170 protein-coding genes and 6 pseudogenes are annotated in these 203,069 nt (G+C 71.5%); 98 read left to right on the top strand and 78 right to left on the bottom strand.

Annotated features, from left to right (window positions below):
• Positions 1–62: 62 nt before the first annotated feature.
• Positions 63–863 (bottom strand): ALF repeat-containing protein, encoded by an 801-nt coding sequence (locus tag ACFWXC_RS19870; protein WP_384480363.1) that lies wholly within the window; start codon positions 861–863, stop codon positions 63–65.
• Positions 864–1,428: 565 nt separating this feature from the next.
• Positions 1,429–1,893, bottom strand: a pseudogene (locus ACFWXC_RS19865) (SDR family oxidoreductase); the annotation flags it as partial.
• A 209-nt stretch (positions 1,894–2,102) separates the two neighbouring features.
• Here ACFWXC_RS19865 and ACFWXC_RS19860 point away from each other — a divergent pair.
• Both ACFWXC_RS19860 and ACFWXC_RS19855 read left to right on the top strand, forming a co-directional pair.
• The gene (locus ACFWXC_RS19860) at positions 2,103–2,312 is read left to right on the top strand and encodes a hypothetical protein (RefSeq protein WP_384480361.1); all 210 of its coding nucleotides are present in this window, start codon (positions 2,103–2,105) and stop codon (positions 2,310–2,312) included.
• 63 nt (positions 2,313–2,375) lie between these two features.
• Positions 2,376–3,035, top strand: coding sequence for an MSMEG_1061 family FMN-dependent PPOX-type flavoprotein (locus ACFWXC_RS19855; protein ID WP_384480359.1), 660 nt, complete (start codon positions 2,376–2,378; stop codon positions 3,033–3,035).
• 572 nt (positions 3,036–3,607) lie between these two features.
• Here ACFWXC_RS19855 and ACFWXC_RS19850 read toward each other — a convergent pair.
• Positions 3,608–3,976 (bottom strand): VOC family protein, encoded by a 369-nt coding sequence (locus ACFWXC_RS19850; protein WP_384480358.1) that lies wholly within the window; start codon positions 3,974–3,976, stop codon positions 3,608–3,610.
• A gap of 69 nt (positions 3,977–4,045) precedes the next feature.
• On the opposite strand from ACFWXC_RS19850, the gene ACFWXC_RS19845 reads away from it, so the two are divergent.
• Positions 4,046–4,498, top strand: a complete 453-nt coding sequence (locus ACFWXC_RS19845; protein WP_384480356.1) for a MarR family winged helix-turn-helix transcriptional regulator — start codon at positions 4,046–4,048, stop codon at positions 4,496–4,498.
• A gap of 233 nt (positions 4,499–4,731) precedes the next feature.
• Entirely contained in the window at positions 4,732–5,550 is an 819-nt protein-coding gene (locus tag ACFWXC_RS19840) for a barstar family protein (protein WP_384480354.1), read from the top strand.
• A 35-nt stretch (positions 5,551–5,585) separates the two neighbouring features.
• Here ACFWXC_RS19840 and ACFWXC_RS19835 read toward each other — a convergent pair whose 3' ends face one another.
• Positions 5,586–5,780 (bottom strand): recombinase, encoded by a 195-nt coding sequence (locus ACFWXC_RS19835; protein WP_384480352.1) that lies wholly within the window; start codon positions 5,778–5,780, stop codon positions 5,586–5,588.
• A 195-nt stretch (positions 5,781–5,975) separates the two neighbouring features.
• Here ACFWXC_RS19835 and ACFWXC_RS19830 point away from each other — a divergent pair, with 195 nt between their 5' ends.
• A complete protein-coding gene (locus ACFWXC_RS19830) occupies positions 5,976–6,872 on the top strand; it encodes an aminoglycoside phosphotransferase family protein (protein WP_384480350.1) in 897 nt (298 codons plus the stop codon).
• 238 nt (positions 6,873–7,110) lie between these two features.
• Here ACFWXC_RS19830 and ACFWXC_RS19825 read toward each other — a convergent pair whose 3' ends face one another.
• On the bottom strand, positions 7,111–7,857 hold the full coding sequence (locus ACFWXC_RS19825; RefSeq protein WP_384480349.1) for a phosphotransferase family protein: 747 nt from the start codon (positions 7,855–7,857) through the stop codon (positions 7,111–7,113).
• 134 nt (positions 7,858–7,991) lie between these two features.
• On the opposite strand from ACFWXC_RS19825, the pseudogene ACFWXC_RS19820 reads away from it, so the two are divergent.
• Positions 7,992–8,684, top strand: a pseudogene (locus ACFWXC_RS19820) (transposase).
• Between the two features lie 283 nt (positions 8,685–8,967).
• Here the strand turns inward: ACFWXC_RS19820 and ACFWXC_RS19815 are convergent.
• From ACFWXC_RS19815 to ACFWXC_RS19805, 3 genes are all read right to left on the bottom strand, one after another.
• Entirely contained in the window at positions 8,968–9,612 is a 645-nt protein-coding gene (locus ACFWXC_RS19815; protein WP_384480347.1) for a hypothetical protein, read from the bottom strand.
• Between the two features lie 172 nt (positions 9,613–9,784).
• A complete protein-coding gene (locus tag ACFWXC_RS19810; RefSeq protein ID WP_384480345.1) occupies positions 9,785–10,408 on the bottom strand; it encodes an NADPH-dependent F420 reductase in 624 nt (207 codons plus the stop codon).
• Between the two features lie 319 nt (positions 10,409–10,727).
• Complete coding sequence (locus ACFWXC_RS19805) at positions 10,728–11,462, bottom strand: SDR family NAD(P)-dependent oxidoreductase (protein WP_384480344.1); 735 nt, start codon at positions 11,460–11,462, stop codon at positions 10,728–10,730.
• A 105-nt stretch (positions 11,463–11,567) separates the two neighbouring features.
• On the opposite strand from ACFWXC_RS19805, the gene ACFWXC_RS19800 reads away from it, so the two are divergent.
• A complete protein-coding gene (locus ACFWXC_RS19800) occupies positions 11,568–12,200 on the top strand; it encodes a TetR/AcrR family transcriptional regulator (protein WP_384480342.1) in 633 nt (210 codons plus the stop codon).
• 648 nt (positions 12,201–12,848) lie between these two features.
• Here the strand turns inward: ACFWXC_RS19800 and ACFWXC_RS19795 are convergent.
• Both ACFWXC_RS19795 and ACFWXC_RS19790 read right to left on the bottom strand, forming a co-directional pair.
• A pseudogene (locus ACFWXC_RS19795) lies at positions 12,849–13,370 on the bottom strand (transposase); the annotation flags it as partial.
• Between the two features lie 42 nt (positions 13,371–13,412).
• Entirely contained in the window at positions 13,413–14,399 is a 987-nt protein-coding gene (locus ACFWXC_RS19790; protein WP_384480377.1) for an oxidoreductase, read from the bottom strand.
• A gap of 188 nt (positions 14,400–14,587) precedes the next feature.
• Between ACFWXC_RS19790 and ACFWXC_RS19785 the strand changes: the two genes are divergently transcribed.
• Together ACFWXC_RS19785 and ACFWXC_RS19780 are read left to right on the top strand one after the other, a co-directional pair.
• Positions 14,588–14,824: a hypothetical protein gene (locus tag ACFWXC_RS19785; RefSeq protein WP_384480340.1), complete on the top strand. Its 237-nt coding sequence runs from the start codon at positions 14,588–14,590 to the stop codon at positions 14,822–14,824.
• A gap of 78 nt (positions 14,825–14,902) precedes the next feature.
• On the top strand, positions 14,903–15,274 hold the full coding sequence (locus ACFWXC_RS19780; RefSeq protein WP_384480338.1) for a VOC family protein: 372 nt from the start codon (positions 14,903–14,905) through the stop codon (positions 15,272–15,274).
• Positions 15,275–15,319: 45 nt separating this feature from the next.
• Here the strand turns inward: ACFWXC_RS19780 and ACFWXC_RS19775 are convergent, their stop codons facing one another.
• Entirely contained in the window at positions 15,320–15,727 is a 408-nt protein-coding gene (locus ACFWXC_RS19775; protein WP_384480336.1) for a LuxR C-terminal-related transcriptional regulator, read from the bottom strand.
• A 15-nt stretch (positions 15,728–15,742) separates the two neighbouring features.
• On the opposite strand from ACFWXC_RS19775, the gene ACFWXC_RS19770 reads away from it, so the two are divergent.
• The gene (locus tag ACFWXC_RS19770) at positions 15,743–15,994 is read left to right on the top strand and encodes a hypothetical protein (protein ID WP_384480334.1); all 252 of its coding nucleotides are present in this window, start codon (positions 15,743–15,745) and stop codon (positions 15,992–15,994) included.
• On the opposite strand, the gene ACFWXC_RS19765 is transcribed toward ACFWXC_RS19770, so the two are convergent.
• On the bottom strand, positions 15,939–16,859 hold the full coding sequence (locus ACFWXC_RS19765; protein WP_384480332.1) for a phosphotransferase family protein: 921 nt from the start codon (positions 16,857–16,859) through the stop codon (positions 15,939–15,941). The genes ACFWXC_RS19770 and ACFWXC_RS19765 overlap by 56 nt on opposite strands.
• Positions 16,860–17,181: 322 nt before the next feature.
• Between ACFWXC_RS19765 and ACFWXC_RS19760 the strand changes: the two genes are divergently transcribed.
• The 7 genes and pseudogenes from ACFWXC_RS19760 (at position 17,182) to ACFWXC_RS19730 (ending at position 22,512) form a co-directional block, all read left to right on the top strand.
• The gene (locus ACFWXC_RS19760) at positions 17,182–18,015 is read left to right on the top strand and encodes a hypothetical protein (RefSeq protein ID WP_384480331.1); all 834 of its coding nucleotides are present in this window, start codon (positions 17,182–17,184) and stop codon (positions 18,013–18,015) included.
• Between the two features lie 168 nt (positions 18,016–18,183).
• Entirely contained in the window at positions 18,184–18,828 is a 645-nt protein-coding gene (locus ACFWXC_RS19755) for a hypothetical protein (RefSeq protein WP_384480328.1), read from the top strand.
• Between the two features lie 239 nt (positions 18,829–19,067).
• The gene (locus tag ACFWXC_RS19750) at positions 19,068–19,718 is read left to right on the top strand and encodes a CatB-related O-acetyltransferase (RefSeq protein ID WP_384480327.1); all 651 of its coding nucleotides are present in this window, start codon (positions 19,068–19,070) and stop codon (positions 19,716–19,718) included.
• 361 nt (positions 19,719–20,079) lie between these two features.
• Complete coding sequence (locus ACFWXC_RS19745; RefSeq protein WP_384480325.1) at positions 20,080–20,496, top strand: VOC family protein; 417 nt, start codon at positions 20,080–20,082, stop codon at positions 20,494–20,496.
• A 64-nt stretch (positions 20,497–20,560) separates the two neighbouring features.
• A pseudogene (locus ACFWXC_RS19740) lies at positions 20,561–20,746 on the top strand (IS5/IS1182 family transposase); the annotation flags it as partial.
• Between the two features lie 162 nt (positions 20,747–20,908).
• A complete protein-coding gene (locus ACFWXC_RS19735) occupies positions 20,909–21,658 on the top strand; it encodes an SDR family NAD(P)-dependent oxidoreductase (protein ID WP_384480375.1) in 750 nt (249 codons plus the stop codon).
• Between the two features lie 218 nt (positions 21,659–21,876).
• Positions 21,877–22,512 carry a TetR/AcrR family transcriptional regulator gene (locus tag ACFWXC_RS19730; RefSeq protein WP_384480323.1) on the top strand — a complete coding sequence of 212 codons (636 nt, stop codon included), beginning with the start codon at positions 21,877–21,879 and terminating at the stop codon, positions 22,510–22,512.
• Positions 22,513–22,527: 15 nt separating this feature from the next.
• Here ACFWXC_RS19730 and ACFWXC_RS19725 read toward each other — a convergent pair whose 3' ends face one another.
• From ACFWXC_RS19725 to ACFWXC_RS19705, 5 genes and pseudogenes are all read right to left on the bottom strand, one after another.
• Positions 22,528–23,538, bottom strand: a complete 1,011-nt coding sequence (locus tag ACFWXC_RS19725; RefSeq protein WP_384480321.1) for a zinc-binding dehydrogenase — start codon at positions 23,536–23,538, stop codon at positions 22,528–22,530.
• Positions 23,539–23,596: 58 nt separating this feature from the next.
• Positions 23,597–24,232, bottom strand: a pseudogene (locus tag ACFWXC_RS19720) (NADPH-dependent F420 reductase); the annotation flags it as partial.
• Positions 24,233–24,255: 23 nt separating this feature from the next.
• On the bottom strand, positions 24,256–25,230 hold the full coding sequence (locus ACFWXC_RS19715; RefSeq protein WP_384480319.1) for a zinc-dependent alcohol dehydrogenase family protein: 975 nt from the start codon (positions 25,228–25,230) through the stop codon (positions 24,256–24,258).
• A 665-nt stretch (positions 25,231–25,895) separates the two neighbouring features.
• Positions 25,896–26,837: an alpha/beta fold hydrolase gene (locus ACFWXC_RS19710; RefSeq protein WP_384480317.1), complete on the bottom strand. Its 942-nt coding sequence runs from the start codon at positions 26,835–26,837 to the stop codon at positions 25,896–25,898.
• A 50-nt stretch (positions 26,838–26,887) separates the two neighbouring features.
• Positions 26,888–27,397 (bottom strand): nuclear transport factor 2 family protein, encoded by a 510-nt coding sequence (locus ACFWXC_RS19705; RefSeq protein ID WP_384480315.1) that lies wholly within the window; start codon positions 27,395–27,397, stop codon positions 26,888–26,890.
• Positions 27,398–27,553: 156 nt separating this feature from the next.
• Here ACFWXC_RS19705 and ACFWXC_RS19700 point away from each other — a divergent pair, with 156 nt between their 5' ends.
• Positions 27,554–28,033, top strand: coding sequence for a MarR family winged helix-turn-helix transcriptional regulator (locus ACFWXC_RS19700; RefSeq protein WP_384480313.1), 480 nt, complete (start codon positions 27,554–27,556; stop codon positions 28,031–28,033).
• A gap of 349 nt (positions 28,034–28,382) precedes the next feature.
• On the opposite strand, the gene ACFWXC_RS19695 is transcribed toward ACFWXC_RS19700, so the two are convergent.
• On the bottom strand, positions 28,383–28,733 hold the full coding sequence (locus tag ACFWXC_RS19695) for a nuclear transport factor 2 family protein (RefSeq protein ID WP_384480311.1): 351 nt from the start codon (positions 28,731–28,733) through the stop codon (positions 28,383–28,385).
• Positions 28,734–29,431: 698 nt separating this feature from the next.
• Entirely contained in the window at positions 29,432–30,208 is a 777-nt protein-coding gene (locus ACFWXC_RS19690) for an SDR family NAD(P)-dependent oxidoreductase (protein WP_384480309.1), read from the bottom strand.
• Between the two features lie 670 nt (positions 30,209–30,878).
• Here ACFWXC_RS19690 and ACFWXC_RS19685 point away from each other — a divergent pair.
• Complete coding sequence (locus ACFWXC_RS19685) at positions 30,879–34,085, top strand: TIM-barrel domain-containing protein (RefSeq protein ID WP_384480373.1); 3,207 nt, start codon at positions 30,879–30,881, stop codon at positions 34,083–34,085.
• A gap of 75 nt (positions 34,086–34,160) precedes the next feature.
• On the opposite strand, the pseudogene ACFWXC_RS19680 reads toward ACFWXC_RS19685, so the two are convergent.
• Positions 34,161–34,567, bottom strand: a pseudogene (locus ACFWXC_RS19680) (transposase); the annotation flags it as partial.
• Positions 34,512–35,096 (bottom strand): hypothetical protein, encoded by a 585-nt coding sequence (locus ACFWXC_RS19675; protein WP_384480307.1) that lies wholly within the window; start codon positions 35,094–35,096, stop codon positions 34,512–34,514. The pseudogene ACFWXC_RS19680 and the gene ACFWXC_RS19675, both read right to left, overlap by 56 nt.
• A 507-nt stretch (positions 35,097–35,603) precedes the next feature.
• Here ACFWXC_RS19675 and ACFWXC_RS19670 point away from each other — a divergent pair.
• The 5 genes from ACFWXC_RS19670 to ACFWXC_RS19650 all read left to right on the top strand — a co-directional run bounded on the left by ACFWXC_RS19670 (position 35,604) and on the right by ACFWXC_RS19650 (position 52,279).
• Positions 35,604–36,809 carry a glycosyltransferase gene (locus ACFWXC_RS19670; RefSeq protein WP_384480305.1) on the top strand — a complete coding sequence of 402 codons (1,206 nt, stop codon included), beginning with the start codon at positions 35,604–35,606 and terminating at the stop codon, positions 36,807–36,809.
• Positions 36,810–36,953: 144 nt separating this feature from the next.
• Positions 36,954–37,316: a signal peptidase I gene (locus ACFWXC_RS19665; protein WP_384480303.1), complete on the top strand. Its 363-nt coding sequence runs from the start codon at positions 36,954–36,956 to the stop codon at positions 37,314–37,316.
• Between the two features lie 727 nt (positions 37,317–38,043).
• Positions 38,044–41,976, top strand: a complete 3,933-nt coding sequence (locus ACFWXC_RS19660; RefSeq protein ID WP_384480301.1) for an amino acid adenylation domain-containing protein — start codon at positions 38,044–38,046, stop codon at positions 41,974–41,976.
• Positions 41,976–51,368, top strand: a complete 9,393-nt coding sequence (locus ACFWXC_RS19655) for an amino acid adenylation domain-containing protein (protein ID WP_384480371.1) — start codon at positions 41,976–41,978, stop codon at positions 51,366–51,368. Before ACFWXC_RS19660 ends, ACFWXC_RS19655 begins: the two co-directional genes overlap by 1 nt.
• Positions 51,369–51,406: 38 nt before the next feature.
• Positions 51,407–52,279: a TauD/TfdA dioxygenase family protein gene (locus ACFWXC_RS19650; RefSeq protein WP_384480299.1), complete on the top strand. Its 873-nt coding sequence runs from the start codon at positions 51,407–51,409 to the stop codon at positions 52,277–52,279.
• An 89-nt stretch (positions 52,280–52,368) separates the two neighbouring features.
• Here the strand turns inward: ACFWXC_RS19650 and ACFWXC_RS19645 are convergent, their stop codons facing one another.
• The 7 genes from ACFWXC_RS19645 to ACFWXC_RS19615 all read right to left on the bottom strand — a co-directional run bounded on the left by ACFWXC_RS19645 (position 52,369) and on the right by ACFWXC_RS19615 (position 62,044).
• The gene (locus ACFWXC_RS19645) at positions 52,369–53,172 is read right to left on the bottom strand and encodes an N-acyl homoserine lactonase family protein (protein WP_384480297.1); all 804 of its coding nucleotides are present in this window, start codon (positions 53,170–53,172) and stop codon (positions 52,369–52,371) included.
• A gap of 24 nt (positions 53,173–53,196) precedes the next feature.
• On the bottom strand, positions 53,197–54,171 hold the full coding sequence (locus ACFWXC_RS19640; protein ID WP_384480295.1) for a PDR/VanB family oxidoreductase: 975 nt from the start codon (positions 54,169–54,171) through the stop codon (positions 53,197–53,199).
• On the bottom strand, positions 54,161–55,603 hold the full coding sequence (locus ACFWXC_RS19635) for a glutamine synthetase family protein (RefSeq protein ID WP_384480293.1): 1,443 nt from the start codon (positions 55,601–55,603) through the stop codon (positions 54,161–54,163). The genes ACFWXC_RS19640 and ACFWXC_RS19635 overlap by 11 nt, the downstream gene beginning before the upstream one ends.
• A 5-nt stretch (positions 55,604–55,608) precedes the next feature.
• Entirely contained in the window at positions 55,609–56,961 is a 1,353-nt protein-coding gene (locus ACFWXC_RS19630; RefSeq protein WP_384480291.1) for a Rieske 2Fe-2S domain-containing protein, read from the bottom strand.
• An 852-nt stretch (positions 56,962–57,813) separates the two neighbouring features.
• Complete coding sequence (locus ACFWXC_RS19625; RefSeq protein ID WP_384480289.1) at positions 57,814–59,772, bottom strand: primary-amine oxidase; 1,959 nt, start codon at positions 59,770–59,772, stop codon at positions 57,814–57,816.
• Positions 59,769–61,394 carry a gamma-glutamyltransferase gene (locus tag ACFWXC_RS19620; protein ID WP_384480287.1) on the bottom strand — a complete coding sequence of 542 codons (1,626 nt, stop codon included), beginning with the start codon at positions 61,392–61,394 and terminating at the stop codon, positions 59,769–59,771. Before ACFWXC_RS19620 ends, ACFWXC_RS19625 begins: the two co-directional genes overlap by 4 nt.
• A complete protein-coding gene (locus tag ACFWXC_RS19615; RefSeq protein ID WP_384480285.1) occupies positions 61,391–62,044 on the bottom strand; it encodes a cyclase family protein in 654 nt (217 codons plus the stop codon). Before ACFWXC_RS19615 ends, ACFWXC_RS19620 begins: the two co-directional genes overlap by 4 nt.
• Before the next feature lie 134 nt (positions 62,045–62,178).
• On the opposite strand from ACFWXC_RS19615, the gene ACFWXC_RS19610 reads away from it, so the two are divergent.
• Positions 62,179–62,874, top strand: coding sequence for a GntR family transcriptional regulator (locus ACFWXC_RS19610; RefSeq protein ID WP_384480283.1), 696 nt, complete (start codon positions 62,179–62,181; stop codon positions 62,872–62,874).
• Between the two features lie 53 nt (positions 62,875–62,927).
• On the opposite strand, the gene solA is transcribed toward ACFWXC_RS19610, so the two are convergent.
• The 12 genes from solA to ACFWXC_RS19550 form a co-directional block, all read right to left on the bottom strand.
• Entirely contained in the window at positions 62,928–65,372 is a 2,445-nt protein-coding gene (solA, locus tag ACFWXC_RS19605; protein WP_384480281.1) for an N-methyl-L-tryptophan oxidase, read from the bottom strand.
• On the bottom strand, positions 65,369–66,826 hold the full coding sequence (locus ACFWXC_RS19600) for an aldehyde dehydrogenase family protein (RefSeq protein WP_384480279.1): 1,458 nt from the start codon (positions 66,824–66,826) through the stop codon (positions 65,369–65,371). Before ACFWXC_RS19600 ends, solA begins: the two co-directional genes overlap by 4 nt.
• A gap of 54 nt (positions 66,827–66,880) precedes the next feature.
• Positions 66,881–67,771, bottom strand: a complete 891-nt coding sequence (locus ACFWXC_RS19595; RefSeq protein ID WP_384480278.1) for a creatininase family protein — start codon at positions 67,769–67,771, stop codon at positions 66,881–66,883.
• A gap of 65 nt (positions 67,772–67,836) precedes the next feature.
• A complete protein-coding gene (locus ACFWXC_RS19590) occupies positions 67,837–68,286 on the bottom strand; it encodes a cytidine deaminase (RefSeq protein ID WP_384480276.1) in 450 nt (149 codons plus the stop codon).
• Positions 68,283–69,047: an amidohydrolase family protein gene (locus ACFWXC_RS19585; RefSeq protein ID WP_384480274.1), complete on the bottom strand. Its 765-nt coding sequence runs from the start codon at positions 69,045–69,047 to the stop codon at positions 68,283–68,285. Before ACFWXC_RS19585 ends, ACFWXC_RS19590 begins: the two co-directional genes overlap by 4 nt.
• Entirely contained in the window at positions 69,044–70,030 is a 987-nt protein-coding gene (locus tag ACFWXC_RS19580; protein WP_384480272.1) for an ABC transporter ATP-binding protein, read from the bottom strand. Before ACFWXC_RS19580 ends, ACFWXC_RS19585 begins: the two co-directional genes overlap by 4 nt.
• Complete coding sequence (locus ACFWXC_RS19575) at positions 70,027–71,160, bottom strand: ABC transporter ATP-binding protein (protein ID WP_384480270.1); 1,134 nt, start codon at positions 71,158–71,160, stop codon at positions 70,027–70,029. The genes ACFWXC_RS19580 and ACFWXC_RS19575 overlap by 4 nt, the downstream gene beginning before the upstream one ends.
• Positions 71,157–71,846 (bottom strand): alpha/beta hydrolase, encoded by a 690-nt coding sequence (locus ACFWXC_RS19570; RefSeq protein ID WP_384480268.1) that lies wholly within the window; start codon positions 71,844–71,846, stop codon positions 71,157–71,159. Before ACFWXC_RS19570 ends, ACFWXC_RS19575 begins: the two co-directional genes overlap by 4 nt.
• 5 nt (positions 71,847–71,851) lie before the next feature.
• The gene (locus ACFWXC_RS19565) at positions 71,852–72,928 is read right to left on the bottom strand and encodes an ABC transporter permease (RefSeq protein ID WP_384480266.1); all 1,077 of its coding nucleotides are present in this window, start codon (positions 72,926–72,928) and stop codon (positions 71,852–71,854) included.
• Positions 72,925–73,866 (bottom strand): ABC transporter permease, encoded by a 942-nt coding sequence (locus ACFWXC_RS19560; protein ID WP_384480264.1) that lies wholly within the window; start codon positions 73,864–73,866, stop codon positions 72,925–72,927. The genes ACFWXC_RS19565 and ACFWXC_RS19560 overlap by 4 nt, the downstream gene beginning before the upstream one ends.
• The gene (locus ACFWXC_RS19555) at positions 73,859–75,541 is read right to left on the bottom strand and encodes an ABC transporter substrate-binding protein (protein WP_384480262.1); all 1,683 of its coding nucleotides are present in this window, start codon (positions 75,539–75,541) and stop codon (positions 73,859–73,861) included. Before ACFWXC_RS19555 ends, ACFWXC_RS19560 begins: the two co-directional genes overlap by 8 nt.
• 273 nt (positions 75,542–75,814) lie before the next feature.
• Entirely contained in the window at positions 75,815–76,564 is a 750-nt protein-coding gene (locus ACFWXC_RS19550) for a TetR/AcrR family transcriptional regulator (RefSeq protein ID WP_384480260.1), read from the bottom strand.
• A 104-nt stretch (positions 76,565–76,668) separates the two neighbouring features.
• Between ACFWXC_RS19550 and ACFWXC_RS19545 the strand changes: the two genes are divergently transcribed.
• From ACFWXC_RS19545 to ACFWXC_RS19535, 3 genes are all read left to right on the top strand, one after another.
• Positions 76,669–77,568 (top strand): NmrA/HSCARG family protein, encoded by a 900-nt coding sequence (locus tag ACFWXC_RS19545; RefSeq protein ID WP_384480258.1) that lies wholly within the window; start codon positions 76,669–76,671, stop codon positions 77,566–77,568.
• Positions 77,569–77,761: 193 nt separating this feature from the next.
• Complete coding sequence (locus ACFWXC_RS19540) at positions 77,762–78,610, top strand: hypothetical protein (RefSeq protein ID WP_384480256.1); 849 nt, start codon at positions 77,762–77,764, stop codon at positions 78,608–78,610.
• A 141-nt stretch (positions 78,611–78,751) separates the two neighbouring features.
• Positions 78,752–79,624 carry a hypothetical protein gene (locus tag ACFWXC_RS19535; RefSeq protein WP_384480255.1) on the top strand — a complete coding sequence of 291 codons (873 nt, stop codon included), beginning with the start codon at positions 78,752–78,754 and terminating at the stop codon, positions 79,622–79,624.
• Positions 79,625–79,675: 51 nt separating this feature from the next.
• On the opposite strand, the gene ACFWXC_RS19530 is transcribed toward ACFWXC_RS19535, so the two are convergent.
• The 3 genes from ACFWXC_RS19530 to ACFWXC_RS19520 all read right to left on the bottom strand — a co-directional run bounded on the left by ACFWXC_RS19530 (position 79,676) and on the right by ACFWXC_RS19520 (position 82,662).
• Positions 79,676–81,052: a sensor histidine kinase gene (locus ACFWXC_RS19530; RefSeq protein WP_384480253.1), complete on the bottom strand. Its 1,377-nt coding sequence runs from the start codon at positions 81,050–81,052 to the stop codon at positions 79,676–79,678.
• Entirely contained in the window at positions 81,049–81,711 is a 663-nt protein-coding gene (locus ACFWXC_RS19525) for a response regulator transcription factor (RefSeq protein ID WP_384480251.1), read from the bottom strand. Before ACFWXC_RS19525 ends, ACFWXC_RS19530 begins: the two co-directional genes overlap by 4 nt.
• Before the next feature lie 282 nt (positions 81,712–81,993).
• Complete coding sequence (locus ACFWXC_RS19520; RefSeq protein WP_384480249.1) at positions 81,994–82,662, bottom strand: DedA family protein; 669 nt, start codon at positions 82,660–82,662, stop codon at positions 81,994–81,996.
• 321 nt (positions 82,663–82,983) lie between these two features.
• Here ACFWXC_RS19520 and ACFWXC_RS19515 point away from each other — a divergent pair, with 321 nt between their 5' ends.
• The 6 genes from ACFWXC_RS19515 (at position 82,984) to ACFWXC_RS19490 (ending at position 88,145) form a co-directional block, all read left to right on the top strand.
• On the top strand, positions 82,984–83,775 hold the full coding sequence (locus ACFWXC_RS19515) for a hypothetical protein (RefSeq protein WP_384480247.1): 792 nt from the start codon (positions 82,984–82,986) through the stop codon (positions 83,773–83,775).
• 105 nt (positions 83,776–83,880) lie between these two features.
• Positions 83,881–84,309 (top strand): BlaI/MecI/CopY family transcriptional regulator, encoded by a 429-nt coding sequence (locus tag ACFWXC_RS19510; protein ID WP_384480245.1) that lies wholly within the window; start codon positions 83,881–83,883, stop codon positions 84,307–84,309.
• A 4-nt stretch (positions 84,310–84,313) separates the two neighbouring features.
• Positions 84,314–85,327 (top strand): M56 family metallopeptidase, encoded by a 1,014-nt coding sequence (locus ACFWXC_RS19505; protein ID WP_384480243.1) that lies wholly within the window; start codon positions 84,314–84,316, stop codon positions 85,325–85,327.
• Between the two features lie 172 nt (positions 85,328–85,499).
• On the top strand, positions 85,500–85,655 hold the full coding sequence (locus ACFWXC_RS19500; RefSeq protein ID WP_384480242.1) for a hypothetical protein: 156 nt from the start codon (positions 85,500–85,502) through the stop codon (positions 85,653–85,655).
• Positions 85,656–86,052: 397 nt separating this feature from the next.
• Entirely contained in the window at positions 86,053–87,390 is a 1,338-nt protein-coding gene (locus tag ACFWXC_RS19495; RefSeq protein ID WP_384480240.1) for a glycosyltransferase, read from the top strand.
• Positions 87,387–88,145: a polysaccharide deacetylase family protein gene (locus tag ACFWXC_RS19490; RefSeq protein ID WP_384480238.1), complete on the top strand. Its 759-nt coding sequence runs from the start codon at positions 87,387–87,389 to the stop codon at positions 88,143–88,145. Before ACFWXC_RS19495 ends, ACFWXC_RS19490 begins: the two co-directional genes overlap by 4 nt.
• Before the next feature lie 142 nt (positions 88,146–88,287).
• Here the strand turns inward: ACFWXC_RS19490 and dhaK are convergent, their stop codons facing one another.
• The 8 genes from dhaK to ACFWXC_RS19450 all read right to left on the bottom strand — a co-directional run bounded on the left by dhaK (position 88,288) and on the right by ACFWXC_RS19450 (position 95,518).
• Positions 88,288–89,283, bottom strand: a complete 996-nt coding sequence (dhaK, locus tag ACFWXC_RS19485) for a dihydroxyacetone kinase subunit DhaK (protein WP_384480237.1) — start codon at positions 89,281–89,283, stop codon at positions 88,288–88,290.
• Positions 89,284–89,314: 31 nt separating this feature from the next.
• The gene (dhaL, locus tag ACFWXC_RS19480) at positions 89,315–89,995 is read right to left on the bottom strand and encodes a dihydroxyacetone kinase subunit DhaL (protein WP_384480235.1); all 681 of its coding nucleotides are present in this window, start codon (positions 89,993–89,995) and stop codon (positions 89,315–89,317) included.
• 22 nt (positions 89,996–90,017) lie between these two features.
• The gene (locus ACFWXC_RS19475; protein ID WP_384480233.1) at positions 90,018–90,839 is read right to left on the bottom strand and encodes an HAD-IA family hydrolase; all 822 of its coding nucleotides are present in this window, start codon (positions 90,837–90,839) and stop codon (positions 90,018–90,020) included.
• A gap of 2 nt (positions 90,840–90,841) precedes the next feature.
• Complete coding sequence (locus ACFWXC_RS19470) at positions 90,842–91,702, bottom strand: ketose-bisphosphate aldolase (protein ID WP_384480232.1); 861 nt, start codon at positions 91,700–91,702, stop codon at positions 90,842–90,844.
• A gap of 213 nt (positions 91,703–91,915) precedes the next feature.
• Positions 91,916–92,902, bottom strand: coding sequence for an NAD(P)H-dependent flavin oxidoreductase (locus tag ACFWXC_RS19465; RefSeq protein WP_384480230.1), 987 nt, complete (start codon positions 92,900–92,902; stop codon positions 91,916–91,918).
• Between the two features lie 9 nt (positions 92,903–92,911).
• Positions 92,912–94,198, bottom strand: a complete 1,287-nt coding sequence (locus ACFWXC_RS19460; protein ID WP_384480228.1) for an acyltransferase family protein — start codon at positions 94,196–94,198, stop codon at positions 92,912–92,914.
• 105 nt (positions 94,199–94,303) lie between these two features.
• On the bottom strand, positions 94,304–94,861 hold the full coding sequence (locus tag ACFWXC_RS19455; protein ID WP_384480226.1) for a hypothetical protein: 558 nt from the start codon (positions 94,859–94,861) through the stop codon (positions 94,304–94,306).
• A gap of 150 nt (positions 94,862–95,011) precedes the next feature.
• Positions 95,012–95,518, bottom strand: coding sequence for a MarR family winged helix-turn-helix transcriptional regulator (locus tag ACFWXC_RS19450; protein WP_384480224.1), 507 nt, complete (start codon positions 95,516–95,518; stop codon positions 95,012–95,014).
• Between the two features lie 232 nt (positions 95,519–95,750).
• Here ACFWXC_RS19450 and ACFWXC_RS19445 point away from each other — a divergent pair, with 232 nt between their 5' ends.
• Complete coding sequence (locus ACFWXC_RS19445) at positions 95,751–97,169, top strand: lamin tail domain-containing protein (protein WP_384480222.1); 1,419 nt, start codon at positions 95,751–95,753, stop codon at positions 97,167–97,169.
• Positions 97,170–97,339: 170 nt separating this feature from the next.
• Positions 97,340–98,425 carry a hypothetical protein gene (locus ACFWXC_RS19440; protein WP_384480220.1) on the top strand — a complete coding sequence of 362 codons (1,086 nt, stop codon included), beginning with the start codon at positions 97,340–97,342 and terminating at the stop codon, positions 98,423–98,425.
• 30 nt (positions 98,426–98,455) lie between these two features.
• Here the strand turns inward: ACFWXC_RS19440 and ACFWXC_RS19435 are convergent, their stop codons facing one another.
• Positions 98,456–99,118, bottom strand: coding sequence for a TetR/AcrR family transcriptional regulator (locus ACFWXC_RS19435; protein WP_384480218.1), 663 nt, complete (start codon positions 99,116–99,118; stop codon positions 98,456–98,458).
• Positions 99,119–99,227: 109 nt separating this feature from the next.
• On the opposite strand from ACFWXC_RS19435, the gene ACFWXC_RS19430 reads away from it, so the two are divergent.
• From ACFWXC_RS19430 to ACFWXC_RS19415, 4 genes are all read left to right on the top strand, one after another.
• The gene (locus tag ACFWXC_RS19430; protein WP_384480216.1) at positions 99,228–99,977 is read left to right on the top strand and encodes an SDR family NAD(P)-dependent oxidoreductase; all 750 of its coding nucleotides are present in this window, start codon (positions 99,228–99,230) and stop codon (positions 99,975–99,977) included.
• A 32-nt stretch (positions 99,978–100,009) separates the two neighbouring features.
• Positions 100,010–100,735, top strand: coding sequence for an FMN-dependent NADH-azoreductase (locus ACFWXC_RS19425; protein ID WP_384480215.1), 726 nt, complete (start codon positions 100,010–100,012; stop codon positions 100,733–100,735).
• Positions 100,732–101,397: a DsbA family oxidoreductase gene (locus ACFWXC_RS19420; RefSeq protein WP_384480213.1), complete on the top strand. Its 666-nt coding sequence runs from the start codon at positions 100,732–100,734 to the stop codon at positions 101,395–101,397. The genes ACFWXC_RS19425 and ACFWXC_RS19420 overlap by 4 nt, the downstream gene beginning before the upstream one ends.
• A 91-nt stretch (positions 101,398–101,488) precedes the next feature.
• On the top strand, positions 101,489–102,514 hold the full coding sequence (locus tag ACFWXC_RS19415) for an alcohol dehydrogenase (RefSeq protein WP_384480211.1): 1,026 nt from the start codon (positions 101,489–101,491) through the stop codon (positions 102,512–102,514).
• A 9-nt stretch (positions 102,515–102,523) separates the two neighbouring features.
• Here ACFWXC_RS19415 and ACFWXC_RS19410 read toward each other — a convergent pair whose 3' ends face one another.
• A complete protein-coding gene (locus ACFWXC_RS19410; RefSeq protein ID WP_384480209.1) occupies positions 102,524–104,227 on the bottom strand; it encodes a SpoIIE family protein phosphatase in 1,704 nt (567 codons plus the stop codon).
• Between the two features lie 303 nt (positions 104,228–104,530).
• On the opposite strand from ACFWXC_RS19410, the gene ACFWXC_RS19405 reads away from it, so the two are divergent.
• Entirely contained in the window at positions 104,531–108,538 is a 4,008-nt protein-coding gene (locus tag ACFWXC_RS19405) for a molybdopterin-dependent oxidoreductase (RefSeq protein WP_384480369.1), read from the top strand.
• On the opposite strand, the gene ACFWXC_RS19400 is transcribed toward ACFWXC_RS19405, so the two are convergent.
• Positions 108,532–109,542 carry a helix-turn-helix domain-containing protein gene (locus tag ACFWXC_RS19400; RefSeq protein ID WP_384480208.1) on the bottom strand — a complete coding sequence of 337 codons (1,011 nt, stop codon included), beginning with the start codon at positions 109,540–109,542 and terminating at the stop codon, positions 108,532–108,534. The two genes, ACFWXC_RS19405 and ACFWXC_RS19400, sit on opposite strands and share 7 nt — an antisense overlap.
• Positions 109,543–109,727: 185 nt before the next feature.
• Between ACFWXC_RS19400 and ACFWXC_RS19395 the strand changes: the two genes are divergently transcribed.
• From ACFWXC_RS19395 to ACFWXC_RS19380, 4 genes are all read left to right on the top strand, one after another.
• Positions 109,728–111,782 carry a molybdopterin cofactor-binding domain-containing protein gene (locus ACFWXC_RS19395; protein WP_384480367.1) on the top strand — a complete coding sequence of 685 codons (2,055 nt, stop codon included), beginning with the start codon at positions 109,728–109,730 and terminating at the stop codon, positions 111,780–111,782.
• Positions 111,783–111,813: 31 nt separating this feature from the next.
• Entirely contained in the window at positions 111,814–112,272 is a 459-nt protein-coding gene (locus ACFWXC_RS19390; RefSeq protein ID WP_384480206.1) for a (2Fe-2S)-binding protein, read from the top strand.
• A 185-nt stretch (positions 112,273–112,457) separates the two neighbouring features.
• Positions 112,458–114,392, top strand: a complete 1,935-nt coding sequence (locus ACFWXC_RS19385) for a right-handed parallel beta-helix repeat-containing protein (RefSeq protein ID WP_384480204.1) — start codon at positions 112,458–112,460, stop codon at positions 114,390–114,392.
• Positions 114,393–114,516: 124 nt separating this feature from the next.
• On the top strand, positions 114,517–116,559 hold the full coding sequence (locus ACFWXC_RS19380; protein ID WP_384480202.1) for a TerD family protein: 2,043 nt from the start codon (positions 114,517–114,519) through the stop codon (positions 116,557–116,559).
• Positions 116,560–116,566: 7 nt separating this feature from the next.
• On the opposite strand, the gene ACFWXC_RS19375 is transcribed toward ACFWXC_RS19380, so the two are convergent.
• Positions 116,567–117,541, bottom strand: a complete 975-nt coding sequence (locus ACFWXC_RS19375) for an alpha/beta hydrolase (RefSeq protein WP_384480200.1) — start codon at positions 117,539–117,541, stop codon at positions 116,567–116,569.
• 378 nt (positions 117,542–117,919) lie between these two features.
• Here ACFWXC_RS19375 and ACFWXC_RS19370 point away from each other — a divergent pair, with 378 nt between their 5' ends.
• A complete protein-coding gene (locus ACFWXC_RS19370; RefSeq protein ID WP_384480198.1) occupies positions 117,920–118,801 on the top strand; it encodes an LLM class F420-dependent oxidoreductase in 882 nt (293 codons plus the stop codon).
• Positions 118,802–118,869: 68 nt separating this feature from the next.
• Here the strand turns inward: ACFWXC_RS19370 and ACFWXC_RS19365 are convergent, their stop codons facing one another.
• A complete protein-coding gene (locus ACFWXC_RS19365; protein ID WP_384480196.1) occupies positions 118,870–119,427 on the bottom strand; it encodes an NAD(P)H-dependent oxidoreductase in 558 nt (185 codons plus the stop codon).
• A gap of 102 nt (positions 119,428–119,529) precedes the next feature.
• Here ACFWXC_RS19365 and ACFWXC_RS19360 point away from each other — a divergent pair, with 102 nt between their 5' ends.
• Positions 119,530–120,210: a TetR/AcrR family transcriptional regulator gene (locus tag ACFWXC_RS19360; RefSeq protein WP_384480194.1), complete on the top strand. Its 681-nt coding sequence runs from the start codon at positions 119,530–119,532 to the stop codon at positions 120,208–120,210.
• On the opposite strand, the gene ACFWXC_RS19355 is transcribed toward ACFWXC_RS19360, so the two are convergent.
• Both ACFWXC_RS19355 and ACFWXC_RS19350 read right to left on the bottom strand, forming a co-directional pair.
• Entirely contained in the window at positions 120,185–121,351 is a 1,167-nt protein-coding gene (locus ACFWXC_RS19355; protein WP_384480192.1) for an FAD-dependent oxidoreductase, read from the bottom strand. The genes ACFWXC_RS19360 and ACFWXC_RS19355 overlap by 26 nt on opposite strands.
• 44 nt (positions 121,352–121,395) lie before the next feature.
• On the bottom strand, positions 121,396–122,058 hold the full coding sequence (locus tag ACFWXC_RS19350; protein WP_384480190.1) for a TetR/AcrR family transcriptional regulator: 663 nt from the start codon (positions 122,056–122,058) through the stop codon (positions 121,396–121,398).
• A 200-nt stretch (positions 122,059–122,258) separates the two neighbouring features.
• Here ACFWXC_RS19350 and ACFWXC_RS19345 point away from each other — a divergent pair, with 200 nt between their 5' ends.
• The 3 genes from ACFWXC_RS19345 to ACFWXC_RS19335 all read left to right on the top strand — a co-directional run bounded on the left by ACFWXC_RS19345 (position 122,259) and on the right by ACFWXC_RS19335 (position 126,036).
• A complete protein-coding gene (locus ACFWXC_RS19345; RefSeq protein ID WP_384480188.1) occupies positions 122,259–123,305 on the top strand; it encodes a LacI family DNA-binding transcriptional regulator in 1,047 nt (348 codons plus the stop codon).
• Between the two features lie 121 nt (positions 123,306–123,426).
• Positions 123,427–124,863: an aldehyde dehydrogenase family protein gene (locus tag ACFWXC_RS19340; RefSeq protein WP_384480186.1), complete on the top strand. Its 1,437-nt coding sequence runs from the start codon at positions 123,427–123,429 to the stop codon at positions 124,861–124,863.
• A gap of 234 nt (positions 124,864–125,097) precedes the next feature.
• Positions 125,098–126,036: an aldo/keto reductase gene (locus ACFWXC_RS19335; RefSeq protein WP_384480184.1), complete on the top strand. Its 939-nt coding sequence runs from the start codon at positions 125,098–125,100 to the stop codon at positions 126,034–126,036.
• 81 nt (positions 126,037–126,117) lie between these two features.
• Here the strand turns inward: ACFWXC_RS19335 and trxA are convergent, their stop codons facing one another.
• Complete coding sequence (trxA, locus tag ACFWXC_RS19330) at positions 126,118–126,498, bottom strand: thioredoxin (RefSeq protein ID WP_384480182.1); 381 nt, start codon at positions 126,496–126,498, stop codon at positions 126,118–126,120.
• A gap of 134 nt (positions 126,499–126,632) precedes the next feature.
• On the opposite strand from trxA, the gene ACFWXC_RS19325 reads away from it, so the two are divergent.
• On the top strand, positions 126,633–128,060 hold the full coding sequence (locus ACFWXC_RS19325; RefSeq protein WP_384480180.1) for a dihydrolipoyl dehydrogenase family protein: 1,428 nt from the start codon (positions 126,633–126,635) through the stop codon (positions 128,058–128,060).
• A 117-nt stretch (positions 128,061–128,177) separates the two neighbouring features.
• Here the strand turns inward: ACFWXC_RS19325 and ACFWXC_RS19320 are convergent, their stop codons facing one another.
• Positions 128,178–128,822: a peptide deformylase gene (locus ACFWXC_RS19320; protein ID WP_384480178.1), complete on the bottom strand. Its 645-nt coding sequence runs from the start codon at positions 128,820–128,822 to the stop codon at positions 128,178–128,180.
• A 123-nt stretch (positions 128,823–128,945) separates the two neighbouring features.
• On the opposite strand from ACFWXC_RS19320, the gene ACFWXC_RS19315 reads away from it, so the two are divergent.
• From ACFWXC_RS19315 to ACFWXC_RS19305, 3 genes are read left to right on the top strand one after another with little or no spacing between them, the layout of a single operon-like run.
• Entirely contained in the window at positions 128,946–130,394 is a 1,449-nt protein-coding gene (locus ACFWXC_RS19315) for a PepSY-associated TM helix domain-containing protein (protein ID WP_384480176.1), read from the top strand.
• Positions 130,395–130,453: 59 nt separating this feature from the next.
• A complete protein-coding gene (locus tag ACFWXC_RS19310; protein ID WP_384480174.1) occupies positions 130,454–130,870 on the top strand; it encodes a BlaI/MecI/CopY family transcriptional regulator in 417 nt (138 codons plus the stop codon).
• 6 nt (positions 130,871–130,876) lie between these two features.
• The gene (locus ACFWXC_RS19305) at positions 130,877–131,797 is read left to right on the top strand and encodes a M56 family metallopeptidase (protein ID WP_384480172.1); all 921 of its coding nucleotides are present in this window, start codon (positions 130,877–130,879) and stop codon (positions 131,795–131,797) included.
• 45 nt (positions 131,798–131,842) lie between these two features.
• On the opposite strand, the gene ACFWXC_RS19300 is transcribed toward ACFWXC_RS19305, so the two are convergent.
• Entirely contained in the window at positions 131,843–132,190 is a 348-nt protein-coding gene (locus ACFWXC_RS19300) for a tetratricopeptide repeat protein (RefSeq protein ID WP_384480170.1), read from the bottom strand.
• A 213-nt stretch (positions 132,191–132,403) separates the two neighbouring features.
• On the opposite strand from ACFWXC_RS19300, the gene ACFWXC_RS19295 reads away from it, so the two are divergent.
• Positions 132,404–133,252, top strand: a complete 849-nt coding sequence (locus ACFWXC_RS19295; protein WP_384480168.1) for a chitosanase — start codon at positions 132,404–132,406, stop codon at positions 133,250–133,252.
• Positions 133,253–133,320: 68 nt separating this feature from the next.
• Here ACFWXC_RS19295 and ACFWXC_RS19290 read toward each other — a convergent pair whose 3' ends face one another.
• The 3 genes from ACFWXC_RS19290 to ACFWXC_RS19280 are packed head-to-tail and all read right to left on the bottom strand — an operon-like array spanning position 133,321 to position 135,301.
• On the bottom strand, positions 133,321–134,127 hold the full coding sequence (locus ACFWXC_RS19290; RefSeq protein ID WP_384480166.1) for an SAM-dependent methyltransferase: 807 nt from the start codon (positions 134,125–134,127) through the stop codon (positions 133,321–133,323).
• 41 nt (positions 134,128–134,168) lie between these two features.
• Positions 134,169–134,429: a DUF397 domain-containing protein gene (locus ACFWXC_RS19285; protein WP_351704161.1), complete on the bottom strand. Its 261-nt coding sequence runs from the start codon at positions 134,427–134,429 to the stop codon at positions 134,169–134,171.
• Entirely contained in the window at positions 134,426–135,301 is an 876-nt protein-coding gene (locus tag ACFWXC_RS19280; protein WP_351704158.1) for a helix-turn-helix transcriptional regulator, read from the bottom strand. The genes ACFWXC_RS19285 and ACFWXC_RS19280 overlap by 4 nt, the downstream gene beginning before the upstream one ends.
• Positions 135,302–135,533: 232 nt before the next feature.
• Here ACFWXC_RS19280 and ACFWXC_RS19275 point away from each other — a divergent pair, with 232 nt between their 5' ends.
• Positions 135,534–135,974 (top strand): ATP-binding protein, encoded by a 441-nt coding sequence (locus tag ACFWXC_RS19275; protein ID WP_384480164.1) that lies wholly within the window; start codon positions 135,534–135,536, stop codon positions 135,972–135,974.
• A 210-nt stretch (positions 135,975–136,184) separates the two neighbouring features.
• Here ACFWXC_RS19275 and ACFWXC_RS19270 read toward each other — a convergent pair whose 3' ends face one another.
• Together ACFWXC_RS19270 and ACFWXC_RS19265 are read right to left on the bottom strand one after the other, a co-directional pair.
• A complete protein-coding gene (locus tag ACFWXC_RS19270) occupies positions 136,185–137,174 on the bottom strand; it encodes a LacI family DNA-binding transcriptional regulator (protein ID WP_384480162.1) in 990 nt (329 codons plus the stop codon).
• Positions 137,175–137,368: 194 nt separating this feature from the next.
• Positions 137,369–138,184 (bottom strand): sugar phosphate isomerase/epimerase family protein, encoded by an 816-nt coding sequence (locus tag ACFWXC_RS19265; protein WP_384480160.1) that lies wholly within the window; start codon positions 138,182–138,184, stop codon positions 137,369–137,371.
• A 303-nt stretch (positions 138,185–138,487) separates the two neighbouring features.
• On the opposite strand from ACFWXC_RS19265, the gene ACFWXC_RS19260 reads away from it, so the two are divergent.
• From ACFWXC_RS19260 to ACFWXC_RS19220, 9 genes are all read left to right on the top strand, one after another.
• On the top strand, positions 138,488–139,951 hold the full coding sequence (locus ACFWXC_RS19260) for an ABC transporter substrate-binding protein (RefSeq protein ID WP_384480158.1): 1,464 nt from the start codon (positions 138,488–138,490) through the stop codon (positions 139,949–139,951).
• 50 nt (positions 139,952–140,001) lie between these two features.
• Positions 140,002–141,021, top strand: coding sequence for a carbohydrate ABC transporter permease (locus ACFWXC_RS19255; protein ID WP_384480156.1), 1,020 nt, complete (start codon positions 140,002–140,004; stop codon positions 141,019–141,021).
• On the top strand, positions 141,021–141,896 hold the full coding sequence (locus tag ACFWXC_RS19250) for a carbohydrate ABC transporter permease (protein WP_384480154.1): 876 nt from the start codon (positions 141,021–141,023) through the stop codon (positions 141,894–141,896). Before ACFWXC_RS19255 ends, ACFWXC_RS19250 begins: the two co-directional genes overlap by 1 nt.
• A 5-nt stretch (positions 141,897–141,901) precedes the next feature.
• The gene (locus ACFWXC_RS19245; protein ID WP_384480152.1) at positions 141,902–143,122 is read left to right on the top strand and encodes a hypothetical protein; all 1,221 of its coding nucleotides are present in this window, start codon (positions 141,902–141,904) and stop codon (positions 143,120–143,122) included.
• Positions 143,119–144,117 carry a hydroxyacid dehydrogenase gene (locus ACFWXC_RS19240; protein ID WP_384480150.1) on the top strand — a complete coding sequence of 333 codons (999 nt, stop codon included), beginning with the start codon at positions 143,119–143,121 and terminating at the stop codon, positions 144,115–144,117. Before ACFWXC_RS19245 ends, ACFWXC_RS19240 begins: the two co-directional genes overlap by 4 nt.
• On the top strand, positions 144,114–145,091 hold the full coding sequence (locus ACFWXC_RS19235; RefSeq protein WP_384480148.1) for a D-2-hydroxyacid dehydrogenase: 978 nt from the start codon (positions 144,114–144,116) through the stop codon (positions 145,089–145,091). Before ACFWXC_RS19240 ends, ACFWXC_RS19235 begins: the two co-directional genes overlap by 4 nt.
• Positions 145,092–145,117: 26 nt before the next feature.
• Positions 145,118–146,251 carry a mandelate racemase/muconate lactonizing enzyme family protein gene (locus ACFWXC_RS19230; protein WP_384480146.1) on the top strand — a complete coding sequence of 378 codons (1,134 nt, stop codon included), beginning with the start codon at positions 145,118–145,120 and terminating at the stop codon, positions 146,249–146,251.
• A 74-nt stretch (positions 146,252–146,325) separates the two neighbouring features.
• Positions 146,326–147,126 carry a polysaccharide lyase family 7 protein gene (locus ACFWXC_RS19225; protein WP_384480145.1) on the top strand — a complete coding sequence of 267 codons (801 nt, stop codon included), beginning with the start codon at positions 146,326–146,328 and terminating at the stop codon, positions 147,124–147,126.
• 222 nt (positions 147,127–147,348) lie between these two features.
• Positions 147,349–147,927, top strand: a complete 579-nt coding sequence (locus tag ACFWXC_RS19220; RefSeq protein ID WP_384480143.1) for a DUF3455 domain-containing protein — start codon at positions 147,349–147,351, stop codon at positions 147,925–147,927.
• A gap of 124 nt (positions 147,928–148,051) precedes the next feature.
• On the opposite strand, the gene ACFWXC_RS19215 is transcribed toward ACFWXC_RS19220, so the two are convergent.
• From ACFWXC_RS19215 to ACFWXC_RS19175, 9 genes are all read right to left on the bottom strand, one after another.
• Entirely contained in the window at positions 148,052–148,999 is a 948-nt protein-coding gene (locus tag ACFWXC_RS19215) for an endo alpha-1,4 polygalactosaminidase (RefSeq protein ID WP_384480141.1), read from the bottom strand.
• A complete protein-coding gene (locus ACFWXC_RS19210) occupies positions 148,996–149,658 on the bottom strand; it encodes a spherulation-specific family 4 protein (RefSeq protein ID WP_384480139.1) in 663 nt (220 codons plus the stop codon). The genes ACFWXC_RS19215 and ACFWXC_RS19210 overlap by 4 nt, the downstream gene beginning before the upstream one ends.
• Positions 149,655–150,548, bottom strand: coding sequence for an NAD-dependent epimerase/dehydratase family protein (locus ACFWXC_RS19205; protein WP_384480138.1), 894 nt, complete (start codon positions 150,546–150,548; stop codon positions 149,655–149,657). Before ACFWXC_RS19205 ends, ACFWXC_RS19210 begins: the two co-directional genes overlap by 4 nt.
• Before the next feature lie 7 nt (positions 150,549–150,555).
• A complete protein-coding gene (locus ACFWXC_RS19200) occupies positions 150,556–151,269 on the bottom strand; it encodes an NDP-sugar synthase (protein ID WP_384480136.1) in 714 nt (237 codons plus the stop codon).
• Between the two features lie 43 nt (positions 151,270–151,312).
• On the bottom strand, positions 151,313–152,314 hold the full coding sequence (locus tag ACFWXC_RS19195) for a GDP-mannose 4,6-dehydratase (RefSeq protein WP_384480134.1): 1,002 nt from the start codon (positions 152,312–152,314) through the stop codon (positions 151,313–151,315).
• 50 nt (positions 152,315–152,364) lie between these two features.
• Positions 152,365–153,783 carry a hypothetical protein gene (locus tag ACFWXC_RS19190; protein WP_384480133.1) on the bottom strand — a complete coding sequence of 473 codons (1,419 nt, stop codon included), beginning with the start codon at positions 153,781–153,783 and terminating at the stop codon, positions 152,365–152,367.
• Entirely contained in the window at positions 153,780–155,297 is a 1,518-nt protein-coding gene (gene pelF, locus ACFWXC_RS19185) for a GT4 family glycosyltransferase PelF (RefSeq protein WP_384480131.1), read from the bottom strand. The genes ACFWXC_RS19190 and pelF overlap by 4 nt, the downstream gene beginning before the upstream one ends.
• 113 nt (positions 155,298–155,410) lie before the next feature.
• Positions 155,411–157,543 (bottom strand): hypothetical protein, encoded by a 2,133-nt coding sequence (locus ACFWXC_RS19180; protein WP_384480129.1) that lies wholly within the window; start codon positions 157,541–157,543, stop codon positions 155,411–155,413.
• Between the two features lie 318 nt (positions 157,544–157,861).
• A complete protein-coding gene (locus ACFWXC_RS19175; RefSeq protein WP_384480127.1) occupies positions 157,862–158,389 on the bottom strand; it encodes a hypothetical protein in 528 nt (175 codons plus the stop codon).
• 508 nt (positions 158,390–158,897) lie between these two features.
• On the opposite strand from ACFWXC_RS19175, the gene ACFWXC_RS19170 reads away from it, so the two are divergent.
• From ACFWXC_RS19170 to sbnA, 6 genes are all read left to right on the top strand, one after another.
• Positions 158,898–159,059 carry a hypothetical protein gene (locus ACFWXC_RS19170; protein WP_382532001.1) on the top strand — a complete coding sequence of 54 codons (162 nt, stop codon included), beginning with the start codon at positions 158,898–158,900 and terminating at the stop codon, positions 159,057–159,059.
• 410 nt (positions 159,060–159,469) lie between these two features.
• Positions 159,470–162,052, top strand: a complete 2,583-nt coding sequence (locus tag ACFWXC_RS19165) for a Pls/PosA family non-ribosomal peptide synthetase (RefSeq protein WP_384480125.1) — start codon at positions 159,470–159,472, stop codon at positions 162,050–162,052.
• 13 nt (positions 162,053–162,065) lie between these two features.
• On the top strand, positions 162,066–165,317 hold the full coding sequence (locus ACFWXC_RS19160; protein WP_384480123.1) for an amino acid adenylation domain-containing protein: 3,252 nt from the start codon (positions 162,066–162,068) through the stop codon (positions 165,315–165,317).
• Positions 165,318–165,358: 41 nt separating this feature from the next.
• On the top strand, positions 165,359–166,363 hold the full coding sequence (locus tag ACFWXC_RS19155) for a TauD/TfdA family dioxygenase (protein ID WP_384480121.1): 1,005 nt from the start codon (positions 165,359–165,361) through the stop codon (positions 166,361–166,363).
• Positions 166,360–167,430 (top strand): 2,3-diaminopropionate biosynthesis protein SbnB, encoded by a 1,071-nt coding sequence (sbnB, locus tag ACFWXC_RS19150; protein ID WP_384480119.1) that lies wholly within the window; start codon positions 166,360–166,362, stop codon positions 167,428–167,430. Before ACFWXC_RS19155 ends, sbnB begins: the two co-directional genes overlap by 4 nt.
• A gap of 36 nt (positions 167,431–167,466) precedes the next feature.
• Positions 167,467–168,537, top strand: a complete 1,071-nt coding sequence (sbnA, locus tag ACFWXC_RS19145; RefSeq protein WP_384480117.1) for a 2,3-diaminopropionate biosynthesis protein SbnA — start codon at positions 167,467–167,469, stop codon at positions 168,535–168,537.
• Between the two features lie 174 nt (positions 168,538–168,711).
• Here sbnA and ACFWXC_RS19140 read toward each other — a convergent pair whose 3' ends face one another.
• Positions 168,712–169,623, bottom strand: coding sequence for an alpha/beta fold hydrolase (locus ACFWXC_RS19140; protein ID WP_384480115.1), 912 nt, complete (start codon positions 169,621–169,623; stop codon positions 168,712–168,714).
• Between the two features lie 110 nt (positions 169,624–169,733).
• Here ACFWXC_RS19140 and ACFWXC_RS19135 point away from each other — a divergent pair, with 110 nt between their 5' ends.
• From ACFWXC_RS19135 to ACFWXC_RS19125, 3 genes are all read left to right on the top strand, one after another.
• A complete protein-coding gene (locus tag ACFWXC_RS19135) occupies positions 169,734–170,351 on the top strand; it encodes a TetR/AcrR family transcriptional regulator (protein WP_384480113.1) in 618 nt (205 codons plus the stop codon).
• 62 nt (positions 170,352–170,413) lie between these two features.
• Positions 170,414–170,836, top strand: coding sequence for a hypothetical protein (locus ACFWXC_RS19130; protein WP_384480111.1), 423 nt, complete (start codon positions 170,414–170,416; stop codon positions 170,834–170,836).
• Between the two features lie 257 nt (positions 170,837–171,093).
• A complete protein-coding gene (locus tag ACFWXC_RS19125; protein WP_384480109.1) occupies positions 171,094–171,474 on the top strand; it encodes a VOC family protein in 381 nt (126 codons plus the stop codon).
• Between the two features lie 82 nt (positions 171,475–171,556).
• Here ACFWXC_RS19125 and ACFWXC_RS19120 read toward each other — a convergent pair whose 3' ends face one another.
• The gene (locus tag ACFWXC_RS19120; protein ID WP_384480107.1) at positions 171,557–172,297 is read right to left on the bottom strand and encodes a VOC family protein; all 741 of its coding nucleotides are present in this window, start codon (positions 172,295–172,297) and stop codon (positions 171,557–171,559) included.
• Between the two features lie 268 nt (positions 172,298–172,565).
• Positions 172,566–173,198: a TetR/AcrR family transcriptional regulator gene (locus tag ACFWXC_RS19115; RefSeq protein WP_384480105.1), complete on the bottom strand. Its 633-nt coding sequence runs from the start codon at positions 173,196–173,198 to the stop codon at positions 172,566–172,568.
• 113 nt (positions 173,199–173,311) lie between these two features.
• Between ACFWXC_RS19115 and ACFWXC_RS19110 the strand changes: the two genes are divergently transcribed.
• The 24 genes from ACFWXC_RS19110 (at position 173,312) to ACFWXC_RS18995 (ending at position 202,952) form a co-directional block, all read left to right on the top strand.
• On the top strand, positions 173,312–174,226 hold the full coding sequence (locus ACFWXC_RS19110; protein WP_384480103.1) for an NmrA family NAD(P)-binding protein: 915 nt from the start codon (positions 173,312–173,314) through the stop codon (positions 174,224–174,226).
• A 117-nt stretch (positions 174,227–174,343) separates the two neighbouring features.
• Complete coding sequence (locus ACFWXC_RS19105; protein WP_384480101.1) at positions 174,344–175,126, top strand: SDR family NAD(P)-dependent oxidoreductase; 783 nt, start codon at positions 174,344–174,346, stop codon at positions 175,124–175,126.
• Between the two features lie 207 nt (positions 175,127–175,333).
• Positions 175,334–176,944 carry a succinic semialdehyde dehydrogenase gene (locus tag ACFWXC_RS19100; RefSeq protein ID WP_384480100.1) on the top strand — a complete coding sequence of 537 codons (1,611 nt, stop codon included), beginning with the start codon at positions 175,334–175,336 and terminating at the stop codon, positions 176,942–176,944.
• A 123-nt stretch (positions 176,945–177,067) separates the two neighbouring features.
• Entirely contained in the window at positions 177,068–177,460 is a 393-nt protein-coding gene (locus ACFWXC_RS19095) for a hypothetical protein (protein ID WP_384480098.1), read from the top strand.
• A 467-nt stretch (positions 177,461–177,927) separates the two neighbouring features.
• Positions 177,928–179,769 carry a DUF4157 domain-containing protein gene (locus tag ACFWXC_RS19090; RefSeq protein WP_384480365.1) on the top strand — a complete coding sequence of 614 codons (1,842 nt, stop codon included), beginning with the start codon at positions 177,928–177,930 and terminating at the stop codon, positions 179,767–179,769.
• Between the two features lie 124 nt (positions 179,770–179,893).
• Complete coding sequence (locus ACFWXC_RS19085; protein WP_384480096.1) at positions 179,894–180,469, top strand: DUF4255 domain-containing protein; 576 nt, start codon at positions 179,894–179,896, stop codon at positions 180,467–180,469.
• The gene (locus ACFWXC_RS19080) at positions 180,469–181,299 is read left to right on the top strand and encodes a hypothetical protein (protein WP_384480094.1); all 831 of its coding nucleotides are present in this window, start codon (positions 180,469–180,471) and stop codon (positions 181,297–181,299) included. The genes ACFWXC_RS19085 and ACFWXC_RS19080 overlap by 1 nt, the downstream gene beginning before the upstream one ends.
• 85 nt (positions 181,300–181,384) lie before the next feature.
• On the top strand, positions 181,385–183,274 hold the full coding sequence (locus tag ACFWXC_RS19075) for a phage tail sheath family protein (RefSeq protein ID WP_384480092.1): 1,890 nt from the start codon (positions 181,385–181,387) through the stop codon (positions 183,272–183,274).
• Between the two features lie 49 nt (positions 183,275–183,323).
• Positions 183,324–183,779, top strand: coding sequence for a phage tail protein (locus ACFWXC_RS19070; protein ID WP_351742814.1), 456 nt, complete (start codon positions 183,324–183,326; stop codon positions 183,777–183,779).
• Between the two features lie 5 nt (positions 183,780–183,784).
• On the top strand, positions 183,785–185,893 hold the full coding sequence (locus ACFWXC_RS19065; RefSeq protein ID WP_384480090.1) for a hypothetical protein: 2,109 nt from the start codon (positions 183,785–183,787) through the stop codon (positions 185,891–185,893).
• Positions 185,894–185,895: 2 nt separating this feature from the next.
• Positions 185,896–186,429, top strand: a complete 534-nt coding sequence (locus ACFWXC_RS19060; protein WP_384480088.1) for a phage tail protein — start codon at positions 185,896–185,898, stop codon at positions 186,427–186,429.
• On the top strand, positions 186,429–187,139 hold the full coding sequence (locus tag ACFWXC_RS19055; protein ID WP_384480086.1) for a LysM peptidoglycan-binding domain-containing protein: 711 nt from the start codon (positions 186,429–186,431) through the stop codon (positions 187,137–187,139). The genes ACFWXC_RS19060 and ACFWXC_RS19055 overlap by 1 nt, the downstream gene beginning before the upstream one ends.
• Before the next feature lie 21 nt (positions 187,140–187,160).
• Positions 187,161–187,337 carry a hypothetical protein gene (locus tag ACFWXC_RS19050; protein WP_384480084.1) on the top strand — a complete coding sequence of 59 codons (177 nt, stop codon included), beginning with the start codon at positions 187,161–187,163 and terminating at the stop codon, positions 187,335–187,337.
• 3 nt (positions 187,338–187,340) lie between these two features.
• Complete coding sequence (locus ACFWXC_RS19045; RefSeq protein WP_384480083.1) at positions 187,341–188,423, top strand: phage late control D family protein; 1,083 nt, start codon at positions 187,341–187,343, stop codon at positions 188,421–188,423.
• Positions 188,420–189,085, top strand: coding sequence for a phage baseplate assembly protein V (locus ACFWXC_RS19040; protein WP_384480081.1), 666 nt, complete (start codon positions 188,420–188,422; stop codon positions 189,083–189,085). The genes ACFWXC_RS19045 and ACFWXC_RS19040 overlap by 4 nt, the downstream gene beginning before the upstream one ends.
• On the top strand, positions 189,082–189,789 hold the full coding sequence (locus tag ACFWXC_RS19035) for a hypothetical protein (RefSeq protein ID WP_384480079.1): 708 nt from the start codon (positions 189,082–189,084) through the stop codon (positions 189,787–189,789). Before ACFWXC_RS19040 ends, ACFWXC_RS19035 begins: the two co-directional genes overlap by 4 nt.
• Complete coding sequence (locus ACFWXC_RS19030; protein WP_384480077.1) at positions 189,786–190,193, top strand: GPW/gp25 family protein; 408 nt, start codon at positions 189,786–189,788, stop codon at positions 190,191–190,193. Before ACFWXC_RS19035 ends, ACFWXC_RS19030 begins: the two co-directional genes overlap by 4 nt.
• Positions 190,190–192,643: a putative baseplate assembly protein gene (locus ACFWXC_RS19025; RefSeq protein WP_384480075.1), complete on the top strand. Its 2,454-nt coding sequence runs from the start codon at positions 190,190–190,192 to the stop codon at positions 192,641–192,643. The genes ACFWXC_RS19030 and ACFWXC_RS19025 overlap by 4 nt, the downstream gene beginning before the upstream one ends.
• Before the next feature lie 47 nt (positions 192,644–192,690).
• On the top strand, positions 192,691–195,141 hold the full coding sequence (locus ACFWXC_RS19020) for a phage tail protein (RefSeq protein ID WP_384480073.1): 2,451 nt from the start codon (positions 192,691–192,693) through the stop codon (positions 195,139–195,141).
• Positions 195,142–195,181: 40 nt separating this feature from the next.
• Positions 195,182–197,167, top strand: coding sequence for a hypothetical protein (locus ACFWXC_RS19015; protein ID WP_384480071.1), 1,986 nt, complete (start codon positions 195,182–195,184; stop codon positions 197,165–197,167).
• Positions 197,164–198,483, top strand: coding sequence for a hypothetical protein (locus tag ACFWXC_RS19010; protein ID WP_384480069.1), 1,320 nt, complete (start codon positions 197,164–197,166; stop codon positions 198,481–198,483). Before ACFWXC_RS19015 ends, ACFWXC_RS19010 begins: the two co-directional genes overlap by 4 nt.
• A complete protein-coding gene (locus ACFWXC_RS19005) occupies positions 198,480–200,300 on the top strand; it encodes a hypothetical protein (protein ID WP_384480067.1) in 1,821 nt (606 codons plus the stop codon). Before ACFWXC_RS19010 ends, ACFWXC_RS19005 begins: the two co-directional genes overlap by 4 nt.
• 1 nt (position 200,301) lies before the next feature.
• Positions 200,302–202,245, top strand: a complete 1,944-nt coding sequence (locus ACFWXC_RS19000) for an ATP-binding protein (RefSeq protein WP_384480065.1) — start codon at positions 200,302–200,304, stop codon at positions 202,243–202,245.
• Positions 202,242–202,952: a glycosyltransferase family 2 protein gene (locus tag ACFWXC_RS18995; protein ID WP_384480063.1), complete on the top strand. Its 711-nt coding sequence runs from the start codon at positions 202,242–202,244 to the stop codon at positions 202,950–202,952. Before ACFWXC_RS19000 ends, ACFWXC_RS18995 begins: the two co-directional genes overlap by 4 nt.
• The last annotated feature ends 117 nt before the right edge of the window (positions 202,953–203,069 follow it).

Below are 203,069 nucleotides of genomic sequence, written 5' to 3'. Positions count from 1 at the left end.
CCTGTGGCCGGGCCGGGTGCGGCCCGGCCACAGGTTGGCCGGTTGGGTTTCCGTGGCTGTGCTCAGCCTTCGACCTCGTACTGGCCGACCGTCCGGAAGTATCGGAGGGCTTCTGGGCTGCCGTCGTCGAGGACCGCCTGGATCGCGTCGTACATGGCGTCGCTGATGTTCGGGTCCGTGAGCATATGGACGATGTACACGGAGTCGTCCTCGGCCTGTGCGAGCCGGTATCCGGTCCACCGGAAGTAGCTCAGTGCTTCGGCAGTACCGGCATCGAGGGCGGCGTTGGCCTCCTTGATCACCCTCTTGTCACCGTTCTGCGTGGCCACGAAGAGGATGTGGGCCACGGCCACGGAGTCGTCCTCGACCTGGGCCTGTGCGTACCCCGTCTCCAGGAAGGCGCGCAGCGCTTCCGGGGTGTTGGCGTCGAGGGCGGCGTTGGCCGCCTTGATCACCCGCTTGTCACCGTTCTGGGTGGCCACGGCGAGGACATGGGCGACCGCGACGGAGTCGTCCTCGGCCTGGGCGAGGCGGCATCCCGTCTCCAGGAAGGCACGCATGTCGTCCGCCGTACCGCTCAGCGCCTCGTTGGCCTCGCGCAGAACGCCCGTCCCGGCGTTGTCGTCCGTGAGGATGTCCTGGATCGCGACCCTGACTTGGTCGTCCGTCAGCTCGTCGACGGGGGTCCCGGTGTCGGACGAGACGTCCGGGCAAGCCGTGGCAGGCGTGGGTGTGACGGGCGTGGTGGACGCGACGGGCGTGGCCGACGTGGACGCGTCGGCGGCGAAGGCCGGTGCGGTGAAGAGGAGGGCGGGCGTCAGAACGGTCGCGGCGACCAGCATCGCGGCGCGGGTCGGTCTCATGGATGTACCTCCGTACTCGGTGTGTCGTTCGGTATGAAGCATCCACATGCCAGGTACATAGATCAACACCGTTTGCGGCAGCGGCGCCATCGAACCGATCCCCAACTGCCCAGGTGTGGTGATGAGTTCGGACTTTGCCGACACTAGCGTCCGCTGCCCGCCCCGAACCCTCGGTCGGGTTTCGCGAGCATGGGAACCAGGGCCGGCGTGGTGACCGCGGACAGCCGGGCCCCGCTGTCGGTGACCTCCAAGACGCCAAAGGCCAGGACTACAGGCGACATGGCACTGCGAACCGTAGAGATCGACTGGCCGCCCAGAAACCACCGGAAGGCGGGTGAGCGGAGCGGCTGCCCGGGCACGGGGTCAGTACGAGATACCGGTAGTGCGTCCCTATCGGACGGTTCTCCGATGGCTGGACCAAGTGTTCGATCGGCCCCTTGTCGGGGGGACGGCCTGATGTAGCTCAGGACAGGTCCCGGGCAGCGGCGGTCCGATCAACCGACCTCGAGACAGAGGCGCCGTTACCGCCATCCGCTGGACCAGTGTCAGATTCCCGATCCAGGCGTCAGTCTCGCGCCCGAAAACGGGCCGCCAAGAACTGCTCGAACGTCACCTTGCCCACGGCCCGCTTCGGCGTCAGATGCCCGCCCGCCCGGAGTCTGCGATAGGTCTTGCCGGCCAGGCGCACGTTCAGCAGGGCACGGCGCCGGCCGCTCGCACGCAGATAGGCCCGGGCCAGCTCCGGAACCGTACGAACCTGAGGGCCGCCCATGTCCGGCGCTCGCCCCGCGGGCGCCCCGGTTGCGAGTTCGGCCAGCCGGGCAGCGACCTCAGCCGCGTCGATCGGCTGGTCGGCGACTCCCGCCGGGAGCAGCATGACCGGCAGCTTGGCCGAGCCTTGCAGGAGTTGCAGTACCAGGTCGTGGAATTGCGTCGTACGCAGCACGGTCCAGCCGAGCTCCGACTGCTCGATCAGCCTCTCGACGGCGAGCTTGGTTCGGTAGTAGCCGAGCGGCACCCGGTGTCCTCCGCCTCCTCGGCGGAACCGAGCAGCCGGTAGGCGAGGCTGAACATACGAGGGCGATGGGAGGTGAACTCCTCGGCAGTCCCTGGTACTGGCGTCACACGCCTACCCTGCCAGAGACGCGAAACCCTCCGGCATGTGGCCGGGACACCGGCGCGTGTACGGCACCAGGCGGGCGTCTGACTCCGGGCCTCATCATGATCAGGCCCAGGAACATGCCCTGGAAAGCTGTCGTCAAAGTGGGGGAGCTCCGCCAGCGGGACGCCACGGAGCCGGTCCAGCTGCGCATCGACGTCGACCACCTCGTACGCGCCGTCAACCAGCTGATCGTGGAGAACCGGCAACTGCGTGGTGCGCTGTCCCAACCCGGAGCCGGCGCCATCGGGGCATTGCCGCCCCGACCTCACCCCGACCGGATCCCGTGATCGACTTCGCGGGCCCGCTGGATCTTTCGAAGGCCGAAGATGCGGCCGATTAGGGTCGAGGGTATGACGACGCCCCTTGCTGACAGTGCCTTCGATTCGCTTCGCCTCGACGCCGTGCCCGACCAGGAGACGCTGCGCCGGGTCTACGAACGCCCAGGCGACGCGGCCGTGCGCAAGCAGATGACCGAACTCACCGAGCAGACCCGGCGGTTGATCGGACTCTCATCACTGGTCCTGGTCGCCAGCGCGGACGCCGAGGGCAACTGTGACGTCTCCCCGCGCGGCGGACCCGCCGGGTTCGTCGCCGTCCTGGACGCCCGGACGGTGGCGATACCGGACGCGACCGGCAACAAGCGTCTGGACACCCTGCAGAACGTCATCGCCACCGGACGGGCCGGGCTGCTGTTCGTCATCCCGGGGCGTACCACGACGCTCAGGGTGAACGGCCGGGCCTGCGTCTCCACTCGCTCGGAGTTGCTGTCGCAGCTGACCGCCGTGGGCAAGCCGCCGGCCAGTGCGTTGGTGGTGGGGATCGAGGAGGTCTACCCGCACTGCCCCAAGTCGCTGCTGCGCAGCGGTGCCTGGAAGCCGGAGCAGTGGCTGCCGACGGACGCCCAGCCGACCTCGGCCGAGGTGACGCTGGCCCAGTTGCGGATGCCGGATCTGACGATCGCCGACATCGAGCAGGCGGAGGCGGACTCGCTGAAGTACCGGTACGAGTAAGCTCGTCTGTTAACCCCAATGCCGTTGACTCAGCTCTTGGGTCCGGGTGCTTCGGCTGGGATGACCTGCAGTGATTCGATCGGGCGTCGACGCGGCTGGGGTGGCCGCGGCCGGTCGGATCCGTCCGCCCTGTGGATCACCAAGACCCTCTACACTCCCATCGACGTCGTCCGCGCCGTCGTCCGCGCCGCCCACACCATCACGCTCCGCCGCGCCCACCCCACGCCGGTCCGATGCACCGTCCAACAGGGATGGAGCGGCCCCCGAACGTGCCATCGCAGCAGCCCGCGCACGCCCCAACGACAGCGGCCTGCTCGGCGACCTCATGAACGCCGGCGACGGTACCGGCGCCCGTAGTGACGACGAACTGCACTACCAGGTCGTCACGTTCTTCATCACCGGCACAACACCGCGTGGTCGGGACGCAGTTGTTGGCCGGCCGCTTCCAAACCGAGGCCGTCCAGCCGGCAGAACGTCGTCAGGTCGGCAGGGCGGAAGGTGGCGTCACGCGCGAGCCCGGGGCGCAACCGCGGTCTTCGGGGATCGGTGATCGTCCGGTGGCGTCTGGCCGGTCAGGTGCGGTCGTGGAGCGTGACCTGGTAGCCGTCGGGGTCGGCGAAGGTGAAGGTCCGGCCGAAGGGGCCGTCGATCGGTGCGGAGACGATGGTGTGACCGTCGGCGACGAGAGCATCGTGAATGGCCTGGACGTCGGTGGCGTGGAGCCAGATGGCGGCACCGATGCCGGGCTGGGCGACGGATGCGAGATCGGTGCCGGGAACGATGTCGCGGAGTGCGAACGCGATCGGCTTCGTCTCGAAGACGACGGCGTGCGGAGGTCCGGCCTGCGAGCGGACGAGGCCGAGGTACTGCTCGTAGAACGCCTGCGAAGCGTCGAGGTCGCGCGCTTGGAGCGAGATGAAGTCGGGGCCGGTGGCGGGCATGATGATGCTCCTCTTTTCGTGTTTTCGTGTCAGCTTTCTGACACAGGAAATCTATGTCAGAATGCTGACATGAATCAAGACGGTGTCGACCTGGAGACGTCACTGGGCTACCTGCTGAAAGAGGCGTCGAGCGTCCTCCGCGCGGCCATGGAGGAGGTGCTGCGGCCGCTCGGGATGAGCGTGACGCACTACTCCTGCCTTGAGCTGCTGGCCCAACGACCGGGCTTGTCGAACTCCGAGCTCGCGCGGGGCGCGTTCGTGACACGGCAGACGATGAACGTGCTGCTCCAGGCACTGGAACGAGACGGCTACGTGACCAGGCCTGCGGAGGCACCCGTCGGGAAGGTTCTTCCCACGCGGCTCACGCCCCGCGGCCGACAGAGCCTGGAGAAGGCGACCGTAGCGGTCCGGTCCGTCGAGGTCAGAATGCTGGCAGGCATGACCGAGACCGAGCGGTCAGGCGCGTTCCGGATCCTGCAGAGCATGATCCACTCCCTGCGCGACGGCAAGGACGGCGCATAGCTCGTTCCCCGGCGCACGTCTCGTCGCGCCCGGACAGGAGTGCGGCCGAGCGTGAAAATTCGTGCGGCGACCTCGAAAACCGACAGACCCCGACTACACCCTCTTCTGCTTCTGCGATGAGCCGTCAACGGGCCTCCGAGATGGGTGGGAGGGGGTCAGTGGTGGCGGCTGCGCCGGCGACCGCCCGGCAAGTCACGGGGCGTCGGTAGGATCAGCGCTCTCATGGGGGTGCGATGCGGACATCAGGGCGGGGCGGCGAGGAGCAGAAGTACGCGCTGACCTCGGACGAGGACGACAGCGACTTCTGGGGCTTTGCTCACGAGGCCGAGGGGTTGTTCACGCCGCTGCCCGACGAAGAGGGTGCACGCCGAGTGCGCCTCGCGGGCTGTCTCCCGCAGGGTGGCCTACTGAAGCGCGTTGGCCATGTCGGCAGCCTTTGTGCCGTGGCAGGGAATGCCTGGTTCGACCTCCTCGACGGGGACGGTGCCACCATAGGGTCCTACTTCGTCAACGACGTCACCGTCGTCGATGCCAATCCCTCCACCTGCGGGGCCGGCCTCGTCGACCTCACGATGACGCTGTGGTGCGAGAACGCCCTGGCAGGAGCGGAACGAGTGTGGGACCTGGTCCGCACGGGTCACCTGAATCGCACCGGCATGTGGCACGACCTCGCGCCCGAGGACAGACATGCGTGGCTGTCGGTGGCGCTGTGGTCCCGGGAGTACCAGCGCCAGGGAAGGCCCGACGCTCCCGCAGGCCAGTTGTTCACCTTGGACGGCCGGCACGTCGTTGACAGGGACAGCTTCTACTGCGCGATCGGGGAAGCCGTCAACGGGCCCGGCGGGTACTTCGGCTGGAACCTTGACGCTCTGGACGACTGCCTGAGAGGCGGCTGGGGCGCCACCAATCCGTTCACCTTGCACTGGGATTCCTCGGCCGAGGCCAGGACACGGTTGGTGGAGCGCGTGCCCACCGACGATGGCGACGTTTCGCTGTTCGACCTGCTCCTGGAAATCTTCAAGGAACGGGGCGCAAGCGTCATCCTTCGGTGATACTTGGTCGCCTTGAGGCATCGGCGTGGGAAAGGTCATTTCGACTCCTGCGGACGGCGGCGTGCGGGGATGCCGAGCGCGACCGGTGGTCGCTGGGCTCGGCGCTGGGTCTCGTTGCGCTTGGCGCGGAGGAAGGTGAGGGTGAGGTCGATGCCGTCGATCTCGCCGATCCAGCCCTCGCGCTCGGCCTCGGCGATGCGGGCGACGAGGTTGTCGCGGATCTCCTCCAACCGGCCGCGCTGGGCCGGGTCCGGCCGGAGGAGCGAGCAACGAACGCAGGCTTCTCCGAACTTTGGGACCGTTCCGTCCCCAAGCCTCTGATCTGCAGGTCTCTGAAGCCGAATTGGCGACGCCAGAGGCATCACAGCGAGATGTTCCGGAGAGCGAGAGCCGCTCCACGTGCCGCCTCGGTACTGTGACTTCGCATGACCGACACCGAGATCGAGATCACCGCAGACCTGGTCCGCGACCTGCTGCAGGAGCAACATCCAGACCTTGCAGGGCTGGCCATCCGCGAGGTGGTGGGCGGCTGGGGCAACCAAATGTGGCGCCTCGGGGACGAGTTGGCCGTGCGCATGCAGCGCATGGACCCCACCCCGGAGCCGCAGCTCAATGAGCGGCGGTGGCTACCCGTGCTGGCCCCGCGCCTGCCGCTCCCGGTGCCGACCCCGGTACGGTTCGGCGAACCGTCCGAGCGCTTTCCCAAGCACTGGACCGTGATGACGTGGGTTCCCGGCGAGCCGCTGGACCACGGCTCGATCAGCCGCGGCGACCACGCGGCCGACACGCTGGCGGGGTTCCTCCGGGCGCTCCATGTGGAGGCGCCCGCCGAGGCGCCGATCGCTGCGGACCGCGGAGCCCATCCCCGGAACTGCACGGAAGGCTTCGAGAACCTCTTCCAGGCCGTTGCCCCCGACGACATCGCTGTCGACGTCCGGGCCGTCTGGGACGACGCCGTTGCGGCCCCCGAGTGGGAGGGCCCGCCGGTGTGGGTGCACGGCGACCTCCACCCCGCGAACGTCGTCGTCTCGGACGGAACGCTCTCGGGCATCGTCGACTTCGGTGACATTTTCGCCGGCGATCCGGCGTGGGACCTCGCCGCCGCATGGGTACTGCTGCCCGCGGGCACGGCCTCACGGTTCTTCGACAGGTACGCGCATGCAGACGAGGCGGCGATCCGGCGCGCCCGCGGGCTGGCCGCTACGAAGAGCCTCTTCCTGATGCTCATGGGGCAGAACGGAGATCGGGGTCTTCCCGGCGGCAAGCCGAACTGGGGACCTGCAGGCCGGGCGGCACTTGATCGTGTTCTGAAGGGCGTTTGATACACGCTTCTTTGAACTTGCCGGTTGCGTGGTGATCGAGTCAGGAAAGTACTCACTCGCGGTTGAGTTCTGGGTAGGCCTGAAAGCCGAAGAAGCGCAGGCCGTCATTCAATGGTCCAGACTTGATCTCCTGCAGGGTCCAGGGATGGCCGGAATAGTCGTCGGTCGCCACGCCCCCGTGCTCAAGCAACAGCTCGACCCGTTAGAACGCCTACGTAGCAGTCGGGCCCGCGCAGCCTCACATCCGGGATCTCAGCACGTCGACCTCACAGCCCGGCGCGAACGGGTCGAAGCCGTGCTCGACCAGCCAGCGAACCCCCAGCAGGCTTCGCAACGACCACCACGCGCGGATCACGTCGAGGTCGACGTCGGTGCCATAGCCGGCGACGACATCGCCGAGGTGCTCCTCGTGTCCGAGCGTCACGGTGGCGAGGTCGAACAGGGCATCACCCCGGCCCGCCTCGGACCAGTCGATGATGCCGGTGACCTCGTCGCCGTCGACAAAGACGTGCTCGATCTGCAGGTCGCCGTGCGTGAACACCGGAGTCCACGGCCGGAGCGCGGCCTCGGCGACCTGGCGGTTCCGGGTGACCAGGTCGGCGGGCAGGACGCCGTTCGTCACGAGCAACTCGCACTCGCCGTCAAGTTCCGCCACCAACTCGTCGGGACCCTGGCGGCGCCGGCCGGCCCAGGGCGGCAGTGGCGCGTCGTGCAGCTTCCGGATGGCGGCGCCCGCCGCGGCCCACGCCGCCGGCGACCCGGTCGACGGCCCGCCGAGACGGCCGAGCACCGTCCCCGGGAGTGCGGCGATCGCGAGCACGGGCGGCTTGCGCCACAGGACCTCCGGGGTCGGGACCGGCGCGAGGGACATCGCCTCGACCTCGACGTCGATGCGCGCCTGATCGGCGTCGACCTTCAGGAACACGTCGCCGACGCGCAGGGTTGCGCGCTCGGAATGGGCGACGACGACTTTGACCTCATCCATGGGCGACCAGTATCCCGGGGATGATCGCCGACGTCGCCGGGTTTATCGCGTGCGATTACGCGGCTGACCGCGTCCCGCCACCCGGGCGGCCTCGTGCACGACACCGACCTCCGACCAGGTCAAGCCCACCACTTTTGTCAGGAATCCTAAGCGACGTATTGGATGGGCAGTGGTCGTTGATCGAGCCGATGATCACGGCGTGGAAGGACCGGCACCGATCGGTCAGCGGCCACCAGGGCGCCTATGCGATGCGGGAGATCGTGAACGCGATCCTCTACCAGGGCCGGACCGACTGCCAGTGGGCCTACCTTCCCAACGACTGCCGCCGAAGAGCGCGACGTACTACTGCTTCGCCGCATGGCGGGACGACGGGACCGACCAGGTCATCCATCCACGCGGCTGCCGGGGTCACCGCCTCCACGGCCGGCCGGGACCCGGCGAAACGGGTGCCGGTCCGCAAGCGCGGCCTGGCCGTGGACGTACTGGGCCTGGTCATCGCCGTCACCGTCCTCTCCGCGAACACCCACGACAACGCCGTCGGCATCGACCTGCTCGACCAGGTCGCCACCCATGGCACCCCCTGGGCATCGACGTCGAGACCGTCCAACGCAACCCGCAGAAGGCGGGGTTCGTCCCGCAGCCGAAGCGGTGGAGGATCGAGCAGAGCTACGGGATTCTGGTACTGCACCGGCGCCTGGTCCGCGACTACGAACACCGCCCGGCCTCCTCCGGCTTCCGCGTCCACTGGGCGAAGACCGGTCATGGCCCGCCGGCTCACCTGCGCGAACACTCCCACCTGGCGCGACCCGAAGCCGGTGCCCCCGTGAACGTCCAGCCCATACTCGACGCACTCCAAGTCCAAGAGGGGGCCTGGAATCCTCACCGTCTTCAACGAGGCCACCGGTCCCCTCCGCGCCCGTGACGTCTGCGAAGCCCTCCACCACGAACTCCTGCCGAAGAACATCGAAGGCACCCGCGCCAAGCTGAAACGCCTCGTCAAGCTCCATGTCCTCGCCGGGAGCTTCACCAGGAAGCAGTAGGCGACCAGCAACCCTGCCGACGCAGCCTCACCTCGATGTGACGAGCCGCTTCAGCTCGAGGATTCGTCGGCTACGCGGTCTCCAGGACCACAGCGGGAAGCGCGGCCTCCAGGACTTGCCTGCGTGGCAGGGAAAGGCCGAAGTATCGTTCGATGATCTCCAGTGCGGTGCGGTGCACTTCGCGGCGAGGCACGTTGGCGTCTGGCAGGCCGGCAGCGGCCAGCATCTCCTCGACGCGTCCCGCCACCTCACGGTCACCGTTCACGCCGTCGTATCCCCATGAACGGTCCAGGTGGAGATTGAAGGCACACATGAGACGATCATCATGGAGATAGGAGAACTGAGGCGGTACCGGCTTGCCGTTCTCCTCTTCGAATTCCAGCTGGAAGACGTGTGCACCACCCCGAGAAACAGGTGGCTGTGAGCCGAACTCCGCCTGCCAGCCACCGTACTTGACCACGAAGACCCATTCGCCGATCTCTCCATAACGCAGACCTATCGTGGGGTAGGGGGCCCAGAGGCCGTCTTCCACGACATCGATCAGGTCCTTGCTGGTGAGGTGGGCCAGACTACGCGCCGTGCGCGTCGGCCCGAACACTGTCGCGGTGAGCCGAGACACCAGCTCTTCGGCGTCCAACCCCCGAGCGAGCACCACGCTGTAGCCACCGAAGGCGATCGACTGGGGAGCGGCAAGCCATGCGATTCCGTCGGTCATAGTGATCATCGTGACGCACCTTTGCCGGGCGTGTCACGAGGTCCCACAGCCACCCTGCTCCGGTCAAGCCATTGCCCCGACGCGCTCAATCGCCAACTGAGGTACGTCGCCATATCGGCGACGTCGCCGAAGCAGCTCCGAGCTTCATCGCGAGTATCTCCTCCGGTGCAGCTCAGGCGGGAAGTTCCGTGACGCCGAGGGCGAAGTCCCAGCCCCCCACCCCGTGGCGGGCGAGGCCCATCGTGAGCACACCCGCTCCTTCCAGCCAGTGCGCCATTTCCAGGCCACCGGCGTCCATCGGGCGCATCCCGAGGCTCTTGATGAACGCCTCCACGCCCGCCTTGGCCTGCGCGTCGTCGCCGGCGATGAAGACGTCGGGCCGGCCGTTCTCCAGGACATGACGGAAGACGGTGTTGAATCCCTTCACCACGCTGGCACCGGCCGGGGCCACCTTGGCGACTTCCTGCGCGATCGAGGTGACCTCGCGGTGGGCCAGACCGTCGACCGTGGAATTGAAGGGGTTGCTGATGTCGACGATGACCTTGCCCGCGAGGGCGTCCCCGTAGTGCGCGACGGTCGGAACGACACCGTCGAACAACAGGGCCACGATGACGATGTCCCCGGCCGGGACGGCGCCCCACTCTCCCGTCGTGGCGCCGCCGCCGAGAGCCTTGGCCAGGTCAGCGGACTTGGCGTGATCGCGGCCCATGACCTCGACGGTGTTGCCGCCCGCTACCGCCAGCGCGCCGATGGTACGGGCCATGTTCCCCGTGCCGATGATGCTGATGCTGCTCATGAGGTGTGCTCTCTTCCTCGTTCTCGAACTTCCGCTTTGTTTCATTTGTGCCGAGTAACCCAACTGGGTGAGCCGCAGAGCTCGGTGCCGGCTGATATACCGCTATTCCGCCGGTAGGTCGGGATGTGTGAACCTGCCCCTCGATGACCTGTTCCAAGGAGGTCAAGGAGGTCACAGACGTGGGGCGAGGCCATCCATGATCGTTACTCCCCGTTCGTGCGCAGTTCCCGGGGCTGCATGCCGAGGACATGCGCAAGGTGCCCCTGCATCTCGACGGCGGACGGCAGCGGGCGCCACCGTGGTCACCTGGTGTGTCCGTTCAGATCACCGTGGTGCCGCCGTCGGTGGTCAGTTCCAGCCCGTTCACATAGCTTGAGTCGTCCGAGGCGAGGAACAGCGCGACCGTCGCGATCTCCTCGGGGCGGCCCATCGTGCCCCGCGGGATCAGGGACTCGAACTGCCGCTTCGTCTCCTCGTCGAACAACTCCTCCTGCTTGGCCGTGGCGACCTGGCCGGGGGTCAGCACGTTCACCCGGATCCGCCTGTCCCTCAGCTCGTTCAGCCACACACGGGCCCAGGCCTGCTGTACGGCCTTGCTCCCCGCATACACACTCCACCCGGGGAAGCCCCTGAGTGAAGCGTTCGAGCCGGTCATGAAGATCGAGCCGCCGTCGTTGAGCAGCGGCAGCGCCTTCTGCACCGTGAACAGCGTGCCGCGCGCGTTCAGCGAGAACGCGCGATGGAACTGCTCCTCGGTGATCTCGCCGAGCTTGCCCTGCTCACCCATACCGGCACTCGCCCACAGCACGTCGATCGAGCCCTTGTCCCGCCGGACCGTCTCGTACAAACGGTCCAGGTCGTCCAGGTCGGCCGCATCACCCTGCACGGCGGTCACGTTCCGGCCGATCACCTTGACGGCGTCATCCAGCGCCTCCTGCCGCCGGCCCGTGATGAAGACATGAGCCCCTTCCTCGGCGAACAGCTTCGCGCCGGCCAGCGCCATGCCGGTCGACCCGCCCGTGATCACCGCAACCTTGCCATCGAGCTTTCCCACGATCACTCCTTTGTAAACCGAGCTGTGTACTTAACGTAGGCGACGACCAAGCGGGAACGCAAGCTATGTACACCGAGCGGTACCGCGCTGGGCTACGATGGAGTCATGACGAAGCTGGAGAAGGGCCCCCAGGGCCGGCGCCGCGGCAGGGGTGCACGCGAGCGCATCCTCAGCGCATCGCAGCAACTGTTCCGCGCTCAGGGCATCAACCGCACCGGCATGGACCAACTCTGCGCAGTGGCCCAGGTCTCGAAGCGCACGGCCTACCAGCACTTCACCAGCAAGGACGACCTGGTCGCCGAATACCTGCGCCGATTCGATCCCGACATCATGGCCGGAGTGTTCGACCGCACCGACCTCACGCCCCGCGAACGACTCCTCGCCGCCTTCGAGGTCCCCACATCCGGCACAGAGGAGCTCACTCCCCTGTGCCCCTACATCGCGGCGACCGTCGAAATCCACGACCCCGAACACCCCGCGTCCCAGTACGCACGCGACTACAAGCTCGCCATCGCCGCGCGGCTCGCCGAAACGGCCCGCGAAGCCGGCGCCACCAACCCCGAACAGCTCGGCGAACAACTGGCGCTGCTCCTCGATGGCGCCTCGGCCCGCACCCGAGTCCTCAACGCCGAATCCTTCCCCGCCGCCGCCGCCATCGCCGCCGTCCTCATCGACAACGCCCTCCCCGCGACAGACCGGGACCGGGGAAGCGAAAAGGGTGCGGTTCGTTCCGAGTGAAGCTGGGGTTGTGCAGCACATGGCGTTGCGAGCTGTAGGGTGCTGATCTTTCGCAACGACAAGGGGTTTGGGACGAAGGGGCTGATGCCGGGTGTGGCCGGTTGTCGACGAGGCCGACCGTGCGCGGTGGGACTACACGCCGTTCGTGAGCGTGGGACCGCTGCGTTTCGATATGAGCCACGAGCAGGCGGCCGTGGCTATGGAAGCCCAGGGGTTCATCTGCACTGTGCTCCAGAGCGAGACGAGGCACGGCGCCCTGACGCGGCGGGCCGACTTCCGAGCGGCGGCAGCACCGGGATGGTCGACCGCTGTCACGGTGTACTACCGGGTCCCTGACCTCCTGACGTGCGTGGCCGTCGACGCCTTGTGCGGTCCGCAGGTCCGACTGGACAGCCTCGGGTTGGTCGGACAGGTGCCGTCCGAGCTCACCGAGCAGGTTTTCGACTATGTGACCGAGCGTGGCATGAGCCCCACGCTGTCCGTCGAGGGCGACGCGGCATCAGACGAACTCGGCTTCATGCTGCGCGCGCAGCGGGCGGGCGACGTCCTCCTGTCCCGCGCGTTCTTCGCGAAGTTCGAGGGCTGGGCGCACGTGGAGCGTGACGCCGCGCCGGATGGACTCGGCAGTGATCAGGTCGAGCTGGTGGCGGGCACCGTCGACCAGGAAGGCTTCGTGGAGGTCGGCTCTTCGTTCCCGCCGGTCACGGACACGGCCAGCGGGGTTCCACGGCTGTCGACGATCAGGTGGGGTTCGGAGCCGGGGCGGGAGCGGTCGACCGCCGAAGGCCCGACGTGATCCCCCCTTGAGGACTCTGACATGGGAGCCGTCGATCGCACAGTCGTCCATCTCGAGCAGGGCGGTCTTGCGCAGTTCGGCAAGGAGCTCCGCGTGTAGCCGGGGCCGGACACCGGCTTCGGTCCAGTCCCGTAGACGGCGCCAGGCGGTCACGTCCGAGCAGCCCACCACACCAGCAGGGACGTCCCGCCAGGACACCCTTTGCGCAGCACGTAGACAATGCCCGCCAGCGCGACACGATCTCGCACCCAAAGTCGGCCTGGGCGCCGGTGCCTTCGCTTGGGCTGCGGCGGCGGCAGCGGGGCCATGTGCTCCCACAGGTCATCAGGGACAAGAGCATCGGACACCGCGCAGACCCTGCCAACGAGGATCACCGACTGCCCGCCGACACACCGATCTCATTCTGAAACGATCAGCTATCCGAAGGACGCCAAGAGTTCACGCTCTCTGTCCGGGGCGAGTCCCGCGCGGCGTGGCCGATGCAGTCCCTGCTCGCGTTCCCAGCGCAGTGTGTCGGCAAGGAGGTCGATGCGGGAGCGGTGGCGCAGGCCCGCGGTAGTGGCGGCAGATCCGTCGCGCGCTGCCCAGCCCTCCCATCCTGGTTCGACCACCCACATGGGCAGTGAGTCGGCGCCCATGTACTGGGCCACTCCGTGCTCGAGGAGCTGCTGGGACGCCACCGTGATGACTGCTCCGGTGTGTCCGCCGACGCTGCGGGACAGCTCGATCCACTCGGCGAAGGGCATGACCGGGCCAACCGCGTTGTATGTGCCCGTGGTTCGGTGTTCCGCAGTGTCGAGGAGCCAGGACGCCAGGTTGCGCACGTCGATGGTCTGCGTCGGGGCCTTCGGGATGTCGGGGACGAGCAGCGGCGCCTCGGGGGCACGGGCGGCACGGGCGACCCAATAGCCGGAGCGGTCGCTGTGGTCGCCGGGCCCGCCGATGAGTCCGGCGCGCGCGATCAGGAGGCGGTCGGCCAGGACCGTCTGGGTGAGGGTTTCGCAGGCGGACTTGGCCTCGCCGTACCGGTCATGGTCGACCTCTTCATCGTCCGTGGCGGGCAGCAGGGCGGCGGACTCGCCCGCGCCGGGCTCGCCGTGGGAGGCGTATGCGCTGACCGAGGAGACGTAGATCCAGTGACGTGCCCGCGAGCCCAGGGCCGCAACTGCGTTCCGTACGAAGCCGGGTTGCCAGGACACCTCAAGCACAGCGTCCCATTCCCGGCTGGGCAGGGACGCGTACGCGGCGGGGTCGTGCCGATCCGCGGCTACCAGGCGCGCGCCTTCCGCCACGGGCCCGCTGTCGCCACGAGCCAGGCACGTCACGTGGTGGCCGCGGTCGAGGGCCTGCCGGGACACTTCACGCCCCAGCCAAGCCGTACCGCCGAGAACCAGGATCTCCATGCGCTCCATGGCGGAACTCAATCAGCGCGGCCCGATCACGCCAAGAGGCTTCTGCTGTGGGCAGAGCCCGCATCTGCCCATACGTTTTCCAGCGCATCGCCAACGGCTGCGCCCCCGCTGCCCGGCGCACGATTCGTCAGCGTGAACCGTGATCTCCGCCTACGCCTCTGGCAGGGGACGGAGGCACCGTGATCGCAACTCCGCACGACCACTCGATCAAGTGCGTGGCAGCCTCCGCCTACGGGACCCTGGTGGCCACGGGCTCCTACGCGGGAATGGTCGCCGTGTACAGCACCGACTCGGGCGAGTGGACGTACGTGGACAAGCCCACCACCGCCGGTAGCTCGTCCATGCGCTACGACGCCCATACCGGGCGCTTTCCGGCGTCCTCCTACGATGGTTCCGTCTACGCCGTACCGGTGTAGCTCCCACCGCACGTTCGAAGAGCGGCCCGGGCAGTTCCTTCCGGACGGGCGGGTCGCATGGGAAGGAAGACGTACTCCGTGCCGGCATCGCTTCGGATTGAGTTGTTTGTCGACGACCTCGACCGCTTCGCGGACTTCTACTGCCGTGTGCTGGGCTTCACCGTCACCGACGACCGCCGAAGCACCGACTGGCCTTACGTGGCTGTGACCAGGGACGGGGTCCGTATCGGCGCGGTACGACCGTGGAAGGCCGTCGACCGGGACGCCCGCACGGTGCCCACCGGGGTCGAGATCGTGCTGGAGGTCGACGATGTCCTTGCTGACCACGCCCGGGTGTTGGAAGCGGGCTGGCCCGTCACCGACGCACTCCGGCAACAGCCCTGGGGGCTCACAGATTTCCGCGTCCATGACCCGGACGGGTACTTCCTTCGCGTCACGAGCCGGAGTTGACGGCCGGCGGTCCGGCCTCCGGCTCCAGAGGGCCGGACCGTCACGTCAGGCGGATGCGGCTGCCGACGGCCGGACCAGACCGTTGGCGAGCTCCCTCCCGGCCAGCAGATACCCCATCTCAGTGCGGTTCTTGGCACCGAGATCCGACTTGAGACTGGCCACATGTTCCGCCGTGCTCCGCATCGACAGCCCGAGCCGCTTGGCTATCTGCTTGTCCGGGTGACCACTGACCAGCATTCTGATGAGCGCCTTCCGTAACGGAAGGCCCACGTCACCGACGGGCCGGGCGGCACGGATCGACAGCATCCGCGGGTTCGACTGAGACCTCATCGAATGGGAATGGATCAAACTGCGCTTCGACCCGCGCTGCGTGATGACCATGCCCTTGCCCCGGCGCGCACAGATGGGACCGAACCCCAGGCTCATCGAAGACGCATCATGCGCCAAGCTCATGGCGCCAGGCTGACCTTGAACGCCGAGGACCTCAAGCCCTACGGTTCCGGCCGGGCCCGCGAAGCCGGCTGGAAGGCCACCTACTACCCCGTCGAGATGGTCCGCGCGATGGTCGGCGTCTGGCTGTTCGGCGGCTGCCGCGTCGACGAGATCCGTCGCCTCGAACTGGATTGCGTCACCTGGGACCAAGGCACCGACGACGCGGCGGGCTTCACAGTGCGGCGAGGGCCTGATCGGCGCGGTCAAGTGCAGCCTCGACGTCGGTAGCCGACAGGTTACCGATCATCCAGGGAAGGTACTGGACCGGGATCTGCAGGGCGGCCCACCGGTAGCCGAGTTCGGCCGAATCGGCGTCCAGGGAGCTCCCGGTGACCACTTCCCAGGTCTGACGGTAAACGGCGAACCCGTCGGAGTCGAGGGACACCAGGTTGGCCAGGTCAAGCATGGCCGGGCCGACCCGGCAGCTACCCCAGTCGATCAGCCAGGCGTGTTGGCCGTCGATGAGCACGTTGCCGGGGTGGACGTCACCATGCAGCAACGTGGGAGTCAGCCGAGGGAGAGTGCGCCCCACGGCCGGATGATCGGCAACATGGTTGATCAGCACGCCGGCCCGCGTGATGGTGCTCGCGGGATGCCTGCCGCGATGGCGGTCAATCTGCGGCAGGACCCAGTCGTGGCACAACTGCTGCCACCACTGGGAATCCACGCGGGGCATGCCGGCCGGCACGTTCGTCGCACCGTGGAAGTGGGCATGCAAGCGTGCCAGCGAATCGAAGAGGTTGGCGGGCACCGGGGCGTCCCGGTCTGGCAGGGGCGAGCCCTGCAGGAAGGGGCTGATGAGCCATGTCCCCTCCGCGCTCTCGCCCCAGGCGATCAACTCCGGAACGGCGGTTGCGGCGGGCCGGATCGCCTGCACCGCTTCCAGCCCGCCCGCCTCATGCGGGTAGGCGCGCTTGCGCACCACCTGGACCTCCTGGATGCGCTCTCCGCCGGCCAGGTGCAGCGTGATCCGCTCCACCAGGCCGGACACCGCGCCGCCGGGCATGGGATCCATGGTGCAGCGCTCAAGACGCGCTCCTGTCGTCTCGGACACCCACGCCAGCAGGGCGGGCGGCAGAGCGAGGCCGGTCACGGTACGCGCCCCGCTTCGCGCGGCGCTCGATGCCTACCAAGCACCATCGGAGTATCGCGGACTGCCGGACGCGTCAGCATCTGCTTTTCTTCCTGCCCCCGCAAGACCCGGATTCGTGGACCTGCTGAACCGTGGCTCGGGCGGAGTGGGAGTCCCGCGAAGGAGTGGGGAGTTTCCCCCGGGATCGCGGTACGTCGGTCTGGAGAGCTGCTCGGTAGGTGTCGCCTCATCGAGCTTTCTGTCACTTGAAGACCTGGCGTGCGTGGATGAGTGCTGGGGGCCACGTCCGACCGCTGCACGCGGCCCGCTAGCATCCCTTCGCATGACGAGGCGGGGGTGGCGACTGGGTGCCGTGGCGGTGCTGGCGGCGGTCTGTGTCTCCGGTCCCGGGGGCCCGGAGGTCATCCGTGCGGTGTCGGACCTCGGCCCGCTACCGGCCGACCGCTACGACTACACGTCGCAGGACTACCAGCGATCGCAGCGGGCATCGGCGTTGCTGGTCCGGCAGTGCATGGCGGAGCGCGGCCACCGGGACTTCCCGCTCGACCCGCGCTATCCCAGCGACCCCATCGTCGCCACCGCGGTCAGCACCGACTACGGCGTCCTGGATCTCGCCACCGCCCGCCGCTGGGGTTACGGCTGGGATCCGGCCAAGTCCCTGGCCTTCCGGCCGAAGGGCCGCCGGATGACCAACGCCGAGTACGCGGACTTCGCCGCCTGCAACGCCGAGGCGAGCCGGCGGCTGCTGCGCGGCATCGACGTCAAGCGGGACTGGCTCTACGCAATTACACGGGCGGTCGAGGTCGACAAGGCGGTCAAGCGCGACCCGCGCCTCCGCGCGGCTTGGGACGTGTGGTCCCGCTGTGTGGCAGCACAAGGATTCAAGCGCTATTCCGACCCCGTCGCGGCGTACACGGACACCGCCTGGCAACGGGGCAGTGACGGCAACACCCGGCATACGCAGCGGGAGCGGGCCACCGCCGTCGCGGACGTGACCTGCAAGCGCCGCCACCATACGGCCGAGCTCTGGCACGCTGCACGGGCGGAGCAGCAGGCCGTGGACATCACACGGCACCGCGACCGCTACGCCGCCGGGCTGCGGGCCCTGCGGACCTACCGGGCCAGCATCGCCTCGGTGCTGCAGAAGCTCGGCTAGGGGGCACCGACGTATCACTGCGAGTCCTGCGAGAGCTTGTCCTGTCTCACTGAAGTCTGGTCACGTGTCCTCAAGGTTTGAGCGAGTACGCCCACCCACATGAGTATGCGTACTCACGTGCACGGGGAGGCTTGACCGGAGACTGTGCGCATGAGACGAATATCTGCTTTGACCAGCATGTTCGCCCGCTCTGCGCGCCGCCCGCGGCTCACCCTCGTGATAACAGCACTTGCTGCGCTGACACTTGGCGCGTGCGGCACCGAGAGGACGAACGCCGGCGGAGAGCAGACCAAGCCCGCAGAGGCCGTCGGAAGCCGGCCCGACGCGGCCTTCACAGCGATGCTGGACAAGATCGCGCAGTCGTGTCCCCCGAGCGCCCCGCCAGAGGCGCTGCCGAGCGGTCCGCCAGAGGCGCTGCCGACCGGTCCGGCGCAAACACTGTCCGATGGGGTGGAGACACCGCCGAGCGACGCGATCGAGCCCGTCGCCCCCACGGCGGGTCCGGAAGTGGAGTTGAACGCTCGCGACTGGTGCGCGGGCAACCTTCATGAGGTGCGCATCACCCAGGCGGTCTGGGGGCTGGAGGAACCCACCCCCACCAAGGTCAGGGCGATCCTGAACGACCTCGGCTATGTCGACGAGCGCATCCACGACCTCAAGCAGTCCGGTGCGACCACGCGGTTCTTCCTTGACCTGCGTGACAAGGGTGGACGGCTGTGCTTGGAGGGCTCGGCAGCCGGCGAGAAGACCGTGGTCGACAAGTGTGTAGCCCCCGCGACCGGCCCCTTCACGGCTGGAGAGCGGAAGCAGTGACCACCAGCTCGGTGTTGTCGGCGTACGTTGCCGCGGCCCTGAACCGCGTACTCAACCTTCAGCGAGACAGAATGCAATCCGTCAGGCTCCGCTGAGATCGAAAGATCGAGGTCAACCGGCAGCACACTGCGAGAAGCACTCTCGACCTGGTTCGGACACCCGCCTGCGGGCGAGGTAGTAGACCAGCGACCGGCCACCGGCCACACACTGACGACCCGCGATCGATGAGGAATCTCCCCGTGCCTGTGCCTGCCGACCCGACCGTCCTCCACCCGATGCCCGAACAGCCGCGGGTGGTGCTGCTCAAACCCCTGGTGAAGTCCCCGCTGATCGAGGTCGGCGCGTACTCCTACTACGACGACCCGGACGATGCGACCGCCTTCGAGACACGCAACGTGCTCTACCACTACGGACCCGAGAAGCTGGTCATCGGCAAGTTCTGCGCGCTCGGCACGGGCGTGCGGTTCCTCATGAACGGCGCCAACCACCGTATGGACGGCCCCTCGACCTTCCCCTTTCCCACCATGGGCGGTTCCTGGTCGGAGCACTTCGACCTGCTCACCGACCTCCCCAACCGCGGGGACACCGTCGTCGGCAACGACGTCTGGTTCGGCCACGGCGCGACGGTCATGCCCGGCGTACGGATCGGGCACGGCGCGATCATCGCCGCCGGCGCCGTGGTCACCGGCGACGTTCCCGACTACGCGATCGTCGGCGGCAACCCCGCCCGCATCATCCGATCCCGCTACAACGACGAGGACATCTCCCGGCTTCTGGCGTTGGCGTGGTGGGACTGGCCCGTCGAGCACATCACCGAACACGTACGGACGATCATGTCCGGCAGCGTCGACGAACTGCAGAACGCGGCACCCACGCTCCCGCACGGGTGATCCATCGCGTGCCCCCAGAGTTCCCCTCGCGGAAGGGCCACCAGCATGCCTGCTGCAACCGACCACACGCCGTTCGCCCTGATGAGCCGGCGCATCCTACGGTTCCTGGTCGAACGCTGCGGCTTCACCGTCCTGGCCTTCGAGTACGGCTGCAGCGAAGGCTTCCTCCTCGGCGCCTGGGCCCAGGGCAGGGAGCGGATGACGACCTTTCTGCCCGCCTCGCAGCAGCGATCCCCGTTGGACTCGGGGACCCACTGCGTTTCATACGCCGGCACAACCGCACTGCCACACCACCGGTCCTCGACGCGTTCGCCGGCATCATCAGCACTCCTGCCTTCACCGTCACCGACCTGGAGGAGTCATGACCAGTAGGTTCACCGAATTGGTTGTCGACTGCCATGATCCGGAGCTGCTCGCGGCCTTCTGGTGCGAGGTCCTGGACTTCAAGGTGATCGACCGGAGCGCGGGCAAGGTCGAGATCGGTTCCTGGGAGCCGACCGTCGAGGAGGTCCGGGCCGGCCAGATGCCGCCCACTCTGGTGTTCATCCGGGTGCCCGAGGGCAAGTCTGTGAAGAACCGGCTCCACCTCGACGTGAGTCCGATCGACGCCAGTACGGACGACGAGGTGGCCAGGCTGCTCGGCCTCGGCGCCGCCAAGGTGGAAGCGGGCCAGGACCCCGCCCGGAGTTGGGTGGTCATGGCCGACCCTGAGGGCAACGAGTTCGATGTCCTGCGCACCCTGGCACCGTCCAGCTACCTGATCGGTCCGACGGACTAGACGTCATTTCAGTTGGCGTGATCTTGCGGCAGCCCGGGGTGATGACCGTGCGCTTGTCGAACGGTTGGCGCCGGAAGGTCTGTGGGAGTTGTTCCAGCGGGTGGCTTCGCCGGCTCCGGAACGCCCGCAGGGCGGAGGACATCGTCGGCGAGGGGACCGCGAGGTGCCGGCCGCGATCACCTTCGTGGCCACCTCGGGTTGCACCTGGATGAACCAGGTTCCCGGGGCCCTCCGGTTGCAGCGCTCCACTCAGGGTTCTTTACTGATAGGTACAAATCTGTCTAAACCGTGCGGTCCGTGAGGTAGGACGCCTGAGGTCTCCGCCGTCCGTGAGGGTGTAGTTGCCGCGTGCCGGCGCGTTGGGCCTTCAGCCGGTCTCTGGGCGAGTTGCCGCAAGGGAGATGTGGACATCATGGGACAGCTTGATGGCAAGATCAGCCTGGTGACTGGCGGCTCGACCGGGATCGGTCTGGCCATAGCCCGTCGGTTCGTCGCCGAGGGCGCCACCGTGTACCTCACAGGCCGGCGCAAAACCGAACTCGATGCGGCTGTGGAAACCCTCGGGGGACGGACCATCGGCATACAGAGTGATGTTTCGGATCTCGACGCCCTGGATCACCTGTTCGCGACGATCCAGGGCGGCAGCGGACGCCTGGATGTCGTTGTCGCCAACGCCGGTGGCGGCGAGCTGGCGCGGCTGGGGGAGATCACCGAGGAGCAGTACCGCTCGACCTTCGACATCAACGTCAAGGGGACGATCTTCACAGTCCAGAAGGCACTCCCGTTGCTGCCGGACGGGGCCTCGGTCATCGTGCTCTCGTCCACCAACGCGTCGATGGGCGTCCAGGCCATGACGGTCTACAGTGCCACCAAGGCGGCCATCCGCAACCTGGCCCGCACCTGGGCCGCCGAACTCGCGGGGCGCGGCATCCGGGTCAACGCCCTCAGCCCGGGACCGATAGAGACCCCGGGCATCCGCAGTCTGGGCAGCCCGGCAAAGGGCGAACAGCAACTGGCGGACCGTCTCGCGGACGAGATTCCCCTCGGCAGGATAGGACGCCCCGACGAAGTCGCCGCCACGGCCGTCTTTCTCGCGTCTGACCAGAGCTCCTTCACCACGGGAGCCGAACTCTTCGTCGACGGCGGTCTTGTCCAGGTCTGAATACGGTCGCCGTATGTCGGCGTAGCCGCGCAGAGGGACGGGAAGTCGGCTTGGCCCGCCGGCCGGCGGAGGTTTTTCAATGGGGTTTTCTATGGCGACCGCGGGGCGGGCAGCACGAGTGCGGCCGTTCGGGAGAGCCCGCGTCGAAGGCGGCGAAACAGGCCCGTACTGTCCTGTCTTCGTCCCGCAATGCCCCGTACGCGGCGTACAGTTTTCTCATGTCCCGGCCTCGGCAGTTTGACGACGAGGAGGTTGTTCGGGCTGCTCGCGACCAGTTCTGGTCCCACGGTTACGACCGAACCTCCATCGACGATCTGAGCGCCGTCACGGGCTTGGGGCGCGGAAGCCTGTACGGGGCCTTCGGAGACAAACACGCCCTGTTCCTGCAGGCTCTGGACAGCTACAACAGTGACGCGATCGGAGCCTGGCGTTCGGCTCTGCGCGGTCCGGGACCGGCCCTCCCGCAGCTGGAACGCCTCGTACGCGACGTCTCCGAAGCGATCAGCAGGGACGTGGAGCGGCGCGGCTGCATGATGGCCAGGAGCGCCACGGAACTCGCCGCGGTCGACAAGACCGTCGCCGAGCGGACTGCTGCCACCGTCCGCGGAATGCACAGCGAGCTGTCGGACTGCCTTGCCCGGGCCCAGGAGGAGGGCTCGCTGGATGCCGGTGCGGACACGGACGGGCTCGCAAGCCTGCTCCTCGCTGTGCTGCGGGGACTGGAGGCCCTGGGCAGGGCGGGAGCCGCGGCGGAGGTTGTCATCGGGGCTGCCGAGCAGGCCTTGGCCCTTCTTCCCCGCGTGTCCACGAACGAGCCGGCGCCGGATCGGCTGAAGGGCCGCTCAGCGCCGTGACCCGTTCCGGGTCCATCAATACCAGGGGCGGATGAGGACGGTGCCGACCTTGCCGGGCCGTTGCGCGTGTTCCACGGCCTGAGCCAGGTCACCGAGACCATAGGTGGCGGCTACGTCGAACTGGTCCTTGGCCGCTGTCGCGATCATCTTCGCGGCGGCGACATCGGATACCTGCCTGTCGAGCGGGGTGTCCGACATCCAGTAGCCGATGCTCCTGCCGCGCAGCGTCAGCGACTTGTGCAGCAGAGTCGACGCGGGCAGCGAGATCGGTTCTGCGGCCATCTGCCCGTAGCAGACGAGTGTTCCGCCCGGCGTCAGCAGGTCCACAAGGCTCTCGGCGAGTTTCCCGCCGATCGGATCGAGCGCCACGCTCAGCGGGCGGTCGCCGACCGCGCCGCGGACGTCATCGGCCCACCCTGCATGCTCCGTCGCCACCACCGGCACGTCCGGAAAGCGACGCCGCAGTTCCGCGGCACCGCGTTCGCTGCGGACGACGTTGACGAGCGAGATGTCGTGGGCCAGGCTCACGGCCGTCAGCAGCCGGCCGACCGACGAGCCTGCGGCGGTCTGCAGCAGCACCCCGTCGTACCCGATGGACGCGTGCGCCTCGGCCTCGCGGCGCAGCATGACGGCGGTGATCGGGTTCACCAGCATCTGCGCGGCGACCTCGTCCGGCACCCCTGCCGGTACGGCGACCACCGCCCGGGCGGCCGCCATGATCCACTGGGACCAGGCGCCCGGGTGCGGGAAGACCGTCACTCGCGCGCCGGGTTCGACCCCCGGTGCCACCGGGGTACCCGGGCCGATGGCCTCCACCACGCCGGTGGCCTCGACACCGGCCGGGACCGGTTGTCCGCTGTCTCCTGGATACGCCTCGACGGCCTGGAGATCACCAGGGTGCACCGGGAACGCGGTGGCACGGACGAGTACTTGACCGGTCTGCGGTGCTCCCGGCTCCGGCTCCTCGATGACGGTCAGGACGTCGACGGGCGACCCGCCGCGGGTGTAGACGACACGACGGCTCATGACGCTCCTCCTGTGTGTGCTCCGCGTGCGTGCCCGGGGGTGAGCCAGGTCTGGTTCGTCAGCCGGCATCCTGAAGGAGGAAGTGCCGTGCGCTGAGAGGGCCGTCGAGTTGCATCAGCCGCCCGCCCTCCCGCAGACCTCCAAGGTCCAGGCCCGCGAACCCGAACTGATCCAGCAAAGCAGCCACGGTCGCCTTCGCGGCGGCGTCGTCGCCCGCGTAGAAGACCACCTGACGGCCATCCTCGTGCTGGGGGTCCGCGGCGATGAAAGCGGCGAACAGGCTGTTGAACGCCTTCACGATCCGCGCGCCGGGCAGGCGCTCGGCGACCCACTCGCTGCCCGTGAGGTCACCGACGTCGTACCGGCCCCTCCAGGGGTTGGCCGCCGCGAACTGGTTCGTCGTGTCGACGACCGTCTTCCCGGACCAGTCGGTGAGGCTGGTCAGGTCCGGCACCGCGGAGAACGGCACCGCGAGGAAGACGAGGTCCGGCTGCGCCGCCTCCTCGGCCGTCACCGCGTGGGCCTTCGGCCCCAACTGCTCCACGACTGCCTTGAGTGTCTCCGGGCCCCGGCTGTTGCCGACGAGTACCTCATGTCCGTGACGGACGGCCTTGTCGGCGACGGCCCGGCCGATCTCTCCCGCGCCGAGAATGCCGATAGTGCTCTGTGCGGCCATGCTGCCCATCCTTGATCGTGTGTCGGCGGTCGTGCCGGCGCCTACGTGCGATGCGGGTTGAAGTCCAGGAGGACCTTGCCCTGCTCCCGGAAATACGCGAGCGCCTCGGGAAAATCCGCTGCCTGGTAGACGGGCGCGGAGGGCAGGACGAGTCGTTCCTCGGCGACCAGCCGCGCGGACTCCGCGTTCAGAGCCGGAAGCCGGGGAAGAAACTCGTCCTGGTACATCCAGAATTCCGTCGTGGTGATGTTCTTCGTCCTCAGCACGTCAGGATCGGGCGTGAACGGCCGGCCGCTCAGATACCCGTAGATCGCCAGCAGGGCGCCGTCGGTCAGTACGTCCAGCAACAGTGCAGTCGCCGTACCGCTGACACCGTCAAGGCCGAGCAGCACCGGATCGGAGCCGATGGCTTCCCGCACGCGCGCGCCGGCGTCCGCCGAGTCGACGACCACGATGTCGGCGCCGAGATCACGGAGTTCGCTCACGAGTTCCGTGCGGCGCACGACGTTGATCGTGCGCAGCCCTCGTTCCTTGGCGAACACGATGACAGACCGGCCCACCCCGCTGTTGGCCGCGTTCTGCACCACCCAGGAACCGGCCGGCAGGTCACGCAGGCCGACCAGGAGCCCCGCGCTGACGGGATTGATGGTGAGCATCGCTGCCTGTTCAAGACTGATGGACTTGTCCACGACGGTCAGGTCTGCTGCCTCGGCCACCACCCGCTCGGACCAGGAAAAGACGCCGAAGGGAAGCAGGACCCTCTCGCCGGGACTGACCTCCGTGACGCCGGGCCCTACGGACACGACCGTCCCGACTCCCTCGTTTCCGATAGCCGTGGGCAGCTCAGGGCGTACGGGGTAGATGCCTTGCGCCAGGAGAAGGTCGTGGTGGTCGAGCGGGGCGTACTCGACCTGGACCAGCGCCTGTCCGGCGGTGGGAGCCGGGGGCTCGGGCACGTCCACGACCTTCAGGCTCTTCTCCGGCTCCCCGAACTGGGTGAGGTGGATGGCGAGCATGGGACACGACTCCTTGCTTCGTCGCTTCCTCGAAAGGCGAGACATCGCTTCGGATGCCGACGGCCCGGGCTCCGAGGGTTTCCACGACGGAATCCGGCTCGGTTCTGCTCCGGCCCGTGAGGTGCACGGTGGAGCCCCCGGCGACGAACCGACGGGCTACGGCCGGACCGATCCCGGTCGAGCAGCCACCGAACTGACCTTGCCGTCAAGCTGTCCCAGGACGTCCACTTCTTCCACGACGTGGCTCACCCGGAGACCTGCAGAGAGCACAGCACGCCGACACGTGGCAACCCATGCCCGTCCACCTTGTGACGCCGCACGGTTCATCGAGATTTGTACCTACTAGTAAAGAACCCGAACCGGGGCACTGCAACCGGAGGCACTGCAACCGGAGAGGCACTCGCCCTGCCCGGTCTCGCAGCTGTCTGAACAGAGCGTGGCCCTGTACTCCTTCTGCCGCATCACCGCCCCGCCGATTGACGAAGCTACGACTGATCGGCCGCCCCCGCTGCTCCCCGCGTTGTCGCTCCGCTCACCCCGATCGGCGTCGGTGTCCCTTGTCGCGCAGGCCGCCCGATGTGAGCGGCGGGAGGCGGGAAGGGTGCCGGCGTGGGTCCTGGTGCGTGTTGTGGATCCGTCGGGTGCCGTGGAGGTGCGGTTGGTGCTCAGGCCGCTGGGGTGGCGAAGAAGGCGGTGAGCCTGTGCGCGGTCCAGGCGGGGTTGTCGGCGGCGTAGGCGTGGCCGCTGTCGGGGACGAGGTCGGCGCGGACGTCGTCGGCGACCTGGCGGACGCCTTCGAGGAGCGGTGTTTGGGGCAGGCCCAGGGCGGCGTTGAGGACGAGGACGGGCATGGGCAGTCTGGTGGTGGTGGCCGCGCGGATGGCTCGGCCGTCCTCCAGCAGGGTGGCGTAGTGCTGGAATCCGCCGCGCATGCCGCCGGGGGCGGTGTAGTGCCGGAGGAACTCGGCGCGGTCGACGTCGGTGAGGCCCCCGGCGGGGGAGCCCATGGCCCAGGCGGGGGTGAGGTACGCGGCTTCCTTGCCGGCGGTGAGCAGTTCGGCGATGTCGAGTTGCATGTGGAAGCCGAAATGCCAGTAGCCGCCGGTGGCCGGGTTCATGAGTTCTTCGAGTCCGAAGCCTGGCAGTACCGACTCGGAGAGGACGAGTCGGCGGACCTCGCGGGGGTGGGCGGTGGCATAGGCGTGAGCGACCATGGCGCCGATGTCCATGCCGACCAGGTTGATGCCGGTGGGGCCGGTGTCGTTGCGGCCGGTGCCTGCCGGGTCGAGCGTTCTCACGAGCTGGTGGAGATCCTCGGCGACGTCGTTCTTGGCGTAGCCGCTGTCGGGCTTGCCGGAATCGCCGGTGCCGCGCAGGTCGGGAGCGACGACGGTGAAACCGGCTGTGGCGAGGAGCGGCATCAGACGGCGCCACACCGCCCAGGTGTACGGCCAGCCGTGCAGGAGAACGACCGGTGGTCCCTCGCCGCCGACCACGTAGTGCAGGCGTGTGCCGTTCACGTCGGCGTACCGGTGGAAGAAACCGTCCATGCCCGATGCCGGGCCTTCGGCGCGCGGAGCGACGACCGGGGAACCGTGCGCTGTCATCTGTCTGTCCTTCTGTCCTTGGCGAAGAGGGCGGCTTCTTCCACCGACGGTCAGGCCGCGCTCGTGTCGGCCGCCGCGTAGCGGGCGGCTGCCTCGGTGGGGGCGTTCAGGTTGCCTTCGGACCAGCCGATGCCCTGGACGAGGCGCTCGATGCGCCAGCCCTGTGCGGTGCGGCGCATGTGGTTCGTGTAGGTGCCGCGCATGAGGAAGAAGTCCCCGCCTTCGGCCCCCTCCAGGTAGTGCTGGGCGTACATGTACGAGTGGCAGACGGCGCGGTCGGGGTCGTTCTCGTCGAACTCGATGACGTGGTTCGGGCTCAGGTGCTGACGGGCCGTGAATCCGGAGAGGCCGCCGCGGGCGAAGTGGACGAAGTCGTCGCGGGCGAAGTCGTTCGCCGGCATGCCCGCGGCGGAGAAGTCGATGTGCACCGGGTCGGTGAAGCAGGTGGCGTACAGGTCCCAGTCCGCGCGGTCGATCGCGACGGCGTAGCGGATGACGGTGTCACTGATCGCGGTGCGGTCTTCGAGCCGGCGGATACGGGATTCGAGGTCGGAAGTCATGGCCGTTCCTTGCGTGAGGGTGCGCCTGGTGGACGCCTTGCGCGGCCAAACATACGACCTGGGATCATCCGAAGCAAGACGATCCGAAACAAGAAGATCCTGTTCTGGATCATATTATGGTGGATGGACGACCCAGGGATCTCAGGATGGTGACGCGTGGCCCCCACCGATCGGCGGACAGTGCCGGATGAGGCGTGTGCGCTCACCGATGACCCTTCGACCGCGGATCTCACCTGGCTGACGCACCGGGCGGCAGCCGCGCTCGGTGACGTCTTCGACGCGGTGTGCCGGGAGGCGGGCCTCGCGGACATGCGGGACTGGCTGGTCCTCGCACTGGTGGGCGAGGCGGGCCAGCGCACTCAGTCGGAGATCGGCGCCCAGCTCGGCATCGACAAGACGACGCTGGTCTCCCTGCTGGACCGACTGGAGCGGGAGGGACTGATCGTCCGCACCTTCTCCGCACGTGATCGCCGGGTCCGCATCCCGGAGGCGACCGCCGCCGGGCTCACCCTGCACGACAAGGTGGCCGCGGCGCGCGATGAGGCGATCCAGCAGCGGCTGGCAGCCATCCCGGATGCCCAGCAGGCGCTCCTGAGGTCGATGCTGTGGAGCATCGCCATGGGCCCACATCAGTAGGGTGTTCTCGGCAACGTGACGGTTGCAGACGGCACCGGGACCGGCCGAGCAGGCCGAACACGTGCTGTTTGGGGAACAACCTGCCGGACCCGCTGGGGGAGACGGGCAGGAGCCCGCCGCCCGACACGGCGTGAACGATGCGGTCTGAACCGCGGCCCCAAGAGCGCTTACCGACGAGGTTGGCGAGAACGCGGCTTCGCACGTCGGCCGGCATCTGGGCGGGCGCCGGTCGGCCGACGCGGACGTTCCGTGGCAGCGGCACCGCCCATTGCCATGGGCTCCATCCCTCCATCTCGCCCTGACCTGCCCGGCGTCCGGCCTGAACGGTGCCCTGGGAGACTCCGATGTCCTACTCGACGGGATCCAGGTAGAAGTTCGCCTGCGCGGCCCGGTCACCCTCGACGCGCACGATGACCACACCCCGCAGCAGCTGGGGTGTGCCCTCGACCGTGGTACCGGTCATCTCCCACTCGCTCCAGATGACATCGCCGTCCCGGACGGACCGCAGTACGCGCGCTTCGATGTCCGGCACGCGGGTGAAGAGGCCGGCCCAGTTCTCACGTACTACGTCCTGTCCCACGAAACTGCGCGCCGGGTGGGTCGGCATGTCGCAGCGGTAGTCCTCCGTGAAGCAGGAGACGAGCGCTTCGAGATCGTGCGTGGAGATCGCCTTCTGCAGGTCGCCGAGGAACGCAGACACGCAACTTCCTTTCGTTCGGGCAGGTTTGGCAGGGGGAGTCCCGTGTGGCAAAGGGCAGATCGCCAGTCCACTTACCCTGACAGTGGCGTTATAGCGACCGCAACTGCACACGGCGTCGAGGATCTGGCCGGGCGAGGGCTGACGCTTCCGGTCCGCCAGGCGCGAGAGCGTCGGGACTCCCGTTCAGAGTCGCCACCTGGCGCAGCGTCAGTCCGGTGGGTCGGCGCGCGCGAAGGTGTCGCAAGAGCTTGAGGCGGTCTCGTCCTCGTCCCACCACGACATCGCCGCCTTCACCGCCCCCGACGTCTGGCGGCCGAACAGACCCTGTCCGCGGGGCCGCAGGGTGGGTTCGGTACATCGACATCCTCAACTCGCTTGCTGGTCAAGGCCGTTGCGGGCACGCCGCTTCCGTCGGTTTCCCGACCTCCGGGTCGAGGCCTGAGCCGTCGGAAGAAGGTTTCCTCGGCAGCGAACTTTTCCGCGTCGGGACGCACCGTGGGGCGGGCGAGCTCCGGATCCCACGGCAGTCAGTCGCGGCCGGCGACGGCCGGGTCTCGCGCCGCCCGTCACTCGGGAGGTGAGCCCATGACCGCTGATCGTCAGGGACTCGGCCGGACGCACAGGTCACGAAGGTGATTATCAGCAGGTCCATGGACCAGCACCCCCGACTGCGGCGATCCGCCTCGCATGTCACCGAGTCATGCGATGTGCGGGTTGCCGTTCGATGCGCCGAGTCCGCCGTCGACGCGGATATGGGCCCCGTTCACGTAACTCGCCGCCGGACTCGCCAGGAACGTGATGACGGAAGCCGCCTCGGCAGGCTCGCCGAAGCGCTGCATGGGGACACGGTTGAGCGCGGCGGCGACGATCGCGTCGTTCTGCAGGAATCCCGCGGTCATGTCACTGGAGATCATGCTGGGGTGGACGGCGTTGACCCGGACGCCTTCCGCGCCGTGGTCGAGCGCCATCGCGTTGGTCAGGTTGGTCACCGCGCCCTTGGCGGCGTCGTAGGCGGCCAGGCCCCAGTCACCGCCGAGCCCGGATGCCGAACCGACATTGACGATGCTGCCGCCCACGGCACGCAGGTGCGGAAGTGCGGCCCTGGAGGCGAAGAAGACTCCGTCGACATCGGTGGACATGACGCGTCGCCAGCCCGTCGCGTCGATGTCGGACACGGTGCCCAACGGCTCGCAGGTCGCGGCATTGTTGACCAGAGTGTCCAACCGGCCGTGGTCCTGGGCCACGGCGTCCACCAGCCCGGTGATCTCCTCCTCGTCCGAGACGTCACCGACCCGGGCGATCAGCGTCGATCCCGTTGGCGCGTCGGCCATCACCTTGTCCAGCTTTGCCTGCGTCCGACCGATGATGACCACCGTGGCGCCCTCGGCGGCGAAGCGGTGAGCGGTGGCCGCGCCGATGCCCGATCCGCCGCCGGTGACGATGACGACCTTGCCCGTGAACGTGTCCTCAGCCATAGAGAATCTCCAACTCCTCATGTATTACCTGGTGGTGTCGCCCGCGCGACTTCACGCGCGGACAGTGCGCGCGCTCCGCCCGGTCCTGCCGAGAACCGCCCCTGCGCACTGCACGCGCCTGGCGCAAGCGGTATGACGCCCCTCGTGCCGACAGCCGAGCGGCCGGAATACGGTTGGCTCACGAGGCTCTCCTCCTGTGCGTCTGCTGGTGTATCTGCCGTGCGGGAGCGGGCGGTTGGCCCTGTCTCGAACCCTAGGAAGATCGGCCCGGCACAGGCTTGAACCAGGGCGCCAGGCGGACAGAACATCGGCGCCAGACAGCGCGGGGCTACGAAGGCGGACGGCCTCTGCGCTTCGAGACGGTGCCGGACACGACGGCGAAGGTCCTCGTCCTGACTGAACCGCACAGAGCGCACCCGTCTGCCGGACGTGCACCGGGCGAGGGGGCCCCTCCAAGAAGAGCCGACGGGCATCGGCGGCGGGGCTTGACAACGATGTCGGACGGCGGCACATTCCCCAGGCGCGAACAGGGACCGGCACACCTTCACCACGGGCCCCACCGGCCCGCTTCAGGACGGAGCTGCCCATGAGAAGAAGACCAGCGTTACGCGCGACGCGCTTCCTGCGAAGACATGTCACGGTCGTCGCCCTCGCCAGCAGTCTGGCGGCCATGATCGTGACCGGTGCCGGAGAGGCGTCGGCGGACGTGCCGAAGGGCCACCGTATTGCGTCGGTGACGTCCGGCAACGCCCGTTTCCAGGTCCTGTCCCCGACCCTGATCCGTACGGAGTACGCGCAGGACGGGAAGTTCACCGACAGCGCGACGTTCAACGCGGTCGGCCGCACCGCGTTCGCGCCGACCTCCTACACCTCCAGTACGTCCGACGGCTGGCTGACCATCAGCACGAGCGCGCTCACCCTTCGATATCAGGAGGGTTCCGGGCCCTTCGACGCCCAGAACCTCTCCGTGCGGCTGTCGGCCGGCGGGTCACCGGTCAGTGCCACGCCGTGGCATCGGCTCACGTGTGCCTTGGGCGCCCTGTGCGAGGCCGAGCAGCTGTCCCACGGCGGGGTCGGTGTCGCCTCGGACCACACCGGTTACACCGGCTCCGGATTCCTGGCCGGCTTCGAGGGGACGGGCAACTCCCTGTCGGCCGACGTCGACGTCGCCACGTCGGGGACCTACCGGTTCGACACCCGCTACGCCAACTCCCTCGGCGGCGACGGCCAGAACACGACGCGCACCCTCACGTTGTCGGTGGACGGCGGAGCGAACCGGTCGGTGAGCCTGCCCGCCACCGCGAACTGGGACACCTGGGGCCTGGCGAGCAGCGCGGTGCAACTCGGCGCCGGCCACCACACCATCACCCTGGCGAGGACCGCCGTGGACTCCGGGGACGTCAACATCGACAGCGTTGCCCTGGTGAACCAGGGCGGCGGTTTTCCGCCGACGTCCACCACCGCGATCACGTCCTGCGGGTTCGGCGTGAACTGCGAGGCCGAGGCCGACCGCATCTCGGGCTCGGCGACCACGGCCACCGACCACGCCGGCTACTCCGGCAGTGGCTTCGTCGGGGAACTGAACCAAGGGGCAGGCATGTCGGCCCACGTGGTCGGCGTACCGGCGGACGGCACCTACGCGTTGCAGGTGCGCTACGCCAACGCCACCGGCGGTGACGGCCTCTACCGGACTCGTACGGCGACGGTGTCCGCCGGGGGCACCACGCAGACCCTGTCGCTGCCCGTCACCGGCGACTGGGACACCTGGAAGACCGCCTCGGTCCCCGTCACCCTCAAGGCCGGGGCCGACGACATCTCCGTCGGCTGCCCGGACACCGCGAGCTGCCACGTCAACCTGGACACGGTCTCCGTCACCGCGGCGAACTCACCGCCCCCGCAACCGCACCTGGCGCTCGGCGGCTACCGCCGCAGCCTCGACGGAGTCAACGGCGACAACGGCACCCCGGCCACCACGCCCGGCCTGCTGTACAAGGACGGCTGGTACCTGCTCGACGACACGACCTCGGCCCTCTACGACACCGGTACCCACCAGGTCACCCAACGCCCTTCCCACGGCGGCGCGCCGTACCAGGACGGCTACGTCTTCGGCTACGGCCACGACTACAAGCGGGCCCTCACCGACCTGGCCACTCTCACCGGTCCGCCCCAACTGCTTCCCCAATGGGCCTACGGCGTCTGGTACTCGGAGTACATCGACCGCACCGCCGCCGACTACGAGAACACGATCCTGCCCGCCTTCCGCGCCGAGGGCGTGCCCCTGGACGTCCTGGTGACCGACACGGACTTCAAGTCGCCCAACACCTGGAGCGGTTGGGAGATCGACACGTCCAAGTTCCCCGATCCGAAGGGGTTCTTCGACTGGGCCGCCGCCCAGGGTCTGCACAACACCCTCAACACCCATCCGAGCATCCTCAGCGGCGACCCGCAGTTCGCCCGGGCCCAGGCCACCGCCAAGGGCAAGCTGCACAAGGGCGGTTGCGCTCCCGCCGCGAGCAGCGGCCCGGGGGACTGCTACACCTTCGACTGGGGCGACCCCGACCAGCTCAAGGCGTACATGGACCTGCATCAGACCATGGACCAGCAGGGCAACGACTTCTGGTGGCCGGACTGGTGCTGCGACAACTCCCAGTCCTCGCTGCCCGGCGTCACTCCCGACGCGTGGATCAACCAGCAGTACGCCACCGACGCCGACAAGACCGTCGGCCGCGGATTCGTCGTCTCCCGCGCCTACGGCTCCCTCCAGGCGGGCGGTTACAGCGGCCAGCAGGGGCTGCCCACCGGGCCGTGGGCCGACAAGCGCACCACCGTCCACTTCACCGGCGACACCTCCTCCACCTGGGGCACCCTGAAGGCGGAGGTCGGCTACACGCCGGGCGAAGCGGCCGCCACCGGCCTGTCGGCGATCAGCCACGACATCGGCGGCCACAACGACACCACGAACCTGACCGGTTCAGAGACCTACACCGCCGACGGCACGACCCACACCACGCACAGACTCCCCGACGACATGTACGCGCGCTGGGTCCAGCTCGGCACCTTCCAGCCCATCGACCGGCTGCACAGCAACCACAGCGACCGGCTGCCCTGGCAGTACGGCACCGCGGCCCGCGCCTCCGCGGACAAGTTCCTCAACCTGCGCGAGAACCTGGTGCCCTACACCTACTCACTCGCACGGCAGGCCAATACCACCGGCGTCCCCGTCACCCGCCCGATGTACCTCGAATACCCCGACGAGCCGCAGGCGTACGCCACTTCGGGCAGCGAGTACTTCTACGGCCCCGACATGCTCGTCGCCCCCGTCACGACGCCCGGTGCCACGGCGACGACCTCGGTGTGGTTCCCGCCCGGCAGCCAGTGGACCGACTACTTCACCGGGCAGACCTACGCCGGCGGCACCACCCAGAACATCGCCACCGGCCTCGACAGCATGCCGGTGTTCGTCAGAGCCGGCGCAGTCGTCCCGACCCGCACGAACAACGTCACCGGCAACGACAAGGCCCCGCTGACCAAGGTCACGCTCACCGTCGCCGCGGGCGCCTCCGGCTCCTACTCCCTCTACGAGGACGACGGAACCGGCACGGGCCCCGGCCACAGCGCCATCACGAAGATCCGGTACCGGGAGAACAACGCCCGGCGCACGCTGACGATCGCCCCCGCGACCGGGACCTTCCACGGCCAGGTCAGAAACCGGCAGTGGACCGTCTCCCTCCTCGGCGTCACCGCCCCGACCACCGTCCGAGTGCAAGGAGCCCGACTCTCCCCCCACGCCTACCACTTCGACAGCACGACCCGCACCCTGACCGTCACACTGCCGCCGCGGAGCCCGCACGCGCCGGTCACCGTGACGTGCGGTTGATCATCACCCGACCGGTGCCCACCCGACCGGTGCCCACCTGTACGCCGCCCACCCCAGGGCGGCGTACGGCTGCGCGGGTCCGTGGCGAGAGCGGATCGGGGGTATGCCCTGGGCCAGGGGCGATCCGTTCTTGCCGCGGTCGGTCGGGTTCGGTCCCCTCGATCTCCCTCATTGAGGGCGCGGATGCTGACCGAGCCGATCGCGCACCGCAACCGGCTCGGCTCGCCGCAGGCGTCCGGTTCGTCCAGGACCAGGCGGTGCAGCTTGGCCCGCACCCGGACTTGCGACCACTTGGTGAATCGGCGGCAGGTGGTCACACCGGACGGCCCGAAACCGGGCGGCAGTTGAATCCACATGCCGTCCGATGTGGCTACGAGCACGATCGCGGCCAGGATCTCGCGGTCGCCGTGGCGACACCGGCCGCCGTCAGCCCGAGGGGGTGTTGTAGTTGACGATTCCGTCCACCATGACGGCGACCGCACCGGCCAGAGGGCTGGCCGTCCCCTTCGCCACGACGTCGGGCAGTCGGTGCGCCGCGCCCTCGCTGACTGCCACCATGCCCCAGAACGCGTTGAAGCCCGAAGGGTCCGTCGGCTTGTCGGCAGCCGCCCCCACGGTCAGGACGCCGCCCGCCTCGGCCACCTCCAGCGCGCCCATCTGCCGCAGCGTGTCGGGATCCCGCTCTTCGGTGGCCACCACGCTCCAACCCGTCCCCTCTGTGTGCCGCAATGCGGCAAGGAGCTTGCCGGCCGTGTCCGAGCCCGTAACAACGATGTCAGGAAGGACAAGGGCCACCGGCCCGTGCGTCATCGGCAGGGCGGACCGGATCGCTCCGTCGAGGCCTGCTCCGAACGACTCGTCCTGTAAGACGAAGACCATGTGAAAGGTCTCGGCGTAGCGCGCGAGATAGCTCACCGTGTCCAGCTTGTGCGTCCCGAACACGACGACCAGACGCACGTTGAGTCCGCTTTTGGCCAGTTCGACAACGGATTCCAGACTGCGGTCCAGCACGGTGACCCCAGGAGCCAGACAGTGCAGTTCCTTCGGGTAGGACGCCCCGAAACGTGTTCCGAATCCAGCGCAGGGCAAGATGACCGAAACATCAGGGACGGGCACGGACGAACTATGCATCGAGTAGCTCTCCGGTGGTGTGGACGATCCGGGACCTTGCGCATCTCTCCGGGCCCGGGCAACCCGAAGCGGGCCGACGCCGCACCGTCCGCCCCCGAGGCACGCTGGCGCTCACGGTAGTCACTGAGGACGGCCCCTATGCGAGAAACGCGGCGTTGATCGACCAGACCGTCCGCGACGTGACCCGACGGACCCTCGCCGCTGCCCTCAGAGACATAAATGCGCGCCTGAATGGACCAGTTGACCCACCGCCGTGTTCAGCACCACGCGACCTACACTGCTCCCGCATACCCGTGACGACCGACGTGCCGCGTTAATGGGCAGCGCTCGAAGCCTGGGCGGAAACGGGCTGAAACGCATGGAAGGCACGACGAAGGAGGATGCGGAATGCGGGTGCTGTTGTCCACATACGGGACGCGTGGCGATGTCGAACCGCTGGTGGCACTCGCGGTGCGGTTGCGGGCGCTCGGCGTGGGGGTGCGGATGTGCGCGCCGCCGGACGAGGAGTTCGCCGAGCGGCTTGCGGGTATCGGGGTGCAACTGGTGCCGGTCGGGCCACCGGTGCGGGAGTTGATGCGCGGGACGACACTGCCGTCGGCGGCGGATCTGTCCCGGTACCGGACGGAGATGGTCGGGGCACAGTTCGACGCGTTCCCCGCGGCGGTCGACGGATGTGACGCGCTGGTGGCGGCCGGCCTGGCGCAGGTTGCCGCGCGGTCTGTGGCCGAGGCCGCGGGCATCCGCTACGTGTACGCAAGCTATGCGGCGGTCCACCTGCCGTCGCCGCACCACGCGCCACCACCACGGCCGGGCTGGCCGGAGCCGGAGGAGAACGACAACCGGACCCTGTGGGCGCTGGACGCCCACAACGTGAACGCGCAGTTCAGCGAGGCGCTCAACGGCCACCGGGCGGCGATCGGTCTGCCACCGGTGGACAACGTCCGCGACCACGTCCTCACCGACCGGCCGTGGCTGGCGGCGGACCCGGTCCTTGGGCCGTGGCGGGAGACTCCGGGCCTCGACGTCGTACAGACAGGTGCATGGAACCTGGCGGACGAACGCCCGCTGCCGGCCGACTTGGTGACGTTCCTCGACGCGGGCGCGCCGCCGGTCTACGTGGGCTTCGGCAGCATGCGCCCGTCGCCGGACATCGGCCGCATGGCCGTCGAGGCGATCCGCGCACAGGGGCACCGCGTGCTGGTGTCCCGTGGCTGGGCGGACCTGGATCTGGCCGACGAGCGGGACGACTGCTTCGCCGTCGGCGAGGCCAACCACCAGCGTCTGTTCGGCAGGGTGGCCGCCGTGGTGCACCACGGCGGCGCGGGAACGACGTTGACGGCCGCACGGGCGGGCACGCCACAGGTGGTGATACCTCTCCAGCTGTCGGACAACCCGTACTGGGCCGGCCGGGTGGCGGACCTGGACATCGGTGCGGCACTCGACGGTCCGCCTCCGACCGTCGAATCCCTGGGCGTCGCGTTCAAGACGGCCCTGTCACCCGAGACCCGGGCGCGGGCACAGGCACTGGGAGGCCGGATCCGTACCGACGGGGCGGAGGTGGCCGCGAGCCTGCTGGTCGAAGCGCTCCGGTAAGCGAGGCCGCCTCGGCGGGAAGAAGCCTCGGTCGGGGCGAGGTGAATCCGGCCGGGGCTTCGGCATGAGCATGGACATCGCCCTGTTCAGAAGTGCTGATCGCGCTGCGACCGGCGCAGTGGCCGACTGCTAGCGTTCGGGCGCATGGAAGACGGCGTGTACGTGGGCAATGCGGGCAAGGACGCGACGGTGGACCGGGGATGGCTGCTCGGGCACTTCAAGGAGCCCGGCGATCCTCGCCACAGCGACGCCGTCGAGGTCAAGTGGGGTGTCCACCCACGTGGTGAGCAACGAGTTCAGTGGGTGAAGGGCGAGCTGCGGACGGCTCTCCTGGTTCTCGTCTCGGGCCGCTTCCGAGTGGAGTTCCCCGGTCGTAGCGTGCTGCTGGAGGAACAAGGCGACTACGTCGTCTGGGGCCAGGGAGTGGATCACTCCTGGACCGCCGAGGACGACTCCGTGGTGCTGACCCTGCGATGGCCTTCCGTGTCCGGATACGCCGCACCATAGAGGTCTGCAGAGCCTCACGTCCGTCAGACGGACAGCGAAAAGCCGCACTCCTGCACAAACGTTTGCGAAACCGAGGGCTGACGCCTGTTCGGGCGCTGAGTATACCCAAATTTTTTGTCAATAGCGCATTGCGGTCGGGCTGTTTTCGGGCAGGCCTTTAATGTCGTCCACCGACCGGTCAGGATGTCCTGTCACCGAAAGAGTGTGGCGTGGGTCACTGTTGACCACCTAATCGGTAACCATTTAATATCGGCGGAAATGAGCCACCGCAGGGGTGGCCGGAAAACGGACACTTCCTCAACCACTCCTCCGTATGCATCTGACGCAATTTCATGGAGTTCTGGCAAAGGAAAGGCGACACTCAGGAGATTGCGCGAAGCGCCGCTGAACCCGTGAGGATATCGGTCCGAGGCCCGGTGTGGCCCGCCGTGCTGTTCGTGCATCGGCTCCGCAAGAGAATTGACCACGCCGGATCGCGGATCGCCCTGTTGCGGTCCCATCGAAGGGCCTCTAGTGGGCACATTGCCCTCGAAGTGCGCATTCCAGACGTCGGGCTGAACCGCTCGAAATTGGCCATGCCGGGCATACTCGCACGCGATGTGCGTGAACCATTGATCCTTCGGGAACGCGGGATCCGATTTCCGCCGCGTTCTCTTCTCGTGAAGGGTAATCCGTGTCTTCCCCACGAATCACCATCACCCATCACTCGGACAAGGAAACCTCTCCCGTGCCCCTGTCGCTGGCGCAGGAGCGGCTGTGGGTCATGGCGCGCATGGACGGAGACGCCAGCGCCGCCTACAACGAGCCGATGCCCTTCGACATCCGGGGGCCGCTGGACCGGGACCTGCTCATCCGGACGCTGCACCTGCTCGCGGCCCGGCACGAGGCCCTGCGCACCCGACTGGTGCCCTCCGGCGGGTCGGCACTCCAGGTCGTCGATCCGCCGGAGACCGGTTTTCCGGTGACCTTCGAGGACCTCACGGGACTGCCCGACGCGGCCGAGCGGTTCGCACGGACCCGGCAGGAGGTGGAAGGCACCCCGTTCCGCCTGGGCGCGGAGCCCATGGTGCGCGGCTGCCTGGTGGCGCTCGAACCCGACCACCACGTACTGCTTCTGACGGCCCATCACATCATCTTCGACGGCTGGTCCCGCTCCCTGCTGCTGCGCGAACTGGGTCTGGTGTACGCCGCGCTCCAGCAGGGGCAGGACGCGTCGCTGCCGGAACTGACGTGGCAGTACAGCGACTACACCCGCTGGCAGTGGGACTGGATGTCGGGGGAGGAGCCTGCCGCGCACGCCGACTACTGGACCGCCGCGCTGGCCGACGCCCCGGCCGTGCTCTCCGTGCCCACCGACCGGCCTCGCCCGCCCGAGCAGGCCTTCCATGGCGACCGGTCGCCCGTCACCGTGGACGAGGACCTGACGCAGGCCCTGCGCGACCTCGCCGCAGACAACGATGTCTCCCTGTACGCGACCGTTCTGACCGGCTGGTCGGTGCTGCTGTCCCTGCTCTCCGGGCAGGACGACATCGTGGTCGGCGCCCCTACGTCGAACCGCCGTCGCGGGGACGTCGAGGGCCTGATCGGCTTCTTCGTCAACACCCTCGCCCTGCGCGCGGACCTCTCCGGCTCGCCCAGCGTCAGCGACGTCATGAAGCGGGTGAACCAGCGGATCCGCGACGCCCTCACCCACGTGGACCTGCCCTTCGAGCGGGTCGTGGAAGTGGTCAACCCGCCGCGGAGCCCTGCCTACACGGCACTGTTCCAGACCATGTTCGCCTGGGTCCCCTCCATGCGTAAGGAGCTCGAACTCCCGCACCTGAAGGTCGAGTTACGACAGGACGCCGCCCACGTCCCCGCGAAGTTCGACCTGGTCCTGGCCCTGGCCGACGAGGGCCGGCACCTCACCGGGGAGATCGACTACGCGGCGGCGCTCTTCGACCGGGCGACCGTCGAACGGTACATACGTCAGTTCCTCCGCGTGCTGCGCCTGATGACCGAACGGCCTCAGGCCGAGATCGCCGACCTGACGTTGCTGGACGAGGACGAACAGCGCGAACTCCTCGCCTCCTTCAGCGCCGGGCCCGCCGCGGCCGTACCGACACCGGGCCTGCTGGAGCGGTTCGCGGCGCAGGTGCGCGAACGGCCGCGGCAGCCCGCCGTGGTGGCCGATGACGCGGAACTGGACTACGCCACGCTGGACCGCCGGGCCAACCGGCTCGCCGACGCGCTGATCGCCCGCGGTGCCGGGCCCGACCGTGTGGTGGGCCTGCACGCCGGACGCACGGCCGAACTCGTCGTCGGTGTGCTCGGCATCCTCAAGGCCGGGGCCGCCTACCTGCCCCTCGACCCCGGACAGCCCTCGGAACGGCTCACCGCCATGGTGAGCGACGCCGCACCGGTACTCGTGCTGACCGACCAGGCGGACACCGCGGGCGACGACCGGCGGCTGTGGGAGAACCTGGCGAAGGTCGAGGCCGAGGGAACGCACGACGAAACACCGGGCATCGACGCGGACCCCACCCGGCTCGCCTACGTCATCTACACCTCGGGATCGACCGGCCGCCCCAAGGGAGTGGCGGTGACGCACGCCAGCGTCGTCAATCTCTTCGACCACTGGCGTGAACTCATGGGAGACGCCCCCGGCGAGGCGTCATCGGCCTGGTCGAGCATCGGCTTCGACGCGTCGGTCCACGAACTCCTCATGCCGTTGACCACCGGGGCGGTGCTCCACATGGTCCCCGACGGACTTCGGGGCGACCCGGGAGCGCTGCTGGGCTGGCTGCGCGAACGCAAGGTCACCCAGGCGTTCCTGCCGCCGTCCTACGTCCTGTGGATCGACGAGGATCCGGCCACCCGCCTGGCCGGGCTGAGCCTGCGTCAGCTCCTCACCGGAGTGGAGTCCCTGCCCGAGAGCGCCCTGCACCGCATGCGCGAGCTGCTGCCAGGCCTGCGCATCTGCTTCGGCTACGGCCCGACCGAGGCGACGCTCTACGCCACCGCCTACACCGACCCCCAGCCGTACGAGCGGTCGTGCCCCATCGGGCGCCCGCTGCGCGGCACACGCCTGTACCTGCTCGACGACCGCATGCGCCCGGTACCGGTGGGCGTTCCCGGTGAGGTCTACCTCGGCGGAGCGAGCCTGGCCCGCGGATATCTGAACCGGTCCGACCTCACCGACGAGCGTTTCCTGCCCGACCCGTTCCTGCCCGGCGAACGCGTCTACCGCACCGGCGACCTGGCGCGCTGGCTGCCGGACGGCAACGCCGAGTACGTCGGCCGCCAGGACGACCAGCTCAAGCTGCGCGGCTTCCGCATCGAACCCGGCGAGGTCGAGGCAGCGCTGCTGGCGGTACCCGGCGTGCGGGAGGCCGTGGTGCTGGCCGACCGCGACACACCGGGCGGCCCCCACCTGGTCGCCGGCGTGGGATGTGACGCCGAAGCCACGCGGACGGCGTACGAGTGGCGCGCGGCTCTCAGCGACCGCCTGCCGGACTACATGATCCCCGTCGTGGTGGCCGAGTTCCCGCGGCTGCCGTTGAACCGCAGCGGCAAGGTGGACCGGACGGCAGTGCTGCGCGCCGTGGCGGGAGCCCGCTCGGAGCGGGTCAACACGGCCGCGCCCCGCGACCACGTCGAGATGGCGCTGTACCGGATCTGGCGGCAGGTGCTGCTGCACCCGGACATCGGAATCGGCGACAACTTCTTCGAGCTCGGCGGCACGTCGATCTCGGCGATCAAGATGGCGTCCGCCGTCCAGGAGCAACTCGGCGTGACGCTGCCGGTCCGGGACGTCCTGCTGCACCCCACCATCGAGGCGCTCGCCGAGCGGGTGCGCGGCAACGGCGCCGAGGCTTCGCCGTCCGCCGGGCCCAGCAGCCTGGTGGAGTTCCGCGCCGGCAGCGGCGGACAGCGCGTGGTGTGCGTGCACCCCGCCGGTGGCACCGCGTTCTGCTATCTGCCGCTGTCCACGGAACTGCCCGACGACGTCGGCGTGGTGGGACTTCAGGCGCCCGGCATCAACCCCGGCGAGGCCACCCTGCCCGGTGTCGAGGCGATGGCCCAGGAGTACCTGCGGCTCGTCGGTCCCCGCCCGGACGAGGCACTGGTGCTGTGCGGGCTCTCCTACGGCGGCCTGATCGCGTACGAGATGGGCCGCCGCCTGGTGGCGGCCGGACACGAGCGGGTGAGCGTGGTCCTGCTGGACACCCATGGCGCGGAGGACGCGGGGCAGCGTGCCGCGATCGCGCCGGTCGGGATGGAGGAGTTCCGGGAGAAGCTGGTGCGCTTCAACGGCATGTACCCGGGCATCGACGACGACCAGGTGGCCCGGTACCTGACCGTCTACAACCACCACCGCGAGACGGCGCGCGACTACGCCGTACCCGAATCGCCCGCCCGTGTCGTGCTGATGCAGGCGACGGCCGTGGAGGACGAGGACGGCGAGAACGCGGCCGCCCGCCTGCGCGCGTTCTGGCGGCGCCGCGTCAGCGGTCCCTTCGTGGTCGAACCGGTGGCCTGCGGTCACTGGGACATGTTGGAGAGCGACGAACTGCCACGCGTCGCCGCCGTCCTCGCCGCCGAACTGGGCCGGCCTGCAACCGCCCCGGGTGGCACCGGGACGGAGCGCACGACACTTTCCGGCACGTCGGAGGCATGATGAAACCGCGCGTCGAACCTTCCCCCACCGACATGGCCGAGGACCTGAGCGATCCGGTCGGGCTCGCCCTCGCGATACACCGCCAGGCCCTGCGCTCCCCACAGGCTGACGCGGTCGCCGACGGCGACGTACGGCTCGACTACGCGACGCTGAACGCCGCGGCCGCCGCCGTGGCCCAGGCCCTGGGCCACCAGGGCGTGACCGCCGGGCAGGCCGTGGCAGTGGCGCTGCCGCGCTCATGGCGGCTGGTCTGCGTCATGCTGGGCATTCTGCGGCTGGGCGCCCAAGTGGTGCCGCTGGACACCCAGAGCCCCGCCGAACGCCGCCTCTTCATCCTGCGGGATTCCGCAGCGGCCGCCCTGGTGTACGCCGCCCCCGGGAGCGCCACCGAGCTACCGCACGGCATCAAGGCGATAGCCGTGGACACTCTGCTGCCCGAACTCCCGTCCGCCGCGCCCGCCGTGCAGGCGCCGGCCGCCGCCGGCGAGGTGTCCTTCCTCTTCTACACGTCCGGAACAACAGGCCGGCCCAAGGGCGTCGAGGTCCGCGACGCCGGAGTCGTGCGGCTCGCACGACCCGGCTACATCCGTGTCGAGCCCGGCCTGCGCTATGCCTGCATGGCGAATCCGGCGTTCGACGCGCTGAACTTCGAGGTCTGGGCACCCCTGCTGACCGGTGGTTGCTGCGTGGTCCTGCGCGACGGGGACGTGCAGAGCCCCGAGCGGCTCGCCGCGGCACTGCGGCGCGAGCGCGTGGACACCGTCTTCATCACCACCGCGCTGTTCAACGCGACGGTCACGGCCGTACCGGACTGCTTCGCCGCGGCCGGCGAGGTGCTCGTGGGCGGTGAGCAGCTCAACCCCCGGGTGATGCGCCGCTGGTACCGGGACAACGCCGACAGCGGCACCCGGCTGTTCAACATCTACGGGCCGACGGAGTCCAGCACCTTCGCCCTGTGCCATCCGGTCCCGCGGGACTTCGACGGTGACGTGGTGCCGATCGGCCGGCCCCTGCCGGGGACCGGTGCCGTCCTGGTCGTGCCGGGCCAGGAGAGGGTCGCCGCGCCCGGTGAGGTCGCCGAACTCCTGCTGAACGGCGCCGGACTCGCGGCCGGGTACCGCAACCTCCCCGAGGAGACCGAGCGGCGCTTCGTGCGGCTCGCCTGGTTCGACGGCGGCAAGGAGCGGTACTACCGCACCGGTGACCTCGTACGGGCCGACGACGAGGACCGGGTGGAGTACGTCGGACGAACCGACCGCCAGGTCAAGGTCCGTGGCTTCCGGATCGAGCCCGGCGAGGTGGAACGGCACGTTCTCGCCCACCCGGCGGTCCGGCGGGCCCACGTGTGCACACGCCGCGCCGGCGAGGAGGGGCCGAACGAACTGCTGGCGTTCGTCGTCCTGCAACAGGAGCTGTCCTACGAGGAGTTCGACAGTCACCTCGCGGCTCACCTGCCCGCCTACATGCGTCCGCACCAGATCCATCTCGTGGCGGAGCTGCCGCTCAACGCCAACGGCAAGGTCGACCAGGCCGCGCTGTTGGGACAGGCCGACCGGCCCTGGCGGCCGACCCCCTCCGACGCACCCGCCCCGACTCAGACGGAGCGCGAGGTCATCGAGCTGGCCGAGGAGATCCTGGGCACCACCGGCCTCGGGCTCGGTGACCGGTGGATCGCCGCCGGCGGCGACTCGTTGAAGGCCCTGCGGTTCTGCTTCGCCGTCCGGCAGCGGTGGGGCCGCGACCTGACACAGGCGGCCGTCCTCCACGGCGACCTGGCCGCAATCGCCCAGGCCGTCACCACGGTCGGCCCCGGCGGGGAAAGCGCCTGTCCGGCACCGGTCGTCGCCGGTGCCCGATCGGCGCCCGCCACGAGCGAGCAGCAGCGGCTGTGGCTCCTGCAGCGCCGGGCGCCGGGCTCCCGGGCGTACTCCGTCAACCAGGCCTTCCGTGTCGACGGGCCCGTCGACACCGCTGTCCTCCAGCGGGCGCTGCGGACCCTGGTGGCACGCCATGCGGCACTGCGGACAGGCTTCGTCCTCGGGCAGCAGGGACTCCGGCAGACAGTCGGTGAACCGTACGATCCCTGGCACGAGCCGGGCAGAGAGCAGGCATGGGACGAGGAAGAAGCGCAACGTTTCGCCGGCGCCTTCTTCGCCGAGCCCTTCGACCTCGCCGTCCCCCGGATGCTCCGGGCCTGCTGGCTGCCCCGTGCCGGCGGCGGCACGCTTCTGCTGCACCTGCACCACATCGCCGTCGACGGCTGGTCGCTGAGCATCCTCCTGCGGGACCTGTCCGCCGACTACGCCGAGACCATCGAGGCCAGAGCCGAGGCCGAGGCCAATGTCGAAGCCAATGCCAATGCCAATGCCGAAGCCGACGCCGAAACCGGCCGGAACACGGCCCCGGCTCCGAACCCACTGGACTTCGCCGCCTGGCAGACCGGCTGGTTCGCGAGTGCGGCCTACCGGGCACAGCGCGACGAACTCCTGGCGTATTACGAGGGCTTGGAGGAGCCCCAGGAACCACTGCCCGCCCAGGACGCGGATCCGGCACCGCGGGCGCGACTGCTGCACACCTCGCTCGACGTGGTACGCCGGGCCCAGGTGGACCAGCTCTGCGCCGAGTTCGGACTGACCCGCTTCCAGGTGCTGCTGTGCGTGTTCTCCTGGAGCCTGTACGGCGTGACCGGCCTGGTCCGCCCGCGCATCGCCGCCCCGGTCGCCAACCGCCCGGTACGCGAGTTCGAGAACAGCGTGGGCATGATGGCGAACACCGTGCTGCTGCCCGTGGCCGTGGTGCTCGGTGAGGACCTGCGCTCGCACCTCGCCCGCGCGAGGACCAGCACCGGGCAGGTGCTGCGACGCCAGGACGTGGCGCTCACGGACGTCCTGACCGGCTGGGCGGCCGTCGGCGACGACACCCCGTTCGATCTCCTGTTCGTCCTGGAGAACACCGACTTCGGGGCGCTGCGGCTGCCCGGCTGCGTCCAGCGCCCCCTGTGGTGGGCCGCGCCGGAGGCCAAGTGCCCGATGACGGTCTCCGTGGTCGAGCATCCCGACGGACTCGACCTGCTGTGGGAGTACGCCGAGGACCGGTTCACCGGCGAGGCCGTCGAGGCGATGGCCGAGCTGTTCCGGCGGGGCGTGGACGCGCTCGCGGCCGGTGGCCGCTCCACCACGCGGGAGCTGGTCGCGCCCTACCGCAAGTCCCTTCCGCAGCACGGGCGCGGACCCGCCCCGGAACCGGGCTTCACCACGATCGCCGAGGGCTTCGCACGGCAGGTCGCCCGCACCCCGGACGCCCCGGCCGTGATCACGGCCGACGGGAGCACCCTGAGCTACGCGGCGCTCGACGCCCGAGCCGCGAGCCTCGCCGCGGAACTGGCCGACCGCTACCCGATCCCGGCCGACGGCAGCCCCTGCCGGGCGGCCCTGTACCTGAGCCCGTCCGCCGAGCACGTGGTGGCCCTGCTGGCACTGGCGCTGCTGAACGTCACCGCCGTCCCCCTCGACCCCTCCTACCCGGTCGAAGTCCTGCGCCGCGTCCTGGAGCGGGTCGACCCGCTGTGCGTCCTGGTCACGCCCGACGGCACGGCGGCGCTGGAGACGCTGCTCCCGGACGGCGTGGTGTCCCACCTCGTCGCCCTGGCGGACCCGGCGCCGCGGGAAGGTGACGGCGCGGGCGCGCCGTACGACGGCCGCACGCACGACGGCGCCCGGCCGCTGTACACCCTGTTCACCTCCGGATCCACCGGCGTCCCCAAGGGCGTCCAGATCTACGACCGCACGCTGTGCGACCTGATCCGGTGGCAGTCCGGTCCCGGCGGCCTGACCGCCCCGGCGGCCACCCAGCAGTTCTCGATGCTGGCCTTCGACGTCTCCTTCCAGGAGATCTTCGGGACGCTGTGCACCGGCGGCAGCCTGCAACTCGTACGTCCCGAGTGGCGCCAGGACGTCCCCGCGCTGCTGGAGCGCCTGGAGTCCGCGGGCACCGAGCGGATCTTCATGCCCTACGTGGCCCTGCAACTGCTCGCCGAGTACGCGGTCCGGCTGGGCCGGTTCCCCTCCCGGCTGCGCGAGGTGGTCACCGCGGGCGAGCAGTTGGTGTGCACCGACACCATCCGCCGCTGGTTCGCCGGACTGCCCGGCGCCCGCCTGTTCAACCACTACGGGCCGACCGAGACACACGTGGTCAGCGCCCTGTGCCTGGAGGGCGACCCGGGTCAGTGGCCCGAGCGGCCCGCCATCGGACGCCCGGTGGCCGGCGCCGACCTGCGCGTGGTGGACGCTCAGGGCGATCCGGTTCCGGCCGGGTGTACCGGCGAGCTGCTGATCGGCGGCACCATGGCCACTCGCTGCTACCTCGACGAACCCGCTCTCGACGACGCCCGCTTCGTCGAGGTGCCCGGTGCGGGCCTGTTCTACCGCAGTGGCGACCGGGCGTGGTTCGACAGCGAGGGCCTGCTGCACTACGCGGGCCGCGACGACCAGCAGATCAAGGTGAGCGGGCACCGGCTGGAACTCGGCTCCGTCGAAGCGGCCCTGCTGCGCCATCCGGCGGTGGTCAACGCCGTGGTCGCGCGGGACGGCGACCGGCTGACGGCCTGTCTGGAGGTCCGTGGCGAGTCCCCGTCCGCCGACGACCTGAGCGCGCATCTGTCCGCGTCGCTGCCCTCCTACGTCCGTGTGGACCGCTTCCGGAGACTGCGGACGCTGCCGCGCACCCCGAGCGGCAAGCTGGACCGGCAGGCGGTGCTCCGGGCACCGGGCGAGGAGATACGCCGTTCGGTCCGCGCCCGCACCGGGCTGTCGGCCGAGGAGGAGCGGCTCACCGCGGCCTTCGAGGAGGTCACCGGGGCGACGATCGAACCGGACCAGACCTTCTTCGCGGCGGGTGCCTCCAGCCTCACCCTCATGCGCTTCCATCTGCACTGCACCACGGAACTCGGTTTACGCTTCGGCGTCGCGGACCTGTTCGAGCACGTCACGGTCCGCTCCCTGGCCCGCCACCTCGCCGCCGACCACCTCCCCGGCCCCCGGACACCTGCCGCGCCGGCCGGGAAAGACGGTGGGGCCCCGGAGCCCGGCGAACCGATCGCGGTCGTCGGCATGGCGGTGCGGGTGCCCGGCGCCCCGGACCTGGCGGCCTTCTGGGACCTGGTGGTCTCCGGCGGCACCGGTATCCGCCGTATCGACGCCCCGGAGGGTGTCATCGGCGCGCACAGCACGCTCGACGGGATGTTCGACTTCGATCCGGGCCACTTCGGCATCAGCCCCCAAGAAGCACGCCTGATGGACCCCCAGCAGCGTCATCTGCTGATGGCCTGTGTGCAGGCGCTGGCACACGCCGGAGTCGCGGACACGTCGGCCGTGCGAGTGGGCCTGGTGGCCGGTGCGGGGGAGAACACCTACTTCCAGTCCCTGTTGCGCGAGGCGGACCCCGGCCGGCTGCCCGACGGCTTCGAGCTCGCCCTGCACCACGAGAAGGACTTCCTGGCCACCAAGGTGGCCTACCACCTCGGGCTGACCGGTCCCGCCTTCAGCGCGCAGACGGCGTGCTCCAGTTCCCTGGTCGCCGTGCACCTCGCGGCCGGCCTGCTCCGGCAGGGCGAGGCGGAGGTGATGCTCGCCGGGGGAGTGCTCGTCGACCCCGGGCTGACCGGCGGCTACCGCTACCGCCCGCAGCACATCTTCTCCGCGGACGGCGACTGCCGCCCCTTCAGCGACGACGCGACCGGGACGGTCGGCGCCAGCGGCGTCGGCGTCGTGGTCCTCAAACCGCTGCGGCAGGCACGGCGCGACGGCGACACCGTCTACGCACTCGTCACCGGCTCCGCGATCAACAACGACGGCGCGGCGAAGATGAGTTACACCGCGCCGTCCCTGGCCGGGCAGCGCGAGGTGATCCGGACCGCGCTGGCCCGCGCCGGACGCACGGGTGCCGACGTCGGCTACGTGGAGGCGCACGGAACCGGTACCCGGCTGGGCGACCCGATCGAAGTGGCCGCGCTCCGCCAGGCGTTCGACGTGAGCGAGTCCGGCCGCTGCGCGCTCGGCTCCGTGAAGAGCCAGCTCGGTCACATGGGCGCGGCCGCCGGTGTGGTGGGTCTCGTGCGCGCGGTCCTCGCCGTGCACCACGGGAGCGTCCCGCCCCACATCAACTTCCGCGCCTTCAACCCGGAGATCGGCCCCGACCCCACCCCCTTCCACGTTCCGGCCCGGGCCACGCCGTGGCCCGGGGGACGCGAACGGGTGGCCGCGGTGAGCAGCTTCGGGATCGGCGGCACCAACGCCCACGTCATCGTGGAACAGGACACCGGGACCGGGACCGCCGCGACCGGCGTCGTACCCAAGTGCCTGGTGCTCTCCGCCTCCAGCGCGGACGCGCTCGCCGCCGACGCCGCCCGGATCGCCGACTACCTCCGACTGCGGCCCGAGCTCTACGACTCCGTGCTGCGCCATCTGCAGAGCGGACGTGCGGCCCGGCGCCTGCGGATCGCGGCACCCGTCGCGGACGCCGCCGCCGCCGAGCACTGGCTGCGTGCGGTGGCCGCGGGAGAGGTCCCGCACGGTACCGCGGACCCGGACGCCGCGCCGGTCTCCGCCGTCGGCCGTACGGCCCACGACCTCGCAGAGGACTGGACCGCCGGAAGACCCGTCGACTGGCGGCAGGGCCCCGCCCCGGTGCCCTGGGACTTCCCGCCCCCGAACTTCGCGCTCGCGGAGTACGACTTCGACCGCACGCTCAAGGCCCCGGCCGCGCAACCCCGGCGGCTGCCCCAGGCCGACTGGCTGCACCAGCCGCACTGGGTCCGGCTGCGCCGCGCCGCCGTCGCGGGCACCGCCGCACCGGCCGGCCGCGCGTCCGTCGTGGTCGTCGTCGCCTCCGAGAACACGCCGAAGGCAGCGTTCGCGCCGTTCGAGGCCGTGGCGTCACGCGTGGTACGGGTGCACCCGGCCGGCGCCTTCGTCCGCAGGGGACCCGACGTCTTCGACGCCGACCCGGCCGACCCGGCGTCCCTGCGCCTGCTGTTCGACGCGCTGTCCGGGGCCGGTCCCGACGACGCCCTGGCCGACGCGGAGTGGGTACACGCGTTGCCCTTGGACGTGACGGGGCCGGTCGGCCCCGGCTCGCTGGAACACGCCCGCCACGCCTGCCTGGACACCACGGCGGCCCTGGCCCGGGCACTGTCCGGGCGGACCGGCTCACCGCGCGTGTGGTGGCTGTCATACGGCGCGCGGCCCGTGGCCGGGACGGTGGACAGGCCCGAACTGGCGCTCCTCGCCGGGCCGGTCGAGGTCGCTCCCCAGGAGGCCGCCCTGGACGGCCACTGGCTGGACCTCCCCGACGGCGACCTCACCCGCTGGGCCGGACACGTGGCCTCGGTCGTCGCCGGAGCACGCCGGGCCGGGCCTCCCGGCGGCCCGGCGCTGCCCCGGCAGCTCGCGCTGCGGCAGGGCTACTGGTGGCGACCGGGCACCACGCCCGTGCCGGCGCCGTCCGGCACGGAGCCCCTCGTACCGTCCGGCGCGCAGTCCCTCGTACCGGCCGGTGCGGACACGGTCCACCTGGTACTGGGCGGCACGGGCGGCATAGGCAGCGCCATCGCAGCCTGGCTGCTGGAGCACACCGGCGGCCGGGTCCTGCTGCTGTCGAGGAATCCGCGGCTGCCCGCGGAACTGACCCGCTGGGCCGACCGCGTCGGCCTCGTTCCCGCGGATCTGGCGGCGATGTCCGTCGCCGAAGTGGCGGCGGCCGTCGCGGAACACACAGCGCGGCTGGACGGCGTGATCCACGCGGCCGGCCTGGGATTCGGGGGGCTGCTCGTCCGACGCGACGCCACGGCGATGCGCGACGCCGCCGCGGCCCGGGAGCGGGGCGCACTCGTCGTGGAGCACCTCATCGAGACCTTCCGTCCGGAGATCGCGGTCTACTGCTCCTCGATGTCCGCCCTGCTCGGCGGCGTCGGCCAGAGCGACTACGCGGCCGGCGCGAGCCTCCTCGACGGCTTCGCCCACCACCGCGCCCACGAGGCGGAGACGACCGTCCGGATCGGCATCGACTGGGACATCTGGAGCGAGACCGGAATGGCGACCCGGGTCCTGGACACGGACAGCCGCCATCAGGCACACCTGGCGGTCGGTCTGACCGTCGAGGAAGGCAAGGCGGTCTTCGCCCGAGCTCTGACCCTGCAGCTGCCGCAGCTTCTCGTCTCCACCACCGACATCGATGTCTCCCGCGCGTTCTACGCCCCCTCCGCCGGCGACCCGGCGGAACCGCCCACCCCGCGGTCGAGGCCGGCGCACCGCACGGACGGCGAGGCGGGTGCCCCGGAACCGGACGGTGCCGGGGAACGGGCGGGCGCCATGACCCGTGTGATCCAGGACCTGCTGGGCGTGGACGAACTGGACCCGGACGACTCCCTGTACGACCTCGGCGCCGACTCGCTGACCCTGATCAGCGTGATCGCCACCATCGAGGAGGACTACGGGGTCGAGTTCGACCTGGCCTCCTTCAGCCACCGGGTCAGTCTCACCGAGATCCTCAAACACGTCGAGGCGGCCCTCACCTCCGCCGAGCCCACCGCCGGCGTGGCCAGGAACATCGCCGCCGGGGTCGTCCTCGACATCTGGCAGGAGGGAACCGGCTCGGCCGTCCTGTGCCTGGTGCACCCCGTGGGCGGAGACATCCAGGCCTACCGGTCCCTGGTGGCGGCGCTCGGGCCGGCACCGACCGTGTGCCTCATCGCCGATCCGGCACTCCGCGACGCCACGACGCCCGCGTGGTCACTGGCCGAACGCGCCCGGCATTACGACACACAACTTCGTGACCGCTTCGGCGGCTCCAAGCACCGGCTCCACCTGGCCGGGTGGTCCTACGGCGCCCGGGTGGCCATGGAGATGGCCGGCCTGGCGGAGTCGGCCGGGCGGCCGTTGGAGGCGCTCTACCTGCTGGACCCGCCGCTGCCGCAGGCGGACGCGCTGGTCGCCGCCTACGACGAGAGCCATCTCGAGAAGGTGTTCGCCGCCGAACTCGGCACCGGAGTCTCGTCGATGTCGGCGGAACACGCGCAGGCATACGCGGAGAGGCTGGCCCGCTGCTGCCGGGCGAACCTGCGCAGCCTGGGCGAGCACCGGGTGCGGCCGCTCGCCTTCGTCCCCACGTTCCTGTGGCTGGCCGGACAGCCCACGGCGGGTATGCCCGCACCCGGCGACCCGCAGGAGACGGACCGGCAGTGGAGTGCCTGTCTGCCCCCCTCCGCCGTACGGCGGTTCCTGCCCACCGACCACTACGGCATCGTCGCGGCACCTCATGTGCACACGGTGGCCGAGACCATCAAGGCGACGCTGGCGGACCCGGCGGCCGGTGCCCGCACGGAGCGCGCCCAGTGAACCGAGGCCTGTCACCCCACCCCCCTCTGGAGGACGTCATGGAGTCGTACGAACGCGAAGCACTGGAAGCGGTGACCACGCGTCCCCCGCACCCCCACCGCACGCTCACGGTCGAACGGATCACCCCCGTTCTGGGCGCGGAGGTCTCGGGCGTCGACCTGTCGAAGGAGCTCCCGGCGGAGCAACTGGACGAGATACGCGCCGCGTTCCGCGATCACCACGTCCTCGTCTTCCGCGACCAGACGATCACCGCCGAGGACCACAAGCGTTTCGCCGCCGCCTTCGGTGAGCTGCGTCCCGTCAACCCGCCGCCGCCCGAGGGCGATCCCTGCATCCTGGAGATCCGCACGACGTCGGCCGCGGCGGACGTGGCGGGCAACGGCTGGCACGCCGACGGCACCGCCGACGCCGAACCGTCGCTGGGGTCGATGCTCTACATCACCGAGATCCCCGAGCCGGGCTGCGGCGGCGACACCCTCTTCGCCAACATGCACCTCGCCTACGACATGCTCTCGCCGGCCATGCGCGCCCTGCTGGACCCGCTCACCGCCATACACGACGGCGCCCAGGCCCTGGCCGGTTACACCCCGCCCGCGGACTACGTCATCCCCAAGAGCGAGCACCCGCTCGTCGCCCGGCACCCCGAGACCGACCGCAAGCTGCTCTACGTCAACAGGGCCTACACCAGCCGGATCCCGCAGCTCTCCGCCCAGGAGAGCCGGGCCCTGCTCGACATGCTCTTCGACATGATCGCCTGCAGGCCGGTCCTGCACTGCCGCGTCCGCTGGACCCCGGGCACCCTCGTCTTCTGGGACAACCGGTGCGTTCAGCACCACGCGACGTACGACTACTACCCCTACGCCCGCTACGGCCAGCGCGTCGCCATCGACGGCGGCCCCGTCAAGGGCTGACGGGGCGACCGCAGGCGGCGTCGGGCCGGGCCCGCACCCCGGCGGAGGACCAGAGGCGCCTGGTCCTCCGCATCGAACGGTTCTGCCGGTCAGACCTGGCGGCCCGTCAGCCGCCGGATCAGCTCGGGCCAGACGACCGGATCGTGGCCCGGGACCAGCTCGTAGCCCCGGTCCGCCGCGAGTCGTTTGAGGTGCCGGATCGGCTCCAGGGTCGCCTCCGGGGGTACGCCGATCGACGTCCCGGCGGGGCGCTCCTCGTCGATGTTCTCGGTCAGGTCGGCCGCGTCGCAGGTGAACACATAGCCGCCGCCCTCGGCCAGGTCGACCACGAAGCTCTGGTGGCCCGGGGTGTGCCCGGCGGTCAGGACGGCCGTGACGCCCGGCGCGATCTCCCGGTCGCCCTCCGCGAGCCGCCAGTCGATGCGGGGGTCGTCGAAGTCCACCCGGAAGATCGTCTCGCGCTCCACCTCGGGCCGTCCCGACAGCCCGAACTCCAGCTCGGCGCGCTGGATGTGCACGGGCACCCGGCCCGCGAAGTGTTTCAGCCCGCCGGCGTGGTCGGCATGCAGATGGCTGACGGCGACGGCCGTGATCTCCTCCAGCGCCACTCCGACGGCGGCCAGCGCGGCCGGCAGGGGCTCGCCGGGGCCGGGGAGTTCCGGCTGGTAGGAGGGGGAGGGGTAGTACCGTCGGCGCAGCGCGGGGTCGCGCAGCAGGGCCGTGTTGAAGCCGGTGTCCAGCAGCAGCCATCCCTCCTCGGTCTCCAGCAGCACCCCCGGCACGGGCTCCCGTACCCGTTCCCCGTACGGCGCGCCGTGCACCGACACCGATCGGGGCAGGTCCTCCCAGCCGAGGAGGAGGGGCAGGACGCGCCGTACGCCGTGTCGGGTCATGGTGCTCCGTCCGTTGTCGGGGGTTCAGAGGTCCAGTTCGAGGACTGTCGAGGCGGCGCGGCTGACGCAGATCATCATCGTCGTGGCGGCCGCCCGCTCCCCGGGCCCGATCACCGAGTCACGGTGGTCCGGGGTGCCGGCCAGGACGGGCGTCTCGCAGCTGCCGCAGTAGCCCTCCTCGCAGGAGTAGGGCACGTCCGGCACCCGGTCCCGTACGACCTCCAGCACCGACCGGTCCGCCGGCACCGCCAGCCGCAGCCCCGACCGGCGCAGCACGACCTCGAACCGGCCCCGCGCCGTGCCGTCCTCCTGCGCTTCGACGGCCGGGCCGAACCGCTCGATGTGCAGCGGACGCGGCGGTACGGCGGTGCGGCACAGCTCGGACACCGCGTCCAGCATCGCCGCGGGACCGCACGCGTACACGGCGTGGCCGGGCGGGGCGGCGGCGAGCTCCGCGGCGAGGTCGGGCAGGCCCGCCTCGTCCTGGGGGACCAGCCGGACCCGGTCGCCGCCGAGCGCGGTCAGTTCCTCGGCGTAGACGAGGCGGGAGCGGTCCCGGGCGCCCAGGACGAGACGCCACGGCAGACCGGCGACGGCCAGCGCCCGGGCCATGGACAGCAGCGGGGTGACGCCGATGCCGCCGGCCAGCAGCAGGTACCCGGCGGCGGGGAGCAGCGGGAACCGGTTGACCGGCCCGTCCACCGTCAGCTCCCGTCCCACGAGCGCCGTTTCGTGGAGCTCCTGGGAACCGCCCCGGCTGTCCGGCGCGCGCTGCACGGCTACCGTCCAGGCGGCGCGCTCCCGTGGGTCCCCGCACAGCGAGTAGGCGCGGCGCAGACCGGACGGCAGGGTCAGTTCCACATGGGCGCCGGGCTCCCACGGGGGCAGCGGCCGGCCGTCCCGCCGGGCCAGCCGCAGCTCGACGACCTCCTCGGCGATCCAGCGGGCCTGGCGGACCAGAAGGCGCGCGGAGGCCGGCGCGGGCAGGTCAGAAGACACGGAAGTACTCCCGTTGTTCCCAGTCGGTGACCTCCTGGTCGAAGCGGGCGATCTCGGCTCGCTTGACGCTCGTGTAGTAGGCCACGAAGTCCTTGCCCAGCCGGTCGGTCAGCTCCCGGTCGGTCTCCAGCGCGTCGAGCGCCTCGCCGAGGGAGCGCGGCAGCGGCTCCGCCCGGGTCGCGTACGGCTCGTCGGCGGCCGGACCCGGGTTCAGGTCGCGCGCCACTCCGTCCAGACCGGCCGCGAGCTGGGAGGCGAGGTAGAGGTAGGGGTTGGCGGCCGGTTCGCCGATGCGGTTCTCCAGCCGGGTGGACGACGGGTCGTCGCCGAGGACCCGGACCATCGCGCCCCGGTTGTCCCGCCCCCACACCGCACGGTCGGGCGCCAGCGACAAGGACCGGAACCGCTTGAACCCGTTGAGGGTGGGCGTCGACAGCGCGCTGGTGGCCCGGGCATGGCGCAGCAGGCCGCCCAGGAAGGCCGTGCCGTACGGCGACAGCCCCGGCCCGCTGCCGCTGCTGCCACCGGCACCGGGTTCCGGGGCGAAGACGCCCGCGTCGCCGCGCACCATGCTCTGGTGCAGATGCCAGCCGCTGGAGAACACCCCGGGCAGATGGGGCCGGCACATGAAGGTCGCGTGATGGCCGTGCCGGGCGGCGACCTGTTTGACGGCGCTGCGCAGCAGCACCATCGCGTCCGCCGTGCCCAGTCCGTCGGCGGGCCGCAGGGTCAGTTCGACCTGGCTCGGCCCGAACTCGACCTCCAGGGTGCGCAGTGGCAGTCCCAGCTCCTCCAGCGTGCCGCGCAACACGTCGAGCATCGGGTCGAGTTCGTCGTAGCGCAGCTCGCTCAGGTACTGGTAGCCGTGGTTGAGCATGCCCACCTCGGGAGCCGCGCCCGGCTGGCCCAGGTCGGCCGCGCCCAGCCTAGGGTCGTCCAGCCGGAACAGGTGGAACTCCACCTCCAGGCCCGTGCGGTAGGTGAGTCCGTCCGCCTGCTCCAGCACCGAGCGCAGCAGTCCGCGGGTGCACAGCGGGACCGGGGCGCCGGAGGTGAACCGCAGGTCGCACAGCAGCCAGCCGCTGCCCGGCGACCACGGCAGCATCCGGAAGGTGAGCGGGTCGGGCACCATCACCATGTCGGCCGCGCCGCGCAGTTCGGGCAGCCCGAGCGGGGTCTCCCGGGTGAACAGCGGGAACACGGTGCGGCCCGAGGTGTCCTTGGCCAGCAGGGACGAGGCGATGCCGGTGCCCTCGCGCAGGACGGCGGGCACCTCGGAGGCGGTGACGGTCTTGCCGCGCAGCAGCCCGTGCTGGTCGGCGAAGACCAGCCGCACCACCTTCAGCCCGCCGCCCTCGGCGCGGGCGCGGATCTCGTCGGCGGCGGCCGACTGCTCGGCCGTCCACCCCGCGTGACGTTCGACGAAGTCCACCGCGGTCAGCCGTCCGTTCCGGCCGCTTGCGCCCAGCCGCTGTCGGCCCGCTGCTTCGCGGTCACGGCGGCCCAGTGCTCGGCCCAGCCCTCGGTGGGCCCGATGCCGTCGAGGGTGACCGGACCGCGCAGTTCGGCCGCGCGCTCCGCGGGCAGCACCAGCGGCGGGTCCTCGCCGCGCTCGACGGCGGATATCGCCTCGCCCAGCATCCGCCGGTACATCACGATCGCCTTGTCGGAGCGGCCCAGGTGCTCGCGGGTGCGGTCCTGGACCGCACCCTGGCCCTCCACCGCCCACTGGTCGTGCACGTTGATGTCGGTGCCGAGCCCGGTGTACGTCGTGGTCTGCTGCTCGACGGGGTCGTAGCCGTAGCCGTTGGAACGGCCGAAGCGCGGGCGGTAGTCGGGCAGGGTGACCGCGTCGACCCGCTGCCGGCGCATCTCCGCCCGGTCGACCGGGCCGCCGACGCTGGTGAACTGGGCGTACCAGTAACAGGAGGTGTCGTCGATCGGCACATGCCACTGGGTGATCGCGGTCTCCGCGTCCAGCGGGATGTGGAAGCCGTGCGGGAAGACCTGGTGGGTGACCCGGACATGGGTGCGGCTGCCGTCCATCGGACGGCCCTCGGTGTCGGTGCCGTCGAGGGTGCGCAGCGCCGTGATCCGGATGCCGTAGGGGGTGCGGACGGCGTCGATGTCGGGACGGCCGTACTCCCGCAGGATCTTCGTCAGCGGCAGGTCGGTGCCCTGGGAGGCGGCCCGGAACTGCCTGCCGTAGCTTTCCGAGGGGTCCTCGTCCTGGAAGAAGCGGTGCAGGTACGAGGCGTGCGCGGGGTCGATGCCGACCTCCAGGGCCTGGAGCCAGTTGCACTCCAGCAGGCCCTTCCAGGCGAACGTGTGCCCGGCGGGGGCCTCGAAGCAGTCCAGCGCGGGCAGTTCGGGCGGCTCGCCGGGGCCGAGGTAGCCCCAGATCACGCCGTTGATCTCGCGCACCGGGTAGCTGCCCAGCCGGACCCGGGCGGCGAGGCCGCCGCCGGCCGGTTCGGCCGGGGTGTCCAGACAGGCGCCGTCCCGGGCGAAGAGCCAGCCGTGGAAGCAGCAGCGCAGCCCGCCGTCCTCCAGCCGGCCCAGCGCCAGATCGGCCCCCCGGTGCGGACAGCCCCGGTCGACCAGACCGAGTTCACCGTCCCCGTCCCGGAACAGGACGAGGTCCTGCCCCAGCACTTTCGGGGCCACCAGGGGCCGTACGCCGTCGAGTTCCTCGCTCAGGGCGACGGGCTGCCAGTAGCGGCGCATCCAGGTCCCGGCGGGCGTACCCGGGCCGGTCCTGGTGAGCCGTACGTTCTCTTCCTCGCGCATCTGACGCCTTTCTGTCCCGGTCACGGAGACCGTAGCGATGGAAGGATCCATAGCGCCAATAATTGGATCCAATATTTACGCGGGCGTAACAGCCTTTCCGGCGGCCTGCGTTGAGCACGCCCACCGCCATGGCGGCGTCGGTGGCCGCCATCACCAGGCCCGCAGCGCCCCGACCGGTGGCCGCCATCACCGCGGCCAGCGGCAGGACGGCCAGGTGCGCGGCGAGGAACGGGCCGCGCGGCACCACCGGGTGACGGCAGAGCAGCACGCCCGCCGTCACCCAGCAGAACGACCGGGCGAGCTCGACCCCCGGCCCGTCGAGCCCGTGCAGGGGCGGCAGATGCCAGGCGTACGCCGACACCGTCCAGACCAGCGCCCCCAGCCGGGCCCCGCCGTGCTCCCGCGAGGACGGCGGTCCGGTCGCACCGACGGCGTACGCCAGCAGCGCCGGCCCCAGTACCGCCAGCGACTCGAAGCGGACCATCGCCCACACATGCACGTCCACCCCACCCGGCGCCCGCACCAGCAGCAACGGAACGGCGAGCACGGCCGCGGCCGCGGCGGCGGTGAGGACACACCGGCCGGTCAGCCGCCGCGCCCCGGGCATCAGGACGACCCGGAGCGCGGGCCAGGCCAACGCCAGGGTGACCGCGAGAACCGCACCCAGCAGGCTGACGGCCACTGTCGGGTCCGCCGGGCCGTACTCCGTGCCCACCGCCGCCATGTGTCCCGCATGGCCGCCGCCTCCCGAGGCGGCACCGCCGGTGAGCACGGCACCACCTGTCACGACCAGGATCGCGAGCGGGGCCAGCGACCGGCGTAGCGAGGCCGTGGGCGGGCCGTCGGCGGTGGTCATCCGGAACAGCAGTGTCCGCCGTCCGCGGCCGCCGCGGTGGCCGGCGGGTGGCAGGAGACCGGTGCCGGGACGTCGAGCGCGGGGTTGCGGTCGAAGAAGCCGTCCGGTTCCAGGCGCAGCCGCGCACGGGCCACCGGCATCACCGGCCACTCCTCGGGACGCGGGAAGTGGTGCGAGCCGACCGTCGCCCATAGCACCAGATCCGTGCCGTCCAGCGAACGGTCCTCCTCCTGCCAGCGGTGCACCCCGTCGGCGCCGGGCTCGGCCTGGTTGGGGTACTCACCGGCCACGAACCGCCGCGCCGGGTCGTACTCCGTCGCCCACAGCTGCTTCGCCACGAACGGCGCCCGCCGCGCGCACACGCTGTCCGGACGCACCGGCAGCACCGCAGTGTTCTCCACGTGCACCCGGTACGCGGTCGGCTCCCCCATCCGGTTGCGCGCCTCGGTGCTCTCCACCCGCCAGTGCAGGGCTCGGGAGGCGTCCGTGGACCGCCCGCCCTCGGACTCGCTGAGGACCGGGCGCAGGACCGTCCGCGCCGCGTTCCCGTACGGGTCGAGCGCCGGGTCGCTCTCGTGCTCGGCGGTCACCTCGACCAGGCGGTTGGCCGTGCCGTCCACCGCCATGTCCAGTCGTACGGCGAAGAAGTGCTGGTGGTTGGTGACCGCCACGTTCGGTGCGACCCGCCGGGCGTACGGCGTCTCCTCGTCCTCCGTGACACCGGTCGCGGACAGGATGCCGGTCATCTTGATCTCCAGCATGACCGAGCCGTCCTGGTACAGGGACCAGTAGAAGCCGTAGTCGTAGTTGGCGACCGTGGCGAACGCCGAGATGATCAGGCGGCGGGAGCGGCGCACCTCCGTGCGGCCGGTGCGTCCGTCGTGGTGCTTCCAGAGGATCCCGTCGTCCTCCTCGTGCATGCAGACCGCGTTGGGGATGACCCGGGGCACGCCGTCGCCGCCGAGGACCGCGGCGTCGAAGTAGTGGATGACACCGAGGCAGTCGCAGCCCAGGGCCAGGGAGTTGGTGAGCGGCCCGGCGCCGTACTCGCCCCAGTCGAAGAAGTTCTTGCGGTACTGGGTGGAGGCGGTGTCGAAGTACGGCACGTACATCTCGTTGACCGAGGCCCGGCGGATCACCTGGCGCGGCCCCCTGCCGCCCGCGTCGAAGCTCAGGTCGTGCAGCACCAGGCCCTCGCGGTGGCTGAAGCCGACCCGCACCGACCAGCCCTGCCAGTCCACCCGCTGCCCGGCCACGGTGAAGCTCGGCCCCTCGGGCTGGACCACCTCCAGCGGCTTCAGACCAGCCCGCTCGGGCACGGTCCCGGCGGCGAACACCCCGGACTCCTCCGACAGCGGCACCACCCCGTGATCCTCGATGTACAGCACCTCCATCGACTCCATGTCGATGATCGGCACCACACCCTGCACGGGCCGCGCATAGCCGTTGTCGTCCTCCGACTCGCGGTGCCACACACTGCCCCACGTCAGTCTGCGGCCCGGGTACTCGGGCGGCTCGAAGCCGCCGATCGACTCCGGGTCGACCATCACCAACGACACGTCGTGGATGCCGCGCAGGGCGAGCGCCTCCCGGAACCGCGGGTCCGCCCGGCACGCGGCGGCGGCCTGCCGGGCCTCCTCCGACGAACAGCCGGGGCTGCGCACGTCCAGCTCGCGCCAGGCCATGGACCGCGGCTCCTCGCCGAGTTCCAGGTCGATCTCGTAGCCGAGGCGCGCCGAGGGGCAGATCACCACCGCGCGGGCCCGCCGGGCGTCGCCGGGCCGGGCGGTGCGCGCGTGGTGCTCGTCCAGGGCCACGCCCCAGAACCGGGCGTCCTCGGTGACCCGGGCGTCGTCCTTCAGCACCTTGACGGCGACGGCCAGTTCGGCGGCGGTCAGGGGATCCAGCGGGTGGGGTGCGGCGGCGGACGCGGGGCGGGGCGCGAGGGTGCTCATGCGGGGGTTCCTTCCGGGGTGGTGCGGGTGGTGCGAGTGGTGCCGGGGGCGTCGGTCTCCGGCTGGACCGTGCCGCCGTCGGCTCGGGGGTCGGAGGCGGCGTCCAGGCGGCCGTCACGGGTGAGCCGGGCCACCTGGACGTGGCCGGCCAGATCGCTCGGACCCGGTGCGGTGACCACGGGAAGTCCCGGTGACACGGCGGGCGTTGCCGCCGGAACCGAGCCGGGCTCGGCGAGCAGGGTCTGCTCCTCGAAGCCGATGTCCCGGGCGCCGATCACCCAGCGCGGTGCCGCCAGTACGGCCGTCGGGTCGGCGTCCGGGTCCGCCAGCCCGGGCAGGGTCTGGGCGAGGATCTGCGGCTGGGCCCGGCCGCCCTGGCAGCCGGCCGCCAGCAGCAGCGCGGGGGAGCGGCCGATCACCGGACACAGCGTGTGCGGCGGGCGCGCGCCCGGGCGCAGCAGGCCGGGATGTCCGGGGATCAGACTGAACGCCGACCCCCGGTTGTGCAGCACGATCCCGGTGCCCGGGTCGCAGAGTCCGGAGCCGAAGGTCTGGTAGACGCTCTGGATGAGCGAGACCGCGAGTCCGGAGGAGTCCACGGCCGTCACCGCGACCGTGTCGCCGGACGGCCGGAACGGCGGCCGGGGCGGGAGCGCGCCGGCCAGCGGCGCCGGGTCGAGCAGCCCGTCGAGGTCGAGCCGCTGCCCGCGCGGATCGCCGAGCAGCCGGTCCCGGGCGGCCGAGGCATCCTGGCAGCGGGAGGCCAGCAACCGGGTGCGCTCCGCCGCGGAGCGGCCCGGGGCACCGGCCGCCGCGGACAGCAGGGCGGGGAGCACGGCGCCCTGACTGGGCGGCGGCGCGGCCCACCAGCGGACGCCTGCCGGCTCGGCGTCCAGGGCCTCGGGGGCGTCCACCGGCTCGACGCTCACCGGCTCCGCGAACTCCGGCCGGTGCGCCGCCAGGTCGGCCGCGGTGAGCGGGCTGCCGAGGTCACGCAGTCCGGCGGCGAGAGTCTCGGCGACGGCGCCCCGGTAGAACGACCAGGGGTCGTCGGCGAGTTCGTCGAGCACCGTCGCCAACCGGGGCTGGGGCAGTGGGTCGCCCTCCGTCACCGGCTGTCCGTCCGGGCCGGTCAGCAGCGCCGACAGACCCGGATCGGCCTTGATCCGCGCTTCGTTGTCCCGTACCGCGCGTGCCAGCCCGGCCGAGACCGTCGCCCCCGCCCGGGCCAGAGCGGCGGCGTCCCGCAGCGAGGCGGCGAGCGCGCCCGGTGTGCCGTAGGCCTCGGCGAGCGCCGCCCAGCCCGCCACCGCACCCGGCACGGTGACGGTCCCCGGACCCTGGGCCGGCATCCGGGAGTCCGTCGCGCGCAGCGCCTCGACGTCGGTGCCCGCCGCGGCCGCCCCGACGGACAGCAGCGCGCGCACGGTGCCGTCCGGCGCGTGGACCAGGGCGATCAGGTCACCGCCGAGGGAGCACTGGTGCGGGTAGACGACGGTCAGCGCGGACGCGGCGGCCAGCGCCGCGTCCACGGCGTTGCCGCCGCGCCCGGCCGCCCGCCGGGCCGCGGCGAGCGCCGCGGGGTGCGGGGCGGCCAGGGCCAGCGCACCGGCCGGGGTCACGCGGCGTCCTGGGGCAGCAGCAGGGTGCGTGAGGGGGCCGCCTCGGCGCCCTGGAGGGGCAGGGGCAGCGACAGCATGTCGTAGACCCCGGCGGGTGCGTGCAGCAGGTCGACGACTTCCAGGATCAACACGTCCGCACCGCACAGCAGTTGGTGCGTCTCCCAGTGCGTGGTGTAGGCGACCGCCTCGATGCTGAGGTAGTCGATGCCCGCCGTGCGCACCCCCGCCTCGATCAGCCGCTCGGCGCCGTCCGGGGCCAGGCCGACCCACTCCCGGGCCTTCCACGGGCTGCGCAGCACCCCCGCCGAGTTGCTGGTGCGCAGCAGCACCCGTTCCTCGGTGCCGAGCCCTGCCGCGTCGAGGTCGGCGGCGGTGATCTGCTCCTTGACGTGGGTGAGGTCCAGTACCCGGGCCGTCCCGTTGAGGGCCGACAGGTCCAGCCGGTCCACGGTCCTGCCGCCGTCGATGAAATGGGCCGGGGCGTCGATGTGCGTGCCGGTGTGGGCGCCGATGCGCCAGCGGCTGACGTTGGACGGATCGCCCGCCGTCCGCGACTCGACGACCTCCATCTCGGGCCGCCGGCCCCAGTGCAGCATGCCGGGGTGGATCGGCACGGAGACGTCGATGGCCTTGGTCACATCGAGGTGCATGACACACTCCTATTGGATGCGGATAGTCTGTAAATGGATCCAATGTCGATGAACAGTGGATGGCGGTGGCGTGGCAGACTGCTCCACCACCGCGCGGTCCCCGTCAGCCCCCGAGAAGGGTGAGACCCACTCCGATGACGCCCCAGACCGACGAAGGCGCCCTCGTCGACGACATCGCTTCCCGTATCCGCGCGCGGATCATGGACGGGGAGCTCCCGATCGGGAAACCGCTGCGCCAGGCGGCGCTGGCGGCCGAGTTCGGGGTCAGCCGCACCCCGGTGCGCGAGGCGCTGCGCCAGCTGCAGAACGGCGGGCTGATCGAGATGCAGCCGCACCGCGGCGCGGTGGTGCGGGTGCCGGCGCCGTGGGAGGTGCGGCAGGCTTACGAGGTGCGCGCGGAGCTGGAGGCCCTGGCCGCCCGGCGCGCGGCCGCCAGGATCACCGACAGCCAGCTCGCCGAGCTGCGCCGCCACAACGACGTGCTGCGCGCGGCGGCGGGTGCCGGCGCATCCGCCACGGGCACCCCGGACACCACCCAGGCCAACGACTGCTTCCACACCGTGGTCTGCCAGGCGGCGGACAACCCCTGGCTGAGCCGGATGATCGACCGGATCAACGAGAGCTTCCCGCGCAACGTGTCTTCGCTCGCCCTGACCGGTGACGAACGCCACCGACAGCTGAACATCCGTCAACACGACGCGGTCGTGGCCGCGTTGACCGCCCGGGACGAGGACCGGGCGCAGGAGGCCATGCGCGAGCACGTCATCAGCGCCGGCGAACACCTGACCGCCTGGTACGAGCGACGCTCCCAGACCGTGTTCCACGGCTGACCCGCCGACGGCCGCCCCGGCCGGCCCGTCCCCGGCCGTCCCGGTGACCGCCGTCACCGGGCACCGCCGGGAACCAGCCGCGCGGGGGAGAGGAAGTCCAGGTCCGGGCGCGGGAGTTCGCACACCAGGTCGGCCAGGGCCGCCCCGATCGCCGGACCGAACTTGAAGCCGTGTCCCGAACAGGCCGAGGCCAGCAGCGCCTGCGGCACCCCGGGCACCTCGCCGACCAGGAACCGCCGGTCCGGCGTCATCGTGTACAGACACGTCAGGCTCTCCGTGACCGGGCCCGCACCGGGCAGCACCCGCTGCACCGCCCTTGTCAGCAGGGCGAGTTCGGCATCGGTCGCGGCGGGTCCGTCCGCCTCCGGATCCCACGCGGGGCCCGAGTCGAGACCGGCCTTGAGCCCCCGGCCGTCGGCGGCCGGAAAGCCGTAGAGCAGCCCTTCCGGGAGATCGACCGAGAAGCTGCCCAGCCCGCCGGGCCCGAGCGGCCCCGCCGGATCCGCGGCGAAGTACGCGTTCACGATCCGGGTGACCGTCAGGTGCGGGGTGAGCGACGGCACCAGGTCCGGCATCCACGGCCCGGCGCACAGCACCAGCCGGCGGGCGCGCACCTCCCCGTCCGCCGTCCGGACGACGACCCCGTCGCCGTCCGGACGCCAGCCCGTGACCCGTGTGCGGTCGGCGACGGTGGCTCCGGCCCGTTCCGCGAGAGCGAGTTGGGCGCGCAGGGTCGCGCGGGCGTCGATGATCCCGGCGGCCGGGTCGTGCACCGCGGTGAACCCCTCGGGCAGCCGCAGCCCCGGGAAGATCCGGGCCGCCTTCTCGCGGTCCACCGTACGGCAGCCCGGACCGCGCAGCGGATCGGGCCGCTCCCCGGGCGCCGCATAGAGCCCGCCGGTGACCTCCACCAGCCGGGTCCCCGCGGCCTCTTCCAGCTCGGCCCAGGCGCGGTAGGCGGTGTCGACCAGACCGTCCCAGTCGGGGTGCGGATAGGCCCGGCGGATCATCCGGGTGGCGCCGTGCGAGGAGCCGCGGTCGTGCCCCGCCGTGAACCGCTCGATCCCGAGCACGTCCAGCCCCCGCTCGGCGAGCTGCCGCAGCGCCGCGCCGCCGTGCACGCCGAGCCCTACGACCACGGCGTCCCGGCGGGCGTTCGCGGACGTCCGGGCGGGCCGGGTGCGCGGGAGGTGTGCCGGAGGCCGGGAGGCGGACGCCGTGGCCGCCTCGGCACCAGGGCCCGCAGCCTGCGCCCCACGGTCTGTTCCGTGTCCGTGCGCGTCCGCCGCGATCTCCGCGACCGCCTCCACCAGGGCGTCCAGGTCGCCGTCGTCGGTGTACACGTGCACCGACGCCCGCACCACCTTGGCCAGTCCGCGCGGCTCCAGGTCCCAGCGGCCGTGGTCGGCCGGCACGGCGATCAGGTACACCCGCCGCAGCGCCAGGCGCCGCTGGACCTCGCTCGCGTCGAGCCCCTCCACCACGAAGGTGACGATCGCCCCGCCCGCCGCCGGCGGGTCGGTGAGCCGTACGCCGGGGACCGCGCCGAGCCGCTCGCGCAGCCGCGCGGCGAGGGCGGACAGCCGGCCGAAGACGGTCGCGGGGCCGAGCGCGTGCAGGTCGGCCAGGGCCGAGCCCAGACCGAGCCGCAGTGCGTGGGCGGCCTCCCACAGTTCGAACCGCCGTGCGTCGGGGGCCAGTTCCCAGCTGCGCTCGGCCGTCCAGCGGGCCCCGCGCACATCCGGTGCCTGCGGGGCGAGCCGTTCGAGGAGCGGTCGGCGCACGGCCAGCAGGCCCGTGCCGCGCGGACCGCGCAGGAACTTGCGGCCGGTGCCGATCAGCAGATCGCAGCCGAGGGCGGGCATGTCGACGGGCAGCTGGCCCAGCGACTGGGTGGCGTCGAGCAGGAAGGGCACGCCGTGCGCGGCGGTCAGCGCGCCGATGCCGGCGGCCGGTTCGACCAGCCCCGACGAGGTCGGCACGTGCGCCGCGGTCACCAGCGCGGCGGGACCGGTGCGCAGCGTCCGCTCCAGAGCCTCCAGATCGGTCGCGCCGTCGGGTCCGTTGGGCAGCACCTCCACCCGTACGCCCGTGTCGCGCTCGGCGGCCAGCAGGTGCAGCGCGCTGCTCACATAGCTGGAGCGGGCGGCGAGCACCCGGTCCCCGGGGCGCAGCCGGAGCGCCGACACGATGCGCTGCCAGCCGGCGGTGGCACTCTCGACCAGGGCGATCTCGTCCGCCTCGACACCGAGCAGGCCGGCGGTACGGGTGTAGACGGCCGCCAGGTCGTCGGCGGCGAGCTTGGCCGCCTCGTAGCCGCCGTGCAGACTCTCGGCGCGCAGCTGGGCGATGACCGCCTCGACCGTGTCCGAGGCGAGGAGCGCGGCACCGGCCGCGTTGAAGTGGTGACCGGTCGCGCAGCCCGGGGTGCGGGCCCGCTCGGCGGCCAGGTCGAAACCGGCGGGGGCCGGCGGCACCGCCGTCACGGGGGCGCTCACAGCGCCATCGTGATGCTCTTGGGCTCGGTGAACCCGTCGACCGCCGCGTCGCCGAGATCCCTGCCCAGACCGGACTGCTTGCTGCCGCCGAACGCCACGGCGGGGTCGAACTCGTTGTAGGTGTTCACCCACACGGTGCCCGCCTGGAGCGCCGCCGCGGCGCGGTGCGCGCGGCCGAGGTCGGTGGTCCACACGCCCGCCGCGAGCCCGTACTCGCTGTCGTTGGCGAGGGCGATCGCCTCCTCCTCGGTGTCGAACGGCAGTACCGCGGCGACCGGTCCGAAGATCTCCTCCCGGGCGATCCGCATGTCCGGCGTGACGTCGGTGAACACCGTGGGCCGCACGAACCAGCCGGGTCCCGGCAGGGGTTCGCCGCCCGTGGCCGCCTTGGCACCCTCGGCGCGTCCCAGGTCCAGGTAGCCCGTGACCCGGTCGAACTGCTCCTGGGAGACGAGCGGTCCGATGTTGATCCCGCCCGCGAGGCCGGGGCCGATCCGCAGCGCCTCGACGGCCGGCAGCATCCGGTCCAGGAACTCCTTGAAAACCGTGCGCTGCACGAGCAGTCGGCTGCCCGCCGTGCACATCTGTCCGGAGTGCCCGAACACGGCCCGTACGGCGGCCGGTACGGCGGCGTCCAGGTCGGCGTCGGCGAAGACCATGTTGGCGGACTTGCCGCCCAGTTCGAGCGTGAGCCGCTTCACGGACGGCGCCGCCGCGGCCATGATCAGCCGCCCGACGTCGGTGGACCCGGTGAACGACACCTTGGCCACATCAGGATGCGCGACCAGCTCCGCCCCAGTGCGTCCGTCGCCCGTCACCACGTTGACGACGCCCTCCGGCACACCGGCCTCAAGACACAGCGCGGCCAGCCGCAACGCGGTCAGCGGGGTCTGCTCGGCGGGCTTGACGACCACCGTGCAGCCGGCCGCCAGGGCCGGCGCGAGCTTCCAGGCGGCGATCATGAAGGGGAAGTTCCAGGGGAGTACGGCGGCCACCACGCCCACCGGCTCCCGCACGCTGTACACATGCCGGCCGGGCCCGGCGGGATGCACCGTGCCGGTCAGCCGGGCCGGGGTGCCGGCGAAGTGCCGGATCGCCTGGAGGCCCAGCTCCACGTCACCGCGGGCCCGCTCGATCGCCTTGCCGTTGTCCAGGGTGTCCAGGACCGCCAGCGCCTCGGCGTCCCGCTCCACCAGGTCCGCGAGCCGCAGCAGGACGTCCCGCCGGTCCCGGGGCGGCAGCGCGCGCCAGCGGCCGTCGCGGTGCGCGGCCGACGCGGCGGCCACCGCCGCGGCCACGTCCGTGGCGTCCGCCTGGGCGATCGTGGTCAGCGGCTCGCGGGTGGCCGGGTCGAGGACCGGGATGCGCCGGGCCGAGGCGCCCGTGGTCCAGGCGCCGCCGATGAGCATGGGCTCGCACTCGGGCAGCCTGGGCAGGGTGATGCTGGGGTCCAAGGGGGTTCTCCTTGTCGTTCGTGGAACGGCGGCGCGGGTCTCGGGCCGGGTGGCTCAGGCCGGGTGGCTGAGGCCGGACGGCTGAGGCCGGACGGCTGGGGCGGGATCGCCGGGCCGGTGTGCCGCGCTGGGCCAGGGCTCGTGCACGGCCGCCGAGACCGCGCGGGCGGTGGTGAGCACACAGCGGTCGAACTCCGTCCGCCCGTGGGCCGCGTTCGCCTCGGTGACGTCCCTGCCCCACACACCGGTCTCGCTGACCTGGTCCATGCGGTAGTCCCAGAAGGAGTCGACGTCGACGTGCGAGGTGGCCCGTTCCATCCGCACCAGCTCGGGCGCCAGGTGCAGCATCACCGAGGTCTCGAAGTAGTTGGCGTGCATCAGCGCCCGCCCGTAGGTGACATGGCCGTCGACCTCGGGCCCCGGGTACATCGTCACGTACCCCAACGCCCGTACGCGGGCGTCTCGGTGACGCACTCTCAGTTTCTCGGCGGACACGTCGAGCGCGCCGTTGTTCCAGATGTGGCCGTTGAGCAGGACGAACTGCCGTACGCCGCTGGCGTACAGGGAGTCGATCACGTCCTCCACGACGGCGATCAGCGTCTCGGGGCGCAGCGCCACCGTCCCGGCGAAGCCGCCGTGCGAGGCGGACACGCCGAAGGCCAGCGGCGGCAGCACCGGTACGCCCGTCAGCGCGGAGACGCCCAGGGCGACCGCCTCGCAGATCCGGGTGTCCACGGCCAGCGGCAGATGGGGGCCGTGCTGCTCGGTGGCGCCTATCGGGATGATCACCGCGTCGCCGCCGGCGACCGTGGTCCCGGCCTCCTGCCAGGTCAGCTCCTCCCACGGCAACGGCGCTCCGGTGCCGCCGAGTTGCGCGGCGAGTGCGGGCACGTCGAGCCCGGTGGGGACGCTCAGGCCGTTCGGCCCTGTGATGACGGACGGCATGTCTCTCCTGTCCTCGGGGGTACCGGGGTGTCGTTTCCCCGGGGGTGCGGGGTGGTGGTGCGGGGTCACCAGCGGCGCCGGCTCTTCTCCGGCAGCAGCTCCAGGGCGCGTGCCGGGACGGGACGGTCGCCGTCGACCGTGGTGATCCACACGACGGCGTCCGGGCAGTAGTCGCTGATGAGTTCGCGGCACACCCCGCACGGCGCGATGATCCGGAACCGTCCGGCGGGCTTGATCTGCACGGACACCACCGAGGTCACCGCCAGCGGCGCACCGGGCGCGAGCGCGCCGCGTGCGGTGCCCAGGGCGACGCCCTCCGCGCAGATCGAACTGCGCCGGCAGGAGCCCTCGACATGGACGCCGGTGTGGATCCGGCCGTCCGCGGTGCGCAGGGCGGTGGCCACCTCGTGCCGGTCCGCCTGCCACACCCGGTCCAGCAACTCCTGTGCCACGGAGAGGAGTTCGGTGTCCTGCTCGCTCATCTCCGGCGGGACGGCCACGGGTGCGGCGGTCATGCGCCCAGCCCCAGCAGGCGGGCCATGTTGCCGCCCTCGATCAGCGCCCGGTCCTTCTCGTCCTCGACCGCCTTGGCGATCTTCATACGCTCCAGGTCGAAGTCCGAGCCGGGCCACTCGCTGCCCATCAGGATCTGCCGCGGGCCGAGCCGCGCGTAGGCCCGCTTGACGTCGCTCATCAGCGTCGCGGACGTCTCCAGATAGACGTGCGGCTGCCGTTCGGCCACGATGATCGCCTCCGGCACGTTCCACACCGCCCCCATGTGCGCGATGATCGTCGGCACCCCGGGGTGGTCCCGGGCGATCTCCTCGATGGCCAGCGGCGCGCAGAAGGCGTCGTCCAGCGCGTTGACCAGCACCAGCAGCCCGCGCCTGGCACAGGCCTCGAACACCGGGTCGAGGAGCCCGTGGTCGGCCACGTGGTAGCCGTGCAGGCTCGGATGCAGCTTCAGCCCCACCAGGCCGGCGTCGGCGATCCGGTCGATCTCCTCGATGGCGTCGTCCGCCTGCGGCAGCACCTGGCCGAAGCCGAAGAACCGGTCGGGGTACGCGGCCACCAGCGAGGCGATGAAGTCGTTCTCGATGCGCTGCGCGAGCGAGCACACCATCGCCAGGTCCACCCCGGCGGCGTCCATCCGGTCGAGGATGCGGCGCGGCTCGAAGGGCTTGTAGGGCGGCGGCGCCTCGCCCTTGCGCGCGCCGGTCAGGTAGTCGGAACGGCCGCGCACGTCCTGGGTGGTGTTGTAGGCGTCGATGATCAATGCGGGTCCTCACTCACGGGCACGGGCACGGGGCCGAGGGGCAGATGGCAGCGCACGCGGCGGCCCGGTGCGATCTCGCGCAGTTCCGGGTGCTTGGTGCGGCAGAGGTCGGTGGCGAACGGGCAGCGGGTCCGGAACAGACAGCCCTCCGGCGGGTCCGCGGGGTCGGGCAGCTCGCCCTCCAGGGGCTGCCGTTCGACGGGCGGGCCGGGCCGCAGCTCCGGCACGCTGGCCAGCAGCGCGCTGCTGTACGGATGGGCGGGGCCGGAGAAGAAGCCGTCCCGGGGAGCGGTCTCGATGATCTCGCCGAGGTACATCACGGCCACCCGGTCGGCGATGTGCCGCACCACACCGAGGTCGTGGGAGATGAACAGCATCGTCAGCCCCCGGTCACGCACCAGGTCCGACAGCAGGTTCAGCACCTGGGCCTGGATGGACACGTCCAGCGCGGAGACCGCCTCGTCGGCCACCACGAACCGCGGCGAGGAGGCCAGGGCGCGGGCGATGCCGATGCGCTGGCGCTGGCCGCCGGAGAACTCGTGCGGCTTGCGCCCGCCGGCCTCGGCCCCAAGTCCGACCAGGTCGAGGAGTTCGGCCACCGTACGTTCCGCGTCGGCGCGGCTCGCGCCCCGGGAGCGCAGCAGCGGCTCGGCGACGATGTCGGCGACCGTGCGGCGCGGGTTCAGCGAACCGAACGGATCCTGGAACACCATCTGGAGCTCGGCCCGGGTCCGCTTCAGGCGCCGGCCGCGCAGCCGGGTCAGATCGGTGCCGAGGAAGTCGATCCGGCCCGCCGACGGTTCCACCACGCGCAGCAGCGCCCGCCCGAGCGTGGACTTGCCGCACCCCGACTCGCCGACCAGGCCCAGCGTCTCGCCCTCGGCGATGTCCAGGTCGACGTCGCGCAGCGCCCGCACCCGGCCGCCGGCCCGGCCCGCGTAGTCGACCCGCAGCCCGCGGGCGCTCATCAGGACCTCGCTCATACGGCGGCTCCCGCCGCCTGAGCCGCCCGAGCCCGCACCCGGGCTTCCGCGGGAAGCACGCAGGCGTCCAGGTGGGCCGGGCCGCCGTGGCGCCGCCGCAGCTCGGGGCGGCTGTCGCAGCCGTCGTGGGCGAACGCGCAGCGCGGCCGGAAGCCGCAGCCGGACGGCCGCGCGACACCTGCGGGCGGACTGCCGGGGATGGCCGGCAGCCGTTCGGGCACCGGGCCGTGCAGCGGGGGCACCGAGCCGAGCAGGCCCATCGTGTAGGGATGCTGAGGGTCGAACAGCACCTCGTCGCGGGTGCCCTGTTCCACGATCCGGCCCGCGTACATCACCGCGACCCGGTCCGCGACCTCCGCGACCACCCCCAGGTCGTGGGTGATCAGCAGCACGGACGTGCCGTGGTCGCGCTGCACCCGCTTCAGCAGTGCCAGCACCTGGGCCTGGATGGTCACGTCCAGCGCGGTGGTCGGCTCGTCCGCGATCAGCACAGCCGGGTCGTTGGCCAGCCCCATCGCGATCATCACACGCTGGCGCATGCCGCCGGAGAGCTGGTGCGGATAGGCGCGGGCGGCCCGCGCCGGGCCCGCGATGCCGACCTCGCCGAGCAGCTCGACGGCGCGGTGCGCGGCCGTGGCGCGCGGGACGTCGCCATGGGCGCGGATCGTCTCCGCGACCTGAGCGCCCGCCCGGTGCAGCGGGTTGAGCGCGGCCAGCGCGTCCTGGAAGACCACCGTCACGTCCTTGCCCCGCACCCGGCGCAGCTCCCGCTCCGACGCCCCCACCAGCTCCCGGCCCCGGAAGGACACGGATCCGTCGATGTGGGTACGGGGGCCGCGGTTGAGGCCGACCAGGCTCATCGACAGCGCCGACTTGCCCGACCCGGACTCGCCGACCAGCGCGAGGATCTCGCCCCTGCGCAGCGTCAGGTCCACCCCGTCCACGGCGGGCAGCCGGCCCGCCGGCACATCGAACCCGACACGCAGACCACGGACTTCGAGCACCGGCTCCGGAGGGGTCGCGTCGCCCACGCCTTCCGACCCGGTCGTGCCGTGCACGGCCCCCGGCGCGGTCGTGCCGTGCACGGCCTCCGGCGAGGTCACGTCCTGCACGCCCTCCGGCGTGTTCATACGGCACCGCCCACGGCCAGCGCCGCCCGGTGGATCAGCTCGGCGACCCGCTCCGGCCACACCAGGGTGGTGTAGTGGCTGCCCGGCACGTGCTCGACGGTCGCCTTCATGCGCTCGGCCATGAAGTTCTGGATCTCCGGGCGCAGGGTCCGGTCGTCGTCGGCGACCAGGTACCAGCTGGGCAGCGACCGCCAGGCCGGGACACCGGTCGCCTGGGTGAAGATCAGGTTGTCGGCCTTCCGTCCCTCCGCCTCGACGACCGCCCGCTGCTCGTCCGACAGGTCCGGGCCGATCTCCGCCCAGAACTCGGGACTCGGCTCGGACTTCCACTCGCCGTTCGGGCCGCGCCGCATGTACTTGGAGATCTCCGCGGGTTCGTAGCGCTCGACGATCCCGTTGACGGTCTCGCCCTCGTCCGGCCCGAACGCGGCGATGTAGACCAGCCCCGCGACCCGCGGGTCGCGTCCCACGTTCGAGATCACCGCGCCGCCGTAGGAGTGCCCGGCGAGCAGCACCGGGCCGCTGGTGCCCGCGAGGGCGGCGGTGGTCTCGGCGATGTCGTCGGCGAGCGAGGTCATCGGATTGGTGACCGTGACCAGCCGGTGGCCGTGGGCGGCGAGCAGCGGCTGGACCGCCGACCAAGTGGTGGGCCGTCCGCCGGCACCGTGGACCAGCACGATGTCCATCGGGATCATCCTTTGCGTAGGCGCGGGTCGAGGACCGTGTAGAGCAGGTCGACCGCGTGGTTGACGAGGGTGAACAGCAGGGCGATCGCGAGGGCCGCGCCCTGGACCACCGGGTAGTCGCGCTGAAGCACGCCCTGGACGAGGAGGCGTCCGACGCCCGGGTAGGAGAAGACGGTCTCGGTGACCACCGAACCGCCCAGCAGGGACCCGAACTGGAGCCCGAGGACGGTGACGATGGGCAGCCAGGCGTTGCGCAGCACGTGCCGGCGCACCACCGCGCCCTCGCCGAGGCCCTTCATCCGGGCGGTGCGCACGAAGTCGTCGCCGAGCACCTCCAGGACGGAGGCGCGCACGATCCGGGTGATGAAACCGGCCATCGACAGCGCGAGCGTCACCGCCGGCAGGATCAGATGCTGGAACCACGGCCACACCAGCTCCGGCCGGTCCTGGAGGATCGCGTCGAGCAGGACGAAGCCGGTGGTGGGCCGGTAGTCGAGGGTGCTGGGCAGCCGGCCGAGGACCGGCAGCCAGCGCAGCCACACGCCGAACACCACGATGGCGAGCACGCCGAGCGCGAACCAGGGCAGCGAGAAGCTGACGGTCGCCACGGCCCGGGTCGAGGTGTCGATCCAGCTGCCCCGGCGCAGTGCCGCGACGACTCCGGTCACCACGCCGAGCAGCACCGCGACCGTCATGGCCGCGAGGGTGAGCTCCACGGTTGCGGGCAGCGCGTCGCCGAGCAGGCCGAGGACGCTGTTGGAGCCGTAGAACGAGGTGCCGAGCCGCAGATGGACCAGGTCGTCGAGGAAGTGGCCGTACTGGGTGAGGAGCGGCTGGTCCAGGCCGAGGGCCTTGGTGACCCGTTCCTCGTTGGCGCTGAACTGCTCGGCGGAGGCGGTGTTGCCGCCCGCCGCGAGCGAGGTCGCCGGCGAGCCCGGCAGCAGCCGTATCGCCACGAACACCAGGGAGGCCAGCGCGAACAGCACGACCGGGATCACGGCGAGTCGCCGCACGAACACCCAGACCGCTCCCGCCTGCCGGGGCAGACGCACCCGGGGCAGCACCCCGGTGCCCGCGCTCATGCCGTCCCCCTCGGGTCGAGGGCGTCCCGCAGGTCGTCGCCGGCGAAGTTGCACGCCACGACGAACAGCAGGGTGAGGGCGGCGGGCAGTACCACCAGCCGGGGAGCGGTGTACAGGAACTCCTGCCCGGCCTGCACCATGTAGCCCCAGTCCGGCTGCGGCGGCTGGATGCCCAGGCCGAGGTAGGACAGACCGGCCGCGAACCCGGCCGCGACCGACAGCGTCATGACGACCTGGGCGAGCAACGGGCCGCCGATGTTGGGGAGTACCTCGCGCAGCAGGATGCGGGGCGTCCCGGTGCCGCCGAGCCGGCTGGCCACGACGTAGTCCTTGGCGGCCTCGCGTGCGGTCAGGGTGCGGGCCAGCCGGGCGAGCCCCGGCGCCAGCGAGATGCCGATGCCGAGGATCAGACTGACCGTGCCCGGTCCGGCGGCCGCCACCAGCAGGATCACCAGCAGGATCGACGGGAAGGCCAGCGCCAGGTCGACCAGCCGCATCAGCGCCTGCTCCACCACGCCGCCCGCGTATCCGGCGACCAGCCCGACCAGGGTGCCGATCCCGGCCGCGAGCGCGGTCGCCGTGAAGGACACCAGGAGCAGCGGGCGGGCGCCGTGCACCAGCCGGGCCAGCTCGTCCCGGCCCAGGTCGTCGGTGCCCAGCGGATGCCCCGGCGCCCCGGGTGCCAGCAGCGCCGAGGAGGTCTGGCGCAGCGGGTCGGCCGCCACGAGCAGCGGTCCGAACAGGGCGATCAGGACCGTCGCGGCGAGCAGCAGCCAGGCGAGCAGCGCGGGCCAGGAGCGGGCCACCCTGCGCCGGCGCAGCGCGGCCGGCAACCGTCGGGCCGTCCCGGGCCGGGGCGCGGAGGCCGCGGCGGCGGTGGCCGCGGGTGCCGCCGCCTCCACCGCCACGGCGTCGACCGCGGCGCCGGTCTCAGACACTGGCCTTCTCCATGTAACAGCGGTGGTTGGCCAGCGCGTCGGTGTTCATGCCCTTCACGCCCGCGCCGCTGACGACCAGGTTGCTGAAGCAGGCCAGCATCGACAGGACCATGTACTCCTCGGCCCAGCGGCGCTGGATCTTCGTGTAGGCGGCGGTGCGCTTCTTGGTGTCGGTGAGGTTCTTGGCCGTGTAGAGGTCGTCGGCGAGGGAGGCGGCGCCCTTCAGGGTGTCCATGCCGGAGAGCTTGGAGCCATAGATGCTGGTGGGGCTCGCCATCGCGCCGACCATGTCGTCGGGGTCGGGCACGTAGGTGTTGCGCTCCCAGATCATCAGGTCGTGGTAGTCGTCCTCCCCGTCCAGGAGCCGGCTGAAGTAGGTCGCCGGGTCCACCGAGGTGGTGGCCACCTTGAAGCCGACGTCGGTGAGGTTCTGGGCGATGATCTGGGCCGCCTTGGGGTGCCAGGAGTCGCTGGCGGCCATCAGTCGGATGGTGCGCCCCTTCGCCCCGGCCTCCTCGACCAGCCGCTTGGCCTGGGCGGTGTCCTGGGTGCTGAGGTCGGCGAGCGCGGTGTCGTAACCGCTCTGGGCCGGCGGGATGGCGTAGCCCCTGGGTTCGGCGCCGACGCCGTAGAAGGCCTGCTGGAGGATGGCCTTGCGGTTGATGGCCAGGTTGATGGCCTTGCGCACCTTCAGCTCGGGGATCCGGCGGGCGTCGATCATCATGATGGCGTCGGCGTTCTGCGGGGTGTCGTACACCTTCACCGCGCTGTCCTTGCGCAGCTGCGAGACGGCGGAGTACGGGGCGAACTGGGTCGCGGACACGTCGCCGCTGAGCAGCGAGCTGACGATGGTCGACGGGTCCTGGACCTGGCGCAGCACCAGCCGGTCGATGGGGGGCTTGCCCAGCCGGAAGCCGTCGAAGGCCTCCAGCGTGATGGACTGCCCCGCGGTCGCGGTGGAGAAGGCGAACGGCCCGGTGCCCACGAGGTGCTTGCCGATGTCGGCGCCGTACTTGTCCAGCGCGGCCTTGGAGATGATCCGGCCGCCGATGTCGGAGAGCTTGCCGAGCACGGTCCGGTCGGGCTTCTTCAGGACCATCTTCACGGTCGTGTCGTCGGGCGCGGTGAGCGAGGCGACGTTCGCGCCCATGCTCGCCAGCGGCCGGGTCGCGCCCTTGGGCAGCGTCTTGTCGTCGGGGTCGAACTGACGGCCGAGGCTGGCGAGCACGTCGGCGGAGGTGAGCGTGGTCCCGTCGTGGAACTTCACACCCTCGCGCAGAGTGAAGGTGTAGGTGAGCCTGTCATCGGATATGGTCCACTTCTTCGCCAGGTCCGGTGTGGGCTCGTTGGTCTCGAAGGAGATGAACGTCAGGCCGCGGCAGATGCAGTCGACGGCCATCCAGTCGCCCAGGGACGTGTAGAAGGCCGGGTCGTTGACGGCGCTGGTGGCGTCGATGGCCAGGGTGAGCGTGCCGCCCTTGCCGCTGCCGCCCCCGTCCTGGGCCGCGGCGCCGCACGCGGAGAGCAGGGCGGGCAGCCCGAACCCCACGCCCACGCCGAGCAGTCCGGCCCCCCGGAGCATCGTCCGGCGCGAGACGTCCCGCGACCCGATCGCCGGCACCGACGACGGGGTGGCGGCGGCGGTCGAGGGCGATCCAGATGTGTGATCCGGCATGGGGCCTCCTTGGGCACCGATCCTGAGAATGGATTAAATCTGCGCTGGATTGGATCCAAAAACATGCTCAGTGGCTCCCGATTCCCTCTCGTGTCCCTGGGGTTAAAGGCGTGTGAAGCAGACTCCGGAGAACATGCGCATACGGCGGCGGGCGTCCTCGGCCCCCGCTGCCGCCGAAGGCCACATCGTCCACACGGGCCACGCCCACCACGCAGCTCCTCCCGGCCTGCACCACTCGGGCGGCGGCAGGGACCGGCCCACCGTCGTCCTTCGCTAGGAAACCGTTGCCGGGCCAACGCGGCGGCGACGTGCTCGCTGTCGGCAGGTCGCCCCGCAGTAGCGGGCCGGGCGGCCGGTGGACCGGGCCTGAAGCCGGGCCCCGCACTCCTCGCACCGCGGCGCCGCGTGCAGCGTGCCGGGCACGTCACGAAACACCCGCTCTTCCGTGACGGATGCGGGACTCCGCAGGCTTTCCAGCGCCAGACGCACCATGCGGGTGCCGCCGTTCCGGTCGCGGTGTGCGGCCCGTATCGTCGTGCACCCGACGGTGAGCGCGGCGACGTCGTCCGCGCTGACGTCGGTGCGGACCCCGCCCGCCTGCTGGGCTGCGCGGAGCAGTTCGTCGAGTGTCTGGCGGAACCGTCGCGCCGACGCGGCCAGGCCGGGGCGCGGCCAGCTCGTTTCCGTGGCCAGGGCGTCGCAGGCGTGCTTGCTCCCATGGGACCTGTCGACGACCTCCAGGAGGAAGCCGAACAACGCCGTGACAGGGTCGGTTCGGGCCGCCCATCGTCGAGCGGCGTCCACCCGGTTGTCGATCTGCTGGACGAGTACGGCCTCCAGCAGGATCTCCTTGCTGGGGAAGTGCCGGTACACCGTGCCGGCGCCGACACCCGCCTGCCGTGCGATCGCGCCGAGGGAGACGTCCAGGCCGTGCTCGTCGAATGCCCGCGAAGCGGCGGCGAGCACCTTTGTGCGGTTACGGCGGGCATCGGCCCGGCCGACGTCCTGGGGAGCTGAGGTCATGTCACGTAATCCCTTGTCCGTCGGACTCAACCGGGTGCAGCCTTCCATATCGACCCCGGGCCCAACACACCGTGCCCACCGACAATCCCGGGGCGGAGGACGACATGACCACTGACGGCTTGGTCGTCGTGACCGGTGCGACCGGTCGGCAGGGCGGTGCCACCGCGCGGCGGCTCCTGGCGGCCGGCAGGCCGGTGCGGGCGCTTGTGCGGGACACGACCGCTCCCGCCGCCAAGGCACTCGAAACCGCCGGGGCCGAGTTGGTACGCGGCGAATTCGACGACCCGTCGAGTCTGCCGGCGGCGCTGGAGGGAGCAGCGGCCCTGTTCGCCGTACCGCCCGCGGCCTTCGGACCGGATGGCCCCGACACGGAGCGGGAGTTCGGCCGGGGCCGGGGACTGATCGACGCCGCGGCCGCCGTGGGCGTCGAGCACGTCGTGTTCACGGGCGTCGCGTCCACGCCCGGGCGCCCGGGCGGTTCCGAGGGGAAGAAACGCATCGAGGACCACCTGCATGAGCGGATCCGGTCGGTGACCGTGCTGCGCCCGGTGCGCTTCATGTCGAACTATCTCGGTTCGACACCCATCGGTCTGGACGGAATCGTCGACGGCGTGCACCGGCACATCTTCCCGCCGGACGAACCTGCCCAGATCGTCGCGGTGGAGGACATCGCCGAATTCGCCGCGCTCGCCTTCGACCAGCCGGACCGGTTCGCGGGGCGGACTCTGGAGCTGGCCGGGGACGCTCCCACCCCGGCCGACGCAGTTGCCGCCATCAGCGAGGCCACCGGTGCCGCGGTGCGCTACGAGCAGATCACCCACGCCGAGGCCGCCGCACTCCACCCCGAGATCGCCCAGGTCCGGGAGCGCTGGGCAGCCGGATCGCGCTGGCATGCCGACATCGAGGCGCTGCGCGTCATTCACCCCGGACTGCGTACGCTCACGGACTGGCTCTCCGAATCCGGCGCCGCTCTGCTGCGGAAGCGACTCCTCGAAACCGCCTAGTACCCCACTTCGAGACCGAGACCTCCGCGACACCCTCGTTGCGGGTCGCCTCCCCGGCGAGCCCGGACAGCATGATCCTGGTCTTCTTCTCGCGCGTGGTCTGCGGCGGTCTCGGCACGACGGCCACCTTCCGCGGGCGACGCGGTACGGCAGTCAGGATGCGTTCAGGCAGGGCGTGGCACGGTCGGGCCTCATGACACACGAGACATCGCCTACCCCGGTGCCGTCAGCGGCCGGCACCGAGGCGTCCGCGGGCCGCCGGTTGCGCTGGAACAAGGTGCCCGAGGTCACCGTTTACTTCTGGATCATCAAGGTGCTCTGTACGACGGTCGGGGAGACCGCGGCCGACCTGCTCAACGAGAAGGCCGGGCTCGGCCTGACCGGTGTGTCGGTGCTGATGAGCGCCCTGCTGGCGGTCGTCCTGGTCGTGCAGTTCCGCACCGGCGCCTACCGGGCGGGCGTGTATTGGACGGCCGTCGCCCTGATCAGCGTCGTGGGGACGCTGATCAGCGACAACCTCACCGACAACATGGGCGTCCCGCTGGAGACCAGCACCACCGTCTTCGCGATCGTCCTCGCGGCGGTCTTCCTGCTCTGGTACCGGCGTGAGCGGACACTGTCCATCCATCACATCGACACCACCGGCCGCGAGTCCTTCTACTGGCTCGCCGTCCTGTTCACCTTCGCCCTCGGCACCGCCGCCGGCGACCTGGTCTCCGAGCGGATGAACCTCGGCTACTGGCTCGCCGCGATCCTGTTCGCCCTGGCCATCGCCGCCGTCGCCCTCGCCCACTTCGCGCTCGGGCTGGACGCCGTGTGGAGCTTCTGGATCGCCTACATCCTCACCCGCCCGCTCGGGGCCTCCATCGGCGACTACCTCTCCCAGCCCACCGGCGACGGCGGCCTGGGCCTGGGCACCGTTGTCACCAGCGTGCTCTTCCTCGCGGTCATCCTCGGCCTCGTGGTGTACCTGGCGGTGACCCGGAAGGACGTGGCGCAGCCTCAGCAGACCGCACGCCACGTGGTCCGACCAGGCATGTGACAGGCGTTCAGGCACCGTTCAGGCGGACGCTGCCAGGGTCGGTGGTTGCGATCGCGTCGTCGCGGTCGCCCATCGGCAGGTCACCCGCCCCTGTCGTGGGGTGCGCGCACTGCCGTACGACCACCCAAGGAGCCCCCCACCTTGCAGCAGCCGGAAGCCCTCACCGACCCCGACGTCGCGAGCACGACGACATCGGTGACGAAGAAACTGCCCGCCGTCACCCTCGCCTTCTGGATCATGAAGATCGCGGCGACGACGCTGGGCGAGACCGCCGGGGACCTCTTCGCGCAGACCCTGAAACTCGGTTACTTCCTCACCACGATCGCGCTGTTCCTGATCTTCGTGGTGACGCTCGTCGTCCAGCTCCGCTCCCACCGCTACAACCCGTTCTTCTATTGGACGGTCATCCTGTCGACCAGCATGGCCGGCACCACCACGTCCGATTTCATGAACCGCGACGCCGGGTCCAAGTACCTCTCGGGCGGCGCCACTTCACTCGGCTGGGGACCGCAGGGCCTCGGCCTCGGCTACCCGGCCGGCGCGGCGATCCTCGTCTCCGTCCTGCTGGTCGTCTTCGCGGTCTGGCGGCTGAGCGGGACGACCTTCCAGATCCGGGACATCGTCACCTTCCGCGGCGAGGCCCTGTTCTGGTCGGCGATCCTCGTCTCCAACACGCTCGGCACCTCCATGGGCGACTTCCTGTCCGACAGTTCCGGGCTCGGCTATGCCGGTGGCGCGCTGCTGGTGACCGGGGCGCTCGCCGTACTGGCCGTACTGATGAAGGTGCCGGCGGTGCCGAACGTCCTGCTGTTCTGGATCGCGTTCGTCCTCACCCGCCCGCTCGGCGCGACCGCGGGCGACCTGCTGACCAAGCCGGTGGCCAAGGGCGGTCTGGACTTCGGAACCGCCGGCTCCTCGGCCGTCCTGCTGGCCGTTCTGCTCACCCTCATGGCCTTCGCGCAGGTCCAGGAGCGCCGGGCTGCCACCTCGTGGCCAACGGAGCGGAAGGGCTGACCGATTCTCAGCCGGGCGTGCGTCGTCGGCACCGTACGGGGCGGTGCCGGGTCACCCCGCCGGCAGGTCGGCCAGGAAGCGTGCCCCCGAGGTGTACACGGGATCGTGGGACACCTCACCTCCGACGGCACGGGCCAGACGCCGCGCGAGCGGCAGTCCGAGGCCCGCGCCGTCGTGGCCGTCGTCGGGATCGCCGCGGCGGCCGGGCTGGAAGAGTTCGCCCACGAACGCCTCGGGCACCCCGGGACCGTCGTCGGTGACGCTGATCCGTACACCGCCGGGCGTCGGCCGTGCGGTCACGGTCACCGTGGCCCGGGCGTGGCGGACCGCGTTGGCCAGGAGAGGACTGACGATGCGTTCGAGGAGAGCGGGGGTGACGCCTGCCTCCAGCGCCGGATCCGTGACCTCGACCAGGGCCTTCACCCGCTCCTGGGCACCGAGGCTGTCGACCGTCCGCCTCAGGACGGGGGCGACGGCTGTGGCGCCGGGGGCCGGGGAGGCGCTCAGCGCACTCTCACGGGCGTCGCTCAGCAGGGTGTCGCATATGGTGCGCATGGACCGGGCGGCCTCGGCTATCACCTCATGGGTGGCGCTGGTCTCGGCGGCGGAGCGTGGTCGGGCCCGCCACCAGTCGAGCTCGATGATGATCCGGGTGAGCGGGGTGCGCAGTTCGTGGGACAGCTCCCCGGTCAGCTGCCGTTCGTGCCGCAGCACGGTCCGGATGCGGTCCAGCAGGGCGTCCAACGAGGCGCCCAGACGGGCGAGTTCGGCCGGGTGGTCCGTGGCGCCGAAGCGCTCGTCGGAACCGACGGCGCTCCACTCGGTGGCCTGGTCGGTCATGGTGCCCACCGGACGCAGGGCCCGCCCCACGGCCAGGCGGGTCAACGCGTAGGTGCAGGCGAGCATGAGCGCGTCCAGGACCAGCGAACCCAACAGCAAGGTGTCCGCCGAACCGCGGTACGGGGCGAGATCCAGGGCCGTGACGACGGTGGCGGAGTCCGGGTGACCGGACACGGGCCGGGAACACATGCGGACCAGGTGCGGGTTCTCCGCCTCGACGGTCGTGCAGAGTGCGCGTCCTTGCCCGGCGAGCCGTCCCGCGGCCCGGGTGAGTGTGCCGCCGGCCGCGGCCGACGGCGGCTTCTCCAGCAGGTGCGTTCCGGCGTAGATCCACACGTTCGCGTCGAGGAGGCCATCGTTGACGGTCTCCACGACCCGCACCCGTCGACGGCTGGTGTCGACGGTGGTGGCGACGGCCGCCGCACGGTTGCGCAACTCGTCGTCCGCCTGATGCTGCAGGTGCCGTTCCTCCACCACGTTGAACACCACGGTCAGCACGGCCATCAGCAGTGCGGCGGTGGTCAGGGCCACGAACGAGAGCCGTGCGCGCAGCGTACGGGGCACGAGGCGGCGCGGATGACGGATCATGACAGCCGGTGCCCGATCCCCCGTACCGTCCGCAGGCTCAGGTCGCTGCCCGCCTCGCGCAGCTTGCGACGCAGTCGGCTCAGGTACTGGTCCAGAGTGTTGTCGCTGACCTGGGCTCCGTCGGGCCAGGCGGCCCGGACCATGTCACGGCGGCTCACGAGGGAGCCGCCCGCGGCCACGAGCGGGGCGAGCAGCCGGAATTCCGTCGGGGAGAGGCCGACGTGGAGGTCGCCGACCCGCACGCTGTGCCGGGTCGCGTCCAGGACCAGGTCGCCCGCCGTGGCCACGGCCGCGGGTGCGGAGCGCTTGAGCGCGGCCTTCAGCCGGGCGACGAGCTCGGCGAGATGGAACGGCTTGGGAAGGTAGTCGTCGCCCCCGGCCGAGAACCCGGACAGCCGGTCGGTGAGGTGATGGCGAGCCGTCAGGAAGATGACCGGCGCACTGAAGCCATTGCCGCGCAGCGCCTGGCATACGTCCCGGCCGTCCGAGTCGGGCAGTCCGACGTCCAGGACGACCGCGGCGATGCCGTCCGAGGCCAGCCGCAGGGCGGTGGCGCCGTCGGCGGCGGGCACGGGTGCGAAGCCCTCGTCCGCCAGGCCGCGGCGCAGCACGTCCCGCAGGGCGTGATCGTCCTCAACGACCAGGATCTTGTGCCGCATGTCCCTCCGCAGGGTTGTCGGCCGTACGGGGCCCTTCCGTAGGGCCGTCGGCCGTACGGGCCGTGCTTGGGACGAACTCCGTGCGCGGACGCCGGGTCGGAGCCCGCAGGCTCACGTTCTGTCGGCGAGCGGGCGGTTGTTCGCCGGGACGGACGCGGGAGCGGCCGGTCCGCCTCGTCCGCCGCCCGATGGCGTCGCCGGTCCGGGTAGCACGCCCGGACCACCGGCTCCCACCTGCGGGGGCGGCGAACAGCGTGGGTTCGTACGCCGGCCGGACGACAGTCACCCGCGCTCCTCTGCGGACCTGGCGGCCCGGCGGCCCCGGTACACCTCGGCGGCCAGGGGGACCAGGGACACCACCACGATCAGCGCCACCAGCGGCAGGAGGTAGTGGTCGACGTTCGGGATCGAGGAGCCGAGCGCGTATCCCGCGAGGGTGAGGCCCACGCTCCACAGGAGGCCGCCGACGACCTGCCACAGGGTGAAGGTCCGCACCGGCACCTCCAGCGCGCCCGCCATCGGATTGAGGACCGTTCGCACCACCGGCACGAATCGGGCCAGGACAATGGCCTTCGCGTACCCGTACCGCTCCAGGAGTTCCTCGGTTCGTTTCACTCCTTCGTGCAGACGCCGGGAGCGGCTGCGTGCCAGCAGGGCTCCGCCGGCCTTCCGGCCGAGCAGGTATCCGCACTGGGCTCCGACCAGCGCGCCCGCTGCCGCCGCCACGAGCAAGGGCGCCAGCGACAGGTGCAGACTCCCTTCGGCCGAGCCCGTGCACAGCAGGCCGGCGGTGAACAGCAGGGAGTCGCCCGGCAGGAAGAACCCGATCAGCAGTCCCGTCTCGGCGAACATCACCACCGCGACGCCCAGCACGCCGAAGGCCGCCAGCAGCGAATGGGCGTCGAGCACGTTCACAGCCAGCTGGGACGCGACGGGGATCGGTTCGGTCATGTGCGGGGTCCTTTCGGGCGGACGGTTCCATGCGAACGATCAAATGACTACAGCCTTGTAGACGCTGTCTGGAACTCTAGACGCTCGCCGGGGGTGTTCGCTCCCGCAGTCGCTTCGGGGCGGGCGGTGAAACCCGTTGGTGCACGCCGAAAAGGAAGCCCCCTCGTATCATCGCTCAACCACCCTGACCAGGGACTTTGTGGAGGTGTTCAGGTTGCTGTCAGGTTGGCGGTGCCGTTGTGAAACTCATGCACCAGAAGCCCCAAAACAATGGCAAAGGCATCTGTGGCACCGGGAGATGATCGTGTCATCGTGCGGGTCATGACCACAGAGCGTCTCCTCGACGACCGCCCCCTCATGCCCCTGCGCACCATGGCGAACAAGGTGCCGGAAGTGACTGTCTACTTCTGGATCATCAAGGTGCTCACCACCGGGATGGGCGAGACCGCGTCCGACCTTCTGGCCCGGGTGCTGGGCCCGGTGCCGGCGGTCGGGCTCGGTGGCCTCGCCCTGGCGGTCTCCCTGACCGTGCAGTTCGCGGTCCGTCGGTACATCGCCTGGGTGTACTGGACCGCCGTTGTCATGGTCAGCGTGTTCGGCACGATGGCCGCCGACGTGCTGCACGTCGGCCTCGGCGTGCCCTACTCCGTGTCGACACCGCTCTTCCTCGTCATACTGGCCGCGGTATTCGTCCTCTGGTACGCCGTCGAGCGCACCCTGTCCATCCACAGCATCGACACCCGAAGCCGCGAGTTCTTCTACTGGGCAACCGTCCTGGCCACCTTCGCCCTCGGCACGGCCGCCGGCGATCTCACCGCGACCATCGGATTCGGCTATCTCGGCTCGGCCGTCCTCTTCGCCGTCGCGATCTGTCTTCCCGCGCTGGCCCACCGCTTCGGCGCCTTGAAGGCCGTGCCCGCGTTCTGGGCGGCGTACGTCATCACCCGTCCCCTCGGCGCTTCCCTCGCCGACTGGATGGCGGTCGGTCACACCCGGGGCGGCCTCGGGCTCGGGCTCGCGCCGGTCACCCTCGCCTGGACGACGGCCATCGTCTGCTTCGTCGGCTACCTCGCCGTCTCCCGTCGGGACGCGTCCGGCGCCAGAGTGGCCTGAGACGCGCCGATGCCTGTGTGCGGTTCGCGGTCCGGATTGCACCTCCTACAACTCGTAGGGGTAGCCGGGTACGCTGTGCGGCACGACAGTGAGGGAAGGCGGACAGTGGCAGATCGAGACGACGAGGAAGTCCGCGAAGCATCCGGCAGGCGGGCGCGAGGCGAGCTGGAGAGCGATGTGCTCGCCGCGCTCTGGGCGGGCTCCGGTCCACAGACCGCACGCGAGGTCCGCGAACGGCTGCCGGGCGACCTCGCCTACACGACGGTCCTGACCATCCTGTCCCGGCTGTACGAAAAGGGCATGCTCGTGCGGCACCGCGAGGGCCGTGGCTACGCATACGAACCGGCCCGCGACGAGGCGTCCCACACCGCCCAGCGCATGCACTCCCTGCTGGCCGGCGGTTCCGACCGTGAGGCGGTGCTGGCCCGCTTCGTCTCGGAGTTGTCCGAGCAGGACGAGCACCTGCTGCACCAGATCCTGTCCGGGCACGGCGACCCGCCCGCCGAGGGCGAGCGCCCCCGCGGGAAACGGTGAACCAGTGCTGATCAGCGTCTACATCCCGTTCCTCGTCACCGCCGCACTCGCGGTCCTCGCCGCCCCCGTGGCGCGTCGGCTGCCCCCGCGCCGGGCGGCCTGGGCCCTGGCCTGCGCCGCGCTGGTGACGGCGGTCGGCTGGGCGGGATCGCTCGCCCTGCTGGCCTTCTCCGGCGTGGCACAGATCCCGGAGATCGCGGAGGAGGGCCGCTGGTCGGTGACCGCGCTGCGCGCCGAGGACCCGGTGTACCTGGTCGTCGCGGCCGGCAGTGCCCTGCTGCTGGGTATCTGCGTCGTCTCGCTCGTCGTGGCCGCCGTACGGCAGGTGCGCCACCTGGTCCGGGCGCGCCGGGAGTGTGCCCGTCTGCCGGGGCGGACAGAGCTGGCGGTGATCGACGACGACGTTCCGCTGGCCTTCGCGCTGCCCGGGGCGCCGGGGCGGGTCGTGGTCTCACGGGGAATGCTGTGCTGCCTCGGCGACGGCGAGCGTGAGGCACTGCTCGCCCACGAGCGGGCGCATCTGCGGGGTCGCCACCACCTCTTCCAGAGCCTGTGGCGGCTCACCGCCGCCCTGAATCCGTTGTTGCGGCCGGTGACCGTCGCGGGTGAGTTCGTCCTGGAACGCTGGGCCGACGAGGCGGCCGCCGAACGTGTCGGTGACCGCAGAGTCGTCGCCCACGCCGTCGGGCGTGCCGCCCTGGCTTCCGCCGGTGCGTCCCGTCCGGCGGCGCTGGCCGTGACCGGCGGGGTGGTGCCACAGCGGGTGCGGGCTCTGCTGGCCCCGCCGCCCGCTCGCCGAAGCCTTCCCTTGCTGGTCGGCGGACTCCTGCTGGCCGTCTGCTGCGCGAGCCTGGCCAACGCCGCGTCCGACAGCGACCAGATGCTCGACGGCGCACAGTGGGCGCTGTGTACGGAACACACCGGTGGCGTGGCCACGGCGCCGACGGACCACGGGCATCGGCCGGACGCCTGCTGCGTGGGTCCCGATCGTGCGGAGCACGGGGAGCGGCGTTTCTGATCGGCACGGAACACGCTCTCACCGGGCCGCCGGAACGTTGACCTGGCGGTCATCGGGGTGGGTCGGGAGCGGCAGGGCGAACCTGGCCGGTTCACGGCTGGTCGGGGAGTGCCGGCCGCCGACTGCGAGGGGCCGGATCGCGGGCAAGAGCGAGCCCGATGCCCGTGCCCGCGTGCCCGGGCCCGAAGAGCCGCGCCGGAGCACTCCTTACGGCCTGTGGTTGCCGGCGCTGGTGCCGGAGCGCTGCCTGAGGGGTTTGCGTACCGGATTCGGGGCGGTGCTGCTCGGTGATCCGCTGCTGGCCGTAGCGGTCGCGGTGAGCGTGTGACGGGTGAGTGAGGCGACGCCGGGCGGGGCCCGGAGCGGGTGAACAGCCCCCGGTCTGCCGTGGCCGGCCCTGGTTCCGTCAGAGGGTGTCACCGGGCCGGAAGATGCCCACAGCGGGCAGAGCGGTCTCGGCGAAGACGACGACCAACATCCTCTACGTCTTGTAGTAGGTTCACTGACGCCCGCCCGGAACGTCGAACGCGGCCGCGCTTGAAGTGCTCGCCCCTGGTGGCTGTTTCCTAACTTCTACATCATGTAGTAGCTTCGGTGTTCGACGCCACCGTGGTCGATTCGTGGCCCTGGTTCGCGCCTCGGCGCGGCCTTGGCCTGCCCGCGACGTCGTCCGGCCCGGAGCATGCCCGGCCGTGCCCCGTATCCCGTCAGGAGGCTGATCGACCGTGCCCCACCGCGACAACCTGGTGCCGGAGCCGGAGCCTTCGCCGTGCACCGCACCGCCGCAGGACCCGGGCACCGGGCGGATCGCGATCATCTCCGCCGGTGTCGGCGCGGGACACGACGGCGCGGCCGCAGGGCTGGCCCAGAGGCTCACCGAGCACGGATTCCGGGTGGACCGGTACGACTTCCTCGACCTGCTGCCCGCTCAAGCCGGCCGACTGCTGTGCGGCACCTACCACCGCATGCTGACCTGGGTGCCGGAGGGCTATCAGCGCCTGTACGCGGCCACCGACCGGGCTTCACGTCCCGGTGTGGTGTGGCGGGCGCTGTTCCGTGCCGCCGAGCAGCGCACACTGCGGGCGCTCGCGCCGGATACCTGCGCGGTCGTCTCCACCTACCCGGGAGCCAGCCAGGTCCTCGGCGCGCTCCGCCGGCGCGGCCTGCTGACGGTTCCGGCCTTCACCTACCTGACCGACCTCTCCGTCCACGCCCTGTGGGTGGCCCCCGGCATCGACGCCCACCTGGCCGTGCACCCCGTACCGGCGGCCCAGGCCCACGCGCAGGGCGCGGCCGCCGTCACCGTCGCCGGCCCCGTCACCGACCGGCGCTTCACCCCGGCCATCGCCGGACAACGGGCCGCCGCCCGCGACCGGTTCGGCCTGCCCGAGCACGGGCCCCTCGCCCTGCTGGTCGCCGGCTCGTGGGGAGTCGGCCCGGTGCGACGGGCCGCCGCCGAGATACAGGGGACCGGAGTCGCGATACCCGTGGTGGTGTGCGGCCGTAACCAGGCCCTCGCGGAGCAGTTGCACCGGGACGGCATCAAACACGCCTACGGCTGGGTGGACGACATGCCGGGCTTGATGCACGCCTGCGACGTCCTGGTCCAGAACGCCGGCGGGCTGACTTCACTGGAGGCGTTCGCCGCAGGGCTGCCGGTGGTCAGCTACCGCTGCATCCCCGGTCACGGCCACACCAACGCCGCCGCCCTCGACGAGGCGGGCCTGGCGGCCTGGATCCGCGATCCGGCAACCCTCGGCCCGATGCTGGCCGAACTCCTGTACGGACCGCGCGGCGAGGACCAGCGCGCGGCAGGACTCGCCCTGCACCGCTCAGCCCTCGGACCGGTACCCGCTATCGCCGCCCGAACCGGGCCACGGCCCACGCCGGGCACACCGGCCCCATCGACGCGCTTCCCCGGCAGACGACGGATCGCCCTGACGGCCGTCACCGTGACGGCCACGGTCGCCCTGGGCGTCGCCGCCCCACTCGCCTACGCCTTCAACGAGACGCCCGCCCGCTTCAACGCCGTTGCCCACTACCTGGACGGAGACGGACGATGACCCCGGCCCGCCTGGCCCGTGCCACCGCGCTCGCCTCGGCCGTGGCATTGCCCGCGCTCGCCGCCGTGAACGCGGCACCCGGGATCTCCACGTTCGGCCCGCTGCGGAACACGGCCATGCCCCGTCTGGCCGGCCAGGGCCGGCCCGACCACGTCGCCCTCACCTTCGACGACGGCCCCGACCACCTCTCCACCCCGCACTTTCTCAGCCTTCTCGACGCGCGCGGGGTGCGGGCCACCTTCTTCCTGCTCGGCTCGATGCTGGTCCGCTCGCCCGGGCTGGCGAAGGCCATGTCCGCCGCCGGGCACGAGATCGCCGTCCACGGCTGGCACCACCGCCCCCTGCTGCTCCGTGGCCCCCGTGCCACCTACGACGACCTCGCCCGCGCCCGCGATGCCGTGGCCGACGCCACCGGCAGGCCACCGACGCTCTTCCGGCCGCCGTACGGGGTGATGACCACGGCCGCCCATCTGGCCTGCCGCCGCCTCGGTCTGACCCCGGTCCTGTGGACCTGCTGGGGCGAGGACTGGCGCAGGCGGGCCACCCCGCGGTCCGTCCAGGACACCGTGCTGCGCGACCTGCGCGGCGGCGGCACCGTCCTGCTGCACGACTCCGACTGCACGTCCGCCACCGGTTCCTGGCGCGCCACCCTCGGCGCGCTGCCCCGCATCCTCGACGCCTGCCAGGCGCGCGGTTGGCAGGTCGGCCCCCTCCATGAACACGGCATTCCGATCCACGCGTCGCGTGAGCGCTGAGAGACTCCGGCGACCGGTGAGGGCGCCGCCGATCAGGAGGCCGTGGGGCGGGACGAGGCCGGGGACCATGATGAGACGATGCCGGGCGCCACCCTCGCCGCGACCGGCAGAGCAGCCCGACACCAGATGCGGTTCGTGGTTGTCAGAAGACCCGGATCGGTATCTCGGCGGGGTCGGTGAGCAGGTCGAAGAGCTCGTCGTCCAGGCGGACCAGGGTGACGGAGGCGCCGGCCATGTCGAGCGAGGTGCAGTACTCGCCCACGTAGCTGCGCCCGACCTCGATGCCGCGCTCGGCCAGCTGTTTGTGGGCCAGACCGTACACCAGGTACAGCTCGCCGATCGGTGTGCCGCCGAGGCCGTTGACCATCAGCGCGACGCGGTCACCGGAGGAGAACGGCAGGTCGTCCACGACCGCGCTGACCAGCTCGCGCACCATCGCGTCAGCCGACCGCAGCTTCTCCCGCTTGCGGCCCGGTTCGCCGTGGATGCCCACGCCCATCTCGACGGCGTCGTCGGGCAGTTCGAACAGTGGCGAACCCTTCGCCGGCGGTGTGCAGGCGGTGAGCGCCATGCCCATGGTGCGGGTGACGGAGTTGACCTTCTCCCCGATCCGGTACACCTCGTCGAGGTCCGCGCCCCGCTCGGCGGCCGCACCGACGGCCTTCATCACGAAGAAGTTGCCGGCCACCCCTCGCCGGCCGACGGTGTACGTCGAGTCCTGTACGGCCACGTCGTCGTCGATGAAGAGAGTGCGGACGCTCACCCCGTCGGCCTGGGACAGTTCCTCGGCCATCTCGAACGCCATGCGGTCCCCGGTGTAGTTGTTGACCAGCAGCAGCACACCCTTCGGGGAGGCGACCAACTTGACCGTCTCGTAGACGTAGTCGGCGGGCGGCGCGGCGAACACGTCGCCCGGACAGGCGGCGTCGAGCATCCCCTTGCCGACGGTCATCACGTGCGCCGGCTCGTGACCCGACCCGGAGCCCTGCACGATCGAGACCTTGTTCTCCTGCGGGGCATCGGCACGCATGATCAGGTTGTACTCGGGCACGTACGTGAGCGTGCCGGGGTTGGCCAGGGCCAGTCCCTCCAGCATCTCCGCGACGTAGTCCTTCGGATCGTTGACGAACTTCTTCATGCCGTAACTCCTCCTGGTCCTGCCGGTCGCGTCAGTCGCGTGCGTCCCACTCGGCGGCGATGCGCTCCGCCATGACCGCGATCGCCACCGCGCCCGGGTCCGGCGAGCCGATGCTGCGCTCACCGGTGTAGCTCTGGCGGCCGCGTCGGGCCTGCATGGGTGCCGTCGCGTCGGCCGCGGCACGGGCGGTCGTGGCGGCCAGGGCGGCCAGTTCCGCGCCGTCGGCCGCCGGTTCGCCCTGCGCCAGCCGCTGCTCCAGGGCGTCGGTCATCGGGATCAGGGCGTCCAGCAGGGTCTTGTCGCCGACGTCGGACTTTCCTCGCGCCTTGATCCCCTCCGCGGCGGCCCGCAGCATGGCGACCGCGTCCCCGGCGTCCGGTTCCGGCCGGTCCTTCACGGCACCGGCGGCCCGCAGGAAGGCGGTACCCCACAGCGGACCCGACGTGCCGCCGACCCGCTTGGAGATCACCATGGCGACCTTCTTCAGGAACTCGGCCGGTGCCTCCGGGGCGAGTTCGTCCCAGTCGGCGAGCACGATCTCGAAGCCGCGGGCGAGCGAGTACCCGAAGTCCCCGTCCCCCGCGACGGCGTCGAGGTCGCTGAAGGCCCGTTCGTTGTCCACCGCGGTCCGGGCGATCGTCCGTACGACGAAGGTGAGGTCGCCGCCGGGCGCCGACGACGACGGCGATGACGATGGGGATGGCGCTGACATGTCTCTCCTGACTGCCGCGACGTCAGTGGGGTCGGGGATCGGACGGGGCGGGGTCTGTGTCGCCGTCGCCGGCGGTGAGCAGGCGGGCGAGGTCCGCGAGTTCGACGTACGGCCCCGGGTCGGTACCGAGCGGATCGCTCAGCACCCGGGCGACGGTCTCCTCCGGCGGCGGATCGCCCAGCGAGGTGACGACCAAGGAGGCCCCGGTGAAGTCCTCCTGGCCCGTGTAGGCGCTCGTCGTGACCGCGCAGGCGAGCCCGGCGCCGAGCGCGGACAGCATCCCGTTGCGGCTGTCCTCGATCACGACGGCGTTCGCGGGATCCAGGCCGAGCCGGTGCAGCGCGAATTCGTAGATGTCCGGGGCCGGTTTCTTCCGCTCGACCACGTCCCCGGCGAAAACGCTGAAGTGAGGGGTCAGTTCCTGGCCCATGGCGAGTTCGAGCACGCTGCGGACGGACGCCTCCGCGGAGGTGGAGGCGACCGCGAGCGTCCACCCGGCCTCATGTGCCGCCGTGGCGACCCGCCGCACGCCGGGCCGGGGCGGAATGCTTCCGCTGCCGATGATGGCCGTGTAGATCTCGGTCTTGCGCCGGTGCCAGGCCGCGACCTGCTCGTCGAGTGCGGCCGGGTCGGAGGGCAGGCCGGCGGCGGCGACGAAGTCCGGGGTCAGCAGCGTGCGCATCCGCTCCTTGCCGCCGCCGATCCTCACCTTCTCCGCGTACTCCTCGTCGCTCCACCGCACCGGCAGGCCGAACTCCTCGAACGTCCTGTTGAAGGCGGGCAGATGACCGTCGCGTTCGGTGTCGGCGAGCACGCCGTCGCAGTCGAAGACGAGCGCGGGCACGGCTACCTCGCCCGCCCGGCGCTGCCGAAGAGCCTCATCAGCGAACCGGCCATGTCGACGACGTCCTGGCGGACGTCCCGGAAGAGCGACGGCGGGTCCCACTTCTGCCGCTCCTCCGCCGTCCGCAGGAAGGCCAGGTTCGACTTCATGTACGTCTCCTTGAGGGCCGTGGAGATGTTGACCTTCGCGCACCCCCGGGAGATAAGGTCGCGGAACTGCTCGTCGGAGAGCCCGCTGCCGCCGTGCAGCGCGATGGGCACGGGATGGGCCGCCACGATGTCGGACACGCGCTGCGCGTCGAGCACCGGCGCCTGCTTGTACGATCCGTGCGCGTTGCCGATCGCCGGTGCGAAGACATCGACCTGCGTGGTCCTCAGGAACTCCAGCGCGACCGCCAGATCCTGCTGCTCGGCGGCGGTGTCGCTGCCGACCCCGTCCTCCACACCGGTGATCGACTCGATCTCGCCCTCGACCGCGGCGCCGAACGCACGAGCCTCCGCGACGACCTCGACGGTCTGCCGCATGTTCTCCTCGACCGGCAGCTTGGACGCGTCGAAGAGCACCGAGTTCCACCCCTGCCGCAGGCACTCGGTGATGACCTCGCGCTCCGGACAGTGATCCAGGTGCAGGGTGACGGGCACCTCGATGCCCGCGGTCATCGCGGTCCACATGGCAAAGAGCACGTCGCTGCCGATGGACCTGACCGTCTTCACCGAGGTCTGCACGATGAGCGGAGACGCGTTGTCCACCGCGGCGGCCAGCACGGCCTCCAGCGTGAGGTCGTTGAACACGTTGATGGCCGGTACGGCGTAGCGCTCCGCGAAAGGCCTGGCGAGGATCTCGGTCAGCGGTGTCACACCCACGACGCCTCCACGTCTTCACCCACCCCCGCTCCTCCATTCCACGCCCGCGCCTCACACCCCGCCACTTTTGGCCTGGGCGGAAGGCCCCGGCGAGCCGGCAGGCAGAGCAGCCGCGGCGGGGCGGAAGCGTTCGTACACGGACAGCCAGGGCCCGACGTGGTGGACGAGCGGGATGCCGGAACCCGACCGATGCCGGCGCCGTGGTCTCCTCGGTCAGCGCAGCAGGGATCGAGGCCGTGCGGACAGGATCGCCTCGGCCTCGTCGCTGACGGTGCGGACCACGTCCGCGGCGGGGCGGACGGCGTCGACGAAGAACGCCGACTGCCCGTAGAGGATCTCGCTCGTGTCCGGGTCGGGCGCGGTCTCGAAGGGGTTGCCGTCCGCCGCGGGCGCGAACTCCTCCTTGCGGTCCCGCAGCGTCGCCTCACGCCCCGACCACTCGTCGGTGAACCGGTTACGGCGGACGCGGGCGCCGATGGTCGTGGGCCAGGGCAGCCCCGACACGATGTCGTAGGCCTGCGTCCACACGGTGTCGCCGCCGTCGCTCCCGACGATCAGGCGCTTGTGGAGATCGTGTACCTCGACCGCTTCGGGCGTGGCGAGGAACGCCGTGCCCAGCCAGGCGCCGTCCGCACCAGCGGTGAGGACCGCCGCCAGCGTCCGGCCGTCGGCGATGCCCCCCGCGGCCAGTACCGGAACATCGGGATAACGCCGCACGATCCCGGCCAGGAGCGGCAGCAGTCCCATCGTCCCGGTGTGGCCACCGGCCTCGGTGCCCTGCGCCACGAGGACGTCGGCACCCGCGGCCACGGCCGTCGCCGCGTCGTCGTGGCTCTGGACCTGGCACATCACCCGGGCTCCCGCGTCCTTGGCACGAGCGAGCCACGGCCGGGGGTCGGCGAACGACAGCGCGATGATCTGTGGCCGCTCCTCCAGCGCGGCGTCGAACTGCGGCTCGGTGAAGGGGAGGAGCGGCGTGATGAAACCGACTCCGAACGGCCGGTCCGTCGTGGCCCGGATCGCTGCGATCTCCGAGCGGATCCAATCCGGCCCTTTCCAGGGGTGCGTCCCCCCGAAGGAACCGAGCCCGCCGGCGGCGGAAACAGCGGCGGCGAGTGTGCCGCCGCTGTGCAGGCTCATGGGCGCCGCCATCACCGGATAGGTGATGCCGAACATTTCGGTGAATCTCGTATGCAGCATGGGCCGAAGCTAGCGAAGGCGGCTAAACCGAACAACTTGGGCACGACTCAGTGCGATCAGCGTTTTCCAGGACCTGGCCCGTTTGAAGGGCATCTCGAATATCCGAGAGAACAGCCATGCCCCGAGCACCGAGACCGGCAGGGCCAGGGCGAGCGTGAACCAGAACGTCGGCAGGCCGGGAGAAACGAAATGCGGGGCTACCCGACGAATGACGACCATGACGATCGGCAGATGAATCAGATAGAGGCTGTAGGAGAAGTCACCGAGTTTTCGGACCGGGCGCGTGGTCAGGAGCCGTAGAAGCAGGGCGGGCCTGCCGGTGGCCACGGCGGCAAGCAGCATCGTCATGGCGGGAGCGATGGCGAGGTCGATCCAGAAGTAGTGGTTCACCGTCCACACGGAACCCTTGACGACGCCGACGGCCAGGACGGGCAGCGCGGCCAGGGCGGCGAACCATCCCCATGGCAGGCGTCGAATCCGGTCCCGCGCGGCGACGACTCCCGCACCGATCACACCCGCGACGAACACGGGCGCGAGGTGCGGAGCAAGCCAGTTGTCGCCCTCCACCGGATTCGCGCCGGGTGCTGCCAGGCCGAGGGCGATCACCGGAAGTGTCACGCACGCGGCCAGGACCGCCGCGTTCGACCACCGCCGGACAAGGAGGAGAAGGGGAAAGAGGAGATAGAGCTCGGCCTCCACGCCGATCGACCAGAACGCGCCGTTCGGCGTGGGCGCCGTGATCACGTCCTGGGCGACGAGGCCGAACACCAGGACGGACTTGCCGGTAGGCGGCCCGAAGTGCGAGGCCGGGACCACGAACAGGGAGACGATCACGCTCATGACCAGCGCCGCCCAGTACGGGGGCAGGATCCGCCAGGCGCGCCGGCGCAGGAACTGCGCGACGCCGACCGACCGCCAGCCGTGGCGGGCCGGGGAGATGGCCAGGGAGAAGCCGGACAGCACCAGGAAGAAGACGACGGCGAGGCGCCCGAACATCAGCCCCTTCAGCCACGAGGGCGCCGAACTGTCGGGATAGCCGGGGAAGGTGTACAGCCAGCAGTGGAACAGCACCACGTACAAAGCCGCCAGGCCCCGGAGGCCGTCCAGGCCCCCCACTGGCGACTGGGCGGGTGCGCTGCTCCCCGTCTCTGCCTGTGCTGCCGGGGCCGGGGCCGGGGCGGCCAGGTCGAGAGTGCTGCTGGCCGGACGGCCCAAGTCGGCGGAAATTGTTCGCCCCCTTCTCCTGGCAGCGCGTTTGCCGCCGAGTCGATCGGCTGGCGGTGCGCCGGGCGGCACAGCGCCGCCACAGAGACTTGGTACGTGGCATCCGGCTCAGAGGTTCAGCGTAGAGGTGCGTCTTCCCGTCTCGCCTGTCTGAGGCCGGCGCGGCCGACGCGGGCGTCAGCCGGTCTCGGCGGCTTTCTGTCCGGACGGGGCGACGGCGTACCACTCCTCGTTCTTGCCCTGGCCGTTCGCCTGTTCGGCCGCTGTGTCGCCGCTGTACCGGTAGAGCGGCCAGCCGGCGAGGGTGAGTTGCTTCAGGCCGTTGCGGTGAACCGTGCCGAGGAGGCTCTTCTCGACCCCCGTCGTCTGTACGGAGTCCCCGACGATGACCGGCACCCATGTCTTTGTGCACGCACCGGAGCAGGTCCATTTGGAGGGATCCGACTGGTCCTTGTCGTAGCGGTAGAGGGTCAGTCCCTGGTCGTCGGTGACCACGCTGCCGATGCCGTCCAGGGCTTCGGCCGTCACACCGGTGGTCGTGTGCCCGGCCCCGGCGCTGCCGCTGTCGCCCGCCGCCGAGGTGGCCGGCGGTGCGGAGGTCCCGGGATCCGACGCGGCCGGGGCCACCGGGGCGGCGCTGTCGGAGCCGGTGCCGTTCGAGGAGCTGCATGCCCCCAGCAGGAGGGGGGAGGCGAGCCCTACGGCCAGGCTCAGGACGATGCGGCGCAGGAACAACGAGTTACCCTTCGTCAGGAGTCGCTTCTACTTGCTCCCTCAGTACGTCGACGGACTCCCGCCCGCTCAGCCGCCGACCCGAGATGACGCAGTCTTGACCATCGACGTGGCGCCCGTCACCAGGGTGAGTGAGGCCTCCGGTGCCGGCCGTCAGCAGGCGGCCGAGGAGTCGCCGGTGTCGGCAGGCGTGCCGGTGAGGTTCTCCTCGATACGTGTCAGGACCCGCATCGCCTGCCGGTACTCCTCGTCCGTGAATCCCGCGGCGGTGACCGCCTCCAGGTCGCGCCAGGCCCGCAGGACCCGGTCGCGCAGTGCCCGGCCGGCGCGGGTGGTGTTCACGAGGACGGCCCGCCGGTCGTCGGGGGAGGGGCTGCGGCTGACGAATCCGGACTGTTCGAGGCGTTGCAGCATCTTGGTGACGGTGGACGGATCGAGCCCCAGCGTCTTGACGAGGTCGGCCTGACGCTGCTCGCCCTGTCCCCAGAGCCGCATCATCAGGAGCTCCTGCCCGGGGTACAGGCCGGTCTCGCGCAGCAGGTTGGCCGCCGTGATCCGGTGCACCCGGGCGGCACGGAAGAGGGCCTCGCTCATCGGGGCGTCGGCGACGGTCGGGACCGTGTCGTCCTTGCCCTGGACCGATTCGGACGCCGGCGGCATGGTTGCTGTTCCTCCTTGCGCGGCCCTCGGGAAAATTCGTGTCCTGCGTCTTATACTAAAGGGAATGATTGGTCGGCAAAAGTCCTGCTTGCCGCATGGCTCCCGGACGCCCGGGGCGATCTTGGTGGTTCGCCCACCGTTCATAACGGCCTCACCCGGACGAGGGCGGCCGTTCGGGCCGGGTCGGAAAGGTCCTGGCGGCCTGTCACAACGGAACCCCAGGACGGATTTCGTGACCGAATCACGCGTTCGCCGGTGGCGTCGTAGCCTCCGTGTTCTGCTCGTCGCCGTCGCCGGCCCGACGCTCGCCGTCGGCGCCCTGACCGCGTCCCCCGCCCACGCGGCGCCGGCCGACGACATCCGCATCAACGAGGTGGTGACCACCGGCGACGTCAACGACTCGGTGGAGCTGTACAACAAGGGCACCGCCACGGTGGATCTCTCCGGCTGGATCCTCAAGGACGACAACAACAGCTCCAAGTACGCGATAGCCGCCGGGACCACGCTCGCCCCCGGCGGCTTCGTGGCCTTCGACGTGCACAACGCCTTCGGTCTGGGCTCCGACGACGAGGCGCGCCTCTACCTCGCCGACGGCACCACCCTCGTGGACAGCTTCAGCTGGAGCGAGCACTCCGACCCGTCGTGGTCGCGCTGCCCCGACGGCACCGGTGCCTTCGGCTCGGCCGACGTGACGCTCGGCGCCGCCAACGACTGTGGCTCCGGCGGCGTTTCGGCGACGGCCTGGCCGGGCGGCAGCTCGGTCACGACCGCCGACACCAAGAACGCCTTCGGCTCCGACCTGAGCGGCCTCTACCAGGAGGGGAGCGTGATGTGGGCGGCTCAGAACAGCGGCAAGCTCTGGCGGCTGGTCCCGAACGGCTCCACCGCCTGGAAGGCCGACACCAGTAACGGCTGGACCTCCGGGAAGACCCTCAAGTTCCCCGGTGGCTCCGGCACGCCCGACGACGAGGGCGTCACGCTGACCGGCTCCGGAGCCGCCGGCGGCGTCTACGTGGCGAGTGAGCGCAACGCGGACTCGTCCGGCACCAGCCGCCTGTCCGTCCTGAAGTACGACGTGAGCGGCACCGCCACCTCGATCACCGCCGCCACCGAGTGGAACCTGACCTCGGACCTGCCGTCCGTGGGCTCCAACCTCGGTCTTGAGGGCATCACCTGGGTTCCGGACGCCACCCTGACCGCCGCCGGGTTCAAGGACGCCACGACCGGCGCGGCCTACAACCCGGCGAACTACGGCTCCCACACCGGCGGGGTGTTCTTCGTCGGCGTCGAGGGCACCGGCATGATCTACGGCTACGTCCTCAAGGACGGCGGCACCTTCACCCGTGTCGCCTCCGTCAGCAGCGGCATGGCCGGCGTGATGGAGCTCCAGTGGGAGCCGCAGGCCTCCCGGCTCTGGGTGGTCTGCGACGACACCTGTGACGGCCAGCACCGGACCATGAAGATCAACGCGTCCGGCGTCCTCGCCACCACGGCGATCTACAACCGCCCGTCCGGCATGGACAACCTCAACAACGAGGGCTTCGCCGTCTCCGGCTCGGACGCGTGCAGCAGCGGCACCAAGCCCGTGTACTGGTCCGACGACAGCAACGACAGCGGCCACGCCCTGCGCCGGTCCACGATCACCTGCTGACCCTGCCGGCGCGCCGGTACCCCGCTGTATCGTACGCGCGGCACCTCACACACCACCTTGAACACAGCGTCAACTCCCTTACCGGCACGTCGACTTCACCGACGTGCCGGTTCCTTTCGCCACCCCCCCCCGGAGGAAACGTGGCCACCAGCCGCCCCCGCCGTTCTCGTGTGCCTCTGACCCGACGCAGATCCCTTGCCCTGACGGCCGCCCTCGCCGCCCTCTGCTGTGTCACCCTCACCCGGCCCACCCCGGCCCGCGCCGACTCCGCCGCCGACCGCGCCGCCCTCGCCCAGTGGTGGGCCCCCGTCAACTTCCAGGACGTCGACTCCACCGGCGAGACCGCGCTCGGCGGCAAGTCCGACCACATCACGTCGTACGACTACGACGGCGACCTCAACGGCCGTAACAACTGGGAGAACACCAGCCGGTTCGCGCTCGCGGCGCATGTCTACTACTCGGTCGTCCAGACCCCGTCCTTCTCGTACCTGCTGTACACGTACTTCCACCCACGCGACTGGTCGGACGGCGTCCTCGACAACTCCCAGGAGGACCTCACCGAGCACGAGAACGACGCCGAGGGCGTCCTCGTCGTCGTGGCCAACGACGGTTCCGCGCACGGTCAGTTGAAGGCCGCCATCACCGTCGCGCACAGCAACTTCTACTCCTGGGTGCCCGCGGGCAGCGACTTCACCGGCGGGCAGGAGAGCGTCGACGGCACCCTGAAGCTCCAGGGCGACCCGCACGACGACGGCCACGGACGTCCGTTCACGACCCAGCAGCCCAACACCCATGCCACGTGGGCCGAGGGCTACCTGTCCAAGGAGCGCGACCAGTACGCGAGCGGCGACGGCATCGTCTACTACCCCGGCACCGCCGCCGAGGTGCCGTCCGGCTCCAACGACCGTGACGTGCAGTACACGCTGACCGACGTCTTCGCCCCGAACGGCATGTGGGCGAACCGCACCCTGACCACGCTGTTCGCGACCACCAACAACTTCGCAGGCGACGACAGCTCCAACCCCTACGGCGCCAGGTGCGGCGCCGGCGGGGTCCTCGGCCCGGCCAACGGCGCCTGCGCCACCGACGCGGCCAACCCGCCCTGGGCCTGGGACGACGCCAACGACCTGCCCGGCCGGGGCTACCTCGCCACCAACCCCGCCGAACTCGTCTGGGACTACTTCGACTGGTCCGGCAAGCCGTCCTCGCCCGACCTCGCCTACACCTGGGACCAGTACAACGGCATCACTTCGTGAGGAGGGGCCGCGTCACTCCACTGTGAGCGGTCAGGGCGTACCGGTGAGGTTCTCCATCAACCGGTACGCCTGCTCCAGGGACAGCGGCGGCGCCGGCAGCGGGTGGGCGGCCTCCGTGCGCAGGCCGTCGAGCGTGAAGGCGACGCCCCGGCGCCAGGCGTCGGGGGCGGTGTCCTTGACGGCGCGGGCCAGCAGGGCGTTGGTGCCGAAGACGAACAGCAGGTCCTCGTGGGCGAAGTCCGCCCGCAGCGTACCGGCCTGCTGGGCGCGGTCGATGATCTGCGCGGCGGCGGCGTAGGTGCGCTCGCACACGGCCATCAGACGGGCGGCGTCCGGATAGCGGCCGGTGACCACGTCGCCGATCGCGGGGTCGGTGATCTGCAGTTCGCAGATCGTCTCGACGTAGTACGCGAAACCCTCCCACGCGTCGTCGTGGGCCAGCGCCTGCCGGGCCGTCTCGGTCAGCCGGCCGGCGACCAGTTCGGTGATCACCTCGTCGATGAGCGCCTCGCGGGTGCCGAAGAGGTTGTAGAGCGTGCCGTGGCTCACGCCGGCCCGGCGGGCGATCTCCTTCAGGGGGGCCTGCAGGCCGCGTTCCTGGAAGAGCTCGGCCGCTGCCGTCCGCAGCTTCTCCGCGTTGCGTTGCGCGTCGGCCCGCATCCGGTGGTCCTCCTCGTGTGTTCGGGCGTCCATGGTCCCATCCTTCGACCGGCGCAACTTGACCATGCGGTCAAGTTACGTGTTACGGTCGGCGGAGAACTTGACCCCTTGGTCAAGATACCTCTGCTCCGAGGAGAGATCCATGTCCAAAGTGATCGCCGTCCTGGGCGCCGGTACCGGTCTGGGCGTGTCCGTCGCCCGCCGCTTCGGCAAGGAGGGTTTCCGGGTCGCTCTGGTCGCCCGCCGCAAGGACCGGCTGGACGCCCTGGTCGCCGGGCTCGCCGAGGAGGGCGTCGAGGCCGCCGCCTTCCCCGCCGACCTGTCCGACCCCGCCCAGGTGCCCGCCCTGGTGGCCGCCGTCCGGGACCGCTTCGGCCGGATCGACGTCGTCGAGTACGGCCCGATCGGCGGCGACCAGACCTTCACGCCCGCCGCCCGGCTGGACGCCGCCACTCTGGAAGGGCTCTCCCGGCTGCTCCTGCTCACCCCGGTCGAGGTGTTCCGCGCGGTGCTGCCGGAGATGACCGAACGCGGCGACGGCGCCCTCCTGATGACCACCGGCTACTCGGCGGTGCAGCCGATGCCCCGCCTCAGCGGCTTCGGCCCGGTGATGGCCGCGGCCCGCAACTACCTCTACTCCCTCCACGGCGAACTCGCCGGCACCGGCGTCTACGCCGGCACCCTCACCGTCGCCGCCATGATCACCGGCAGCGAGCAGGCCGAGACCGCCGCCGATTCGGCGGCGGCGGTCGAGGCGGAGTTCGGCGGCCTGGAGGTCACCGCCGTCCACCCGGACGAACTCGCCGAGCACTACTGGGACATGTACACCCGCCGCGACCGCGTCGAACAGGCCCACCCCGCGGAACTCACCCCGCGCGACGGCCGCTCGTAGTCCGCTCACCCCCTGCTCCCCGGAGACATCCCATGGCGACACTGCTGCACCTCGACTCCTCCCTCTGGCCCGCCGGATCGGCCTCGGTCTCCCGCACGGTCACGGCCGCCTTCCGCAAGGCCCGGCAGGACCAGCACCCGGACGGCACCGTCCGCTACCGGGACCTCGACGCCGACCCGGTGCCGCACCTAGGCGCCCCCGCGACCGCGGCCGCCCTGGCGGACCCCGCCCTGCACACTCCGGACCAGGCGGCCGCCTTCGCCCCGCGCCGGGCGCTGATCGAGGAGCTGGAGAGCGCCGACGCGGTGCTCATCGGCGCCCCGATGATCAACTTCTCGATCCCGTCCACCCTGAAGGCCTGGCTCGACCAGGTGACCGTCCCCGGCCGCAACCTGGCCGTCGAGGAGTCCACGGTCAAGGACGTACCGGTGTACGTGGTGGCCTGCCGCGGCGGCTCCTACGCGCCCGGCACCCCGCGCGAGGACTTCGAGTACGTACTGAACTACCTGAGGTCGCTCCTCGGCGACGGGCTGGGCATGGACGTCGACTTCATCGTCCCCGAGCTGACCCTGGCGCACTCCACCCCGGCGATGGCCGAGCTGATCCCGCTCGCCGAAGCCTCCCTGGCCAGGGCCCACGAGGAGGCCGCCGCCAAGGGCAAGGCGGCCGCCGCCCGGGCGGCCGGCGAGACCCGGGCCCTCACGGACCTGGGCGCCGGCGACGTGGCCGTCTGCACGGACGGGGTGTGCGCCCGGTGAGCGCGAGCACGCTCCGCATCGACGTCTGGTCCGATGTCGTCTGCCCCTGGTGCTACATCGGCAAGCGGCGCCTGGAGTCGGCGCTCGGCCGGTTCGAGCACGCCGACGAGGTCGAGGTGCACTGGCACAGTTTCCAGCTCGACCCCGCCCACCCCAAGGGCGATCGCCGACCCGTCCTCGAAGCGCTCGCGCACAAGACCGGGGCGCCGCCCGCCCAGGTGCGGGCGATGATCCGGCAGGTCACCGAGCTGGCCGCCGCCGAGGGCCTGCGGTACGACCTCGAACGCGCCGTCTCCGTCAACACCGTCGACGCCCACCGGCTGAGTCACCTGGCCGCCGCCCACGGCCGGGGCGCCGAGATGCACGAGCGGCTGCTCCGCGCCCACCTCGGCGAAGGCGAGGTCGTCGACGACCCCGGCACACTGGTGCGGCTCGGTGCCGAGGCCGGCGTACCCGAGGACGAGGTACGGCGGATGCTCGACGGCGACGCGTACGCCGACGCGGTCACGGCCGACGTCCGCACGGCACGCCGATACGGTGCCACCGGCGTGCCGTTCTTCGTGCTCGACCGCACCTACGGACTCTCCGGGGCCCAGCCGGCCGACACCTTCCTGTCCGCTCTGCGGACCGCGCACGCGGACACCGCCCGGGCCAGGCGCTGAGCGGGGCTCGACGCGCGCGAACGGCCCGGAGCTGGTGTGCTGGGGGAGGGGGTTTCGACTGTTCCCGTCGTACCCGTTCCGGGAGAGACGTATGAGTACCTACCGAGTCGCGCAGGTGCCCGCCATGGGCGCGCCCTTCGAGATCGTCGAGCGGGAGGTGCTCCGGCCGGGTCCCCGGCATGTGCGGATCGCCGTGGAGGCCTGCGGAATCTGCCACAGCGACAGCTTCTTCGTGACCGCCGGGCTGCCGGGCATCACGTTCCCCGTGGTGCCCGGACACGAGATCGCGGGACGGATCGAGGAGATCGGGGAGGGCATCGAGGACTGGGGCTGGGCGATCGGCGACCGGGTGGGCGTCGGCTGGTTCGGCGGCAGCTGCGGCCACTGCAAGCCTTGCCGGCAGGGCGACTTCATCGTCTGCGAGAACGCCAGGACGCCCGGCTGGACCTACGACGGCGGCTTCGGCGCGCAGGTGATCGCACCGGTCGACGCGCTGGCCCGCATCCCCGACGGACTGACCGCGGCCGACGCCGCGCCCCTGGGCTGCGCGGGCGTGACCACCTTCAACGGGCTCCGGCGCAGCCCGGCCGAGCCCGGTGACCTGGTCGCCGTCGTCGGCCTCGGCGGGCTCGGCCACCTCGGCGTGAAGTACGCGGTGGCCATGGGCTTCGAGACGGTGGCCATCGCCCGCGGTGCCGAGAAGGCCGACTTCGCCAAACAGCTCGGCGCCCACCACTACATCGACTCCACGGCCTCGACACCCGTCGCGGAGGCCCTGCAGTCGCTGGGCGGCGCCAAGGTCGTGCTCGCCACCGCGGGCAATTCCCCGGCGATCTCGGCGGCCGTGGACGGTCTGGGGCCCCGGGGTGAGCTGGTGGTGATCGGCATCGACCCCGAGCCCCTCGGGATCAGCCCGCTCCAGCTGCTCATGAGCGCCCGGGAGGTCCGCGGCCATCCGTCCGGCACCGCCCAGGACGTGCAGGACACCATGGAGTTCAGCGCCCTGCACGGGATCCGCCCGACGATCGAGACCGTACCGCTGGAGGAGGCGGGCGCGGCCTACCAGAAGATGATGGACGGGGCCGCGCGCTTCCGGATGGTGCTCACCTACGACTGAGCCGCCCGCTCACGGCCGTACGGCACGGGCCGCGAGCAGTGCGATGTCGTCCTCCGAGCCGACGGCGAGCTGGTCGAGGACGGTGTCGACGATCTTGTCCAGCGGGTCGCTGGGGGACAGGGACAGCCCCGTCAGACGGGCCAGGCCCCGGTCGATGTCCTCGCCTCGCCGCTCCACCAGTCCGTCGGTGTACAGCAGCAGCACACCGCCGCGTTCCGGGGTGACGCGCTGCTCGTACCGGCCGAGCCCGCTGCCCAGCGGCGGGCCGACCGGCACCGGCACCAGCTCCATCCCGCCTTCGGGGGCCAGCCAGACCGGCGGCAGATGTCCGGCGCTGGCATAGGTGAGCGTGGCGACGTCCGCGTCACCGAGGGCGAGGAAGCAGGTGGCCACCCGCTCGAAACCGGAGTCCGAGACCATCCGGTCCGCGTGCTCCAGAATCCGGCGCGGCGAGAGCCCCGCGCGGGCCAGGGCCCGGAGCGTCGAACGGTAGTGGCTCATGGCCACCGCAGCGTCCACGCCATGGCCCATCACATCCCCGATGACCAGCATCGTACGGCCGTCGGGCAGGGCCAGGACGTCGTACCAGTCGCCGCCGATCAGCGAGCCGTCGTCGGCGGGCCGGTAGCGTCCGGTGGTCTCCACACCGGCGTGCTGCTGCAACTGGCCCGGCTCGGCCAGCAGAGCCCGCTGCAACTCCAGCGCCATGGTGTGCTCACGCTCGAAGCGGACCGCCCGGTCCAGGGCGCGCGCGGCACGGGCGGCGAGTTCGCGGGCCACCGTGGCGTCCTCGTTCGAGAACGGCCCGGAGTCCCTGGCCCGGGCCAGCTGCAGGCTGCCGAGGTACCGGCCGTCCGAGACCAGCGGCGCGAGCAGCACGGAGTGCACACCGGCGGTCAGACAGGCCCGGGCCGGTGGCCAACTCGGAATCAGCGCGCGCCACTGTGCCGAGGTGATCGCGTTGCGCCGCAGGACCCGGCCCGCCGCCAGGTTCCGCCGGATCCCGGCACCGCGCGGCCAGCCGACCAGCTCACCGCGCGCGTCCAGCGCCGCGAGACCGGTGACCAGACCCGGCCGGGTCGCGTACGCGGCGAGCCGGGTGGGCGCCCGCCGCCCCGACGCCGTGTCCGGCGGATTGAGCTCCACTCCGGCCGCGTCCGCCAGCTCCGGTACGACGAACTCCGCCAGCTCCCGGCAGGTCCCGGCGACATCGGTGCCGGTGCCGATCCGGGACGCGGCCGCGTCCAGCAGGGCAAGCCGCCGATGGGCGCGCTCCAGCTCGTAGACGTACTGCTGCGGCTCACTGATCTCCAGGCCCACCCCGGCGACGCCCACCACCTTGCCGGTGCTGTCCACCAGCCGGTGGTACACACACCGCCACTCCCGCACCTGGTACGGCGAGTCCACCCAGGTCCGCCCGGTGACGATGGTCTCCCGGGGCCGTCCGTCGTGCAGGATGTCCCGCAGCAGCTGCTCCGACCGCTGGATGTGCGGCAGCACCTCGTGCAGGGTGTGCCCGAGGTACGCGGCGGCGGGCAGGCCGGTCATCCGGGCCATGTGCGGATTGACGTACAGATAGCGCAGATCGGTGTCGAGGACCGCGAAACCGACGGCCGCGTCCTCGACGATGCCGCGCAGCAGGTCGATATAGCCGATGTCCACGGGCGGAGCGCCCGAGGAGGCCGGTCGTCGCGAGGAGGTGTCCCTGTCCACCCGGTCCTCCTCGCCTGCCCCCGCCCACGGCCGCCCTCATCCTCCACCAGGTGCCGGTAGCGCGCATCCCGGAGCGGCCCGTACGCGCCCGCTCACATCGCCGGGTGCCCGTCTGTGCGGTGGGCTTAACCCCCGTTGATCAGGAGCGGTGACTCCGGTGTAATCAGCCGTGCATACGGTCGAGGCCGGATGGAAGAGGCTGACCAGCAGGAACAGGGGGTGCCCGTGGCCGCGCCGGACTCGCGCAGCACCGACACCGGCAGGGTGCGGACGGTCTGCTCGTACTGCGGGGTCGGCTGCGGCATGGTCCTGGACATCGGCAGCGGCCCGGACGGCCGCCGGACCGTCCTCAAGGCCTCCGGCGACAAGCAGCACCCGGCGAACTTCGGGCGGCTGTGCACGAAGGGCGCCACCACCGCCGACCTGCTCGCCGCGCCCGGCCGGCTGACCACCGCCCTGCTGCGGCCCCGGCGGGGCGAGGAGGCCGTCCCCACGGCCGTGGACACCGCGGTCGCCGAGACCGCGCGACGGCTGCACGCGATCGTCGACGAGCACGGCCCCGACGCGGTCGCCCTCTATGTCTCCGGCCAGATGAGCCTGGAGGCCCAGTACCTGGCGAACAAGCTCACCAAGGGCTACCTGCGCACCAACAACATCGAGTCCAACTCCCGGCTGTGCATGGCCAGCGCCGGCACCGGCTACAAGCTGTCCCTCGGCGCCGACGGGCCGCCCGGCTCGTACGAGGACCTCGACAAGGCGGACGTCTTCCTGGTCATCGGCGCCAACATGGCCGACTGCCACCCCATCCTCTTCCTGCGCCTGATGGACCGGGTGAAGGCGGGCGCGAAACTGATCGTCGTCGACCCGCGCCGCACCGCCACCGCCGCGAAGGCCGACCTCTTCCTCCAGGTGCAACCGGGCACCGACCTCGCCCTGCTCAACGGCCTGCTCCACCTCCTGTACGAGAACGGGCACACCGATCCCGGGTTCATCGCCGCGTACACCGAGGGCTGGGAGGCGATGCCGGAGTTCCTCGCCGACTACCCGCCCGCCGCCGTCGCCGCGATCACCGGCATCCCCGAGGCCGACCTGCGCGCGGCCGCCCGGCTGATCGGCGAGGCGGGGGAGTGGACCAGCTGCTGGACCATGGGCCTCAACCAGTCCACCCACGGCACCTGGAACACCAACGCCCTGGTCAACCTGCACCTCGCCACCGGCAGGATCTGCCGCCCCGGCAGCGGCCCCTTCTCCCTCACCGGCCAGCCCAACGCCATGGGCGGGCGGGAGATGGGCTACATGGGACCGGGCCTGCCCGGCCAGCGGTCGGTCCTGGCCGACGCCGACCGGGCCTTCACCGAGGAGGTGTGGGGGCTGGAGCCCGGCACGATCCGCGCCGACGGGGTGGGCAGGGGCACGGTCGAGATGTTCCGGAGGATGACCGACGGCGAGATCAAGGCCTGCTGGATCATCTGCACCAACCCGGTCGCCTCCGTCGGCAACCGGCGGACCGTCATCGAGGGCCTGGAGGCCGCCGAGTTCGTCGTCACCCAGGACGTCTTCGCCGACACCGAGACCAACGCCTACGCCGACATCGTGCTGCCCGCCGCCCTGTGGACCGAGTCCGAGGGCGTCCTCATCAACAGCGAGCGCAACCTCACCCTCGCCCGCCCCGCCGCCGACCCGCCCGGCGAGGCCACCGCCGACTGGCGGCTGATCGCCGCCGTCGCCCGCGCGATGGGCTTCGAGGACGGCTTCTCCTACGACAGCGCGGAGCAGATCTTCGAGGAGATCAAACGCTTCCACAACCCGGCGACCGGCTACGACCTGCGCGGAGTCAGCTACGACCGGCTGCGGGCCACTCCGGTGCAGTGGCCCGCGGCCACCGCCGACGGCCCCGACCGCAACCCGGTCCGGTACGTCAACCCCGACGGCACCCTCACCTTCGCCACCGCCTCCGGCCGCGCCGTCTTCCACGCCCGCCCGCACCTGGACCCCGCCGAGATGCCGGACGACGACTACCCGTTCGTGCTGAACACCGGCCGCCTCCAGCACCAGTGGCACACCCTCACCAAGACCGCGAAGGTCGCCAAGCTCAACAAGCTCAACCCCGGCCCGTTCGTCGAGGTCCACCCCGAGGACGCGGCCGCGCTCGGCCTCGCCGACGGCGACTCCGTCGAGGTCGCCTCCCGGCGCGGCCGGGCCGTGCTGCCGGCCGTCGTCACCGACCGGGTGCTGCCCGGCTCCTGCTTCGCACCCTTCCACTGGAACGACCTGTTCGGCGAGTACCTCAGCGTCAACGCCGTGACCAGCGACGCGGTCGATCCGCTGTCCTTCCAGCCCGAGCTGAAGGTGTGCGCGGTGTCGCTGACCAAGGTGTCCACGCCGGTGAGCGTGCAGGTGCCGGGCATCGAGGAGACGCCGGCCGCGCTGCCCGCAGCCGCCCTCGCCTCCGCCGCCTCCGTCTTCGGACTCGATCCCGCCCCGCCGCCGGTCCTCACCGAACCCGAACGGCAGTACCTGGTCGGTTTCCTCGCCGGCATCCCGGCCGGCGCACCCGGCGTCCCCGTCCTGCCCGCGGACGCCCCCTTCAGCCCCGAACACGCCCGGTGGGTCAACGGCACCCTCGCCGGCATGTACTCCCGTTCACCGGCGCCGGAGGGCACGCAGGCGGCGCCGGCCACCCGCCAGGTGGTGATCCTCTGGGCCTCGCAGACCGGCAACGCCGAGGACTTCGCCGCCACCACCGCCGAGCGCCTCACCGCGGGCGGCCACCCGGCCTCCCTGGTCGCCATGGACGAGGCCGATCCGGCCGCCCTGCCCACGGGCGCCGACCTGCTGCTGATCACCAGCACCTTCGGCGACGGCGACGCCCCCGACAACGGCACCGGCTTCTGGGACGGCCTCGCCGCCCTGGACGCCGGGCGCCTGGCCGGGCGCCGGTACGCCGTCCTGGCCTTCGGTGACTCCTCCTACGACGACTTCTGCGGGCACGGACGGCGCCTGGACCGTCGTATGGACGAACTCGGCGCGGTCCGGCTCGCGCCGCGCACCGACTGCGAACCCGACTACGAGACACAGGCGGAGTCCTGGCTGGACCAGGTACTGGCCGCCCTCAAGGACGGGGCTGCCGCGGCGGCCCCCGCCTCCGCCCCGGTGCCCGTCCCGGCCCCGGCGCCCGCCCGGTCCCGGCGGCCCGCCGCCACCACCGCCCGGCTCGTCGGCAACCGGCTGCTCAGCCTGCCCGGCGCCGGCAAGGAGGTGCGCCGCTTCACCTTCGACACCCGCGACAGCGAGACCCCGCTGGTCTACGAGGCGGGCGACGCGCTCGCGGTCCGCCCTCTCAACTCCCCTGATCTGGTGGCGGAGTGGCTGACCGTCACCGGCCTCGACGGCGCGACCGGCGTGAGCGTCGACGGAGCCGGTGAAGTCCCGCTCGCCGAGGCCCTGTCGCGGCACCTCGACATCACCCGGATCACCCCGGACCTGCTCCGTTTCGCCACCGAACGCATCCGGGACCCGCGCGAGCTGCGCAAACTGCTGCGCCCCGACAACAAGGACGAGCTGGCCAAGTGGTCCTGGGGGCGGCAGGCCGTCGACGTCGCCGCCGAGTTCGGGATCCGCGCCGACGCCGGGGAGTGGGCCGGTGTCCTCGGCAGGCTGCAACCGCGCCTGTACTCCATCTCGTCCAGCCCGCTCACCGACCCCCACCTGGTCTCCACCACCGTCTCCGTCGTCCGCTACGAGAACCTGCACGGCAGGCCCCGGCAGGGCGTCTGCTCCCCGTTCCTCGCCGACGCCGAGCCCGGCACCCCGGTCCCGGTGCACGTCCAGCGCTCCCCGCACTTCCGGCCGCCCCTCGACCCGGCGACGCCCATGGTGATGGTCGGCCCCGGCACCGGTGTGGCGCCGTTCGTCGGCTTCCTCCAGGAGCGCCGCGCCCGTGGCCACCGCGCCCCGAACTGGCTGTTCTTCGGCGAACAGCACCGGGCCACCGACTTCTACTACGAGCAGGAGCTCACCGCCCTGCTCGCCGAGGGCACCCTGAGCCGCCTGGACACCGCCTTCTCCCGCGACCAGCGGGCCAAGGTCTACGTCCAGGACCGGATGCGCGAACACGGCCCGCTGCTGTGGTCCTGGCTCCGGGACGGCGCCCACTTCTACGTCTGCGGCGACGCCTCCCGGATGGCCAGGGACGTCGACCGCGCCCTGAAGGACATCGCCACCGTGCACGGCGGACTCACCGAGGACGAGGCGGCCGCGTACGTCAAACAGCTGGCCGCGGACCGGCGTTACGTCCGGGACGTCTACTGATTCCTCATCAGCTGCCGCATGGTGAGGGCCAGTTGCAGCCGGAACCGGCCCTGCGGGGTGCGCACCGACCAGCCCAGCAGATGCTCCGCGTGCGTCAACCGGTCCTGGAGCGTGGAGTGATGGACGCTGACCTCGGCGGCCGCCGCCCGCAGGCTCGCCGTCGACGCGATGGCGTGCAGCGTGCGCAGCATCCAGGGCGCGTCCGCGGCCGCGGCCTCCACGGCCCGGACGTCCGGCGCGGGCCCGGCGCCGGGTGCGACGAGATCGGCGAGCAGCGCGACACCGCCCAGCTCGTCGGCGTGCACGACGGCCGGTCCCGGCTCCTGCGCAGGGCCGTCGGAGGCGAACCGCAGCGCGGTCCGGGCCGCCGCCCAGGAGCGGGGGAGATCCGCCACGGCCACCGCCGGGCCCACGCCCGCGCGTCCCGCCGGCGGGACCGGTTGCCCGTCCGCCACGATCCGGGGCGGCCCGCCGGCCACCGCCACCGCACGGACCCGCGCGGACGGGGCGCCGGCGTCCAGACCGAGCCCCCGGGCCGCGTGCAGCCGGGCCGACAGCGGGGCGCCGGCGTCCAGGACCGTCTCGACCAGCGCCGGATCGTCCACCGGCGACGCCGGCGCCCGGCCCCGGGTGCGGTCGAGCACGGCCCGTACGGCCGCCGAGGCCCGCTCCAGGATCACCGCGTCGACGACGCTCGGCCCCTCGGAGCCGGCCCGCTCCAGCCAGAGCGCGGGCGGCCCGCCCGGTACCAGCGGCGCGCACGGCCAGCCGGGATCGGGCGCGCCGGCGCTGTCCTTCCGCCGTCCGTCCGGCTCCACGCGCAGCCGGACCCGGCGCTCCTCGTCGGCCAGCCGCGCCGGACAGCCGGCGAGCACGGCGGCCCCGCGTACCAGCGCCTCCAGACCGGCCCGGGTCTCGGCCAGCCGGTCGAAGTAGGCGATCACCGCGACGGCGGCCCCGGCATCCGGGTCCACCGCGGCCAGCCGCCCCGCCAGCTCCTTCATACCGCCATGATGCGCCATCCGGCGGTACGGCGAGGAGAACCGGGCGCGACAGGCAACCGTTATGGACGCCCGCCCCTCCTAGCTGTCGAGACACAGCGTCGACACAGGCACCGACCGACAGGAGCCCCCGCTTGGACCGCAACGAGCCCGTGCGGGCCGCCGCCGGACCGTCCCGCCGCAGACTCATGGTCTACACGGTGGCCGCGGCCACCCTCACGGTCGCCGCCCCGCTCGGCTGCGACACCCCACGGGCCGACGGTGCCACCCCGGCCTCCGATGTCGTGGTGACCGGCACCGACGAGGAGATGCTCGTCCTGGAGGTCACCGCCGCCAACCAGGTCGTCGTACGGCTGCCCCGGGTCGAGGTCGGCCAGGGCATCACCACCGCCGTCGCCATGATGATCGCCGAGGAGCTGGACGCCCGCCTCGCCGACGTGCGGATCCCGCTCGCCGACGCCCGCAGCAAGGGCAACCAGTACACCGGCGGTTCCAGCTCGGTCAGCTCGCTGTACGGCCCGGCCCGGCAGCTGGCCGCCACCGCGCGCGCCCGGCTGGTGACCGCGGCCGCCCGCCGCTGGCGGCTCCCCGCGCACAGCCTGCGCACCTGGAACACCCGGGTCGTCGCCCCCGACGGCCGGACGGCCACCTTCGGTTCCCTCACCGCGAGCGCCGCCCGGATCCGCACCCCGGACGTGTCGAGCAAGCCCAAGCCGGCCTCCCGGCACCGGGTGATCGGGAAGCCGACGACCAGGATCGACGCCCGGGACATCGTCACCGGTGCCGCGAAGTACGCGGGGGACCTGGCGGTCGCCGGAGCGAAACCGACCGTGGTGGCCCGGCCGCCGACCCTGCGCGGCAAGCTGGTCTCCCTGGACGACACGGCGGCCCGCGCCCTGCCCGGCGTCCACGCGGTGGTACGGATCCCCGGCGGTGTCGCCGTGGTGGCGGACACCTTCCACCACGCCTTCCAGGGCCGGGACGCGCTGCAGATCACCTGGGCCGCCGGCCCGCTCGCGCCCCTGTCGGACAAGGAGATCCGTGCCCGGCTGCGGGCCGCGGTGCCCCGGCCCGGCACTCCGCCGCGCGGATCGACGCAGATCGAGGGCGAGTTCGCGTTCGCCTTCGTCAGCCACGCCCCGATGGAGGTGCTCACCGCGGTCGCCGACGTCCGCGCCGACCGGGCCGAGCTGTGGTTCTCCTCCCAGACCCCGACGGACGCCCGCGAGACCGTCGCGGACCTGCTGGGACTGGCGACCTCGGCCGTACGGGTCCATGTGGTGCGCGGCGGCGGCTCGTTCGGGCGCCGGCTCAACTTCGACGCGGCCATCGAGGCCGCGCTCATCTCCAAGGCGGCCCGCAGGCCCGTGAAGCTGATGTGGAGCCGCAACGACGACACCCGGCACGGCAGGATGCGCCCCGCGAGCCACCACCGGATCCGGGCCAGTGTCGCCGGCGGCCGGGTGGTGGCCTTCCAGCACCTGACCGCCTCGGTGGGGGAGTCCTCCGACGAGACCGGCCTCACCGCACAGGCCGCCGGGGTGCGGCCGCTGCCCAGCGACAGCGGGCTCTACAACTTCGGCCGTGTGGGCGGCGATTCGGGCGGCATCGAGCTGCCGATGCCGCTGGGCGCGTGGCGCTCGGTGGACTCCGGGACGATGCGCACGGCCGAGGAGATCGTCGTCGACGACATCGCCCGTGCGCTGCGCCGGGACCCGGTCGCCTTCCGCCGCACCACCCTGCGAAGCAAGGCGGTGAAGGCCGTACTCGCCAAGGCGGCTGCCGCCGGCCACTGGGGCCGCGCGATGCCCGCGGGCACCGCCCAGGGGGTGGCCGTCCACGAGGAGTACGGATCCGCCGTCGCCTGCCTGGCCGAGATCGACGCCACCGACCCGAAGAACCCCCGGGTCACCAAGGTGGTGATGGCCGCCGACGTCGGTACGGCCGTCAACCCGCGCGGCCTGGAGGCACAGCTCATGGGCACCGCCGTCGACGGCATCTCCACGGTGCTGCGGGCCGGGCTGCACATCGACCGGGGCGCGGTCCGCGAGGGCAGCTTCGCCGACTTCCACTACGCCCGCCAGCGGCACGCACCCCTCTCCTTCGAGGCGCACATCCTGCCCTCGGGCGGGGAACCGGGCGGCGCCGGTGAACTCGGCGTCCCTGCCGCGGCGGGCGCGGTCGCCAACGCATACGCCCGCGCCACCGGCACCAGACCCCGCAGCTTCCCTCTCGACTTCTGACCCACCGCCTCCCGACTCCCAGAAGGCACCGATGCGTTCGTACACCTTCGTCCTCAACGGCGAACCGGTCACCGTCGAGGCACCCGCCGACATGCCCCTGCTCTGGGTGCTGCGCGACCTGCTCGGCGTCACCGGCCCCAAGTACGGCTGCGGGGTGGGCGTCTGCCGCGCCTGCACCAGTCACCTCGACGGCGAGGAGATCCAGCCGTGCATGGTCCCGGTCGCCGACTGCGCGGACCGCGAGGTCACCACCATCGAGGGCCTCGCCGACGGCACCACCCTGCACCCCGTCCAACAGGCCTGGCTGGACTGCGACGTGGCCCAGTGCGGCTTCTGCCAGCCCGGCCAGATCATGGCGGCCGCCGCCCTCCTGAAACGCACCCCGCACCCGACGGACGCCGACATCGACGGCATCGAGAACGTCTGCCGCTGCGGCACCTACTCCAGGATCAGGGAGGCGATCAAGAAGGCGTCGGCGAACGGAGCCTGAGAGCGCGCCGGTCGAAGGCGAGGCCGGCGCCGTGACCCGCCGGCCGGCACCGGCACCCGTACCGCCGGCTCCTCCTCAGGTCGCCCGGGCAGCGACCAAAGAGACCCCGGCATAGACGATCGGCCGACGCCCCGGCGACCACGCCCGCTCCACGATGGATCCATCCGACGAGCGGGAGGCATCACGTGAGGACAGCACGGGGGAGTGCGGTCGCCGCCCTGGCCATGGCGGCCGTACTGGCATCGACGGCCGGCGCACCGGCGCCGCACCACCCATCCACCACCCAGCTCTACGTGGCCCCTTGGGGCGACGACCAGGGCCCCGGCACCCTCGACCACCCCTTCGCCACAGCGGCCCGCGCCCAGCGGGCCGTACGGGCCATGGCCCCGCGCATGACCTCGGACATCACGGTCAACCTGCGCGGCGGCACCTACCGCCTGACCGCCCCGCTGCGCCTGACCCCGGCCGACTCGGGCCGGCACGGCCACCGGGTCGTCTACCAGGCGTACGGCTACGGCACCGCGCACCAGGAGCCGGTCACCCTCAGCGGCGGCCGCCGGATCACCGGCTGGCGCCCGGCCCCCGGACAGCCCGGCGTCTGGCAAGCCGACGCCGGGGCACTGGAGACCCGTCAGCTCTACGTCGACGGCCGCCGGGCCCCGCGCGCGGCCCGGGGTGCACCCGTGCCCGGAGAACTGAAACCGACGGCCACCGGCTACACCACCACCAGCAGGATCCCGCTCACCTGGCGCCACCCGGCCGACCTCGAAGTCGTCCACCGCTACGACTACGTGGAGGGCCGGTGCGGTGTGGCCGCGATCTCCAGGAACGCCGCCGGCCGCACCGCGATCACCATGGACCAGCCCTGCTGGAGGATGGCCCGAGCCCTGTACGGAGCGGAGGCCCTGACCCGGACCCATGACGTGGAGAACGCCCCGGACTTCCTCGGCAGGGACGGCAGGTGGTACCTGGACCGCTCCCGCCCCGCCCACCACACCCTCCTCTACCGCCCCCGCCCGGGCGAGGACATGACCCGAACCGAGGTCACGGCACCCGTCCTCCAGACCCTGCTCAGCGGAACCGGCAGCTCCGCCGCCCACCCCGTGCACGACCTCACCCTCCGAGGCCTGACCTTCGCCCACGCCACCTGGCTGGCGCCGAACGAGCCGGCCGGGTTCGCCGCCGCCTGGAGCATGTACATGCGCCCCGGCAAGGGCGGTGACATCACGGCCCTCACCGTGCCCGGCAACGTCACCTTCCGGCACGCCGAGCACATCACCCTCACCGGCAACCGCTTCACCCATCTGGGCGCCCAGGGTCTCGACTTCGCCGCCGACAGCTCGCACAACACGGTCACCGGCAATGTCTTCACGGACATCTCCGACGGCGGTATCGCCCTGGGCGTCCTGCCCCCGGCGACCCGGGGCACGAACACGGGCAACCGGGTCACGGACAACTGGATCCACCACGTCGGCGCCGAGTACCGCGCGGCCTCCGGCATCTGGAACAGCGCCACCCAGGACACCCTCATCGCCCACAACCAGGTCGACCACGTCCCGTACACCGGCATCCTCTCCGGCCCCAGCGAGGACCTGCGCGGCCTGACCCGCCGCAACCGCATCCTCGGCAACCGGGTCTTCGCCACCAACCGCCTGCTGGCCGACGGCGGAGGCATCTACCTGCGCGGTGAACAGGGCCCCTCCTACTCGGACGGCGCCCTGGTGGCCCGCAACGCCGTCACCGACAGCGCCCACGGTGTCTGGAACGTCGGCATCTACACCGACGACTCCAGCAACCGCATCACCGTCCGCGACAACGTCGTCCACGACTACGTGGCCTCGATCGGCGGCTGCAGCGAGAACTGGGGCAACCGCCCGGTCCGCAACATCCGCTACCTGAACAACTACTGGGACGACAAGGTCCCCACCTGGCTGCCCCGCCGCCCCTACCCCGGCGCCTGGCCCCCCGCCCCCGACTGTGGCGACCCCCAACACCTCCACTTCACCCGCAACACCCTCCTCACCCCGGTGCACACCTGTGCAGCCCTCCCCACGTGCACCACGATCACAGCCACCGCCGGCCCAAGGCAGCCGTACCGCCGGACACTGGGGCTGCGCTGACGAGGCATTTCGTCCCGAACCGGTCAAGAACGCGCAAGGTCGGTCGATTGCGGGCCGACGGTACCGCCGAGGTCGGTGGGCACTACAGTTGGTCTGCTCAATGGTGGGGATCCTGGGGGGATTCATGCAGGAGATGGTGAAGGGGTCCAACGTCACGTTGTCGGCCCTGAGCGAGAACGCCGGCTCGGTGGTCGTCAGCCTGGGGTGGGTGAGCCCGAGCGGCGAGGGCGACGCGGACGTGTCCGTTCTGCTGGTCGGACCCGGCGGCAAGGTGCGCGGTGACTCCGACTTCTACTTCTACAACAACCCGGTGGCGGCCGACGGCAGTGTGCAGTTGCTCGGCAAGACGCCGACGGAGGCCGGGGACGAGGACCGGATCGGCTTCGACCTGACCGCCGTACCGCAGGACGTGGACCGGATGGTCGTGGCGGCCAGCCGGTACCGGGACGCACACTTCGGAGAACTGGAGAACCTCACGGTCACGCTGGCCGATGCGGCGGGCGACCCTCTGCTCCGGTTCACGATCGAGGACGCCGACGCGGTGAGCGCGGTCATCTTCGGGGAGCTGTACCGGAGGGCGGGCGAGTGGAAGTTCCGGGCCGTCGGCCAGGGGTACGCCGACGGTCTGGCCGGTCTGGCGACCGACTTCGGTGTCGACATCGACGACGACGCCGAGCCGCAGGAGGCGCTCGACGGTCCGGCGGGCGAGGAACCGGCCGTCCCGGGCGACCCCGAGCCGGTCGACGAGCAGGCGGCGGCGCCGAACCTGGACGGTGTCCCGGCGCCGCGCCCGCCCGCTGACGACGATGCGGCGACGAAGTCGGCCGCCCGGCCCCGTACGGCCAAGAAGAAGGTCACCCTGCCGAAGGCGGCCAGGAAGTCCCTGGCGGAGAACGAGTCCTGGCGGGAAGCCCGGCTCTTCCCCGTCTCGGCCCTGAAGAGCGACCGGGACCGCGAGACACGCGCGACCTCGGTTCTCCTCTCGGTGATGGCACAGGTCCCCGAGTTCGGCAGGCGGCTCACGGCGGGCTTCGGCGCACCGGCCGGACGCATGGAGACGTTCACCGAGGTGTCCCTGCCGCACGGCGACACCCCTCGGCGTCCCGACGGGGTCATCCGCGTCGAGCGGGCCGGCAAGCTGTGGACGGCGCTGGTCGAGACGAAGACCAATGGCAATGCCCTGAAGTCCGACCAGGTGCAGGCGTACATGGACATCGCGGCCCGCCGTGGCTACGAGGCCGTGATCACGCTGTCGAACGACGTCGCCCTCGAAGGCAGCCCGCTCGTCGACGTCAAGATCGACGGACGGCGCAAGCACAAGGTGGCGCTGCGGCACCTGTCCTGGGCAGAGGTCACCCAGCAGGCCCAGATGCTGATCCGGCACGAGGGCGTCGGCAACAAGGCGCACGCCTGGCTTCTCCAGGAGCTGCTGCACTACCTCCAGCACGAGAACTCCGGCTGCCACGGATTCCAGAACATGGGCCCCGCCTGGGTTCCGGTACGCAACGGCATCGACGACGAGACCCTGTGCCAGGGCGACCCGCGCGCCCTCGACGTGGTCGAGAGCTGGGAGCGGCTCATCCGGCAGGTCTGCCTGGGCCTGGGCGGCGAACTCGGGCAGAAGGTGCTCCCGGTCCGGGGCTCCAAGGGCGGCAGGGACCCCCGGGAGCGCCGCAGCCTCCTCGCCGACCAGCTGTGCCTCCAGGGCCGGCTCCAGGCCGAGCTGCGCATCGAGGGAACGCCCGGAGTGCTCGCGGTCGTCGCCGATCTGCGCACCGGAAGACTCCGTACGTCCATGGACATCCCGGCCCCCGAGCAGGGCTACCCCCTGAGCTGGGCCAAGCGACTGGTGCGATCGCTGGCGGAGGCGCCCGCCGACCTGCACGTCGAGACCCTGCTGGAGGGCGACACGGCCGGCCCGCGCGGCACGCTGGAACGGCTGCGCCCTGAGCCGGCCGACCTGCTGCCGAAGGCGGACGGCGCCCGGATCACCGGTTTCCGGCTCTCCCTCCTCAAGAGCATGGGCGGTGGGCGGGGCAACGCCGAGACCGGGTTCATCCGCAGTGTCGACGATGCTGTGCAGCGGTTCTACGGCACCGTGGCGGTCCAGCTGGACCGGGCGCCGGCCCGGCGGGCGCCGGTGCGGCAGCCGGTGTCCGTCGGCTGATGTTCGCTCAGCGCGCCAGCAGTCGTCGCAGCCAGTCCGTGTGGGCCGTCCTCGCCGACTGGGAGAGGGCGGCCTGGGGAGCGAAGCCGTCGAAGCCGTGGAAGCCGCCGGGCCAGACGTGGAGTTCGGCGATGCCGCCCGACTGCCAGATGCGGGAGGCGTAGGCGACCGTCTCGTCGCGGAAGGTCTCGGCGGAGCCGACGTCGAGGAAGGCCGGAGGGAGGCCGGTGAGGTCGGTGGCGCGGGCCGGGGCCGCGTAGGGGGAGACGCCGGGGCCGCCGCGGGCCTCGCCGAGGAGGGCGGTCCAGCCGGTCTCGTTGGCCGTGCGGTCCCAGACGCCGAGGCCCTTCATCTGGTGACTGGACGGGGTGTCGTTGCGGTCGTCGAGCATCGGGCACATCAGCATCTGGCCGATGACCGAGGGGCCCTGACGGTCTCGCAGGAGAAGGGCCAGGGCCGCGGTGAGGCCGCCGCCCGCACTCGCCCCGACGATCACGATCCGCTCGGGGTCGCCGCCGATCTCCTCGGCATGCTCCGCCGTCCACAGCAGCCCGGCGTACACGTCCTCGACCGGTGCCGGATGCGGATGCTCGGGCGCCAGCCGGTACTCCACCGACACCACCACCGCGCCCAGTTCCCGCGCCCAGGCCAGCGGGACGTCCACGCCCACCCGGTTGTTGCCGAGCACCATGCCGCCGCCGTGCACGTGGTAGATCACCGGCAGCGGGGTGGGCTCGGCGGGTGCGGTGGGCCGGCAGATCAGCAGGGAGATCTCGGGGGCGCCCGCCGGGCCGGGCACCGTGCGGTCCGCCACCTCGAACGCCCCGTCCAGGGTGAGGTCGATCTCGGCGAGCAGCTGTATCCCCGCGTTCTGCCTGACCGCGGGTATCTCGTCCAGCGTGAACCCCGGGGAGACCATCTCCCTGATCAGCTCCAGGGCGGCGGAGAGTTCGGGGTCGAACGGGGGCGGTGCGGAGGTCATGGCGGCTCCTCGCGGCGGTGATGAACTGCGGCTCGTACGGCCATGATCCGCGCGCCCCGCCGGCCATCGGGGCCGCCGGACGGCGGAAGCTCCCCGCCATCCGGCGGGTGGTCCACCGTGTTGATCCGACTGTCCTACCATCTCATGCCCTTTAGTCCGCCTATGTGTGGTGGGCGGGAAGCCTGTACGCCGACAATCCGGCGGTCGAGCGGCGCTTCGGGGTGGTCGACCGCTGCCGCGGCACCCGGCTGGGGATCCTCGAGGACGGCAGACGGGTCATGACCCCGATCCGGCGGCGTCCGAACCTTGACTTCGAGAGCGCTCGAAGTTCTAGCGTCGGACGGACAGAAGACGATCCGGGCGGAACGGAGAACGGCCATGCGCGTGGGCGTGCACATCAACCGGTTCAACCATCCTGGCGGCGGCCCCGCACTGGGCGCCGAACTCGCCGCCGCCGGTGCCGCGGCCGAGGCGGCGGGCGTCAGCTGGGTCTCGGTGATGGACCACTACTTCCAGATGGAGTTCAACGGCGGCGCCGAGGACCCCATGCTGGAGGCCTACACCACTCTCGGCTACCTCGCCGGCCGCACCTCCACCGTCCAGCTCGGCGCCCTGGTCACCGGCGTGACCTACCGGCACCCCGGACTTCTCGCCAAGATCGCCACCACCCTCGACGTGGTGTCGGGCGGCCGGGCCACGCTGGGCATCGGGGCCGCCTGGTACGACCGTGAGCACCACGGTCTCGGCGTCCCCTACCCGCCGCTCGCCGAGCGCTTCGAGCGGCTGGAGGAGACCCTGCGGATCTGCCTGCAGATGTGGGACCCGGAGAACAACGGCCCCTTCGAGGGCAAGCACTACCGGCTCGCCGAGACGCTCTGCAATCCGGCGCCGGTCAGCTCGCCGCACCCGGAGATCATGATCGGCGGCGGGGGTGAGAAGAAGACCCTGCGGCTGGTCGCCCAGTACGCGGACGCCTGCAACCTCATCCCGGCCTCCGCCGAGGAACTGCGGCACAAGCTGGAGGTGCTGCGCGGGCACTGCGACACCGTCGGGCGCGACTACGACACCATCCGCAAGACCATCGCGTACACCGGGGACTCGGCCACCGACGGAGACCTGGACGCCTTCACCCGGGACATCGAGGGGTACGCCAAGCTCGGCGTCGACACCGTCATCGTCGGCCCGCGCCTGGGGGAGACCTCGGGGTGGATGGAGAGTTTCGTGGCCCCGGCCGTCCAGCGCCTCGCCGCGATCGACTGAGATGCGATCGAACGAGACGTGAAGGGGCCGGGGCTCACCGAGCCCCGGCCCCTTCGTCAGGCGGTGCCTCAGGCGGCGATGCCCACGTTGCCGTGCAGACGCGCGACGACCTCGGTCAGCTGGGCGGCGACCTCGGTGTCGTCGGCCGGGTGGGTCTCGGCGAAGCGGGTCACCGAGCCGGGGATCGACAGCTTGATGTCCTCGATCACCTTGCCGCCGGCGATGCCGACGGCCTTGCGGGCCTCGTCCTGCGCCCACACGCCGCCGTACTGGCCGAAGGCGGTGCCGATGACGGCGACCGGCTTGCCGCCGAAGCCGCTGGCGCCGTAGGGGCGGGACAGCCAGTCGATGGCGTTCTTCAGGACGGCCGGGATCGTGCCGTTGTACTCGGGGGAGAAGAACAGGAACGCGTCGGCGGCCTGGGCGGCCTCGCGCAGCTTCGCGGCGGCGGCCGGGACGCTGCCCTCGACGTCGATGTCCTCGTTGTAGAAGGGGATGTCGGCCAGGCCCTCGAAGACCTCGACCTCGGCACCCTCGGGGGCGAGCTTGACGGCCGCCTCGGCGAGCTGGCGGTTGTGCGAACCGGCGCGAAGGCTGCCGACGAGCGCAAGGATGCGGACAGACATGGGGGAACTCCAAGGGGGCTGAAACACTGCTGTTACGAATCCGGACCGGGGTCCGCTTAATTTCTAACATCCCAAACGGACCGCGGTCCAGTTCTGTTCCCGATGCTTTACGCTGTCTTCATGTCCAGCGTCCTGCCGCCCTTCCCGCAGCCCCAGGAGCCCTTCGACACACCGCAGTTGCTCGATGTGGGGCCCGCCCCCGAAGAGCCGTGCCTGCGCGCCGACGCGGCGCGCAACCGTGCCCGGCTGCTGGAGGCCGCCGCTCGGCTGATCGCCGAGCACGGCGTGGCCGGCGTCACCATGGAGGCGGTGGCCGTGGCGGCCGAGGTGGGCAAGGGCACGGTCTTCCGCCGTTTCGGCGACCGCACCGGACTGCTGATGGCGCTGCTCGACCACTCCTCGCGCCGGCTCCAGGCCGACTTCCTGGGCGGGCCGCCGCCGCTGGGTCCCGGCGCCCCGCCGGTCGAGCGGCTGCGCGCGTTCGGTGTCGCGGTGCTGTACCGCGCGGCCGAGCAGCTCGACCTCCAGCTGGCCGCCCAGCCCGAGCCCACCCGGCGCCACGCCAACCCGCCCATGCAGGCGCTGCGCACGCACGTCACGATGCTGCTGCGGCGGATCGAGCCGGAGGCCGACTGCGAACTGCTCGCTCATACGCTGCTGGCGTACCTCGACCCGGCCCTGGTCCATCATCTGACCAGGCAGTGCGGGATGCCGATGGAGCGCCTGGAGGCGGGCTGGATCGACCTGGTGGCGCGGGTCACGCGGACGGAGCCGCCCCGCTGACGTCCGCCCCGTGGGCGGTGAACATGTCGACCAGGCCCTGCGGTGCGTCGGCGCGGAACAGCAGGGCGCCGCTCTGGGCGGACTCCGCCGCGGACCGCTCGGCGCGCGCGAACATCCGCTCCTCGTAGGCGGCCAGGGCGGCCTCGGTGTTGCCGAGATGCGCGACCAGCGCGAGGCCCAGGTCGGCGCCGTCGATCAGCGCCAGATTGGCGCCCTCGCCGGCGAACGGTGACATCAGGTGGGCCGCGTCACCGAGCAGGGTGACACCGGGCACCCGGTCCCAGCGGTGGCCCACCGGCAGGGCGTGGATCCGCCGGGGCACCAGGGTGCCCTCGGCGTCCGCGACCAGCGTTCGCAGGCTCTTGTCCCACCCGTCGAAGTGCTGGAGGACGGTCTGCTTGGCGGTCTCGGCGTCGGTGAAGTCGATCCCGTCCAGCCACTCCTCGGGCGCCTCCACCGCCGTGTACACATGCAGGCTGCCGTCGCTCTCCCGGTGGGCGAGGAAGCCCCGGCCCGCGCCGAGCGCGAACAGCGAGCCGCCGCCGACGACCTCGGCGCTCACCGGGTGCCGTACGTCCGCGTCCGGCAGATCCGCCTCCACGAACGAGATCCCGGTGTACGCGGGCGACGCGTCCGAGAGCAGCGGGCGCACCCGTGACCAGGCGCCGTCCGCGCCGACCAGCAGATCGGTCGTGAAGGAGCCGCCGTCCTCAAGGGTCACCTCGTGACGGCCGTCGCCGAGCGGACGGGCGCCGGTGATCTTCGTGCCCCAGCGGATCACGCCCTCGGCCAGCGAGTCGAGCAGCAGCCGGCGCAGATCGCCCCGGTCGATCTCCGGCCGCCCGCCGTCGGCGTCGTCGGGCGTTTCGAGGCGGACCCGCGCCTCCCGGTCCAGCACCCGGGTCGCCTGGCCGCCCGCGTGCACATGGGCCAGGAACCCGTCGTGGAGCCCGGCCGCGCGCAGCGCCACCTGGCCGGAGTCGTCGTGGATGTCGAGCATGCCGCCCTGGGTGCGGGCGGTGGCGGAGGCGTCGAGGTCGAACACGGCCGCCTCGACGCCGTGCATCTGGAGCACCCGGGCGAGCGTGAGCCCGCCCAGGCCGGCGCCGACGATCGCGATGGGGTGGTGGGGAGTGGACATGGGGGTCTCCTGTGGAAGTCGGCCGGGTGCGGCGGTGGTGGAAGTCAGTCGGGTACGGCGGTGTGCTGGATGCCGTTGACGAGTGCCTGGAACGCCCAGGAGACGCGGGCCTCCGGGGCGCCCGACAAGAGTTCGCCGGAGGCGGCGGCGATGTGCGGGTGCGTGCGGTCCGACGCCTCGCGCAGGGTCCGCGCGAGGGTGTCCCACTCCTCCTGGGACTCCGTGCCCGCGTGCTCGGCTGCGGTCGAGGTGGCGTGCTGGAGCAGCAGGTCGACGCCCCAGGCGGCCCGCTCGCGCGGCACCCCGCCCTCGGCGAGCAGGCCCAGCAGGGTCTCGATCAGGTTCAGGTAGTGCGGACCGTGCGGCCGCGCGGTCAGCGCGGAGCGGGCCAGGCTCGGATGCTCCAGGAGCATCTCGGTGTAGGCGACCAGCACCCGCTCCAGCCGCTCCCGCCAGTCGCCTTCGGCCGGGGCCGGGCCCACGGTGCCGAGCAGCTCGTCCAGGACCGCCGCGTGCAGCTCGGCGGTGTTGCGGACGTAGACGTACAGCGAGGCCGGGCCGGTGTCGAGCTCCTGGGCGAGGCGCCGCATGGTGACCTTCTGCAGGCCCTCGGCGCGCAGGACCTCCACGGCGGCGCCGACGATGCCCTCCCTGGTCAGGGCGGGCTTGGCGGGACGCTCCCGGCGGGAGGGGGGGGTTGCTGGCATGTCTCGACTGTAACGAACATGTTCGTTGCGAACAAGTACGTGACGAACATGTTCGTCCGATGGTGTGACGCAGGCGTGGCGAGTGGCGCGGTGTGCGGTGTGGTGCGTGGCGCGGTGTGCGGTGTCGCGCGGTGGGCCCAATTCGTCCAACGGTGAACCACCTTGCCCCGCCGCTCCCCCCTCCCCGGCCTTCTGCCAAGATGCCGTACGTCATGGTGCAGATACCGAAAACGCCCTCGGCAGCGTCGCCGACTCCGCGCTCGGTCCCCACGAGCGCCGATGTGGCCCGTCTGGCCGGCGTCTCCCGCGCGACCGTCTCCTACGTCCTCAACAACACCAGTGCCGTACGGATCAGCGAGCCCACCCGCCGCCGGGTCCACGAGGCCGCGAAGGAACTCGGGTACGTGCCCCACGCGGCCGCCCGCAGCCTGCGCGCCGGCCACAGCCGGATGGTCCTGATGCCCGCCCCGGCCATCCCGATGGGTCCGCTGTACGGCCAGTTCATCACCGACCTCCAGTGGGCCCTCAGCCGCCTCGACTACACGGTCGTCCAGTACGGGACCGCGGGCCTGCGCGGTGACGAAGCCGCCCGCGCCTGGGCCGAGTTGAGGCCGGTCGCCGTGCTGGTCCCGGGTGCCGGACTCGGTACCGAGGGCGTCGCCGTCCTCAAACGGGCCGGCGCCCGTGCCGTGGTCACCCTCGGCCCCGAGCGGGTCGACGGTGCGCACGCCCTGCTGATGGACCATGACACCGTCGGCCGCTGCGCCGGTGCGCATCTGTACGCCCGCGGCCGGCGCCGTATCGGCGTCGTCGTCCCCGAGGAGACCGGCCTGGAGACCTACTCCCGGCCCCGCCTCGAAGGCGTCCGCCGGGCCCTGTACGGCACCGACGCCACGGTGACCGAGCTGTCCCTCGGCTACACGGAGGAGTCGGCCGCCCGACTCGCGGCGCGCTGGCGGGAGTCGGAGATCGACTCGGTGTTCGCGTACAACGACGAGTACGCGATGCTCTTAATGCGCGCCCTCCAGGACGAGGGCGTACGCGTTCCCGAGGACACCGCCGTGGTCGGCGCCGACGACCTGATGCTCGGCCGGCTGCTGCGGCCCAGGCTCTCCACGATCCGTATCGAACTGCCCTCCGGCCGTGACCTCGCCGAACTGGTCGACCGTGTGGTGCGCGACCCGGGCGGCGCGCCGGAGACACACAACGTGCTCGGCGCCTCGGTGGTACGGCGCGAGTCCAGCTGATGGCCCACCCGGGTCGGGGCGGTGCTTTTCCGGGCCTCCTGACTAGGATGTTGCGTGCTCAACAAAACGGCTCACGGGCGCCGTGGGCCGCGCAACCCCGGTGATCGATCGGAGAGCCGTCATGCCGCTGCTCGAACCGAAGACCTGGCAGGCGAGCGCCCTGTCCGGCCCGCAGTACGCCGTCACCGAGCCCGCCACCGGCGACACGCTCGGCACGGTCACCCTGGCCGCCCCCGCCGACGTCTCCCCAGCCGCCGCGGCAGCCCGCGCCGCGCAACGCGACTGGGCCCGCGCACCGCACTTCGTGCGGGCCCAAGTCCTGCGCCGCGCGGGCGACTTGTTCACGGAGCACGCCGACGAACTGCGCGAGTGGATCGTCCGCGAGTCCGGCTCCGTACCCGGCAAGGCGGACTTCGAGCTGCACGTCGCCGCCCAGGAGTGCTACGAGGCCGCCGCCCTGGCCTCCCGTCCGGCGGGTCAGGTGCTGCCCAGCGAGGCGCCCCGGCTGTCGTACACCCGCCGGGTCCCGGTCGGTGTGGTCGGGGTGATCGCGCCGTTCAACGCGCCGCTGATCCTGTCCATCCGGTCCGTGGCGCCCGCCCTCGCGCTGGGCAACGGGGTGGTCCTGAAGCCGGATCCGCGCACCGCCGTCTGCGGCGGGCTCTCCCTTGCCGCGGTGTTCGCCGAGGCCGGGCTGCCGGAGGGACTGCTGCAGGTGCTGCCCGGCGCGGCCGGCGTCGGTGCGACGCTGGTCGAGGACCCGCGGGTGCCGGTCATCTCCTTCACCGGATCGACGGCCGCCGGCCGCGCGGTCGGCGAGGCAGCCGGCCGCCGTCTGAAGCGCGCCCACCTCGAACTCGGCGGCAACTCCGCCCTGATCGTCCTGGAGGACGCCGACCTCGACGCGGTGATCTCCACCGCCGCCTGGGGATCCTTCTTCCACCAGGGTCAGATCTGCATGACCACCGGACGGCACCTGGTCCACAGTTCCCTGGTCGAGGAGTACGTCGAACGCCTCGCCGCCAAGGCCGACTCCCTAGCTGTCGGAGACCCGCACCGCGAGCAGGTCCACCTCGGACCGATCATCGACGACGCTCAACTCGCCAAGATCCACGGCCTGGTGGAGGCGAGCACCGCCCAGGGCGCGAGACTCGTCGCCGGCGGCACCCACGAGAACCTCTTCTACCGGCCCACGGTCCTCGCCGGCGTCGACGACCGCACCCCCGCCTACGCCGAGGAGGTCTTCGGGCCGGTCGCGCCCGTCCGCGCCTTCGCCGACGCCGACGAGGCCGCCGCCCTCGCGGCCGACAGCTCCTACGGCCTCTCCCTCGGCATCGTCACCCGGGACGCGGCACGCGGCCTGGACCTCGCCGAACGCATCCCGACCGGCATCGTCCACATCAACGACCAGACCGTGAACGACGAGGCCGTGGCCCCCTTCGGCGGAGTCGCCGCCTCCGGCACCGGGGCACGGTTCGGCGGCGAGTCCAACCTGGAGGCGTTCACGGACGTGCGGTGGACGACCGTGCGCGGGGACGTGGCGCCCTACCCCTTCTGAGCCGCGCCGGATCGAGTGGACCGAGCCAGGGCGTTCTTCGCCCTGCTGCTAGAATGCCGATCATCACGCGAGCCTTCCTGGTGCGGATTCCGATCCCCCAGGGAGGCTTTTTTCATGCCGCCCGCCCCGGCGCCGGCCGACCCGCTTCGAGGTGCTCGCCCCGCCGGGCGGCCCGTACGCGCCGCGCCCGCCCGTCGGGTCCCCGTTCCCCGTCCGCCAGAGGAGATCCATGTCATGAGCCCACGCACGAACACCGCGGCACCCGCGGGTACTTGGCAGCTCGGTGACCTGACCGTCAACCGCGTCGGGTTCGGGGCGATGCGCCTGACGGGTACCGCGCCCTTCGACCACGGCGTGCCGCGGGACCGCGACCGGTCGATCGGCGTGCTCCGGCGGGCGGTCGAGCTCGGCGTGAACCATATCGACACCGCCGCGTTCTACTTCTCGGCGACGCGCTCCGCCAACGAGCTGATCAACCGGGCGCTGGCGCCGTACCCGGAGGAACTGGTCATCAGCACCAAGGTGTGGCCGGGCCGCGATCCCTCGGGCGCGTGGTGGTGGGCGTCTCCGGCCCAACTGCGCGGCCAGGTCGAGGAGAACCTGCGCCAACTCGGCCGCGATCACCTGGACGTGGTGAACCTGCGCGTGCCACCGAGCGGGCGGACCGGCTCGATCGGCGAGCACTTCGGCGTGCTGGCGGAGCTGCGCGATGCCGGGCTGATCCGCCACCTCGGCATCTCCAACGTCACGTCCGAGCAGCTCACCGAGGCCCAGGCCATCGCCCCGGTCGTCTGCGTGCAGAACCTGTACGGGATCGGTGCGGCGAGCGAGGAACGGGCACTCCTGCGGCGCTGCGGTGAACTCGGCCTCGCCTTCGTCCCGTTCTTCGCGATCGCCGGTCCCGGGCGCGAGGCGGGGCCGGTCGCCGGTGACAGCGAGGCGGTGTGCGCCGTCGCCCGCGCGCACGGTGTGTCCACAGCGCAGGTCCGGCTGGCCTGGACCCTGCAGCAGGGGCCGCACGTGCTGGCGATCCCGGGGACCGGTGATCCGGACCACCTCGCGCAGAACATGGCGGCCGGCGCGCTGCGCCTCTCGCAGGAGGAGATGGCACGCCTCACCTGGCCGCAGCCGGCCGGCGCACGGCGGGCCGTTGCCTACGGGGATCCCTCTTAAAGATATAGCCGCAGTTAGAGGGTCTAACTGCGGCTATGCGATGTTGCTCAGGCGGGAGCTTGTCACCCGGGCGGTAGGCCGTCACTCGCTCTGCGCGCTGCCCTGCTGCGCGGCGATGCTCTTGCGCACCTCGTCCATGTCCAGCTTGCGGGCCTGCCCGATGACGTCCGTCAGGGCGGCCTCCGGGAGGGCGCCCGGCTGGGCGAAGACGGCGACCTGGTCGCGGACGATCATCAGCGTCGGGATCGACTGGATGTCGAAGGCCGCGGCCAGCTCCGGCTGCGCCTCGGTGTCGACCTTGGCGAAGACCAGGTCCGGGTTGTCCTGCGCGGCCTTCTCGTAGACCGGGGCGAACATACGGCACGGGCCGCACCACGACGCCCAGAAGTCGATGAGAACGAACTCGTTCTCGGAGACCATCTGGTCGAAGTTCTCCTTGGTGAGTTCCACGGTGCTGCTCATGCGTGTTTCCCTCTTCCTGATGTGGGGGGCGCCCCGCTCCGGGACGAGCCGTCCGCACAACACGTCCGACCGGGTGGGTATTCCGAGCACGTACCCGTGTGGCCCCGGCGCACACCACCCGCAAGACTGACCACATGACGGAAACGGAATCCATCGCTTACGACGTCGTGGTGCTCGGTGCCGGGCCCGTGGGGGAGAACGTCGCCGACCGCACCCGTGCGGCCGGCCTCTCCACCGCGGTCGTGGAGAGCGAGCTCGTCGGCGGCGAATGCTCGTACTGGGCGTGCATGCCCAGCAAGGCTCTGCTGCGCCCGGTCATCGCCCAGGCGGACGCCCGCCGCCTGCCCGGCCTCGCCCAGGCGGTCCAGGGCCCCCTCGACACCCCCGCGGTCCTCGCCCGCCGCAACTACTTCACCTCGAACTGGAAGGACGACGGCCAGGTCGCCTGGCTCGACGGCATCAGCGCCGACCTGTACCGCGGCCACGGCCGCCTGGCCGGACCCCGCACGGTCACCGTGACCGGCCCGGACGGCACCCTCACCACCCTCACCGCCCGGCACGCGGTCGCCGTCGCCACCGGCACCCGCGCCCAGCTGCCCCACCTGCCCGGACTCGCCGAGGTCAAGCCCTGGACCAGCCGCGAGGCCACCAGCGCCCAGGAGGCGCCCGGCCGGCTGATCGTCGTCGGCGGCGGTGTCGTCGCCACCGAGATGGCCACCGCCTGGCAGGCCCTCGGCTCCCGGGTCACCCTGCTGGTCCGCGGCAAGGGGCTGCTCAACCGCATGGAGCCGTTCGCCGGCGAATTCGTCGCCGACTCGCTCAAGGAGGCCGGCGTCGACGTCCGCACCGGCACCTCCGTCACGTCGGTGACCCGCGAGAACGGCACGGTCGTCGCCGTGACCGACGCCGGCGACCGCATCGAGGCCGACGAGATCCTCTTCGCCACCGGGCGCGTCCCGCACACCGACGACATCGGCCTGGACACCGTCGGCCTGGAACCCGGCTCCTGGCTCACCGTCGACGACACCCTCCTGGTCGAGGGCACCGACTGGCTCTACGCCGTCGGGGACGTCAACCACCGGGCGCTCCTCACCCACCAGGGCAAGTACCAGGCCCGGATCTCGGGCGACACCATCGCCGCCCGCGCCTCGGACACGCCCCTCCTGGACGGCCCCTGGGGTGCCCATGCGGCCACCGCCGACCACCACGCCGTACCGCAGGTCGTCTTCACCGAACCGGAGGCGGCGGCGGTCGGCCTCTCCCTCGCCGAAGCGGAGCAGGCCGGGTACCGGGTGCGCGCCGTCGACGTCGAGTTCTCCTCGGTCGCCGGTGCGGGGCTGTACGCCGACGGCTACAAGGGCCGCGCCCGCATGGTCGTCGACCTGGACGCGGAGATCCTGCGCGGGGTCACCTTCGTGGGGCCGGGTGTGGGCGAGCTGATCCACTCGGCGACGATCGCCGTCGCCGGGCAGGTGCCGGTCAGCCGGCTGTGGCATGCGGTGCCGTCCTATCCGACGTTGAGCGAGGTGTGGCTGCGGCTGCTGGAGGCGTACCGGGGGTGAGGGCCGACGGGGGGACTGCCGGTCTTCCGTTGTCTGCGGCGCCGGCGTGGTTGGTCGCGCCGGCGCGGCGGTAGCCGCACCTGGAAACGGCCCCGCGCCCCTGACGGGGCGCTGTTGTCACGGCAGATCGAAGCCCAGGGCCTCGGCTGCCGTCCTCGGGGTCGGTTGCAGCCATCGCTCCGTCATCGCCTCGTTCGACGACAGCGAGCGCAGCTCCGCGCGGTCCAGGTAGAGCGTGCCGTCGAGGTGGTCGGTCTCGTGCTGGACGATCCGGGCCGGCCACCCCGTGAACACCTCGTCGACCGCGCGGCCGTGCTCGTCCTGGCCGAGCAGTCGTACCTCGGCGTGCCGGGCCACCACCGCCTGGTAGCCCGGCACGCTCAGGCAGCCCTCGAAGAAGGCGGCGCGGGCGCCGCCGACGGGCTCGTAGACCGGGTTGACCAGGACGCGGAACGGCTGCGGGACCCGGCCGCGGGCGACGGCGATCTCCTCGGGTACCGGCGCCGGGTCCTCGATCACCGCGAGCCGCAGCGGGACGCCGACCTGCGGCGCGGCCAGGCCCACGCCCGGTGCGGCGTGCATGGTGTCGCGCAGTGCCCCGACGAACCGGGCCAGCAGATCGGGCCCCAACTGGCCGTCGTACGGCTCGGTTCCGCGCCGCAGGACCGGGTCACCGGCCGCGACGATGGGCAACGGGCCGCCGGCGGCGAGGAGTTCCTCGACCCGCTCGGCAAGAGGTGCTCGATCACTGGGAGATGCCATCGAGCCAGCATGCCATGACCGGGGATGTGACACGGGTCACTTCACTCTCCGGGAACTCGGCCTCTCCACCCTCCGACTACTGGACCGTCACCGCTCTCGCACGAGTCCCCGGAGAAGCCCCCGATGTCCATCGTCCCCTCGACCTCCCCCAGTCCCGGCTCCGCTCGATCGGGGGGACCCCCGTCGGACGAGGCCCCGCAACCGACCGTCCCGGCCGCGTCCCCGAGCCGCTGGGCCCCGTTGCGCCCCCTCGTCCTGCGGCTGCACTTCTACGCCGGCGTCCTGGTCGCCCCCTTCCTGCTCGTCGCCGCCACCACCGGCCTGCTGTACGCCTGTTCCTTCCAGGCCGAGAAGCTGGTGTACGCCCATGAGCTGACCGTCCCGGTGGGCAGCACCGAGCTGCCGATCTCCGAGCAGGTCGCCGCGGCCCGCAAGGCCCACCCCGAGGGGACCGTCTCCGCGATACGGCCCGCCCCCGAGGCGGACGCGACCACCAGGGTGCTGCTGTCGGGGGTGAAGGGCGTCGGCGCGGACCACACCCTCGCCGTGTTCGTCGACCCGTACACCGGGAAGGTGCGCGGCGCGCTCGAACAGTACGGCTCGACGGGTGCGCTGCCGCTGCGCACCTGGATCGACGAACTCCACCGAGACCTGCACCTGGGCGACACCGGGCGGCTCTACAGCGAGTTCGCGGCGAGCTGGCTGTGGGTGATCGCGGGCGGCGGACTGGTGCTGTGGTTCTCCCGGCGGCGGACGCTGCGCAAGGTGCGCGGCACCAGCGGGCGGCGGCGCACCCTCGGCCTGCACGGCAGCGTCGGCGTCTGGGCGGCCGCCGGTTTCGTCTTCCTGTCGGCGACCGGCCTGACCTGGTCCACCTACGCCGGTGCCAACATCGACGAGCTGCGCACCTCGCTCGGCCAGGCCACCCCGTCCGTCTCGGCGGCCGCGAGCGGCGGCGAACACGCCGGGCACGACATGGCGTCCATGACCGGCGGCGGTGCCGAACACGGGGTGGGCCTGGACAAGGTGCTCGCGGCCGCCCGCGCCGAGGGCCTCGGCAACCCCATCGAGATCGTCCCGCCCGCCGACGCGAACAGCGCCTACGTCGTCCGGCAGGTGCAGCGCAGCTGGCCCGAGAAGCAGGACTCCGTCGCCGTCGACCCGGCCACCGGCGAGGTGACGGACGTCCTGCGGTTCGCCGACTATCCGGTGCTCGCCAAACTCACCCGCTGGGGCATCGACCTGCACACCGGCATCCTCTTCGGCATCGTCAACCAGCTTGCCCTGGCGCTGCTCGCGCTCTCCCTGATCCTGCTGATCCTGTGGGGCTACCGCATGTGGTGGCAGCGCGGCCGCGGTTCCTCCTTCGGCCGGCCGATCCCGCGCGGAGCCTGGGCGGAGGTCCCGCCGTACCTGCTCGTCCCGGCGATGGCGGTGATCGCGGTGGTCGGCTACTTCGTGCCCCTGCTCGGGATCCCGCTCGCCGCGTTCCTCGCCGTGGACATCGCGCTCGGCGAGGTCGCGCACCGCCGCGGGCAGCGGACGTACGGGAGCAGGGGCGGCGTGAAGTAGCGTGGTCAGACACGCCGACGCGCGTGTCACCACACGCCGACGCCGAGGGAGACGGGACTATGGTGCGGGCCCGGCGCGGGCAGGGGGAGCTGGAGGGCCAGGTGCTCGGTGCGCTGCGCGAGGCCGGGGGTCCCGTCACCGCCGCCTGGGTGCAGGAGCGGCTGGGCGGCGACCTCGCCTACACCACCGTGGTGACCATCCTGACCCGGCTGCTCGCCAAGGACGTCGTCGCCCGTGAACGGCAGGGCCGCGCCTTCCTGTGGACGCCGACCGCCGACGTGGCCCGGCTCGCCGCCCTGCGGATGCGCCGGCTCCTCGACGGCGAACGGGACCGCGAGGCCGTCCTGGCGAGCTTCGTCACCGCGCTGCCGCCCGGCGACGAGCAGGTGCTGCGGGCGCTCCTGGAGGCCGCCGGGCCGGGACGGGTGAACAGCCGGAACACCTCGCACACCGACCACGGCGGTACGGAAGACTGACCGCCCATGGGGGTCTTCGTCTTCCTGCCACTGGTCCTGCCGCTGACCGCCTGGCCCGTCGCCCGGCTGGCCGAGGGGCGGCTGCATCCGCGTGCCGCCACCCGGCTGCTCACCGCGGTGGCCGTGGTGATGGCCGTGTGCAGCACGCTCTGCCTGGCCCTGCTGATGGTGGTCGGCACCGCCCAGCTCCCCGGCAACCCCCTCCCGGACGGCTGGTCCGACCCGGAGGTACGGGCCGCGGTCCCGCACGACGACATCGCGGGCCGCGCCGCCATCCCCGCGCTCGGCGTGGTCGCCGTGCTGTGCGGCCGCGCCCTCCAGCGGCACCGCCGGGTCACCCGGCTGGCCCGGCGGGCGCTGACCGGACTGCCCGGCCGGGAGGTGGCCGTCCTGCCCGACCGCACCCCCTACGCCTACGCGCTGCCCGGCCGGATCGTCGTCACCACCGCACTCCTCGACGGCCTCGATCCCGGTGAGCGCCGGGCCCTGTTCGCCCACGAACGCGCCCATGTCGCCGCCCGGCACCACCGCTACCTGCTCGCCGTGCACCTGGCGGCCCGCGCCAACCCCTTCCTGCGGCCGCTGCGCACCGCGGTCGCCTACACCGCCGAGCGCTGGGCGGACGAGGCGGCGGCCCGCTCGGTGGGGGACCGGCGCACGGTCGCGCGCGCCATCGGCAGGGCGGCACTGCTGTCGCGGGGCACCCCGGCCCCGACCCTGGCCGCGTTGGCCGCCACCGGACCGGTGCCGCGCCGGGTCGCCGCGCTGCTCGGTCCCGCCCCGTCGGCCCGCGGCTGGCCGTCGGCGTTCACCGGGGCCGGTCTCGCCGTCTGGGGCGCGGCCGCGGGCACCCTCGTGTCGGCGATGTCGTCGGCGAACTCGGCGGTCACTCTCGTCCTGATCCTGCGTGCGGCCACCCCGCTCTGACCACGGGAAGGGCCCTGGGGAGACCCAGGGCCCGACTGCCGTTCCTCACTCCTGCGGGAAATCCCCTGCCAGGGCCGAGGCGAGACGCAGATGCGGCTCCGCCTCCTCGTGCCGGGCCTGCCGCTGGAGCGTGCGGCCCAGCATCAGCCGGGCGTAGTGCTCCACCGGGTCGCGCTCCACGATCTCGCGCAACTCGGTCTCGGCGCGGCCCAGTTGGGCCGAGTGGTAGTAGGCGCGCGCCAGCAGCAGCCGGGGTCCGGTCTGCTCCGGCACCTCCTCGACCAGCCCGGCGAGCACCCGCGCGGCGCCCGCGTAGTCCTTGGCGTCGAAGAACAGCTGGGCGCGGTCCCAGCGTTCGGCGAGAGTTCCCTGGTCGTAGTACGTGGTGTCCACTCGTGACCTCCTTCGGGGGCGTCAACGGAGCGAGGTAGTTGAATATTCCACCACTTGGTCGGTGCGGATCCGGCCGCCGCGCAGTGGTCCGTACCTGTCTTGTTCGACTCTACGAACTTTCCGCGTGACGGGTACACATCACCGGCGAGCTCTGATAGGAAACCTTCCTAATAGTGGATCCCAGTCCACCCCCCACCACCTTCTGGAGCCCACGTGAGGCATCCGAACAACCCCACGACGACCCCTGCCACGACCTCCCGGCGCACCCTGCTCGCCCTGCTCGGCGCGTCCGCGGCCGGCGCCGTACTGCTGCGTCCCGCACACGCCTCGGCCGCCTCCGCCGCCGTGAGCTGTGTGGGCCTCGACGACCCGGCGAAGAAGGAGATCGCCATGAAGCTGGTGTCGAGCGCGGAGAACTCCTCGCTCGACTGGAAGGCGCAGTACAAGTACATCGAGGACATCGGCGACGGCCGCGGCTACACCGCCGGGATCATCGGATTCTGCTCCGGCACCGGCGACATGCTCGACCTCGTACAGCTCTACACCGACCGCAAGCCCGGCAACGTCCTCGCCAAGTACCTCCCGGCGCTGCGCCGGGTCGACGGAACCGACTCGCACTCCGGCCTCGACCCGAACTTCCCCGCGGACTGGCGCAAGGCCGCCCAGGACACGGCGTTCCAGCAGGCGCAGAACGACGAGCGGGACCGGGTGTACTTCAACCCCGCCGTGCAGCAGGGCAAGACGGACGGGCTCGGCACGCTGGGGCAGTTCGCCTACTACGACGCCATCGTCATGCACGGCGACGGCGACGACTCCACCAGCTTCCGCAACATACGCAAGCGCGCCCTCGGCAACGCGAAGCCGCCGGCGCAGGGCGGCAACGAGGTGACCTACCTCAACGCCTTCCTCGACGCGCGGGTCTGGGCCATGAAGCAGGAGGAGGCCCACAGCGACACCACCCGGGTCGACACCGAGCAGCGGGTCTTCGTGCGCAACGGCAACCTGTGCCTGAACACCCCGCTGGACTGGAAGGTGTACGGGGACAGCTACCACATCGGCTGACCCGGTCCCGGGGCTGCCTCGGGCTGTCGTACCGCCGTATCACCGTGCGGTACGACAGCCCGTCCGTGCTACGGCTTGATGCCCACCCCGGTCCACAGGCTGACCTCCGCGTCGGTGGCGGTCGGTTCGCCGTCCGGGCGCCAGCGGTGGCCGACCGAGACGCCGGGGTCGAGCAGTTCGAGCCCGTCGAAGAAGCGCGCCACGTCCTCGCGGGAGCGGAACTGCACCGGAGTGCCGGCGCCGTTGTAGATGTCCGTGACCTTCTGCCAGGTGGCCGGGTCGAAGTCGGGCGTGCAGTGACTCAGGGCGAGCGCGCTGCCCGAGGGGAGCACGGCCAGCAGCCGGCTGACGATGCCGTACGGGTCCTGGGCGTCCGTGACGAAGTGCATCAGGGCGTTCAGGGACAGCGCCACCGGCCGGTCCAGGTCCAGGACCTCGGACAGTTCGGGAGCGTCGAGCAGCGTCTGCGGGTCGTTGACGTCCGCCTCGATGTAGGTGGTGCGGCCCTCCGTCGTGCTGCGCATCAGACGCTCGGCGTACTTCAGGACGAGCGGGTCGTTGTCGGCGTACACCACCCGTGCCTCCGGGACCACGGACTGGGCCACCTGGTGCAGGTTCGGCTCGGTGGGGATGCCGGTGCCGATGTCCAGCCACTGCCGGATGCCGTGCTCACGGGCGAGGACGCGGGTGGCGCGGTGCATGAAGGCGCGGTTCTCGCGGGCGCAGACGAAGATGCCGGGGTAGGCGGACGCCACGGTCTCGGCCGCCTGCTTGTCGATCTCGAAGTGGTCCTTGCCGCCGAGGTAGTAGTCGTACATACGGGCGGAGTGGGGCCTGCTGGTGTCGATGTCCCGCGCCGCGTGCGAGGTGGTCATCCTGAACCTTTCGGAGGGGGTGTCTGGGGGGGAGGGGGAGGTCAGCCGGTGGTCAGATGGTCGGCGAGGCCCCGCTTGACCCCGGCGACGAACGCCGTGATCTCTTCGGGGGTGTAGATCAGCGCGGGGCCGGCGGGGTCGGTCGACTGGCGCAGCGCCACCCGGCCGTCGGCGAGCTGCTTCGTCTGCACGCACTGACCTCCGTTGGGACCGCTCCAGGGCGACTCCCAGCCCTGCTCACCGAGGTCCGAGGCGGGCATGCCGTTGTACACGTCGTGGGCACTGCCGTCGATGATGGTCATGCGTACTCCTTGCGCATGCGGTTCAGGAGCGCCCTGCTCTGCGCGTCGGAGGTCAGCAGGGACATGCGGTTGTGCGCCTCCAGATGGGCGACGACGTCGGAGCGCTGGTCCAGGTACATCGCGCCGGAGAGGATCTCGCTGTAGACGACGTCGGGAAGCTCGGGCTCCTCGAAACGGAAGTAGGTGAACGGGGCGCACGCGCCCACGTGGGCGCCGGCGGTGAACGGCACGACGTCGACGCTGACGTGCTCCAGCTCCGAGACCTCCAGGAGCCGTTCGATCTGCGTCCGCATCACCTGGGGGCCGCCGACCACCCGGTGCAGGACGGCCTCCTCCATGACCACCCACAGGGTGGGTGCGTCGGCCCGCTCCAGCAGGGCCTGCCGGCGCAGCCGGAGGTTCACGCGCCGTTCCAGGTCCTCGTCGCGGTCGTTCGGGAAGCCGCCGCTCAGTACCGAACGCGCGTACTCGGGGGTCTGCAGCAGCCCTGTGGCGTAGTGCGGCTCGTAGGTGCGCAGGGTCTTCGCGCCGGTCTCCAGGCTCACGTAGGCGCTGAACCAGGTGGGCAGCACGTCACGGTAGGTGTGCCACCAGCCGGGCTCGTTGGCGCGCTCGGCGAAGGCGACGAACTCGTCGGTCTCCTGCCGGTCGGCGCCGTAGGTCTCGAGGAGTTTCTCGACGTAGAGGGGCTTGAGCGCCACCTCCGCCTTCTCCAGGCGGCGGATGGTCAGGGGGGCGACCCGCAGCGCCCGCGCCGCTTCGTCCAGTGAGACGCCCGCTTCCTGGCGCCGCTCCTGGAGCCTGCGGCCCAGGATCATGCGCAGCACGGTGGGCGCACTGGCGCTGCTCGCGTTCGACCGGCCTTCGCTCACGCCCGACCTCCTGAGGGAACGTCACCGGTACGAGTTTGACAGGCACTTGATGAAGCGACCACACCGACACCGGCATGCTGAAATTATCAGGGAGTCGGTTGCAGGGTGAACCCGACTGCGCGCATAGTTACTTGAGTAAATCGCGGTCACGCTCACGGGCAACGTACGTCTCCCGCGCGGACGTTGCTCAGCTCCGCCTGCTCCCCGCCGCCGCCTCACGGAAGGCAACCACGTGTCCCCCCACACGACTTCCCCGCTCGACCTGTTAGACGTCGTCGACCCCGACCAGGCGCACTGGATCGAGCTGCCCTCGCACCGCTCCAGCGTCAGAGTCGCCCGCCGCTCCATGAGAGAGCGCCTGAGTGCGTGGGGGATGCCCGGTGAGCTGTGCGAGGACGCGGTGCTGCTCGTGTCCGAGCTGGTCACCAACGCCATCCGCCACACGTTCAGCGTCCGCATCATGTGTGGCATGGGCATGATCACCGACGGCTGTCTGCGACTGGAGGTGCACGACCACGACTACGCGCGGCGAGGTCTGCTCCGGCGCGAGCCGGGCCCTGACGACGAGGGCGGCCGGGGACTGCTGCTCGTCGAGGAACTCGCCGACTCCTGGGGCGTCGACCGGTCCCGGCTCACCAGCGGCCACGCCGTGTGGGCCACACTGACGCCCTGACACCGGCGCCGGGCACCCAGGGGGATGGACGGGTGCCGGGCGGGCGAGTGGGGGACTCGCCCGGTCCGACTCTGCGGAGAACCGGCAGAGCCGGCGCCGACCCCGGTGAGCACGGTCGCCCCTTGTAGGGGGAGGGCGACCGTGCTCACCGGGGTACAGGTGCGCCGCTGGGCGTTCCGACGAGATGCGCCGACTCGACGCCCGAGGTCCTCAACGCGGCAGCGGCACGGGCGGCGCGCTGGTGTGGCGTACGCGGAGCCGCATCGGGATGTACTGGGGTTCGGCGTCGGCGCCGCCGGCCATCAGGGTCTCCAGCTTCTGGGCGGCCTGGCGCCCCAGTTCGTGCCGGGCCAGGGAGACGGTGGTGAGCCGGCGTGAATGGGGCAGGTCGTCCAGGGAGATGTCGTCGCAGCCGATGACGGACATGTCGTCGGGGATCCGCAGCCCCGACTCCTCCAGGGCGGCCACCGCACCGAGCGCCACCAGGTCGTTGTAGGCGACGACGGCGGTGACGTCACGGTCCCGCGCCGAGCCGGCCGCTTGGTAGCCCTGCCGCGCGGTATGACCGCAGGGGATGACCGAGACCTCGACGCCGAAGGCGGCCGCGGCGTCGAAGGCGCGGATGCGTTCGGTGTTGGCCCAGGAGGCCTCGGGGCCGCTCAGATAGGCCACCCGGCGATGCCCGAGCTGGGCGAGGTGGCCGCAGACCAGGGTCATCCCCCCGTAGAAGTCGGCGGAGACCGAGGGGAGGCTCAGCCCGGGGACGATCCGGTTGACGAGTACCGCGGGGTGGCCGCGCCCGGCGAGGTCGACGAGCGCGGAGCGGTCCATGCGGGGAGAACACAGCAGTACGCCGTCGCAGCACCGCATCAGCTCCTCGGCGAGTTCGTGCTCGCTCGCCGGGTCCTCGTCCGACTCCATCACCATCACCCGCCGTCCGTGCGAGCGGGCCACGGCGGAGACGGATTTCAGGACATCGGGAAAGTACGGATTCGACAGGTCGGGTACGAGCACGCCGATGGCACCGGCCTCGCCACGAGCGAGCCCCTGGGCAGCGGCGTTGGGACGGTAGCCCAGTTCGGCGACCGCTTCCTGCACGCGGCGCACCAGTTCGGGGTCGACCCGGGCCGTGCCGTTGAGAACCCGGGAGACGGTGGAGGTGGACACCCCTGCCGCCGTGCCGACGTCGTTGATGGTCACGCGTCCGTGGCGTGGTGCCTTCCGCGGGGCGGACCCGCTCGTCGTACGCGTCGCCCCGGACCCGTCGGACGTGCCTTCCGGAGGAAGAGCCGGGTCCGCGGAGGAACCCGGGTTCGCTCTCGTCCCCGGTGCTTTCGAAGTAGTCAATCCCAGCCCCCAGTCGCCCTTGCTCCTCGGCCAGCGTAGTTCGTCGTTCAGCGTGCCGACGGTGCGACGGCCGGGTCGGACCGCAGCTCGCGCAGGTACGTCAGGTCCCGGCGGACCGCGGCGAACGGATCGTCGGTCGGATAGTGGACGTGCAGGGAGAGCGGTCCGGTGTAGCCGAGATCGGCGAGACCGGACAGGATCGTGGGCCAGGGGACGACTCCGCCGTCGGCGAGCGGCTGCCAGCGGCAGCGCCAGCCGTCACGCGTCCCGTCCGGTTCCCACACGGCGTTCTTCACGCCCACGCAGCCGACGCGGTCCGGGCCGCCGAGTGTGCCGAGGGTCAGTCGCCAGTTCTCGCTCCCTTCCTTGGCCTGGTTCCCGGGGTCGGGGTGGACGAGGACGTCGTCACGGTCGGCCAGCAGCCGCAGGGCGTGCGCGGCCGAGGGGTGCAGCGTGCCGTGGTGCAGCGCGAGCACCGGCCGTACCCCATGACGGGCCGCCAGCTCGGCGAGGCCCGCGAGGTCGCGACGGGCCCGGTCCAGCGCGGATCGGTGGTCGGACGCGGCGTCGTAGCGGTAGAAGCCGACGCGCATCCGGGACACGCCCGCCTCGGCGCAGTGCCCGATGACGCGTTCGGCCTCGCCGTCCGCCGACGTCAGATCCGTGCTGACGAGGCCTACGTCAAGTCCGTTGGCGCGCAGGGCCCGTGCCGTCTCCGCGAGGCGCCATGACATGTCAGGACTGACGGTCTGTCCGTCCCTGACCAGCAGATCGGCACCGTCCGCGCCGGCCTCCGCCAGCCGGTGGGCGAGTTCCTCCGGCGGCAGCGCACCGAACGGTTTGGTGAGGACGAGGACGCGCACGACGTACTCCCTTCCGGCGACGCCGAAGCCCCGGGCGGGTCCAGCGGCCTCCGAAGATCTGTGAAAGCGTTCCCTCAGTCTATCCTCCGCCTTCGTCTGAGATCGTTTCTCTCCATAACATCCCAGCTCACAAAGGAATTTGACGATCGAATGGCAGAGCGGCGTGAAACAAGCCTTGTGAAAACGCTTGCTCGACCAGTTGAGGCGCCCTAACGTCATCCGCGCTTCAGTCCCGAGGCCGACATGGCCGGCAAGGCCTATGTCGCCACCAGAGCCGCCATCTCGACAGAGCAGGAGCCGACCATGGGGACAGGACAGAGAGCGAACGCATCCCGGATCGGCAGGCTGGCGCTTGCGTCCGTGGTGCTGGGGCCGCTGCTCGCGGCGTGCGGCGCGGGCTCCGGTTCGTCCGGGACCACCCTGAAGATCTGGGACTACTCGGCCGAGCAGACGGACCTCCACAAGAAGGTCGCCGAGGAGTTCCACCGGCAGCACCCCGACATCGACGTGCAGTGGCAGTCGATCTCCCAGGACGAGTACAAGCGGACCCTCCCGCTGGCGTTCCAGAGCGGCCAGGGCCCGGACATCTTCTACTGGAGCGACAACGGCCCGCTGGCCATGTCACAGCTGCTCGACCAGAAGTGGATCCAGCCGCTCGACGGCGGATCCGCCCTGCCCGCGAGCTTCACCAAGCGCTGGCCCGAAGGCTCGTTCATCAACGGGGTCAACCAACTCGACGGGAAGACATACGGGTTCCCCCTGTCCGAGAGCACCTTCTGGGGTCCCGGCTACATGTTCCTCAGCAAGAAGGTCTTCAGCGACGCCGGACTCGACACCACGAAACCGCCGAAGACCTGGTCCGAACTGAGCAGCACCTGCGCACGCATCAAGGCGCGGACGAAGGCGTACTGCATCGCCTCGCCCAGCAAGGACGTGGACTTCCAGCGCATCTTCTACGCGCTCGCCTCCGGCACGTACACCTTCAACGACTGGTTCTTCGACTACCGGAAGGGCACGTTCTCGCTGGCCGAACCGCAGGCGCAGAAGGTGTTCGCGTTCATCCAGCAGCTCAAGAAGGACGGCTACCTGGCGCCCGGCACCAACGACAAGAACTTCTCCCGTCAGCAGTTCGCCTCGGGACAGGCCGGCATCATGATGGACGGCACCTGGCTGCCCCCGGTCCTCACCTCGCTCGGCATGAAGTCCTCCCAGTACTCCGTGGCTGCCCATCCCGTTCCGGACCCGGGTGCCACCGGCGCCCTGTGGAGCCAGCCCGACGGCAACAAGTACTGGGTGAGCGCGAAGTCCAAGCAGGCGAAGGCCGCGTGGACCTTCCTCAACTGGATGACACAGCCCGACGGTTACTTCGCCAAGGAGTACCTCCAGGGCGGTTTCGGGACGCTGGCGTTCGCGGACAACGCCCGCTACATCACGGACCCCGCCATCCGGCAGATCATGAAGATCGCCGAGCGGCCCGGGTACCGGGTCAGACTGCCGCTCCCGGTGACCAAATGCCCCGACCTCGTGAAGTCCAAGGCCTACGTCAAGGCCATCGGTGAGCGGCCCACCTGGGAGTACGAGGCGATGTCGGGTGCCCTGAACTCCGGTTCGGCACTGAAGCCGGAGGCCGAACGGATCGTCTCCGAACGGCAGAAGACCCTCACGGACCAGCTCAAGAAGGAAGCGGCCGAGGGACTGAAGGTCTCGCCGGCCTGCTTCACCTTCCCCGACTGGTCGTACACCTCCGACTACCGGAGCGCCAAGTAGCCGGTCCGGCACCGGACATCGGATGCCGACCAGAACCGTAAGGACGTCACATGGCCCTCGCGCCCACCGGCTCGCGTCCGCCCGACGCGGCCCCCAGCAGCACCCGGCCCGCCAGGGCAGAGCGCCGGCCCCGGCCGAAGGGACCACCTGAGGGGAACCGGGAGCGCCCCGCAGGGCGCGACCGGCTGTGGGTGGCCGCCTTCCTCGTGCCGTTCATCCTGCTCTACGCCGGTTTCACGCTCTGGCCGCTGATCGCGACGGTCTACTACTCGTTCTTCGACTGGTCGGGCACCGGACCGCTCGACCAGTTCGTCGGCGGCGACAACTACCGCCGTCTCCTCAGCGATCCGCTGTTCTGGCAGGCCGTCGTCAACACCCTGCTGTTCGCCGTCGGTACGACACTGATCAAGCTGCCCCTGTCCCTGCTCGCCGCGCTGGTGCTGACCAGGAAGTGGCTGCGGGGAAAGAAGGTGCTGCGCACCGTGTTCTTCGCGCCGCTGATCATTCCCGTGGCCATGGCCGGCCTGGTCTTCACCTATCTGCTCAACCCGTCCAACGGTGCCCTCAACTCCGCGCTGCACGGACTCGGTCTCACCGACGGCACGACCGACGTCTTCGCCGACCGCTGGACCGCGATGCTGGCACTGATCCTGATCTCGGTCTGGCAGGTCTTCGGGCAGTACATGATCTACTGGATGGCCGCGTTGCAGAACGTGCCCGACGAGCTGTACGAGGCCGCGGCCCTCGACGGGGCCGGCGAGTGGCAGAAGCTCACCCGGATCACACTGCCGATGATCCGTCCCGTGGCCGTGGTGATCGTGATGCTCGCCCTGGTCAACGCCATGCACGTGTTCGGGCTCGTCGTGACGCTCACCGGGGGCGGCCCCGGCACGAGCACCTACGTCGTCTCGTACTTCATCTACCGGCAGGCGTTCGGCTCCCTTCCCTTCGCCTACGGATACGCGTCGGCCGCCGCACTCCTCTTCTCGGTCATGGCGTTCCTCCTGGTGACCGGTCAGGGGCTCTTCGTGCGCCGGGCGCAGAAGCTGCGAAAGGAGTACGGAGTCTGATGTCCCGTTCCGAACCCGGTCCTCGCCCGCCGGCACGATCCCGGCTGCTGTCCCGGCCCGGGAGGGCCAACCTCGTGGCGCTGCCCCTGCTGATCGTGGTGGGGCTGGTCTGGATCTATCCGTTCCTCTGGATCGTCACGGGGGCGTTCAAGACACAGAACGGGCTGTTCACCGGGGGTGCCAGCCTCGTTCCCGACCAGTGGAACCTGGACAACTTCCGCCGGGCGTGGGTGGACGCCGGATTCTCCAGGTACTTCTTCAACACGGTTCTCTACGCGGTCGCGTCCACCGTCGTCGAACTCTTCAAGTCGGCGCTGTGCGGCTACGTCCTGGCCCGTTACGAGTTCCCCGGACGAAAGCTGCTGCACCGCCTGATCGTGGCCACGTTGTTCGTACCGGTCGCCTCCATCATCATCCCGCAGTTCGTCCTGGTGGAGCGGCTCGGCCTGCTGAACACCCGGGCCGGAGTCATCCTGGCCATGTCAGGCGCCGCGGGAGCCCTGTACGTACTGCTCTTCATCGGGTTCTTCTCGAGCGTACCGAGCGACCTCTTCGACGCGGCGAAGCTCGACGGTGCCGGCTTCCTGCGCACCTTCCGGCTGGTCCTGCCTCTGGCGAAGCCCGTCATCGCGGTGGTCGTCATCTTCCAGTTCATCACCAACTGGAACGAGTTCAACATCCCGTTGGTGTTCACACTCGGCCAGCCGGACCTGCAGAACCTGGCGGTCGGAATGCTGTCCTTCAAGGGCGAGCACGCCGTGGACTGGACCGGATTCGCCGCCGGAATGACGCTCTCCGTCGTCCCGATGCTGATCGTCTTCGTCTTCTTCCAGAGTTACTTCGTGCGCGGCCTGGCCGGCGCCACCAAGGAGTGATCCCCGTGACGACCGAGCCGCCCGGCTCCGCAGATCTCGACGGCACCTTCGCCTACACCTGGGACCTGGTGGGCGACCCTGCCGCGGCCGAACGCATTGCCGCGCTCGGTGTGGGGACCGTGGTCCTGCAGGCCGCCTATCACTCGGTGCGCGCTCTGACGCCGTACCACCCCGTCCACCGCACCGTGCATGCCACGCACGCCGCCGCCTACTTCCCGCTGGACCGGCGCCACTGGGATGGCATGCGCCTGACACCCGCCGTGCCGGGCTGGGGCGTCGACACCCCGGACCGGTTCGGTACGGCGGCCTCGGCTCTGCGCAGCCAGGGTCTGCGGATCGAGGCCTGGCTGGTCCTCACCCACAGCACGGCGCTGGGGGAGCGGGCACCGGAGCTGACGGTGCGCAACGCGTTCGACGAGCGCTACGGGTACGCCCTGTGCCCCGCGCAACCCGAAGTGGCCTCCTACATCACGCAGTTGGTCCGCGCGTTCTGCGCACGTCATGACGTGGACGAGGTGCCGGCGCTGATGCTGGAGGCCTGCGGGTGGCTGGGCTTCGAGCACGGCAGCCACCACGAGAAGACAGCGGGCGCCGATCTGAGCCGGGGCTGCCGCGACCTGCTCTCGGTCTGCCTGTGCGCTGCCTGCCGCAAGGGGATCGAGGCCGCAGGAGCAGACCCCTCCGCGATCGCCCACGTGATACGTCGCACCGTCGACGCGGAACTGCGCGACGGCGCCCGTGCCCCGCGTCTCCTCGCCGAGTCGTTGGGGGAGCGGGCCGCCAGGGCTGTGCTGCGGCACCGGCAGTCGGTGGTCGGGGAACTGACCCGGCGGATCACGGCGGTGGCGCCCGGCCGGGAGATCCTGCTGATGGCGGACGGCGATCCGCAGGCCACGGGTCCCGACAGCGGCCTGGACCTGGGCCGGTTCGACGGCCGGGCGACCGCCTTCGTCATCAAGTGCTGGGACGACGAGGACCGGGCGGTGACCCGCATCGAGGAGGCGGTGCGGGCCGGAGACCGGCCGGTCATCGCCAATGTGTCCGTGCTGGACGGGGACCCCGCCCATGTCGCCGGGAAGACGGCCCGACTCCGCGCCGCGGGAGCGCGAGCCGTTCGCTTCTACCACGCCGGACTGGCCTCACCCGCCCGCCTCGGCGCACTACGCCTGGCCAACGCACAGGAGGCGGCCATCGCCGTCACCTCGACAACGGAGGGAGCAGCGTGACGCACAAGCCGCTCACCGGACTGTACGTCATGGACCCGGAGCGCTTCGACGACGTCTACGGACCGACCGAACGCACGCGGATAGAAAGCCACTTGACCATCACGCACCCACCGTACGCCGCGCACGACCTACCGACGGACGTGCTGAAGACGGTCGATGTGCTCGTCACCGGCTGGGGCGCCCCTCGGCTCACCGCCGACCTCCTGGAGAGTGCGCCCCGGCTCGGTCTCGTCCTCTACGCCGCCGGCTCGGTACGCCCCCTGGTGACCGGGGCGGCCTGGGCGCGCGGGATACGGGTCTCGTCCGCCGGCACGGTGATAGCCGACAAGGTGGCCGACTTCGCGCTCTCCCAGATCCTGTATGCCCTGAAACACGGGTGGCGCTACGTCCTCACCGCGCGGCGCACCCGGTCCGCGGCCGTCCGCCAACGCGAACCCGGCACCACCGGAGCCACCGTCGGGCTCGTCTCCCTCGGCGCCACCGGGCGTGCCACCGCACGGCTCCTGCTCCGCCACGACGTGCGCGTACTCGGGCACGACCCGTATGTGTCCGACACGGACGCCCGTGCCCTCGGGGTCGAACCGGCCTCGCTGGGACGGGTGTTCGCCGAATGCGACGTGGTGAGCCTGCACGCCCCGCTGGCCGAGGGGACCCGCGGCATGGTCGACGCACGGCTGCTGCACTCCATGCGTCCCCATGCCACGCTGGTCAACACCGCACGGGGCGGCCTGATCGACGAGGCCGCGCTGGTGACCGTGCTCGAGGAGCGGCCCGACCTGTTCGCCGTCCTCGACGTCACCGACCCCGAACCGCCCCGTCCCGGTTCCCCGCTCTTCGACCTGGACAACGTCGTCGTCACCCCGCACCTCGCCGGGAGCCTCGGCCCGGAACGGCGGCTGCTCGGCCGGGCCATGGCCGAGGAACTGACCCGGTACGTCGCCGGCCGTCCGCTGCGTCACGAGGTGACCGCCACGGCGCTGGAGCACGCCGCATGAGCGCGGCCGCCTTCACCCTGGTCATGGTCCCCCCACTGCCCGACGAGACACTCGACTGGCCCGACAGGCTCACCGACGCCCTGCCGGGAATCGAGGTCGTCCGCCCCGAGCGCCCCGAGGACGTGCGGACCGCACTCGCGCGCGCCGATGCCGCGTACGGCACGCTCGCCCCCGAACTGCTCGGCTCGGCAGGCCGGTTGCGGTGGCTGCAGGCCCCTCAGGCGGGACCGCCCCCCGGCTTCTACCACCCGGCGCTCGTACGCCATCCGGTCGAGGTGACCAACATGCGGGACACCTACACCGATCACGTCGCCGCGCACACGATGGCACTGGTCCTGGCCCTCGCCCGGCAGCTCCCGCGCTATGTGCGGGACCAGGCCGCCGCCACCTGGGCCCCGGACTGGTCGGACAACGCGGTGATCCCGCTGGGCGAGGCACGGGCGCTCGTCGTCGGCGCGGGTGCCGTCGGAGCCGAGACGGGGCGCCTGCTCGCCGCCTTCGGGACCCGGGTGGAAGGCATCGACCCTCGCGTCACCACTCCACCGTCCGGATTCGACCGGGTCCAGCCGCCCGACCACCTGGACCGCATGCTCCCGTGGGCGGACATCGTCGTCCTCACCGTGCCCCACACCCCTCGGACGGAGGGGTTGATGGACGCGGACCGACTGGCATCGATGAAGCCCGGAGCCTGCCTCGTGAACGTGGGCCGCGGCCCGACCGTCCGCCTGGACGACCTGGTCGCGGCGCTGGACGGGGGCCGTCTGCGCGGCGCCGCCCTCGACGTCATGGAGGACGAGCCGCTGCCGCCGGACCATCCGCTGTGGCGCCACCCCAAAGCACTGATCACTCCCCATGTGGCGGGGGCCGGACCGCACGCCGCGGAACGCAGGTTCGAGGTGCTCCTGGACAACGCGCGGCGGTTCGCCGCCGGACAGCCCCTGACCAACGTGGTGGACAAGTCGCAATGGTTCTGACAACGCCGGCCGAGAGCCGGCCCGCCGTGACCGTCGAACGTGTCGAGACGTTCACGGTCGCCCTGCCCGCGCTGCGGGACTTCGCGGTCGCGGGCGGCGGGGTGACCGCCCGGGGACGTCCCGCCGTCCGGGTGCTGGTCAAGGTCACCGCATCGGACGGGAGCACGGGGTGGGGCGAGGCGACACCGATTCCCTCCTGGACGTACGAGACCACCGAGTCCATCGTGTCGACCCTGACCCGGTACCTGGGGCCTGCCGCGACGGGCCTGCCGCTGTGGGACCTCGACGGACTGGTGCGGACCTGCGACCGTACGATCCGCGGCGGCTGGTCGACCGGGATGCCACTGGCCCGGGCCGCCCTGGATGTCGCGTGGCACGACGCGCTCGCCCGGTCCCGCGGTATCTCCCTCGGCGAGTTGTGGGGCAGACGACGCCACGGCACCGTCGACCTCTGCTGGATCGCCACCGGCGCCGGTCCGGGCGCCGTCGCCGACGCCGTCGCCGAGGGGCAGGCGCACGGTTATCGCCACTTCAAGATCAAAACGGGACTCAGGGCCGGCCCGGACCTGACCGAAGAAGTGGCCCGGGTGAGAGCGGTACGCGAGGCGGCCCCCGACGCCACCCTGATCGTCGACGCGAATCAGGCCGGCACCCAGGACTCCGCACTGCGCTTCGCCCGGCTGCTCGCGCAGTTCGACATCGCGGCCCTGGAACAACCTCTGCCCGCCAACGACATCGAGGGACTGCGTCGCCTGCGCGACCTCAGCCCGGTCCCGATCGCCGTGGACGAGAGCCTGCGCCACCCGACCGACCTGGCCACGTTCGTCCGCAGGGGCGCCATCGGGATCGCCGTGGCCAAGGTGCAGCGCTGCGCCGGACTCACCCTGGCACTGCGCCAGTGCCAGCTGGCCGAGGACTGCGGTGTGGCGCTGATGGGATCGGGGCTGACCGAGTCCGACATCGGCCTCGCCGCCTCCCTGCACCTGTTCGCGGCCCACGACCTGACCGCCCCCGCCGACCTCAACGGCCGGCAGTTCCTGAGCAGCCCCTACGCCACCGGATCCGTGATCCGGGTGCGCGCGGGGGTGGCCGAGGTGCCGTCCGGCCCCGGCCTCGGTATCGGCATCGACGAAGGGATCGTACGCGAGCTCGCCCGCTGAACCGCAGCGGCGGGCGCCTGACCGGCAAGTCCCCACCCGGGCCGCGTCGTGGCCCGCACAAGAAGGAGTCGCACATGAAGCAGCACGCACGAGCGCGCAGGACTCCCCGCCGCGCTCTCGTCCTCGCCGCCGCGCCCGCACTCGCCGCCGGCCTCCTGGCCTCGGTGCCGAACGCGTCGGCCGCCCCCGCACGTCCCGCGGCCTGCCCCGCACCGGCCGCGGCCGTCGGTCTGAGCAAGGCATGGAAGCTCCAACTCCCCCTGCCCGACAGCGACGGCGATCCCGTCGAGATCAAGCAGCCCGCACTGGCGACGTACAACAACGCCCCCTGGTTCACCACTGCCGCCAGTTGCAACGCGATCCTGATGCGGGCCGCCGTCAACGGCGCCACCACCAGCAACACCGGCTACCCGCGGTCGGAACTGCGCGAGATGACCTCGGACGGCTCGTCGACGGCGAGCTGGTCGTCCACCTCGGGCACCCACACCATGGTCGTCGACGAGGCCATCACGCACCTGCCCCAGGTCAAGCCGCACGTGATGGCCGGACAGATACACGACTCCTCGAGCGACGTCACGTCGTTCCGTCTCGAGGGGACCAGCCTCTACATCACCTCGTACAACACCACGCACTACAAGCTGGTGACCTCCGACTACAAGCTGGGGGACCGCTTCCAGGGGAAGTTCGTCGCCCACGACGGGAAGGTCGACGTTTACTACAACGGCACGCTCAAGGCCACCGTCACCGCCAGGTTCAGCAGCGGCTACTTCAAGGCCGGCGACTACACGCAGGCGAACTGCGGCAACTCCTCGCCGTGCGCCAACTCGAACTACGCCGAGGTCGCCCTGTACGGGGTCAAAGTGACACACACATGAGCTGTGCTGTGACAACGCGGCCATCAGGGGTCCCCCACCTCTGGTGGCCGCGGCCCGTTCCGCATCAGCGGCCGGCGGCGTCTCCTTTCGTAATTCTTACGCCCGGTGCTCGGAAGCGAGAGATCCATGAACCCGCTCCTACGATCAACTCGGCGGCGAGTGGCGGCTGTTCACGCCTGAGCGCCGCCTTCGACGCACCCTTCTACAGGTGGAGCAATTCTCATGCGGATCTTCAGCAATCGGGCGACTCTGGCGAGTGGCGCCATCGTCACCGCCGCCGCCGCGGTGGTCTGCGCCGCGGCGGCCAGTCAGGCATCGGGCAGGCCGGCGGCTCACATGCACGCTGCTCCTGCGGCTGTGACGTCGATTCCGCCGCAACTGCAAGTACCGGCCGGCAACGAGAAGATCGCCGAGTTCGACGCGCAGGGCGTGCAGACCTACGCGTGCACCGACGGTGCCTGGACGTTCGTCGAGCCGGCCGCCACGTTGTCCGATCCCCGGGACTGGCGTCACCGGCCGGTCGCCCTCCACTCGCGAGGCCCCGTGTGGGTCTCCACGGTGGACGGAAGCGCCGTCAACGCCTCCGCGGTGCCCGGCGCGAGCGTCCCCCGTGACAAGGCCGTCCCGGAACTGCTGCTCAAGGCGACGGCCAACCGCGGCAGCGGCGTCTTCGGCTCGGTCTCCTACGTCCAGCGGCTGAACACCCGTGGAGGCCTGGCCCCCACGGGATCCTGCTCGCAGGGGGCGCAGGCCGGCGTGCCCTACTCGGCCACGTACGACTTCTACGCGCCTGCTCAGTAGCCAGGCCGAGACCACCCCGTCGGCACCCCCGGCCACCGGTCCCGCAGGTCGACGACCTGCGGGACCGTCTGCTGCCGCCCCGCATCCCCCACCGATTCGTCGGTCGGACGCCGGCCCAGGCTGGTCAGCAGGGCTTGCGCCACACCCCCAGTTCCAGCTTCTTCTGCATCGACGACAGACCCAGCCGCCGGGACTCGGCGCAGAAGGCACTGGTCGGCTCCTCGTACTCCACGTGGAAGACCGCCTTGCCCGCCTTGACGAACGGGGCGAGGCGCGCGCACTCGTCGTACTGGGCGCACTCCTCGTTGACCGCGAAGTCGAAGTCGGCGAGCAGTTGCGGGATCTGCGGGAGGTCGTTCTTCAGGCCCACCGACATCCCGCGTGCGTGCGCGATGTCCGCGATCATGCGGTTGTAACGGAGCTGGTCGGCGGCGGTGAGGTGGAACCCGGTGTCGTTGCCGTACCCCTCCACCAGGTCGGGCTCGACCGCGTCGAAGCCCTTGTCGCGGCACATGTCGAAGCGCCGCTCCATGATCGGGCGCAGCACGGACAGCTTGCGGATGTCGAGCCAGCGTTCGCCGGCCCAGCCGTTGGTGCTGCCGAGCACCGAGCGCGGGAAGTCGTCCTTGTCGGGCCGGAAGTTCTCCCAGGCGCCGACGTTGACGTAACAGATGACCTTCCGGCCGGCGGCGTGCAGCCGGGCCACGTCCGCCTTGGAGTTCTCGAAGCCGTCGATGTCGTAGACGGGCACGTCCACCGTCGGCTTGACCTCTCCGTCCAGTTGCCACTGCCAGGCCAGGCCGGGCCCGGGCTTCCAGCGGGACTTGGCGGGGCGTGCCCCGGCGGAGTCCGTCGGCGCAGGGGTGGGAGACGCCGGGCGGGTGGTGGCGGACTTGGACGGCGTGGCGGTGGGGGTCCCGGCCGGCGTGGTGGGGGAACCTCCACGCGCGGTCGAGGAGTTCGCGGGCCCGGAGGGGGCCTTTGAGTGCGCGGAGGGCGAGTCCCGGTGTGCGGAGCAGCCCGCCAGGAGCCCCGCCATGACGGCCGCGGTGAGCACCACCCGTGCCCTCATAACTGCGCCCCCGTCAGCGCCGGAGTCAACTGGGCCCAGGGATTGGGAGGTTCGCCCGTCACCGGGCCGCACACCGCCGCGCCCCGTTCGTGCGCGGTGCGTACCGCGAGCGGGACGAGGGCCTCGGGCACACCGTAGACCAGGTGGCACAGCCGCTCGGGTGGTTGCCGGGCGGCCCATGCCGGTCTGCTGAACGCCGAGACGTATGTCGACCAGTGCCCCTCGAAGGTGACGGTCAGGTCGGCGAGACGGATGTAGCCCGGCGCCGGATGGACGCCCGGGTTGAGGACGACCGTCCCGGCGCCCGACCTGCGTACGGCGCGCACCAGCCGGCGGCAGGCGGGCAGCGCCTCCGGAGTCGCCGTCACCCGGTCGAGAAAGCAGCCGTCGGCCGCGTACCACTCCTCGTGCCGGCGCACCTCCTCGGTGACCTCGGCCGGTCCGCGCATCCCGTAGTCGGTGTCGACGTACCCCAGGAGGAGCGCCCCGGCCGACCGCAGGGCGTCGGCCGCGGCGGTGAACGCCGGGTCGGGGCGTTCGCCGGGGCCGTTGGCCGGGTTGAGGACCACACCGTAGGTGCCCCGCGCGGCGGTGATCAGGCGGTGCCAGGCACCCGGGTCCTCGGCCGGGTGCACGTACAGCGGAATCAGCAGGCTCACCGCGTACCGTCGCTCTCCCACAGCGCGGCCAGCGCGTCGTCCAGCGTGTGCGCCGGGCGCCAGCCCAGGGCCCGTTCGGCGGCGGAGATGTCGGAGCACTGCCACGACACCCGTGCCGACCGCACCGAGCCGCCCGTGCTCTCCTCGATCCGGCCGCGGAAACCGGCCCGGGCGGCCAGCGCGTGGACCAGCTCACGTACCGGGACGGCCCGGCCGCCGCCGACGTTGAGGACGGGCGGCGGCGGACCGGCAGCGGTGGCCGCGAGGACCACCGCACGGGCCACGTCCCGGACGTCCACGAAGTCGCGGTACGCCGACAGGTCGCCAAGGCGCAATACCGCCTCCGGGTCCGGACCCGCCTCGCGCAGCAGCGCGGTGATCCGGCCGGGCAGCGAGGCGGCCGGCGCCCCGGGCCCCACCGGGTTGCCCACCCGCAGCACCACCGCGTCCAGGCCGGACGAGGTCACCGCGACCGTGCCCGCCAGCTTGGTCGCGCCGTACGGGGCCGCCGGGCTGGTCGGCGCCGACTCGGCGACCGGGGCGTCCGGGATGCCGGGGCCGTACTCGGCGGCCGAACCGAGGTGTACCAGCCGGGCCGCCGGGGCCGCGTCGCGCAGCGCGGCACACAGCACCGCCGGGCCGCGGGCGTTGACCTCGGCGAGCCCCACCGCGTCGCCGCCGGTCGCGCCCGCACAGTTGACCACGGTGTCCGGCGCGACGGCCGCCAGGGTCTTGGCCAGCTGCTCCGGGCGGACGGAGGCGAGGTCGACGCGGCGGTCCGCGCCGGCCGAGCGGCCGCCGCCGAGGACCTGCGCGCCGGGTACGGCCCGCAGTCCCGCGGCGACATGGGTGCCCAGATAGCCGGAGTGGCCCAGGACGAGAATGCGCATGACGAGCTCAGGCTCCCTTGAGCAGAAGCGACTTGCGGGTGGTGAACTCTGCGTTGGCCCGGTCGTAGTCGTCCGGTCGTCCGATGTCCAGCCAGTACCCCTCGAACTCGTAGGCGTGCGGAGGAGTTTCCGCCTTGAGCAGATCCAGCACCAACTCGTCGAAGCCGAGCGGGAGTCCGGGCGTGTACTCGTCCAGCGTCGCACGGGACAGCCCGTACACGCCCATGGAGACGTGGTAGTCCATGCTCGGCTTCTCGGTGAACGCCACGACCTTGCTGTCGTCGGTGGTCAGCACCCCGAAGTCGATGTGCACCTTGCGGGCGTACGTGGCGATGGTCAGCGGCGCGCCGGAGCCTCTGTGCCGCTCCAGGACGTCGGCGTAATCGAGATCGGTGAGGATGTCGCCGTTCATCACCAGGAACGTCTCGGGCAGCCGGTGACGCAGGTTGAGCAGCGGGCCCATGGTGCCCAGCGGGCTCTCCTCGGTGGCGTAGTCGACGGTCAGGCCCCACTGGGAGCCGTCGCCGACGTAGGCGCGGATGATCTCGCCGAGGTGGCCGATGGCCAGGGTGACGCTGGTGAAGCCGGCGCTGGCGAGCTGGCGCAGCACGATCTCCAGGATCGCGTGCTGGTCGCCGATGGGGACGAGCGGCTTGGGCAGCGCGGTCGTGTAGGGCCGCAGCCGGACGCCCTTGCCTCCGGCCAGGATCACTGCGTGCATGGGGCTCCTCCTTCGTGTACGTGCGCAGACGTGCCGGACGAGGTCAGATGTTGTAGATGCCGGTCTTGTACCGGGCGAGGTTGGCCGGTTCGCGGAAGAACTCCACGGTGTGCGCGAGGCCCTCCTCCAGGGAGTGGCCGGGCCGCCAGCCGGTCGCCGCGGTGAGCCGGCTCGCGTCGGCGACCAGCCGCATGACCTCGGAGCCCGCGGGCCGGATCCGGGCCTCGTCCTCGCGGACGTCGACGGCGGTGTCCATCACCTTGCCGATCAGCGCGACCAGGTCGCCGATCGAGATCTCCCCGCCGGTACCGGCGTTGAAGGTACGGCCCACCACCTGCTCGGCGGGCGCGGTGCCGACCGTCAGGAACGCCTGGGCGGTGTCCTTGACGAACATGAAGTCCCGGGTGGGACGCAGATCGCCGAGCGTGATGGTGCGCTCCCCGGCCGCCAGCTGACCGATCACGGTGGGGATCACCGCCCGCATCGACTGGCGTGGCCCGAAGGTGTTGAACGGCCGCAGCGTCACCACCGGGGTGTCGAAACTGGCGTGGTAGCTGTCGGCGAGGCGGTCCCCGCCGGCCTTCGAAGCGGCATACGGGGACTGGGTGTTGATGGGGTGGTCCTCGGTGATCGGCACGGTCTGGGCGGTGCCGTACGTCTCACTGGTAGAGGTGTGCACCAGCCGGGGCGTGCCGAGCGCGCGGACCGTCTCCAGCACGTTGAGCGTGCCCGTGACGTTGGTGTCCACATAGCTGTGCGGGGCCTGGTAGGAGTACGGGATCGCGATCAGCGCGGCCAGGTGGTAAGCGGTGTCGGCGCCTTCCAGGAGGCCGCGGACCGAGCCCGGGTCCCGGACGTCACCGAGGACGATCTCCACCTGGTCCAGGACGTCCTGGGACAGGGTCTCCAGCCAGCCGTAGGAGGAGAAGGAGTTGTACTGGGCCATGGCCCGCACCCGGTGCCCGGAGGCGACCAGCGCCTCGGTGAGGTGCGAGCCGATGAAACCCTCGGCCCCGGTGACGGCGGCGAGCGGTGCGGAGGTCAACTGTCGTTTCCTTCCGGTCGGTTGTGCATGTGGTTCATGGGGGGTGTGATTCATCCGTGCGGGGCGGGGCGGCCGAGCAGCACCAGCGCGCCGGCCGCGAGACACAGCGCGGCGGCGCCGCAGCACAGCGGCAGCGCGAGACCGGCCCCGGGGAGGTGGAACAGGGAGAACGCGCCGGCGACGGTGGCGGCGGTGAGACAGAGCGCGGCCGACGGCCAGGCCGCGCCGAACGCCTGGAGCAGCAGCGCGGTCCACAGGGTGGCCGCGAGCAGCAGCAGGGCGGCCGGAGCGGCGCCCGTGAGCAGGGCGGCGGGCAGCAGCGGCGCCAGGTAGAGCAGCAGGCAGAGGGCGAGGATGCCGGCGGAACGCAGCAGGAACGCGGCGGGCGTGGCGGTGGCGCGCAGCGCGCCGACCGACAGCCCCCGGTAGCGGTACAGCAGCCACTCCGCGGGCCCCATGCTCACGGTGAGCACGATCACCGCGTACGGCTCCTCACGCCCCTCGAGGAGCACCAGCACCCCGGCGGCCAGCCCGAACAGGCCGTACGGCAGGGACCACAGCACCTTGGGCCGGTGGCCGCCGGTGACGGCCGGGACCGAAAGGGTCCGCCACAGGACCCACCCGGTGACCGCGAGCGTCGCGGCGAGGGCCAGCAGCGGAAGCCCGGCCCGCAGAAGACGGCCCGGCTCCCACCAGGGCAGCACGACCGCACCCGCGATCAGCGGGCTGAGCGCGGCCAGCAGCAGCCGTTCCCGGGCCAGCACCAGCAGCACGCCCGCGGCCGCCAGGTACAGCGACTGGGCCGCGGCGGCCAGGACGACCCGGCCGCCCCCGGAGACCAGGGCGGCGGCACCCGTGGCCAGCACCGCCCCGACCGGCGCGCCGAGCAGCAGGGTACGGCCCGCCTCGTGCCGTCCGGTCGCCATCCGCAGATGGGCGCGGTGACCGAGGGCCTGCCCCCACGCCCAGGAGACCAGCCCGGCCACGATCAGCGCGGGCGCGTGCCCGGCCGCGTTCCACAGCGGAGCGGTGAGCAGATACGCCAGTCCGGGCAGGGCGAACAGCACGCCCCGCAGCAGACAGCGCACGGTGTCCGGGCGCCACGGGTCGGCCGCGGGCGCGGGTTCCGGGAACGTCCTGGGCACCCGTTCATAGAGCGCCGAGGCGAGCGAGAACAGGTTCGGGTGGCCGTACCGCTCGTTGATCAGGGCGGCGGACAGGCCCTCCGACTCCAGCAGCGCGGCCACTTCGTAGGGGTGGACGGCGGGGCCTATCCGGTCGGCGAGTTCGGCGGCGAGTTCGCTGACCGCGTCCTCGTCCGGGCCGCGCCGGGGGAGCCGGATGGTCAGCGTGGTGTCGTCGAGGGCCCAGCGCGGCCGGCGGCGGGGCGCCGGCCGGGGCTCGGCCAGCCGCAGGGCCAGCGTGTCCTGTTCGGAGCCGCCGGGTTCGAGGGATATCGGTCCGCTCACAGGGCCACGCTCCCGGTGACGGACGCGGCGGGCAGCTCGGCCGGGGCCGCCGGCTCGACCGCCGGCTCCCGTGCGAGGTCGGGCAGTTCGAGGTAGATGGCGCGGAAGGTGTCGATGGTCTGCCGGAGCGTGAACTGCTCGATCACCCGCAGCCGGGCCGCCTCGCCCATCGCCCGGCGGCGCGCCGGGTCGCCCAGCAGCTCAAGCGCGGCCGCGGCCATCGCTGCCGGGTCGCGGGGCGCGACGACCAGCCCGGTGTCGCCGACCGCCTCCCGGACCCCGCCGACGTCCGTGGAGACGGTGGCGCGCCCGCAGGACATGGCCTCGATCAGCGTGAACGGGAAGCCCTCGCTGATGCTGGAGAGCATCACCACGTTGCCGGCCGCGTACGCGTCCTTGATGTCGTCGACACGGCCCTCGAAGGTCACGGCGTCGCCATGGCCCAGTTCGGCGGCCAGGGCCTTGCAGCGCTCCCGGTAGGCCTCGCCGCCCCGGGGTGTCCCGCCGAACAGGCGCAGCCGCGCCTCCGGGACCCGGGCCCGGACCAGGGCGAAGGCCCGGATCAGGGTCTCCAGGTCCTTGATGGGGTCGACCCGGCCCGCCCAGCTGAGGGTGGGCACCTCCGGCTCCGGTCCGGCCGCCGGGAACGCGGCCGGGTCCACGCCGTTGTAGACGGTACGGATGGCCTCCGGATCGGCGCCGCCCTCCTCCTCCCAGAGCCGGTTGTAGCGGTTGCCCGGGGTGATCAGGGCCGCCTTGCGGTAGGACTCGCGGGCCAGCAGCCGGAAGAACCCGAGCACGACCGCCTTCACCGGCCAGCGGTAGGGCGCGGTCCGGTAGCCGAGATACCGTTCCCGCAGGTAGACGCCGTGCTCGGTGAGCAGCAGCGGGACCCCGTGCTGTTCCAGGGCGGCCAGGCCAGGCAGCGCGGCGACGCCGCCGCTCACCGCGTGCGCGACCCCGCTCTCGGGCAGCGGAGCGGTCAACGGGCGCAGGGCGTGCTCCAGGAGGGCGGTCGCGGTGAGCGCGTCGTGCAGGGTGGGCCGGGCCTCGCGCACGGCCAGCCCCGGCCGGTTCCACAGCGAGGTCAGCACGGTGATCGCGGTGTCGGCGCGCAGGAACGGGCTGAGCGTGCCGTCGGCCGCGGCCCGGGCCATGGCGTACAGGGCGGGCGGGAAGCCGTCCTCCTCCCGGGGGTCGAGCAGCGCGGCGAGGAACCGGGCGTAGGTGTCGGCGAGTTGGCGGCGGTCCCGGCCTCGCGGCGCACGGCCCTGTGGCGGGTCGCCCCACATCGGCACGGACCACACGTTCGAGACGTGCGCGGGCAGGTCCCAGACGACGGGTTCGCGTCCGGTGCCGGTGACGGCGACTATGTCGAAGTCGATGTCGGGCATGCCCTGCACCAGTTGGTCGCACCAGACGCTGACGCCGCCGTGACTGTGCGGGTAGGTGCCTTCGGTGAGCAGGGTGACGCGCGTAGTGCGGGTGCTTGGCGCGCCGTAGGGAAGGGGCATCGGTGTGCTCCACGGCCGAGGTGTGGGGTGGTCGTGCCGGTCCCGGCCGCTGTGCGGGCGGCCGGGACCGCGGGTCTGTTCTCGCTTCGGTCGCTGGTACTGCGGAGCGCTGTTCAGTCGCCGACGGTGGCGGGTACCGACTCGGTCACACCCGCCGGGACCCGGGTGTCGGGTGCGGGATCCGTGGCCGGGGCGGTGGAGTCGGCCGCCGTGACCGCCGGGGCGGCGGTGGTGGCCGGCAGGGTGAGGCCGATCGGTTCGCCGGCCGAGGGGGTCCAGCCGGAGACGGCGCCCGCGTACGCGGAGCCGAACGCGGTGCCGGCCACGGTGGTCCCGGTCGGCAGGGTCGCGGTGACCTCCAGGCCGGCCGGCGCGTCGACGGTCACGGCGTCGCCGATGCGATAGGCGGTGACCTGGCCGGCCTGGAGCGCGGCCTGCCAGTCCGCCCGGCGCTTCAGCTCGGTCCCGATGTCCTTCAGCCGCAGGTTCACCACGGGGGTGTCGTCCGCGAACAGGGCCCGGTAGCCGTCGAGTACGCCGTCCAGCACCGGGTAGGCGATGCGGTCCTCGGCCAGGTTCGACTGGTGGATGTAGTGCGGCCGGGGGTCGTTGGACAGCACGTGTCCGAGGGCGATCCGGGTCTCCAGCGGCACGATCTGGCCGGTGTAGCCGGTGCTGGTGTCCAGCGGCTGCGACAGACAGGTGGTGGTCGCCGGGTTGTCCTCGCAGATACCGCTGCCGCCCTGGGCGCGGCTGGTGTAGAGCCAGTTGTACTCGTCGACCTCCTCGGAGGCCTTGCCCGCGTTGTAGAAGACGTTCATCGGGTAGCGGGGGACGGTCTCGGCCGCGCCGATCTGCCGCTGCTGCGGATCACGGGAGTTGTCGGAGCCCAGCCAGTCGATGCCGTTGGCGGCGAGGGCGGGCGCCAGGTTCGGGTTGTCGTCGGGCTGCTGCGGCAGCACCCGCATCCCGGAGTGCTCACCGGTGACCAACTCGTCGTTCTCCAGGGGGAGTCCGTTGGTCTGGGCCCAGACGCGGTTGGTGGCGATCTCGTCGGAGATGTCGTTCTCGCCGACCCACTTGGTGCTGCCGTCGGCGTTGGTGTCGCAGACCCACGGCACCACGGTGGTGTTCTGCACACAGCCGAGGAAGGCGTGCGTGTAGGTGTGGTTGATCCAGCGGAAGTCGTTCTTGTCCGCGATCAGCCGGTCGGCTAGCTGGTCGACGCCGTTGTTGTCCTCGCGCTGGTCGACGCTGCCGGAGCCGTTGAAGGCGAGGTCGAGGGTGAAGTCCTTGCTCTGCTCCCAGGCCACCGCGTGGTCGACGTCGGCGGACGTCATCCGGATCGGGTCGGGCGTGGCGTTCGGGTCGGTGCAGTCGACGTCGCCGGGCGTGCAGTTGAGCTCGGTGTTCCAGCGGTCGTCGGCCGCGAACAGGTCGTCCACGTGCACCGCGAAGTAGTTGCGGGAGGCGCCGAGGTGCACCCCGCCGGTCATCCACTCGACGATGCCGCGGGAGAGCAGCCGGAACTGCTCCTGGTACTGGTTGTAGACGAAGGTGACGACGAGCTCGCGCCGGCCGTCGTGCCGGTACTCGCCGACCAGGGAGCCCTTCGTGGACTGGCCCGGGATCGTGGCCTCGACGTAGGGGGTGAAGTCGGCGCCGGCCGCCGGCTGGGCCAGGTAGGCGTAACTCTCGCCCACGGAGGGGTCGTTGTCCTCGAAGGGGACGGTGCCGTCGAGGTAGCCGAAGGGGCCCGCCTTGCCTGCGTCGGTCACGTCGGCCTGCGCGCCGTCGAGGCTGCCGGAGTAGCCGGTGCTGCCGACCGGGTACTGCAAACCGGCTTCTGGACGCGCGTAGGTATAGGCATCGACCTGGGGGATCTGGTAAGTCTGTTCGTAGGCTGTGAGTGCGGCCATCTCACTGGAGCCGGTCGCGAACGGATTGTCGTTGGGCAGCACCACGGCCTGGAACCTGGCGCGCGGCCGCCCGTCGACGGTATCTGCCAGGAAGGCCGCGTCGATGCTCTGCCGTCCCGACCGGGTCAGGTCGATTTCGGTGAACGGCGTTCCGGCATCGGTCAGTTCGGCTGCGATGGCGTCGGTCGACGGCCCCCCGTCACTGACCACCAACACCCGCAGGTCGATTCTGGGTGCGTCGTCGGCATGGGCCGCGCCGGCCGGCAGGCCGAGCGTGGCTATGAGCGCACCGACCGTGAGCACGGCCGTGCGTATGGTCCGCTTCATGCGGTGAAGTCCCCTCCCCGGGAAGGGGTGAGTACGGCTCCGTAGAGCGGACGCACCCCCTACGCCGACGCCGGCTTCCCCCTGAGAGGCCAGTTCGTCGACGCATCCGTCGCGTCACATAGTGATGCCTGTGTGTAGCTTTCGTGGTCGTGTTGCGAAACATGACGGAAAAGAGCAGGCGACCAACAGGCCTCCGATGGAACCGAGTTACCTGATTTTCCGTCCGCGGTGCAGGCCGGGACCTCTCTGGGGGAGAGAGCGCCCGGCCCCGGACCATTGGCCGATCACAGACCTTTTCAGGTCAACCCCGACAGACCGTCAGGCGCACAGGACGCGCGTCTCGGGTGTGTAGACCGGGCCGCCGCTCGTGCTCGTGGAGTCGCTGAACTCGGCGTAGAAGTACGAGTAGAAGCCGATGTTGCCGTTGCAGCCGGAGTCGGCGGCGACGCTCAGCGTCAGCGTGACGGTGCGGCTCTGCCCGGGCGGGACGGTGGCGCCGTAGTCGGTGCCGAGGTTGGTGGGCCCGGTGCCGGAGCAGGCGGTGCTGGTGCCGTCGGCCGCGGCCAGGCTGCAGCCGGTGAAGCTGTACTTCAGGTCGGGGCGCTGCGTGGTCAGGTAGGTCGGGTCGATCGTCTGGTACACGAACCAGATGTCGTACGTCTTGTTGTTGGTGATCGTCATCGACAGGTTCACCGTGCCGCCGGGCGTGGTGGTCGCGGCGTTCGTGGCGAAGGTGAGCTCGGCCGGTGCCGGGTCGGCGCTCGCGCTGGGGGCCAGCCCGAAGACGGCGAGGGCGAGGGCGAGAACGGCACCGAGGCCGAAGCGTCTCATCAGTGGTGATCGCATGGCCGGGAGGCTAGGCAGCCGGAACGCGGGACGTCTCCTTCGGGCGACCGGACGGGCACACTAAGTGACTGAAAGCGCGCGCATCGTGAAGGACATGTAACTAGTGCGTGAAGGTGTCGTCGCCGGGTCGAACGGGCACGTGACCGGCGTGCACCGGAGCGGCCGCCCGGCCCGGCGCCGGGCACCGCCCCCGCCCTTGGGGCGGTCGTTATTGGCGTGTACCGGACGCACCGAACGTCCCTCCCGCCCCTCCGCCTCCCGGGGAATCTCGGCCATCCGCCGATTTCCGGCCCCGCCCACCCCCACGCCGGTGGTGCGCCGCCCGGAGGTCCGGCACGGGGAGCCGGACTCGGGCGCGTCAGTCGTCACGACCGGCCGGAATGATGTCGAAACGATGTGTATACGCATGTGCCGCGCCCGCATGACCCGGCCCGGTACGGGGCATTCGGCAATCATGAAAGACGCGCCTGTGGTGGTGCAGCCGCCGGGCCCCGACGGTGGCAGGCGGGTGACCATCCGCGGAGAGTATGTCGGCACCGCGTATCACCTGCTCGATGTCGTCGAGTTCCTGCGCCGGGCCGGGCTGCCCGAGGCCAATACGACGGTCGACGACCCGGACCTGATCGAGTGGCGCGGCATCGGGCCGAAGGCCTGGACGGCCGCCGGCTGATCCGCGGCGCGACCTGCTGCCGGGAAGTGGCCCGCTGCCGCGAAGTGTCGTGCGCGGAGCCGTGGCCCGGCACGCCGACGCGGCCGCACGGCCGCGGTGACCGAGGGGGTGGCCGGCCGACGGGGCGGTCGGCCCGACCCGACGTGTGAGCGGATCGGTCACCGTGACGCCGTGATGCTCGTTTTTCCGATGCGGTCGCAGCCCGAGGGGTGCGCGCCGCCGCTTGGGGGACCGCCATGTGGGTGAACCGCGTCGCACCCGTCCCGGCCTGAATCCCGGGGGATCCGGCCCGGCGAATCATTCTTTCCGAGCAGTTAAATCCATGGCAAAAGTGGCAGACGTAGATCTCTCTGGACAAACTGAATCCGCCGGTTCGTGATCAGGAACATCCACGTTCTCCAGGAGATCGCATGGTGGAACAGTCCTCCGAGGTCGTTTCGGAGCCGGATGAATCCGTCGTCGCGTTGAGCGACACCGGCCGCAGGGGGGCGGAGACCGAGCGGCGACTCGCGCGGGCACTGGCCGACCTCCTGGGCGCCGAGAGCGTTCCGGTCGACGGCCACTTCTTCACCGACCTCGGCGCCAACTCCCTGGTCATGGCCCAGTTCTGCGCACGAATACGCAAGACCGCGGATCTGCCCTCCCCGTCCATGAAGGACATCTACCGGCATCCCACGATCCAGAGTCTGGTCACGGCGCTCGGGGATGCCACGCCCGCCCCCGCCGGTCCTGCGGACGCCCCGTCCCCGGCGGCGCCCCCGCCGCCGGCCCCGGTGACGCGCGGGAAGCGGCGCACCCATCTGCTCTGCGGAACCGTCCAGCTGCTGGTCTTCCTGGGCTACTCGCTGGTCTCCGGATTCGTCACCGCCGCGGGTTACGAGTGGATCGCCGCCGGTTCGGGCCTGGCCGGAATCTATCTGCGGTCGGTGCTCTTCGGAGGCATCGCGTTCGTGGTGCTGTGCACCTTCCCGATCGTCGCCAAATGGCTGCTGGTCGGCCGCTGGCGGCCCGGTGAGTTCCCCGTCTGGGGCCTTGCATATCTGCGCTTCTGGCTCGTCAAGGTGCTGATCCACGCCAATCCGATGGTCTTCCTCGCCGGGACCCCGCTGTACGTGCTGTACCTGCGGGCTCTGGGCGCACGGATCGGCAAGGGCGTCACGATCCTCTCCCGCACCGTCCCGGTCTGCACCGACCTCCTGACGATCGGCGCGGGCACGGTGATCCGCAAGGACGCGTTCCTCCTCTGCTACCGGGCCAGCGCGGGACACATCCAGACCGGCCGGATCACCCTCGGCGACGACGTCCTCGTCGGCGAGAAGACCGTCCTGGACATCGACACCGCCATGGGCGACGGTGCCCAGCTCGGCCACTCGTCCGCCCTGTACCGCGGCCAGGCGGTCCCGGACGGCGAGCACTGGCACGGATCCCCGGCGGAACCCACCCGGGTCGACTACGCCAGGGTCGATCCTGCCCCGTGCGGCACCCTGCGCCGGGCCTGGTTCGGCTTCGGCACGCTGACGCAGCTGTTCCTCCTGTACATCCCGCTGGTCGTCGGCGGTGCGTACATGCTCTTCACCGAGGTACCGGCGATCGGCACGCGACTCGACCCGCAGTCGGCCGCGCTCAGCCCCTCGGAACTGCTCCCCGACGCCCTGGTGCTCTCCCTCGTCCTGTTCTTCGGGTTCGTCGTCCTGGGACTGCTGGTCCTGTGCACCGTTCCGCGTCTGGTGGGTCTGTTCCTCAGGCCCGACAAGGTCTATCCGCTCTACGGCTTCCACTACGTGCTGCAACGGACCACGGCCCGGATGACGAACATCAAGTTCTTCGCGTGGCTCTTCGGCGACAGCTCGTACATCGTCCACTATCTCCGCGGCATCGGATACGACCTGTCACGCGTCGAGCAGACCGGCTCGAACTTCGGCACCGAAGTGCAGCACGAGTCTCCCCTGCTGGTCACCGTCGGCAGCGGAACGATGGTCGCCGACGGCCTCTCCGTCCTCAACGCGGACTTCTCCAGCACGTCCTTCCGGTTGTCCAGGGTGGTGATCGGGCCGCACAACTTCCTGGGCAACAACATCGCCTACCCGGCGGGCGGCAGGACGGGCGACAACTGCCTGCTGGCGACGAAGGTGATGGTTCCCCTCGACGGCGAGGTCCGGCAAGGAGTGGGCCTCCTCGGCTCACCGTGCTTCGAGATCCCCCGCACGGTGGACCGCGACACCCGGTTCGACCACCTCAGAGCCGGCGACACCCTGCGCCGCCGGCTCGCCGCGAAGAACCGCTACAACCTCCGCTCCATGGCGGGCATGCTGCTCGTGCGATGGCTGCACACCTTCGCGCTCACCCTGCTCGGACTCGCCTCCGTGGACCTGTACGGCGTGGTCGGGCAGGTGGTGATCGGCGGATACCTGGCCTTCACGCTCGCCTTCTCCGCCGCGTACTTCGTCCTCGTGGAGCGCTGCATCGCGTCGTTCCGAGCGCTGCGCCCCCGGTTGTGCTCCATCTACGACCCGTACTTCTGGTGGCACGAGCGGCTGTGGAAGGTCCCGGACCACTACCTCAACCTTTTCAACGGCACCCCGTTCAAGACCCTGGTCTGGCGGCTGCTGGGGGTCCGCATCGGCAGCAGGGTGTTCGACGACGGCGTCTACATGACCGAGCGGACACTCACCACCATCGGTGACGAGTGCACCCTCAACGCCGGCAGCAAGATCCAGTGCCACTCGCAGGAGGACGGCACCTTCAAGTCGGACGTCACCACGCTCGGCACCGGCTGCACCCTCGGCGTGGGCGCCCATGTGCACTACGGCGTGACCATGGGCGACGGCTCGGTGCTGGCGCCCGACTCCTTCCTCATGAAGGGCGAGGAAGTCCCCCCGCACGCACAGTGGGGCGGCAATCCCGCGGTGGACATGCCGGAGAGCGGCAGCGGGCCCGGTGCCACCGGCGGGACCACGTCAGCAGCCAACGCCACCACGGCGACCGTGAGTTGAGGAAGGCCATTCGATGGGAACGCGCGTGGAATCGGACCGGGAGTTCTGGAGCCGGGTACTGACCGCCGGCGGTGCCACCGCCGTGCCGCGGTGGGCTCCGCAACCGGTTCAGGGTGCGGCCGAGCACGAGATACCCGTGCCGGACGACACGGCCGAGGCGGTGCGGGAACTGGCCGGGCAGCGGCGCCTGCCGGTCGGCACGCTGATGCTGGCCGCGCACCTCAAGGTGCTGGCCGTGCTCTCCGGCGAGGCGGAGGTGGTCACGGGGTACACCACCGGCGCGGACGGCGAGCCGCTGCCGTGCCGGGCATCCGTCCCCGCCGGGCCCTGGCCGGCCCTGCTCACGGCCGCTCGCGACGCCGAGGCGGAGGTGCTGGCCCACCGCGATTTCCCGGTGGCCGAGCTGCGGCGGGAACTCGGGCTGACGGAGCCGCCGTACGAGGTCGTGTGCGGGCCGGCGGAAGCCCACGGGACCCATGCCGGCGACGGTGTCCTGCACGTGCGCTGGTCCGACCGGGACGGACGGCTGACCCTGCGCCTGCGGTACCGCACCGACGTGCTCGACGCCCGGACCGCCGCCCGTATCGGCGGCTACCACCTGACCGCGCTGCGGCTGATGACCGCCGAACCGGACGCCGACCACACCCGGCAGAGCCTGCTGTCCGCCGAGGAGGAACGCGAGCAGCTGGAAGGCCTGACCGGGCCCGCCCGCCCGCTGCCGGACGCGCGGGCACACGAACTGTTCGAGCAGCGCGCCCGGACGCATCCGCAGACGGTGGCCGCCGTCCACGGCGAGCGGCAGTGGACGTACGGCGAACTCGACCGGCGGGCCAACCGGCTGGCGCGCGCCCTGCTGGCCAGGGGCCTGGGCCGGGAGGACGTCGTCGCCGTCGTCACCGAGCGCAACCTCGACTGGCTGGCGGCCGTGCTGGCGGTGTTCAAGGCGGGCGGCACGTATCTGCCGATCGAACCGCACTTCCCGGCCGGCCGGATCACGGCGACGCTCTCCCGGGCGGAATGCCGGCTGGTCCTGACCGAGTCCGGCAGCACCCACACCCTGGACGAGGCGCTGGCCACCCTGGAGGGCGTCGAGAAGCTCCTGACGGAGACGGCGTACGCCGAATCGCACGCCGACGACGGCCCCGGCATCCGGGTCGACCCCGGTCAACTCGCCTACATCTACTTCACGTCCGGCTCCACCGGTGAGCCCAAGGGCGCGATGTGCGAGCACGCGGGCCTGCTCAACCACCTCCACGCCAAGATCGACGACCTGTCGATCGGCGAGGGAACCGTGGTGGCGCAGACCGCCCCGCAGTGCTTCGACATCTCCCTGTGGCAGCTCATGGCCCCGCTGCTGGTGGGCGGCCGGACCCTGCTCGTCGAGCAGGACGTGATCACCGACGTGGAGCGGTTCGTCGGCACCCTGGAACGCGGCCGGGTCGGCGTGGCCCAGCTCGTGCCGTCCTATCTGGAGGTCGTCGTCTCCTATCTGGAGCGGCACCCGCGGATGCTCCCGGACCTGCGCTGTGTGTCGGTGACCGGCGAGGCGCTCAAACGGGAGCTGGTCCAGCGCTGGTTCGCCGTCCAGCCGGGCATCGCGCTGCTCAACGCCTACGGGCTGACGGAGACTTCGGACGACACCAACCACGAGGTCCTCCGGGAGGTACCCGAACGGGTGCTGCTGGGGCGGCCCGTCAACAACGTACGCGTCCATGTCGTCGACGAGCACCTGTCGTTGGTACCGCTGGGCGCCCCCGGACTGATCGCGTTCTCCGGCGTCTGCGTGGGCCGTGGGTACGTCAACGATCCCGAACGCACCCGGGAGGCGTACCGGACGGACCCGTACCGGCCCGGTGAACGGCTCTACCTGGGCGGGGACTGGGGCCGCTGGCACCCCGGCGGCAAGCTGGAGTTCCTCGGCCGCCGGGACAACCAGGTCAAGATCCGCGGCTTCCGCATCGAGATCGGCGAGATCGAGAACTCCCTGCTACGGGTGGACGGGGTACGGGACGGCGCGGTGGTTGTCGCCGAACGGACCGGCGGCGGCAAGCAGTTGATCGCCTTCTACTCCGGCGACGAGCAGGAGCCGGAGACCTTGCGCAAGGCACTCGGCGCGGCCCTGCCCGGCTACATGGTGCCCTCTGCCTTCCACTGGCAGGACAGCCTGCCGCTGACCGCCAACGGCAAGATCGACCGAAAGGCCCTGACCGCCCTGGCCGAGCAGTCGGCACCGGACACGGAGACCGCGGACGACGCCGCCCCGCTCAGCCCGACCGAACGGCGGCTGGCCGCGGCCTGGGCCGAACTGCTGGGGGTGCCCGAGCGGCGGATCGGCCGCACGGACCACTTCTTCGACGCCGGCGCCACCTCCCTCACCGCGGTCAAACTCAGCCTCGCCCTCGACCGTGCGGTGTCCCTGAAGGACATCACCCGGCACCCGGTCCTGGCCGACCTGGCCGCCCTCCTCGACGGCACGGCCCGGCAGCGCCCGGAGCTGCTGGTGCCCCTGTCGGGCGGGAGCCGCGCCTCGGAGTGCGCCCTGGTCTGCTTCCCGTACGCGGGCGGCAACGCCGTCAACTACCAGCCGATGGCGAGCGCGCTGGCGGGCAGCGGCCTGCCGGTCCTCGCCGTGGACCTGCCCGGCCACAACCTGGCCGCGCCCCCCGAAACGTTCGCGTCGATCGAGCAGGTGGCCGAGCGGACCGTCGCCGAGATCACGGACCGCGGCCTGACCCGGGTCGTGCTGTGGGGCCACTCCTCGGGGACCGCGGCGGCCGTCGAGACCGCCCGAAGACTCCAGCAGCGGGGCGTGCACGTGGCCCGGGTCTTCCTCGCGGCACAACTGCTCGGCACCGCCAGGGACCGGTTCACCGCCATCGTCGAACTGACCGCCGCCGGCGACGCCGAGATCGCCGAGCGGCTGACCGCGGACGGCGGCTACGCGGAACTCGTGGAACTCGACGCGCCGCACGCAGAACACATCGCCGCCGCCTACCGCCACGACTGCGTCGCCGCGCACCGCTACTTCCACCAGGCCCTCGAGGCCCCGCCGCCGGTCAAACTGACCGCGCCGGTCTCGGTGGTCGTCGCCGCCGACGACCCGCACACCGCCGGCCACGCCCAGCGCCACCGGGACTGGCAGCTCCTGGCCGACCACGTCGACCTCCACGAACTCGCCGACGGGGGCCACCACTTCCTGCGCACCCGTCCGGCCGAGACGGCACAGGCCGTCCTGAACACCGTCCTCCCCCTCGCCTCCTCCTGACCCCCGTCACACCCCAGGCGGTCGACCGAAAGGAAACCGAGATGCCGTTCTCATCCCTGGCATCACCACTCGACGTGGAGCTGCGGCCGGACAAACCGGCACTGCTGTGCGTCGATCCCCCCGACGACGCCCCCAGGTGGACGGCCGAGCACCGCGAGGCGCTGCGCGCACAGGTCACCGAGCACGGGGCGCTGGTCGTCCGCGGCCTCGGACTGCGCGACGCCGGCCAGGCCGGTGCCGTCTTCGCCCGGCTGGCCGGTGACCTCATGACGGAGCGGGAGGCCTTCGCCCCCCGCGAGGCCCACGGCCGGGGGCTCTACTCCTCCACGCCCTGGCCGGACAACCAGCCCATGTGCATGCATCACGAGCTGAGTTACCAGCAGCAGGTGCCCGGCCTCATGCTGTTCGCCTGTCTCACCGCGCCCCAGCAGGGCGGGGCGACGGCGGTGGCCGACGCCGAAGAGGTACTGCGGGCGCTGCCCACCGGGCTCACCGAACGGTTCGAGCGGGAGGGCTGGATCCTGACCCGCAGCTACAACGACGAGATCGGGGCGAGCCTCGCGGAGTCGTTCGGCACCGCCGACCGCGCCGAGATCGAGCACTACTGCCGTACGAACGCCATCAGCTGCACCTGGCAGCCCGACGGGACGCTGCGCACCGAGCAGCGCCGCCCCGCCGTGGTCCGGCACCCGGTCACCGGCCGGCGCTGCTGGTTCAACCAGATCGCCTTCCTCAACGAGTGGACGCTGGACCCGGAGGTACGCGAGTACCTGCTCGACGTCTACGGCCCGGACGGGCTGCCGTTCAACACCCGTCACGGCGACGGCTCCCCGATCGACGAGGACGTCGTCCGGATCGTCAACAGCACCTACGAGGCGCACACCAGGCGCGAACCCTGGCAGGCCGGTGACCTGCTGCTGGTGGACAACATCCGCAGCGCGCACAGCAGAGAGGCGTTCACCGGAGCGCGCCAGGTACTGGTAGGCCTGGGCGAGCCCCTGCGGCCTGTCGACGACTGCCCGGCCCTGGAGGCGAGCGAGCGATGACCGACACCCTTTCGAACGCCACCCGGTCCGCGGTCCCCGACGGGCCCGCCGTGCCGACCTTCGCGGTGATCACCGGTGAGCAGGTGCAGCAGGCGCTGAGCGGCCGCGAGAAACAGCTCGTGGAGCTGGTCGAGACCGTCTACCGGCTGCACGACGCGGGAGACTCGGTCAACCCGCCGTCGTACTTCCTGCGTTTCGCCGACCGCCCCACCTCGCGGATCATCGCGCTGCCGGCCTCCCTCGGCGGGCCGGTCCAGGTGGACGGCCTGAAGTGGGTCTCCAGCTTCCCGGAGAACGTGAGTGCCGGGCTGCCGCGGGCGTCCGCGGTGCTCATCCTCAACGACCACGACACCGGCTACCCGTTCGCCTGCCTGGAGAGCTCGATCATCAGCGCCTCCAGGACGGCGGCCTCCGCGGCGCTCGCCGCCGACTGGCTCAGCCGCAACCGGACCCGCCCCACCCGGGTCGGATTCTTCGGTACGGGGCTGATCGCCCGTTACATCCACACCTTCCTGGCCGGCACGGGCTGGGACTTCGACGAGATCGGCGTGCACGACGTGTCCGCCGACAGCTCCGCCGGGTTCTGCGGCTACCTGCGGGAGACCGGCAGCACCGCGCACATCACCGTCCACGACACCCCCGAGGACCTGGTCCGCGCCAGCGACCTCGTGGTCTTCGCCACCATCGCGGGCCGGCCGCACGTGACCGACCAGGCCCTGTTCGCCCACAACCCGCTGGTCCTGCACGTCTCCCTGCGCGACCTCGCCCCGGAGATCCTGCTGGGTTCGGCCAACTTCGTCGACGACGTCGAGCACTGCCTCAAGGCCGACACGTCGCCCCACCTGGCCGAACAGCTCAGCGGCAACCGTGACTTCCTGAACGGAACCCTCGGCGACGTCATGGCCGGACGGGCCGCGCCGCCGGCCGACCGACCGGTGATCTTCTCGCCCTTCGGGCTCGGCGTCCTCGACCTCGCCGTCGGCAAGCACGTCTACGACGAGGTGTCCCGGGCGGGGGACCTGCGTCTCATCGATGACTTCTTCCACGAACTGCGTCGGTACGGCTGAGGCCGTGGTCCTCGGCCCGGCACCAGGAGGCCCGCCGTGCCCGTCATATCCGCTCCCCACGCCTTCAACGAGGGCGACCTGTTCGTCGATCTCGCATCGATCTGCGGATACCCGCTCTACCTGAAGTGCGAGGCCTTCAACTTCGCCGGTTCCATCAAGTTGAAGGCCGCGAACGAGATGGTGGAGAGTGCCGAGCGGGACGGAATCCTGACAGCGGATTCCGTCCTCGTGGAGTCCTCCTCCGGAAACCTCGGCGTCGCGCTCAGCATGATCGCCGCAAGCAAGGGCTACCGGTTTCTGTGTGTGACGGACTCCCGGTGCAACCTGTCGACCAGACTCCTCATGGAGGCGCTCGGCAGCGAGGTGCACATCGTGGCCGACCAGGACACCAACGGCGGCTTCCTGGGCAAGCGGATCGACTACGTCCGCTCGCTGTGCGCCTCCGACGACCGGTACGTCTGGCTCAGCCAGTACACCAACGCCGGCAACTGGCTGGCGCACTACCGTACGACGGCCCCGGAGATCGCCCGCCGGTTCCCGGAGCTGGACGTGCTGTTCGTCGGGGCCGGCACCACCGGAACCCTGATGGGCTGTGCGCGCTACTTCCGCGAGTCGTCCCGGCCGGTGCGGATCGTCGCCGTGGACGCGGCCGGCTCGGTGGCGTTCGGCGGCGAGCCGGGCCGCCGGATGATCCCGGGCCTCGGCATGAGCATGCGGCCGCCGTTGCTCGACGAGTCCCTCGTCGACGAGGTGATCAGGGTGGACGAGCCGGACACCATCCGGATGTGTCACCGCATGGCCAGAAACGGCTTCCTGTTCGGCGGCTCGACCGGAACCGTGGTCAGCGGCGCGACGGACTGGCTGTCCCGGCACGACGCCCGTGACCTCACCACGGTGGCCATCGCCCCGGACCTGGGCGAGCGCTACCTCGACACCATCTACCAGACCAACTGGCTGCAGGACCTGTACGGCGATCAGGTGCTCGACACCGACGTCACCAACGTGGCCGAAGTGGCCGACGCCGCCGCCGACGCCGTACAGACGGACACCCCACCCCGCGAACCCAAGCCCGCGTCACGTGCACCGGCCCGCCGCCGCAGCACCTGACACCCGGCAGGGCAGTCCCTCGGACGCCACCGCACCGGCAGCGTCCGAGGGCCCGCCGGGAGGCTCACGTCAGCAGCAGGCCGACGCCGATCAGCAGAGCCGCGCACGCCGGCACGGCAACCAGCGGAATCGTGCGCCGGTCTGCGCCTCCCGTTCCCGAGCCGTGGGTGGTTGTCAGCCGACGGAGGCCATGAAGTCCAGCATCCTGCGGTTGACCTCCTCCGCGTGGTCGATCTGCGGGCCGTGGCCCGTGCCGGAGATGATGTCGGCTCGGGCGCCGGCAACCAGGCGCGGTACACGCTCGGCCTGCCGTTGCGGGTGCACGAGGAGGCTTCGCCTGCCGAGCACCAGATAGAGCGGAGTCCGGATGGTGGTCAGTTCCCCGTCGGACAGGGGAAGCGGAACGGGGCGGCGTATGCGGTAGGCGCGGGTGGCCGTTCTGATCATCGTGCGCAGTTCCGGCACGACGAGGACCGGCTGTTCCAGCCAGGCCGCCAGCCGCGGGCGGAGTGCCTTGGGCGCGAAGGTCGCGAAGAGGCTGGCGAAGATCCAGACGAAGAAGCGCAGCCCCACCTTCTCCAGGCCGCCGGGGTCGAGCAGGGTGACCGAGGCGAGGCGACCGGGCCTGCGGTGCGCCAGGTTCAGGGCGAGCCATCCGCCGTACGAGCTGCCCACGAGATGTACGCGGTCGAGGCCGAGTCCGGCGAGAGTCTCGTCCAGCCACTGTGCGGCGCGTTCGGGCTGGTGGATCGGCTCGCTCTGCACACTTCGGCCGGGATCACCCGGGGTGTCGATCGCGTAGACCGGGCGGTCCGCGCTGAGGGCGGGGGTGTTCGGGTACCACATCGCGGAGCAGGAGCCTGCCCCGTGCACCAGAACCACGGGGGTGCGGGACCGGGCCGCCTCGTCCGTGGGGCCGTAGCGATAGACGTGCGTGGTACCGAAGGACGTCTCCACGTCTTCTTCGGCGCGCGCAGGCGCTCCCAGCGCGTAGACCGCATCGCAGGCCGCGAAGCAGCGCTCCCGCCAGGCTTCGCTCACATAGCGGCCGACATCGGCCTGAGGTCGGGCAACGGTCTCGGGCATGGGCCCCTCCGTTCTCTTTTGTGATACGAACGTACCACGATATTGGTACACCTGTATCATCAAAGGTCCAGAGGGAGCCATGGCAGGAACGACGAGCGGAGAACCGGCCGATGCCCAGACGCGTGGACCACGCAGAACGGCGCACCGAGATCGCGGAGGCGCTCGTCCGGGTCGCGGGACGACGTGGGCTGCATGCCGTGGGGATGCGCGATGTGGCGGCGGAGGCGGGCGTCTCCCTGCGACTGGTGCAGTACTACTTCCAGACCAAGGAGAAGTTGCTGCTCTTCGGGCTCGAGTATCTGGCGAAGGGGTTCGGGGAGCGGGTCTCCGCCCGTGTGCGAGCCGCCGGGGACGGGTCGGGGCCGCGGGCGATGGTCGAGGCGCTGCTGACGGCGGCGCTGCCGACGGACGACGAGAGCCGCGCCTTCCACTACATCTACACGTCGTACGCCGTTCTGTCCGTGAGCGACCGGGCTCTCGCAGCCCAGTCCTTCATCAAGAACCCTGATGCCGCGGAGGCGGCCCTCACCGGACTCCTCCGGCAGGCGCAGGATGCGGCGCTGCTCGAGCCGGGCGTGGATGCGCAGTTGGAGGCGGCCGGCCTGCTCGCCATGTCCGCGGGACTCGGCACCGGAGTTCTCGTCGGCCAGCGCAGCCCGGAGTCCGCCGCCGCGGTCCTGGACCACCATCTGAACCGAATCTTCCGCACCGGTGAGGCGGTCGGCTGACGGACAGCCGATGGGAGGTGACCCCCTCGCACCGGGTCCCGAGCCCAGGCGATACTCGTCCCGTGGAGTGGTTCGAGCAGGCCCGGGCAGCGGAGCAGGTCTGCGATTGGGATGCGGCCATCGCGCTGGTGAGCGTCCACGCCGAGTGTTACTCCGCCGATTCCGCCGCGCACGACAGCCATCTGTGGCACCTGGACCTGCTCGTCCGCGCGGAACGGCGCACGGAGCTCACGGAACTCGCCCGCACGGATGTCCACGCACGTCGGAGACTCAACAGGTCGCTTCGCGAGCGAGGGATGGAGGCGGCGCTCCGCAACCGCGCCGAAGACGCTGACCGTGATGCCCTGTACGTCCTGGTCCGGCTGCTGTGCGAGACGGGCCGGGCCCGAGAAGCCGCTCGCGTCGTCCAGGATCTCGGCCCGGACGATCGCCACGCGCACCAGATCGTGGCCCACTTCGGATCGCCACCGAGCGCTGCAAGGTGACTCTTCGGGATGCTGCCGAGCTTCACCGGGTGTCTCGGTGTGCGTGCAGGACCAGACCCGCCAGTCGCAGTCGCAGTCGCAGTCGCAGTCGCAGTCGCAGTCGACGGCGGTGCGTACCTGACGCCCTTGGACCTGAAGCCAATTCGCCACTTGTCGCCTCGCCCGATACGGTCGCGAGAGTGTCCTCCCTGCTGGGAGCCCCGTGATCCGCGCGCGGCCACCCCGGCGGTTCCCACGCTGAGAGATAGGTGTCGGCAATGGCGTGCCGTATCAGTGAACTCGTGCTCGGCTGCCGCGACCCCGAGGTACTGGCGCGGTTCTGGTGCGAGGTTCTGGACTTCGTGGAGCTCGGTCGCGAGGACGACGGAAGCATCGAGATCGGGCCGCGCGAAGGGTTCGGCGGCCCACAGCCGACGATCATCCTCAGCATCAGAGACGAGCCGGAGCCCGGAAAATCCCGGCTGCACATCGATGTCAACGCCACCGACCGCGACATGGACGCCGAACTCGAACGCCTCCTGAAGCTCGGGGCGCGCCCGGCCGACGTCGGCCAGACCGGGGAAGAGTCCTGGCATGTCCTGGCCGACCCTGAAGGCAACGAGTTCTGCCTGCTCAGGGCCCGTCTCGCACCACTCTGACGGGCCGCGTCGGCCGCGAGACCCACCAGCGCGTACATGAGCAGGCGGGGCTCACCTGCCGGGGTGTCGTCGAGGCTTCGGGTCAGGGCCGGGCGAGGACGCAGAACTCGTGGCCCTCCGGGTCGGTCAGGCACTTCCACGAGACGTCGCCCTGGCCGAGGTCGAAGTCGGTGGCGCCGAGGGCCCGCAGTCGGGTCACCTCCGCCTCCTGGTCGTCACCGGGACACGCCACCAGGTCGAGATGGACGCGGTCCGGCACGGTCTTCACGCCGGGCGTGCGGAGGAATTCGAGATACGGGCCGACCCCCTTGGCGGAGCGCAGCACCGCATGATCGTCCGTCACCCGGTGCAGGGTCCAGTCCGTCGCCTCGCCCCAGAACCAAGCCATGACCCGCGGATCCGCGCAGTCGACCACCACCGCGGCGATCGGACCGGTGTCCCGGTAGATCTCCCGAGGCTCCAGCACGCAGAACTCGTTGCCCTCGGGGTCGGCGAGGACCGTCCACGGCACGTCGCCCTGGCCCACGTCGGCGGGTGTCGCGCCGAGAGCCCGGAGACGCGCGACCAACTCCGCCTGATGGGCCGCAGAGGTGGTGGCGAGATCGAGGTGCACACGGTTCTTCGTCGTTGTCTTGGGTTCCGGGACGGTGACGACGTCGATACCGACGGCGGCCGGGTCCAGCCAGTCGAAGCCGGCGGGTTGAACGGCGGTCACGCCGGATCCCTCACCGGAAACACCCCAGCCGAGCGCCTCCGCCCAGAACCGGCCGACCGCCGAGTCGTCAAGAGCCTTCAGGTTCGCCTGGACAAGGCGCAGCGTCATGCCGACGATCCTATGCAGGCTGCGACGACCAACGCGGACACCCTCGCCAAACAGAGATCAACTGGCTGACCGGCGAGACGGCGTGCCGCCACAGCCGAGCCGACCGGACCTGGCCGGTCCCAGAGGCGTCAGCGGCCCGCCGTTCAGCGAGGCTCGGGACCGCCGCCGGGACGTGCGTTGCCGGTTGCCCGGGGTCGGGGGCGGAGAGTTCCGGTGCCGTGAACAGCCTGCGGCGCATGCGTGCGCTCGCGGTGATTCCGTCGCCGGCTCACAGCCGTCCGGTCCGGGCGAGGGCGAGCAGGTCGTCCGCGGCTTCCTGGGCGCGGATGCGCAGGGCGGCCGGGTCGGGGACCGGTCCGCCGAGCAGTGCGGTGTCCACGATCTCCGCCTGGAGGAGCGCGGAGAAGACGTGCGCGGCCCGTGTCGGGTCGCTGACCTTGGTACGCAGATCCTCCGGCCAGTGGGACAGGTGCCGGGTGAACAGGGCCACGCGGTCTCCGAGAATCTCCTGCTGGTAGCGGCGGCCGAGCTCCGGGAAGCGCTGCGCATCCCGGGCGACCACTCTGAACAGCGCCAACTGCTGCTCGGACAGGATGTGTTGGAGGAGCTCGCAGCCTGCTTCCGTCAGGCCTTCCAGGGGCGGCAGCTCCAGCCATTTCGGGTTCGCGGTCTGCGCGGAGGTGTCGCAGGCCTCCTGGATGACGGCGACGAAGAGATCGTCCTTGCTCTCGAAATGCCGGTACAGGGTGGTGATGGACACGCCTGCGCTCGCGGCGATGCGGTTGACCGAGCTTCCGCCGTACCCCTCGTCGAGGAAGGCCGCGAGGGCCGCGTTGATGATCGCCTCGCGCTTGCGCGCCATCAGGCGCGCCTTGGGGTCGTTCTCTGCCCAGGTACGCACGATCTTCCTCCGGTCTCGCGTCGACTTGACACAGCATACGACAGCAATCACTATCGAGTCACACGAAAGTGATTGCTTTCGTATGAGTCCATGCGAGTCCAAGGGAGAGACAGATGCAGAAGACGGACACCCCCCGGGTGCTGGTTCTCGGGGCCACCGGCCGCACCGGAGCGGCGGTCGTGAAGGCGCTGGAAGCGACGCCGGGCCAGGCGGTCCCGGTGCGCGCCTCACGCAGCAAGTCGACCGTCGAGCAGTGGATCAAGGAGGGGAAGGAAGCGGTCCGTATCGATCTCGACGACCCCGACACCTTCCCCGACGCGCTGGCGGGCATCGACCGGGTCTTCCTGATGACCGGCTACACCTCGGCGATGAACCAGCAGACCAAGACCCTGGTGGACGCCGCCGAGGACGCCGGCGTCAGTTTCCTGGTGCACCTGGGCGTGTTCAGCGACAAGCGCTCCACCGACGCGCACTTCGCCTGGCACGAACTGGTGGAGCGCTACATCGCCGGCTCCAGGCTGGCCTGGGCGAATGTGCATCCGCACGTGTTCATGGAGAACCTGCTGGGCATCAACCGGCTGCGCGACGGCCGGCTGGTGTGGCCGATGGGCGACAAGCAGGTCGGCTGGATCGCCAACGACGACATCGCGGCGGTCGTGGCCAAGGTCCTCGCCGAAGGCCCTGACACGCATGCGGGCAAGGACTACTTCCTGTCCACCGACGTCCTCAACGGCGCCGAGGTCGCCGAGGTCCTCTCCGCCGCTCTCGGGCAGGAGATCCCCGCGGTGGTCATCACCCCGGACGATCTGATGCGCATGATCGAGGGCGGGCTGGACACCGCACCCGACAACATGGACGACGCGTACGCGGCCAGCACGCTGGTCTGGGTGCGACAGACCTACGAGGGTCGGATGGACTACTCCCAGGTCACCACCAGCGCAGTCCAGGACCTGCTCGGCCGCGAGCCCATCCACTTCGCCGCATGGGCCACCGCACACCGTCAGGAACTGCTTGCCCAGCTCCCCTGACAACCGCGGACCGGGGCCTCCTGCCTGCCGGCCGGCGCCCCGTTGATCTCCGTTTCCCCCACGATCCCCGCACCGCGGCGCCCCCGCACCGTTGGCCGCCGCCCGAAAGAGAACGTCATGGACCTGCAACTGACCGACAAGGTCGTCATCGTCACCGGTGCCGCCTCAGGCATCGGGCAAGCCACCGCCCGTCTGCTCACCGAGGAAGGGGCCGTCGTGGTCGGGGTCGACCGCGACCCGGTCGAGACCGGTCTCGGTGCCCGGGGCACGGCCGTCCGAGCCGACCTCACCGACCCCGCCTCGCCCGACCACGTGATCACCACCGCGATCGAGCGGCACGGCCGGATCGACGCCCTGGTCAACAACGCCGGCGGACTTCAGGCCCGTACCGGCTTCCTGGACATCACCGACGAGCAGTGGCTCGCCGCCTTCGACCTCAACTTCCATGCGGCCCGCCGCATGAGCCGCGCCGTCGTGCCCGCCATGCTGGAAAGCGGCGGCGGCAGCCTGGTCCACCTCGGCAGTGATTCCGCGCGGCTGCCGCATTCCGGCAACCAGGACTACGCGGCAGCGAAGCTTTCGCTGCTCGCGCTGTCCACTTCACTGGCCACCGAGTTCGGCCCCCAGGGCATCCGCTCGAACGTCGTCGTCCCCGGACCCACCCTCACCCCGCTGTACGACGGGCCGAACGGCTTCGCCGAGCAGGCCGCCGAGGTGTGGGGTACGGACAGGGAGACCGCGCTGACTCGCATGACCACGGAGGTCCGACCGCTGCTCACGGGCCGGTGGGGCACGCCCGAGGACCTCGCGCAGGCCATCGCGTACCTCGTCTCGCCCCTGTCGGGCCAAGTCACCGCCGCGGAGTGGGCCGTCGACGGCGGCGCGCTGCGCCAGGTCTGATCCCGCCACATACGAGGAGCCGGCGGCCGTGCGGCAGCGAGGCCGGTCCCCTCGCACGATCGATCCGGCCCCTCGGGCCGACGGTACGAGACCGCCTCGGCTCGCTCCTCGACGGCAACCGTGGGGGCGAACCGCAGATCCGCTGGTGCTCTCTGCTGTCGGTGAGAACGCCAGGGCACGTGTGAAAACCTGTTTGGAGATGACCCGATGAGTCCGACGAGTCCGATGAGTCCGATGGGCGAGTCCTCGGAGAGCCGGAAGAGTGCCGATGCTGTCGGCGTGCGACGCCCGGACGCCCCACTGGTCAGGAGGCTGACGGCAGGCCTGTTGGCCGGTGGCGAGCCCGTGGCCACGACCGCCCCGTTCACCGGCGACACGCTCGCCGTCCTCCCCCAGTCCACTGCGGCGGACGTCGAAGCCGCCTTCGCGGCCGCGCGGGAGGCCCAGCGCCGCTGGGCGGCCCTGCCTGCACGTCGCAGGGCCGAGCCGTTCCTGCGGCTCCATGATCTGATGCTGTCCCGCCGGGAGGAGATCCTCGATCTGCTCCAGTGGGAGAACGGCAAGGCGCGCCACCACGCCATGGAGGAACTGATGGAGGCGGCGTCGTCGACCTTGTACGCCGCCCGGCAGGCCCCGAAGGTCCTGCGGCCCCAGCGCAGGCAGGGCGCCTTCCCCCTGCTCACCCAGGCGGTCGAGACACCTCACCCCAAGGGCGTCGTAGGCATCATCACCCCGTGGAACTACCCTCTGGCCCTCACCATGGACGTGATCCCCGCCCTGCTGGCCGGCAACGCGGTGGTCCACAAGCCCGACAACCAGACGGCGCTGTCCAGCCTCTGGCCCCGCGCGCTGCTCCTGGAGCTGGGCCTTCCCGCAGACCTGTGGCAGGTGGTACTGGGACGCTCGAAGGTGGTCGGGGATCCGATCATGGAGCACGCCGACTTCATCGGCTTCACCGGCTCCACGGCCGTCGGCCGTACCATCGCCGAACAGGCCGGTCGACGCCTGATCGGCGCATCTCTCGAACTCGGCGGCAAGAACCCGCTCCTGGTGCTGGCCGATGCCGACCTCGACCACACCGTGGAGGCCGCCGCCCGGGCCTGCTTCGCGAGCTCCGGACAGCTGTGCGTATCGGTCGAGCGCATCTACGTCCACAGCTCGCTGTACGACCAGTTCGTCACCCGCTTCGGCGCACGCGTGCGGGCCATGAAGCTGGGAGCAGGGCTGGACTTCACGGCTGACATGGGCTCACTCACCTCCCAGGGGCAGCTGGACCGGATCAGCACCCAGGTCGAGCAGGCCCGCGCCGCGGGTGCGACCGTGGTGGCGGGTGGCCGGCCCCGCCCGGACATCGGCCCCTACTTCTACGAGCCGACCGTGCTCACCGGTGTCACTCCCGAAGTGCCGCTGCGGAAGGAGGAAACCTTCGGACCGGTGGTGTCCGTCTACTCGTTCGAGACCGAGGAGGAGGCGGTGCGGGCCGCCAACGACTCCGTCTACGGGCTCAATGCCAGTGTCTTCAGCCGCGACGTCCGCCGGGCCCGCCGAGTCGCCGCCCGCATCGAGTCGGGCACCGTGAACATCAACGAGGGCTACGCCTCCGCATACGCCTCCCAGGGCGCCCCGATGGGCGGCATGAAGGACTCCGGCCTCGGCCGCCGCCACGGCCGGGCAGGCCTCCTCAAGTACACCGAGCCCCAGAACGTGTCCAGCCAGCACCTGCTCGGCTTCGACCCCCCGGCCCGGATGAGCAGGGGCGACTACGCCAAGCTGCTCGCCACGTCACTGCGCACCCTCAAGGCTCTGCGCATACGGTGAGTCACTTTCGGTAGTCATCGCCAGTGACCGGGACAGCCCGGTCCCCACCGTGGCCGTCGCCCACCGCACGCGACGGCCACGGACTGCGTGCCGCCGACGAGCTGTTCGGCGTCGGCATGGGCCGTGGGCAACCCGACCGGGGGCAAGTTCGCCGACCGCGCCCTGATGCCCGCGACCATGGACAAGAACGGTGTAGGCCCCGCGAATTCCAGTGCTGGTAGCTTCGCACCCGTGATCGTGTATCCGCTGTGGCATGTCGGCCACCAGAACGAAGCCGGCGACGACGGCTCGACCGTGCATGTCGATGAAAGCGGTGTGTTCTGCGACGAGTTGGACGGCGACGACGTAAAGCTGCTCGGTATCTACTCCACTCTTGAACGGGCGGAGGAGCGTGTGCGGCAGGCTCGACTGCTACCGGGCTTCCGTGATGAACCGGAGTGCTTCTACTTCGACGCCTGCGAGCTCGACGACGACGCTTGGACCGAGGGTTTCGTTCGCGTTCCGCCGGGCGAGTAGGTCCGCCGGCAAGGTTGTGCCAGGTGGCCATCGCGCGGGGTGCGTTGCCGGTTCTCAGTTGAGAGGCGTCCTCGGCGAACGTCGTGTCCGTGAGGCTGCGACGGAATCGCGGGTGCTGCTCAGTGTCACGACGTCAGGACGTGTCACACGCTGCGTTTGTCGACCCTGAGCGAACCGGGCGGGGTGTGTTTCACCTCGCTCGGCTGTCTGCCCGCAGGCTGGGAAGCTCCGGCTCAGCGCACTCGACCCCGCGCGTTCAGCGGCGCGGGGTCACCTGCCGGACGGCACCTCGTGAAAGCCCGAGGTCAGGCCACCACCTCGTCGCCGCTGGTTGAGGTGCTCGACCCGGCGGAACCCCCGTGGGCATCGGCATCCCGAGGTCTGCCGACTGCCGGTTGACAGCGTGAGTCCGCGACCACCGCGTGTCACGCCCCGCCCGCTCGGCGGACCGGCGCGTCGGCGGCCGGATGCGGGACCGGCTCGTTCCGTCGGGTGTCGGTGACGCGATGGTGACGGACGGTTCGCCACGCTGCGCGGATGTCGCGCTCTTCGCAGACGAGGACGCACCGACCCGGGTGGTGACCATGAGACCTGATCGTTCCCACGAGCCTGCGGCCACGACTCGGCCGGCACGGGCCGCGGACGCGCCGGACCGGCTGCCGGATCGACCGCCGGATCCGGGGTGGGTGAACCGGATCCCCCTCTGGACCCTCGCCGGCCCAGAGGCGAACCGGTCCGCGGGCGCTTCCGCGGACGCGGAGGGCCGTGCCGCGCCGATCACGGCCGTCGGTCGGCCTGCGGGCTCGCGACCGGGCCGGGCACTCGATCCCGCGACACGTACGGAGATGGAATCCCTCTTCGCCACAGACCTCGGCGGCGTACGCGTGCACACCGACGCGCAGGCCGACGACTCCGCCCGTGCCCTGGACGCGAACGCCTGGACCAGCGGCGACGACATCTCGTTCGCGCGCGGCGAGTACGCGCCCGGCTCGGACGCGGGAAACCGTCTGCTCAGACACGAGTTGACCCACGTCGTGCAGCAGCGGGGCCGCCCACCGGCCGCACCGACGAGGGTCAGCGCACAGCACGAGCCCGCCGAGCGGGTGGCGGACGCGGTCGCGGCGGGCACCCGCTCGGGCGCGGCGCTCGCCGGTACGGCGGACCCGCATGTCGTACACCGGCAGGCGCGCACGGCCGGGAACCATGGGGCGGCCGACAGCGCGGAGGGCCACGCGGCGGCCGACGACGCGCAAGACCACGCGACGGCCGAGACGACGCACGACGGTCACGCGACCGCCGACAGGCCGGGCCCGCGAGTCGTCCTCGTCAAGAAGGAGCACTTCACCGGCCGGGAGAGCTACGAGACTCTCGTGAAGAAGGCCAGGGAGACGCCCGGGTGGCACTTCGACCCGGCCGTCACGCCGCAGAACTACCGGAGTCGGTACCGACCCGGGCCCGGAGCCCAGGGCGAGGGCGGCTCCTGGCGTGTCCTCGTGAGGAACCGCGCGTCCACCGATGCCCCGAGCCGGAGCGAGGGCGGGGGAGCCGTCACGACCTGGGACTCCCGCCACCGCGGCCGGTACGTCGAGCAGAACAAGGCCATGTCCAAGCAGGCCGTGGAGGCCATCGCGCAGGCGGCCGCGGAGAAGGACGCGGCCAAGGCGATGAAGATCGCCGAGGAGGTCTCCACCGAGCGGGCCACTGCGCGTACCGCGACCCAGAAGAAGCTCAGCCCGGGGGGCCGCGCCCTGTCGGAAGCGGTCGACACCAAACAGGACTTCGCGAAGTCGGCCGAGAAGTACCGCGGCCGGCTGCCCTCGGCCGAAGGCGGCGCCAGGATTCCCCCGGAATCCGAGATCGAGCTGGCCCGGCGGATCGCGGTCGGCGCGGGGGAGACCCAGGCGACGATCAAGACACTGGCCAAGGTGGGCCGCGTGGTCGGCCCGGTCATGATCGCCGTGGGTGTGGTGCTGGGGGTCCGGGCCATCGTCCAGGCGCCGGAGGGACAGCGGGGCCGGGTCGCCGCACGGGAGGTCGGCGCCTTCGCCGGGGGAGTGATCGGCGCGTCGCTGGGCACGAGCGCCGGCGTCGCCATCGCGACGTTCCTCTCCGCGTTCCTGCTCGCCCTCGGAATCATCGGCGGCCCCGTCGCATGGGTGATGGCGACCGTCCTCGGGATTCTCGGCGGACTGATCGGCGCCTGGTGGTTCAGCAAGCGCGGCGGGCAGGTCGGCGAGGCGGTCTACGACGCCGCTGCCGAGCCGTCGGCCGAGGGGGAGAACCCGTGGGACGGGTCGGCGCAGGACTGACGGCGTCTCCAGGGATGCACAACACCCGGAAAGCACCTGCCAGTTGGCGGTGACGCGCTCGTGACGGCGTGGTCACGGGGGGTCTGCCATGGTCCGTGGGACGAGAGAACGGAGGGACAACGCGGTGGCGAACTACCAGTCGATCGGATCGGTGGCCGAGGCCGTTGCCCGGCTGCTTCGGCAGGCGTGGCAGCCGGCGCTGCTCGGCGGGATCGAGCCGCAGTTCGACGTGTACCAGGGCAAGGACTTCTCCACGCCGATGGCCCAGGGCGTCTCGGTCTTCGTCTACCAGGTGACCGTCGACCAGGTACAGCGCACCCTGCCACCGGCGGCGTCCGACCACCGTCGCCCGCTGCCGGTGCGGATCTCGTTCCTCCTCACCGCCTGGGGGCAGGACGCGTCCACCGAGCACGACCTGCTCGGCTGGGCGATGCGCACGATCGCCGACAGCCCGGTGCTGTCGTCCGGCTTCCTCAACGCCGCCGTACCGGGGGTGTTCCGGCCCGAGGAGACCGTCGAGCTGGTGCCCATGGAAATGAGCGACAACGACGTCTTCCAGCTCTGGCAGGTACTCCCGGGCAGCCTCCAGCTGTCGGTGCCGTACATCGCCCGCGTCGTACGCGTCGAGTCCGACCTCACCGTGCCGCAGGGCGCGCCCGTCCAGGTGCGCGAACTGGCCGTGGGAACGGCGGCCGGCTGATGGGCGTCCCCCAAGAGCGCGAGCGGATCGGGTACCGGGCCCCGCTGGCGGTGCGCTGCTTCGACGCGGCCGGTGCCGCGTTCGCCCGGGACGGCCTGAGTGCCGTCGCCTGGCCCGAGAACGATCCGGCGACGACGGTCCGCGCGACCCCCTCACCGTTCTCGGACCTGCTGGGCTTCGGCAGCCTGCCGGGCCGACGGGCCTACCAGCGGGCCCGTTCCACCGGCGGTGAGCCGCTGAACTGGCCGGTCCCGGCGGCTCCCGAGCCGTTCGTGGTCCGGGTGACCGACCGCGCTCGCCGGTATCTGCCGACGACCCTCCTGGCCGAGGTGCCGGTCGGTACGCCCGTCGCCGTACCGCTGTACCCGGCCCCGGGGCGGCAGGCGCCGTCGGGCTGGGCGGTCGTCCGGGGAGAGCTCCACAGCGCCCCGGACGGGGGACCCCTCGGGTGGGGGGTGGTGGAGGTGTCGACCGACGCCGGCCGCTACTCCACCGTGAGCGATGCCGAGGGCCGTTTCCTGCTCTGTCTTCCCTACCCCGAGGCGCTGCCCGAACTGCCCGAGCCGCCCGGCACATCGGCGGCAGGCCCCGCAGCCGGATCCGCGGGCCTCGCCTCCCTCACCTGGCCGGTCACCGTCGCGGTCCGCTGCCGGCCCGGTGCCCTGCGCCGGCCGGTGGACTCGGCCCCGCAGGACCCGCCGTACCTGGACTCGATCCTCGGGCAGGCGCCCGCGCAGATCGACCTCGGCGGCGGACCCCAGCCGGCCGTCACCGAGACGCTCGCGTTCGGTACCGCCCTGGTACTGCCGCTCACGGTGGTGCCCTCGTGAACCCCGGCTCGATTCCCGAGCCCGGGCCCAACCCAACGAAGCCCAGCCCCAGCCCAGTCGAACGAGCCGCGGAGGCGACCCGACGATGCCCCAATACCTAGCACCCGGTGTCTATGTCGAAGAGGTCGCTGGCCCCCGAACGATCCAGGGAGTCAGCACCAGCACGGCGGCCTTCATCGGGCCCACCCGTTCCGGCCCCACCAGCGGCCGACCCGAACTGCTCACCTCCTACGCCGACTTCACCCGTGTCTACGGCGACGCGGTCGATCTCGAATTCGAGAATGCCGGCCGCTTCCCCAACTACCTCGCGCTCGGCGTCAAGGGCTTCTTCGACGAGGGCGGCAGCAGCCTGTACGTGATGCGCACGTTCGCCCGTACCGACGCGGGCGCCCCCGAGGACGACCACGGTGTCGGTTCCGTGCCCCGCGACACCGACGCGGTCCGGCTGAGCCTGCGGGCGCGCTTCCCCGGACAGGCCGGGAACCTGCGCGTCACCCTCACGCTCCGCGCCGGCACCAACGCGCTCACCGCCGCCGGTGACCTGACCCGGGTACGGGAGTTCGACACCGTCTGGGCGACCAGGACCGCGTCCGACGACAAGGGCGTGTTCACCGTCCGCCGGAACACCACCACCGGGGCCTGGACCCTCACCGGGGGCGCGTTCGATCTGGCGCTGGACCAGGCCAGTGGCGTCTACCCGCTCACCGCCCTGGTCGAGGTACAGCACCCGACCGTCGACGCCCAGGGCCTGCCCGCCTTCGGCCCGCCCCAGGCGGTCGGGGAGTTCGGGTTCGACCCCCGGGCGGTCGGCACCGGCATCACCACCGTCCTCACGGCGAATCCGCCCACCCGCCGCGCCGCGCTCAGTGTTCCGATCGCGGTGGAGGGCGTGGCCGGGCTGGGCCAGGTGTCGCCCGACGACCTGCCCCGGGTGATCGCCGCGGCGCTCTTCGACGCCGGCATCCTGGAGACCAGCCCCGTGACGACGACCCCGCTGCAACTGCGGCAGCGCGTCGTCACCCTCACCGGCGGCTCGGACGGCAACGCCCCCGACGTCACCGAGTACGAGGGCGACCCGACCGGCTTCGCCGACTACCAGAACAACCCCACCGCGCTGCCGTTCAACGGGCTGCCGGCCTTCGAGTCGGTCGACGACATCTCGATCGTCGCCGCGCCCGGCTCCTCCACCGGCTGGGACCGTACGACCGCCGCCCAGGGCAAGGCACGGGCGATCGCCAACGCGGTGATCAACCACAGTGAGCGGATGGTCTACCGGGTGGCCGCGCTGGACACGCCGCCGGGCTTCCTGCCCGACGAGGCGCTGGACTACCGCAACCAGCGGTCCTCGACACACGCCGCGCTGTACTACCCGTGGATCACCGTCAGCAGCCCGCTCGACGGGACCCGGGTCGACGTTCCGCCCGCCGCCTACATGGCCGGGATCTGGGCGCGCAGCGACACCGCCCGCGGCGTGATCAAGGCACCGGCCAACGAGGTCGTCCGCTCCGCGCTCGACTTCGAGACCCGGCTGAACAAGTCCCAGCAGGAACTGCTCAACCCGCAGGGCGTCAACTGCCTGCGCTTCTTCCCCGGTCCCGGGTTCCTCGTGTGGGGCGCCCGGACGATCTCCGACGACCCGGAGTGGAAGTACCTCAGCATCCGCCGGTACTTCAACTTCCTGGAGAAGTCGATCGACCAGGGCACCCAGTGGGTCGTCTTCGAGGTCAACGGGCCCGCCCTCTGGGACGCCGTACGGCACACGGTCGAGGGGTTCCTGTTCAACGAGTGGAAGAGCGGTGCCCTGCTGGGCGCCAAGCCCGAGCAGGCGTACTTCGTGCGCTGCGACGCCTCCACGATGACCGCCGACGACCTCGACAACGGCCGGCTGATCTGCGTCGTCGGCGTCGCGGCGGCCAAGCCCGCCGAGTTCGTCGTCTTCCGGATCAGCCAGTGGACGGCCACCCAGACGGCCTGAGAGACGGCGACACCTACGGCTGACAGCGGCCAACCGATGAGGAGCGGCAATGGCAACCCAACGTGACAATCCCTACGGCGGTTTCAACTTCCTGGTCGACTTCGCGACCGGCGACGCGAGCACGGTGCGCGGCGGTTTCCAGGAGGTCAGCGGCATGAACATCGAGGTGACCTCGGCGGACTACCGCGCCGGGAACTCGCCGGTCAACCATCCGGTCAAGGTGAACGGCGTCTACAAGATCGGCGACGTGACCTTCAAACGCGGGCTGATCGGCGCGCTGGACCTGTTCCAGTGGGTGGACGCGATCCGCACCGGCGACCAGTCCGCGCTGCGCACCGTGCACGTGTCTTTGCAGGACGAGGCGCACAACGGCCCCGTGATGACCTGGACCCTGCTGAACGCACGGCCGCTGCGCTACACCGCGCCGTCGCTCAACGCCAAGGCGGGCTCCGAGGTCGCGATCGAGGAACTCGTCCTGTCCGTCGAAGACATGAGCGTGGAGTAGCCCCCATGGCCGCCTCGACCCTCACGTTCTCGGGACGCCTGCCGGGCGTCGACGTCGCCGCCGCACCCCCCGCGGCCGACCTGCCGCTACGGCTGGACGTCGCGGCCTTCGTGGGATTCGCCCCGCTCGGTCCGCTCGACCTGCCGGTCGCGGTCGAGGACGTCAACCAGTTCGCCGCCGTCTTCGGGGGCGAACTGGTGCTGGCCACCGACGCCGGCGTGCCGGTGTACGCGCGCCTGGCCGGGGCGGTCAGGGCGTTCTTCGACAACGGCGGGCGGCGCTGCCACGTGGTGCGGGTGGCCGGTCCCGGCGCCCGCCCGGCCCGGTGGACGGTGCCGGGGCTGCGGATCTGGCAGCCGGACGGCACCGTGACCGGGGCCGTCGTCGAGGCGGCCTGGCCGGGCGCCTGGTCCGCGGGCATCCAGCTCGCCACCCAGCTCCTGTCCCGGCCGCTGGCCCTCGCGGGCAGCTACCGGCGGTCCACCCCGACGGCCCCGGGGCAGTTCCTGCCCGCGACGGGCGCCCCGGTCCCGGTCCAGCCGGGCGACCTGCTGCGGTTCACCTTCGGACCGGAGCGCCCCGCCCTGTACACCCGGGTGCGAGGCCTCCTGCCGGGCACCGCCGCGGTCGCCATGGACACCGAGATGCCGTACACCGCCATGTCGGACACGGCGGCCGAGGACCGCCCCGACCCGGGCGCCCTGGCCGGACTCCCCGCCGAACTCCCGGTGATCTCGGCCGAGTTGCTGCGGATGGACCTGGTGATCCGGCAACTCGGGTCCGACGGCGCGCGGTTACTCGACCGGCAGACGGATCTCGCCTTCAACGCGGCCGTGTCCCCGGCCGGTTCGGCGACGGTCCGGCCGGTCCCGACGATTCGGCCCGTCTGGACGGACGTCCTGCAACCCGCCGACGACCAGGCGCCCGACAACGGCCGGTCGATGGTGCTGCGCGCGGACCCCGACTCCCTGTCGGCCGCCGCGGCCGGCCTCGTCGTGCCGGTCGGCATGAGCCCGCCCGGCGCCGTCACCGACGCCGCCGACCCCGACGTCACCGGCTCCGACGACCTCGGCACCTTCCCCGTACGGTCCTTCACCGACCCGGCGCTGACCACGGCGACCGTGTACACCCTGACCGAGGATGCGGCCCAACTGACCGGACTGGCGCGGCCCCCCGGCCGGCTCACCGGGATCCACGCCCTGCTGGAGGTCGACGAGGTCGCCCTGGTGGCCGTACCCGACGCCACCCACCTCGGCTGGTCCCCGGCCCCCGCGAACCCGGACACGGCCCCCGGCCCGCCCGTCCTCGACGACCCGGCCGGGTACGACGAGGCCGCGCTGGTCGACGTACAGAGCGCGCTGGTGACGATGTGTGCGGCCCGCGGCGACCTGGTGGCGCTGCTCGGCGTCCCGGCGCACTACGACGCCGACCTGGTACTCGGCTGGCAGCAACGGCTCACCACCCGCGGGCCGTTGTCCGACGCCGGCACCTCCGGCACGTCGCCGCTGAGTTACGCCGCCTACTGGCACCCCTGGCTGCGCGTCCTGGAGAACGACCCCCGCTCCACGGCGCCGCTGCGCACCGTGCCGCCCGACGGCATGGTGGCCGGCACGATCGCCGCCCGCGAACGGGCCCGCGGGGCCTGGATCGCTCCGGCCAACCTGCCGCTGCGCGGCCCCGTCCAGCTCGTCCCGGCACTGACCGACACCGAGACCACCAAGCTGTTCGACGCGCACGCCAATCTGCTGCGCCAACGGCCCGGCACCATCACCGCACTCAGCGCGCACACCCTGTCGGCCGATCCGGCGTTGCTCCAGCTCTCCGTACGGCGGCTGCTGATCCTGCTGCGCAGGACCGCGCTGGCACAGGGCGCCCGCTACACCTTCGAGACCGACAACGACCGGTTCCGGCAGCTGGTGCGGGCACGGTTCGAGCGGGTCCTCGCCGCGCTGGCCGCCCAGGGCGCGCTCGCGGACTACCGGGTGACCACCGCCGAGGGGGCCGACGGCACCGTGATCATCACGCTTCAGGTCGCCCCGACCAGTCCGGTCGAGTTCATCACCATCAGCCTGGTCCGCTCCGGCGAGGGCCTGCTCGACGTACGGGAGGGCTGACGATGACGGCCAACGATCCGCCTTTCACCGCGTTCCGCTTCGACGTGACCCTCGACCTGGACATCGCCACCCCCGGTTTCACCGGCCCGCTGTGCGACGCGGCCTTCGCCGAGTGCGAGGGCCTGGAGATGACGATGCAGCCCAGGACCGTCGAGGTCGGCGGGCTCAACGACGGCCAGGTCCACCTCGTCGGACCCGTCACCCATGGACAGCTCACCCTGCGGCGCGGTATGACCGGCAACCTCCAGCTCTGGCAGTGGTTCACCCGGGGGACCCGGCCCGGCACCGTCCGCACGGCGCACGGCACGATCACCCTGCGGGCGGCCGACGGCACCCCCACGCTGCGGTTCACCCTGACCCGCTGCCTGCCGGTACGGATGCGCGCGCCGGCCCTGCACGCCCGCGACGGGCTGATCGCCGTCGAGGAACTCGGGCTCGTCTACGAGCACCTCGACATCGCCCTGCCCGACGACAGCACGCCCTCCGCCGCGCCCGGCACCCCGGCCACGGCCTCACTGGGCGGGGGGTCCCTCTGATGGGCACGGCGACCATCACCGAATGGGACCTGGTCAAGCACGTCCAGGTCGACCCGGGCGTCCACCTCGTCGTCGACTTCGATCCGAAGAGTCTGCGGCTCACCTACAGCCCGACGGGCGTCACCGGCGCCGACGCGGCCACCAAGTCGGGCGCCCTGAGCAAGTTCGCGTCCCAGCAGACCGGCCAGTCGACCACGCTGAGCGTCGAACTGCTCTTCGACACCAGCGCGGAGAACACCACGGTGCAGGCCAAGACCGAGCAGATCGTCCAGTTCACCAAGCCGGACACCTCCAACGCCAGCGCCCCGGCACGGCGCGGGATGCGGTTCGCCTGGGGCTCGTTCCTGTTCGAGGGCGTGGTGCAGAGCCTCGGCCAGACCATCGACTTCTTCTCCGACACCGGGATCCCGCTGCGGGCCACCGTGGAGATGACGCTCACCGAGGTGCGGCCGCCCGACCAGAGCGCGGCCCCGCCGCCGCCCGCCCCGCCCGTGAGCTTCGGCGCCGGAACCGGGGCGGCCGCCGGCCCCGCCGCCCCGGTCGGGACCACACCGCTGACGCTCAGCCAGTCCGGGGACACCGTGCAGTCGATCGCGGCACGGTCCGGCGCCGGGGTCTCGTGGAAGACCATCGCCGCCGCGAACGGCATCGACAACCCGAGGCTGCTGCCCCCGGGCACCGTCCTCGACCCCAGTGCCCGTATCTCGTGACCCGGAAGGACTGAACCACCCGTGCGTATCGACATCAACGAGCTGGAGATCCTCGAACCGGACACCCCGGCGGGACCGGACGCGGACACCGCCGCGGACGGGAGCCCACCGCGCCGGCCGGCCACGGACCTGGGCGAGCAACTGCGCCGCTGGGCGCGCGAGACCCGCGCCCGCGAACAGCGGCTGCTGGCGGACTGAGCCATGAGCCCCCTGCTCGCGGCCTACGTGTCCACCCCGGTCATCGCCCTGAACGGGGCGGTCGACCGCGGCGCGGCCGGCGACCTGATGGCGCTGACGGTCGAGGAGACCACCGTCGGCCTGTCCTGGTGCGAGGCCACCTTCAGCAACTGGGGAGCCCGCGACGCGGTCCCCGGCTACCGCTACCTCAACGGCGACCCGATCGACCTCGGCACCCCGCTGAGCGTGTCCTTCGCGACCGACGGAACGGACCGACCGGTCTTCGACGGAAAGGTCAGCGCCCTCCAGGCCGACTACCCCGCCGACCGTCCGGCGCGGGTGCTGGTGTTCGCCGAGGACCGGCTCCAGGACCTCCGGCTCACCCGGCGGACCCGCACCTTCGACGACGCCACCACCGCCGACATCGCAGACCGGCTCGCCCGGGACCACGGCCTGACCGCGGACGTGGGCCTCGACGGCCCGGCCCGCAAGGTCACCGCCCAGCTCAACCAGAGCGACCTGGCCTTCCTGCGCGGCCTCGCCCGCAGCGACGACGGCGAGGTCCAGCTCGACGACGACACCCTGCGCGTCCGGCGCCGCCCCGACCGGGACGGCGACACGCTGAGCCTGGACTACGGCGGCGACCTGCTGTCGTTCTCCGTCCGCGCGGACCTGGCGCACCAGGTCACGGAGCTCGCGGTGACCGGCTGGTCGGTCGCGGACAAGGCGGCCGTCGTGGAGACCGCGGACGCCGCCGACCTGGCCGCCGAGCTGGCACCCGGCCAGCGCGGCGGATCGTCGGTCCTGGCGGCCGCGTTCGCCGACCGCCGGGAACGGATCGTCCGGTCCGCCCCGCTCGCCGGCGATGACGCGCGGGCCCAGGCGAAGGCCGCCTACCTGGAGCGGGCCCGCCGGTTCGTGTCCGGGACGGGCCTCACCGCGGGCAACCCCGCCCTGCGCGTCGGCATCCGGGTGCGCCTCACCGGCCTGGGCGTCCTCTTCGGCGGCGAGTACTACGTCTGCCGGGTCCGGCACAGCTACGACCTCGCACAGGGCTACCGCACCGAGTTCGACGTCGAGCGGCCCGGACTGGAGAGTGCCCGATGACCACCCCGCGCGCACCGTACTTCGGGATGTATCCCGCGGTGGTCTGCGACAACCAGGACCCCGAACGGCAGGGCCGGGTGAAGGTGCGGCTGCCCTGGTCGCCCGACTCCGGCGGCGACGAGTACGCCGTATGGGCCCGCCTCGCGACCACGATGGCCGGCGGCGGCAGGGGCACCTGGTTCGTGCCGGAGACCGGCGACGAGGTGCTGGTCGGCTTCGGCGGCGGCGACCCCAACTGGCCCTATGTGATCGGCGCGTTGTGGAACGGGCAGGACGAGCCGCCGGAGTCGATGGACGACGGCAACAACCTCAGGTCGATCGTCTCCCGGACCGGGATCCGCATCACCCTCGACGACACCGACGGCGCCGTCACACTGTCGCTGCGCACCCCGGGCGGCCAGCAGCTGACCCTGGAGGACGGCGGCAGCACCATCCGGCTCGCCGACTCCGGCGGCAACTCGCTGGAGATGGCACCGGCCGGCATCACCCTCACCGCCGCGAGCACCCTCTCCATCAAGGCCCAGGCCCTCCAGATCGACGCGGGTTCGGCCAAGTCGAGCCCGGCGATGTGGACCCACGACGGAGCGCTCCAGTGCGACACGCTCATCGCCAACAACGTGGTCGGCAAGATCTACACCGGCGGCCCCGGGAACCTCCAGTGACCGCCGGACCGGAGCGGCTCCAGTGGACCGCCCCCGCACCGCTGTGGACCGCGGACACCATCGGCACCACGAGCCCGGCGTTCCTGCGCCCGCTGATCGCCGAACTGGACACCGACGCCTTCCTCGACGTGTTCCTGGCGATGGTCGGCGGCACCGGCGGCCGGGCGCCCACGGACCTCGCCGGCCTCCCTCCGGACCCGGCCCCCGACGGCACCTACCCGTTGTACTGGCCGACGGCCCACCAGTACTACCTCGTCGCGGCGAGCCTCGTCTGCCGCCGGCCCGGGATTCCCGACCACGCCGTACAACCAGCGCTCGGCGAACGGCCGTTCTTCGTCATCCGCCCGGCCGCCGCGGCCGGACCCGACGACGCGCTGCTGCCCGGCGAGCGGCAACTGCCGCTGCACGCCACCCCGGTCGCCGCCTTCGCACCGCCCGGATCCACGGCGGCCACGCTCGGCATGGCGGCCGGCGGCCGGTCGACCCGCACGCTTTTCTACGGGTTCGTCCCGGTGTCCGACGGCGACCCCGACGTGCGCGACCCCACCGCCCACGTCATCCGTACCGTCCTCGCCCGCGACCCCTGCCCGCCGGTGCTCGGCGCACCGAGCCACCCCTTCACCTTCGCCGGTCCGCTCCCGCCTCCCATCGGCCTGCGCACCGGCCTCCTCGCAACGGGCTCCCCGAAAGGAGCGACACCATGACAACGCCGGCAGTGCTCTACGGACAGGGCATCTCGTTCCCGCCCCGCGTCGGCCCCGACGGCGGCATCGTCCGGTCGGCGGGCGAGACCAACGTCCGCGAGTCCGTCGTGACGATCCTGCGCACCCGCCCCGGGGAACGGGTCGAACGCCCGGCCTTCGGCTGCGGCCTGGACCGGTACCTGTTCGAACCGAACACGGTGGCCACGCTCCGGCTGATCGTCGAGGACGTCCAGCGCGCCGTGACCCGGTGGGAGCCGCGCATCCGACTGGACGACGTCACCGCCGACGTCAACGCCGCCGACCCCCGCGACGTGGACCTCACCCTCGTCTACACCCTGATCGCCACCGGAATCCGCGAACGACTGCGGATGACCCTCGGCGCGGAAGGCCAGGACCAGCCGTGACCCTGCCGATTCCGGTCCTCGACGACCGTTCCTTCGACCAGCTCGTCCAGGAGGCGCTGGCCCGCGTACCGGTGCACACACCGGAGTGGTCCAACCTCAACGAGTCGGACCCCGGTGTCACCCTCCTCGAACTGTTCGCGTTCCTCACCGAGAACCTGCTCTACCGCGCCAACCGGATCCCCGAGGCCAACCGGCTCAAGTTCCTCGGCATGCTGGGCATCGCCCTCCAGCCGCCGAGCCCCGGCACCGGCCTGGTCACGGTCGGCAACGACAAGGGGCCGCTCGCCCCGCCGCTGCCACTCCCGACCGGCACCGAACTGCGGGCCGGGCAGGTCCCGTTCACCACGAGCACCCCACTGGCCGTCCTGCCCGTGACGTCGGCGCTGTACTACAAGCAGCCGCAGACCGCCCTGGACGCCGCCACCCGCAGCCGGTACCAGCTCATCTACCAGACGTTCCTGGAGACCGACTCCGACGTCCTCACCTTCTACAAGCCGGTGGCGCTCGATCCGCCGGCCACCGGCAAGCCGGATCCGGTCGTCGACCTCGGCGACCCGGTGAACGGCACCGTCGACCGCTCGCTCTGGGTCGCGCTGCTCGCACCGAAGAACGCCGACCTCGACGCGGTACGCCGGGCGATCGCCGGCCAGAGCCTGTCGATCGGCGTCTACCCGGCGACCCGGGTCGCCGGTCAGGTGCTGCCGCCGCAACACACCGGCACCCGGACCGTCGACCCCGGGCTGGTGTTCGAGATCGCCGCACCGGAATCCGACCCGTCCGGCCGGTCCGGCCCCGGCTTCGGGGTCGGCCCGGCCCGCTACACCCGGCTGCCGGTGACCTACGCCGAGCCGGTCCTCGACCGGCCCGGCCTGGTCCAGGTCACGCTGCCGCCCTACGAAAACCTGCTGCTGTGGGACTTCGACCCCGAGGAGGAGGGCACCGGCGACTTCCCGCCCCGGGTCGACGACGCGGCGGTCGCCGCCCGCCTGGTGACCTGGATCCGACTGCGGTACGAGCCCACGGCGGCCGGCACGGACACCGGCACCGGCACCGGCACCGGCACGGGTACAGGCACGGGTACAGGCACGGACTGCGGTTGCGGTTGCGGGAGTTCGGCCACCGGCTCCTCCACCACGACCTCTGCCATCACGACCTCGTCCACCACGACCTCGTCCACCACGACCTTGGCGGCACTGTCGGCCGCGACCGGTGGCCCCACCGGCCGCATCACCTGGGCCGGAGTCAACGCCGCCCGCGTGGTGCAGTCCGTGACCATCCCGGCCGAGCGCGTCGGAACCGGCACCGGCACCCCCTTCCAGACCTTCACCCTGGCCCGCACCCCGGTGCTGGGAGACGACGCGCCGGGCGGCCTCACCGTCGAGGTCCAGGACACCGACGACACCTGGCACGCCTGGTCCGAGATCGACGACATCTACGCCGCGGGACCCGACGACACCGTCTTCACCCTCGAACGCGCCACCGGCAAGCTCCTGTTCGGCAACGGCCTGTCCGGGCGACGCCCCGCGCGCGGGGCCGCGATCCGCGCCTCGTACTCCTCCGGCGGCGGACTCCAGGGACAGGTCGCGATCGGCGGGATCAACCGCAGCGCCGCTCTCCCCGGCGGCTTCAGTGTCACCAACCCGGTGCCGACATGGGGCGCGGGCGACGGGGAGTCCACCGCCGACGGCGAAAGCGCCGTGACCCGCTGGCTGCGCCACCGCGACCGGCTCGTCACCGCCGACGACTTCCGCGACCTCACCCGGCGCACCCCGGGCGTCGACCTCGGCCGGGTCGAGGTGCTGCCCCTGTTCAACCCCGACCGGCCCGGGGAACCGCAGGACTGGGCCGGGATGGTGACCGTCCTGGTCATTCCCCGCTCCGACCCGCTGCGCCCCACGGCCCCGCTGCCGGACCGGCAGTTCCTGGGCGCGGTCTGCGGCTGGCTGGACCCGCGCCGGCTGATCACCACCGAACTGCACGTGCGCGGACCGGAGTACCAGCCGATCCGGGTCTCCGTCGGGATCGTCGCGCTGCCCGGCCAGGTGCCGTCGATCGTCGAACAGGCCGTCACCCGGGCCGTGGAGACGTACCTCTCCCCGCTGACCGGCGGACTGCCGGCCACCGCGGCCGACGGCGACGGCCTGATCGCACCCGCGGCGACCGGCACCGGCTGGCCCCTGGGCGTCGACGTCCGGCCCCAGGACATCGAGGCGATCGCCACCCGCGTCCCGGGGGTGCGCTACGTCGACTCCGTCCTGATCGCCATGACCGACGCCGACGGGAGCGTGGTCTCACCGGTGGACGCGGTGCCGATCAGCGGCCTGCGCCTGCCGGCCGCGACCGTGACCGTCGTCTCCGGGCCCGCGCCCGACCCGGCCGCCCTGATCGGCGGCAGCCGGCCCGCACCGCCGACCCAGGTGCCGGTCCCGGTCGTACCCGACACCTGCTGACCGGCGACCGCCGCACCGGGGATCACCACGCCAAGGAGCTGTGAACGATGGACGTACAGGGTTCCCAGTACCACGTCGTCAACGGGATGGACGACTGGGGCCGTTGCACCGACGCGGCCTCGGGACGCACCCTCTCCGACGCGTGGTCCGACACCGCACCCGCGACCGACGGAACCGCCTGGGAGTACGACCCGGACCTCGGCGTGCTCCGGCTGCGCCGGGACACCCCGCTGTTCCGCCGGGCGGCCCGCACCCCGCCCCTCGCCCCGGACATCCGCCGCGGCTCCGGCCGCGACACCTACGGCAACTGGTACTGGATCGACGCCGACCGGCGCACCATTCGCGGCCGTGCCGTGTCCGCCCGGGCGGCGTCCACCTGGTGGTCCGTCGACGACCTGGCGGACAACTGCGCCTGCCGGAGCGCCGAACCCGGCACGTTCACGCACTCCGGGGCCTGTCCGCCGGTGGACATCCTGCTCCAGGGGCTCGCGGTCACCACCCACCAGTACCTGCTCGTGGGCTACCGCGGCCGGCAGACACCGTGCGAGGCCGGGCTGCTCGTGTTCGACCTGCGTGGCGGCGGCGCACCCCTGCGGCTGCCGTGGCCCGACGGCGACGCGTTCGACCCGTGGGACCTCGCCGACACCGCCGACGGCGGCGTTCTCGTCCTCGACGCCACGCACTCCGCGTACTGGCGGCTCGACGAGCACTTCCGGCTCCGCGGCCGAGAGGAACAACAGACCACCTCCACCGCGGAGTTCGGGCCCGTCGGCGGCACCCCGGCACCGCCGGCGACCGGTCCCGCCGTGCCCGAGCCCTGGCCGCTGGCCGACGCGGAGGGCAACCCCCTGCACGCCGTCGCCATCGAACCCGGACCCGACGGCAGCGTGCTGGTCCTGGACGCCGACCCCGGCCGCGGCCACTCCACGCTCTACCGCTTCGACGGGGGACGACTGCGCTGGACGACACCACTCCAGGACGTCGTCGAGGTCGTCGACCCCCGCGACCCCACGAACACCCCGACCCTGTACTCGCTGCTCGGCCACGACTTCTGCTACCTGGCGGGGCCGCCCGCGACGGGCCCGCTGCCACCACCGGTCCTCTACGTGGCCGACGCCGAGGGCGCCCAAGTGATCGCCTTCGACCTGGACCCCGACACCGGCACGGTGCGGGCGCACGACGACTTCCTGCCGATGCGCCGGTGGGCCGGGCGGGCGCTGGTCCGCTCCGGAGCGGGCGCCTGGTACGACTTCGGGGAACGCTGGATCTCCCTGGAGGTGTTCAACGAGTGCCGGTTCGCCACCACGGCGACACTCGTCACCGCCGTCGACACCACCGGGACGGTCCCGGGCGACACCTTCGACAGCAGGCTGCCGGGATGCGTATGGCACCGGCTCCTCCTGGACGCCCAGGTGCCGACCGGCACCGGCGTGACCGTCCGGGCGCGCGCCGACGACGACCCCGCCCTGCTGTCGCTGCGGCCCTGGCTCGACCAGCCGGCCCCGTACCGGCGCTCCGGCGGCCCGGAACTGCCCTGGACCGACGTCTGGGCCGACCGCCGGCAGCCCGACGGCACCCTGCCCGACGCCACCGGCACCTGGGAGCTGCTGTTCCAGGGGGTCACCGGCCGCTACCTCCAACTGGAGATCACCCTCACCGGCACCGGCCGCTCCTCGCCGCTCCTGCGCTCACTGCGCGCCTGGTACCCGCGGTTCTCCTACCCCGAGCACTACCTGCCCGAGGTCTACACGGGCACCCAGAGCCCCGACCGCTTCCTGGAGCGGTTCCTCGCCAACCCCGAGGGCCTCTACACCGCGATCGAGGAACGCATCGAGCACACGCACCTGCTGCTCGACGCGCGCACCGCGCCGACCGCCGATCTGCCCTGGCTGGCGGCCTGGTTCGGGCTCGCCCTCGACCCGCTGTGGGACACCGAACGGCGACGCTTCCTGATCCGGCACGTCGACACGTTCTACCGCCGCCGGGGCACGGTCCCCGGTCTCGTCGCGACGCTGCGGGTGTTCCTCGATCCGGTCGTGGACGAACGGATCTTCGACCCCGTGGGGGAGTGCGGCGGGGCGGCGGCCACGACGGGGATCCGGGTCGTGGAGCGGTTCCTGACCCGGGACGCCGCCGCCCCGGCGCCCGGCACCGCCGACGACGACCCGCGGACCCGGGTCCGCCGCTTCGCCCACCGGTTCGACGTGCTGGTGCCCGGTGACCTGTCGGCGGACGCCGCCGCCATGGTGACCCGCATCGTGGCCGCGGCGAAACCGGGCCACACCGCGTTCGAGGTCAGCCGCTTCCAGGACCTGTTCGTGATCGGCCGGGCCCGGCTCGGCATCGACACCCAGGTCGTGGCCGGCCCGTCGTTCACGCCGATCGTGACCGGCAGCGGCGTGCTCGCCGCCGGCTACCTCGGCTACGCCCACCCCTTCGACATCACCGACCGCGTCGTGAGCGACCGCGACCGGATCGGCGCCCTGCACGCCCTGTAGACGCCGCACGATGCCTTCTTGAGATCAGGAGAAGTCCGCGATGACCACCACGGAGCCCACCACCGGGCCCTGCGTCTCCCTGTCCACGGGAACGCTGAGCCCCGACCTGCGGGTCAACTATTCGTACGGGATGGTGCTCGGCCTCGACGAGTTCGTCCAGGAACAGCTGTACCAACAGGAGAAGACCTACCGGCACCGGCGCCTGCTGCACGGGTACGGCACCAGTTACGGCCTGCAGGTGTCCGTAGACCCGGCCCCCGACAGCAGCGGGGACTACGTCGTCGCCGTCAGCCGCGGATCGGGCATCGACCAGCGGGGGCGGGAGTTCATCGTCCCCGAGTCCCAGTGCCTCCGGCTCCAGGACTGGCTGACGGCCCAGGAACAGGCACATCCGGGCATCGTCGCGGAGCACACCGAGGGCTCCGGGGCCTCGACGATCTATGTCGTCGCGAGCTATGCCGAGTGCCTGGACGGCCTGGTGCCGCTGCCCGGCCGGCCGTGCGGCACCGGCGACCAGACCCAGGTGGCGTCCCGCGTCCGCGACTCCTGGACCATCGAACTGCGCTGGGACCCCCCGGAGATGCCGCGCTGGGACAGCGACCGACGGCTGGGACGGCTCCTCGCCTCGGTCGCGGTCGTCGAGCAGCCACAGGGGAATTTCCCGGACGAGGACGCGCTGTTCGCCGCGGTCCGTGCGCTGGCCGACATCGCGCCGAACGGCCCCGGTGACATAGACGAGTTCGGCACGCCGCTGGTGGCCTACGAGATCGCCAGGTGGCAGGCGGCGCGCATCTGGGACGAGATCTTCGCCATCTGGGTCAGCGAGGTCAGGCCCCGGCTCGAACCGGACCTGATCACCCCGTCGCGGTCCTCGGACCCCGCGATCCTCCTCGGGGCCCTCCAGATGTACGGGCTCAGCACAGACGTCAGCACCATCTACGACATGCATGTCGAAGACGCCGGACGGCCCAGCGTCCTGAACACCCAGCTGATCCAGGAACTGCCCCCGCCGGAGCGGATCGACAGAGAACCGGTCGAGCTGGCGACGCTGGTCCCCTCCCCGCCCACGGCCGGTGCCTTCACCATCGACGCCTGGTTCCATCTGGTGGACTACGCGGTCACCCTGACCGGTCCGATCCAGGTCACCACGGAGGCCGGAGCCACCTATGCGTTCACGGCGACCGGCAAGCCGTTCGCCCAGGGGGAATCCGCGACCTACGCGAACGTATGGACGCTGACCCCTCCGTCCGGGTTCAAGCCCACTGCCGGTCAGCAACTGAGCGCGCGGTTCGAGTCCGACGCGGTGGTCATCGGGGGCGGCTGGACGCTGAACCAATGGCGCGACCAGCGGGGCGTCCGCTTCCTCAACACTTCCGCGAGCGGGGGAGCCGTCCTGGCCTACACGACGGCGAACGGGACGACGAGCACCCTGCTGCCCGAGGACGCGCAGAACGCGCAGACCGCTCAGGACCCGCCGACCGCCGCGGCCGAGGTCGCCCCGCCGGCCGCCGCCAACCCCACCCCCACTCCCTTCGTGACGATCACCGACACCGGCGCGACGGCGGAACAGCTGGACTTCGAGCTGTGGTTCCACCCCGAACCCCGGGGCACCCGGCACGACATGATCGTCCAGACCCCGCAGGTGCGGGCGTACGACGAGACCACCGGCGATCCGCTGACGGTCACCGGCCCGACCCAGGACCCGAGGCACGGCAACGTCTGGCACGTCACGACGAACGCGCCTGCCGGCAACAGCCCGTTCCCGGCCTACGTGCGCTTCGTCTTCCCCACCGAGGACTTCACCCTCACCGGTGCCGCCTCCGGAAGTACCGCGCTGGCGAGCTGGATTGACAGCGGCGCGGTCGAGTTCACCGGCTGGGACCGGGGTGAGGCGAGCATCGTGGTCTTCCACCGGGTCCCGGCGCCCGACGCGGAGGAGCCGGATCCCGCCCCGGCCGGCCGCACGACCACCCGGGCCAGGACCGCCGCGCCGAAGGCGACCAGCGGGCGGGGACAGAAGCGATGAGCAGCCAGACGATCGGGTCGGACTTCACCGGCGGCGCGCTGCTGCCGAACTACGTCAACGGGCGGCTGCTCGCCGCCGAGGACCTGGCGACCGGTCAGGCGAGCCTGCTCGCCCGGGACACCCGCATCGGCCGGGCGGCCGGTGCCGGGGTCGTCCAGGGACTCTGGGTGACCTCGGGCGCCACCACCCTCACGGTGGCCGCGGGCACCGGCATCACCCCGTCCGGGCAGCCGGTCGTGGCCGCGCGGACGATCACGCTGCCGCTGGCCCTCTCGACCACCACCACCGTCAACACCGCGGTCTTCATGCGTTGCTCGGGCGGCGGCACGGGCTCCGGCGTCGCCGCGGGCGCGTACCTGCTCACGGCCCGCCCGGTCCAGCAGCGGCAGGGGCAGGTGCCGCTGGCCGCGTCGCCGGACAGCACCCTGTCACCGGGGTGCGCGGCACGCTGGACCGCGGAGGGGGTGGAGATCCGGGCGATCGCCCTGCCCGCCCTCACCACGGTCTTCGGAGTCGGCACCACGACGGACAACCTGCGCAATCTGACCGCCCATTGGTGCTTCGGAGCCGAACAGCTGGTGAACCTCCCCGTCTACCCCTTCACCTTCGATCCGGCGTACTCGGGATTCGACCGTCTGGCCCCGGCGGACCTCACCGACCTGGACCTGCCCCTGGCGGTCTTCCGCTGGGACGGCCAGCGCGTGGTCGACCTCGACAACTGGTCGGCCCGGCGCCGGATCACCACCCCCGATCCCGCCCCCTCGGGCTGGTCGGCAACGGTGGCCGACCGGCGCGACGCCGACGGCCAGGCGCGGTTCCTGCAGTTCCAGGAGCAGATCGACCTGATCGCCGCCGGCGGGAACGCCCGCTACATCGAGGCCACGCGGCACTTCGGGCTGCTGCCCCCGGTGGGGTTCCTGCCCGCCGCCTTCCAGAACGGGACCATCGCCGCGAGCAAGGACGCAGCCTCGGCCGCGTCGACGGGCAGGAAACCGTCCGCCGCTTTCACCGGGTCCTTGTTCGACCCGTGGACCTTCTTCGGCGGTGCGGCGAACTTCGGCGGCGTCATCGACTGGTCGGTGGCCGACTTCGCGCTGCGTCAGTCCTGGCAACTGCCGCCGGAACTCACCTCGTTCAACTCCGACGAGCGGGGAGTCCGGCTCACGTTCTACTGGGTCCGGGAGAACCTCGACGCCCCCGAGACCATCCCGACCTACGTGGTGTTCATGACCGACCTGCCCTGGCGGCAGAGCTACGGCGGGACGGTCACCAAGGCCTCCGAGGCCGCGGACACGCCGAAGGGCACCGCCACGTGAGCGACACCGTACGCATCGCCAGGATGCGCCTGCACCGCCCCCGGCACGACACGCCCGACGCGTACGCGGCCGTCCGTGCGCTCGACCTCGTCCCGTCGGTGCCGGACCGGTCCGTGCTGGTGATCCGGCGGCTGAGCGTGCCCGCCGCACAACCCCGCACGGTACGGGACCGGGTCGCCGCCCTGCGCGGGAGCGCGGCCCGGCCTGCCCTGGGCCCGACGCCGCCCGACTGCACGGCGGTGGTGTTCAGCGACGAGGTCGAGGCCATGACCTGCCTGACGGCCGATCTGGGCGCCGACCGCGCTGCGGACCGCTGGTACTGGCCGGCGGAGATCCGCAGGGGGGTGCGCTCGGCGGGCCCCGGCACGACACTGGCCCGGATCTGGCTGGACCGGCCGGCCTGGGTACCCGCGACGCTGGCCCAACTGGTGCGGTCCTCGCCGGGTTTCCCGGGGGGCGCCGTACGCGCGATAAGCCTGTTGTCGGACGCCCAGGCGCGGGCCGTGATCAGCGCGGTCCTGACGGCATTTCACGCGACGGAGGCGCGAACGGGGCTTGCGCGGGGGCGAATCGGGGCCTCGGCGGAGTCGGTCGAGGCCGGGGTGGAGGCGGTGTCGACCAGGGCCGGGGACGGAGCCGGAGCAAGGGCAGGGAGTGCCTCGGCCGGGGCCATGACCGCACCGGATCGGCTGCCCGCCCCCGCACCGGATCGGTCGCTCGCCCTGGCGTCGTACCGGTCGGAGGCCGGCGCCGCGCTCCGGCCCGCCGGACGGGCGCTGCTGGCCCTCGGACTGACCCTCGCGGCCACGCCGTGGGTCGCCCGCGACGGCCGCCTCGCCAGGGAGGTCGACGACCTGCTGCGGCCTGCGGACCCGGCGGCCCCGGACCCCGCCGGACCGTACGCGTACGCCACGCAAGACCAGGCCGACGCCTGTGCGACGAGCCCCGGCGTCCGTCAACGGGCGGACGCACCGGCCGACTTCGGGCCCACCGCGTCCGACCGGCCGCCGAGCGCCCGGTCGGCGGCCCATGCCGTACGTCGTCCGGACCCGGCCGGAACGCGCCCCACGACCGGCACGACCGGCACCACCAGCACCACCGGAACGACCGGCACCGCGCGGCGACCGGTGGAGGTGCCCGCCGACGACCGGTCGGACTCGTACCCGGCCGAGACGCCCCGCCCACCCGATGCGATCGGAACGCCGACCCCCGACCCGCAACGCGCGGAAGCCCGCACCAGGGGCGAGAGCCCGGCCGTCGGTGAGGCCGCCCGAGGGGGCACCGTCGTCGAGAGCCGCTTCGCCACCCTCTTCTACGCGGTCAACCTCATGACCTGGCTGGACCTCCCGCGCGCCGGCGCCCACGAGCCGGGCCCCGGGCCCGTGTCCGGCTGGGCGACCCTCGAAGCGCTCGGTGCCTGGCTGCTGCCCGACGCGTTCGCCACCGGACCCCGAACCGGAGACCGGGAAGACCGGGACCCGATCTGGCGGCTCCTCGCCGAACTCGACGGCCGGGACCCGCCCGCCCCCACATCGCTGCGGCTCGACGGGATCACCGACCGGCTGCGGGACCTCCTGGACCGGCACCGGCTCACCCCGGAGGTGTTCGCGCGGCCCGGAACCCTCGTCATCGGCCGGACCCATGTCGACGTGGTCCTCGGCCTGCACCAGATCGACCTCGCCGCCCGGTCCAGCGGCCTGGACCAGGATCCGGGCTGGGTCCCGGCCCTCGGCCGGATCATCGCCTTCCACTACGAAGGTTTCGACCACGACGGCCATGACGGTTTCGATTACGACGGCTTCGACGGCGGGAACTGAGATGCCGACCATCACTGCGACGACCGGCCTTTCCGGCCGTGATCTGCTCGACCGGATCCTGCGCAGGCTGGCCGAGGCGCCGCACACGGCGTCCGACCCCCTGGCGAACCCGCCGTGGCTCGACGAGTACCGCGCCGCAGCGCACTCCGATGCCCTCACGACACCACACGTACAGCCGCCGTCGCCGCACCGGCTCGACGCCCCCGACCGGCTGCTCCTCATGGCGGCCGGGCTGATCGAGGAAGACGTCCGGTTCGGCGCGCTCTTCGCCCATCTCCAGGCTCCCCTCCCGTCGCGCCGGCCCTGCGTCGGCCTGCTCGGCTGGCTGCTCGCCGACGCCTCCCACACCGCGCACGGCCTCACCGGCCGGGTGCAGAGCCTCGTACGCCGCGGGTTGCTGGAGGTCGACAATCCGGCCGACCCGCGCTCGGAGTGGGTGGTGCGCGTGCCGGTGCCGGTGTGGGATCTGCTGCGGACCGGCCGGATCGGCCCCGACGCGCTGCCGGCCGGGCTGACCCACCGGCCGCGGGCGGAGTTTCCGCCGCCGGAAGCGGTCGTGCTCTCCGCCGACGCGGCCGCGGTCGTCCCGAGGCTGCCCGCGCTGCTGCGGGACGGGTCCGTCGCGGCCCTGGTCGTCCGCGGGATGGCAGGCTCCGGCCGGACCACCCTGCTCGGCTCGCTGGCCGCCGCGCTCGACAAGGATCTGCTGGTGTACGAGGGGCAGCCCGGCGACGACGCCTGGCGGCTGTTCGGCGCCCTCGCCTCGATCGGCGACGTGTTCCCCGTCGTTCGGTGCGCACTCGGGCCGGGCGAGACCCTGACGCTGCCCCACCCGCCCGGCGTCGACCAGCCGCTCGGCGTCGTGATCGGCCGCACCGGCGGGGTGACCGGCGAGGCCGTGGATCCGGCGCTGACCGTGACCCTCGGCGCGTGCGGCCCGGCGGACCGCCGCAGGCTCTGGACCGCGCTCGGTGTGACGGGTGGCGCGGCCGACCTCGACACCATCGTGGAGCGGTTCCTGCTGACCCCGGGCAGCATCCACCGGGCGGCTCCGCTGGCCGTCGCGGGAGCGCGTACGGCGGGCCGTACGGCGGTCACGCCGGCCGACGTCGCCGCCGCGACCCGGACGCTCGACCGGCAGAGCCTGGAGGTGCTGGCCCGCCCCCTGGATCCGTTGCCGGTCGGCGACCCGCCGGTGCTCACCCCCGCCGCCGCGGCGGAACTGCGCACCCTGGCCATGCGGTGCCGCCACCGGGAACGCCTGACGACGGCCGCCGGGGGCGGGCACGGCGGTCTCAACCGCGGCGTACGCGCCCTGTTCGGCGGGCCGAGCGGCACCGGCAAGACCCTGGCGGCGCGGCACCTCGCCGCGACGCTCGGTCTCGACATGTTCCGGGTGGACCTCAGTGCGGTCGTCAACAAGTACATCGGGGAGACCGAACGCAACCTCGACCAGCTCCTGGGCCGTGCGGAGGAGTTGGACGTCATGCTGCTGCTCGACGAAGGGGACGCGCTGATGACCCGGCGCACCGACGTCGCGAACGCCAACGACCGGTACGCGAACCTGGAGACAAACTTCCTGCTGCAACGGCTGGAGACCTTCGAGGGCATCGTCGTGGTCACCACGAACGCGGGCAACCGCATCGATCCGGCCTTCCTGCGCCGGATGGACGTGACCGTCGACTTCGTGCCGCCCGACGCCGGTCTGCGCCGCCGGCTGTGGTCCGCCCACCTGCCCGACGACCACCGGGTCGGCCCCGGGGTGCTGGCAGACACCGCCCGCCGGTGCGACCTGACCGGCGGCCAGATCCGCAACGCCGCCCTGCACGCGGTCCTCCGCGGCCTGGAGAGCGGTACGCCCGTCGGCGACGAGGACCTCATTGCGGCGGTACGGCGGGAGTACCGCCGCACCGGGGCCTCCTGCCCGCTCCCGGACCGCACATGAGCACGCTCCCGAGTGCGAACACGCTCCCGCTCGTCAGCTGCATCATGCCGACGCACAACCGGCGACGGTTCGTACCCCGTGCGATCGCCTACTTCCTGCGCCAGGACCACCCCCGCAAAGAACTGGTGATCGTCGACGACGGAACAATCCCCGTCGAGGACCTGGTGCCGGAGCTGCCGAACGTCCGCTACCACCGGCTCACCCGGCGCGTCACGGTGGGCGCCGCGCGCAATCTCGCCTGCGAGGCGGCCACGGGCAGCGTCATCGCGCACTGGGACGACGACGACTGGCAGGCCCCCGACCGGCTGAGCCGGCAGGTGCGGCAGCTGACCTCGGGACGGGCCGACCTGTGCGGCATGACGAGCCTGCTCTACTACGACCCCGCCGCCGACGTGGCCTGGCGCTTCACCTGGCCGTCCCGGCTGCCCCGCTGGCTCGCGGGCCAGAGCCTCTGCTTCCGCCGCGACCTCTGGGTCCGCTCACCCTTCCCGGACCAGGCCATGGCGGAGGACGCGGTGTTCGTCCGCCGCCTGATCAACCGGACCCCCACCCGGACCACACCCGGCGACGCCCTCGTGGCCCTGGTACACCCGGCCAACACGGTCGCGAAGTCGAGCCGCAACGTCCATGCCTCGCCCGCGACGATGGACGAGGTCCGGGCGCTGCTCGGCCCGGACCTCGACTTCTACCGCGCCCCGCGGACCTGAGTGGCCGGGCGCGGCCACCCCGCGCCCCCCCCGGGCCGCCCCGCCCAACCCCCGGTCCCCCGCGCAGGGCGGGGGTAGATTGGGGCTCCACCACGCGACAGCCGGCGCTGAGGGCCG

This window comes from Streptomyces sp. NPDC058683 (genome assembly GCF_042716195.1).
In the GTDB taxonomy this organism is placed as follows: domain Bacteria; phylum Actinomycetota; class Actinomycetes; order Streptomycetales; family Streptomycetaceae; genus Streptomyces.
This window is presented reverse-complemented; position numbering and strand designations above follow the sequence as displayed.

Excerpts from the sequence above, each read along its gene's own strand:
- ACFWXC_RS19125 (WP_384480109.1), top strand. The coding sequence starts at position 171,094 with ATGGCGTGCCGTATCAGTGAACTCGTGCTCGGCTGCCGCGACCCCGAG.
- ACFWXC_RS19670 (WP_384480305.1), top strand. The coding sequence starts at position 35,604 with ATGCGGGTGCTGTTGTCCACATACGGGACGCGTGGCGATGTCGAACCG.
- ACFWXC_RS19855 (WP_384480359.1), top strand. The coding sequence starts at position 2,376 with ATGACGACGCCCCTTGCTGACAGTGCCTTCGATTCGCTTCGCCTCGAC.
- ACFWXC_RS19730 (WP_384480323.1), top strand. The coding sequence starts at position 21,877 with ATGTCCCGGCCTCGGCAGTTTGACGACGAGGAGGTTGTTCGGGCTGCT.
- ACFWXC_RS19530 (WP_384480253.1), bottom strand. The coding sequence starts at position 81,052 with ATGATCCGTCATCCGCGCCGCCTCGTGCCCCGTACGCTGCGCGCACGG.
- ACFWXC_RS19825 (WP_384480349.1), bottom strand. The coding sequence starts at position 7,857 with ATGGATGAGGTCAAAGTCGTCGTCGCCCATTCCGAGCGCGCAACCCTG.
- ACFWXC_RS19045 (WP_384480083.1), top strand. The coding sequence starts at position 187,341 with ATGAGCCCCCTGCTCGCGGCCTACGTGTCCACCCCGGTCATCGCCCTG.
- ACFWXC_RS19810 (WP_384480345.1), bottom strand. The coding sequence starts at position 10,408 with ATGAGCAGCATCAGCATCATCGGCACGGGGAACATGGCCCGTACCATC.
- ACFWXC_RS19075 (WP_384480092.1), top strand. The coding sequence starts at position 181,385 with ATGCCCCAATACCTAGCACCCGGTGTCTATGTCGAAGAGGTCGCTGGC.
- ACFWXC_RS19090 (WP_384480365.1), top strand. The coding sequence starts at position 177,928 with ATGCGGGACCGGCTCGTTCCGTCGGGTGTCGGTGACGCGATGGTGACG.
- ACFWXC_RS19565 (WP_384480266.1), bottom strand. The coding sequence starts at position 72,928 with ATGAGCGCGGGCACCGGGGTGCTGCCCCGGGTGCGTCTGCCCCGGCAG.
- ACFWXC_RS19775 (WP_384480336.1), bottom strand. The coding sequence starts at position 15,727 with ATGAGCTTGGCGCATGATGCGTCTTCGATGAGCCTGGGGTTCGGTCCC.
- ACFWXC_RS19465 (WP_384480230.1), bottom strand. The coding sequence starts at position 92,902 with ATGCTGCATACGAGATTCACCGAAATGTTCGGCATCACCTATCCGGTG.
- ACFWXC_RS19375 (WP_384480200.1), bottom strand. The coding sequence starts at position 117,541 with ATGACCTCCGCACCGCCCCCGTTCGACCCCGAACTCTCCGCCGCCCTG.
- ACFWXC_RS19000 (WP_384480065.1), top strand. The coding sequence starts at position 200,302 with ATGCCGACCATCACTGCGACGACCGGCCTTTCCGGCCGTGATCTGCTC.
- ACFWXC_RS19800 (WP_384480342.1), top strand. The coding sequence starts at position 11,568 with ATGACGAAGCTGGAGAAGGGCCCCCAGGGCCGGCGCCGCGGCAGGGGT.
- ACFWXC_RS19655 (WP_384480371.1), top strand. The coding sequence starts at position 41,976 with ATGAAACCGCGCGTCGAACCTTCCCCCACCGACATGGCCGAGGACCTG.
- ACFWXC_RS19490 (WP_384480238.1), top strand. The coding sequence starts at position 87,387 with ATGACCCCGGCCCGCCTGGCCCGTGCCACCGCGCTCGCCTCGGCCGTG.
- ACFWXC_RS19135 (WP_384480113.1), top strand. The coding sequence starts at position 169,734 with ATGCCCAGACGCGTGGACCACGCAGAACGGCGCACCGAGATCGCGGAG.
- pelF (WP_384480131.1), bottom strand. The coding sequence starts at position 155,297 with ATGCCCCTTCCCTACGGCGCGCCAAGCACCCGCACTACGCGCGTCACC.
- ACFWXC_RS19685 (WP_384480373.1), top strand. The coding sequence starts at position 30,879 with ATGATCGTGACCGGTGCCGGAGAGGCGTCGGCGGACGTGCCGAAGGGC.
- ACFWXC_RS19380 (WP_384480202.1), top strand. The coding sequence starts at position 114,517 with ATGCAGGAGATGGTGAAGGGGTCCAACGTCACGTTGTCGGCCCTGAGC.
- ACFWXC_RS19160 (WP_384480123.1), top strand. The coding sequence starts at position 162,066 with ATGGGAACGCGCGTGGAATCGGACCGGGAGTTCTGGAGCCGGGTACTG.
- ACFWXC_RS19010 (WP_384480069.1), top strand. The coding sequence starts at position 197,164 with ATGAGCAGCCAGACGATCGGGTCGGACTTCACCGGCGGCGCGCTGCTG.
- ACFWXC_RS19760 (WP_384480331.1), top strand. The coding sequence starts at position 17,182 with ATGACGAGGCGGGGGTGGCGACTGGGTGCCGTGGCGGTGCTGGCGGCG.
- ACFWXC_RS19305 (WP_384480172.1), top strand. The coding sequence starts at position 130,877 with ATGGGGGTCTTCGTCTTCCTGCCACTGGTCCTGCCGCTGACCGCCTGG.
- ACFWXC_RS19255 (WP_384480156.1), top strand. The coding sequence starts at position 140,002 with ATGGCCCTCGCGCCCACCGGCTCGCGTCCGCCCGACGCGGCCCCCAGC.
- ACFWXC_RS19370 (WP_384480198.1), top strand. The coding sequence starts at position 117,920 with ATGCGCGTGGGCGTGCACATCAACCGGTTCAACCATCCTGGCGGCGGC.
- ACFWXC_RS19540 (WP_384480256.1), top strand. The coding sequence starts at position 77,762 with ATGACACACGAGACATCGCCTACCCCGGTGCCGTCAGCGGCCGGCACC.
- ACFWXC_RS19345 (WP_384480188.1), top strand. The coding sequence starts at position 122,259 with ATGCCGTACGTCATGGTGCAGATACCGAAAACGCCCTCGGCAGCGTCG.
- ACFWXC_RS19200 (WP_384480136.1), bottom strand. The coding sequence starts at position 151,269 with ATGCACGCAGTGATCCTGGCCGGAGGCAAGGGCGTCCGGCTGCGGCCC.
- ACFWXC_RS19555 (WP_384480262.1), bottom strand. The coding sequence starts at position 75,541 with ATGCCGGATCACACATCTGGATCGCCCTCGACCGCCGCCGCCACCCCG.
- ACFWXC_RS19325 (WP_384480180.1), top strand. The coding sequence starts at position 126,633 with ATGACGGAAACGGAATCCATCGCTTACGACGTCGTGGTGCTCGGTGCC.
- dhaL (WP_384480235.1), bottom strand. The coding sequence starts at position 89,995 with ATGTCAGCGCCATCCCCATCGTCATCGCCGTCGTCGTCGGCGCCCGGC.
- ACFWXC_RS19415 (WP_384480211.1), top strand. The coding sequence starts at position 101,489 with ATGAGTACCTACCGAGTCGCGCAGGTGCCCGCCATGGGCGCGCCCTTC.
- ACFWXC_RS19310 (WP_384480174.1), top strand. The coding sequence starts at position 130,454 with ATGGTGCGGGCCCGGCGCGGGCAGGGGGAGCTGGAGGGCCAGGTGCTC.
- sbnB (WP_384480119.1), top strand. The coding sequence starts at position 166,360 with ATGACCGACACCCTTTCGAACGCCACCCGGTCCGCGGTCCCCGACGGG.
- ACFWXC_RS19745 (WP_384480325.1), top strand. The coding sequence starts at position 20,080 with ATGACCAGTAGGTTCACCGAATTGGTTGTCGACTGCCATGATCCGGAG.
- ACFWXC_RS19065 (WP_384480090.1), top strand. The coding sequence starts at position 183,785 with ATGGCCGCCTCGACCCTCACGTTCTCGGGACGCCTGCCGGGCGTCGAC.
- ACFWXC_RS19590 (WP_384480276.1), bottom strand. The coding sequence starts at position 68,286 with ATGACCGCCGCACCCGTGGCCGTCCCGCCGGAGATGAGCGAGCAGGAC.
- ACFWXC_RS19175 (WP_384480127.1), bottom strand. The coding sequence starts at position 158,389 with ATGCGATCACCACTGATGAGACGCTTCGGCCTCGGTGCCGTTCTCGCC.
- ACFWXC_RS19650 (WP_384480299.1), top strand. The coding sequence starts at position 51,407 with ATGGAGTCGTACGAACGCGAAGCACTGGAAGCGGTGACCACGCGTCCC.
- ACFWXC_RS19100 (WP_384480100.1), top strand. The coding sequence starts at position 175,334 with ATGAGTCCGACGAGTCCGATGAGTCCGATGGGCGAGTCCTCGGAGAGC.
- ACFWXC_RS19690 (WP_384480309.1), bottom strand. The coding sequence starts at position 30,208 with ATGGCTGAGGACACGTTCACGGGCAAGGTCGTCATCGTCACCGGCGGC.
- ACFWXC_RS19070 (WP_351742814.1), top strand. The coding sequence starts at position 183,324 with ATGGCAACCCAACGTGACAATCCCTACGGCGGTTTCAACTTCCTGGTC.
- ACFWXC_RS19110 (WP_384480103.1), top strand. The coding sequence starts at position 173,312 with ATGCAGAAGACGGACACCCCCCGGGTGCTGGTTCTCGGGGCCACCGGC.
- ACFWXC_RS19220 (WP_384480143.1), top strand. The coding sequence starts at position 147,349 with ATGCGGATCTTCAGCAATCGGGCGACTCTGGCGAGTGGCGCCATCGTC.
- ACFWXC_RS19545 (WP_384480258.1), top strand. The coding sequence starts at position 76,669 with ATGACCACTGACGGCTTGGTCGTCGTGACCGGTGCGACCGGTCGGCAG.
- ACFWXC_RS19615 (WP_384480285.1), bottom strand. The coding sequence starts at position 62,044 with ATGCACCTCGATGTGACCAAGGCCATCGACGTCTCCGTGCCGATCCAC.
- ACFWXC_RS19080 (WP_384480094.1), top strand. The coding sequence starts at position 180,469 with ATGGGCGTCCCCCAAGAGCGCGAGCGGATCGGGTACCGGGCCCCGCTG.
- ACFWXC_RS19060 (WP_384480088.1), top strand. The coding sequence starts at position 185,896 with ATGACGGCCAACGATCCGCCTTTCACCGCGTTCCGCTTCGACGTGACC.
- ACFWXC_RS19525 (WP_384480251.1), bottom strand. The coding sequence starts at position 81,711 with ATGCGGCACAAGATCCTGGTCGTTGAGGACGATCACGCCCTGCGGGAC.
- ACFWXC_RS19550 (WP_384480260.1), bottom strand. The coding sequence starts at position 76,564 with ATGACCTCAGCTCCCCAGGACGTCGGCCGGGCCGATGCCCGCCGTAAC.
- ACFWXC_RS19340 (WP_384480186.1), top strand. The coding sequence starts at position 123,427 with ATGCCGCTGCTCGAACCGAAGACCTGGCAGGCGAGCGCCCTGTCCGGC.
- ACFWXC_RS19235 (WP_384480148.1), top strand. The coding sequence starts at position 144,114 with ATGAGCGCGGCCGCCTTCACCCTGGTCATGGTCCCCCCACTGCCCGAC.
- ACFWXC_RS19425 (WP_384480215.1), top strand. The coding sequence starts at position 100,010 with ATGGCGACACTGCTGCACCTCGACTCCTCCCTCTGGCCCGCCGGATCG.
- ACFWXC_RS19840 (WP_384480354.1), top strand. The coding sequence starts at position 4,732 with ATGCGGACATCAGGGCGGGGCGGCGAGGAGCAGAAGTACGCGCTGACC.
- ACFWXC_RS19390 (WP_384480206.1), top strand. The coding sequence starts at position 111,814 with ATGCGTTCGTACACCTTCGTCCTCAACGGCGAACCGGTCACCGTCGAG.
- ACFWXC_RS19710 (WP_384480317.1), bottom strand. The coding sequence starts at position 26,837 with ATGACAGCGCACGGTTCCCCGGTCGTCGCTCCGCGCGCCGAAGGCCCG.
- ACFWXC_RS19290 (WP_384480166.1), bottom strand. The coding sequence starts at position 134,127 with ATGACCACCTCGCACGCGGCGCGGGACATCGACACCAGCAGGCCCCAC.
- ACFWXC_RS19395 (WP_384480367.1), top strand. The coding sequence starts at position 109,728 with ATGGTCTACACGGTGGCCGCGGCCACCCTCACGGTCGCCGCCCCGCTC.
- ACFWXC_RS19360 (WP_384480194.1), top strand. The coding sequence starts at position 119,530 with ATGCTTTACGCTGTCTTCATGTCCAGCGTCCTGCCGCCCTTCCCGCAG.
- ACFWXC_RS19180 (WP_384480129.1), bottom strand. The coding sequence starts at position 157,543 with ATGAAGCGGACCATACGCACGGCCGTGCTCACGGTCGGTGCGCTCATA.
- ACFWXC_RS19520 (WP_384480249.1), bottom strand. The coding sequence starts at position 82,662 with ATGACCGAACCGATCCCCGTCGCGTCCCAGCTGGCTGTGAACGTGCTC.
- ACFWXC_RS19405 (WP_384480369.1), top strand. The coding sequence starts at position 104,531 with ATGGTCCTGGACATCGGCAGCGGCCCGGACGGCCGCCGGACCGTCCTC.
- ACFWXC_RS19725 (WP_384480321.1), bottom strand. The coding sequence starts at position 23,538 with ATGAGCCGTCGTGTCGTCTACACCCGCGGCGGGTCGCCCGTCGACGTC.
- ACFWXC_RS19570 (WP_384480268.1), bottom strand. The coding sequence starts at position 71,846 with ATGGACATCGTGCTGGTCCACGGTGCCGGCGGACGGCCCACCACTTGG.
- ACFWXC_RS19430 (WP_384480216.1), top strand. The coding sequence starts at position 99,228 with ATGTCCAAAGTGATCGCCGTCCTGGGCGCCGGTACCGGTCTGGGCGTG.
- ACFWXC_RS19285 (WP_351704161.1), bottom strand. The coding sequence starts at position 134,429 with ATGACCATCATCGACGGCAGTGCCCACGACGTGTACAACGGCATGCCC.
- ACFWXC_RS19735 (WP_384480375.1), top strand. The coding sequence starts at position 20,909 with ATGGGACAGCTTGATGGCAAGATCAGCCTGGTGACTGGCGGCTCGACC.
- ACFWXC_RS19260 (WP_384480158.1), top strand. The coding sequence starts at position 138,488 with ATGGGGACAGGACAGAGAGCGAACGCATCCCGGATCGGCAGGCTGGCG.
- trxA (WP_384480182.1), bottom strand. The coding sequence starts at position 126,498 with ATGAGCAGCACCGTGGAACTCACCAAGGAGAACTTCGACCAGATGGTC.
- ACFWXC_RS19105 (WP_384480101.1), top strand. The coding sequence starts at position 174,344 with ATGGACCTGCAACTGACCGACAAGGTCGTCATCGTCACCGGTGCCGCC.
- ACFWXC_RS19055 (WP_384480086.1), top strand. The coding sequence starts at position 186,429 with ATGGGCACGGCGACCATCACCGAATGGGACCTGGTCAAGCACGTCCAG.
- ACFWXC_RS19665 (WP_384480303.1), top strand. The coding sequence starts at position 36,954 with ATGGAAGACGGCGTGTACGTGGGCAATGCGGGCAAGGACGCGACGGTG.
- ACFWXC_RS19610 (WP_384480283.1), top strand. The coding sequence starts at position 62,179 with ATGACGCCCCAGACCGACGAAGGCGCCCTCGTCGACGACATCGCTTCC.
- ACFWXC_RS19365 (WP_384480196.1), bottom strand. The coding sequence starts at position 119,427 with ATGTCTGTCCGCATCCTTGCGCTCGTCGGCAGCCTTCGCGCCGGTTCG.
- ACFWXC_RS19120 (WP_384480107.1), bottom strand. The coding sequence starts at position 172,297 with ATGACGCTGCGCCTTGTCCAGGCGAACCTGAAGGCTCTTGACGACTCG.
- ACFWXC_RS19645 (WP_384480297.1), bottom strand. The coding sequence starts at position 53,172 with ATGACCCGACACGGCGTACGGCGCGTCCTGCCCCTCCTCCTCGGCTGG.
- ACFWXC_RS18995 (WP_384480063.1), top strand. The coding sequence starts at position 202,242 with ATGAGCACGCTCCCGAGTGCGAACACGCTCCCGCTCGTCAGCTGCATC.
- ACFWXC_RS19205 (WP_384480138.1), bottom strand. The coding sequence starts at position 150,548 with ATGCGCATTCTCGTCCTGGGCCACTCCGGCTATCTGGGCACCCATGTC.
- ACFWXC_RS19155 (WP_384480121.1), top strand. The coding sequence starts at position 165,359 with ATGCCGTTCTCATCCCTGGCATCACCACTCGACGTGGAGCTGCGGCCG.
- ACFWXC_RS19630 (WP_384480291.1), bottom strand. The coding sequence starts at position 56,961 with ATGCGCGAGGAAGAGAACGTACGGCTCACCAGGACCGGCCCGGGTACG.
- ACFWXC_RS19320 (WP_384480178.1), bottom strand. The coding sequence starts at position 128,822 with ATGGCATCTCCCAGTGATCGAGCACCTCTTGCCGAGCGGGTCGAGGAA.
- ACFWXC_RS19870 (WP_384480363.1), bottom strand. The coding sequence starts at position 863 with ATGAGACCGACCCGCGCCGCGATGCTGGTCGCCGCGACCGTTCTGACG.
- ACFWXC_RS19575 (WP_384480270.1), bottom strand. The coding sequence starts at position 71,160 with ATGAACACGCCGGAGGGCGTGCAGGACGTGACCTCGCCGGAGGCCGTG.
- ACFWXC_RS19830 (WP_384480350.1), top strand. The coding sequence starts at position 5,976 with ATGACCGACACCGAGATCGAGATCACCGCAGACCTGGTCCGCGACCTG.
- ACFWXC_RS19040 (WP_384480081.1), top strand. The coding sequence starts at position 188,420 with ATGACCACCCCGCGCGCACCGTACTTCGGGATGTATCCCGCGGTGGTC.
- ACFWXC_RS19815 (WP_384480347.1), bottom strand. The coding sequence starts at position 9,612 with ATGACCGACGGAATCGCATGGCTTGCCGCTCCCCAGTCGATCGCCTTC.
- ACFWXC_RS19860 (WP_384480361.1), top strand. The coding sequence starts at position 2,103 with ATGCCCTGGAAAGCTGTCGTCAAAGTGGGGGAGCTCCGCCAGCGGGAC.
- dhaK (WP_384480237.1), bottom strand. The coding sequence starts at position 89,283 with ATGAAGAAGTTCGTCAACGATCCGAAGGACTACGTCGCGGAGATGCTG.
- ACFWXC_RS19165 (WP_384480125.1), top strand. The coding sequence starts at position 159,470 with ATGGTGGAACAGTCCTCCGAGGTCGTTTCGGAGCCGGATGAATCCGTC.
- ACFWXC_RS19595 (WP_384480278.1), bottom strand. The coding sequence starts at position 67,771 with ATGCCGTCCGTCATCACAGGGCCGAACGGCCTGAGCGTCCCCACCGGG.
- ACFWXC_RS19400 (WP_384480208.1), bottom strand. The coding sequence starts at position 109,542 with ATGAAGGAGCTGGCGGGGCGGCTGGCCGCGGTGGACCCGGATGCCGGG.
- ACFWXC_RS19580 (WP_384480272.1), bottom strand. The coding sequence starts at position 70,030 with ATGAGCGAGGTCCTGATGAGCGCCCGCGGGCTGCGGGTCGACTACGCG.
- ACFWXC_RS19850 (WP_384480358.1), bottom strand. The coding sequence starts at position 3,976 with ATGCCCGCCACCGGCCCCGACTTCATCTCGCTCCAAGCGCGCGACCTC.
- ACFWXC_RS19315 (WP_384480176.1), top strand. The coding sequence starts at position 128,946 with ATGTCCATCGTCCCCTCGACCTCCCCCAGTCCCGGCTCCGCTCGATCG.
- ACFWXC_RS19435 (WP_384480218.1), bottom strand. The coding sequence starts at position 99,118 with ATGGACGCCCGAACACACGAGGAGGACCACCGGATGCGGGCCGACGCG.
- ACFWXC_RS19515 (WP_384480247.1), top strand. The coding sequence starts at position 82,984 with ATGACCACAGAGCGTCTCCTCGACGACCGCCCCCTCATGCCCCTGCGC.
- ACFWXC_RS19450 (WP_384480224.1), bottom strand. The coding sequence starts at position 95,518 with ATGCCGCCGGCGTCCGAATCGGTCCAGGGCAAGGACGACACGGTCCCG.
- ACFWXC_RS19030 (WP_384480077.1), top strand. The coding sequence starts at position 189,786 with ATGACAACGCCGGCAGTGCTCTACGGACAGGGCATCTCGTTCCCGCCC.
- ACFWXC_RS19140 (WP_384480115.1), bottom strand. The coding sequence starts at position 169,623 with ATGCCCGAGACCGTTGCCCGACCTCAGGCCGATGTCGGCCGCTATGTG.
- ACFWXC_RS19225 (WP_384480145.1), top strand. The coding sequence starts at position 146,326 with ATGAAGCAGCACGCACGAGCGCGCAGGACTCCCCGCCGCGCTCTCGTC.
- ACFWXC_RS19845 (WP_384480356.1), top strand. The coding sequence starts at position 4,046 with ATGAATCAAGACGGTGTCGACCTGGAGACGTCACTGGGCTACCTGCTG.
- ACFWXC_RS19355 (WP_384480192.1), bottom strand. The coding sequence starts at position 121,351 with ATGTCCACTCCCCACCACCCCATCGCGATCGTCGGCGCCGGCCTGGGC.
- ACFWXC_RS19215 (WP_384480141.1), bottom strand. The coding sequence starts at position 148,999 with ATGAGGGCACGGGTGGTGCTCACCGCGGCCGTCATGGCGGGGCTCCTG.
- ACFWXC_RS19790 (WP_384480377.1), bottom strand. The coding sequence starts at position 14,399 with ATGGAGATCCTGGTTCTCGGCGGTACGGCTTGGCTGGGGCGTGAAGTG.
- ACFWXC_RS19335 (WP_384480184.1), top strand. The coding sequence starts at position 125,098 with ATGAGCCCACGCACGAACACCGCGGCACCCGCGGGTACTTGGCAGCTC.
- ACFWXC_RS19020 (WP_384480073.1), top strand. The coding sequence starts at position 192,691 with ATGGACGTACAGGGTTCCCAGTACCACGTCGTCAACGGGATGGACGAC.
- ACFWXC_RS19705 (WP_384480315.1), bottom strand. The coding sequence starts at position 27,397 with ATGACTTCCGACCTCGAATCCCGTATCCGCCGGCTCGAAGACCGCACC.
- ACFWXC_RS19625 (WP_384480289.1), bottom strand. The coding sequence starts at position 59,772 with ATGAGCACCCTCGCGCCCCGCCCCGCGTCCGCCGCCGCACCCCACCCG.
- ACFWXC_RS19350 (WP_384480190.1), bottom strand. The coding sequence starts at position 122,058 with ATGCCAGCAACCCCCCCCTCCCGCCGGGAGCGTCCCGCCAAGCCCGCC.
- ACFWXC_RS19250 (WP_384480154.1), top strand. The coding sequence starts at position 141,021 with ATGTCCCGTTCCGAACCCGGTCCTCGCCCGCCGGCACGATCCCGGCTG.
- ACFWXC_RS19715 (WP_384480319.1), bottom strand. The coding sequence starts at position 25,230 with ATGCTCGCCATCCACCTCACCCAGTTCGGGGAGCCGGAGAAGAGCCTG.
- ACFWXC_RS19015 (WP_384480071.1), top strand. The coding sequence starts at position 195,182 with ATGACCACCACGGAGCCCACCACCGGGCCCTGCGTCTCCCTGTCCACG.